The organism is Pseudomonas sp. AM4(2022), assembly GCF_036346515.1.
Classification (GTDB): domain Bacteria; phylum Pseudomonadota; class Gammaproteobacteria; order Pseudomonadales; family Pseudomonadaceae; genus Aquipseudomonas; species Aquipseudomonas paracarnis.
Map to the genome: position 1 here is coordinate 283,408 of NZ_JAOTNW010000002.1, position 230,035 is coordinate 513,442.

208 protein-coding genes and 1 pseudogene (1 of these 209 cut by a window edge) are annotated in these 230,035 nt (G+C 60.1%); 95 read left to right on the forward strand and 114 right to left on the reverse strand.

Annotated features, from left to right (window positions below):
• The 3 genes from ODQ19_RS03645 to ODQ19_RS03660 form a co-directional block, all read right to left on the reverse strand.
• Positions 1–1,860, reverse strand: partial view of an ABC transporter permease subunit gene (locus ODQ19_RS03645; protein WP_330209436.1) — the 5' portion only. The gene continues 174 nt to the left of window position 1, outside the view; only the first 1,860 of its 2,034 coding nucleotides appear in the window; its start codon is at positions 1,858–1,860; its stop codon lies off the left edge, out of view.
• Between the two features lie 486 nt (positions 1,861–2,346).
• Positions 2,347–3,333 (reverse strand): phosphate ABC transporter substrate-binding protein PstS, encoded by a 987-nt coding sequence (locus ODQ19_RS03655; protein WP_003195633.1) that lies wholly within the window; start codon positions 3,331–3,333, stop codon positions 2,347–2,349.
• Between the two features lie 259 nt (positions 3,334–3,592).
• The gene (locus tag ODQ19_RS03660; RefSeq protein ID WP_330209354.1) at positions 3,593–4,882 is read right to left on the reverse strand and encodes an MFS transporter; all 1,290 of its coding nucleotides are present in this window, start codon (positions 4,880–4,882) and stop codon (positions 3,593–3,595) included.
• 406 nt (positions 4,883–5,288) lie between these two features.
• On the opposite strand from ODQ19_RS03660, the gene ODQ19_RS03665 reads away from it, so the two are divergent.
• On the forward strand, positions 5,289–5,693 hold the full coding sequence (locus tag ODQ19_RS03665) for an acyl-CoA thioesterase (protein WP_003176975.1): 405 nt from the start codon (positions 5,289–5,291) through the stop codon (positions 5,691–5,693).
• Positions 5,694–5,751: 58 nt separating this feature from the next.
• Positions 5,752–6,651, forward strand: a complete 900-nt coding sequence (locus ODQ19_RS03670) for a D-hexose-6-phosphate mutarotase (protein WP_330209355.1) — start codon at positions 5,752–5,754, stop codon at positions 6,649–6,651.
• A gap of 114 nt (positions 6,652–6,765) precedes the next feature.
• On the opposite strand, the gene ODQ19_RS03675 is transcribed toward ODQ19_RS03670, so the two are convergent.
• The 7 genes from ODQ19_RS03675 to ODQ19_RS03705 form a co-directional block, all read right to left on the reverse strand.
• Positions 6,766–7,302 (reverse strand): DUF3299 domain-containing protein, encoded by a 537-nt coding sequence (locus ODQ19_RS03675; RefSeq protein WP_057701925.1) that lies wholly within the window; start codon positions 7,300–7,302, stop codon positions 6,766–6,768.
• 77 nt (positions 7,303–7,379) lie between these two features.
• A complete protein-coding gene (locus ODQ19_RS03680) occupies positions 7,380–7,625 on the reverse strand; it encodes a GlsB/YeaQ/YmgE family stress response membrane protein (RefSeq protein ID WP_005792540.1) in 246 nt (81 codons plus the stop codon).
• Positions 7,626–7,730: 105 nt separating this feature from the next.
• Entirely contained in the window at positions 7,731–8,816 is a 1,086-nt protein-coding gene (locus tag ODQ19_RS03685) for a 5-(carboxyamino)imidazole ribonucleotide synthase (RefSeq protein WP_330209356.1), read from the reverse strand.
• A gap of 11 nt (positions 8,817–8,827) precedes the next feature.
• On the reverse strand, positions 8,828–9,319 hold the full coding sequence (purE, locus tag ODQ19_RS03690; RefSeq protein WP_003195648.1) for a 5-(carboxyamino)imidazole ribonucleotide mutase: 492 nt from the start codon (positions 9,317–9,319) through the stop codon (positions 8,828–8,830).
• Between the two features lie 335 nt (positions 9,320–9,654).
• The gene (locus ODQ19_RS03695) at positions 9,655–10,959 is read right to left on the reverse strand and encodes a type II toxin-antitoxin system HipA family toxin (RefSeq protein ID WP_330209357.1); all 1,305 of its coding nucleotides are present in this window, start codon (positions 10,957–10,959) and stop codon (positions 9,655–9,657) included.
• Positions 10,956–11,336 carry a helix-turn-helix domain-containing protein gene (locus ODQ19_RS03700; RefSeq protein WP_330209358.1) on the reverse strand — a complete coding sequence of 127 codons (381 nt, stop codon included), beginning with the start codon at positions 11,334–11,336 and terminating at the stop codon, positions 10,956–10,958. Before ODQ19_RS03700 ends, ODQ19_RS03695 begins: the two co-directional genes overlap by 4 nt.
• A gap of 168 nt (positions 11,337–11,504) precedes the next feature.
• Entirely contained in the window at positions 11,505–12,425 is a 921-nt protein-coding gene (locus ODQ19_RS03705; protein WP_003195655.1) for a LysR substrate-binding domain-containing protein, read from the reverse strand.
• A gap of 181 nt (positions 12,426–12,606) precedes the next feature.
• On the opposite strand from ODQ19_RS03705, the gene aspA reads away from it, so the two are divergent.
• The 8 genes from aspA (at position 12,607) to ODQ19_RS03745 (ending at position 29,783) form a co-directional block, all read left to right on the forward strand.
• Complete coding sequence (gene aspA / locus ODQ19_RS03710; protein ID WP_003195657.1) at positions 12,607–14,031, forward strand: aspartate ammonia-lyase; 1,425 nt, start codon at positions 12,607–12,609, stop codon at positions 14,029–14,031.
• Positions 14,032–14,423: 392 nt separating this feature from the next.
• Positions 14,424–15,869 (forward strand): alanine/glycine:cation symporter family protein, encoded by a 1,446-nt coding sequence (locus ODQ19_RS03715; RefSeq protein WP_034129133.1) that lies wholly within the window; start codon positions 14,424–14,426, stop codon positions 15,867–15,869.
• Positions 15,870–15,945: 76 nt separating this feature from the next.
• Positions 15,946–16,923, forward strand: coding sequence for an asparaginase (locus tag ODQ19_RS03720; RefSeq protein ID WP_330209359.1), 978 nt, complete (start codon positions 15,946–15,948; stop codon positions 16,921–16,923).
• A gap of 50 nt (positions 16,924–16,973) precedes the next feature.
• Positions 16,974–17,966, forward strand: a complete 993-nt coding sequence (locus tag ODQ19_RS03725; RefSeq protein ID WP_330209360.1) for an AraC family transcriptional regulator — start codon at positions 16,974–16,976, stop codon at positions 17,964–17,966.
• A 132-nt stretch (positions 17,967–18,098) separates the two neighbouring features.
• Positions 18,099–19,133: a histone deacetylase family protein gene (locus ODQ19_RS03730; RefSeq protein WP_330209361.1), complete on the forward strand. Its 1,035-nt coding sequence runs from the start codon at positions 18,099–18,101 to the stop codon at positions 19,131–19,133.
• Positions 19,130–20,221 (forward strand): polyamine ABC transporter substrate-binding protein, encoded by a 1,092-nt coding sequence (locus ODQ19_RS03735; RefSeq protein ID WP_330209362.1) that lies wholly within the window; start codon positions 19,130–19,132, stop codon positions 20,219–20,221. The genes ODQ19_RS03730 and ODQ19_RS03735 overlap by 4 nt, the downstream gene beginning before the upstream one ends.
• 139 nt (positions 20,222–20,360) lie before the next feature.
• Positions 20,361–24,959: a dermonecrotic toxin domain-containing protein gene (locus tag ODQ19_RS03740; RefSeq protein ID WP_330209363.1), complete on the forward strand. Its 4,599-nt coding sequence runs from the start codon at positions 20,361–20,363 to the stop codon at positions 24,957–24,959.
• A gap of 150 nt (positions 24,960–25,109) precedes the next feature.
• Entirely contained in the window at positions 25,110–29,783 is a 4,674-nt protein-coding gene (locus ODQ19_RS03745) for a dermonecrotic toxin domain-containing protein (RefSeq protein ID WP_330209364.1), read from the forward strand.
• Here ODQ19_RS03745 and pdxR read toward each other — a convergent pair.
• Positions 29,737–31,275: a MocR-like pyridoxine biosynthesis transcription factor PdxR gene (pdxR, locus tag ODQ19_RS03750; protein WP_330209365.1), complete on the reverse strand. Its 1,539-nt coding sequence runs from the start codon at positions 31,273–31,275 to the stop codon at positions 29,737–29,739. The two genes, ODQ19_RS03745 and pdxR, sit on opposite strands and share 47 nt — an antisense overlap.
• 87 nt (positions 31,276–31,362) lie before the next feature.
• Between pdxR and ODQ19_RS03755 the strand changes: the two genes are divergently transcribed.
• The 3 genes from ODQ19_RS03755 to ODQ19_RS03765 are packed head-to-tail and all read left to right on the forward strand — an operon-like array spanning position 31,363 to position 33,126.
• Positions 31,363–32,001: an FMN-binding negative transcriptional regulator gene (locus ODQ19_RS03755; protein ID WP_330209366.1), complete on the forward strand. Its 639-nt coding sequence runs from the start codon at positions 31,363–31,365 to the stop codon at positions 31,999–32,001.
• Positions 31,998–32,444 carry a GNAT family N-acetyltransferase gene (locus tag ODQ19_RS03760; protein ID WP_330209367.1) on the forward strand — a complete coding sequence of 149 codons (447 nt, stop codon included), beginning with the start codon at positions 31,998–32,000 and terminating at the stop codon, positions 32,442–32,444. The genes ODQ19_RS03755 and ODQ19_RS03760 overlap by 4 nt, the downstream gene beginning before the upstream one ends.
• Positions 32,445–32,454: 10 nt before the next feature.
• Entirely contained in the window at positions 32,455–33,126 is a 672-nt protein-coding gene (locus ODQ19_RS03765; protein ID WP_330209368.1) for a GNAT family N-acetyltransferase, read from the forward strand.
• A gap of 127 nt (positions 33,127–33,253) precedes the next feature.
• Here ODQ19_RS03765 and ODQ19_RS03770 read toward each other — a convergent pair whose 3' ends face one another.
• Positions 33,254–34,156 carry a homocysteine S-methyltransferase family protein gene (locus ODQ19_RS03770; protein WP_330209369.1) on the reverse strand — a complete coding sequence of 301 codons (903 nt, stop codon included), beginning with the start codon at positions 34,154–34,156 and terminating at the stop codon, positions 33,254–33,256.
• A gap of 114 nt (positions 34,157–34,270) precedes the next feature.
• Between ODQ19_RS03770 and ODQ19_RS03775 the strand changes: the two genes are divergently transcribed.
• Positions 34,271–35,092 (forward strand): ABC transporter substrate-binding protein, encoded by an 822-nt coding sequence (locus ODQ19_RS03775; protein WP_330209370.1) that lies wholly within the window; start codon positions 34,271–34,273, stop codon positions 35,090–35,092.
• Positions 35,089–35,859: an amino acid ABC transporter permease gene (locus tag ODQ19_RS03780; protein ID WP_014720547.1), complete on the forward strand. Its 771-nt coding sequence runs from the start codon at positions 35,089–35,091 to the stop codon at positions 35,857–35,859. Before ODQ19_RS03775 ends, ODQ19_RS03780 begins: the two co-directional genes overlap by 4 nt.
• A gap of 3 nt (positions 35,860–35,862) precedes the next feature.
• Here the strand turns inward: ODQ19_RS03780 and ODQ19_RS03785 are convergent, their stop codons facing one another.
• Complete coding sequence (locus ODQ19_RS03785) at positions 35,863–36,141, reverse strand: helix-turn-helix domain-containing protein (protein ID WP_116668489.1); 279 nt, start codon at positions 36,139–36,141, stop codon at positions 35,863–35,865.
• The gene (locus ODQ19_RS03790; protein WP_330209371.1) at positions 36,138–37,478 is read right to left on the reverse strand and encodes a type II toxin-antitoxin system HipA family toxin; all 1,341 of its coding nucleotides are present in this window, start codon (positions 37,476–37,478) and stop codon (positions 36,138–36,140) included. The genes ODQ19_RS03785 and ODQ19_RS03790 overlap by 4 nt, the downstream gene beginning before the upstream one ends.
• A 223-nt stretch (positions 37,479–37,701) precedes the next feature.
• Here ODQ19_RS03790 and ODQ19_RS03795 point away from each other — a divergent pair, with 223 nt between their 5' ends.
• Together ODQ19_RS03795 and ODQ19_RS03800 are read left to right on the forward strand one after the other, a co-directional pair.
• Positions 37,702–40,668, forward strand: coding sequence for an autotransporter outer membrane beta-barrel domain-containing protein (locus ODQ19_RS03795; RefSeq protein WP_330209372.1), 2,967 nt, complete (start codon positions 37,702–37,704; stop codon positions 40,666–40,668).
• 109 nt (positions 40,669–40,777) lie between these two features.
• On the forward strand, positions 40,778–42,079 hold the full coding sequence (locus ODQ19_RS03800; RefSeq protein ID WP_330209373.1) for an autotransporter outer membrane beta-barrel domain-containing protein: 1,302 nt from the start codon (positions 40,778–40,780) through the stop codon (positions 42,077–42,079).
• A gap of 84 nt (positions 42,080–42,163) precedes the next feature.
• Here the strand turns inward: ODQ19_RS03800 and oadA are convergent, their stop codons facing one another.
• Both oadA and ODQ19_RS03810 read right to left on the reverse strand, forming a co-directional pair.
• Entirely contained in the window at positions 42,164–43,972 is a 1,809-nt protein-coding gene (gene oadA / locus ODQ19_RS03805; protein ID WP_330209374.1) for a sodium-extruding oxaloacetate decarboxylase subunit alpha, read from the reverse strand.
• An 11-nt stretch (positions 43,973–43,983) separates the two neighbouring features.
• Positions 43,984–45,399: an acetyl-CoA carboxylase biotin carboxylase subunit gene (locus tag ODQ19_RS03810; protein WP_003195732.1), complete on the reverse strand. Its 1,416-nt coding sequence runs from the start codon at positions 45,397–45,399 to the stop codon at positions 43,984–43,986.
• Between the two features lie 196 nt (positions 45,400–45,595).
• Between ODQ19_RS03810 and ODQ19_RS03815 the strand changes: the two genes are divergently transcribed.
• The gene (locus tag ODQ19_RS03815; protein ID WP_330209375.1) at positions 45,596–46,570 is read left to right on the forward strand and encodes a LysR family transcriptional regulator; all 975 of its coding nucleotides are present in this window, start codon (positions 45,596–45,598) and stop codon (positions 46,568–46,570) included.
• Here ODQ19_RS03815 and ODQ19_RS03820 read toward each other — a convergent pair.
• The 3 genes from ODQ19_RS03820 to ODQ19_RS03830 all read right to left on the reverse strand — a co-directional run bounded on the left by ODQ19_RS03820 (position 46,500) and on the right by ODQ19_RS03830 (position 50,806).
• A complete protein-coding gene (locus ODQ19_RS03820; protein WP_020302818.1) occupies positions 46,500–46,697 on the reverse strand; it encodes a PA3496 family putative envelope integrity protein in 198 nt (65 codons plus the stop codon). The two genes, ODQ19_RS03815 and ODQ19_RS03820, sit on opposite strands and share 71 nt — an antisense overlap.
• 206 nt (positions 46,698–46,903) lie before the next feature.
• Positions 46,904–47,770, reverse strand: a complete 867-nt coding sequence (hexR, locus tag ODQ19_RS03825) for a transcriptional regulator HexR (protein ID WP_003177007.1) — start codon at positions 47,768–47,770, stop codon at positions 46,904–46,906.
• A 162-nt stretch (positions 47,771–47,932) separates the two neighbouring features.
• Positions 47,933–50,806, reverse strand: a complete 2,874-nt coding sequence (locus tag ODQ19_RS03830; protein ID WP_330209376.1) for an EAL domain-containing protein — start codon at positions 50,804–50,806, stop codon at positions 47,933–47,935.
• A 278-nt stretch (positions 50,807–51,084) separates the two neighbouring features.
• On the opposite strand from ODQ19_RS03830, the gene uvrD reads away from it, so the two are divergent.
• The 3 genes from uvrD to ODQ19_RS03845 all read left to right on the forward strand — a co-directional run bounded on the left by uvrD (position 51,085) and on the right by ODQ19_RS03845 (position 54,977).
• On the forward strand, positions 51,085–53,268 hold the full coding sequence (uvrD, locus tag ODQ19_RS03835) for a DNA helicase II (protein ID WP_330209377.1): 2,184 nt from the start codon (positions 51,085–51,087) through the stop codon (positions 53,266–53,268).
• Positions 53,269–53,567: 299 nt separating this feature from the next.
• A complete protein-coding gene (locus ODQ19_RS03840) occupies positions 53,568–54,434 on the forward strand; it encodes a Tim44 domain-containing protein (RefSeq protein ID WP_003195740.1) in 867 nt (288 codons plus the stop codon).
• A gap of 135 nt (positions 54,435–54,569) precedes the next feature.
• Complete coding sequence (locus tag ODQ19_RS03845) at positions 54,570–54,977, forward strand: SMI1/KNR4 family protein (RefSeq protein WP_014720555.1); 408 nt, start codon at positions 54,570–54,572, stop codon at positions 54,975–54,977.
• Between the two features lie 81 nt (positions 54,978–55,058).
• Here the strand turns inward: ODQ19_RS03845 and ODQ19_RS03850 are convergent, their stop codons facing one another.
• The gene (locus tag ODQ19_RS03850; protein ID WP_057975224.1) at positions 55,059–56,819 is read right to left on the reverse strand and encodes a cation:proton antiporter; all 1,761 of its coding nucleotides are present in this window, start codon (positions 56,817–56,819) and stop codon (positions 55,059–55,061) included.
• Between the two features lie 283 nt (positions 56,820–57,102).
• Between ODQ19_RS03850 and ODQ19_RS03855 the strand changes: the two genes are divergently transcribed.
• On the forward strand, positions 57,103–57,588 hold the full coding sequence (locus ODQ19_RS03855) for an acyl-CoA thioesterase (protein ID WP_003195747.1): 486 nt from the start codon (positions 57,103–57,105) through the stop codon (positions 57,586–57,588).
• 123 nt (positions 57,589–57,711) lie between these two features.
• Here the strand turns inward: ODQ19_RS03855 and pdxY are convergent, their stop codons facing one another.
• A complete protein-coding gene (gene pdxY, locus ODQ19_RS03860) occupies positions 57,712–58,584 on the reverse strand; it encodes a pyridoxal kinase PdxY (RefSeq protein ID WP_003195749.1) in 873 nt (290 codons plus the stop codon).
• A gap of 117 nt (positions 58,585–58,701) precedes the next feature.
• On the opposite strand from pdxY, the gene ODQ19_RS03865 reads away from it, so the two are divergent.
• Positions 58,702–59,097, forward strand: coding sequence for a DUF3301 domain-containing protein (locus ODQ19_RS03865; RefSeq protein WP_003195752.1), 396 nt, complete (start codon positions 58,702–58,704; stop codon positions 59,095–59,097).
• Here ODQ19_RS03865 and ODQ19_RS03870 read toward each other — a convergent pair.
• Genes ODQ19_RS03870 through dksA form a run of 4 tightly spaced genes read right to left on the reverse strand, consistent with a single transcriptional unit; the run spans position 59,091 to position 62,379 of the window.
• Positions 59,091–60,053, reverse strand: coding sequence for a CobW family GTP-binding protein (locus ODQ19_RS03870; RefSeq protein ID WP_330209437.1), 963 nt, complete (start codon positions 60,051–60,053; stop codon positions 59,091–59,093). The genes ODQ19_RS03865 and ODQ19_RS03870 overlap by 7 nt on opposite strands.
• Positions 60,054–60,097: 44 nt before the next feature.
• Positions 60,098–60,742, reverse strand: coding sequence for a DUF1826 domain-containing protein (locus tag ODQ19_RS03875; RefSeq protein ID WP_330209378.1), 645 nt, complete (start codon positions 60,740–60,742; stop codon positions 60,098–60,100).
• The gene (gene zigA, locus ODQ19_RS03880) at positions 60,742–61,947 is read right to left on the reverse strand and encodes a zinc metallochaperone GTPase ZigA (RefSeq protein WP_116668480.1); all 1,206 of its coding nucleotides are present in this window, start codon (positions 61,945–61,947) and stop codon (positions 60,742–60,744) included. The genes ODQ19_RS03875 and zigA overlap by 1 nt, the downstream gene beginning before the upstream one ends.
• Positions 61,948–61,974: 27 nt before the next feature.
• Entirely contained in the window at positions 61,975–62,379 is a 405-nt protein-coding gene (gene dksA / locus ODQ19_RS03885) for an RNA polymerase-binding protein DksA (RefSeq protein ID WP_116668479.1), read from the reverse strand.
• A 125-nt stretch (positions 62,380–62,504) separates the two neighbouring features.
• Between dksA and ODQ19_RS03890 the strand changes: the two genes are divergently transcribed.
• A complete protein-coding gene (locus ODQ19_RS03890; protein WP_034134107.1) occupies positions 62,505–62,873 on the forward strand; it encodes a hypothetical protein in 369 nt (122 codons plus the stop codon).
• Here ODQ19_RS03890 and ODQ19_RS03895 read toward each other — a convergent pair.
• Entirely contained in the window at positions 62,870–64,081 is a 1,212-nt protein-coding gene (locus tag ODQ19_RS03895; RefSeq protein WP_330209379.1) for an N-acetylmuramoyl-L-alanine amidase, read from the reverse strand. The genes ODQ19_RS03890 and ODQ19_RS03895 overlap by 4 nt on opposite strands.
• A 128-nt stretch (positions 64,082–64,209) precedes the next feature.
• Between ODQ19_RS03895 and folE2 the strand changes: the two genes are divergently transcribed.
• From folE2 to ODQ19_RS03925, 6 genes are read left to right on the forward strand one after another with little or no spacing between them, the layout of a single operon-like run.
• The gene (gene folE2, locus ODQ19_RS03900) at positions 64,210–65,100 is read left to right on the forward strand and encodes a GTP cyclohydrolase FolE2 (protein WP_330209380.1); all 891 of its coding nucleotides are present in this window, start codon (positions 64,210–64,212) and stop codon (positions 65,098–65,100) included.
• The gene (locus ODQ19_RS03905) at positions 65,097–65,765 is read left to right on the forward strand and encodes a metal ABC transporter ATP-binding protein (RefSeq protein ID WP_330209381.1); all 669 of its coding nucleotides are present in this window, start codon (positions 65,097–65,099) and stop codon (positions 65,763–65,765) included. The genes folE2 and ODQ19_RS03905 overlap by 4 nt, the downstream gene beginning before the upstream one ends.
• Positions 65,766–66,632 carry a metal ABC transporter permease gene (locus ODQ19_RS03910; protein ID WP_330209382.1) on the forward strand — a complete coding sequence of 289 codons (867 nt, stop codon included), beginning with the start codon at positions 65,766–65,768 and terminating at the stop codon, positions 66,630–66,632.
• Between the two features lie 11 nt (positions 66,633–66,643).
• Entirely contained in the window at positions 66,644–67,522 is an 879-nt protein-coding gene (locus tag ODQ19_RS03915) for a metal ABC transporter substrate-binding protein (protein ID WP_034134111.1), read from the forward strand.
• Complete coding sequence (locus tag ODQ19_RS03920; RefSeq protein WP_005792581.1) at positions 67,519–68,079, forward strand: gamma carbonic anhydrase family protein; 561 nt, start codon at positions 67,519–67,521, stop codon at positions 68,077–68,079. Before ODQ19_RS03915 ends, ODQ19_RS03920 begins: the two co-directional genes overlap by 4 nt.
• Before the next feature lie 3 nt (positions 68,080–68,082).
• Positions 68,083–69,420 carry a dihydroorotase gene (locus ODQ19_RS03925; protein ID WP_330209383.1) on the forward strand — a complete coding sequence of 446 codons (1,338 nt, stop codon included), beginning with the start codon at positions 68,083–68,085 and terminating at the stop codon, positions 69,418–69,420.
• On the opposite strand, the gene ODQ19_RS03930 is transcribed toward ODQ19_RS03925, so the two are convergent.
• Entirely contained in the window at positions 69,417–69,938 is a 522-nt protein-coding gene (locus ODQ19_RS03930) for a DUF3617 domain-containing protein (protein ID WP_014720569.1), read from the reverse strand. The genes ODQ19_RS03925 and ODQ19_RS03930 overlap by 4 nt on opposite strands.
• A gap of 130 nt (positions 69,939–70,068) precedes the next feature.
• Here ODQ19_RS03930 and cls point away from each other — a divergent pair, with 130 nt between their 5' ends.
• The gene (cls, locus tag ODQ19_RS03935) at positions 70,069–71,508 is read left to right on the forward strand and encodes a cardiolipin synthase (RefSeq protein WP_116668471.1); all 1,440 of its coding nucleotides are present in this window, start codon (positions 70,069–70,071) and stop codon (positions 71,506–71,508) included.
• A 131-nt stretch (positions 71,509–71,639) separates the two neighbouring features.
• Here the strand turns inward: cls and cfaB are convergent, their stop codons facing one another.
• The 8 genes from cfaB to hflK all read right to left on the reverse strand — a co-directional run bounded on the left by cfaB (position 71,640) and on the right by hflK (position 80,821).
• On the reverse strand, positions 71,640–72,824 hold the full coding sequence (gene cfaB / locus ODQ19_RS03940; protein ID WP_161903687.1) for a C17 cyclopropane fatty acid synthase CfaB: 1,185 nt from the start codon (positions 72,822–72,824) through the stop codon (positions 71,640–71,642).
• 86 nt (positions 72,825–72,910) lie between these two features.
• Positions 72,911–73,699, reverse strand: coding sequence for a DNA-binding domain-containing protein (locus ODQ19_RS03945; protein ID WP_330209384.1), 789 nt, complete (start codon positions 73,697–73,699; stop codon positions 72,911–72,913).
• Positions 73,690–74,535 (reverse strand): MNIO family bufferin maturase, encoded by an 846-nt coding sequence (bufB, locus tag ODQ19_RS03950; protein ID WP_330209385.1) that lies wholly within the window; start codon positions 74,533–74,535, stop codon positions 73,690–73,692. The genes ODQ19_RS03945 and bufB overlap by 10 nt, the downstream gene beginning before the upstream one ends.
• 67 nt (positions 74,536–74,602) lie before the next feature.
• Entirely contained in the window at positions 74,603–74,854 is a 252-nt protein-coding gene (gene bufA2 / locus ODQ19_RS03955; protein ID WP_330209386.1) for a BufA2 family periplasmic bufferin-type metallophore, read from the reverse strand.
• Positions 74,855–74,970: 116 nt separating this feature from the next.
• Positions 74,971–76,857 (reverse strand): cation-translocating P-type ATPase, encoded by a 1,887-nt coding sequence (locus ODQ19_RS03960; RefSeq protein ID WP_330209387.1) that lies wholly within the window; start codon positions 76,855–76,857, stop codon positions 74,971–74,973.
• Positions 76,854–77,888, reverse strand: coding sequence for an SPFH domain-containing protein (locus tag ODQ19_RS03965; protein WP_330209388.1), 1,035 nt, complete (start codon positions 77,886–77,888; stop codon positions 76,854–76,856). The genes ODQ19_RS03960 and ODQ19_RS03965 overlap by 4 nt, the downstream gene beginning before the upstream one ends.
• A complete protein-coding gene (gene hflC, locus ODQ19_RS03970; RefSeq protein ID WP_165861678.1) occupies positions 77,885–78,886 on the reverse strand; it encodes a protease modulator HflC in 1,002 nt (333 codons plus the stop codon). Before hflC ends, ODQ19_RS03965 begins: the two co-directional genes overlap by 4 nt.
• Before the next feature lie 9 nt (positions 78,887–78,895).
• Positions 78,896–80,821, reverse strand: a complete 1,926-nt coding sequence (gene hflK, locus ODQ19_RS03975) for a protease modulator HflK (protein ID WP_330209389.1) — start codon at positions 80,819–80,821, stop codon at positions 78,896–78,898.
• Positions 80,822–81,138: 317 nt separating this feature from the next.
• Between hflK and ODQ19_RS03980 the strand changes: the two genes are divergently transcribed.
• Genes ODQ19_RS03980 through ODQ19_RS04005 form a run of 6 tightly spaced genes read left to right on the forward strand, consistent with a single transcriptional unit; the run spans position 81,139 to position 86,816 of the window.
• A complete protein-coding gene (locus ODQ19_RS03980) occupies positions 81,139–81,759 on the forward strand; it encodes a CDP-alcohol phosphatidyltransferase family protein (protein ID WP_330209390.1) in 621 nt (206 codons plus the stop codon).
• 10 nt (positions 81,760–81,769) lie between these two features.
• Positions 81,770–83,518, forward strand: a complete 1,749-nt coding sequence (locus ODQ19_RS03985) for a bifunctional alpha/beta hydrolase/class I SAM-dependent methyltransferase (RefSeq protein ID WP_330209391.1) — start codon at positions 81,770–81,772, stop codon at positions 83,516–83,518.
• Positions 83,519–83,520: 2 nt separating this feature from the next.
• On the forward strand, positions 83,521–84,819 hold the full coding sequence (locus ODQ19_RS03990) for a phosphatase PAP2/dual specificity phosphatase family protein (protein ID WP_330209392.1): 1,299 nt from the start codon (positions 83,521–83,523) through the stop codon (positions 84,817–84,819).
• Positions 84,809–85,252, forward strand: a complete 444-nt coding sequence (locus ODQ19_RS03995) for a hypothetical protein (RefSeq protein WP_194439644.1) — start codon at positions 84,809–84,811, stop codon at positions 85,250–85,252. Before ODQ19_RS03990 ends, ODQ19_RS03995 begins: the two co-directional genes overlap by 11 nt.
• Positions 85,253–85,261: 9 nt before the next feature.
• Complete coding sequence (locus ODQ19_RS04000) at positions 85,262–85,882, forward strand: lysophospholipid acyltransferase family protein (protein WP_330209393.1); 621 nt, start codon at positions 85,262–85,264, stop codon at positions 85,880–85,882.
• Between the two features lies 1 nt (position 85,883).
• On the forward strand, positions 85,884–86,816 hold the full coding sequence (locus ODQ19_RS04005; protein WP_014720583.1) for a phosphatidate cytidylyltransferase: 933 nt from the start codon (positions 85,884–85,886) through the stop codon (positions 86,814–86,816).
• 66 nt (positions 86,817–86,882) lie between these two features.
• Here ODQ19_RS04005 and ODQ19_RS04010 read toward each other — a convergent pair whose 3' ends face one another.
• From ODQ19_RS04010 to rpmH, 23 genes are all read right to left on the reverse strand, one after another.
• Entirely contained in the window at positions 86,883–87,890 is a 1,008-nt protein-coding gene (locus ODQ19_RS04010; RefSeq protein ID WP_330209394.1) for a hypothetical protein, read from the reverse strand.
• A 17-nt stretch (positions 87,891–87,907) separates the two neighbouring features.
• Positions 87,908–88,279 carry a hypothetical protein gene (locus tag ODQ19_RS04015; protein WP_330209395.1) on the reverse strand — a complete coding sequence of 124 codons (372 nt, stop codon included), beginning with the start codon at positions 88,277–88,279 and terminating at the stop codon, positions 87,908–87,910.
• A gap of 83 nt (positions 88,280–88,362) precedes the next feature.
• Positions 88,363–90,195, reverse strand: a complete 1,833-nt coding sequence (glmS, locus tag ODQ19_RS04020; protein WP_032894388.1) for a glutamine--fructose-6-phosphate transaminase (isomerizing) — start codon at positions 90,193–90,195, stop codon at positions 88,363–88,365.
• Positions 90,196–90,205: 10 nt separating this feature from the next.
• A complete protein-coding gene (locus tag ODQ19_RS04025; protein WP_003195822.1) occupies positions 90,206–90,973 on the reverse strand; it encodes a DeoR/GlpR family DNA-binding transcription regulator in 768 nt (255 codons plus the stop codon).
• Between the two features lie 225 nt (positions 90,974–91,198).
• Positions 91,199–92,566 carry a bifunctional UDP-N-acetylglucosamine diphosphorylase/glucosamine-1-phosphate N-acetyltransferase GlmU gene (glmU, locus tag ODQ19_RS04030; RefSeq protein WP_116665566.1) on the reverse strand — a complete coding sequence of 456 codons (1,368 nt, stop codon included), beginning with the start codon at positions 92,564–92,566 and terminating at the stop codon, positions 91,199–91,201.
• 122 nt (positions 92,567–92,688) lie between these two features.
• Positions 92,689–93,105 carry a F0F1 ATP synthase subunit epsilon gene (locus ODQ19_RS04035; protein WP_003195825.1) on the reverse strand — a complete coding sequence of 139 codons (417 nt, stop codon included), beginning with the start codon at positions 93,103–93,105 and terminating at the stop codon, positions 92,689–92,691.
• A 44-nt stretch (positions 93,106–93,149) separates the two neighbouring features.
• A complete protein-coding gene (gene atpD, locus ODQ19_RS04040) occupies positions 93,150–94,526 on the reverse strand; it encodes a F0F1 ATP synthase subunit beta (RefSeq protein ID WP_003195827.1) in 1,377 nt (458 codons plus the stop codon).
• A gap of 27 nt (positions 94,527–94,553) precedes the next feature.
• A complete protein-coding gene (gene atpG / locus ODQ19_RS04045; protein WP_330209396.1) occupies positions 94,554–95,414 on the reverse strand; it encodes a F0F1 ATP synthase subunit gamma in 861 nt (286 codons plus the stop codon).
• 50 nt (positions 95,415–95,464) lie between these two features.
• Positions 95,465–97,009, reverse strand: a complete 1,545-nt coding sequence (gene atpA / locus ODQ19_RS04050; RefSeq protein ID WP_003195831.1) for a F0F1 ATP synthase subunit alpha — start codon at positions 97,007–97,009, stop codon at positions 95,465–95,467.
• 21 nt (positions 97,010–97,030) lie between these two features.
• Positions 97,031–97,567, reverse strand: coding sequence for a F0F1 ATP synthase subunit delta (locus tag ODQ19_RS04055; protein WP_003195833.1), 537 nt, complete (start codon positions 97,565–97,567; stop codon positions 97,031–97,033).
• Between the two features lie 12 nt (positions 97,568–97,579).
• The gene (locus ODQ19_RS04060; protein ID WP_003195835.1) at positions 97,580–98,050 is read right to left on the reverse strand and encodes a F0F1 ATP synthase subunit B; all 471 of its coding nucleotides are present in this window, start codon (positions 98,048–98,050) and stop codon (positions 97,580–97,582) included.
• Between the two features lie 56 nt (positions 98,051–98,106).
• Positions 98,107–98,364 carry a F0F1 ATP synthase subunit C gene (atpE, locus tag ODQ19_RS04065; protein WP_002555987.1) on the reverse strand — a complete coding sequence of 86 codons (258 nt, stop codon included), beginning with the start codon at positions 98,362–98,364 and terminating at the stop codon, positions 98,107–98,109.
• Between the two features lie 133 nt (positions 98,365–98,497).
• The gene (atpB, locus tag ODQ19_RS04070; RefSeq protein WP_003195886.1) at positions 98,498–99,367 is read right to left on the reverse strand and encodes a F0F1 ATP synthase subunit A; all 870 of its coding nucleotides are present in this window, start codon (positions 99,365–99,367) and stop codon (positions 98,498–98,500) included.
• A gap of 16 nt (positions 99,368–99,383) precedes the next feature.
• Positions 99,384–99,791: a F0F1 ATP synthase subunit I gene (locus ODQ19_RS04075; RefSeq protein WP_010565865.1), complete on the reverse strand. Its 408-nt coding sequence runs from the start codon at positions 99,789–99,791 to the stop codon at positions 99,384–99,386.
• Between the two features lie 148 nt (positions 99,792–99,939).
• The gene (locus ODQ19_RS04080; RefSeq protein WP_116665567.1) at positions 99,940–100,812 is read right to left on the reverse strand and encodes a ParB/RepB/Spo0J family partition protein; all 873 of its coding nucleotides are present in this window, start codon (positions 100,810–100,812) and stop codon (positions 99,940–99,942) included.
• 9 nt (positions 100,813–100,821) lie between these two features.
• On the reverse strand, positions 100,822–101,619 hold the full coding sequence (locus ODQ19_RS04085; protein ID WP_056790763.1) for a ParA family protein: 798 nt from the start codon (positions 101,617–101,619) through the stop codon (positions 100,822–100,824).
• Positions 101,620–101,637: 18 nt separating this feature from the next.
• A complete protein-coding gene (rsmG, locus tag ODQ19_RS04090) occupies positions 101,638–102,282 on the reverse strand; it encodes a 16S rRNA (guanine(527)-N(7))-methyltransferase RsmG (RefSeq protein WP_003195893.1) in 645 nt (214 codons plus the stop codon).
• Positions 102,279–104,171 carry a tRNA uridine-5-carboxymethylaminomethyl(34) synthesis enzyme MnmG gene (gene mnmG, locus ODQ19_RS04095; protein WP_330209397.1) on the reverse strand — a complete coding sequence of 631 codons (1,893 nt, stop codon included), beginning with the start codon at positions 104,169–104,171 and terminating at the stop codon, positions 102,279–102,281. Before mnmG ends, rsmG begins: the two co-directional genes overlap by 4 nt.
• A 551-nt stretch (positions 104,172–104,722) precedes the next feature.
• Complete coding sequence (mnmE, locus tag ODQ19_RS04100) at positions 104,723–106,093, reverse strand: tRNA uridine-5-carboxymethylaminomethyl(34) synthesis GTPase MnmE (RefSeq protein ID WP_014720595.1); 1,371 nt, start codon at positions 106,091–106,093, stop codon at positions 104,723–104,725.
• 79 nt (positions 106,094–106,172) lie between these two features.
• Positions 106,173–107,855, reverse strand: coding sequence for a membrane protein insertase YidC (gene yidC / locus ODQ19_RS04105; RefSeq protein WP_330209398.1), 1,683 nt, complete (start codon positions 107,853–107,855; stop codon positions 106,173–106,175).
• Positions 107,856–107,857: 2 nt separating this feature from the next.
• Complete coding sequence (gene yidD, locus ODQ19_RS04110) at positions 107,858–108,103, reverse strand: membrane protein insertion efficiency factor YidD (protein ID WP_019816912.1); 246 nt, start codon at positions 108,101–108,103, stop codon at positions 107,858–107,860.
• Complete coding sequence (rnpA, locus tag ODQ19_RS04115; RefSeq protein ID WP_020302575.1) at positions 108,096–108,503, reverse strand: ribonuclease P protein component; 408 nt, start codon at positions 108,501–108,503, stop codon at positions 108,096–108,098. Before rnpA ends, yidD begins: the two co-directional genes overlap by 8 nt.
• A gap of 13 nt (positions 108,504–108,516) precedes the next feature.
• Complete coding sequence (gene rpmH, locus ODQ19_RS04120) at positions 108,517–108,651, reverse strand: 50S ribosomal protein L34 (protein WP_003213577.1); 135 nt, start codon at positions 108,649–108,651, stop codon at positions 108,517–108,519.
• Between the two features lie 585 nt (positions 108,652–109,236).
• Here rpmH and dnaA point away from each other — a divergent pair.
• From dnaA to ODQ19_RS04145, 5 genes are all read left to right on the forward strand, one after another.
• Positions 109,237–110,754: a chromosomal replication initiator protein DnaA gene (gene dnaA / locus ODQ19_RS04125; RefSeq protein ID WP_330209399.1), complete on the forward strand. Its 1,518-nt coding sequence runs from the start codon at positions 109,237–109,239 to the stop codon at positions 110,752–110,754.
• 38 nt (positions 110,755–110,792) lie between these two features.
• A complete protein-coding gene (dnaN, locus tag ODQ19_RS04130) occupies positions 110,793–111,896 on the forward strand; it encodes a DNA polymerase III subunit beta (protein ID WP_330209400.1) in 1,104 nt (367 codons plus the stop codon).
• 20 nt (positions 111,897–111,916) lie between these two features.
• The gene (recF, locus tag ODQ19_RS04135; protein ID WP_003187251.1) at positions 111,917–113,020 is read left to right on the forward strand and encodes a DNA replication/repair protein RecF; all 1,104 of its coding nucleotides are present in this window, start codon (positions 111,917–111,919) and stop codon (positions 113,018–113,020) included.
• A gap of 4 nt (positions 113,021–113,024) precedes the next feature.
• A complete protein-coding gene (gyrB, locus tag ODQ19_RS04140) occupies positions 113,025–115,442 on the forward strand; it encodes a DNA topoisomerase (ATP-hydrolyzing) subunit B (RefSeq protein WP_017528682.1) in 2,418 nt (805 codons plus the stop codon).
• Between the two features lie 113 nt (positions 115,443–115,555).
• Positions 115,556–116,778, forward strand: a protein-coding gene (locus ODQ19_RS04145) for an IS3 family transposase (protein WP_330209401.1) whose coding sequence is annotated in 2 segments (ribosomal slippage) — positions 115,556–115,907 and positions 115,907–116,778 — 1,224 coding nt in all. Because the reading frame shifts where the segments join, the coding sequence is not laid out codon by codon here.
• Between the two features lie 84 nt (positions 116,779–116,862).
• On the opposite strand, the gene ODQ19_RS04150 is transcribed toward ODQ19_RS04145, so the two are convergent.
• Positions 116,863–117,585 (reverse strand): response regulator transcription factor, encoded by a 723-nt coding sequence (locus ODQ19_RS04150; RefSeq protein ID WP_116665572.1) that lies wholly within the window; start codon positions 117,583–117,585, stop codon positions 116,863–116,865.
• Between the two features lie 411 nt (positions 117,586–117,996).
• On the opposite strand from ODQ19_RS04150, the gene ODQ19_RS04155 reads away from it, so the two are divergent.
• A complete protein-coding gene (locus ODQ19_RS04155) occupies positions 117,997–120,276 on the forward strand; it encodes a CHASE2 domain-containing protein (protein ID WP_330209438.1) in 2,280 nt (759 codons plus the stop codon).
• Positions 120,277–120,457: 181 nt separating this feature from the next.
• Here the strand turns inward: ODQ19_RS04155 and ODQ19_RS04160 are convergent, their stop codons facing one another.
• The 4 genes from ODQ19_RS04160 to glyQ form a co-directional block, all read right to left on the reverse strand.
• Positions 120,458–121,228, reverse strand: coding sequence for a lysophospholipid acyltransferase family protein (locus ODQ19_RS04160; protein WP_003187258.1), 771 nt, complete (start codon positions 121,226–121,228; stop codon positions 120,458–120,460).
• A gap of 82 nt (positions 121,229–121,310) precedes the next feature.
• Positions 121,311–121,847: a D-glycero-beta-D-manno-heptose 1,7-bisphosphate 7-phosphatase gene (gmhB, locus tag ODQ19_RS04165; RefSeq protein ID WP_165861595.1), complete on the reverse strand. Its 537-nt coding sequence runs from the start codon at positions 121,845–121,847 to the stop codon at positions 121,311–121,313.
• A 2-nt stretch (positions 121,848–121,849) separates the two neighbouring features.
• Complete coding sequence (gene glyS / locus ODQ19_RS04170; protein ID WP_003187261.1) at positions 121,850–123,904, reverse strand: glycine--tRNA ligase subunit beta; 2,055 nt, start codon at positions 123,902–123,904, stop codon at positions 121,850–121,852.
• Positions 123,901–124,854: a glycine--tRNA ligase subunit alpha gene (gene glyQ, locus ODQ19_RS04175; RefSeq protein ID WP_003187265.1), complete on the reverse strand. Its 954-nt coding sequence runs from the start codon at positions 124,852–124,854 to the stop codon at positions 123,901–123,903. Before glyQ ends, glyS begins: the two co-directional genes overlap by 4 nt.
• A gap of 81 nt (positions 124,855–124,935) precedes the next feature.
• On the opposite strand from glyQ, the gene ODQ19_RS04180 reads away from it, so the two are divergent.
• Together ODQ19_RS04180 and ODQ19_RS04185 are read left to right on the forward strand one after the other, a co-directional pair.
• Entirely contained in the window at positions 124,936–125,493 is a 558-nt protein-coding gene (locus ODQ19_RS04180) for a DNA-3-methyladenine glycosylase I (RefSeq protein WP_003187266.1), read from the forward strand.
• A 40-nt stretch (positions 125,494–125,533) separates the two neighbouring features.
• Positions 125,534–126,421, forward strand: coding sequence for a lysophospholipid acyltransferase (locus tag ODQ19_RS04185; RefSeq protein WP_014716285.1), 888 nt, complete (start codon positions 125,534–125,536; stop codon positions 126,419–126,421).
• Between the two features lie 131 nt (positions 126,422–126,552).
• Here ODQ19_RS04185 and ODQ19_RS04190 read toward each other — a convergent pair whose 3' ends face one another.
• The 5 genes from ODQ19_RS04190 to def all read right to left on the reverse strand — a co-directional run bounded on the left by ODQ19_RS04190 (position 126,553) and on the right by def (position 131,232).
• Positions 126,553–126,864: a tetratricopeptide repeat protein gene (locus ODQ19_RS04190; protein ID WP_044270209.1), complete on the reverse strand. Its 312-nt coding sequence runs from the start codon at positions 126,862–126,864 to the stop codon at positions 126,553–126,555.
• A 135-nt stretch (positions 126,865–126,999) separates the two neighbouring features.
• A complete protein-coding gene (gene trkA, locus ODQ19_RS04195; protein ID WP_014716287.1) occupies positions 127,000–128,373 on the reverse strand; it encodes a Trk system potassium transporter TrkA in 1,374 nt (457 codons plus the stop codon).
• A 22-nt stretch (positions 128,374–128,395) separates the two neighbouring features.
• Positions 128,396–129,706 (reverse strand): 16S rRNA (cytosine(967)-C(5))-methyltransferase RsmB, encoded by a 1,311-nt coding sequence (rsmB, locus tag ODQ19_RS04200; RefSeq protein WP_330209402.1) that lies wholly within the window; start codon positions 129,704–129,706, stop codon positions 128,396–128,398.
• Positions 129,703–130,656: a methionyl-tRNA formyltransferase gene (gene fmt / locus ODQ19_RS04205; RefSeq protein ID WP_330209403.1), complete on the reverse strand. Its 954-nt coding sequence runs from the start codon at positions 130,654–130,656 to the stop codon at positions 129,703–129,705. The genes rsmB and fmt overlap by 4 nt, the downstream gene beginning before the upstream one ends.
• A 69-nt stretch (positions 130,657–130,725) precedes the next feature.
• Positions 130,726–131,232 carry a peptide deformylase gene (gene def, locus ODQ19_RS04210; RefSeq protein WP_003187273.1) on the reverse strand — a complete coding sequence of 169 codons (507 nt, stop codon included), beginning with the start codon at positions 131,230–131,232 and terminating at the stop codon, positions 130,726–130,728.
• Positions 131,233–131,367: 135 nt separating this feature from the next.
• Between def and ODQ19_RS04215 the strand changes: the two genes are divergently transcribed.
• The 3 genes from ODQ19_RS04215 (at position 131,368) to ODQ19_RS04225 (ending at position 133,943) form a co-directional block, all read left to right on the forward strand.
• The gene (locus ODQ19_RS04215; protein WP_330209404.1) at positions 131,368–132,144 is read left to right on the forward strand and encodes a peptidoglycan-binding protein; all 777 of its coding nucleotides are present in this window, start codon (positions 131,368–131,370) and stop codon (positions 132,142–132,144) included.
• 63 nt (positions 132,145–132,207) lie between these two features.
• Positions 132,208–133,311, forward strand: a complete 1,104-nt coding sequence (dprA, locus tag ODQ19_RS04220; protein WP_330209405.1) for a DNA-processing protein DprA — start codon at positions 132,208–132,210, stop codon at positions 133,309–133,311.
• A 74-nt stretch (positions 133,312–133,385) separates the two neighbouring features.
• Positions 133,386–133,943, forward strand: a complete 558-nt coding sequence (locus tag ODQ19_RS04225; RefSeq protein ID WP_105225266.1) for an L-threonylcarbamoyladenylate synthase — start codon at positions 133,386–133,388, stop codon at positions 133,941–133,943.
• Between the two features lie 93 nt (positions 133,944–134,036).
• Here ODQ19_RS04225 and ODQ19_RS04230 read toward each other — a convergent pair whose 3' ends face one another.
• The gene (locus tag ODQ19_RS04230; RefSeq protein WP_330209406.1) at positions 134,037–135,014 is read right to left on the reverse strand and encodes a quinone oxidoreductase family protein; all 978 of its coding nucleotides are present in this window, start codon (positions 135,012–135,014) and stop codon (positions 134,037–134,039) included.
• Positions 135,015–135,192: 178 nt separating this feature from the next.
• Here ODQ19_RS04230 and hemF point away from each other — a divergent pair, with 178 nt between their 5' ends.
• Together hemF and aroE are read left to right on the forward strand one after the other, a co-directional pair.
• Positions 135,193–136,125, forward strand: coding sequence for an oxygen-dependent coproporphyrinogen oxidase (gene hemF / locus ODQ19_RS04235; RefSeq protein ID WP_014716294.1), 933 nt, complete (start codon positions 135,193–135,195; stop codon positions 136,123–136,125).
• A complete protein-coding gene (aroE, locus tag ODQ19_RS04240) occupies positions 136,125–136,943 on the forward strand; it encodes a shikimate dehydrogenase (protein WP_330209407.1) in 819 nt (272 codons plus the stop codon). The genes hemF and aroE overlap by 1 nt, the downstream gene beginning before the upstream one ends.
• A gap of 34 nt (positions 136,944–136,977) precedes the next feature.
• On the opposite strand, the gene ODQ19_RS04245 is transcribed toward aroE, so the two are convergent.
• The 3 genes from ODQ19_RS04245 to betC form a co-directional block, all read right to left on the reverse strand.
• The gene (locus ODQ19_RS04245; RefSeq protein ID WP_330209408.1) at positions 136,978–138,546 is read right to left on the reverse strand and encodes a SulP family inorganic anion transporter; all 1,569 of its coding nucleotides are present in this window, start codon (positions 138,544–138,546) and stop codon (positions 136,978–136,980) included.
• A 155-nt stretch (positions 138,547–138,701) separates the two neighbouring features.
• Entirely contained in the window at positions 138,702–139,616 is a 915-nt protein-coding gene (gene choX / locus ODQ19_RS04250; RefSeq protein WP_330209409.1) for a choline ABC transporter substrate-binding protein, read from the reverse strand.
• Positions 139,617–139,634: 18 nt separating this feature from the next.
• A complete protein-coding gene (betC, locus tag ODQ19_RS04255) occupies positions 139,635–141,149 on the reverse strand; it encodes a choline-sulfatase (protein ID WP_330209410.1) in 1,515 nt (504 codons plus the stop codon).
• Positions 141,150–141,252: 103 nt separating this feature from the next.
• Here betC and ODQ19_RS04260 point away from each other — a divergent pair, with 103 nt between their 5' ends.
• The 6 genes from ODQ19_RS04260 to ODQ19_RS04285 all read left to right on the forward strand — a co-directional run bounded on the left by ODQ19_RS04260 (position 141,253) and on the right by ODQ19_RS04285 (position 146,982).
• Entirely contained in the window at positions 141,253–142,203 is a 951-nt protein-coding gene (locus ODQ19_RS04260) for a choline sulfate utilization transcriptional regulator (protein ID WP_330209411.1), read from the forward strand.
• Between the two features lie 30 nt (positions 142,204–142,233).
• Positions 142,234–142,560: a DOPA 4,5-dioxygenase family protein gene (locus ODQ19_RS04265; protein ID WP_330209412.1), complete on the forward strand. Its 327-nt coding sequence runs from the start codon at positions 142,234–142,236 to the stop codon at positions 142,558–142,560.
• Positions 142,561–142,736: 176 nt separating this feature from the next.
• Entirely contained in the window at positions 142,737–143,696 is a 960-nt protein-coding gene (locus ODQ19_RS04270; RefSeq protein WP_116665585.1) for a 2-dehydro-3-deoxygalactonokinase, read from the forward strand.
• 1 nt (position 143,697) lies between these two features.
• Positions 143,698–144,318, forward strand: a complete 621-nt coding sequence (locus ODQ19_RS04275) for a 2-dehydro-3-deoxy-6-phosphogalactonate aldolase (protein WP_330209413.1) — start codon at positions 143,698–143,700, stop codon at positions 144,316–144,318.
• A gap of 48 nt (positions 144,319–144,366) precedes the next feature.
• Positions 144,367–145,515, forward strand: a complete 1,149-nt coding sequence (gene dgoD / locus ODQ19_RS04280) for a galactonate dehydratase (protein ID WP_003187297.1) — start codon at positions 144,367–144,369, stop codon at positions 145,513–145,515.
• Between the two features lie 162 nt (positions 145,516–145,677).
• Positions 145,678–146,982: an MFS transporter gene (locus ODQ19_RS04285; protein WP_165861682.1), complete on the forward strand. Its 1,305-nt coding sequence runs from the start codon at positions 145,678–145,680 to the stop codon at positions 146,980–146,982.
• Positions 146,983–147,016: 34 nt separating this feature from the next.
• Here the strand turns inward: ODQ19_RS04285 and ODQ19_RS04290 are convergent, their stop codons facing one another.
• The 3 genes from ODQ19_RS04290 to trpB form a co-directional block, all read right to left on the reverse strand.
• Positions 147,017–148,675, reverse strand: a complete 1,659-nt coding sequence (locus ODQ19_RS04290) for an FAD-dependent oxidoreductase (RefSeq protein WP_330209414.1) — start codon at positions 148,673–148,675, stop codon at positions 147,017–147,019.
• Positions 148,676–148,862: 187 nt separating this feature from the next.
• Positions 148,863–149,672, reverse strand: coding sequence for a tryptophan synthase subunit alpha (gene trpA / locus ODQ19_RS04295; RefSeq protein ID WP_014716305.1), 810 nt, complete (start codon positions 149,670–149,672; stop codon positions 148,863–148,865).
• Positions 149,672–150,898: a tryptophan synthase subunit beta gene (trpB, locus tag ODQ19_RS04300; RefSeq protein ID WP_330209415.1), complete on the reverse strand. Its 1,227-nt coding sequence runs from the start codon at positions 150,896–150,898 to the stop codon at positions 149,672–149,674. Before trpB ends, trpA begins: the two co-directional genes overlap by 1 nt.
• A gap of 109 nt (positions 150,899–151,007) precedes the next feature.
• Here trpB and ODQ19_RS04305 point away from each other — a divergent pair, with 109 nt between their 5' ends.
• A complete protein-coding gene (locus ODQ19_RS04305; RefSeq protein WP_330209416.1) occupies positions 151,008–151,904 on the forward strand; it encodes a LysR family transcriptional regulator in 897 nt (298 codons plus the stop codon).
• An 8-nt stretch (positions 151,905–151,912) separates the two neighbouring features.
• Here ODQ19_RS04305 and ODQ19_RS04310 read toward each other — a convergent pair whose 3' ends face one another.
• Entirely contained in the window at positions 151,913–152,239 is a 327-nt protein-coding gene (locus ODQ19_RS04310; RefSeq protein ID WP_003187304.1) for a DUF883 family protein, read from the reverse strand.
• Between the two features lie 157 nt (positions 152,240–152,396).
• Between ODQ19_RS04310 and ODQ19_RS04315 the strand changes: the two genes are divergently transcribed.
• Positions 152,397–152,612 carry a dodecin gene (locus ODQ19_RS04315; protein ID WP_005783406.1) on the forward strand — a complete coding sequence of 72 codons (216 nt, stop codon included), beginning with the start codon at positions 152,397–152,399 and terminating at the stop codon, positions 152,610–152,612.
• 116 nt (positions 152,613–152,728) lie between these two features.
• A complete protein-coding gene (locus ODQ19_RS04320; RefSeq protein ID WP_014716308.1) occupies positions 152,729–152,956 on the forward strand; it encodes a DUF1161 domain-containing protein in 228 nt (75 codons plus the stop codon).
• A 137-nt stretch (positions 152,957–153,093) separates the two neighbouring features.
• On the opposite strand, the gene ODQ19_RS04325 is transcribed toward ODQ19_RS04320, so the two are convergent.
• Positions 153,094–154,095 (reverse strand): LLM class flavin-dependent oxidoreductase, encoded by a 1,002-nt coding sequence (locus tag ODQ19_RS04325; RefSeq protein WP_034129211.1) that lies wholly within the window; start codon positions 154,093–154,095, stop codon positions 153,094–153,096.
• Between the two features lie 217 nt (positions 154,096–154,312).
• Between ODQ19_RS04325 and ODQ19_RS04330 the strand changes: the two genes are divergently transcribed.
• Positions 154,313–154,744 carry an OsmC family protein gene (locus ODQ19_RS04330; protein ID WP_003187311.1) on the forward strand — a complete coding sequence of 144 codons (432 nt, stop codon included), beginning with the start codon at positions 154,313–154,315 and terminating at the stop codon, positions 154,742–154,744.
• 212 nt (positions 154,745–154,956) lie between these two features.
• Positions 154,957–155,196, forward strand: a complete 240-nt coding sequence (locus ODQ19_RS04335; protein WP_330209417.1) for a DUF1161 domain-containing protein — start codon at positions 154,957–154,959, stop codon at positions 155,194–155,196.
• Position 155,197: 1 nt separating this feature from the next.
• Here the strand turns inward: ODQ19_RS04335 and ODQ19_RS04340 are convergent, their stop codons facing one another.
• Entirely contained in the window at positions 155,198–155,620 is a 423-nt protein-coding gene (locus ODQ19_RS04340) for a PA0061/PA0062 family lipoprotein (RefSeq protein ID WP_116668149.1), read from the reverse strand.
• Positions 155,621–155,730: 110 nt separating this feature from the next.
• On the opposite strand from ODQ19_RS04340, the gene ODQ19_RS04345 reads away from it, so the two are divergent.
• A complete protein-coding gene (locus ODQ19_RS04345) occupies positions 155,731–156,774 on the forward strand; it encodes an aminopeptidase (protein ID WP_330209418.1) in 1,044 nt (347 codons plus the stop codon).
• 95 nt (positions 156,775–156,869) lie between these two features.
• Here the strand turns inward: ODQ19_RS04345 and ODQ19_RS04350 are convergent, their stop codons facing one another.
• On the reverse strand, positions 156,870–157,529 hold the full coding sequence (locus ODQ19_RS04350; protein ID WP_330209419.1) for an HAD family hydrolase: 660 nt from the start codon (positions 157,527–157,529) through the stop codon (positions 156,870–156,872).
• Positions 157,526–158,068: a gamma carbonic anhydrase family protein gene (locus ODQ19_RS04355; protein WP_072435314.1), complete on the reverse strand. Its 543-nt coding sequence runs from the start codon at positions 158,066–158,068 to the stop codon at positions 157,526–157,528. The genes ODQ19_RS04350 and ODQ19_RS04355 overlap by 4 nt, the downstream gene beginning before the upstream one ends.
• Before the next feature lie 101 nt (positions 158,069–158,169).
• Here ODQ19_RS04355 and prlC point away from each other — a divergent pair, with 101 nt between their 5' ends.
• Both prlC and ODQ19_RS04365 read left to right on the forward strand, forming a co-directional pair.
• Positions 158,170–160,221, forward strand: a complete 2,052-nt coding sequence (prlC, locus tag ODQ19_RS04360; RefSeq protein ID WP_330209420.1) for an oligopeptidase A — start codon at positions 158,170–158,172, stop codon at positions 160,219–160,221.
• Positions 160,218–160,493 (forward strand): YheV family putative zinc ribbon protein, encoded by a 276-nt coding sequence (locus ODQ19_RS04365; RefSeq protein ID WP_020301415.1) that lies wholly within the window; start codon positions 160,218–160,220, stop codon positions 160,491–160,493. Before prlC ends, ODQ19_RS04365 begins: the two co-directional genes overlap by 4 nt.
• 108 nt (positions 160,494–160,601) lie before the next feature.
• On the opposite strand, the gene ODQ19_RS04370 is transcribed toward ODQ19_RS04365, so the two are convergent.
• Positions 160,602–161,252 carry a tyrosine-protein phosphatase gene (locus ODQ19_RS04370; RefSeq protein ID WP_330209439.1) on the reverse strand — a complete coding sequence of 217 codons (651 nt, stop codon included), beginning with the start codon at positions 161,250–161,252 and terminating at the stop codon, positions 160,602–160,604.
• Between the two features lie 275 nt (positions 161,253–161,527).
• Here ODQ19_RS04370 and ODQ19_RS04375 point away from each other — a divergent pair, with 275 nt between their 5' ends.
• From ODQ19_RS04375 to ODQ19_RS04400, 6 genes are all read left to right on the forward strand, one after another.
• Complete coding sequence (locus ODQ19_RS04375) at positions 161,528–162,280, forward strand: gluconate 2-dehydrogenase subunit 3 family protein (RefSeq protein WP_003187325.1); 753 nt, start codon at positions 161,528–161,530, stop codon at positions 162,278–162,280.
• A 2-nt stretch (positions 162,281–162,282) separates the two neighbouring features.
• Positions 162,283–164,067, forward strand: a complete 1,785-nt coding sequence (locus ODQ19_RS04380) for a GMC family oxidoreductase (protein WP_032894333.1) — start codon at positions 162,283–162,285, stop codon at positions 164,065–164,067.
• Between the two features lie 12 nt (positions 164,068–164,079).
• A complete protein-coding gene (locus tag ODQ19_RS04385; protein ID WP_212613678.1) occupies positions 164,080–165,378 on the forward strand; it encodes a cytochrome c in 1,299 nt (432 codons plus the stop codon).
• A gap of 82 nt (positions 165,379–165,460) precedes the next feature.
• The gene (locus ODQ19_RS04390) at positions 165,461–166,519 is read left to right on the forward strand and encodes a PA0069 family radical SAM protein (RefSeq protein WP_330209421.1); all 1,059 of its coding nucleotides are present in this window, start codon (positions 165,461–165,463) and stop codon (positions 166,517–166,519) included.
• 228 nt (positions 166,520–166,747) lie between these two features.
• On the forward strand, positions 166,748–167,479 hold the full coding sequence (locus ODQ19_RS04395) for a carbonic anhydrase (RefSeq protein ID WP_003187331.1): 732 nt from the start codon (positions 166,748–166,750) through the stop codon (positions 167,477–167,479).
• Between the two features lie 85 nt (positions 167,480–167,564).
• Complete coding sequence (locus ODQ19_RS04400) at positions 167,565–169,106, forward strand: SulP family inorganic anion transporter (protein WP_014716321.1); 1,542 nt, start codon at positions 167,565–167,567, stop codon at positions 169,104–169,106.
• 167 nt (positions 169,107–169,273) lie between these two features.
• Here ODQ19_RS04400 and ODQ19_RS04405 read toward each other — a convergent pair whose 3' ends face one another.
• A complete protein-coding gene (locus ODQ19_RS04405; RefSeq protein ID WP_003187334.1) occupies positions 169,274–169,921 on the reverse strand; it encodes a hypothetical protein in 648 nt (215 codons plus the stop codon).
• A 369-nt stretch (positions 169,922–170,290) separates the two neighbouring features.
• Here ODQ19_RS04405 and coxB point away from each other — a divergent pair, with 369 nt between their 5' ends.
• The 4 genes from coxB (at position 170,291) to ODQ19_RS04425 (ending at position 174,670) form a co-directional block, all read left to right on the forward strand.
• Positions 170,291–171,418, forward strand: a complete 1,128-nt coding sequence (coxB, locus tag ODQ19_RS04410) for a cytochrome c oxidase subunit II (RefSeq protein WP_032894328.1) — start codon at positions 170,291–170,293, stop codon at positions 171,416–171,418.
• A gap of 58 nt (positions 171,419–171,476) precedes the next feature.
• Entirely contained in the window at positions 171,477–173,060 is a 1,584-nt protein-coding gene (ctaD, locus tag ODQ19_RS04415; protein ID WP_003187339.1) for a cytochrome c oxidase subunit I, read from the forward strand.
• Between the two features lie 135 nt (positions 173,061–173,195).
• Entirely contained in the window at positions 173,196–173,747 is a 552-nt protein-coding gene (locus tag ODQ19_RS04420) for a cytochrome c oxidase assembly protein (RefSeq protein WP_330209422.1), read from the forward strand.
• Between the two features lie 35 nt (positions 173,748–173,782).
• Entirely contained in the window at positions 173,783–174,670 is an 888-nt protein-coding gene (locus ODQ19_RS04425; RefSeq protein ID WP_330209423.1) for a cytochrome c oxidase subunit 3, read from the forward strand.
• Positions 174,671–174,676: 6 nt separating this feature from the next.
• Here ODQ19_RS04425 and ODQ19_RS04430 read toward each other — a convergent pair whose 3' ends face one another.
• Complete coding sequence (locus ODQ19_RS04430) at positions 174,677–174,880, reverse strand: twin transmembrane helix small protein (RefSeq protein WP_032878566.1); 204 nt, start codon at positions 174,878–174,880, stop codon at positions 174,677–174,679.
• 32 nt (positions 174,881–174,912) lie between these two features.
• On the opposite strand from ODQ19_RS04430, the gene ODQ19_RS04435 reads away from it, so the two are divergent.
• The 5 genes from ODQ19_RS04435 to ODQ19_RS04455 are packed head-to-tail and all read left to right on the forward strand — an operon-like array spanning position 174,913 to position 178,836.
• Positions 174,913–175,677 carry an SURF1 family protein gene (locus ODQ19_RS04435; protein ID WP_330209424.1) on the forward strand — a complete coding sequence of 255 codons (765 nt, stop codon included), beginning with the start codon at positions 174,913–174,915 and terminating at the stop codon, positions 175,675–175,677.
• Positions 175,643–176,227: a hypothetical protein gene (locus tag ODQ19_RS04440; protein WP_330209425.1), complete on the forward strand. Its 585-nt coding sequence runs from the start codon at positions 175,643–175,645 to the stop codon at positions 176,225–176,227. The genes ODQ19_RS04435 and ODQ19_RS04440 overlap by 35 nt, the downstream gene beginning before the upstream one ends.
• Positions 176,228–176,237: 10 nt before the next feature.
• On the forward strand, positions 176,238–177,317 hold the full coding sequence (locus tag ODQ19_RS04445) for a COX15/CtaA family protein (RefSeq protein WP_330209426.1): 1,080 nt from the start codon (positions 176,238–176,240) through the stop codon (positions 177,315–177,317).
• Positions 177,305–178,204 (forward strand): heme o synthase, encoded by a 900-nt coding sequence (cyoE, locus tag ODQ19_RS04450; protein ID WP_116668135.1) that lies wholly within the window; start codon positions 177,305–177,307, stop codon positions 178,202–178,204. The genes ODQ19_RS04445 and cyoE overlap by 13 nt, the downstream gene beginning before the upstream one ends.
• On the forward strand, positions 178,201–178,836 hold the full coding sequence (locus tag ODQ19_RS04455; protein WP_005783433.1) for an SCO family protein: 636 nt from the start codon (positions 178,201–178,203) through the stop codon (positions 178,834–178,836). Before cyoE ends, ODQ19_RS04455 begins: the two co-directional genes overlap by 4 nt.
• A 152-nt stretch (positions 178,837–178,988) precedes the next feature.
• Here the strand turns inward: ODQ19_RS04455 and ODQ19_RS04460 are convergent, their stop codons facing one another.
• The 3 genes from ODQ19_RS04460 to ODQ19_RS04470 are packed head-to-tail and all read right to left on the reverse strand — an operon-like array spanning position 178,989 to position 181,492.
• Positions 178,989–179,759, reverse strand: coding sequence for a MetQ/NlpA family ABC transporter substrate-binding protein (locus ODQ19_RS04460; protein WP_003187353.1), 771 nt, complete (start codon positions 179,757–179,759; stop codon positions 178,989–178,991).
• A gap of 51 nt (positions 179,760–179,810) precedes the next feature.
• Entirely contained in the window at positions 179,811–180,485 is a 675-nt protein-coding gene (locus ODQ19_RS04465; RefSeq protein ID WP_003187354.1) for a methionine ABC transporter permease, read from the reverse strand.
• On the reverse strand, positions 180,485–181,492 hold the full coding sequence (locus tag ODQ19_RS04470) for a methionine ABC transporter ATP-binding protein (RefSeq protein WP_034129230.1): 1,008 nt from the start codon (positions 181,490–181,492) through the stop codon (positions 180,485–180,487). The genes ODQ19_RS04465 and ODQ19_RS04470 overlap by 1 nt, the downstream gene beginning before the upstream one ends.
• A gap of 265 nt (positions 181,493–181,757) precedes the next feature.
• Here ODQ19_RS04470 and katE point away from each other — a divergent pair, with 265 nt between their 5' ends.
• Positions 181,758–183,899: a catalase HPII gene (gene katE, locus ODQ19_RS04475; protein ID WP_198715737.1), complete on the forward strand. Its 2,142-nt coding sequence runs from the start codon at positions 181,758–181,760 to the stop codon at positions 183,897–183,899.
• Between the two features lie 86 nt (positions 183,900–183,985).
• Here the strand turns inward: katE and ODQ19_RS04480 are convergent, their stop codons facing one another.
• From ODQ19_RS04480 to zur, 4 genes are read right to left on the reverse strand one after another with little or no spacing between them, the layout of a single operon-like run.
• Complete coding sequence (locus ODQ19_RS04480) at positions 183,986–184,705, reverse strand: PA5502 family lipoprotein (RefSeq protein WP_330209427.1); 720 nt, start codon at positions 184,703–184,705, stop codon at positions 183,986–183,988.
• Between the two features lie 37 nt (positions 184,706–184,742).
• Entirely contained in the window at positions 184,743–185,531 is a 789-nt protein-coding gene (gene znuB, locus ODQ19_RS04485; RefSeq protein WP_003187359.1) for a zinc ABC transporter permease subunit ZnuB, read from the reverse strand.
• Positions 185,524–186,294 carry a zinc ABC transporter ATP-binding protein ZnuC gene (gene znuC, locus ODQ19_RS04490; RefSeq protein ID WP_003187361.1) on the reverse strand — a complete coding sequence of 257 codons (771 nt, stop codon included), beginning with the start codon at positions 186,292–186,294 and terminating at the stop codon, positions 185,524–185,526. Before znuC ends, znuB begins: the two co-directional genes overlap by 8 nt.
• Complete coding sequence (gene zur, locus ODQ19_RS04495; protein ID WP_014716336.1) at positions 186,294–186,776, reverse strand: zinc uptake transcriptional repressor Zur; 483 nt, start codon at positions 186,774–186,776, stop codon at positions 186,294–186,296. The genes znuC and zur overlap by 1 nt, the downstream gene beginning before the upstream one ends.
• A 58-nt stretch (positions 186,777–186,834) precedes the next feature.
• On the opposite strand from zur, the gene ODQ19_RS04500 reads away from it, so the two are divergent.
• Positions 186,835–187,764, forward strand: coding sequence for a zinc ABC transporter substrate-binding protein (locus ODQ19_RS04500; protein WP_330209440.1), 930 nt, complete (start codon positions 186,835–186,837; stop codon positions 187,762–187,764).
• Between the two features lie 107 nt (positions 187,765–187,871).
• Here the strand turns inward: ODQ19_RS04500 and ODQ19_RS04505 are convergent, their stop codons facing one another.
• Positions 187,872–188,825 (reverse strand): homoserine kinase, encoded by a 954-nt coding sequence (locus tag ODQ19_RS04505; protein WP_330209428.1) that lies wholly within the window; start codon positions 188,823–188,825, stop codon positions 187,872–187,874.
• A 56-nt stretch (positions 188,826–188,881) separates the two neighbouring features.
• The gene (locus tag ODQ19_RS04510; protein ID WP_003187366.1) at positions 188,882–189,172 is read right to left on the reverse strand and encodes a DUF2782 domain-containing protein; all 291 of its coding nucleotides are present in this window, start codon (positions 189,170–189,172) and stop codon (positions 188,882–188,884) included.
• 74 nt (positions 189,173–189,246) lie between these two features.
• On the opposite strand from ODQ19_RS04510, the gene polA reads away from it, so the two are divergent.
• Positions 189,247–192,042, forward strand: coding sequence for a DNA polymerase I (gene polA / locus ODQ19_RS04515; RefSeq protein WP_330209429.1), 2,796 nt, complete (start codon positions 189,247–189,249; stop codon positions 192,040–192,042).
• A gap of 271 nt (positions 192,043–192,313) precedes the next feature.
• On the opposite strand, the gene yihA is transcribed toward polA, so the two are convergent.
• Positions 192,314–192,955, reverse strand: coding sequence for a ribosome biogenesis GTP-binding protein YihA/YsxC (yihA, locus tag ODQ19_RS04520; RefSeq protein WP_003187369.1), 642 nt, complete (start codon positions 192,953–192,955; stop codon positions 192,314–192,316).
• A gap of 192 nt (positions 192,956–193,147) precedes the next feature.
• Here yihA and ODQ19_RS04525 point away from each other — a divergent pair.
• The 6 genes and pseudogenes from ODQ19_RS04525 (at position 193,148) to ODQ19_RS04550 (ending at position 198,630) form a co-directional block, all read left to right on the forward strand.
• Positions 193,148–193,355 (forward strand): annotated as a pseudogene (locus ODQ19_RS04525) (cytochrome).
• A 33-nt stretch (positions 193,356–193,388) separates the two neighbouring features.
• Complete coding sequence (locus tag ODQ19_RS04530) at positions 193,389–194,015, forward strand: c-type cytochrome (protein WP_014716340.1); 627 nt, start codon at positions 193,389–193,391, stop codon at positions 194,013–194,015.
• Between the two features lie 167 nt (positions 194,016–194,182).
• Positions 194,183–194,818 (forward strand): thiol:disulfide interchange protein DsbA, encoded by a 636-nt coding sequence (gene dsbA, locus ODQ19_RS04535; protein ID WP_003187375.1) that lies wholly within the window; start codon positions 194,183–194,185, stop codon positions 194,816–194,818.
• A 10-nt stretch (positions 194,819–194,828) separates the two neighbouring features.
• Positions 194,829–195,707: an endonuclease/exonuclease/phosphatase family protein gene (locus ODQ19_RS04540; RefSeq protein WP_003187377.1), complete on the forward strand. Its 879-nt coding sequence runs from the start codon at positions 194,829–194,831 to the stop codon at positions 195,705–195,707.
• Positions 195,704–197,764: a diguanylate cyclase gene (locus ODQ19_RS04545; protein WP_330209430.1), complete on the forward strand. Its 2,061-nt coding sequence runs from the start codon at positions 195,704–195,706 to the stop codon at positions 197,762–197,764. The genes ODQ19_RS04540 and ODQ19_RS04545 overlap by 4 nt, the downstream gene beginning before the upstream one ends.
• 89 nt (positions 197,765–197,853) lie before the next feature.
• Entirely contained in the window at positions 197,854–198,630 is a 777-nt protein-coding gene (locus tag ODQ19_RS04550) for an N-acetylmuramoyl-L-alanine amidase (RefSeq protein ID WP_116668126.1), read from the forward strand.
• Positions 198,631–198,767: 137 nt separating this feature from the next.
• On the opposite strand, the gene ODQ19_RS04555 is transcribed toward ODQ19_RS04550, so the two are convergent.
• Both ODQ19_RS04555 and algB read right to left on the reverse strand, forming a co-directional pair.
• A complete protein-coding gene (locus ODQ19_RS04555) occupies positions 198,768–200,555 on the reverse strand; it encodes a KinB sensor domain-containing domain (RefSeq protein WP_116668125.1) in 1,788 nt (595 codons plus the stop codon).
• Positions 200,556–200,565: 10 nt separating this feature from the next.
• Positions 200,566–201,912, reverse strand: a complete 1,347-nt coding sequence (algB, locus tag ODQ19_RS04560; protein WP_014716346.1) for a sigma-54-dependent response regulator transcription factor AlgB — start codon at positions 201,910–201,912, stop codon at positions 200,566–200,568.
• A 389-nt stretch (positions 201,913–202,301) separates the two neighbouring features.
• Between algB and ODQ19_RS04565 the strand changes: the two genes are divergently transcribed.
• The 5 genes from ODQ19_RS04565 (at position 202,302) to ODQ19_RS04585 (ending at position 206,669) form a co-directional block, all read left to right on the forward strand.
• Entirely contained in the window at positions 202,302–202,586 is a 285-nt protein-coding gene (locus ODQ19_RS04565; RefSeq protein ID WP_020301400.1) for a hypothetical protein, read from the forward strand.
• A gap of 77 nt (positions 202,587–202,663) precedes the next feature.
• Entirely contained in the window at positions 202,664–202,828 is a 165-nt protein-coding gene (locus ODQ19_RS04570) for a DUF1328 domain-containing protein (RefSeq protein WP_003187386.1), read from the forward strand.
• 2 nt (positions 202,829–202,830) lie between these two features.
• Complete coding sequence (locus ODQ19_RS04575; RefSeq protein WP_034129242.1) at positions 202,831–203,298, forward strand: inhibitor of vertebrate lysozyme family protein; 468 nt, start codon at positions 202,831–202,833, stop codon at positions 203,296–203,298.
• A 712-nt stretch (positions 203,299–204,010) separates the two neighbouring features.
• Positions 204,011–205,342 (forward strand): glutamate/aspartate:proton symporter GltP, encoded by a 1,332-nt coding sequence (gltP, locus tag ODQ19_RS04580; protein ID WP_003187390.1) that lies wholly within the window; start codon positions 204,011–204,013, stop codon positions 205,340–205,342.
• 97 nt (positions 205,343–205,439) lie between these two features.
• Positions 205,440–206,669, forward strand: coding sequence for a nucleoside recognition domain-containing protein (locus tag ODQ19_RS04585; protein WP_116668122.1), 1,230 nt, complete (start codon positions 205,440–205,442; stop codon positions 206,667–206,669).
• 126 nt (positions 206,670–206,795) lie between these two features.
• Here ODQ19_RS04585 and ODQ19_RS04595 read toward each other — a convergent pair whose 3' ends face one another.
• From ODQ19_RS04595 to ODQ19_RS04685, 19 genes are all read right to left on the reverse strand, one after another.
• On the reverse strand, positions 206,796–207,407 hold the full coding sequence (locus ODQ19_RS04595; RefSeq protein WP_116668121.1) for an ABC-type transport auxiliary lipoprotein family protein: 612 nt from the start codon (positions 207,405–207,407) through the stop codon (positions 206,796–206,798).
• Positions 207,404–208,342: an MlaD family protein gene (locus ODQ19_RS04600; RefSeq protein ID WP_003187394.1), complete on the reverse strand. Its 939-nt coding sequence runs from the start codon at positions 208,340–208,342 to the stop codon at positions 207,404–207,406. The genes ODQ19_RS04595 and ODQ19_RS04600 overlap by 4 nt, the downstream gene beginning before the upstream one ends.
• A gap of 1 nt (position 208,343) precedes the next feature.
• Positions 208,344–209,147: an ABC transporter ATP-binding protein gene (locus ODQ19_RS04605; RefSeq protein WP_014716351.1), complete on the reverse strand. Its 804-nt coding sequence runs from the start codon at positions 209,145–209,147 to the stop codon at positions 208,344–208,346.
• Complete coding sequence (locus ODQ19_RS04610) at positions 209,144–210,292, reverse strand: ABC transporter permease (RefSeq protein ID WP_116668119.1); 1,149 nt, start codon at positions 210,290–210,292, stop codon at positions 209,144–209,146. The genes ODQ19_RS04605 and ODQ19_RS04610 overlap by 4 nt, the downstream gene beginning before the upstream one ends.
• Positions 210,293–210,346: 54 nt before the next feature.
• Entirely contained in the window at positions 210,347–211,378 is a 1,032-nt protein-coding gene (locus ODQ19_RS04615; protein ID WP_003187399.1) for a DUF5924 family protein, read from the reverse strand.
• Between the two features lie 68 nt (positions 211,379–211,446).
• Complete coding sequence (locus tag ODQ19_RS04620) at positions 211,447–212,829, reverse strand: M16 family metallopeptidase (RefSeq protein WP_116668118.1); 1,383 nt, start codon at positions 212,827–212,829, stop codon at positions 211,447–211,449.
• Between the two features lie 58 nt (positions 212,830–212,887).
• Complete coding sequence (locus tag ODQ19_RS04625) at positions 212,888–214,546, reverse strand: Na/Pi cotransporter family protein (protein ID WP_186607437.1); 1,659 nt, start codon at positions 214,544–214,546, stop codon at positions 212,888–212,890.
• Positions 214,547–214,818: 272 nt separating this feature from the next.
• Positions 214,819–215,586: a TerC family protein gene (locus ODQ19_RS04630; RefSeq protein WP_003187403.1), complete on the reverse strand. Its 768-nt coding sequence runs from the start codon at positions 215,584–215,586 to the stop codon at positions 214,819–214,821.
• A 67-nt stretch (positions 215,587–215,653) separates the two neighbouring features.
• Complete coding sequence (locus ODQ19_RS04635; protein WP_003187405.1) at positions 215,654–216,961, reverse strand: CitMHS family transporter; 1,308 nt, start codon at positions 216,959–216,961, stop codon at positions 215,654–215,656.
• A 368-nt stretch (positions 216,962–217,329) separates the two neighbouring features.
• Entirely contained in the window at positions 217,330–219,291 is a 1,962-nt protein-coding gene (locus ODQ19_RS04640) for a DUF7844 domain-containing protein (protein ID WP_330209431.1), read from the reverse strand.
• Positions 219,288–219,608, reverse strand: coding sequence for a DUF2388 domain-containing protein (locus ODQ19_RS04645; protein ID WP_003187408.1), 321 nt, complete (start codon positions 219,606–219,608; stop codon positions 219,288–219,290). Before ODQ19_RS04645 ends, ODQ19_RS04640 begins: the two co-directional genes overlap by 4 nt.
• A gap of 39 nt (positions 219,609–219,647) precedes the next feature.
• A complete protein-coding gene (locus tag ODQ19_RS04650; RefSeq protein ID WP_116668114.1) occupies positions 219,648–219,956 on the reverse strand; it encodes a DUF2388 domain-containing protein in 309 nt (102 codons plus the stop codon).
• Between the two features lie 106 nt (positions 219,957–220,062).
• Positions 220,063–220,383, reverse strand: coding sequence for a DUF2388 domain-containing protein (locus ODQ19_RS04655; protein WP_034136006.1), 321 nt, complete (start codon positions 220,381–220,383; stop codon positions 220,063–220,065).
• A gap of 331 nt (positions 220,384–220,714) precedes the next feature.
• Entirely contained in the window at positions 220,715–220,930 is a 216-nt protein-coding gene (locus ODQ19_RS04660) for a DUF1127 domain-containing protein (protein WP_003187413.1), read from the reverse strand.
• 318 nt (positions 220,931–221,248) lie between these two features.
• Entirely contained in the window at positions 221,249–222,742 is a 1,494-nt protein-coding gene (locus tag ODQ19_RS04665) for an acetyl-CoA hydrolase/transferase family protein (RefSeq protein ID WP_116668112.1), read from the reverse strand.
• 236 nt (positions 222,743–222,978) lie between these two features.
• Complete coding sequence (locus tag ODQ19_RS04670; protein WP_057701769.1) at positions 222,979–224,415, reverse strand: NAD(P)(+) transhydrogenase (Re/Si-specific) subunit beta; 1,437 nt, start codon at positions 224,413–224,415, stop codon at positions 222,979–222,981.
• Entirely contained in the window at positions 224,415–224,735 is a 321-nt protein-coding gene (locus ODQ19_RS04675) for an NAD(P) transhydrogenase subunit alpha (protein WP_003187417.1), read from the reverse strand. The genes ODQ19_RS04670 and ODQ19_RS04675 overlap by 1 nt, the downstream gene beginning before the upstream one ends.
• 15 nt (positions 224,736–224,750) lie before the next feature.
• A complete protein-coding gene (locus ODQ19_RS04680; protein WP_116668110.1) occupies positions 224,751–225,872 on the reverse strand; it encodes a Re/Si-specific NAD(P)(+) transhydrogenase subunit alpha in 1,122 nt (373 codons plus the stop codon).
• A gap of 452 nt (positions 225,873–226,324) precedes the next feature.
• Positions 226,325–227,224, reverse strand: coding sequence for a LysR family transcriptional regulator (locus tag ODQ19_RS04685; RefSeq protein WP_330209432.1), 900 nt, complete (start codon positions 227,222–227,224; stop codon positions 226,325–226,327).
• A gap of 157 nt (positions 227,225–227,381) precedes the next feature.
• Here ODQ19_RS04685 and ODQ19_RS04690 point away from each other — a divergent pair, with 157 nt between their 5' ends.
• Both ODQ19_RS04690 and ODQ19_RS04695 read left to right on the forward strand, forming a co-directional pair.
• Positions 227,382–228,563, forward strand: coding sequence for an acyl-CoA dehydrogenase (locus ODQ19_RS04690; protein ID WP_003187423.1), 1,182 nt, complete (start codon positions 227,382–227,384; stop codon positions 228,561–228,563).
• 13 nt (positions 228,564–228,576) lie between these two features.
• Positions 228,577–229,797, forward strand: a complete 1,221-nt coding sequence (locus ODQ19_RS04695; RefSeq protein ID WP_116668108.1) for a CaiB/BaiF CoA transferase family protein — start codon at positions 228,577–228,579, stop codon at positions 229,795–229,797.
• Positions 229,798–230,035: the final 238 nt, after the last annotated feature.

The following is a 230,035-nucleotide window of genomic DNA, read 5'->3' on the forward strand; positions in this document are numbered from 1 at the left end:
GCCCTCGAACAGGTTCATCTCCATCACCGGGGTGTTACCGGTGGCCATCAGCACGATCATGGTCTCGCCCACAGCGCGGCCCATGCCGATCATCAGCGCCGAGAAGATGCCCGGGCTGGCGGTGAGGATGACCACGCGGGTCATGGTCTGCCACGGCGTGGCGCCCAAGGCCAGGGAGCCCAGGGTCAGGCCGCGTGGCACGCTGAACACGGCGTCTTCAGCGATGGAGTAAATGTTCGGGATTACCGCAAAACCCATGGCCAGGCCGACCACCAACGCGTTGCGCTGGTCGTAGGTAATGCCTAGATCGTGGGAGATCCACATGCGCATGTCACCGCCGAAGAACCAGGTTTCCAGGTACGGGCTCATGTACAGCGAGAGCCAGCCCACGAACAGGATCACCGGGATCAGGATCGCGCTTTCCCAACCATCGGGAACGCGCAGACGGATCGACTCAGGCAAGCGGCTGAAGACAAAGCCAGCCACCAGGATGCCAATCGGCAACAGCATCAACAGGCTGAAAATGCCCGGCAGGTGGCCTTCCACATACGGCGCCAGGAACAGGCCGGCGAAGAAGCCGAGGATCACCGTCGGCATGGCTTCCATCAGCTCGATCACCGGCTTGACCTTGCGGCGCAGGCTCGGCGCCATGAAGTAAGCGGTGTAGATCGCTGCGGCAACCGCCAGTGGCGCCGCCAGCAACATGGCGTAGAACGCGGCCTTCAAGGTACCGAAGGTCAACGGGGCCAGGCTCATCTTGGGTTCAAAATCAGTGTTGGCGGCCGTGGACTGCCAGACGTATTTAGGCTCGTCGTAGTTTTCGTACCAGACCTTGCTCCACAACGCGCTCCACGACACTTCCGGGTGCGGGTTATCGAGCAACAGCGGTTGCAGCTTGCCACCCGCCTCGACGATCACACGGTTGGCCCGTGGCGACATGCCGAACAGGCCCTCGCCATCGACCACCGGGTCCACCAGCAAGGTGCGGTGGGCGGTGCTGTGGAACACGCCGAACTGGCCAGCAGCATCCAGGGCGGTGAAGCCTTTGCGGCGCTCTTCAGCGCTGATCTCGACGATGGGCGCAGTGCCCATCTGGAAGGTGCGGATCTGCTTCAGACGCTGTTCGCCATCCGGGTCACGGGCCATGAACCACTGGGCCAGGCCGCCTTTGGAGTTACCCAGGATCAGCGAGATACCACCAACCAACTGGGTGCTGGCGGTGATCTCCGTGTCGGCGTCTTCCAGCAGTTTGTAGCGCCCGTTGAGGCTCTTGTCGCGCAGGCTGAACACGTCGGCCAGGGCACGGCCGTTGATCACATACAGCCACTGCTGGCGTGGGTCGATGAAGATCGCCTTCACCGGCTCGGTCATCTGCGGCAGCTCGACACGCTTCTGCTCGCTGGTGACTTCACCGGTCATCATGTTTTCTTCACGGCTCAGGGTCAGCACGTTCAAGTGCGAACCGGCGGAACCGGCCACCACCAGGGAGGTGTCGGTGGCGTTGAGCGCAACGTGTTCCAGCGGGCGGCCGGCGTCATCCAGCACGATCGGCGTTTCGCCGTAGGGGTATTCGATCGCCGGGGTGATGGTCTTCTTGCCGTCCGGGTACGACACCTTATAGGTGTGGCGGAACACCAAAGCCTGGCCATTGGACAAGCCGAGGATCACCAGCGGGCTGCCCGGCTGGTCTTCCCCAATGGAAGCAACGCTGGTACCGGCCGGAATCGGCAGGTCAACACGCTTGAGCTCGGCGCCGGTGTCCACGGCGAAGAACAGCGCCTGGCCCTTGTCGGAAACCCGCATGGCGACCTGGTTCTGTTCTTCGAGGGAGATCATCAACGGCTTGCCGGCGTCCTGCATCCAGGCGGGCGTCAACGCGTCTTCCTTGGTCAACGAGGCGCCCTGGAACAGCGGCGCGACCACGTAGGCGAGAAAGAAGAAGATCAGGGTAATGGCGGCCAGCACGGCGAGGCCGCCGACCAGCACATACCAACGGGTGAAGCGATCCTTAAGCGCGCGGATGCGGCGCTTGCGTTGCAGCTCAGGCGTATTGAAATCAATGCGCTTGGGAGGGGAAGTTGTCGTCATGGTGGAATTGGCCAGATCATTCATGCGCACACCCTAGCGATCCTGTATGACAGAAAGATGACAGTGCAGTGACGCAACAAATCCGCCGCGAAGCAGGGCTGGCAGCGGATAAAAAATTAGGGATGTAACCGGGCTTGTGTGGGAGCGGGCTTGCTCGCGAAAGCGGTGTGTCGTTCAACACATCTGGCGACTGACACGACGCCTTCGCGAGCAAGCCCGCTCCCACAGGGGCCCGGTATTACACCGGGTATCGCAGGCTTAGTTGCCTTCTTTCAGGCCCAGGTCAGCCAGGGCCTTGGCGGCGACTTTGGCTGGCAGTGGGATGTAGCCGTCTTTGACCACCACTTCCTGGCCCTGCTTGGACAGCACCAGTTTCACGAACTCAGCTTCCAGCGGCGCCAGAGGCTTGTTCGGGGCTTTGTTGACATACACGTAGAGGAAACGCGACAGCGGGTATTTGCCGTTCAGGGCGTTTTCTTCGGAGTCTTCGATGTAGTCAGTGCTGCCTTTCTTGGCCAGTGGCACGGTCTTCACGCTGGCGGTCTTGTAGCCGATGCCCGAGTAACCGATGCCGTTCAGCGAGGAGCTGATCGACTGCACGACCGAAGCCGAGCCCGGTTGTTCGTTCACGTTTGGCTTGTAGTCGCCTTTGCACAGGGCTTCTTCCTTGAAGTAGCCGTAGGTGCCGGATACCGAGTTACGCCCGAACAGTTGCACTGGCTTGTTGGCCAGGTCGCCGGTCACGCCCAGGTCGCCCCAGGTTTTCACATCGGCCTTGGCGCCGCACAGACGCGTCGACGAGAAGATCGCATCGACCTGTTCCATGGTCAGGTGCTGGATCGGGTTGTCCTTGTGCACAAACACCGCCAAGGCATCCACGGCAACCGGGATAGCGGTTGGCTTGTAGCCGTACTTCTGCTCAAAGGCCGCAAGTTCCGTGTCCTTCATCTTGCGGCTCATCGGGCCCAGGTTGGAGGTGCCTTCAGTCAGCGCAGGTGGCGCGGTGGCGGAGCCGGCAGCTTGAATCTGGATGTTGACGTTCGGGTATTCCTTTTTGTAACCCTCAGCCCACAAAGTCATCAGGTTAGCCAGGGTGTCGGAGCCGACGCTGGACAGGTTACCCGACACACCAGTGGTCTTGACGTACGCCGGGATTGCCGGATCAACACCAGCGGCCACCGCGTTGGCGGTCGCAACGCCAGCAGCGACAAAAGTCATTGCCGCCATCAAACGTTTCAGTTTCATGCCTTGCTCCTAGCAGATAGGGATAATTGGATCGGGGCCAAGTATCGGCAGGCCGTGTGAACACTCTATGTCTGAAATATGACAATTAGATGAAAGGCCACTATCGGGAAGCGAGGGTATGCGAAGTAAAAACGGAACAGACACGTTCCTTGTGGCGAGGGAGCTTGCTCCCGTTGGACTGCGCAGCAGTCCCATCTTTAAGGGCCGCTTCGCGACCCCGCGGGAGCAAGCTCCCTCGCCACAGTGGATCAGGCTGGCTTTAGCGGCCGCGTTTCCACAGATACCCACCTACCAGCATCCCCATCACGCATAGGACGGCCACATAGTAAGCCGGGCCCATCGGGCTCTCCTTCATCAGCAGCGACACCGCCAAGGGCGTCAGCCCACCGAACACGGCATAGGCGACGTTGTAGGAGAACGACAGGCCACTGAAACGCACCACCGGCGGGAAGGCCTTGACCATTACGTAGGGCACCACGCCGATGGTACCGACAAACAGGCCAGTCAAGGCGTACAGCGGGAACAACCAGTCCGGGTGGGCCATCAGGCTGTGATACAGCGTCCAGGAAGTCGCCAGCAGCAGAGCACAACCGGTAACCAGCACGCGGCCGGCGCCAAAACGGTCGGCCAGGGCACCCGAGGCGATGCACCCCAGGCTCAGAGTCACGATGGCCAGGCTGTTAGCTTGCAGCGCAACCGTAGGGCTGAAGTGGTAGATGGTTTGCAGCACGGTCGGGGTCATCAGGATGACGACCACCACGCCGGCCGACAGCAGCCAGGTCAGTAGCATCGACAGCACAATGGCGCCACGGTGATCGCGCAACACGGCGCGCAAGGGCAGCTCAGCGGCCAGGCTCTTGCGTTGCTGCATCTCGGCGAAGATCGGGGTTTCATGCAGCCAACGACGCAGGTACACCGACAGCAGGCCGAATACGCCGCCGAGCAGGAAAGGAATCCGCCAGGCGTAATCAGAGACCTGTTCCGGTGTATAGGCGCTATTGATAGCGGTAGCCACCAACGAGCCCAGCAGAATACCGGCGGTGAGGCCGCTGGTCAGGGTGCCGCAGGCATAGCCGATGTGGCGGGGCGGGACATGTTCGGAGACGAACACCCAGGCGCCCGGCACTTCGCCACCAATCGCCGCGCCCTGGATCACGCGCATCAACAACAGCAGCAGCGGCGCCCACAGGCCGATCTGTGCGTACGTCGGCAGCAGGCCCATGATCAGGGTCGGCACGGCCATCATGAAGATGCTCAAGGTGAACATCTTCTTACGGCCCAGCAGGTCGCCGAAGTGCGCCATGATGATGCCGCCCAACGGGCGCGCCAGGTAGCCGGCCGCGAAGATACCGAAGGTCTGCATCATGCGCAGCCATTCGGGCATGTCGACGGGGAAGAACAGTTTCCCGACCACGGTGGCGAAAAACACAAAGATGATGAAGTCGTAGAACTCCAGCGCTCCACCCAAGGCAGACAGCGACAGGGTTTTGTAGTCGTTGCGGGTCAGCGGGCGCGAGGGTTGCGCACTGCTTGCGGGCACGGAGGACATGGCAAGGCTTCTCTTATAGTAATCATCGTAAAGGACTGCACGCCCGTGACTTGCGGCGGGTTTGGCAAGATAGCAAATCGCCTGAAAAAGCACAGCGCCAGGAGCACAGTTGCGCGCAAAAGCCCCGATACAGCGTCTATTTACCGACCAAATGAGCGTCGGGAGGTCGTCGTGGCGCCAGGGTCTCGATATACTCGCCGGTGCAAGCGCCAGACCCGCTGTCTTGAGGGGCTGCTGTGCCAAAACGTTGTTGGGTGCCACCCAGCCGATTTGGCAGAGTTTCCCTTTAGTTCGCCTTACGAGAAACGCATCGAGCGGTGTATGTTGGTGCTGAAACGTTTTTCTAAGAAGACGGCTATCCACTTGAAATACCCATGAAGCGTCACGGGTCAGAGGCACCCTCGGCATGATCGAACTCGAACAAGAAGATCCTATCCCGCAAGGCGATCTCGCCCTGCAAATCACCGCGCTTCCGCGTGAAACCAACGGCTTTGGCGATATCTTCGGCGGCTGGCTGGTCGCGCAGATGGACCTGGCCGGCACGGCAATGGCCAGCAAGGTCGCCGGTGGGCGCGTGGCCACCGTGGCCATCGATCGCATGGCGTTCCTGGTGCCGGTGGCCGTGGGCGCGCAGCTTTCCTTCTATACCCAGGCCCTGGAAATCGGCCGCAGCTCGATCCAGATGATGGTCGAAGTGTGGAGCGACGATCCGTTGTCCAGCGAATGGCGCAAGGTGACCGAAGCCGTATTTGTGTTCGTCGCCATCGATGGCAGCGGCCGCACGCGCTCGGTACCGTCACGGGCGCGTTAAACCTCGCCGGGTTTTGACGGTCAATTGCCCCATTGCCTGCCACTAAGAGAGCTTTGTTATGCCTACGCCCCACGTTGAGACGGTAAAAGTCGACGAGCTGGACTGCTGGCGCATCCGCCACAACGGCGCCGAGTTGATGGTGGCCCAACAGGGTGCGCATATCTTCAGTTACCAGCGCGAGGGCGAACAGCCGCTGATCTGGCCGAACCCTGAGGCCGTGTTCAAGCAGGGCAAAGGCATTCGTACTGGCGTACCGGTGTGCTGGCCGTGGTTCGGGGTGTTCGACCGCAACCCGCAAAGCGTCAAAGCCATGCGCCAGAGCGACCAGCCTGCCGGCGCCCACGGTTTTGTGCGTACCGCGATTTGGGAGTTGGCCGAAACAGCAATCGAGGGTGAAGCCCTGCGCATCGAGCTGGTGCTGCCGGTTCCTGCAGGCGGCTTCCCCGGCTGGCCCCATGAGGTCGACTTGAAGTTGAGCCTGCTGCTGGATGACCAACTGCATATCCGCCTCACCAGCCACAACCGCGGCACCGACACCGTGACCTTCAGCCAGGCACTGCACACCTATTTCGCTGTGAGCGACGTGCGCAACGTGCAGGTCGAGGGGGTGGATGGCTTGGCCTATATCGATACTGCTGATGGGTGGACCGAGAAGCAGCAATCCGGCTTGCTGCACTTCACTGGCGAAACGGATCGCATCTACCTGGATACACCGGCGCAGTTGAGCATTGTCGATAAAGACTGGCAGCGCCGCGTCCAACTTACCAGCGAAGGCTCCAAGTCCACCGTGATCTGGAACCCGTGGACCGAACGGGCCAAAGCGCTTGATGACATGGCCGATGACGGCTGGCAGGGCATGTTGTGCATCGAGACGGCGAATGTGTTGGATGATGTGGTGAGCCTGGCGGCCGGTGAAAGCCACACTCTGGGCGTGAGCATCACCGCGATCGTCCTGTAGAGGAGCAAGCCCTAATAGCTGTAGGAGCGAGCTTGCTCGCGAAAAACCCATAGGCGCCGCGTTTATTCAGGAAACACGCGTTATCGTTGACGTTTTTCGCGAGCAAGCTCGCTCCTACAGATCGGATTCCTGCACCACCCGCACCTTCCCGGCCTCCAGCGCATACGCGGCATCCGCCAAGTCGTTATTGACCTTCTCCACCTTTAACGTGCCCGTGACCCACAGCGGCGTGTAGATATCATCCAGCTTCAGCCCCTTGGGATAGCGCACCAGCACCAGTTGGTTGGGCGGCGGTGGCGGAACATGGATACACGCGCCCGGGTAAGGCACCAGGAAGAACAACGTGCTGCGGCCCTTGGCGTCCGTTTCAAGCGGCACCGGATAGCCGCCAATGCGGATATTCTTGCCGTTCATGGCCGCTACGGTCTTGGTGGAATACATCACCGCAGGCAGGCCCTTGCTCTGCTTCAAGCCACCCTTGTCGGTGAACGTGCCTTGGGCTTCGGGGGAGTTGTGATCGATCTCGGGCATGGCCTCGAGGGCTTTCTGATCCGACAGCGGCATCAGGTCGAGCCAGTCGGTTTCCGGCAGTTCGCCAGCGTGCGCCAGGCCAGAGCCCAGCAGAAGAAGCGTTAATAGAAGACGGCGCATGGAGAGGCTCGGGAAATACAAGTGCCGAGCATTCTAGCCCTCTGCGCCTGCGCAGCGCAGAGGACTTTGTCGGCTGATTACTTCTTTTTGATCAGGCCGTAGATCACCAGCAACACGATGGCACCCACCAGCGCGCCGATGAAACCTGCGCCCTGGCCTGCCTGGTAGATCCCCAGGGCCTGACCGCCGTAGGTCGCGGCCAGGGAACCGGCGATACCCAGCAGGATGGTCATGATCCAGCCCATGCTGTCGTCGCCAGGCTTGAGGAAGCGCGCCAGCAGGCCGACGATCAAGCCGATAAAGATGGTTCCGATGATACCCATGGCATTTCCCTCTGATTGGTATGAGTCATGCCAAAGCCTAGTCAGGCTTTGGCATCCTGCAATCAGAGAGACGCAGAACCCCAATGGTTCCCGCCGTGGCCAGGCTTATTGTTCGGCGATCAGCGCTTCAACCTTGAGGATCTGCGCCTGCAGCGTCGCACGGTCCTTGCAACGCAGGTTGGCGTGACCGACCTTGCGCCCGGCCTTGAAGGCCTTGCCGTAGTGATGCACGTGGCAATCGTCGATCGCCATCACACGCTCCACTGGCGGTACAGCGCCGATGAAGTTGAGCATGGCGCTCTCGCCGACCTTGGCCGTGGAGCCCAACGGCAAGCCCGCCACCGCCCGAAGGTGGTTTTCGAACTGGCTGCACTCGGCGCCTTCGGTAGTCCAGTGCCCGGAGTTGTGCACGCGCGGGGCGATTTCGTTGGCCTTGAGGCCACCGTCGACTTCAAAGAACTCAAACGCCATCACGCCGACGTAATCCAGTTGTTTGAGTACGCGGCTGGAATAATCTTCGGCCAAGGCCTGCAGCGGGTGGTCGGTGCTGGCCACGGAGAGCTTGAGAATGCCGCTGTCGTGGGTGTTGTGCACCAACGGGTAAAAGCGGGTTTCGCCATCACGGGCGCGTACGGCAATCAGCGAGACTTCGCCGGTGAAAGGCACGAAGCCTTCCAGCAGGCAGGCAACGCTGCCCAGCTCGGCAAAAGTGCCGACCACATCGGCCGCGGTACGCAGGACTTTCTGACCCTTGCCGTCGTAACCCAGAGTACGGGTTTTCAACACCGCCGGCAGGCCGATGTTGGCGACCGCCGCGTCCAGGTCGGCCTGGGACTGGATGTCGGCGAAGGCCGGCGTCGGAATGCCCAGGTCCTTGAACATGCTCTTTTCGAACCAGCGGTCGCGAGCGATGCGCAAGGCTTCGGCGCTCGGGTACACCGGCACGAACTGCGACAGGAAGGCCACGGTTTCGGCCGGGACGCTTTCGAATTCGAAGGTCACCAAGTCGACTTCATCGGCCAGTTGCCGCAGGTGATCCGGGTCGCTGTAGTCAGCGCGCAGGTGTTCACCCAGGGCCGCGGCGCAGGCGTCCGGCGCCGGGTCCAGGAAAGCGAAGTTCATCCCCAGCGGCGTACCCGCCAAAGCCAGCATGCGGCCCAGTTGGCCGCCACCGATTACACCGATTTTCATCGTCAACAACCTCAGGCGATGCGTGGGTCTGGATTGTCCAGCACGCTGTCTGTCTGCTCAGCACGGAATTTTTTCAGCACCGCATGAAACTGCGGGTGCTTGGCGCCCAGGATGCTGGCGGACAGCAAGGCTGCGTTGATCGCGCCGGCCTTGCCGATCGCCAGGGTTGCCACCGGGATGCCGGCCGGCATCTGCACGATGGACAACAGCGAATCCACGCCCGAGAGCATCGACGACTGCACCGGCACGCCAAGCACCGGCAGGTGAGTCTTGGCCGCACACATGCCAGGCAAGTGCGCCGCGCCGCCGGCACCGGCGATGATCACCTCGATGCCACGGGATTCTGCTTCATCGGCATACTGGAACAGCAAGTCCGGGGTGCGGTGGGCGGAGACCACCTTCACTTCGTACGGAATGCCGAGTTTTTCCAGCATATCGGCGGTGTGGCTAAGGGTGGACCAATCGGACTTGGAGCCCATGATCACGCCAACCAATGCACTCATCGTCGTGCCTCTTCTCTCTGGGCGCCCGCAGGCGCGTCAAAAAACAACAAGCCACGCGGGAGACCGGCGTGGCTTGTTGTACGAATTAGTTTCGGGCCAGAACTGCCTGCGCTCAATCAGGCTGCGTTAAAAACAAACTCGGAATGCTCATTGGCTAAAGCCAACTCCGCTTCCTCGCTTGTTTTTGCCTTGCCTGATCTTCGCTCGGCGAGTTCTGACCTCGAAACGCGGCCGGTTGGACCGGCCGAAGGCCGCGCAGTATACCGTAATAATCCAGATAAACAGCCCCTGGGATGACCATCTGTCTAGCGACGCAAAGTGGCGGTTTTATTGACTTAAGAGTCAGGCGCGAGGTCCAGTCGATGGGTCTTGGCAATGGCATCGATCACCACCGACGAGACCCCCACTTTTGCAGCGATCACAGGCCATTGCACCACCGCCTCATGCACCTCACGGATGATCTGCCTGGCCTTCAGCCCTTTGATCTGGCTGCCCACACTGAGCAGGTCATCCACCACAAAATTGTCGCGCTTACCGTTGATGCTCATCTGATGGCTGTCGACCCAGAAGTTTCCAGGCATATAGGACCAGGTAATGTCATAGGCAGGCGACAAATACCAGGTACCGTCAGTGTCCAGCAAAAAGCTGATGTTCTTGGTGTGATCGTCCTGATTTCGAGCGATAACGTTGAACACCATGCGCCTGAAAAACTGTTCCGCCTCCCGACGCCCCAGTTTCAGCGCCCTAAACACGTTCAGGGCCTCGGCGTAGGAGTACTCACCCGGTTTTTTGTAGCCGGCATGATCCAGTGCGCACAAGGTCGCGGTGTGAATCTTGTCGCCGTCATCGGTGCGGTCGAATCGCTTGGTCATGAAATGAGCACGCCCGCCCTCTTCAAGCAGACGGCACTCAGTCATTACCACACCGGCTTGCCTGGCCATCAGGTGGTAGGCATATTCGATGCGACCAAAACCCAGGCTGTCAGCAAGCACGTCAGTGTTTTTTGCGACATCGAACTTGAGCAACCAGTAGCTATAGCCTTTGGGCGCTGGAACCTGCCCTGACCGGATATGCCCTTCGCGATTGATGGCAATGATCGCCTTTGCGCGAGCGCCACCGGCACTTGTGCCCACCTGGATCAAGCGCTGCAACGCGGCGTCGTCGACGCTAGGGTCATTGGATGTCAGCCGGTCCTCCAGGCTTTGCCGCCCCGAGAGCACCTCCCCAGCCAACTGGGCCAGCGCCGCGATCTCGATGGTTTGGGCTTCATTAGCCTCCGTGTTCATGGCCGGCCGATATTCCAGCGCGCCCATACCGCGATTACCTTGGTAGAGGAGTCGATCCACCGGCGTGAACGAAAGCTTGTCGCGACCCTGCTGCGCCAACCATGCGTTGATCAATGCATTACCGAAGTCATCCGGAAGCGAGTCGGCAAAAATTGCCGGAAGCGCCTTATAGGTTTCCCGGTTCAGGTTAGTGAAGGCGTAGGTGTACCCGGCGCGGGCGGGCATGTGAATGGGCGAGATCTCAAGCCCCGTGGAGACAAACTCGGGTGAAAACTCGAACTCGCCCACCTGGGTTGTCTGGTCCCAATTGAGCGCTCCGACGTATAAACCCCATAAATAGATCTGTGCAATCACCAACGGGTGTCCTTCTTGACTGCGTCGGGCACAAGGCGCTTTTTCTGGCCCGGTACTGAGGTGGTTTCGGATGAGTCTTTGCGGGTGGTATAGGCGCGCTGACGTTTTTTCCCAGCCATTTTCGCCATCTGGATGGGGCTTGAACGCACGTCCTCGACCAGAGAGCTCAACCGATCCAGTTCCCCGATCACCCGCAATACCGCAATCAGATTGAGCAAGGTGCCCTTGCCCGCCATCAACTGCCGTAACGTCGTGCGGGAAATACCCGCCTCCTCGGCAACCGTTTCCTGATTGATGTTCTTCTTCACCCTCAAGGCTTCAACGCGCGAGCCAATCGCTTGTGCGATAGCTTGCTCACTCATCGTCGTCATTCGCATTTTGTGCAGTTCCCTGATCAAAAGATGGATTTACACAAACCTTTGATCAGTATTCTAGCCAATATTTATCCGGCAAGTGATCACATATTGAACAATACTTTTTGGGCAGAAAAATGATCAAAAAATGACAAAAATCGATCTATTGAGCACTAAACCACTCAATTTCATTCAAGCGAGACCTCGATCTCCTTGCGCCGCCCCACCTTCCAGCTTGCGCCACAACAACCGCACATTGGCCTTGCGCACCAACGCGCAGCGATACAAGCGAATCTCCAGCGGCACATGCCATTGCGGCCCGCCGCACACCACCAGTTCGCCACGTGCTAACTCTGCACGTACGCTCAACTGCGGCACCCAGGCGATACCCAAGCCTTCGAGCGCCATGCTCTTGAGGCTGTCGGCCATCGCGGTTTCGTAAATAGTAGTAAAGCGCAGGGCACGCTGGCGCAGCAGCAAATTCACCGAACGGCCCAGGAACGCGCCGGCGCTGTAGGCCAGCAGCGGCACGCTGCCCTCGCCTTCCAGGTCGAACAGCGGCTTGCCGTCGGCATCGGCGGCGCATACCGGGAGCATTTCGGTGTTGCCCAGGTGCAGCGACGGGAAAATCTCGGCGTCCATTTGCATCGCCGCGTCCGGGTCGTAGAACGCCAGCATCAGGTCGCAACCGCCTTCGCGCAGGGCATGTACCGCGTCGCCGACGTTAGTGGCGACCAATCGCGTGGCGATGTTCAGCCCTTCGTTGCGCAACTGCGCGATCCAGCGCGGGAAAAAGCCCAGTGCCAGGGAGTGAGCGGCCGCCACTTGCATGACTTCACCCTGCCCGCCTTCCAGGTGATGCAAATGGCGCAGCACTTCGCCCAGCTGTTCGACCACCGTGCGCGCCGTCACCAGAAACAACTGCCCGGCCGCCGTCAGTTCCACCGGAGTGCGTGAACGGTTGACCAGCGTCAGCCCCAACGCGGCTTCCAGGCTACGGATACGCCGACTGAACGCCGGCTGGGTGACAAAGCGCCGCTCAGCCGCCTGGGAAAAACTACGCGTCGCTGCCAGGGCGCTGAAGTCTTCCAACCACTTGCTCTCAAGGTTCATCACTGCCTCCCACGGAATGCACCATTTTGGCACACACGCCCGCCAAGATAACTGGGTCACATCCACATTATGCCGTTTGTGCATAGGCCAGTGTTTAACAGCATTGGCCCAAAAAGTTCTACAAGCCTAGCATTCGCAGCGTTCCGGCCAGTTCCGGGTCCATATTGAGATGATTTCCGTCATGTCCTCTGCTGCATCTTTCCGTACCGAAAAAGACCTGCTTGGCGTACTCGAAGTACCGGCTCAAGCGTATTACGGCATCCAGACCCTGCGAGCGGTGAATAACTTCCGTCTCTCGGGCGTTCCGATTTCGCATTACCCGAAATTGGTGGTCGGTCTGGCAATGGTCAAGCAAGCAGCGGCTGACGCCAACCGCGAGTTGGGCCAGCTCAGCGAAGCCAAGCACGCCGCCATCAGCGAAGCCTGTGCTCGTCTGATCCGCGGCGATTTCCACGAAGAGTTCGTGGTGGACATGATTCAAGGCGGCGCTGGTACTTCAACCAACATGAATGCCAACGAAGTCATCGCCAACATCGCGCTGGAGGCCATGGGTCACCAGAAGGGCGAATACCAGTACCTGCACCCCAACAACGATGTGAACATGGCGCAGTCGACCAACGACGCCTACCCAACCGCGATCCGCCTGGGTCTGCTGCTGGGCCATGACGCGCTGCTGGCCAGCCTCGACAGCCTGATCCAGGCGTTCGCCGCCAAAGGTGCCGAGTTCAGCCATGTGCTGAAAATGGGCCGCACCCAGTTGCAAGACGCCGTGCCGATGACCCTCGGCCAGGAATTCCGCGCCTTCGCCACCACCCTGGGTGAAGACCTGGCCCGCCTGAAAACTCTTGCGCCAGAACTGCTCACTGAAGTGAACCTGGGCGGCACCGCGATCGGTACCGGCATCAACGCCGACCCGCGCTACCAGGCCCTGGCCGTACAACGCCTGGCCACCATCAGCGGCCAGCCGCTGGTACCGGCGGCCGACTTGATCGAAGCCACCTCCGACATGGGCGCCTTTGTACTGTTCTCCGGCATGCTCAAGCGTACTGCGGTGAAGCTGTCGAAGATCTGCAACGACCTGCGCCTGCTGTCCAGCGGCCCACGCACCGGCATCAACGAGATCAACCTGCCGGCTCGCCAGCCTGGCAGCTCGATCATGCCCGGCAAGGTCAACCCAGTGATCCCGGAAGCGGTCAACCAGGTAGCGTTCCAGGTCATCGGTAACGACCTGGCCCTGACCATGGCAGCCGAAGGCGGCCAACTGCAGTTGAACGTGATGGAGCCGCTGATCGCCTTCAAGATCTTCGACTCGATCCGCCTGCTGCAACGCGCCATGGACATGCTGCGCGAGCACTGCATCGTCGGCATCACCGCCAACGAAGCGCGCTGCCGCGAACTGGTGGAACACTCCATCGGCCTGGTCACCGCGCTGAACCCGTATATCGGCTATGAAAACGCCACCCGCATTGCGCGTATCGCTCTTGAAAGCGGGCGCGGCGTGCTGGAACTGGTGCGTGAAGAAGGCTTGCTCGACGACGCCATGCTCGACGACATCCTGCGCCCCGAAAACATGATTGCCCCACGCTTGGTCCCGCTGAAGGCCTAAGCGTTTGTTGCACCGCTCACCAGGTTGAGGGACTAGACACCTCTCACCTTTTGAGGGCCTGAAGGCTCGTTCTTCAGGCCCTTTTTTTTGCCTTGAGGTTGCTCCATGACGCCCATAAAAAATCTAATATCGCACCGCAAACCTTCCTCGCCTTGCACGACCGCGCTGAAACCTTTAATCGCCCCGTGCAGACGGATCACGCTCGCCTAGGTATAGTGCCGCCCCTCTTCGCGTCTGCGGCTGTCGGTAACGAGGCCCGGGAACCACGCGAAAGCGCATGAATAACAACACCCGCAAAAGGATGGGGATCGAGCGTCGTGCACTGCCTGGTGCCGAGCGATGCGTCGGACCGTCCTGCGTTTGCCATCAGAAAAATCAGCGAGGAACACTCCATGCTCGAAGTCATCAACGACTTCCTCTCAGGGAAAGTACTGATCGTGCTCATAGTCGGGCTCGGCGGTTATTTCACGATCCGCTCGCGTTTCGTTCAATTGCGTCACTTTTTCCACATGTTCTCGGTGTTTAAAGACAGCCTCAAGAGCAGCGCCGGTCAACTCAGCTCGTTCCAGGCGCTGATGCTCAGCCTGGCGGGCCGCGTGGGGGCCGGTAACATTGCCGGTGTCGGCATTGCCGTGACGTTGGGTGGCCCGGGTGCCGTGTTCTGGATGTGGGTCACCGCGCTGGTGGGCATGTCTTCGAGCTTTATCGAGTGCTCCCTCGGCCAGTTGTACAAGCGCACCGACGCTGAGGGCACCTACCGTGGCGGCCCGGCGTATTACATCCAGCACGGTCTGCACAAGCGCTGGCTGGGGATGGTCATGGCGTTCCTGCTGCTGGTGACCTTCGGCTTTGCCTTCAACGGCCTGCAAGCCCACGCTGTCACCCACTCGCTGAACAACGCCTTCGGCCTCGACACCACCTACACCGGCCTCGCGCTGGCGGTGTTGCTGGGCCTGGTGTTCATCGGCGGGATCAAGCGTATCGCCTCGATCGCCGACCTGCTGGTGCCGGTCAAGACCCTGGTCTACATCGCCGTGACCCTGTACGTGATCGTGCTGCAATTCGACCACGTACCGGCCATGCTCGCGACCATCGTCAAGAGCGCGTTCGGCCTCGACCAAGCCTTCGGTGGCCTGGTGGGCAGCGCGATCATCATGGGTGTAAAGCGCGGCGTGTTCGCCAACGAAGCAGGCTTGGGCAGTGCGCCTAACGTGGCGGCAGTGGCGTCGGTAGAACACCCGATCGCCCAAGGCGTGGTGCAAGCGTTCAGTGTGTTCCTCGATACTTTCGTGATCTGCACCTGCACGGCGTTGCTGATCCTGCTGTCCGGTTTCTACACCCCAGGCTTTGAAGGCGACGGCATTGCCCTGACCCAGAACTCCCTGGCGGCGGTAGTGGGTGACTGGGGCCGCATGTTCATCTCGGTGGCCCTGGCGTTGTTCGTGTTCACCTCGATCATGTACAACTACTACTTGGGCGAGAGCAACCTGCGCTTCTTGGTCGGCAACAACCGCAAGGTGCTGATGGGTTATCGCGCTTTGGTGCTGGTGCTGATTTTCTGGGGCTCCATCGAGAACCTGAGCACGGTGTTTGCCTTCGCCGACATCACCATGACCATGCTCGCGTTCGTCAACCTGTTCGCCCTGGCGTTCCTGTTCAAGATTGCCATGCGCATCCTCAACGACTACGACAACCAGCGCGCAGCGGGCATCAAGACTCCGGTGTTCGACTCCAGCCAGTTCCCCGACCTGGACCTGGACCGCAAGGCATGGCCGGCCAACCCGGTGAAAACCGAGGCGGCTCCGGCAGCTGAACTGAGCGCTCAAGCGCAACGTTAATCACGGCTAGATGACACGCCGCCCGGCCTTGGGCATGCTCTGGGCCCGGCGGCGTTTTTCGTTCAGGAGATTTTCGATGCAATCAGCTAATAACGTCATGGTGCTCTATACCGGCGGCACCATTGGCATGCAGGCCAGCGCCAATGGCCTGGCACCCGCGTCTGGTTTTGAAGTACGCATGCGTGAACAGTTCGCCGACGCAGACCTGCCCGCGTGGCGCTTGCGGGAAATGTCACCACTGATCGACAGCGCCAACATGAACCCTGCCTACTGGCAACGCCTGCGCAGCGCCGTGGTCGAGGCGGTAGACGCTGGCTGCGACGCCGTGCTGATCCTGCACGGCACCGACACCCTGGCCTACAGCGCGGCGGCCATGAGCTTTCAGCTGCTGGGCCTGCCGGCGCCGGTGGTGTTCACCGGTTCGATGCTGCCCGCCGGTGTGCCCGACAGCGATGCCTGGGAAAACGTCAGCGGTGCGTTGACGGCCTTGGGCGAAGGCCTGAAGCCGGGTGTGCACTTGTACTTCCACGGCGCGCTGATGGCGCCGACTCGCTGCGCGAAAATTCGCAGTTTTGGGCGCAACCCGTTTGCCGCACTGCAACGCAATGGCGGTGTCGCCCTGGCAGACAAGCTTCCCGCCGCCCTGGATTACTGCAACGACAAGGCCCCGGCCAACATCGGCGTCCTGCCGCTGATTCCTGGCATCACTGCCGCGCAACTGGATGCACTGATCGACAGCGGCATCCAGGCGCTGGTGCTCGAGTGCTTCGGTAGCGGCACCGGCCCAAGTGACAACCCAGCCTTCCTGGCCAGTCTCCAGCGTGCGCAGGACCAGGATATGGTGGTGGTCGCGATCACCCAATGCCATGAAGGCGGCGTGGAACTGGATGTCTACGAAGCCGGCAGCCGCCTGCGCGGCGTGGGTGTACTGTCCGGCGGCGGCATGACCCGAGAAGCGGCCTTCGGCAAGCTCAACGCCTTGATTGGTGCGGGGCTGGACAGCGCCGAAGTCCGCCGCCTGGTGGAACTGGACCTGTGCGGCGAGCTGAGCTGAGCGGCATGTAACTTGCTCTACTTCCAGCCATCCCCTGGCTGGAAGTTCCCATGCTGCATTCCCACCTCACCACCCTCAATGCCGTGTCCCTGGTGCTGCGTACCTTCGAGGCCGAAGGCTTGCCCCATGAAGCATTGCTGGCCGGCAGCGGCATCTGTGCGGCGGATTTGAGCCGCGCCGACACACGTATCGCCACGCATCAGGAGATGCAAGTGTGTGCCAATGCCGTGGCCCATCAGCGTGATATCGGCTTGATCGTTGGACGGCGTATGCATGTTTCCTCGTACGGCCTATTGGGCTATGCCCTGCTCACCAGTGCCACTTTCGGTGACGCTTTGCGCCTGGCCCTGCGGTATCCGGCGCTGTTGGGAACACTCTTCGAACTGAGCCTGGAAGAGGACGGCGAACGTATCTGGTTCACGGCCGGCGATTACCGCGAAAACCCGGCACTGACTGCCTTCAATGTCGAGCTGTGCCTGGGATCACTGAAGGTCATTTGCGACGACTTGCTCGGCCATCCACTGCCGTTGCTGGGCGCTCGGTTCGAGCACGATGCGCCGGATTATCAGACCCGCTACGCCGAGAGCTTCGACTGCCCGCTCCAGTTTCAGGCTATCGCCAACGCGTTCGCCTTTGATAAACGCTGGCTCGCCCAACCTTTGCCCCTGGCCGACGCGGTCACCCATCAGGCCATGGTCGAACGTTGCCGCAAACAGAACACCGAGTTCACCGGGCGCGAGGCCTGGCTGGGGCGAATCCGCCAGTTGCTGGCCACACAACTGCACGCCGCACCTGGGCTCGATGGCCTGGCTCAGCAGATGAACTGTTCGGCGCGTACCCTGCGCCGGCACCTGCATAACCTGGGCTGCAGCTATCAGGAACTGCTCGATGAGTTGCGCTTTGAACGCGCCAAACAGTTGTTGGCTGACCACCTGTGGCCGATCCACCGGATTGCCGAGACGCTGGGGTTCAGCGAAACGGCGAGTTTCAGGCATGCGTTCGTGCGCTGGAGCGGCGTGACGCCGAGCCAATTTCGTGCATGACGCGCCAATGAGGGGCGAATTGCGGACACATACTTTGGCCATATTGATCCCCTTTTGGCCGCTCCTGTCGTTCTCATAAACCGTGCCCACCGCAAGACTGCATGCACCGATACAGCCTGCGGAGAACAACAAATGCTGACGATCTACTCGGACGATCACCACCTGCACCACGGCCGCTGTGAACTGATGGACGGGCAACTGATGCCCTGCTTCGAAATGCCCTCGCGTGCCGATCATGTGCTGCAACGGGTCAAGGACCGTGAACTGGGCCCCGTGCAGGCCCCTCAGGACTTCGGCCTGGCACCGCTGCAACGTATCCACAGCCGCGACTACCTCGACTTCTTCAAAGGCGCCTGGCAACGCTGGACCGAGTACGGCCAGGACGGCGACCTGTTGCCCTACACCTGGCCCGCTCGTACGTTGCGCCGCGTGCTGCCCACCAGCCTGCACGGCCAGTTGGGCTATTACAGTTTCGACGGGGGCGCGCCAATCACCGCCGGCACCTGGCAAGCGGCCTACAGCGCGGCGCAAGTGGCCCTTACGGCGCAGGCCGCCATCGCCCAAGGCGCCCACAGTGCCTTCGCCCTGTGCCGCCCGCCCGGGCATCACGCCGCCAGCGATTTGATGGGCGGTTATTGCTACCTCAACAACGCGGCCATCGCGGCCCAGGCGTTCCTTGATCAGGGCTGCAAAAAGGTCGCGATCCTCGACGTGGATTACCACCACGGTAACGGCACACAGTCGATTTTTTATGCGCGCAGCGACGTGCTGTTCACCTCGATCCACGGCCATCCAGAGGCAGAGTTTCCGTTCTTCCTCGGCTACGCCGATGAGCATGGCGAGGGCGCCGGCGTTGGTTTCAACTTCAACTATCCGTTGCCGGCCGGCTCCGGCTGGCACGCTTGGAGCGCGGCGCTGGAACAGGCCTGCGCCGAAATCGAGCGCTACGCCGCCGACATCATCGTGGTATCCCTGGGAGTGGACACTTTCAAGGACGACCCCATTTCGCAGTTCAAGCTCGAAAGCCCGGACTACTTGGCCATGGGCGCGCGCATTGCCCGCCTGGGCAAGCCCACGCTGTTCGTGATGGAAGGCGGCTACGCGGTGGAGGAAATCGGCGTCAACGCCGTCAACGTGCTGGAAGGTTTCGAGGAAGCAGCCCAATGAACATACTCAAGTCGCTCGCCCTGTGCGCCGTGGTTGTCAGCGGCGCAGCCCAGGCCGAAGAAAAAACCCTGAAGGTCTACAACTGGTTCGACTACATCACGCCCAAGGCGCTGGAAGACTTCAAGGCCCAGCACCCGTCGATCAAGCTGGTGTACGACATCTTCGACACCAACGAAGCCCTGGAAGCCAAACTGCTCACCGGCAACTCCGGCTATGACGTGGTGGTGCCGTCCAACGTGTTCCTGGCCAAACAGATCGAAGCCGGCGTGTTCCAGCCCCTGGACCGCAGCCAACTGCCCAACTGGAACCACCTCGACCCCAAGCTGATGAAGCTGATCGAGGCCAACGACCCGGGCAATCAATACGCCGTGCCCTACATGTACGGCACCATCCTGATCGGCTTCAACCCAGCCAAGGTCAAGGCGGCCTTGGGCGACAACGCCCCCGTGGACAGCTGGGACCTGATCTTCAAGGAAGAAAACATCAGCAAGCTCAAGCAATGCGGCGTCGCGCTGCTGGATTCGCCCTCGGAGATCCTGCCCCTGGCCTTGCAGCACCTGGGCCTGGACCCCAACAGCAGCAACCCCAAGGACTACGACAAGGCCGAAGCGCTGTTGATGAAGATCCGCCCGTACATCACCTACTTTCACTCCTCCAAATACATGGCCGACATCGCCAACGGCGATATCTGTGTGGCGGTGGGCTATTCCGGCAGCTTTTCCCAGGCCGCCAACCGCGCCAAGGAAGCCAAGAATGGTGTGACCGTGGACATGCGCCTGCCCAAAGAGGGCGCGCCGATCTGGTTCGACATGCTCGCCATTCCCAAGGGCGCTAAAAATCCGGGCGACGCCTACACCTTCATCAACTATTTGTTGCAACCCGACGTCATCGCGCCGGTCAGCGATTTTGTCGGTTATCCCAACCCGAACAAGGACGCTACCGAGCGGGTCGACCCGGCCACACGCAACAACCCCAACCTGTACCCGACCGACACGGCCATGACGACGCTCTATACCCTCAAGCCCTTGGACAGCAAAGCCGAACGCGCCAGGACAAGGGCCTGGACCAAGATAAAGTCCGGGAGGTGAAGCGCTGTACAGGCGTACGTGCATTTAACAGCAGGCCTATGTAAGCACCGCCTACCTGGCTGGCCGAGCCCTAGCATGGAAACTCCGAGCCTATACCTCGGGCTATCTCCATCAACCGGTCAGACAGGGAAGCCACTCTATGACCTCATCCGCTGCAAATAACCACACGAACGCCAAACGGCTGGATGAGCGCTCAGCGCTGTTCACCCAACTCTATGTCGGCCCTTCATTCAGGGAGACCGCATCGGCCCTGTTGCGCCAGTCACTTCGGGAACAGTACCCGACGCTGGATATCAACCCGGACATCGCCATGGTCGGTACGCCGACCTGGCAACTGATTGACGACGAGATTGTCGCTGGGCCCACGGAATATCAGGCACTCAGCGACATACTCGCCCAACAGGCGGTTCTATCAGTGCCGGCCCTGTACATCGAGGGCGAACATTTTCTCACCCAGCAACCGATTGTCGAGCCGGCAGTTCACTTGCCCGTGCGTATCTGTGAAATCGCCAAAACCCTCAACCTGCTGGCCCCCGTCATGCTGCGGGCCTTCCAGCAACAGTTGGTCGCCTACTGGAATCAAACCAACGGCAGCGGCCCCCATTGGCACGAGTTGTCGAGCATGTTGCGGGCGGTCTGGAATGTCGAGACAGCAGACGACTGGAGCACCATCGAGTGCGCCATGGCGCGCACCCTGTTCACCCACCCCGATAAAGCCGACAGGAAGGACAAAGACCCTTACAACCTCAAGGCCTGCCTGATCGATATCGACCGCGTCGACGCTGACCACGTGACGCACCAGAATGAAGTGGTGATCGCGGTATTGCTCGGCGAACATGAAGGGCAGCGTTCGATCCTCATGTATTCGCTGCTCAAGGGCTATGAAAAATTTCCCTCGCTGGAGCACCTGGGCAATTCATTGTCGTTGCACCTGCCAGCCTCTGCTTCGAACCAGGAAATTCATTGGCGGCTGTTCGAGCCTGATGGCGACTTTTTTGATCATCAGGCCTGCGCAATGGTGTCCGTGCTGGTCGAGGCCGTGGGTGCAATCGACTTCTCGGACCTGCGCCAGACCCATAACGCCGATGTCGTCCTCGGCACGCCGCCAGTCATCGCCCCCCTTGCCCCTGAAAAGGGCCCAGGGCTTGCCTGGTATCAGAACCAGTTGCCCGACTGGCTGACAAAGGCGTCCATCGCCGACCAGAACTTCTTTGCCCGGCACTTGAAGGACCTCGCCGCCCTGCACAACCAGAACGCCGGCCGCTCTTACCTCGACGACGTTCCCTCCATCGAGGCTTATGCGTTGAAGGTGATCAAAGCGCAAATGATCAAGGATCATCCTGCCAGCGCTAACGTTCCCTTGGATAGAATCCGTCTGACTGTGAAAAGCCCGGTCATCTGGGGCACCTTCGTGGTGCCGGGGCAGTTCGAAACCACCTCTCTGAGCGTGGTTGAACTGGCCTTGCAAAACCTGATTGCGCTGCCGACCGGCAGCCGATCCGTCGAGATCGATAATGGTTTCAAACTGCCTGGGTGGATGAACTCCAACTATTTTGTAGACTTGGTCACCCATGCCGATATCGGCAGTACCTATCCTGCGTTGATCAAACAAAAACTGCTGGACGACCCGCAGGAATCGTTACGCCGTAAAACCCTCTATAGCCAACACCTGCGTATCCAACTACCTATGCAGGCGTTGCAAGCCAAGATTCGCCAGCAAGAAGGCATTGACGAGCGAGGCTACCGTTATGTGGCGGCGGTGTTACAAGACCAGGCCACTGACCGCCAGGTTGACGGGCAAACCATTGTGCTCAGGCCATTGGCGTTCCGGCCCCTGCGGCGCGCGGAAGCGACATTGGACACCGTTGCCAACATGTACGTGATCGGCCCCGAGGACCTGACGGCCGGCCCATGCCTGTTGTATCGACCGATGTTCACACCGCCCCTGATGCAGTTCCCGACCCCGGCCAATCTAATCTATGGGATTTCGCAATCGAGCACCCTGCGCGAGTCGATACTGGCCTGGCTACCGGACGCGGTGCGTAACGACTACGCCAATTACGTATTCCCCGGCGCACTGCCTACGCCCTGGCAGGTAGCCGATTACCTGATCGAGCCTGACAAACTATGGACCATGAGCGGCCCCATGGCGCTGGGTGAACAAGTGCTTAACGGCGACCGGTTTTCCACACTGTTCAAAGCCAACGCCAATGCCTTGATCGAACTGTCGGATCGGCAATCGGTTTCCAATGCCGAAAACCGTTGGGCCACGTTCAAGCAAGCCGGCTGGCTGATGTTCAACGCCGTGCTGCCCTTTCTCGGTCGTACCGTGGGCACGGCGGCGTGGATCTGGCAGGTGGTCGATCAACTGCAGAACTTTATCGAGGCCCGGGAGCACGGCGAACAGCAAGCCGAGTGGTCGGCGTTCACCGATGTCCTGCTCAACCTGGGGATGGCCATCACCTTGCATGTCGCCAGCCGCAGCCACCGTCCCGGCTACCCACGCAAGGCCCAGCCAACCCTGTCGCAGCCGACAAGCGCCACGGACGTCACCGTCAAACAACAACCGTCCCTGACCCAGGCGTTGCCGTCCAAACATTCATCTCACTTGCACATCAGTGGGGCAATCAAGCGCGCCCCTGGCGAACTTGCCACCCTGCTCGACAGCTTCAAAGTCAATAAGCCCGACGGCCTGGGCACCGCTGAAAGCGCGGCAGGCCAGCACCAGCATCTATTCAGGCACGCACAGCACTACTACGCCCCCGTCGGGGAGCGCTGGTTTGAGGTGAACTCCGATGAAGATGAAACGGTGGTCATCATCGACCCCAAACAACCGGAGCGCACGGGCCCGACGTTGATTCACAACGCCCAGGGCCAATGGTTCATCGACACCCGTCTGCGCCTGCGCGGCGGCGGCCCGAAAAAACAACAGGAAAGGTCCAGATCCGAAGCGGATGTCAGGGTGGTGGAAGCCCAGCGGCGGTTGTCAGAATTTGAGCGAGACAAGAGCGCCACGCAGTTCGAGATACAGGCGGCCCGCGCTGAGATGGAGGATCCCGAGGCCAGCACTTCGGCCGATGCCCGCCGTGAGATCTACCTGCAAAAGCTTGAGGCCCAGAGAAATAACTATGAAACGGCGCTGCAGCAACTCAAGGTCTTGAATGTGTTTGCCCCGACTGCGAACTATCAAGAGCAAGTCGTGCGCTACGTCGGCGCCCAGTTGGACCTGACGGAAACCGGCATACGCGAAGCTCAAGTCACGTTCACGCCGAAGCTTAAAACCGTGCTGGACCAGATTGAGCGACAGGCCAGCCATCCCGACGAGCGCCATATCGAGGACGCCCAAACTTTGACCGAGATGAGTCAGGACATGATCGAACGCCTGAACTACACGGAATCGCGGTTCGCTCAGCTTAGAGCGATGGGGCGATCCGGCTTCAAGGCGATGAGCCAACATCGCAAAAGCTTGCCGATTTACACGGCTCGCGACCTCAGGTTCCTGCAAGTGACCCTGGCGCGCAATCTGTGCGTGGACGAAAACAGCTTGACCACGGCTCCGGATGCCTGGAACGCCATCGACCGGATTGTCGACAGCGCCAATCTGTCGATTCAGACCTTGCGTGAAACCCTGTTCGAACGCAGCGAGTCGCGTCTGGACGAACGCATCGAAACCTTGGGCAGCCTGGTCGAACAGTTCAATGTCCTCGATGAACGCCTGCAGGACTTTCCGGCCGAATTTACCAACGTTGCACTGACCACTCCCCTTACGCGCCTGCGTGAAAAAATCCGCGGCTTCTACAACGAAACCGTTGGCCACCTGGAGCTGCTGCACAGTGACCGGGACGCCATCAGAAACCGGCCAACTCCGCCGCCGACCCCGCCTAAAGCCAGGAAAAAAGTCATTTATACGCGTTACAACGGTGTGCTGGTCGGTGACCCACGCCTGTCAGCAATAGGCGAGGAAACCGGGCTGGTGGATATCAGGTCTCCGCTTACCCAGGAGGTCATGGCGACCTTCCACGAAAAGCCCGCAGGCGTCTGGGTGCAGCGCGTGAATCCGGTCGAAACGACGTCCAGCACCGCCGTCGATATCGCCACCCGCATCAATCAAGCCCAGGACCTGTTGGACGCACTGGAGGCTTTCAAGCAGCGTGCTACCGAACAAGCCGCCAAGCCGGGGCGCACTGCCTCCGGCATAGAAGCGCTGTATCACCAGCACGCACTGGAACTGGAACAGGCGTCTGCGAACATTGAGGAGGCCCTCACCCAAAGCAACGAAACCGAGAGTTACAAAACCTCGGCGGCCCTTGTCGACAAAAAACTCAACGAGGCGGCCCAAGCCCTCTACAAGGAGGCTTCACGCTGCAAGTCGTTGTTGTTCAAAAAGCATCCACCCACCGTGCATGCTCTGGAATGGCTGCTGAAAAACCAAGAGGTCGTCATCAAGAAAACCGTCACGCGGCGTCGGCTCAAAGGCCCGGAGAAGGACTATCTGGACGAGTACACCATCCACAACCGCGAAGACCATAGCGTGCTGTGGTATGCGCATTTTCATTACTCAACCGACTGGGTGCCCGCCAAGGCATTCCTGCGCGCGCGCCTGAAAACTCCGCAGGAGCACGCCCGTGGCGCGGAATCCGACACCCTCAACGGCCTTGGCGAGAAGCAAAAAACCGCGGTGTATCTCAGTGAAATCAATCTAGACCAGGCCCGGCGGTTGTTTTTCACGGTGAAATAACTCCCCCCTGAGGTGGGGGCGTTCGCGCCCTCGATTCATGACCGCAGCCAGCCGCCGCGCGACGTATCTACCGCCCCTGCGGCAACGTCGCTCGCTACCTTGCGCGTTCCTTAAAGCCCGTACGGGCCATTGAATGCAAAGGAGCTGCGCATGCCCAATGACACTGTCAACAATCACCGTCCACCTACTACCTATGAACTGCTGACCCAGTTAACCAGTGGCCCCACTATCCGCGAAGTGGCCGCAACGGCATTGCGCTCAGCCATCAAAGCGTTATATCCCACGCTGGATATCGAACCCGACCTGGCCATGGTCGTCAGCCCTCAATGGGAGGTGGTCGGCAACGACGTCGTGCGTGCGCCGGCCACTGTCGAACCGCTCACCTCAGTGCTGGCCCGTCAGGCCCTGTCCAGCGAGAGAGTGACCTATATCGACGGCCAACATTTCCTCACCTTGCAGCCGTACGCTCTGATTCCTGTGCATCTGGCAGTGAAAATCGATGCCATCGCACGCCTGATCAACGAGCTATCCGACCTGCTGTTCACTGCGTTCCAGGAACAGCAACTGGACTTCTGGAACGCGTCCAATGGCGCCACCGGTCCGCGCTGGCAATCCTTATCCAGCACACTGAGGAAGGTGTGGAACATCACCGAGGAGCAAGGCCTGAGTGAGCACGAAAGCGCGATGGCACGTGCATTTTTCCAGGAACCCGACCTGGCCAGACGCTCGCTGAAAGACCCTTACAAGACCCACGCGTACCTGGTCGACGTGGACATTCTTGACGCCGGCCGATCCACCCATGCCAGCTTCCTGGATATCACCGTATTGGTGGGCGAGCACGCCAATCGCCCGATGATCCTGACGCACTCGTTGGTGAGCGGGTATGAGACGTTCGAGTCACTGGCACAATTGGGTGCCGCGCTGCCTGCGCGAATGAGTGCGCCCGCCAGGGACGCCACCTTGCAATGGCGCTTGTATGAACCCGACGGCAACTTCTTCGATACGCTGGCCTGCAATCTGATCTCGTTGCAAATCTACGCCATAGGGAGTTACGGCGAATCCGGCCTGGGGAACCCGGTCGAAGCACAGGCGCCGGCGACCACGGTCGCCCGCATCGTGCCCAGTATCGAAGAAATGAGCGATCACCAACTGTCGAATATCCGCGATATTCACCGACAACTTCCAGGCTGGCTGGCTTCGGCAACGGACTCCGATATCGCCGCCTACGGCCGCTATATGATCAACCTGGCCCAACTGCACAGCCATTACCACGGCGAAACGTTTCAGGATGGCATTCCAGCCATTCGTGACTACGCCCGGACACAGCTGCAAACCCTTATCCGCTCCCCCCAAGCAGGCGGGCGCCTGAACTTGGACAACATCGAAATCGTTATCGAGAGCCCAGTGCTGTGGGGCACGTTTATCGTCCCCGGAGCCGTGGACACCACACGTCGCAGCCTGATCGACCTGGCCTTGGAAAACCTCACCGGCCTGCCCACCGGTAACGTGACAGTGCACTACAACGGCAGGGGCGGTAACGCCCCCACCTGGCTGACCTACAGCTACCTGAAAGACGTGATCGAGGACATCGATATCGGTCAGCGCTACCCCGCGCTGGTCAAACAGCAACTGCTTGATGACCCCACCCAATCGAGTCACCGCCAACAGCTCTACATCCGCCACCTGCAGATTCAACTGCCGTTGCTGGCCCTGCAGATGAAAATCCGCAGCCAGGGCGGCTTCGATGAGCTGGGTTATCGCTACGTCGCCGCCGTCATGCATCCCGATGAACATGCACGCCGTGTAGACGGGCACCCCATCGTCATCCGCCGCCTGGCCTTCGTGCCCAGCCTGCGCCCCGGGCCTGAGCAAGACGTGGTCACCAATATGTTCGTAATTGGCCCCAAGCATTCCGACAACGGTCCCTGCGTACTCTATCGGCCATTGCTGGAACCGGCCCTGATGCAATTTGCGTCGCGGCAAAACCTGCTCTATGCCATCAAACATGACCGCTCCTTGCGCGAGTCGGTGTTGGCCTGGCTACCTGAAGCGCAAAGATTCAACTACGCCCAATACGTTTTCCCCGACACCCTTCCTTCGCCCTGGACCGTGGTGCGCGCACTGGTCGAACCGCTGACAGTGCTGTACATGAGCGGCCCGGTGACGTTGAGCGATGAAGAAATGGGCAATGACATCTTTGCCACGCTGTTCAAGGCCAACGCCAATGCCATGGTCGAGTTGGCGACACGCCAGTCGGTGTCCAACGTGCAGAAACGCTGGGCGTCCTTTCGACAGGCCGGCTGGCAAATTTTCAACGCCGCCCTGCCTTTCATGGGCCGCACCCTTGGCATCGCCGCCTGGATCTGGCAAATCATGGACGACCTGCAAGCTGCCGAGGAGGCCGTGAACAAGAGTGACCAGCCCGCCTCCTGGACAGCGTTGGTGGATGTCTTCCTCAACCTCGGCATGGCGCTAACGCTGCACATCGCCCTGCGCCATCCTCGAGCGCCCAAGCGATCCGTTCCGCCCAGGGTCGGAACTGAACCCACGAAAACGACGATTGAAACGGTAGGCAGGCCGTCCGTTACCGAGAAGACATTTACTTCAGTCCAACAGGCCACTATTTCCGACAGCCAACTTTCAGCCAAGCATCAAGGCCCCGTGCACACTCGCGGAGCCCTCAGTCACAGCCGCCTCGGACTGGCCAAGACGCTCGACAGTTTCAAGGTCGCCAAGCCCGAAAAACTCGGTGAACAAAATAAAAACCCCGGTCACCATCTCAATCTCTATCCGCTTGCAGACAAGTGGTACGCACCGGTCAGCGAGCGTTGGTTCGAGGTCACGGTGGATGACAACGACAGCGTCGTCATCATCGACCCGAAGGAACCTTCGCGTACCGGCCCACCGCTGATCGGCAACCTCGCTGGGCAATGGTTTGTCGACGTCCGTTTGCGGCTACGCGGCGGCGGTCTTCGAAACCGGCGGCGTGCGGTCAAGATCGATCAGCCGGCGCGCATTGCGGCACTTATGACTCAACTCAACGCCTTCGACGCCGTCGCCGCCCGCCAACAGCTGGACGTGCTTGAGTCAAAGCCTGCGCTGGACGCTGCCCCTGGCCCGTCCACGGACCTTCGGCGTACAACATTCATCGGGAAAGTCGACAGCCGGCTGGCGGCGTACGACGAAGCGATCAGCCAACTAAAGTCCTTGAGCATCATCGACACGGTGCCCACCTACAAGAGCAATATGAGCGGTTACCTGAAACAGCAATTGCAACTGACTCAGATCGCTTTGGAGCAACAAGTGGTGAGTTATAGGGAGGCACTGAAGTCGTCGTCCCCAATCCTCGATGCCGAGGTGGACATCGACTATAAAAACCAGGCTCGCAGCGCCCAAGACCTGTCCACCCTGAACCAGGCAATCATCAAGCGCCTGCAGTTCATCAACGACCGTTTCAACGATCTCAGAGCATTGGGGGATGAGGGTGCAGCCGTCATTCGTAAAACCATCGCGGAGTTGCCACAGCTGACCCTCACTGAACTCAAATCCCTGGAGATCATCCTGGGCCGCTACTTGTGTATCGATGAAGAGCAACGCCAGATCCCCGCCACGCTGCGCGAGCGGATGGGCCAGATCGTCGATAGCGCCGAACTGAACGTCGAGAGTTTCAATGAAATTGTGGAACGCGGTAATGGCGCATCGCTGGATGAGCGCATCGATGTACTCAACAGCCTGGTAGAGCAATTTTCCAGTGCCGACCAGCGCCTGCTCGATCTTCACGCCGATTACCCGCAACACTTGCACAAAAGCCGCCTGGAAAGTTTCCGCCAACAGATTGGCGAGTTCAACCAGCGGGCTGTGCGCGACCTGGCGCAATTGCTGCGCGCGAAGAAAGCCCTGGAGCCCAAGCCCGGCGGCTCGAAGACCGAGTCCCGCCCGCGGCGCAAAGTGATCAAAACACGTCATCACGGCTTGGTCATGGGTGAGCTGCGAGAAACCGACAGTTCCCTGGTCGATGTCAAGGCCAGCATGACCGGCAAGGTGATCGCCACATTCCATGAGAAGTCACCAGGCGTCTGGGTCACACGGCACAGAACTCCACTGAATCCACCCGCCCCTGTTTCCGTGGACCTGGACACCAGCATCAACGCCGGGAAAACGCTGTTAGAGGCCGAGAAGGCTGAAGTTCGCAAATACGAGGGCTTCTTAAGGAAGCCCTGGCACGCACCGCAAGATATTCGAGATATGTACGATGACTATGCAAAGGTTCTGGAAGACGCGTCAAAGAACATCGAAGAAGCGCTGACCCAGCGCAATCTCACGGAAAGCAATCATGTTTCCGCCGCAGTGACCAACCGCAATCTCAACGACGCGGCACAGCGGTTCTATCGGTTGGGTAAAAAAACCTACATCGACATGATCAAGCGTCAGCTTCCAACCGCCGAACGGGTGAACTGGCTGCACAGCGAAGGGCTGATCACCATTGCCAGGGTCGGCAAGCGCCGCCCCCTCAAGGGGCCCTGGAAGGACTACCTGGACGAATACGAGATTCGCGATAAGGAGAACGGCGCTGTGCTGTGGTTCGCGCACTTCCATTATGAAACCAAGGATGCCGAGCCGGAGAATTTCACCAAGGGCCATCTCAAGACCCGCGAACAACAACGGCTCGGTGGGTCCCACCAACGCACCGGAACCAGTGATTGGGAGTTGATAGAGATCCATCGCAGCAGGATCAGCGAGCAACTGGCCGAGTCGCTGTTCTTCAACCGCAGAGCAGCTATGCCTTCCACGCCTGGCGCAAACGCACCAGCGCCTTCGCGATAGCCGCCTCGGGCACGGCGGCAAACCCCATCACCAGGCCAGCATGCTGGTCCGGTGGCGGACGTGTGCCAGCCAGCCAATAGCTGCTTAAACCATTGATCTCGACATCCACTGCACGGGCCTGAGCGAGCAACGCCTGCTCGCGGGCCAGGCTGTCCACCCGCACCGTGATGTGCAATCCCGCCGCGGCATTTGGCAGCGCGCCGACCCCGGGCAACCCGGTGGGCCATCCGGCCAACAACGCATTGCGTCGGCTGAGCGCGGCGCGACGCATCCGGCGAATGTGGCGCTGGAAGTGCCCCGCCGCCATGAACTCGGCCATCACCGCCTGGGTGCTGACTTCGGAGTGACGCACGTCCACGGCGCGGCGCCGGGTGAAGGCTTGCACCAGGCCTGGTGGCAACACCAGGTAACCCAGGCGTAACGCCGGGAACGCCACTTTGCCGAAGGTGCCCACATACAGCACGCGGCCACTGCGATCCAGCGCGGCCAACGGTGACAGCGGCGCACCGCTGTAGCGGTACTCGCCGTCGTAATCGTCCTCCACGATCCAACCGCCTGAACGTTCGGCCCAGGCCAGCAATTCCAGGCGCCGAGCCAGGCTCATCACCACGCCCAGCGGATATTGATGGGAAGGCGTGACATACGCCACGCGGCAATCACTGAGGGTACTGAGCACCTGGCAATCCATGCCCTCGCCATCGACCGGCACGCCATGCAGTCGCCCGCCGGCCAAAGCGAATGCATGACCGGCCGCGCGATAGCCGGGGTTTTCCACCGCCACGCCGTCCCCAGGCTCTACCAGCAACTGTGCACAAAGGCTGATCGCCTGCTGCGCGCCACTGGTGATCACAATTTGTTCAGCCGTGCATTGCATGCCACGTGAGCTGCGCAGGTATGCAGCGATCAATCCACGCAGGCGACCGTCACCGGCCGGGTCGCCATAGCACAGCTGTTCCAGGTCGGGTTTGCGCCAGAACGCCCCATTCAGCTTGGCCCATACCTCAAACGGGAACAGATCAAAGGCCGGTACACCCACGCGAAATGCCCGAGGCGGTCCCAACGGCGGCTGAGGCAGATGATGGTCTTTTACCCGCGCCAAACCGGCGCTGTGGATAACTTCGTCATCCAAATCCTCGGGCAAATTCGCCGATTTTGTGGATAAGCCTGGGGATAAGCCTGTTGACAACCCTGTGGATACTTTTGTGGATAGTTTTTCGGCCATCGGCAATTGGGCAACGTAGGTGCCATCACCGACCCGGCTTTCGATAAACCCCTCCGCGTACAGCTGATCGTAGGCGCGCACCACGCTGTTGCGGGAAATCGACAATGCCGCCGCCAGATCACGGGTAGCGGGCAGCCGCGTGCCACTGACCAATCGCCCATCCAATACCCGCTGGCGCAGGGCCTCATAAAGCTGGCGCGTGAGGCCCTGGCGGCGGTCTAGCTCAATACCGGCGGGGTTGAAGGACAACGGTGGCGAAACAGACGGCATATTGGACCTATAAAAATAGTGCTAGATGGCTCTTACAACGAACCAATAGCCTGCCTAGGATGCAGGCATTCGCCAAGGAAAATCTCCATGTACACACCCCGCGCCTTTGCTCTCGATGACTTGCCCGAAATCCAGCAACTGATCCAGCACACCCGCCTGGCGCAGTTGGTAACCGTGGGTGAAAACGGCCTGCAAGCCAGCCACTTGCCCTTGCTGCTCAACCCCGATGAAGGGCCCAACGGCACGCTGTACGGTCACTTGGCAAAGGCCAACCCGCAATGGCGCGAGCTGCAAAATGGCGGTGAAGCGCTGGTGATCTTCGCCGGTGCCGACGCCTATATCAGCCCGGCGTTTTACCCCGCCAAGGCCGAGCACGGCAAAGTGGTACCGACCTGGAACTACATCGCCGTGCACGCCTATGGCACGCCTGCAGTATTCAGCGACGCCGAGCGCTTGCTCACGGTGGTCACCGCCCTCACCGACCGCCATGAAAGCGGCCGCGCCCAGCCCTGGCGTGTCAGCGACGCACCGGCGGACTACATTGACGGCATGCTCAAGGCCATCGTCGGCTTTGCCCTGCCGATAGAACGCCTGGTGGGTAAACGTAAACTCAGCCAGAACCGCAGCGCCGCCGACATGGCCGGTGTACGTGACGGCCTGGCCGCCAGTGCCGATGTACGTGACCAGACCCTCGCCCGCTTTATTCCCCAAGGAGTTTCAGAATGAGCTTGATCGACATTCGCCAGGTTACAGCCGCCGACCAAGCCGCCTGGCTGCCGCTATGGCAGGCCTACTTGGCGTTCTACAACACCGAACTGCCGGACGCCGTCAGTCAAAGCACCTGGCAACGCCTGATCGACCCCAGCGAGCCGACCCATTCGGCACTGGCCTGGCAGGACGGCAAGGCGGTGGGCATGGTCAACTTCATCTACCATCGCTCCAACTGGAGCATCGAGAACTCCTGCTACCTGCAGGATTTGCTGGTGGACCCGACCCAACGTGGCACGGGCGTAGGTCGCAAGCTGATCGAATTCGTCTACGCCACCGCCAAGATCGATGGCTGCTGCAAGGTGCACTGGTTGACACATGAGACCAACGCCACTGCGATCCAGCTCTATGAGCGCATCGCCGAACGCCCAGGCTTCATCCAATTTCGCAAAGGTCTTTAAGGAGCACAGCATGATCAATTCCCTCGCTGATTGGAAAGGCGTCCCGGCCCCCACGGTTCAACTGCTTGAAGGGCACTTTATCCGCCTGGAAAAACTCGACCCGGCGCGCCACGGCGATGACCTGTTCAACGCCCTGCAAGGCCCCGGCGCCGATCCCAAGCTATGGGACTATTTGCCCTACGGCCCCTTCCCTGAACGCAGCGCATTCGATGCCTGGCTGAATAATCACGCGGCCCATAACGACCCGTATTTTTTCAGCGTGATCGACCGCGCCAGCGGCCAGGTCCAGGGCATCCTCAGCCTGATGTCGATCGTGCCCGAACAAGGCCGCATCGAGATCGGACACGTCACCTTCGGTGCTTCGATGCAACGCTCGCCCAAAAGCACCGAGGCGGTCTACCTGTTGGCCAAGTACGCCTTCGAGCAGGGCAATCGCCGCCTGGAATGGAAGTGCAACAACGCCAACGCTCGCTCCAAGTATGCGGCCGAGCGCCTGGGCTTCAGTTTTGAAGGCGTATTCCGCCAGCACACGGTGGTCAAGGGCAGGAACCGGGATACCGCGTGGTATTCGATCCTGGATTCGGAATGGCCGAAGGTCGGTGCCGGGTTTGAGGCGTGGTTGTCGGAGGCGAACCAGAGTGATTCGGGCCAGTTGAAGACACTCACAGAGTGTCGGGGTTAAGGCTCACATGTGTGGGAGCTGGCTTGCCTGCGATACAGACACTTCGGTGTATCAGGCAAAACCAGTTGATGCCATCGCAGGCAAGCCAGCTCTCACATTGGAGGGTGGCCACTCTCGGAACTTAGGCTCAGCCAGCCAACTTCTGGGCCAGCACCGCAATATGCTCCGGCCCGATGCCGCAGCATCCACCCAAATGGCTAGCGCCGCGCGCTTGCCAATCCGCCGCCCATTGCAAGTAGCCGGGTGGGTCGAGGTCGTCGCGCAACGGGTCCAGACCATCGTTGGCCGTGGCTTCCTTGGGTTGCGGTGGGAAGGCGTTGGCGTAGGCGCCGATCTGAATCGCTACACCCAATCGTTCGAAGGTTGCCCGCGCCGCATCAATGGCTGCGCCGATCACTTCCGGCTGGCTGCAATTGAACAGCAATACTTGCACGCCCAGTTGCGCCGCCGCCTCGGCTGCGTCCGCCACCGGTTCGCCGGAGCGCAGGCGCGGCACCTCGTCGGTGTCTTCGTCTTTCAAAGTAAACGACAGCCAGAACGGCTTGCCATCCTTAGGCAGCCCGGCATGGATCGCCCGTGCTTCAGCGATCGAGCTCTGGGTTTCCGCCAGCCACAGATCGACATGCGGGGCCAGGCCGTTCACCAAGGGGGTCAGCAACTCACTGACGCGCTCGGCCTGGAACAGATCTGGGCGATAAGAGCCAAACAGCGGCGGCAGTGAACCGGCTATCTGCACGGCTTTACCGGAGGCCTGCACCGCCCGTCGCGCCAACTCACCGGCCAAGGCGGCCAGCGCCTGCCCTTCTTGGGCGAACCGCGCTTCGCCAATGTGGAACGGCACCACCGCGTAACTGTTGCTGGTGATCACATTGGCGCCGCTGTCGATGTAGGCCGCGTGCACCGCCTCCACCGCTTGCGGCGCTTCGCTCAAGGCCAGTGCCGACCATTCCGGCTGACGGAACGGCGCGCCACGGCGTTGCAGTTCACGGCCCATGCCGCCATCGAGAATCACTGTGCTTACTGTGCCCATATGCTTTTTACTCATATGCTTATGAAAATAACTCACTATGAGAGTCGTTCTTATAACTATTTAATGCGTACCGTTCGGTTAATAACAACCTCTTTTTTATTCAGGTGTTCGATTTTGAAATTCAGACCGCTGTTGGCCCTGGGCCTGACGATGTTGGCTGCTTCAACCCAAGCCTTTGGCGGTGCCACGCTGGATCGTGTCGAGCAGAAGAAAGAGCTGGTCGGCGTGCTGATGGAAAGCTATCCGCCGTTTTCATTTCTCAATGACCAGAACCAGCTCGACGGTTTCGACGTGGACGTGGCCAAGGCCGTGGCGCAAAAACTGGGCGTGAAGTTGCGTCTGGAAACCCCGTCCTGGGACGTGATCGCCGCCGGCCGCTGGAGCGGGCGCTACGACATCTGCATCTGCTCCATGACCCCGAGCAAGGCACGCGCCGAGGTGTTCGACTTTCCGGTGGAGTACTACGCCTCGCCCGCCGTGATCGTGGTCAATGCCAAGGACGAGCGCATCCACGAAGCCCGGGACCTGAGCGGCAAGAAAGTCGGCCTCACCAGCGCTTCGAGCTATGAAAGCTACCTGAACAAGAACCTGGTGATCGAAGGCGCCGAAGACACGCAGTTGCAGTACCCGTTCGAGGATGTGCAGATCGCCCCGTACGACACCGACAATGTGGCGTTCCAGGATCTGGGCCTGGGCGCCGGCGTGCGCCTGGATGCGATCCTCACCAACCTGGTCACCGCGCAGCCGCGCCTGACCCAGGACAAGCGTTTCAAGCTCGCCGGTGCGCCGCTGTACTCGGAGCCCAACTCGGTGGCCATCGAGAAAGGCGACCCGCAGTGGGACAGCAAAGTGCGTGAGGTCTTCGCCCAGCTCAAGCAGGACGGCACCTTGAGCGCGCTGTCGCAAAAATGGATCGGCGCCGATATCAGCCGATGAGTTTTCGCCTACGGCTTTACCTGACCTGGGCGGCGCTGTTCGCCCTGTTTGCGAGTTTTTTCCTGAGCTTTGACCTGAAGTTCTCGATCATCCTCGACAAGCTGCCCAACCTGGTCGGCCTGCACCTTGCGCCCAACGGCTTCCTGCAAGGTGCGGCGCTGACGCTGTTCTTGTGCCTGTGCGCCATCGTCGCATCATCGGTGCTGGGCTTTATCACCGCGTTGGGGCGCCTGTCGAAAAGTGCGGTGGCGTTCGGCATCGCCAGTTTCTACGCCTCGTTCTTTCGCGGCACGCCGCTGCTGATCCAGATCCTGTTGATCTACCTGGGCCTGCCGCAACTGGGGCTGGTACCAGGCGCCATCGTCGCCGGGATCATTGCGCTGTCGCTGAATTACGGCGCCTACCTGAGCGAGATTTTCCGGGCCGGCATCCTCGGCGTGCCCCATGGTCAACGCGAGGCCGCGCTGGCCTTGGGCATGCGTGACAGAGCGATCTTCTGGCACGTGACCCTGCCCCAGGCTATGCGCACCATCATCCCGCCGGCCACCAACCAGTTCATCTCGATGCTCAAGGATTCGTCGCTGATCTCGGTGATGGGCGTGTGGGAAGTGATGTTCCTGGCGCAGTCCTATGGCCGCTCAAGCTACCGCTATATCGAGATGCTCACGACCGCGGCGATCATTTATTGGGTGATGTCCCTGGGGCTGGAATTGATCCAGGCGCGGATGGAGCGGCATTTCGGCAAGGGCTACGTGCGGCGCGGTTGACGGTCAGGGCCTGTTGCGCCGTACCTTGATCACGCCCATCTGCAAACCGAAGGGCCGAAACACGGCATTCAGCGATTTCAGGGTTGGGTTGCCATCGCCATGTTCGATATGCACCAGGGTACGCACCGAAATTTTGCACATTCTGGCGAACTGGCTTTGGTGCAGGCCGGTCACTTCGGTGCGAAGGCGGCGTACGGCGGCGCCCAGCTCGAGCGAGCCATCGGCCAAGCCTTGTTCGACGCTTTCGATCAACAACGCACGGGCATCCATGCTGATCGTCATCTCAACCCCCACTGCTTGAGGCGCACGTCCAGTTTCCCCAATGGGATGCTGGGGTGATTCAAGGTCACAGCGGGCACGCCACTGGCCACCAAAAGATCCGGTAATGCACGCAGGTGCTCGGCTGTTTGTCGCAGGCGTTCAAAGCTTTGCTCGGGGTCGACGAGGTCGGCCAGAGCCTCGCATACCGCTCTCCAATTGATATCCCCGGCGATTTCCAAGGGTTTGGGCCATTTGGTGGTTCGAGTGACTGCTTCAGCATCCATTACCATGGGCGCCAAATCATAAATAGGGGCTAGGCGCAGCGCTTCGGGTTCCCGGATGATCGACGTATTGCGACCGTGGTTATCCGAATTACCCAGCACTTTATTCAACAAATCCCGGCGCAGGTACTCTGCAACCAGATCTGCGACTTGGTCCTCTTGCCCCACGGCTCGCCATTGAGCAACCAACAGCCTCACCACTTCCAGATGATCCATGTAGCTGCCAGGGTTCGTCACGCCCGCCAAGGAATAGATCGACTCGACAGCCAGCCGCTCAACACCGCCCTCACCCAGCCTGCGATCAAAACGATGCATCCACAGGCTGGGTTTTGTCGCCTCTTCCAGCGCCAGCCCTTCGGTGGCAACCGTTTCGATGCCAAGAGACTCAAGCGCCCGGTAATAGTGGTACTCGCTTCTCAGGATATCTTGATCAGTCTGCGTGGCCTGGTTGCGCGCGAACTTGATGAACCAGTGCTGAGCGACGTCATCGTCATTCAGGATCGCGTCTGGATACAACAAGCCATCTACGCCTTGGGTCATCAACAATTTCGGTGCCTCGCCACCTGCTCCGGTAGCACCGCCTATGGCAGCACCTTGTTCATAGGCATATTCCAGGAAGCGGTTATCGCGACTGATGACATCATGCCGTGCAAATCCCATCGGTATTTCACCGCCAAGGGCTTGTATGGACTCCTTGATCCGCATGTTGCCAATTGGCGCTGGCGTACTGCGCCCCAACAAAAACAAATCGGCATCGATGGCCTGGGGTTTCTCACGACCAAGACGCTGCATCAAAAAGCGCTTTGCCGCGCCGGCTGGCGCGATATCGTGCAAAAAAGCGGGGGCTGACTTGAGCACTGTAACGTCCCAATCCAGTGGGAACCGGGCACTGACAGCGCTGCAGAAAGGCTGCTGGATATCTTCGAGGTGATCGACAAGATAATCCTGGCTGTAATGAAACCTGCAGGGCCCGACAAAACCCTTTTGCGGTTCAGGAAACTCAAGTCGCATAGCATCACGCCAGTGCCCGGCGGCGAAAATCTGCAGCGTCAAAGAGTAAGCGGTGTCTTTATGCAATTTAGTGCACCTGCTAAGCGGCGACGAGAGGAGCACCTGCAATATAGTGCATTTTTCATCAATAGATAGGCCTTACATACGCATTAAAATGCAGATATAGACGTCAATTACCTAAAAATATGCAATTTAATGCAGACATCTTAACCTTCATTTTTGCGACACATTCCTGCAACCACCTTCCGTTATACAGGTCGACTCGCTTGCCATAACAAGGTCGCCCAGCATGCCCCCGTGTCCTCAACGCCTCGCGCTCGCCATCACGCTGTTGGCCAGCGGCGGTTTCATTGAAGCAGCCGCAGCCAAGACGCTGCAGATCGACACGCCTACCACCCAGGGGCAAACCCTGGGTGGCAGTGATACGTTGACCACGTCGGCGCCTGGCAGCATTACAACCTCCGGGGTGGCGGTGACGCTCAAGGACGGCACCCGCGGTTCGGGGGTGGTGGTGACTAACGCGGGCAAGCTGGTCTCCAGCGGCGGGCGGGGTATCGACAGTTCGGGGAGTGTCAGCGGGGAGCGCAGGTACAGCATTTACAACCTTGCCGGCGGGGTGATCCAAGGCGCCAATGATGCGTTGCGCATCAACAGTAGCTTTGCCAGTGGCAACTTGCTGATCGACAACAGCGGCACCATTCGTTCGGCCACCGGCCAAGGGCTGGACCTGGATGCGATGCGCAGCAGCAACGTCACCACCACGATCATCAACCGTGCCGGTGGCTTGATTCGCGGGGAGGCCAGCGACGGCATGAAGACCGGCGCCAACGCCTCTATCACTAACTACGGCGAGATTTCCACCGGCAACACCTTCTCCCGCGATGACAAGTTCGATGGCGTGGACATCGACTCCGCCAGCGGCGTGACGGTCACCAACTACGGCCTGATTTCCGGCGGCCGTCATGGCATCACCACGGACGAGGGTGCCACGCTGACCAACTACGGCACGGTGATCGGCCGCAACGGCTCGGGCTTTGGTTCCGATGGCGACGGCAGCGTGATCAACCACGGCACCATCACCGGCGCGTTCTCCGGGCTGCAACCGGATGGCGACGGTGACGGCGTAGACATCGACAAGATCGCCCATATCGAAAACTACGGGGTCATCCAGGGTGTCGGCGCCGGTGGTGTCGACAAGAACGGCTTCGCCAACGGCAGCGAAGGGATCGCCCTGGGCGGTGGCGCTATCTACAACGCCAAGGGCGCGCTGATCAGTGGTGCCAACAATGCCATCCTGGTAGACGACGGCAGCGACGGGCCGGGGCTCGCGGCCACCACCCTGGAGAACCACGGCACGATTGAGGGCCTGGATGGCTTTGGCGTGAAGTTCGTCGGCAACTACGCCGACACGGTCATCAATAGCGGCACGATCAGCGCCAGCAATGGCCTGGCCCTGGACTTGGGCGGCGGTGACGACCACCTGATCTTGCGCAATGGCAGCCGCTTTATCGGCACGGTGGACGGCGGCAGCGGTTACGACCGACTGACCCTGGACGACGTCGCAGGCGGCAGTTTTGGCGACAGCCGCAACCTTGAATGGCTGGAGGTCAAGCAAGGCACCTGGACGTTGACCGGCCAGGGTGATTTCAGCGACGGCGGCAAGATTTCCAGCGGTGCCAAGCTGGTCAACCAAGGGGGCATTGCCGGTAACCTGACGGTCGACGCAGGTGGTGTGTATGCCGGCGGCGGCTCGGTGGGTGGCCTGGTGCTGAACGGCACCCTGCAGACCAACACCGCATTGGGCACCGCCACCATCACCCGTGACGTGCACATGGGCAGCGGCTCGACCCTGGCCTATGGCGTCAACGCCGACGGTAGCAGCGCGCCGATCAAGGTCGGCGGCACCGCTTACCTCAATGGCGCGACCCTGGCGGTCAACCCCGGCGAAGGCACCTACCCCTGGCAAAGCCACTACAGCGTGCTGCAAGCCGGCAGTATTAACGGCACGTTTGGCAAGGTCACCAGCGACTACGCCTTCCTGACCCCGACCCTGGATTACAGCCCCACTCAGGTCGGCCTTACGTACCCCCGTAACGACATCGCCTTCAACCAGTTCGCCAGCACCGCCAACGGTGCCAGCGCCGCCAACAGCCTGGCGGGCCTGGGCACGAACAACCCGCTGTACAAAGCCTTGCTCAATACCACCACCGCCACAGCCGGGGCAGCCATCGAGCAACTGGCGGGCAGCAGCACTGCCAGCCTCACCAGCGCCACCCTTAATGCCAGCGCTCAAGTGGGCCACAGCATGCTCGCCGCCATGCACCAGGCGGGCGGCGGTGCGGGATTGCTGGTGGGGCGGGATGGCAAAGACACACCCGCACTGGCGGCCACAGGCGTACCCGCCGAGGTGCGCAACCTCAATGACCCAAACGCCCGCGGCCGCCTGTGGCTGCAAGGCATTGGCAGCTACGGCAAGCTTGATGGCGAGCACGGCAGTTACGGTTTGACCCAACGCACCAAAGGCACCGTGCTCGGCGCCGATTGGGCGCTGGACAGCGACTGGCGCTTGGGTGTGCTAGGGGGTTACTCCAAGACCGACCTGGACACCACCGGTGTCGACGGCAGCGTCGACAGCTGGCACGCCGGCGTCTATGCCCTGCGCCAGAGCGGCCCATTGGCGTTGCGACTGGGTGCGGCCTACAGCGGGCACCAGGGCGACAGTAAACGCACGCTGGCCTTCAGCGGTTTTAACGACCGCGCCAAAGGCGACTATGACGCCAACAGCCAGCAGGCTTTCGCTGAACTGGGCTACGCCATGGGCAGTGGTCGCTTGAGCGCAGAGCCGTTCGCCAACCTCGGCTACCAGCGCTATCAGCGCGACGGTTACAACGAAAAAGGCGGCGCCGCTGCGTTGCACGTGGAAGGCCAGACCCAGGACAACTTCAGCAGCACCTTCGGCCTGCGCCTGGCCCACCTGAGCCAGCTGGACAACGGCGTCAGCCTCACACCCCGTGCCAGCCTTGGCTGGAAACATACCTATGGCGATGTCGACAGCACCACACGCCAGGCTTTCCTGGCCGGGGGCACCGCCTTCAATGTGCAAGGCAGTGCCCTGGATCGGGACAGCCTGTTGCTGGAAGCGGGTCTGGATGTAGGTTTATCCGCCCGCCATCGCATAGGCCTGGGCTATACCGGCGAAGTGGGCAGCAACAGCCGCAACCATGCGCTGACCGGCCAATGGCAGATGAGTTTTTAATCGCACCGTACTAGAGACAACTCCCGCAAAACGGTGGTCGATAGCCTGACAGTTATCCCCCCGCACCTCGCCTAAATTCCCGGCCTCATTCATCAGAGGTTGGGAATTCATGCCCTTTACACTTCAAAGAATCGCAATCGTCATCGGCCTGGCAGTGGCGGCAAGTTTTCAGCCCGCCCACGCGCGAGGCGATATCGAATACAGGCCCTATGGGAACCATCCCTACGACGCCGCCGACTATAGCGAGGCGTTTATACCCCAGTTCGAAGCGCCGCCCATTCCACCGCCCTTCGACGGATTCCTCACCCAGCAGGCCACTTCGCACAACGGCCTGCAGGTTGCCAAAGTACTGGAACCGGCATTGATTCAACTGGTGGCCTCCGGCGAACTGGACTCGGAAGACCTCAAGCAAGTGCAGAAATCACTCGAGCAATTGAGCAAGCAGCCCGGGGGGATCGGCGCAGCCCTTGAGCAGCTGGCCGCAAGCCAAAACGCCAACCTGGCCACCGCGACCCAGGCCAGCACGCAGCACCTGAGCCGCCAATTGCTCGCCACCCTGCGCACACGGCCTAATGACGACGGCGGCCACTTCTGGGTGCAAGGCCTGGGCAACGGCGGCAGCCTTGACGCACAACACGGCAGCGCCGGCCTGAAACACGATACCCAAGGCCTGCTATTGGGCGGTGACTGGGCGATCGACCATGCCTGGCGGGTGGGTGTCATAGGCGCCAAAACCTCCAGCCGCTTCGAGGCCCCGCGCTATGCCGCCGAATTGGACAGTTGGCACTTGGGCGGCTACGCCGTGCGCCAGGACGGCCCCTTGGCCCTGCGCCTGGGGGCGATCTACAGCAACCATGCCGGGCAGAACAAACGCAGCGTCAGCCTGCTCAATTACAACGACTCGCTCAAGGGTAATTACAACGCCAGTAGCCAGACACTGTTCTCCGAACTGGGCTATCAACTGGGCAGCGGTGACTCCAGTGTCGAACCCTTCATCGGCCTGGGCTACCAACGCTATCAACGCGAGCGCTTCAAAGAGAGCGGCGGCGTAACCGCATTGAACGTCGGCCCACAAACCCAGCGAAACCTGAGCAGCACCGTCGGCGTGCGCCTGGCAACGTTGTATCGCTTCGACAACAACATGAGCCTCACACCCCACCTCAGTACGAGCTGGAAGCACCTGTATGGCGACGTCAACAGCCAGGTCCGTCAAACCTCGCGCTATGCGCCAGGCCTGATCGATGGTTACACCATCACCGGCGCCGCCCTGGACCGCGATAGCCTCGACCTGCAAGCGGGCCTGGACCTTGCCTTGTCCAACCAACACAGCGTCGGCCTGACTTACACCAGCCAAGCCGGCAACCATGGCCACGACCAAGGTCTGACCGGCCAGTGGAAAATGAGCTTCTAACCCTGCCAAACACTTAAATTGCAGGCGAAAAAAAGGGGGGCACCTGCCCCCCCGAGGATTAAACGTCAGTCTCGAAGGCTGTGATCAGCCTTCGATCTCAATCAGGATTTCGCCAGGGTTGACCCGGTCGCCCTTGGCCACATGAACAGCAGTAACCTTGCCGGCAATCGCTGCCTGCACTTCGGTTTCCATCTTCATGGCTTCGGTAATCAGCACGGCCTGGCCGGCCTTGACCCCGTCGCCGACCTTGACCAGCACATCGACGATATTGCCCGGCATCGCCGTGCTGACATGCCCCGGTTCGGTCGCATGCTTGCGCTTGCTGCCGCCGCTGCTGACAAACTCGTTGAGCGGTTCGAACACCACTTCTTCCGGCATGCCGTCGATGGACAGGTAGAAGTGGCGCTTGCCTTCGGCCTTTACACCGACACCGGTGATATCCACGCGGTAGCTTTCGCCGTGCACATCGATGACGAACTCGGTCGGTACGCCTTCGCCGCCAGCACGGGCCACACCGCCCGCTTCCGGGATCGGCAACAGCACTTCAGGGGCCAGGGTGCCGGCGTCGCGCTCTTCGAGGAACTTGCGCCCGATGTCCGGGAACATGGCGTAGGTCAGCACGTCTTCTTCGGACTTGGCCAATGCGCCGATTTCGCCGCGCAGCTTGGTCATTTCCGGCTTGAGCAAATCCGCCGGGCGCACGTCGATCACGTCTTCGCTGCCGATGGCCTGGCGGCGCAGTTTTTCGTTCACCGTGCCTGGTGCCTTGCCGTAACCGCCTTGCAGGTAAAGCTTCACTTCGTTGGTGATGGTCTTGTAGCGCTCGCCAGCCAGCACGTTGAAGAACGCCTGGGTGCCAACGATCTGCGACGTCGGCGTTACCAGCGGCGGGAAGCCGAGGTCTTCACGGACCCGTGGGATCTCGGCCAGCACTTCACTCATGCGGTTCAGAGCGCCCTGCTCTTTGAGCTGGTTGGCCAGGTTGGAGATCATCCCGCCCGGCACCTGGTTGACTTGCACACGGGTGTCGACGGCGGTGAATTCGCTTTCGAACTGGTGATACTTCTTGCGCACGGCATAGAAGTACAGGCCGATCTCTTGCAGCAGTTCCAGGTCGAGGCCGGTGTCGAACTCGCTGCCTTTAAGGGCCGCTACCATCGACTCGGTGCCCGGATGGCTGGTGCCCCAGGCAAAGCTGGAGATGGCGGTGTCGATATGGTCGGCACCGTTTTCGATGGCCTTGAGTTGGCACATCGCGGCCAGGCCGGCGGTGTCGTGGGAGTGGATAAAGATCGGCAGGTTCTGCTCGGCTTTGAGTGCCTTGACCAGTTCGCCAGTGGCGTAGGGCGTGAGCAGGCCAGCCATGTCCTTGATCGCGATGGAGTCGCAGCCCATGGCTTCCAATTGCTTGGCCTGGGCCACGAACGCTTCCACGGTATGCACTGGGCTGGTGGTGTAGGCGATGGTGCCTTGTGCATGTTTGCCAGCGGCTTTGACCGCTTCAATGGCCACGCGCAGGTTACGCACGTCGTTCATTGCATCGAAAATGCGGAACACGTCGATACCGTTGACCGCCGCCTTAGCCACGAAGGCTTTGACCACGTCGTCGCTGTAGTGGCGGTAGCCCAGCAGGTTCTGGCCGCGCAGCAGCATTTGCAGACGTGTGTTAGGCAGTGCGGCGCGCAGTTGGCGCAGGCGCTCCCACGGGTCTTCCTTGAGGAAGCGCACACAGGCGTCGAAGGTCGCGCCGCCCCAGACCTCCAGGGACCAGTAGCCGACTTTGTCGAGCTTGTCGCAGATCGGCAGCATGTCGTCGGTGCGCATGCGGGTGGCCAGCAACGATTGGTGGGCGTCGCGCAGGATGGTGTCGGTTACGAAGATCTTCTTGCTCATTGTTATATTCCTCACAGGCCTGCGTGGGCGGCGATGGCGGCGGCGATGGCCAGGGCCAGCTCTTCGGGTTTGCGCTTGATCGAGTAGTTGGTCAGCTCAGGGTGGCTTTCCACAAAGCTTGTATTGAACTGGCCGCTACGGAATTCCGGGTTGCGCAGAATTTCCTGGTAGTAGGCGGCGGTGGTCTTCACGCCTTGCAGGCGCATGTCGTCCAGGGCACGCAGGCCGCGGTCCATGGCTTCTTCCCAGGTCAACGCCCACACCACCAGTTTCAGGCACATGGAGTCGTAAAACGGCGGGATGGTGTAGCCGGTGTAGATCGCTGTGTCGGTACGCACGCCGGGACCGCCGGGGGCGTAGTAACGGGTGATCTTGCCGAAGCTTGGGAGGAAGTTGTTCTTCGGGTCTTCAGCGTTGATACGAAACTGCAACGCGAAACCACGGTGCTGGATGTCTTCCTGCTTGACCGACAACGGCAGGCCGGAGGCGATGCGGATTTGCTCGCGAACGATATCGATGCCGGTGATTTCTTCGGTGATGGTGTGTTCCACCTGCACCCGCGTGTTCATCTCCATGAAGTACACCTCGCCCTCGGCGAGCAGGAACTCCACGGTACCGGCGTTCTCGTAACCCACAGCCTTGGCCGCGCGCACCGACAGGTCGCCGATGTAGGCGCGCTGTTCGGGGGTCAGCTGTGGGCTGGGGGCAATTTCGATCAGCTTCTGGTTGCGACGCTGGATCGAGCAATCACGTTCGAACAGGTGCACCACGTTGCCAAAGCTGTCACCGAGGATCTGCGCCTCGATGTGCTTGGGATTGACGATGCATTTTTCCAGGAACACTTCCGCCGAACCGAAGGCCTTGGTGGCTTCGGAAATCACGCGGGGAAAGGCTTGTTCGAGTTCTTCGCGACTGTTGCAACGACGAATGCCACGGCCGCCACCACCGGAGGTGGCCTTGAGCATCACCGGGTAACCGATACGGTCGCCTTCGGTGAGGGCTTCATGGATGTCGGCAACGTTGCCTTCGGTGCCCGGCGTAACCGGCACACCGGCCTTGATCATGCTGCGGCGCGCTTCGGTCTTGTCGCCCATGCGGCGAATCACTTCTGCCGAGGGGCCAATGAACTTGATGCCGCGCTCGGCACAGATATCTGCCAATTCGGCGTTTTCCGACAGGAAGCCGTAGCCGGGGTGCAGCGCATCGCAGCCGGTTTCCACCGCCAGGTTCACCAGCTTGCGCGGGTTCAAGTAACCGGCCAGTGGCTCGGCACCGATGCTGTGGGCTTCGTCGGCACGCTTGACGTGCAACGCGTGGCGGTCGGCGTCCGAATAAACCGCGACCGAGCGAATGCCCATCTCGGCGCAGGCACGCACGATTCGTACGGCAATTTCACCACGGTTGGCGATCAGGATCTTTTTTATCACTTGGAAATTCCCTTGAGCCGATTGCTGCGTTCTTCGACCCGCTTGAGGCGGGTCGGCGCGTGACCAAATGTTTCATGACAGTCGCGAGACACACACTAAGCCCGCCAAGGGATTAACAAAAATCAATAATTATTGGGTCATGCATAAGCAAAGACTTATAGTTGGCAGAGTAGCCTGGGGCGAGGGGATATAAATAATGCGTAAGTCACTGATGAGACTGACATTACGTCAATTGCAGATCTTTCATGAGGTCTGCGATCTGCGCTCCTACAGCCGCGCAGCCGAGGAAATGTCCCTGACGCAACCCGCCGTCAGCCTGCAGATTCGTCAGCTGGAAGAGCTGATCGGCCAGCCGCTGTTCGATTATGTCGGCAAAAAACTCTACATGACCGAGGCGGCCGAAGCCCTGCAGCGCGCCAGCCGCGATATCTTCGGGCGCCTGGAAAACCTCGACATGCAGCTATCGGACATGCAGGGCTCGCTGCAGGGCCAGCTGAAACTGGCGGTGGAATCGAGCGCCAAATATTTCGTGCCGCACCTGTTTGCCGCCTTCAAGCGCCAGCATCCGGAAGTGCAATTGCAGCTCACGGTGGTCAACCGTGCCCAGGTGATCCGCAGGCTCTCGGACAATCGCGACGACCTGGTGATCATGTCCATGGTGCCCCAGGACATGGGTCTGGAGTTCCTGCCGTTTCTCAACAACCCGATTGTCGCGGTGGCGCTGCCGGATCATCCGTTGAGCCTGCAAGGGCCGCTGCGCCTGCAAGACCTGGAGCCTTACACGCTGCTTATCCGCGAACCGGGTTCCGGCACGCGGCTGGCGTGTGAAGAGTACTTCAAGGAAAAACGCGTGCACTTCACACAGACTGTGGAAGTGGCCTCGGCCGAGGCGCAACGAGAGTGCGTGGTCGCAGGTTTGGGTGTGGCCCTGCTGACGCGCCACGCCCTGAACCTGGAGCTGGCCACCGGCGGGCTCAAGGAGCTGCCGGTGGAAGAACTGCCGCTGTACCGCAGTTGGTGCCTGGTGCAGGCCAAAGCTAAACGCCTGTCACCGGTGGCCCATGCGTTCCTGGGCTTTATTCGCAGCGAACGGGTGCAGATCAGCGCGTTGGCTGAGCGTTTCGCTGGGCAGCCACGGGTGCCTGCCAATGGAGTTCCGGGTAGTCACTGATGCTCTGGAGCAACTGGCGCTCCTCGCAACGGTCTTCGATGGCGCGACGGAACGCCATGCGGCGCTGGTCTTCCTGCTGACGACGGGTCTTGACGGTGCTGTTGCTGTCTTCGTAGGGCCGGGTCATTTGGAGTCTCCCAATGCGAGTACGGGGAGTACAGGATGGGCGCGGGGGATGACGGTTTGGCGGCGCGGGGATTACAGGATGATGAATCTTGCGAAACTGGCGCAAATTCCCTGTGGGAGCTGGCTTGCCTGCGATGGCGGTGTATCAGGCAATGAAGAGGGTAACTGGCAGACCGCTATCGCAGGCAAGCCAGCTCCCACAGGCCCTCAGTCGTCGAGGGCTTTGACAGACTTGGGCGACAACCGCAGGCTGCGCAAGCTGCGCTTCACACTCTTGAGGTGGTTGACCAGGCTCGGGCCACGGGCCATGGCCACGCCCATCGCCAGCACGTCGATGACCACCAGGTGGGCAATGCGCGAGGTCAGCGGCGTGTAGATTTCGGTGTCTTCATGCACGTCGATCGCCAGGTTCACCGTGGACAGCTCCGCCAATGGCGTCTGGCTCGGGCACAGGGTGATCAACGACGCGCCACTCTCACGCACCAGGTTGGCGGTGATCAGCAGGTCTTTGGAACGACCCGATTGGGAAATGCAGATGGCCACGTCAGTGGGCTTCAAGGTCACCGCCGACATTGCCTGCATGTGCGGGTCGCTGTAGGCCGCGGCGGTCAGCAGCAGGCGGAAGAATTTGTGCTGGGCATCGGCCGCCACCGCGCCGGAAGCGCCAAAGCCATAAAACTCGACGCGCTGGGCCTGGGACATTGCGGTCACGGCCTTTTGCAGCTCCACCGGATCGAGCTTCTCACGCACTTCCATCAGGGTGTGCAAGGTGGTGTCGAAGATTTTCAGGCTGTAGTCGGCAACAGAGTCGTCTTCATGGATTGCAAACTGGCCGAAGCTCGCACCAGCAGCCAGGCTTTGGGCCAGCTTGAGTTTCAGATCCTGAAACCCGGAGCAACCAATGGCGCGGCAGAAGCGCACGATGGTCGGCTCACTGATGCCCACGCTGTGGGCCAGGTCGGCCATGGAACTGTGCATCACGGCCGCAGGGTCAAGCAGCACATGATCGGCAACTTTGAGTTCCGATTTGCGTAACAGGTGGCGCGACTGGGCGATATGTTGCAACAGGTTCAAAGGGCAGGACTCTTGTTATTGGCAGGCGCCAGGGATGTAGCAAGCTTGTAGTTATACTACAAGAATTGTCGTTTTGCCCGTGTGATGCATCACTAAATCGCCCTGCTCCCCCCTGATTCAGAGGGCAGGCGCTATGTAGCCATAAACGCGGCCTACGCTGCGTTAAGAAAAATCTGCATTTTTACGTAACAAATCTGCCAGCCCTTCGGCCCGCATGGGCGGGCTGATCAGGTAACCCTGTACCTCGTCACACTGCTCGCCGCGCAGGAAATCCAGCTGCTGCTGATCCTCCACGCCTTCGGCCACTACCTTGAGCGCCAACCCGTGAGCCATGGCGATGATCGCACGGGTGATTGCCGCATCCTCGCGCCCTTGGCCAAGCCCGCGAATAAAGGCCTGGTCGATCTTTACGTAGTCCACCGGGATACGCTTGAGGTAGCTGAGGGATGAGTAACCGGTGCCAAAGTCGTCGATGGCCAGCTTCACCCCCAGGTCGCGCAATTGCTGGAAGGTGGCGATGATGTGTTCAACGCTGTCGAGCAACTGGCTTTCGGTCAGTTCCAGCTCCAGGTACTGCGGGTCCAGTGCGGTTTCTTCCAGTACTTGGCGCACCAGGCTGACCAGCTTGCCCTGGCGCAACTGATGCACCGAGAGGTTGACCGACACGCGAATCGGCGCCAGCCCCTGGCGCTGCCATTCGCAGGCCTGCCAGCAGGCCTGGCGCAGCACAAATTCGCCCAACGGCACGATCAAGCCGGTTTCTTCCGCCAAACCGATAAAATCGCTCGGCGGCACCATGCCCCACTGCGGATGCTCCCAGCGGACCAACGCCTCGGCAGCCTTCAGCTTGCCAGTGGCCAGGCACAGCTTGGGTTGGTAGAACACTGTGAGCTGACGCTCGTCGATGGCTTTGCGCAGGTGGTTTTCCAGCTGCAAACGCTCCAGGGTGCTGGCTTGCAGGCTGTCGGTGAAGAACTGGAAATTATTCCCGCCCAAATGCTTGGCGTGCTGCATCGCCATATTTGCCTGGCTGACCAGTGCAGAAATTTCCCGCGCGTTATCCGGCAACAGGCTGACGCCCATCGAGGCGCTGACTACCAGTTCATGACCCTCCACGTGCACCGGCACGCGCAGTTTCGCCAGCAGCCGGGTCGCCACCCGCGCCAGGCTCGATAGGTTGCCATAGGCGTCAAACAGCACGGCGAACTCATCACCGGACAGGCGCGCAATGGTGTCGGCCTCCGGCAGCGCGTTGATCAAGCGCCGCGCCATTTTCTGCAGCAGTTGGTCGGCCACTTCATGGCCCAGGCTGTCATTGAGCAATTTGAAGCGGTCGAGGTTGATATGCAGCAGCGCAAGGCTGCGACCGCCTTGGCGCACGCGCTGGTGAGCCTCGCGCAGCCGTTCGCGAAACAGCGAACGGTTGGCCAGGCCCGTCAACTCGTCGTAGTGAGTGAGGTAGCGCATGCGCTCCTCCGACTCGCGCCGCGCGGACAGATCGGCGAAGAAGCCTACGATATGGCTGACGTTTCCCCGCACATCGCGCACCACGTTCAGCTGTAGCCATTGCGGGTAGAGTTCGCCGTTCTTGCGCGTCTCCACCAATTCACCCTGCCAAGTACCGTGGCTGAGCAACGCCTGGCGGATCAGCGGGAAGTGGCGCCGCGCATCGCGACTGCTGGGCAGTTCCACGACGTTGCGGCCAAGCATGTCGTCGATGTCAAAGCCGGTGACGCGGCTGAACGCCTGGTTCACGGCGATCAGCGCGTAGTTCGGGTCGAGGATCACAATGCCTTCGCTGGCCGCCTCGAACACCGTCGAAGCCAGGCGTTGCTGCTCCTCCACCGCCTTGCCGGCGCTGATGTCGCGGCGCGTGCCCAGCATACGGATAACGCGACCACTGGGCGTGCGCTCCACAGCGCGCCCGCGGTCTTCGATCCACACCCAATGCCCATCGCCATGACGTATCCGGTATTCCACCTGATAATCCTCGCTGCGGCCTTTGAGATGCTCTACCAGCGCGTGCTTGAGCAGTGGCAGATCGTCGGGGTGCAGGCGCGGTTTGAGGTGGCTGAGCATCGCCGTGACGTACTCGGGCTCCAGGCCAAACAACTCTTTGAGTTGTGTGTGGTGGACCTCGTCGGTTTGCAGGTTCCAGTCCCACAGGCCCAGCTCACTGGCTTGCAGGGCCATGGCCAGGCGCGCTTCGCTTTTACTCAAGGCGAGGCTGGCAGCATCCAATTGCTGGCTGCGTTGCGCCACACGGTCTTGCAAGCCGACCTGGGCTTCACGCAAGTTCTGCTCCACCTCGCGGCGCTGCTCGACTTCGCGCACCAGGTCCTGGTTCAACTGCTCACTGCGTTGCTGCGCCTGCTGTAAATGCTCGATCAGAGCCTGGTTCTGGAAACGGCGCAACAGCCCGCGCTGGATCAGGCGGTTGACCTGCCACGCCACCAGGCTCAGGGACGCCAGCAGGATCAGCCCGAGCACACCCCAGCCTTGTTGCTGCGGGGTGCCATTCCAGAACAGGTAGACGATAACCGGTACCAGGCACGGCAAAGCAAACGACAGGTAGGCCCAAAGGCTCACGGCATAGGCCACGCTGGCCGACAGGGTGGCGGCGCCAATCAGGCCAAACACCCAGGCCTGATGCATGAAACTGTCCGTGGGCACCAGGGCAATGGCCGCAACCGAGAGGGTCAGGCCACTGACCGCCGAGCCGAGCATGAACATACGGCGCCACACGGGCTGGGCCTGCCGGCTGGGCATGGCCGAGTCAAAGGCCGCTACTTGAATCACGCGCATCGCCACCAGGGCGAGCAGCCAGAGCAGCCAGACGCTGTCCAGCAGGTATTGATTGGGGTTCCACAGCAACCAGGCGCAGACCAGGCCATTGACCAGCATCAGCAGCGTTGGCAGCAACGAACCTTGATACAGCAGGCGCGTGCGCTCAACCGCGATTTCGGTTGCATAGTGTTTACAGATGACCTGTGCTGGGGCCGGCGAGGGGCCAAACAGGTCGGTGCTAAGGGTCATAGGCGGTGTTCTTATAATGGTGAGCCCGAAACGTCGACGGAGCATACACAAGCAAGCGCCTGGGCCAAACTGCTACAAGTCATAAAAAACCTGCTGCGATTGGCCGCAAACCTTTGGCCCAGACCGCTTGAGCAAGACACGGCACGGGTTGCGACCGATGACCAACCGGTCATCACCCCCGCCAGAATGTTCGCCGCGTCGGTAGCTTGCAGGCGTTTTGCATCGACCATCCGGCATTGGGATTTGCCCAGGCCCCCCAAGGCCCATAGAATGCGTCGATGCGCGATGATCTCTCTCTTTTGCTGAACTCCCTCAACGATGCCCAACGCCAGGCCGTAGCGGCCCCCGTTGGCCGTCAGTTGGTCCTGGCCGGTGCTGGCTCCGGTAAAACCCGAGTGCTGGTGCACCGTATCGCCTGGTTGATCCAGGTCGAAAACGCGTCCCCGCATTCCATCCTGTCGGTGACCTTCACCAATAAGGCGGCTGCCGAGATGCGTCATCGCATCGAGCAGTTGATGGGCATCAGCCCGGCCGGCATGTGGGTGGGCACTTTCCACGGCCTGGCGCACCGCCTGTTGCGGGCGCATTGGCAGGAAGCGGGGCTGAGCCAGACCTTCCAGATTCTCGACAGCGACGACCAGCAACGCCTGGTCAAGCGCGTGATCCGCGAACTGGGCCTGGACGAACAACGCTGGCCGGCGCGTCAGGCGCAGTGGTTTATCAACGGCCAGAAAGACGAGGGCCTGCGCCCGCAACATATCCAGGCCAGCGGCGACCTGTTCCTGGCCACCATGCGCAGCATTTATGAAGCCTATGAAGCGGCCTGCGTGCGCGCTGGCGTCATCGACTTCTCCGAACTGCTGTTGCGTGCCCTCGACCTGTGGCGCGACAATCCCGGTTTGCTGGCCCATTACCAGAAACGCTTCCGCCACATCCTGGTGGACGAGTTCCAGGACACCAACGCCGTGCAGTACGCCTGGTTGCGTCTGCTGGCCAAAGGCGGCGACAGCCTGATGGTGGTGGGCGATGACGACCAATCGATCTACGGCTGGCGTGGCGCGAAAATCGAGAACATCTACCAGTATTCCGAAGACTTCCCGGACGCGGTGACCATCCGCCTGGAGCAGAATTACCGCTCCACCGCAGGGATCCTCAAGGCTGCCAACGCCTTGATCGCCAACAACACCGGGCGCCTGGGCAAAGAGCTGTGGACCGACGGCGGCGAAGGCGAAGCGATCAACCTGTACGCGGCGTTCAATGAGCACGATGAAGCGCGCTACGTGGTGGAAACCATCGAAAGCGCACTGAAAACCGGCCTGGCCCGCAGCGATATCGCGATTCTGTACCGTTCCAACGCCCAATCGCGGGTGCTGGAAGAGGCCTTGCTGCGCGAGCGCATCCCGTACCGCATCTATGGCGGCCAGCGCTTCTTCGAACGCGCCGAAATCAAGAACGCCATGGCCTACCTGCGTTTGCTTGAAGGCCGTGGTAACGATGCAGCGCTGGAGCGGGTGATCAATATCCCGGCGCGTGGCATTGGCGAGAAAACCGTCGAAGCGATCCGCGACCATGCGCGCCATGCCGATGTGTCGATGTGGGAAGCCATGCGCTTGCTGATCGCCAACAAAGGCCTGACTGGCCGTGCTGCCGGGGCGTTAGGGGTGTTTGTCGAGCTGATCGAGAACCTGGCCGCAAAATGCGCGGAAATGCCGCTGCACCTGATGACCCAGACCGTCATCGAGCAGTCCGGGCTGATCGCCTATCACGAAGCGGAAAAGGGCGAGAAAGGCCAGGCCCGGGTAGAAAACCTTGAGGAACTGGTCAGCGCTGCTCGTGCGTTCGAAAACACCGAGGACGACGAAGAGCTGACGCCACTCGCCGCCTTCCTGGGCCACGCCTCGCTGGAAGCCGGCGATACCCAAGCCGATGAGCATGAAGACAGCATCCAGCTGATGACCTTGCACAGCGCCAAGGGCCTGGAATTCCCTTACGTGTTCCTGGTGGGCATGGAAGAAGGCCTGTTCCCTCACAAGATGAGCCTGGAAGAACCTGGCCGTCTTGAAGAAGAACGCCGCCTGGCCTACGTGGGCATTACCCGGGCGATGCAGAACCTGGTGATGACCTACGCCGAGACCCGACGGCTGTACGGCAGCGAAACCTACAATAAGGTGTCGCGCTTCGTACGTGAGATGCCGAAGGGGCTGATCCAGGAAGTACGCTTGTCCAACAGCGTCAGCCGCCCGTTTGGCGGTGGCCAGCAACAGAACTCCAGCAGCATGTTTGCCGGCTCCGAAATACCGGAAACCCCGTTCAGCCTGGGCCAACAGGTCAAGCATGCGATCTTCGGCGAAGGCGTGATCCTCAACTTCGAAGGCGCCGGCGCCCAGGCCCGGGTGCAGGTGAACTTCGCCGAGGGCAGCAAGTGGCTGATGATGGGTTACGCCAAGCTCGAAGCGGTGTGAACTCCATTCCTGTAGGAGCGAGCTTGCTCGCGAATAACGCCCAGACAATGCGTTCATCCAGAATGCCCGCGTAATCGTTGACGTTTTTCGCGAGCAAGCTCGCTCCTCCAGAGAGCGGTTCAGCATGAAGGGACGGCTGCGCCCTTGTATTTCACGAGTGCGGGCCAATATCTGTAATTAGTCCTACAGACCCTTCGGATTTGGTCTTACGCAAAAGCCCGAAACATTATGCCGCTAGCCACTGCCACGACACCTGTGCAACATGGCGCGCGTGCAATCCACAAATGGGAATTCCCTATATGAAACGTTTTCTTAGCATCGCCATGGCGTTGTGCATCGGCCTGACGATGAGCCTCGACGCCAACGCCAAACGCTTCGGTGGCGGCAAAAGCTCGGGCGCGGCACCGACTCACCAGACCAGCCAGATGGCTCCATCCGCCGGTGCGGGCGGTGCTGCGGCTACTGCAGGCGCAGCCGGTGCTGCTGGCGCTGCTGCCAAGGCCGGCGGTGCTTCGCGCTGGCTGGGCCCACTGGCCGGCATCGCCGCCGGTGGCCTGCTCGCGTCCATGTTCATGGGCGACGGCTTCCAGGGCATGCAGATCTTCGACATCCTGATCATGGGCGTCATCGCCTTTTTGGTCTTCCGCTTTATCGCCGCCCGTCGCCGCAAGCAGCAGGAGCACCTGGCTCCAGCCGGCGCGCCGATGCAGCGTGAAGCGTTCGAGCAGAAGCCTGCCATGGGTTCGATCTTCGGTGGTTCGGCAGCTCCTGCCGCCCGTCCGGTGATCAACGCACCGGCCTGGTTCAACGAAGAGCGTTTCGTCGAAGCGGCCCGCAGCCACTTCCAGTCCCTGCAACAGCACTGGGACGCCAACGAAATGGACAAGATCTCCGAGTTCGTGACCCCGCAACTACTGGAGTTCCTCAAGCGCGAACGGGCCGAGATCGGTGACGCCTTCCAGTCGACCTACATCGACGACCTGCGCGTACAGCTCGATGGCGTGGATGATCGTGCCGACAAGACCATCGCCACCCTGACCTTCAGCGGTGTGTCGAAGTCCTCGCGTTTCGACCAGGGCGAAGTGTTCAGCGAAAGCTGGAACATGGAACGCGCCCAGGGCGACGACCAGCCATGGCTGGTCGCCGGTATCCGCCAGAACGGCTAATAACTGCGCGTTTGAGCGAGCGGTAACAAAAACCCCGGACATGTCCGGGGTTTTCTATTTCACGGTTGCACTTATAGCGAGCTACTGTATAAAACGCCCCTATAAACCGCGCCATCTAGCAAGAGGATCCCGGCCGTGGAAGAAATCATCGAACAACTGCGTGAAGCCAACGAACCGGTCCCGGTTCCTTTGGAGCTACCTGACGAAGACCTGCTGGTGGAAATCGAGGAACAACTGTTCATCGACATCCCCTTTGTCTTCCGTGAATTTTTGCTGACCGTCAGCGACGTAGTCTATGGCAGCCTGGAACCCGTGACCGTCACCGACCCGCAGTCCCACACCTACCTGCCGGACGTTGCGGCCAACGCCTGGGATGCCGGTGTTGATCGCAGCCTGATCCCTATCTGCCAGGACGGCGACGACTACTACTGCGTCGAAGAAGACGGCACCGTGGTGTTGTGGTCGGCCGAAGAAGAATTGGTCACCGAAGAAACCTGGGAATCGGTGTGGCACTGGGCACGGGACGTCTGGCTGGAAAGCTGAGTCCCCTAACCTCTGGCAACCGGCTTTTGTGGCGAGGGAGCTTGCTCCCGCTGGGCTGCGAAGCAGCCCCGTCAACGCCAGTCAGTGCTCCGTATCCTTGTGGTTATCCAGCGTCTCCAGCAACGCAACCTGCATCCGCGTATGCACACGGATAAACCAGCGCCAGAGCACTGCAGCCACCGCCGCCGTGACCACGGCAATCAACACAAGCAACTTGTTGGTCGGCAGAATACTGGCCGACAAGGCTGCCAATAGCAGAAAGATCACCAGCAGCGACAAGAGGGGGATCAGCTCCGCAATCACCCTTCGCACACGCTGGGTATGACGCCCGGCCATCTCTGGCTTCACGCTCATCTCCGCCAGCAGCATCGACAGCGCCTTGAGCTTGCGATACGCCGCAATCAGGAACGGCAACGACACTAGCAGCGCCCCGCCCCAGATCAACGCCTTCTGCCAACTTTGATCGCTGACCCAGCCTTCCAGATACCCACCGATGCGCTCCGCGAAAAAGCTACCAGCAAAGAAGATCGCGATCACCAACGCCAGGTTTACCCCGACTTGCAGGATGATCTTGCGGATCATCGCGGCCAACATCGCCCCCTCGCCCTGGGGCTGAATGCTGCGCAACCATTCCCCATACATGCCGAACACTCGGCTCATACGCTTGGGCATCACCGCCGCGATCTTCAATGAAAGTGGGTCCGCGCCACGAATCAGGTAGGGCGTCAGCAGCGTGGTGATCGCCGAAACGGCCACCGCCACGGGATACAGAAAGTCGCTGGTGACCTGCAGGGTCATCCCCAGCGCCGCGATGATGAAAGAAAACTCGCCAATTTGTGACAGTCCCATACCAACCCGCAGCGAGGTGCGACCATCGTTACCGGCGATAAACGCGCCCAGCCCGCAAGACAGCATCTTGCCCAGCACCACCGCCACGGTGATCACCGCAATGGGCCAGGCGTATTGCAGCAGGATCTGCGGGTCGATCATCAAGCCAATCGCCACGAAGAAAATTGCGCTGAACATGTCGCGAACAGGCTCGATCAGGCGCTCGATCTTAATCAACTGGCGGGATTCAGCCATGATCGCGCCAATCAGAAAGGCTCCGAGCACCATGCTGTATTCCAACTTCACCACCAGCAAGCAGAAACCGAAGCACAGGCCCAACACGGTGATCAGCAGCATCTCGTTGCTTTCAAACTTGGCCACATAAGCCAGCAGGCGCGGCACCAGCAAAATACCAATCACCAGGGCAACGATCATGAACAGCGAGAGCTTGCCGACCGTGGAGAACACTTCGCCAGAGCTGACCGTGCCACTCACGGCGATGCTCGACAGCAACGCAATGATGCCGATACCCAGGATGTCCTCGACGATCAACACGCCGAAAATCAGCTGGGCGAACCGCTGGTCTTTCATCTTCAGGTCGTTGAGGGCCTTGACGATAATGGTGGTCGAGGAGATTGCCAGGATCGCGCCGAGGAACAGCGAGTCCATGGTGCTCCAATCGAACCAGCGGCCGATCTCGTAGCCGATCCAGATCATCAGCACGATTTCCAGGAACGCCGCGATAAACGCCGTCGCTCCTACCTTGAATAGCTTGCGCAGGCTGAATTCCAGGCCCAGGCAGAACATCAGGAAGATGACCCCCAGCTCCGCCAGGGTCTTGATCGTGTCTTCATCGTGGATCAGGCCAAACGGCGGGGTGTGGGGGCCGATAATGAAGCCGGCAACGATGTAGCCCAGCACCACCGGCTGCTTGAAGCGGTGAAACAGGATGGTGACCACCCCTGCCACCAGCATGATCACGGCCAAGTCCTGGATAAAGCTGATGGCGTGCATGGCGAGGGGCTCCTTGAGGTGCAGGCGCTTTTCCCACTTCCGGCCGCGCCTTTGAAGGGTCGGAAAAGTCTGCCTTGATCGTAAGAAAAGCCCTGAGAAGGGCTTTTGAAGGGTAACACCGCGACTTCTGCTGGAAAGCCGGTGCAATATATGGAAACAGATCGCTGCGCGCGTGACGGCAAGCCGCCTGACGGCGTCCCGTTAGGGATGGCGCTGCAAAGACTATGAGTACCCGCAGAGGTGCCTTCCCCCCCAACCAATGCCTACAACCCGTGAGTGTGCTATGGAACCCGGAAACGCCCAGCTGTCGATGACGGTACTGATGACCCCTGACATGGCCAATTTCTCTGGCAATGTGCACGGCGGCACACTGCTCAAGTACCTCGACGAAGTGGCCTACGCCTGCGCCAGCCGTTATGCCGGTCGTTATGTGGTCACGCTGTCGGTGGACCAGGTGATTTTTCGCGAGCCGATTCATGTCGGTGAGCTGGTGACCTTCCTGGCGTCAGTCAACTACACCGGCAATACGTCGATGGAAGTGGGCATCAAGGTGGTGACCGAGAACATCCGTGAACGTTCGGTGCGTCATACCAACAGCTGCTTCTTCACCATGGTGGCCGTGGACGACCAGCGCAAACCTGCCGCCGTACCGCCGTTGCAGCCGCAGAACAGCGAGGACAAGCGCCGCTTTGTGCAGGCTCAGCAGCGTCGTCAGATTCGCCAGGAACTGGAAAAGCGCTACCGGGAAATCAAAGCCGACGCGCCGTAATTTGTAAACCCAATCAAAATGTGGGAGCGGGCTTGCCCGCGATAGCAGTGGTTCAGTCGACATCTCTTTGACTGAGACTCCGTCATCGCGGGCAAGCCCGCTCCCACATTGGGATCTGTGTCATTACAGGCTGATCGGTGTGGCTTCGAAGCGCACACGAGGGTGGGCAATACGGTCCTGGGCCCGCACCAGTTCCAGTTCATAACTGGCGCAGGCCTGGGTTTCCAGCAGCACTTCATGCACAGCCGCGGCGGTGAATTCAAAGGCAGCCACCAGGCTATCGCCCAACAGTACCCGCGCCAGGAACAGGCCGGACGTCAGGTCGCCCACACCCACTGGCTGACGCGGAAACGCCAGCAGCGGTCGACGTAAGTGCCAACTGCCATCAGCCGTCACCAACAGCATTTCAAACCCTTCTGGCAGTTTGCCTGGGTAATCCAGGTGCTTGACCAGCACCGCCTTGGGCCCACGCGCCAGCAATGCCTTGGCCATCGCCAGGCAATCGAACAGCGATTGCGGCTTGCGCCCGGCAAAGCTGTCCAGCTCCAGTTGGTTGGGGCACAGGAAGTCCGCCATGGCGGCGGCTTCATCCAAGAGGAAATCGCTGACCTCCTGCGGCACGATGCAGCCCTTTTCCGGGTGGCCCATCACCGGGTCGCACAGGTACAGCGCCTTGGGGTTGATCGCCTTGATGCGCGCCACACCGCTGAGGATGGCGCGGCCCTGGTCTGCACTGCCCAGGTATCCGGACAGCACCGCATCACAATTGCCCAGCTCACCAATCGCGGCAATACCCTCTACCAGCGCAGGAATTTGCTGCGGCGCCAACACTTCGCCCGCCCACTGTCCATACTGGGTGTGGTTGGAGAACTGCACCGTGTTGAGCGGCCAGACATTCACCCCGACACGCTGCATGGGGAACACGGCGGCGCTGTTTCCGGCGTGGCCGAAGACCACATGAGACTGGATCGCAAGCAGGTGAGGTGTACGTTTCATGCGGGAGATTTCCGTAAAACCGTTGAATTTCTGGCCGAGCAGTATGCGACTAAACGCAGCCTGTACGACAGACCGGCGACACAGTTAAGCTGCGCTCACTTTGTTGGAGTTCATGGAATGCTGACCCTGGGAAACATCTTCGTCTTGATGCTGCTGGCAACCGGCGCCGCCTGGGTTTGGCACAACCACGGCCTGCGTGAACGGGCGTTGGCGCGGGTCAAGCAGCATTGCGCCAAGCTCGATATCGAGCTGCTTGACGGTGCCGTAGCGCTCAAACGCATCGGTTTCGTCAAGGATGCCAATGGCCGCCGACGCCTGGCGCGCATCTATAATTTCGAGTTCACGGTAACCGGAGAAACCCGGCATGCCGGGGTCATCACCCAATTCGGCGCCCACAGCGCGCAGATCGAACTGGCGCCCTACCCGTTCGAAACCAAGGAGCCGCTACCCAGCGCCGAGATCATCGAATTGAGCCAGTGGCGCCAGGACCACGCCAGCAAGAAACATCAGTAACGGCAGGCTGCCAGGGCGCTCTGCAATGCGGCCACGTCCTGTGGTGCGCTGAAGATCAATTCAACACGTGAATCGCGCCGCCAAGCGCTGGGTTGCCAGTGCAGTGGACTGTTATCCACCGCGTTGGCGGACACCCAGCCGTCAACACTGTGGATAACCAATTTGGCCCGGCGCCAGCCCAAACTCGATAGCCACTGATGCAGACGGCTAACATCGAATCGCTGGCTTGGGTGCCAGCGCCAGCCGATGCTCCAGCCGCCCTCCTGGCTCTGACTCAGACAGATCGGCAGCCCCGGGTCGCTCCAGATCGCCGGCATTTGCCCCACCGCTTCAGGCACGCCGAAATTATCCACAGCTACTTGGGCCTGTGCTTTCAAACCGGGCAACCGGTCGAGTGGCAGCTGCGCCTGGCGTGTCCAATGGAGCGGGCAATCGGGTAATTGCGCTTCAATCGCCTGACATTGCCCCGCGGTCAGCGTCTCGTCCTTGTTCAACACCAGCAGACCGGCACTGGCCAACGCCTCCTGTTGTGCCTGCGGCAATGGCCTGCCCGCTGCTAAAGCCTGGGCATCGAGTACCAGCACGCAAGGCTGAACGGCCAGCACGTCTTGCCATGGCGCCTGCCGCAGTTGCTTGAGCAATTGCGCCGGATGGCCCAGGCCTGAGGGTTCAATAAACAGCCGGTCCGGCTTGGCCTTACGCAACAAGCGGCCCAGCCCTACCTGGAACGGTGCGCCGTTCACACAACACAAACAGCCGCCCGCCACCTCGCCCAGGGCGATACCGTCATCGTCCTGGGTAAGTAAGGCAGCATCCAGGCCGATCTGGCCGAACTCGTTGATCAGCACCGCCCAGCGCTCGTTGGCCGGGCGCTGGGCAAGCAGGTGCTTGATCAGGCTGGTCTTGCCGGCGCCCAAGGGCCCGGCAATCACATGGGTAGGAATGTTCTGCAGCATAAGAGGCATGGTTCAGGCCGTTTAGAGCGTTTGATCCTACGCGGTTATGCCAGCCAATCCAGCGTCAGGATCAACCGTCGTTCATCGGCCTTGAGCGCCGGCGAGCGGTGGATCAGGCCATGCCCTTCATTGCCATGCCATTTGGTGCCTTTAAGCAGCGCCACCTCACCGCAATGGATCTGCTCGATGCGCTCCGTGGGCTCGGCATCCACCTGGCTCAATGCGCGCCGGTCCATGACGCCTTCACGCAACCATTGGCTGCCGATACCGGCGTAGGTGGTGATCAGCCGAACCGGTACGTGATCGACGTGAAAACGCGGGCACATGGCCTTGTCCAATAGCCGTAGACGCACGCCGATGCGCTTGGCGCCCAGCAAGCAGGCGAATGCACTGATCAGCCACGACACATCGGCGATAAACCCATCGTAGCCTTCAAGATCGCGACAGCTGGACGCCAAACCCTGCAAGTTCGGCACGGAGTCTTCGCTAACCAACTCGACCACCAAGGACTCGGCCAAGGGTTCATTGAGCGCCACCAGCAAAGCGCCAAACTCAGCGATATGCAGGGGCAGGTGGCGCTGCCAGATGGCCAGGTTGACGCCGTCATTGAGGATATCGGACAGCGCCAGCGGCGTTTCCCCATGTGTCTGGCGGATGACGGGGCGCAGGGGGATGACCGGGGCCAACATCAGGCGACCTGCTCATACCAAGGGCCAAACGGGTCGGGCAGCAGGCGCCAACCTTCGACACCCAGGGCCATTTCTTCATCGTTGAGCAAGCAGGCGTCCAACTCGCTACGCATCTGGGCGAAGTCGATGTTTTGCCCGATAAACACCAGTTCCTGACGGCAGTCACCCGTGCTCAGCTGCCAGTTAGCCATGATCGCCGCCACGCTTTCCTCGTCCTGAGGCCACTGGCTTTTCGGCACAAAGCGCCACCAACGCCCGGCAAACCCATGGCGCATCAAGCCACCCGCCTGGGACCAACTGCCCGCATCCTGATGTTTGCTGGCCAACCAGAAGAAACCCTTGGAGCGCAACAGCTTGCCGTTGACCCAGGGGCGGTCGATAAAGTCGAAAAAGCGCTGTGGATGGAAGGGCCGGCGCGCACGGTAAGCGGTGGACGCTATGCCGTATTCTTCGGTTTCCGGCACATGCTCACCGCGCAACTCCTGCAACCAGCCCGGTGCCTGGGCGGCGCGTTCGAAGTCGAAACGGCCAGTGTTGAGGATCTTGTTCAGCGGCACTTCGCCCATGACCATCGGGATGATTTCCGCCTGGGCGTTGAGGCGCTCGAGGATCGCCATCAGTTCTTCGCGCTCGCGGCTGCTGATCAGGTCAATCTTGCTGATCAGGATGACGTCGGCGAATTCGATCTGTTCGATCAACAGGTCGGTGATGGAGCGTTCATCCTCCTCACCGAGGGTTTCGCCCCGTGAAGCCAGGCTTTCGGCAGCCTGGTAGTCGAGCAGGAAATTCATACCGTCGACCACAGTGACCATGGTGTCCAGACGTGCAATGTCGGCCAGGCTTTGCTCGTTTTCATCGCGAAACGTGAAGGTTTCGGCCACGGGCAAAGGTTCGGAAATACCGGTGGATTCGATCAGCAGGTAATCGAACCGGCCTTCCTTGGCGAGCTTTCCTACCTCTTCAAGCAAGTCTTCGCGCAAGGTGCAGCAGATGCAGCCATTGCTCATCTCCACCAGCTTTTCTTCCGATCGATTGAGCGTGACATCACGCTGCACTTCGCTGCCGTCGATGTTGATTTCGCTCATATCGTTGACGATCACCGCCACCCGCAGGTTGTCGCGGTTGCGCAGGACATAATTGAGCAGCGTGCTTTTACCGGCACCGAGAAAGCCGGACAACACGGTCACAGGGAGACGATTGGGCATCAGGTATTCCTCATCAAGGTTGGCCGGTCAAACTGCCCGTTTATGGCGTTCGCGCAGCTCTTCACGTTCTTTGGCTTCGATACATAAGGTGGCGGTGGGACGCAGCAGCAGGCGTTGCAGGCCGATGGGCTCGCCGGTTTCACGGCACCAGCCGTATTCGCCACGGGCCAGCAATTCCAGGGCGTCGTCGATCTTGTCCAACAGCTTCTTTTCACGCTCCAGCAGGCGCAGTTGCCATTGGCGTTGCTCTTCGGCACAGCCGATATCCGCCAGGTCGCTGTTGGTTTCCTGCTCGCGCAGCGCCTGGAACTGCGCGTCGATACGGGCTTGCAGGTCATCACGCTGAGCCAGCAACAGTTCGCGGAAGAAGCGCTGCTGGGCCTCATTCATGTAGTCGGCCGCTGGTTGGGCCAAAAGATCGTGTTCGGTCATGGGAAGCGGTTCGCGGGTCGGGCTGTGCTTTTATGTTATATTATAACAATACAAATAAGCCAATCCCTCTTGCTCGCCGCGACGAAGGGCGCAATGCTGGTCACCTGCCTATGTTGAGAACCTCGATGAAATACCTGCTGTGCGCGCTGCTATTGGCAGTCGCCGGGCCTGCCTGCGCCCAGGCACCCAGCCTGTTGGCCAAGTGCACACGCAGCGCCAACCTGCTGGCGTGTGTGGACCCGTTGGGCAATGCCTATAGCGTGGCGACCGTCGGCAGCACCACCTACCTGCGCGGTTTCGAAGTGATCGGCAAACGCTATTGGGCGCAGACCAACAGCCGGTATGGGCAACTGACGTTCTTTACCGGGTTGGCATCGGATGGCGAGGCGTGGGTCGGCTACACGCGGCGCGTGGGCTGGACCACCATCAACCGGTTCTCCAGCTCAGGCGGCGCCAGCGCCAAGTTCACCTGCAGCCGAATGACCGGCTGTTAGGCCTGGCTGTTTTTCTGCGCCTGCACCCAGGCCATGTAGCTGTTCATGGGTGGGTTCTTCTGAAAGTAACGCTTGAGTCCTTCGAAAAGGCCATCCGCCACCGCCTGTTGATGACGCGCCGTGACAAGCCGCTGGGCATCGCGCGCGTTGGAAATGAACCCCGTCTCCACCAGGATCGACGGTACGTCCGGTGACTTCAGCACGGCGAACCCGGCCTGCTCCACACGTTTCTGATGCAGGCTGGTGATGTTTTGCAGGCTGCCCAATACCGAGCTGCCCAGCTGAAGGCTGGAGGCGATGGTCGCATTCATCGACATGTCGAGAATCACCCCAGCCAGCATCGGGTCCTTGTCCTTCAGATTGAGCAAGGTGGTGGCGCCCAGCAAGTCGGCGCCATTTTCGCGTTGGGCCATGAAACGAGCCGTAGCCGAAGTGGCGCCCCCTTCAGACAATGCATACACCGAGGCGCCCGACGCGGTCAGCCGTGGCGCGGCGTCGGCATGTACCGAGATAAACATATCGGCCTTGTGTTTACGGGCGATGTCCACGCGCTTGCGCAGCGGCACGAAGAAGTCATCGTTGCGCACCAGTTTTACGTCAAAACCCTTTTCGCGCTTCAAGCGTTTAGCCAACAACTGAGCAATCGACAGCACCACATCTTTTTCGCGCTGGCCTTTGGAGCCAATGGCACCTGGGTCTTTGCCGCCATGGCCAGGGTCGACCACCACGATGATGTCGCGCTTGGGATGCACCTTGTCTACCGGCGCCACCAAGGGTGCCGGCTCAGCGGCGATTTGACGGGGCGCACGGGTCGCGTTGGTCAAATCCAACACCAGGCGATGGCCTTGGCCCTCCTGGGGCGGCAGCACGAAACTGTTGAGCTGCATGGGCTCGACCAGGTCCAGCACGATGCGCGTATCGCTCTTGCCGAAATGCCCGGAACGGATCGAGGTAATCCCACTGTTCTTCAACGCCAACTGGGAAAAGTCGCCGCTGAGCCCAGCGCCACTCAAGTCGATGATCAAGCGGTCAGGTGAGGTCAGGGAAAAGGTCTTGTATTGCACCGGGCCGCTGAGGTCGAACACCAGGCGCAGCTTGTCCTCCGAGCGCCAGAGGCGTGCATTGCGGATCTGCGTGGCGTGAGCCCCCAAAGGCAAGGCAAACAAGGGGCTGACCAGCAGCAGGTTGAGGAGCTGACGTCGGTGCATGGCATATACCGCAGATAAAGGAGCGTCCCTACTCGATATGACTGAACAAAGGCTGGAGCAGAAAATTCATCGTAGCTCGTATTGTTATACTATAACATGTCGAATTATTTCCAACGATGGACCTGCTTATGAACGCGCTGACTCTGCCGGATATTGCCGCGCAGGCTTCACGCCAAGCCTTGCCACTCGACTGGGTGGGGATGTGCGGCATCGCCTTGCCGATCCTGATTGACGGTCAACACCTGGCCGCCACCGCTGATGCGGGCGTAAGCCTGGACGACGGCACGGCCCGTGGCATTCATATGTCACGCCTGTATCTGGCTCTGGAAATGCTCGATCAACAGCCGCTGACATCTGCACTGCTGCGTAATGTACTGCAGCGTTTTCTCGACACACATGAAGGTTTATCTAAGAACGCTTACCTGCGCATCCACACCCAGTTGCTGCTTAAACGCCCCGCCCTGGTCAGCCCGTTAGCCGGCTGGAAGACCTACCCGGTAAGCATCGAAGCGCGCCTGGAAAACCAGATGTTCCACGTGGAACTAAAAATCGACGTTACTTATTCCTCAACCTGCCCTTGCTCCGCCGCCCTCGCCAGGCAGTTGATTCAGCAGCAATTTGTGGATGATTTCGCCAACACGCCGTTACAGCATGAAGCGGTGCTGGCCTGGCTCGGCAGTGCCGACGGCATCGTCGCCACACCCCATAGCCAGCGCAGCAGCGCGCAGTTGCACGTCCACCTGCAAGGTACTGACCTGCCAATAGTCGACTTGATCAACGCTGCCGAAGCCGCGCTCGGCACCGCCGTACAAACTGCGGTGAAACGCGCAGACGAACAAGCCTTCGCCCTGGCCAACGGGCAGAACCTGATGTTCTGCGAAGACGCCGCACGCCGCCTGAACCTCGCCTTGAAACGCTCGGATGCCATCAAAGCCTTCCACCTCAAAGTGATCCACGCCGAAAGCCTGCACGCGCACGATGCCGTGGCTGAAAGCCGCTGGACGAGAGACTTTGCATGATCACCTGTAACTCTTTGCGCTGGGGTGTCCCCGGGCAACCGCTCACCCCGGCACTGGATTTGACCCTGGAAAAAGGCAGCCTCACCGGCATCATCGGCGCCAACGGCACAGGCAAGAGCAGCCTGCTCAAAGTCATCGCCGGCCTGCAAAAACCGCTGGAGGGAAAGGTCATTGTGGATGTTCCACGCCGTGGCGGCCTGGCCTTCCTGCCCCAGCAGCAACACTTGGACCGCCAGTTCCCCATCAGCCTGCAAGAGCTGGTCGCTGCCGGTTTCTGGGGCAACCGGCACACCGCGCAACAACGCAGCCAACGCCTGCAAGCAGTACTCGAAGACTGGTGCCTGACTGGCTTGGAACACCGACCGTTGATGGCGTTGTCCGGCGGCGAATTGCAGCGCGCCCTGCTGGCACGCATGAGCCTGGCCGACGCACCTGTCCTGCTGCTCGATGAACCTCACGCCGCCCTCGATGAGGACGGCCAGGCGCTGTGCTGGAAACACATCCATGCCTGGCACAACGAAGGCCGCACCCTGGTGATCGTCTGTCATGACCTGGCCTCCGTACGTCACCACACCCAGCACGTACTGCAGATCAAAAACACCGGCTGCGTATTCGGCCCCAGCAAAGAGCTGATCCGCCCGCAACCGCAGATGCAGGTGGCCTGAATGCACTTCACTGCCCACTTATGGATGCCGTTTCATGAGTTCGTCTTTATGCGCCGCGCACTCATCGGCGGTTTGGTACTGGCTTGCAGCACCGCGCCGCTAGGAGTGTTTCTGATCCTGCGGCGCATGAGCCTGATCGGTGATGCGGTGGCCCACGGCATCCTGCCCGGCGCCGCCCTGGGTTTCTGGTTCGCCGGGCTGAGCCTGCCCGCGCTGACCCTCGGCGGCCTGGGGGCGGGCCTGAGCATGGCCGGCTTGGCCGCGTGGATCACCCGCCGCACCGGCCTGCGCGAAGACGCCAGCCTCGCCGCCATCTACCCCATTTCTCTGGCCGCCGGCGTGCTGATCCTGGGTCTTGCCGGCAAGCGCCTGGACCTGCTGCATCTGCTGTTCGGCTCCGCCCTGGCCGTGGATCAAACCACCCTGACCTGCATGCTCTGGGTCTCGGGTTTCAGCCTGATCGCCATAGCGCTGATCTACAGACCGCTGCTGCTGGACACCCTCGACCCGCTGTTCCTGCAAACCGTCAGCCGCCTCGGCCCCCTCGCCCATGGCGTGTTCCTGACCCTGGTGGTGCTGAACCTGGTGATCGGCTTCCAGGCGATCGGCGCGTTGATGGTGGTCGGCTTGATGATGTTGCCGGCCATCGCCTCACGCTTCTGGAGTCGACGCCTTCCAGTGCTGATCGCGGTATCGGCGCTGCTGGGATGCCTGTCGGTGTGGTTGGGCCTACTGCTGTCGTTCTACTACTCACTGCCCAGCGGCCCGGCCATCGTGCTGGTGGCGGGCGCTGGGTATTTGTTGTCCGTGGTGTTCGGTCCGGTGCACGGTTTGTTGCGCCGCCCGCCTTTGCTTACATCCCAATGAGGTGTTTCCCGATGCGCGCTCTCCTCGTGCTGTTCAGTCTGCTGCTGCCGCTTTCGATGGCCCACGCCGCCGACAAACTCCAAGTGGTCACCAGCTTCAGTATTCTCGATGACATCACCCACCAGATCGGTGGCGAGCATATCCAGATCAGCAACATGGTCGGCCCGGATGCCGATGCCCATACCTATGAACCCACGCCGGACGACGCCAAGGCACTGCTCAAGGCCAAGGTCATCATCAAAAACGGCCTCGGTTTCGAGCCGTGGCTGGACCGCCTGGTCACCAGCACCGAAACCAAGGCAACGGTGGTCACCGCTAGCAAAGGTGTGATTTCCCACACCATGGACGAGGATGGCGAAACCATTCCCGACCCGCACGCCTGGCACAATCTGGCCAATGCCGAGATTTATGTGAGCAACATCACCAAGGCCCTGGTGGCCGCCGACCCTGCCAACAAAACCGCCTACCTGCGCAACAGCCAGGCCTACCTCAAGCAAATCCATAGCCTGCTGGACGAGGCCAAGGCCAAGTTCGGCGCCCTGCCACCGGGTAACCGCCGCATCGTCACTTCCCATGACGCTTTCGGTTACCTGGGCCAAGCCTATGGTATCCAGTTCCTCGCGCCCCAGGGCTTGTCCACCGAACGTGACCCTTCGGCCGCTGAAGTTGCCGCATTGATCACCCAGATTCGCAAGGACAAGGTCAAAGCCGTGTTCATGGAAAACATCAAAGACTCGCGCCTGCTCAAGCAGATCGCTGACGAAAGCGGCGCACAGATCGGTGGCACGCTGTACTCCGACGCCCTCGCCGCAGAAGGCCCGGCCAGCACATTCATCGGGCTGTTCGAATACAACCTCAACACCCTGTGCGCCGCACTGAGCCAGCCATGATCCGCAAAAATCCTTCGGGCGATCTACCGGTGATTGCCGAATCGGCCTACGTCGACAAGACCGCGATCATCTGCGGCAAAGTCATCATCGGCGAGAACGTATTCGTCGGCCCCTACGCAGTGATCCGCGCCGACGAAGTCGATGCCAGCGGCGCCATGGACCCGATCACCATCGGCGCCAACTCCAACATCCAGGACGGCGTGGTCATCCACTCCAAGTCCGGCGCAGCGGTGACCATCGGCGAATTCACCTCCATCGCTCACCGCTCCATCGTCCACGGCCCCTGCACAGTGGGCGACCGCGTGTTTATTGGCTTCAACAGCGTGCTGTTCAATTGCGCCGTGGGCGATGGGTGCGTGGTGCGCCACAACTCGGTGGTCGACGGCCGCGACCTGCCCGCCGCTTTCTACGTGCCCTCCACGACGCGTATCGGCCCCAACACCGACTTGTCGCAATTCCCGCCGGTGAGTGTCAGCGCCTCGGAGTTTTCCGAAGACGTGGCACGTACCAACGTCGACCTGGTGCGCGGCTACAAAGCCCTGCAAAACGAGTTCTGAACCATGAGCCGCCTGCTGATCCGCAACGCCCGCCTGGTCAACGAGGGCCAGGTATTCGACGCCGACGTACTGATCGCCAATGGTCGTATCGACAAGATTGCCGCCAGCATTCAAGGCGATAACGAACCGGTGGAAATCGATGCCAACGGCCAGTGGCTACTGCCAGGGATGATCGACGACCAGGTGCACTTTCGCGAACCCGGCGCGCCGGAAAAAGGCAGCTTCTACAGCGAATCCCGCGCGGCAGTGGCCGGCGGTATCACCAGCTTCATGGACATGCCCAACACCAGCCCGGCCACCCTGAACCTGAACGCCCTGGCCGATAAAAAGCGCCGCGCCGCACTGCACTCAGTGGCCAACTACGGCTTTCATTTCGGCGTGAGCAACGACAACCTCGACATCGTCGCGGCCCTCGCTCCTCGTGAAGTGGCGGGGGTCAAAGTGTTCATGGGCGCCTCCACCGGCAATATGCTGGTGGACGACCCGCGCATTCTGGAGCGCCTGTTTGCCGAGGTGCCAACCATTCTGCTCGCTCATTGCGAGCACACGCCGAGCATCCTGGCCAACGAGCAGCGCCTGCGCGAACGCTTCGGCGAGCATATTCCCGCCGTGGCTCATCCGCTGATCCGCGATGCCGAGGCCTGTTATCGCTCGTCATCGTTTGCCGTGGAATTGGCCAAACGCCATGGCACGCGTCTGCATGTGTTGCACCTGACCACCGCTCGCGAACTCGCGTTGTTCGAAGACAAGCCCCTGGCCGACAAGCACATCACCGCCGAGGTCTGCCTGCACCACCTGCTGTTCGATGACCGCGATTACCATCGCCTCGGTCACCAGATCAAATGCAACCCGGCGATCAAGACCCGGGCCGACCGCGACGCGCTGCGCCTGGCGTTATTGAGTGATCGTCTGGATGTGATTGGCACCGACCATGCGCCGCATACTTGGGCGCAAAAACAGTTGGGCTATCGGCAAGCGCCTTCGGGCTTGCCTTTGGTGCAGCATGCCCTGCCGGCGTTACTGGAGTTGGTGGCCGACGGGCATTTGCCCCTGACCACTTTGGTAGCCAAGACCAGCCACCGCGTGGCCGACCTGTTTGCCATTGCTGATCGCGGCTACGTGCGCGAAGGCTATTGGGCCGACCTGGTACTGATCAAACCGGAGCCTGCCGGCAAGCCGGTCAACAGCCAGCCTATTCTCGCCCGCTGCGGCTGGACACCCTTTGCAGAGCGCAGCTTTCGCCACAGCGTGAGTACCACACTGGTCAGCGGCCACCTGGCCTGGCACAACGGCCAGGTGGTCAACAGTTGCCAGGGCTTGCCCCTGCAGTTTGGGCGTTAAGCGCGGGGTTTGACCGAACCGCAATCGTTGCCCAGCCACTGGGCGTGGCTGTCCAGGCTACCCTTCTGCTGGATCCCGGTGGCATTGAAGGTACCGTTGACGCTGGTGGTGAATTCTTTCTGGCTCTGGAACGTTGCCACGCCAGTGCCTTGGGCTTTCGGGCAGCTGAAGCGGAACTTCCACTGGTTGCCGCTCTTGTCGGTGACCTCCTGTTTGCAGCCCGATTGAGGGTCGGTCAGGGGGATCGAATCGGAGGCCACCTGAGCCGGGGTCAGGCACACCTGTACGCCTTTACCGGCCATGTTGATGCCTTGTTTTTCGAGCATGGCGCGCTGTTCAGGGGTCATCTGTTGCTTGAGTTGACCGAGGATCAGCGACAAGTCCGGCAGGTCCTGGTTATCGACTTTCATATTGCTGGTGGTCAATTCCCACAAGCCCGGCGCCAGCATCTGCGCCTGCGCCGCCACAGGCAGCGACAAACCAACAACCATGGCCAAACCAAGCAGACGAGCATTCATCGGGTAACTCCTGGGTAATTGTGGGCGTTAGACGTCGTAAAGCAGCCAGTGTTGCATGGCAAATAAAATAGCGACATTCACAGCCGTTCATGGTCTGTTACGCACTGGACTGCCCGGAGTTACGTCGTTCATGGATTTCTTTGGCCCGCACTTGCTCGCCTACGTCATTGCCACGCTGCACTTTCTCGGAACGCTCGCCGCGATCCACGCAGTACTGACCGTGCGCACCGCACAAGGCTCGATCGCCTGGGCGTTGTCACTGATGTTCATGCCCTACCTGACGCTGATCCCCTACCTGATTTTCGGCCGCAGCACGTTCGACGCGTACATCCAGGCCCGTCGCCAGGCCAACCAGGAAATGCACACGGCCATCACCGAATTGAACTGGCGCCCGTGGGTGGAGGAAGCGCTCGCGGCGCGCAACTCCAGCGCCTACGCCTCCCTGCGCGCCATGCCCAAGCTGGGGCGCATGCCGTGCCTGGCCAACAATGAAGTGCGCCTGTTGATCAATGGCGATGCCACTTTCGGCGCGATCTTTGAGGCTATCCGTAACGCAAAGACCGCCGTGCTGTTCCAATTCTTCATCATTCACGATGATGAACTAGGCCGCCAATTGCAGGCTCTGCTGAAGGAAAAAGCCGCCCAGGGCGTGGCTATTTACGTGTTGTACGACCGCATCGGCAGCCACGCCCTGCCCCATCGTTATGTGCAAGCGCTGCGTGACGCTGGCGTGCAGGTCAAGGCATTCGCCACCCGCAGTGGCTGGCTTAATCGCTTCCAGGTCAACTTCCGTAACCATCGCAAGATCGTGGTGGTGGACGGCATCACCGGGTTTGTCGGCGGGCACAACGTGGGTGACGAATACCTGGGTAAAAAGCCGCCGTTGGCGCCATGGCGCGATACCCATGTGCAGGTCACAGGCCCAGTGGTGGCGTGCCTGCAGGAGTCGTTTGCCGAGGACTGGTTCTGGGCCGCACGGGAACTGCCGCCGCTGATCCTGCCGGACGCCTACCCGGAAGACGGCGTGCTCTGCCAGTTGCTCGCCAGTGGGCCAGCGGACCCTTATGAAACCTGCTCGCTGTTTTTCGTCGAGGCCATCCATGCCGCGACCGAGCGGGTGTGGATCACCAGCCCGTACTTCGTCCCCGACGAGGCGGTGTTTGCCGCCCTGCGCCTGGCGGTATTGCGCGGAGTCGATGTGCGCCTGCTGCTGCCGTCACGGCCCGACCACCGCATCGTATATGCCGCATCCAGCCTGTACGCCAACGAAGCGGTGCGAGCGGGCGTGCGGGTGTTTCGCTACACGCCAGGCTTTTTGCATCAGAAGGTGGTGTTGGTGGACAGCGAAATCAGCGCCATTGGCAGCGCCAACATGGACAACCGTTCGTTCCGGCTGAATTTTGAGGTAATGCTGCTGACGGTGGATGAAGCCTTCGCCAGCCAGGTTGAACAGATGTTGCTGGATGACTTTGCCCTGGCCCATGAAGTCAGCCAGCAAGAAAGTCGCGAGACCCGTCGCCTGCAACAACTGGGGATGCGCATTGCGCGCTTGATCTCCCCCATCCTCTAACCGCCAACACAAAATTAATGTAGGAGCGAGCTTGCTCGCGAAAAACTCACAAGCGCCGCGTTCATTCAGCAAGTACGCGTTATCGTTGACGTTTTTCGCGAGCAAGCTCGCTCCTACAGTTTTGAGCGTGATCAGCGGTAGAGATCTTCCCGCGTCCACGGCAGTTCATGCCCGCCATCGGCATGGGGTTTCACTGCCAGTATCTGGTGCAGGTTGATCCAGCCTCGGGCAAACGCATAAGCGCAACCGGCCAGGTACAGCCGCCAGATGCGTAGCGCCTGTTCCGGCACCATCTTCGCCGCTGCTTCCAGGTTGTCTTCCAGGCGTTCGCTCCAATGGTCCAATGTGCGGGCGTAATGCATACGCAGGCTTTCGACATCGACCACTTCCAGCCCTGCTTCACTGATCTGGGCGGTCATCATCGCCAGGTGCGGCAGTTCGCCGTTAGGGAACACGTAGCGCTCGATAAACTCGCCGGCGCCACGGCCTACGGGGCGGCCGTCGGTGTGCTTGGCGGTAATGCCATGGTTCATCACCAGGCCACCTTCACGCACTGCGCCGAACAGGGTCCGGCAGTACTGCGCCAGGTTGGCGTGGCCGACGTGTTCGAACATGCCCACGCTTACCACTTTGTCGAAACGGCCGTCCTGGGGCAGGTCGCGGTAGTCGAGTAATTGCAGGTCAACCTGGTCTTCCAGGCCTTCGGCTTTCACCCGCTCCTTGGCCAGCGCCAGTTGTTCCTTGCTCAAGGTGATACCGAACACCTTGACCCCGAACTCCCGCGCGGCATAGCGCGCCAGCCCGCCCCAGCCACAGCCCACATCGAGTAGATACTCACCCGGCTGCAGCCGCAACTTGCGGCACAGGTGGCGGAATTTGTCTTGTTGGGCCTGGTCGATCGACTCGCTGCCAGTTTCGAAATAACCGCAGGAGTAGGCCATGTCCTGGTCCAGCCATAGCTGGTAGAACTCGTTGGACAGGTCGTAATGGTAGGAGATGGCCGCGGCGTCAGTGGCCTTGTCGTGGATCGAGCGCACCGGACGACTCTCCTCGTCGTCATCGACCAAGGCGTGACTCAACTCGTCACATACCCTGATCACTTCGGTGATGGAGCCTTCCAGCTCCAGCTTACCCTCGACGAAGGCTTCGCCCAGTGAGTCGAGCGTTGGATGGGTCAGCCTAGATACAACCGTGGGGTCCTTGACCACGATGGTGACACTGGGCTCAGGGCCCAAGTTGAATTCATGGCCGTCCCAGAGTCGAAGACGCAGCGGTAGCTGAAGATTCTGTAAGGCCGGTGGAAGTTGCGCGAGCATGAGTAATCCCCCCTTGTTTCAGACGTCTGCTGTGAGGGTAGACCATGCCCAACAAAGTAGGAAGCTATCGAATGAATAACCTCCTTCTATGGCGCGCGGCGCTCGAGCAAACCATCCTGGATCCACTGTTTCAGCCAAGTGGCCGCTTGCAGCGACGCCCCCTCTGCATAAGTGACCGCGAGCTCAGTACACAGTTCTGAAAAATTCCAACCCATGGTCACCATGCCCGACAGTGCACAGGCTTCAGCAGCGTCCAGGCTGCGGTAGTGGCAGCGGTTCTCGTAGCGCCACACCAGGCAGATTTGCGCCGGGTCCAGCGCCTGGCTGCCGGGGAAGCCGGATTCATCCTTGCTGGCTCGCCAGATCGCCACCGTGTTGAAACGGCAAAGCAGTTGCTGCACCGAAGGCGCCAGCGCAACCCGCAAGGTCGGCCAGTCCTCAGGCGCCAGGTGCGCCATATCATTGAGGGTCAGCGGCTCCCCCTGAGGTGCGTCAAACGCCAAGGTAAACGCCCACTCCAGGCGTGCCAACTCAGCCAAAGGCGCACTTTGCGCAGCCATCAGATGCTCAACGATAAACATCGCAAAGCGCTCGCCCACCCAGCGCACGCTGTAATGGGCCGACGGATAACGGCGGATGTAGGACTCGGTCAGTGAGCAAAACTCCTCATCTCCAAGCCAATACCAGATGGCACCGAAGTCATGGCGCAGCACCTCTTGCAGTCGCGACAGGTAAGCGTTGTGGTAAATCGCCAGGCCGGTGTCCACATCCAATGTCGGCCCTCCCAGCAAGGTGGCGGCAAAGCCGCTGTTGGCCGCGGGCGCTTCGGATAATAGATGCTGTTCAAACGCCAACTGCCAGTCGATCAGGCGCATAACACTCTCCGGGCCAAGGCGCTGGCACCCAACTCACGGGCTTTGTTCAACTCGGTGAGCAACTCTTCGAAGGGCGGAAAATGGTCATCGCGTTCCAGCAAGGTCGACACCGGCCCCAAATGCTCCAAAGTTTGCTGATACAGCGCCCACACCGGGTCGCACACTGGATGGTCATGGGTATCGACCACATAGTCGCCATAGTCCATATGCCCCGCCAAATGCAGCTGACGAATGCTTTCGGGTGGCAGGTTGCGAATGAAGGTCCAGGCATCAAAACCATGGTTACGTGCGCTGACGTAGACGTTGTTGACGTCCAGCAGCAACTGGCAGCCGCTCAGGTGGGCCAAGGCGTTGAGGAACTCCCACTCGGTGAATTCATCCGCCTTGGAACGCACATAGCTGGAGACGTTTTCCAGCACCAGCGGGCGCTGCAACACGTCCTGCACCTGACGTACACGGTCGGCCACGTGGTAAAGGCTTTCTTCGGTGTAAGGCAGGGGCAACAAGTCATGTAGCTGGTGCGCACTACCGCGGCTCCAGCACAGGTGATCGGAAATCCATGCCGGCTGAATGCGCTCTGCGAGCTGTTTGATGTGGTTCAGGTAATCCATATCGAGGGCATGCGGCCCGCCGATGGACAACGACACACCGTGCATCACCAAGGGGTAACGTTCGGCTATCGCATCCAGGTAGTACAAGGCCTTGCCGCCCTGTACCAAGTAATTTTCGGAGATCACTTCGAACCAATCCACGGCCGGCGACTGTTCAAGGATCTGGTGGTAGTACTCACTGCGTAAACCCAGGCCGTAACCCAGACTTGGAAGGGACGCGGACATGACTCACTCCTGGGCAAAGTGTCCGCAGCGGTGGCAGGCAGCCGCCGCGGTTGCACTCGTTTGCCGGTTACTCGCCGACTTTACCGCCAGCGGCGTCGCAGGCCGATTGAGTCATGGCCTTGAAGCCCATCCCTTTGCACTCGCCCAGGCCCTTGCACGCGTGCTCCTTGGTTTTGCAGTCGTTCATGCCTTTGCAGGAGGTCACGCCGTAGCAGTGAACGGTGGCGTCTGCAGCTTGTACCTGAGTGGCCACACCTGCGAACAGAGAAGCAGCGGCCATTGCGAGGGCGGCACCAGCAGCAGCGGATTTAATGCTCATTGTTGTATTCCTCATGATCAGTAGTGGAGCCGGTCCGAACGGATTGTTCAGTCTCGACACAGCACTAGAGTGAGGCCCCCTATCGGCGTTACAGCCATGAGCAAATATTTCTGAAATTATTCGTCGAGCTTCAACAGCGGCTCCTGGAAGCGCAGCAAACGCCCAGCGTTACCCAGTACCAGCAGGGTACTGAGGTTGTGCAGCACCGCCGCGATCATCGCACCCGCCGCCCCCAACCAGCCAAATGCGGCGAACACCACAATGGCCAGCGTCCAGCCCAAGCCAATGATCACGTTGACCTGCAACGTCTGCCGACACTGGCGACTCAAGCGCACACAGGTACCCAGGCGGCGCAAGTCGCTGCCGATCAGCACCACGTCCGCCGAGGCCAGGGCGATGTCCGCACCGCCCGCGCCCATGGCCACACCGACCACACCGGCCTTGAGCGCCAGGGAGTCGTTGATGCCATCGCCCACCACCATTGGCCTGAAGCCACTGCTGATTTCGCCCAGCACGCGGTTGAGCTTGTCTTCCGGCAGCGCTTGGGCTTCGACATCACTGATGCCCACGTCCAGCGCCAGGCTGTCGGCCACGCTTTGGCGGTCGCCGGTCAGCAGCAGTTGGCGGCCCAGGCCCAAGTCACGCAGCTCTTGCAGGGCCTGGCGCGCTTCGGGTTTGACGCTGTCGGCCAACAGCAGCCAGGCGAGGAACTCGCCGTTCAACGCCAGCCCGGCAATCGGGCCATCATGGGTGGGCACGGCGGTGGTGACGATGCCCAACTGTTCAAATAACTCCGGCCGTCCCAGCGCCGCTTCGCCCTGCTCGGTCTGGGCGACCACGCCCAAGCCCTGACGCTCGCGGATGTCGCTAAGCACCAGCATCTGCTCCTGGGTCGCCAACCCTGCCAACGCTCGGCTGACCGGGTGACTGCTTGCCGAACCGAGGCTGGCCGCCAGGTTCAGCAGCTTTTGGCGATCCGGCGCGCGGGTCTCGATGGACTGCAAGCGCAGGGTGCCAAAGGTCAGGGTGCCGGTCTTGTCGACCACCAGCGATGTCAGGTCGGCCAGTTCTTCCAGGAACGCCGAGCTGCGAATCAGGATGCCATGGCGCGCCGCCACGGCGATCCCGGCAATCGCCGTGGCCGGTGCCGACAACACCAAGGCACAGGGGCACGCTGCCACCAGCACCGCGAGCATCGCCTGGGCGTCATTGGTGACAAACCAGGTGACGGCCGCCAGCAGCAACACCAGCACCATGTAGCTGCCGGCGTAGCGTTCCAGCAGCCGGGTGATCGGCGGCTTGGACCGCTCGGCGTTCTGCATCAGCGCAATGACTTTGCCCAACGTCGATTCGTTACCGGTGCGCGTGACTTCAAGGCGCAGCAGACCATCGAGGTTGATCGCCCCACCAAACACCTGCACGCCCACGCTGGCTTCCAACGGCACCGACTCGCCGGTGATCGGCGCCGTGTCCAGGCTCGCCTGGCCGGATAACACCACGCCATCGGCCGGCACGCGGTCACCGGCACGCACTTCGACGATATCGCCGGTGTTCAAGGAGCCGTTATCCACTTCGGTGATGGTCCCGTCTGCCTGCACCAGGCGTGCGTGGCTGCGGGTGAGTTTGCCCAGGGCATGGATCGCTTCCTGGGAGCCAATCACGCTGCGCTCTTCCAGCACATGGCCAAAGATCATGATGATCGGCAGCAACGCGGCGGTGAGCAGATCACCCGTGGCCCAGGCGCCGAGCATGGCCAGGGCGATCAATTGGTCGGTGATGCCGTGCAGGCTCGGAAAGCGCAGGCTGTACCAGGCTGAACGCATCACCGGCACCGCCACCAACAGCGAAGCCACGCCCAGCAGCAGCTGGCTGACGCCGCTCTGGTCCGGCGCGAGCCAGCGCCACACCAGGCCCAGCACGAGCAAGCCCAGGGCGAGCATCGCCAAGGTCAATTGCCGGGCAGCGCTGCGCTGTTCGGCAGAGGTCAGCATGGGTGCGCTCATTGCTCGGCTCCCTGGATGATCAAGCGGGAGTCGTCTTTGGGATCGACAGTGGTCACTGAACCGGCCTGGCCGAGAATCTTCGGCAGGCGTTCACGGTACAGGCGCAACAGCAAACCGGGGTCTTTGACCTGGGCCAGGCTGGCAACGGTAGCGGTCTGCGCCTGGGCATTGGCCAAGCGCTCGCTGGCCTGGGCATGGGCGACTTGCACCTGGCGGTCAGCCGCCTGGTTGGCGGTCTGGGTGAGTTTTTCCGCTTCAGTGCGGGCGTTGGCCACGGCTTTATCGGCTTGCTGGCTGGCGGTCAGTACCGCGTTGAACGCATTCACCGCAGGCCCTGGCAGGCTCGATTGCACATCGACGCGGGTGGCTTCGATACCCAGCCCCAAACCGCTGGCCGCCAACTCCGCCAGGCGTTTATTAATGCCCTGCACCAGGTCGCCGCGCAGCCGCTCACGGCGTTCGGCGGCGCCATTGTCGCTGCCGATCAGTTCCGGGCGGGCTACGAGGATGGTGTCCAGATCCCGCGCAGCGGTGAGGGCCACGGCGCTGCGCGTCACCAGTCGATCCAGGGCCGGCAGCACGTGGTCGCCCTGCAACACGAAGGCATAGGGCTCGGTCACCTTGTAGAACACCCGCACGTCCAACTGCACCACCCCGGCATCGCCCGTCAACAGGTAGCCGGAACCGGCCAGGGCATCGCTCAACGGCGTGGCGAAACTGGCCACGCGATCGGCCTGAAGCGCCGCATCGGAACGCAGCAGGTTTTCCACCCGGCGTTCGATCACCCGGTCGGCGGCTGGCAGCAGGACGACTTGTTCGAAAGGCTGCGGCCAGGCCAACAACAATCCGGCATTCTGAATGCGATCGAGGGCGCCGAAATGCAGGACCACCGCGCGATTCTGCGGGTCGATCTGGCGCACATTGGAAAAGGCCCAGGCCAACGCCGCCAATACGGTGACCGCGTAGAGTGCCAGGAACGTCAGGCGCCCGGCCTGGATCCACGGGCTGTCCGGGCTGTCAGGCTCGCTCATGGCTGCAGGTCCTTCGGCCCATCCACCAGGGCGCGAAAAGGCGCGGCGTCGGTGCGCAGGATGATCTTGGTCCCCGGCGTGACCACCGTGCCCAGGGTATCCAGCGAACGCAGCAGGTTGTACAGCTGCGGATTGCCAGCGTAGGCGCGGCCATAAATCTGCGCGGCTTCAACCCGCGACTGCGCTTCGATGTCGGCGGCTTTCACGGTGGCATCGGCCTGCATGATGCGCGCATCTCGCTCGGCAGCGGAGCGGATCTGCGCCGCTTCGCGCTTGCCCACGGCGGTGCGTTCGGTGGCGATGGTTTCACGCTCGGCGCGCATGCGGTCAACCGTGGCGGTGAGGGTCACCGAGGGCAACGTCAAGCGCTCGATGCCGACCTGCGCCACGCGCACGCCGTAGGTGGTGAGCAATTGTTGATCAATCTGCTGGCGCAACTGCGCTTCAAAATCGGCAATGCGCACTTGGCTGGCGTCGGTATTGATCAAGCTGGACAGGTCGAAACTGGCCGCCGTGGTTTCCAACGCCGAGCCGACAAAGGTGCGAATCTGTCGCGCCGCCTCATCCGGCTGGTTCTGCACTGCACGCATAAAGCGTTGCACGTTGTCGGCATCGCCCTGCACCTGCCACGCCACATAGGCCTGCACGATAATCCGCAAGCCATCGCGGGTGCCCACATCCTGCAGGCCGCTGGAGGTGGTGCGCAGGCGCAGGTCCACCGGGATCGCCGCTTCGAACGGTGCCGGCCAGCGCCAGCCCAGGCCCGGCGCCAGCAGCACGCGCGCGGGGTTGCCGAAGCGGGTAATCACCGTGGCCTCGCCGGAACGCACTTGCACCAGGCTTGCCGCTGCCACGGCAAACAGCACCAGCAACACCGCCCACGCCATGCGCCGCCAGGGAAAAGGCCCGGCCGCCTGCTCATCGCCGTGATGGTGATGATGGTGGCCGTGATGGTGGTGATGACCGTGATCATGATCGTGGGAATGAGCGCTCAACAGACAGACTCCTTATTGAACGGCTTTGCGCGGCGCCGACGGGTCGGCGGGCAAGGTAAAAGAACGCAGATCGATCGTCGGCGCACCGGAGCCGCCCAAACGATGATCCAGAATAAGCAGCTTGGCCTGGGCCAGGCCCTGGCTCAGTTGGCCCAGGTACTGTTCCAGCACGAAGGCTTGGCCCGCAGCGGCGTAGGCTTTTTGTTCGGCGGCAAAGCGCAGGTTCGCTGCTTGGGCGCCGGCATTCACTTCGCGGGCACTGGCCTGGGCCTGATCGCGAGCAGTGCTGGCTTTAAGCCGCGCCTGGTTGGTCTGCTCGCTGGCGGCACCGCGTTCACGGGCAATCAGCGCCTGGGCGCCAATCTGCGCGGCTTGCACACCGTGATAAGCGTTGGCGGCCCCAGCCGGCGGATGGATCGCTTCGACCACCGTGGCGAGGATTTCCACACCGCTGTCGAGGGTTTGCAGGTCGGCTTGCACACTGCGGCCAATCTCGTCGGCGAGGCTGGTGCGCTCTTCCCCGAGTAATTCATCCAGGGTGCGCGACGCGAAATCGTGCACCAGGATGCGGCTGGCGGTGCTGCGGATCAGGGTCGGGATATCCGCGCTGTTGTAGGTGGCGGCAAGCGCAGCCTGATCGGTGAGGCCGATGCGGTAGACAAAGCGCACGTCCATATTGACGATCTGGAAGCCCTGCTTGTCGCCGCTGCTGCTGGCAATGACCTGGGATTTGTCATTCACATGGCTGGCGTCCCACAGGCGGTTGGCGATCAACGGCGCCGGGCCTTCGGCTGCGGCCAGCTCCGGTGTGGCGGCGTCACTGACGCTGGTCGCCAGCTCATGCACCACACCTTTTTCAACATTCAGTACGCGGCCCAACGGCCACGGTAAGCCCGCATGCAGGCCGGGGCCGAACACCTCGACTGGTTTACCAAAGCGCTCATAAATCCCACGGCCTTGCAGGGGCACTTCATGCACACCGGTCAGCGCCCAACCTACTGCCAGCACCACCAGCAGCACCGGGAAAAACGCTCGGCGCATGTAGGTAAAGGCCCAAATCTGGCGCAGGTCGATGCCAAAGCGGTTGTGCAACTCATGCTGCAACGCCAGCAAGGGCTGCGGCGGCCAACGCAGCAGGCCAGCAATGAAACTCTGCGCCATCAAGCGCGGTTCGAGGCGCGGCTGGCGCGGGCTGAACAGCGAGAGCACGCCCCTGAGCAAAAATTCCAGCGCCACCAGCGCCGGCAGCAGCCCGATAAGTGTCGCCAGGCGCAGCGGCCAGACCGACTCCGCGTTGGCAAACAGCAGGCAGATCGCGCTGAGCACCAGGCAGATAATTGCCATCCGGCTCAACTGCGCCAACTGTGAGGCTTCCGGCCATTGGGCAGCGGTTTCCTGGGCCAGGCGGCGTTCGAATACCAGCAGGCCAAACGCCAGGGCCAAGGCGAGCGCTGCGCCAATACTTGCCGATTGCCCGATGGCAGCAGCGGGCAACCCCAGGTTCCAGAACTGGAGGATGCTGACCAGCGCCAGCAACGACCAGCCGCCCAACCACAGCACAGGTGCGCCAATCTGCGCCAACAGGCCGTTGCCGAACCGGTTGATCAGGCCCTTATGCCAGGGTGTGGGCTCGATGGATTGTTCGATCGCTTCACCGCTCGGCGCTTCCAGCGCCTGGGCACGCCAATCGGCCACCCACCAGGCCGACTGCAAGCCGGCCACCAGCAGCAGCAAGGCCGACGCGCAGTTGATCAATACCACCGGCCACATCGACAAGGGTGCAAACAACGCTACGAACAGCGCCAATATCCAACCACTGAGGGCCAGGGTTGTCAGGCCGATACCGGCCTGGCGCAATCGACGGGCGTGGAACAGCCCCTGCTGAAAACGCGCGAGGCCTTCAACCGAAGCCCCGTCAGCCTCTAGATCCACTTGCATCTGCTCAACGCCCACTTGCACACAATTCGTTACGATATAACACGAAGCGTGAAATTTTTGTTCGAAACACCCAATCCAAATGCACCGTAAATCCCTTGTGGGAGCGGGCTTGCTCGCGAATGCGGTTTGTCAGTAAAAGATATTCTGTCTGGCACACCGCATTCGCGAGCAAGCCCGCTCCCACATTCGACCGGCGCCGTGCTTAATACAGTGACTAACCCCCTATAAACACGAGCCATCACTGGTGTCGGCTGCGATTAGTCGGCACACTTCAGAACAGTTTTTCGCGGGTTCACGGACAAGGAAGCGCCACCCCCATGATTTCCATCTACCAACTCAAACCGCGTTTTCAAAACCTGCTGCGGCCTCTCGTGCAGCGCCTCTATGACAACGGCACCACCGCCAACCAGATCACCGTGCTGGCCGGGGTTGTTTCCCTGCTGGTGGGGCTGTTGATTGCGGGCTTTGCCCAACACCTCTGGCTGTTTGCGCTGATCCCGCTATGGATGATTGTGCGCATGGCCCTCAATGCGGTCGATGGCATGCTGGCCCGGGAATTCGGCCAACAGTCGCGCCTCGGTGCTTATCTCAATGAATTGTGCGACGTGATCGCCGACAGCGCGCTGATCCTGCCCTTTGCATTGATCCCCGATGTGAGCCTGGCACCGGTGCTGCTGGTGGCGCTGCTTGCGGTATTCAGCGAATACGCCGGGGTGCTGGGGCCGATGGTGGGCGCGTCGCGCCGTTATGACGGGCCCATGGGCAAGAGTGATCGGGCGTTCGTGCTCGGGGTGTTGGCCACTGGCGTGGCGCTGGGCTGGCTCGGCGCCGGTTGGGTGGAGGCGGTGATGTGGCTGGTCGCCGCCCTGCTCGCCTATACCTTGGTCAACCGGGTGCGTCAGGGCCTCAAAGAACAACAATCTCTCCCTTCTGCATAAGGATTTTGCGATGCGCGAACAGCAACAGCACACCTTCAGTACCCATGATGGCGTCGAGCTTTTCTATCGGCACTGGCCGGCCACGGCAGGTGCCGGGCCGCGCAAGGCGATCCTGTTGTTCCATCGCGGCCATGAGCACTCGGGGCGTATTGCCCACCTGGTGGATGAACTGGGCCTGCCTGAATTCGACTTCTTCGCCTGGGACGCCCGTGGCCACGGCCAATCCCCTGGCGAGCGCGGCGACAGCCCCAGCTTTGCCACCAGCGTCCGCGATGTGCAGACCTTCTGTGACCACATCACAGCCACTTATGAAATCGAAGAGGAACACCTCGCCGTTATCGCCCAAAGCGTCGGCGCGGTGATCGCGGCCACCTGGGTTCACGACTACGCGCCGAAAATCCGCGCCCTGGTGCTCGCCTCGCCAGCCTTCAAGGTCAAGCTGTACGTGCCCTTCGCCCGTCCAGGCCTGGCACTGATGCGCAAGTTTCGCGGCAACTTTTTCGTCAACAGCTACGTCAAGGCCAAGTTCCTCAGCCATGACCCCGAACGCGTGGCGTCCTACGACAGCGATCCGCTGATCACCAAGGCCATTTCGGTGAATGTGCTGCTGGGCCTGTACGAAGCGGCCGACCGGGTTGTCGCTGACGCCCAGGCGATCCAGGTGCCGACCCAACTGCTTATCTCGGGCTCCGACTTTGTGGTGCACCGTAAACCCCAGCAGCAGTTCTTCGACCGCCTCGGCAGCCTGAAGAAAGAGCTGCATATCCTCCAAGGCTTTTTCCACGACACCCTCGGCGAACGTGATCGCGCCGTGGCTGTGAGCAGCGCCAAACGCTTCATCCTGCAGAACTTCACACAACCGCTGGACCGCGCTTCTTTACTGGATGCAGACAAACTTGGCGCCACGTGCGCCGAATCTGAATCCCTCGCCGCGCCGTTGCCACGCAATTCCCTGCGCGACCTGTACTGGCGCATGACCCGCGCCAGCATGGGCCTTGGCAAGAACCTGTCGGACGGCGTGAAGCTGGGCTTCGACACCGGCTTCGATTCCGGCAGCACCCTGGACTACGTGTATCGCAATAAGCCTACCGGCAAGGGCGGGCTGGGGCGGATGATCGATACCAACTACCTCAATTCCATTGGCTGGCGCGGTATTCGCCAGCGCAAGCTGAACGTCGAGGAACTGCTGCGCCTGGCCATGGCCAAGCTGCGTGACGACCAGCGCGAAGTACGCATTGTCGACATCGCCGCCGGCCACGGCCGCTACATCCTGGAAGCCTTGCAAGGCGTCTCGCCGCTGCCGGAATCGATCCTGCTGCGCGACTACAGCGACATCAACGTGCGCGACGGTGGCGCGTTGATTCGCGAGAAGGGCTTGGGGGACATCGCCCAGTTCGTCAAAGGCGATGCGTTCGACCGCGCTGACCTGGCCGCCCTGGACCCCAAGCCGACCCTGGCCGTGGTGTCCGGCTTGTATGAATTGTTTGCCGATAACGCCATGGTCGGCGGTTCACTGGCCGGCCTGGCCGAAGCCGTGGAGCCAGGTGGTTACCTGGTCTACACCGGCCAACCGTGGCACCCGCAGTTGGAGCTGATTGCCCGCGCACTCACCAGCCACCGGCAGGGCCAGGCCTGGGTGATGCGCCGGCGCAGCCAGGCGGAAATGGACCAACTGGTCGAGGCGGCTGGCTTTCGCAAGGTCACCCAGCGCGTGGATGAGTGGGGCATTTTCACGGTGTCCCTGGCACAGAAGATCTGAACATGCGCGAACCCGGTTTATTGAAACCAGCGGTGCTCTGGCTGCTGCTGTTGGCACCGCTGTTTTTCAGCACCTACGGCTTTGCCACTTGGGTCACCAGCCAGCGCGGCGACGTCGGCACGCTGGTGTTCGGCTGGGAAAGCCACATGCCGTTCTGGGCCTGGACCATCGTGCCCTACTGGTCCATCGACCTGCTTTACGGCTTCTCGTTGCTGCTACCCAACACACGCCATGAGCTCAAACAGCATGCGCTGCGCCTGCTGAGTGCCCAGGTGATTGCCGTGAGTTGCTTTCTGATCTGGCCACTGCGTTTCACGTTTGAGCGGCCGGAACTGGACGGTGTGTTCGGTTGGTTGTTTGCGGTGCTGGCCGGTTTTGACAAGCCCTTCAACCAGGCGCCTTCGCTGCATATCGCGCTGCTGGTGATCCTGTGGGTGATGTACCAGCGGCACGCCCAGGGGTTATGGCGCTGGGTGGTGCATGGTTGGTTCGCGCTGATCGGCGTTTCGGTGCTGACCACTTATCAACATCACTTTATCGACTTACCCACAGGCGCCTTAGCGGGGTGGTTGTGCGTGTGGCTATGGCCAGTGGAACATCTAAGCCCATTGTTGAGTGCACGGTTGACGCGAGATGCCCAACGTTGGCGCCTGGCTGTGCGCTATGGGCTGGGCGCGCTATTACTGCTGGCGCTTGCCTTGGTGCTCCGCGGCGGCTGGCTGTGGCTGCTGTGGCCAGCGGTTTCCCTGGCCTTGATCGCGGCCAACTACCTTTTGATCGGCGCGTCGGGCTTTCAAAAATGTGCGAATGGCCGTCTTACGCCTGCCGCCCGCTGGTTGTATGCGCCTTATTTGGCGTGTGCGTGGATCAATTCGCGGCTGTGGACACGCAAACATCCACAGCCGGACCTGATTGTGGATAACGTCTGGCTTGGGCGTATTCCTACAGCCAGTGAGCAAGGCACGTTCAAGGCCATTGTCGATCTGTGCGCCGAGCTGTCCATTAATCCACTGGGCCGTGCTTATGTCTGCATACCGGTATTAGACCTCGTCACCCCAACAACCGACGAATGCCTGGAAGCCGCGCACGCCATTGAACGCCTGCAAGCGAGCGGCCCCCTGTTGGTGTGCTGTGCCCTCGGTTACTCACGCAGCGCCACCGTCGTCGCCGCCTGGTTGCTGAACACGGGCCGCGCCACCACGGTTGAGCAAGCGCTGGCTATTATTCGTACAGCGCGGGCCGATGTGGTCCTGCACCCCGCACACCGTCAAGCGTTGGAGGGTTTGCTAAATGCCTGCTGATATGGAACTCCAGGTGGTCGCCAGCCTGTTGCGCCGTGGCCGTTCCCTGGATCAGTTATCCACAGGGCTGACACTGCTCGGCGTACTGTTCGGCCTCGCCCAACTGTTGTTGGCCAGTATCTCGACGATCTGCCTGCTGCTCGCTCTGTGGATGATTGTGCTGGGCCTGCTGCAAAAGTACTGGGCGCTGCGGGTGGCCTTCGACGCCGACCTGTTCGCCTTGCTGGCCCGCGACGTGACCCGCACCCCAGACCTTGACCAGGCCCTGCAGACCCTTGGCCTGCAATCGTCCAAGCGAGCCGGTCGGCCGTGGACCGAACGCCGCCGTGGCGCCCTCAAACTGTTGCGTAAACAAGCCTGGTTGCTGGGCGCGCAAGCGTTACTGACCCTGGGCGTCATCCTTGCCAGCCCTTGGCTGCCTTTTGCCGGATAAGGAATCCTCATGTTCGAACCCGTGGTCGCCACGCTGATTACCTCCATGGCCCGCACCGTCACCGGCGCTCGCAGCCTGTGGCTGGGGTGCGCGCCAGTGCCGGTGCAACGCATCTATTTCGCCAACCACAGCAGCCACGGTGACTTCGTGCTGGTATGGGCATCGCTGCCGCAGAACCTGCGCAAATTCACGCGCCCGGTGGCCGGCAGTGATTACTGGAACAAGAGTGCTCTGCGCCGCTACATCATCAATCGTGTGTTCAATGGCGTGCTGATCGACCGTGAGCGCAAGGACCCTGTGGATAACCCATTGCAGCCCATGCTTGCGGCGTTGGAGGGTGGCGATTCGCTGATCATTTTTCCCGAAGGCACGCGCAATCTGGAGGATGGCTTGCTGCCGTTCAAAAGCGGTTTGTACCACCTGGCAAAAAGTTACCCACAGGCCGAGTTGGTTCCCGTGTGGATAGCCAACCTCAACCGGGTCATGCCCAAAGGGCGTGTGCTGCCACTGCCGTTGTTATGCACCACCAGCTTCGGTGCCCCCCTGCAACTGGAAGAAGGCGAAGAAAAAGCCGCCTTCCTTGCCCGCAGCCGCGACGCCCTGCTCGCCCTTGCCCCGGAGCATTCCTGAGATGGATAGCCAAACCCTGATGTTATTTGGCGGCATCGGCGCGATCCTGGTCATCGCCTCGCTGATCGGCCTGATCCTCAAGCTGCGCACCCGTGGCAGCCCGAATGCTGTGATCGACAACCTCAACGCCCGCATCAACGCGTGGTGGGTGATGGTGGTGGTAATCGGCATCGCCTTTTGGCTGGGCACCGGCGCGGTGATCCTGCTGTTCTACGCGGTGTCGTTCTACGCCCTGCGCGAATTCCTCACCCTCACACCCACCCGGCGCAGCGACTACCCGGCCCTGGTGGCCGCGTTCTACCTGGCCCTGCCGCTGCAATACCTGCTGATCTACGCCGACTGGTATGGGCTGTTCTCGATCTTCATCCCGGTGTACGTGTTCCTGCTGCTGCCGATCCTCGCATCCTTAGGCGGCGACAGTACGCACTTCCTGGAACGTGCATCGAAGGTGCAATGGGGGTTGATGATCGCCGTGTTCTGCGTGTCTTTCGTCCCGGCACTACTGACCTTGGACATACCGGGCTACGAAGGCCGCAACCTGCTGCTGATCGCCTATCTGGTAATCGTGGTGCAACTGTCGGACGTGTTGCAGTACGTGTGCGGCAAGCTGTTCGGCAAACACAAGATCGCGCCCAACCTGTCGCCGTCGAAAACCGTGGAAGGTTTTGTCGGCGGGATCCTGTTGTCGTCGCTGATCGGGGCAGCGCTGTGGTGGACCACACCGTTCAATCCCTGGCAGTCGTTCCTGATCGCGCTGCTGATCAACTTGCTCGGGTTTGCCGGCGGGATCGTGATGTCAGCGATCAAGCGTGACCGCGGCGTGAAAGACTGGGGACATATGATCGAAGGGCACGGCGGGATGCTGGATCGGCTCGATTCGGTGTGCTTTGCGGCGCCGATCTTCTTCCACCTTGTACGCTACTGGTGGACCTGAGCCACCCTTTCTCAAAACCAACGTAGATCAAAATGTGGGAGGGGGATTGCCCCCGATATAGGTGGGTCAGTCACTGGGAGTATTGGCTGATCCGCTACCACCAAAGGCACTTGCAACCAGTGCTTTCAACGCCCGCTGTTGGCTAATGGAAAAAGCCAAAGAGACGACGATCACGCTCAACCAGATCAAAAAGATCTTGAATGGATCGACCTCAAGCCCCACCAACGCCCAGGTCACACTGCCGCCACTGATCATCCCAACTAACCCCCAGGCAATGAGTATGGGCTGAACCAGCCTGTGGATATCTCTATAGAGAAACACTCGAGTAACACACATCACGGCGAAAACGATCCCAGCAACGCCAAACACCGCCACCAACGGCAAAGACCAAGCCTTTCGCTGATACAGTAAAGCCGCCCATTCGTAAAATGGCCCCAAGCCCGCCATCTGCTGAAATGTCTCGCGGCTGGGCAACTGCCACTGCGCCCATTGCACAGGGTCAATAGACAGCAGCAAAAGACTGAACAGGGCGACCACGGCAATGCCTAACCCCAAGGCGCGCCAGGCCGGCACAGCGATGCGATGGTTGTTCACATTACGCAGCCGCTCCACGCCGAACACCGTATCGGCTTGCTCGCCTCGGGCAATTAGCATTTTGCCGTTACGTTGCATCGCGGTGCCGATCACAACAACCTGCAAGCCTTCGCTGAGCAGAATCTCTCCTTGCTGGCGACCGGGACCCGCAGTGGGGCGGTACTCACCCAATTGCGGTACCTGGCCGGTGAACAACTCAATGCCCTCAGCAAAGATATCCACAGTCCCATGGGCATCCTTTAGAGCAAAGTCGTTGCACTGTGCGTCGCTGAACACTGTCCGCCACGCGTCCTTTTCGCCGCTATCACGGTAGCTTTCCTGAATTTGTATTGAGTAGCCGGCACAGTGCACACCGTCCACCGGGGATAAGCGCGGCTCCTTGAGTACCACGGTGCCACAGACTTTTACCAAGCCAGAGGTCAGCAAGTTCGTAGGGCTGAGGGGCAGGCGTTTGTCTGCACGGTAAAAACGTCTATTCATGTTTGTGCCGTCCCAGGTTAGTTATCTACCGTCAACTCAACGTAACTCGATTCGCCGCCCCCTGTCTGACCCGACAACCAGCCCCATACGAAGCTCAAGGTTGTGTGCCCTGCCTGATCGACACCTACCGTACCCCGCGACCAGCCGGCAAGCAGCTCCCCGTTTATGGTCATGCAGTGATAAAGCAGCTCAATGCTATCCACGCCGGTCACCCGCCCGACCTGCGTTCCCAGGCGAATCCGGCCGCCCTGGTAAGTGCTCGAAATCACCCCATCTTCGACTTTGTAATGAAACACGGTGCCGGTACCGGACAACCCTTGGGCGTTATTCGCGACCACGAACCGGCGATTGTGCAAACGGGCTTGGACAGTGGCAGAAGGGTTTTGCATCAATACGCCTCCTTGAATTGAGCGAATCCAAAACGAAAAAAAGGGCTGTTGAAAACAGCCCTTTTTGGGTACGTCAGTAAGGCTTACTCCACCGTCACCGACTTCGCCAGGTTACGCGGCTGGTCAACGTCGGTGCCCTTGAGCACGGCGACGTAGTACGACAGCAATTGCAGCGGGATGGTGTAGAGGATCGGCGACAGGGTGTCGTGAATGTGCGGCATGTTGATGACGTGGGTGCCTTCACCGTTAGTCATGCCGGCCTTCTCGTCAGCGAAGACGATCAGTTGGCCGCCACGGGCGCGTACTTCCTGCAGGTTGGACTTGAGCTTCTCCAGCAGTTCGTTGTTTGGTGCGACGGTAACCACCGGCATGTCGTCATCCACCAGGGCCAGCGGGCCGTGCTTCAGCTCACCGGCAGGGTACGCTTCGGCGTGGATGTACGAGATTTCCTTGAGTTTCAGCGAGCCTTCCATCGCCACCGGGTATTGCGCACCACGGCCTAGGAACAGGGTGTGGTTCTTGTCGGCGAACAGCTCGGCGACTTTTTCCACGGTGCTGTCCATGGCCAAGGCTTCGCCCAGGCGGGTCGGCAGGCGGCGCAGTTCTTCCACCAGGGTGGCTTCGACACCTTCAGCGAGGGTGCCGCGCACTTGGCCCAGGGACAGGGTCAGCAGCAACAGGCCCACCAGTTGGGTGGTGAAGGCTTTAGTGGAGGCGACGCCGATTTCACGACCGGCCTGGGTCAGCAGGGTCAGGTCGGATTCACGCACCAGGGAGCTGATGCTGACGTTACAGATCGCCAGGCTGCCGAGGAAACCCAGTTCCTTGGCATTGCGCAGGGCGGCCAGGGTGTCGGCGGTTTCGCCGGACTGGGAAATGGTCACGAACAGGGTGTCGGGCTGCACCACCACCTTGCGATAGCGGAACTCGCTGGCGACTTCGACCTGGCACGGGATGCCGGCCAGTTCTTCCAACCAGTAACGCGCCACCATACCGGCGTGGTAGCTGGTGCCACAGGCGACGATCTGCACATTGCGCACTTTGGCGAACAGTTCGGCGGCTTGCGGGCCGAAAGCGTTGACCAATACTTGGTTCTGGCTCAGGCGACCTTCCAGGGTGCGCTGTACCACGGACGGCTGCTCGTGGATCTCCTTGAGCATGAAGTGGCGGAACTCGCCTTTGTCAGCGGCTTCAGCGCCATCACGGTATTGCACGGCTTCGCGCTCGACGGACTGACCGTTCACGTCCCAGATCTGCACGCTTTCACGGCGGATGTCGGCAATGTCGCCTTCTTCCAGGTACATGAAGCGGTCGGTCACTTGGCGCAGGGCCAGTTGGTCGGACGCGAGGAAGTTCTCACCCAGGCCCAGGCCGATTACCAATGGGCTACCGCTGCGGGCCGCCACGACGCGGTCAGGCTGGCTGGCGCTGATCACGGCCAGGCCGTAGGCGCCGTGCAGCTCCTTGACCGTGGCCTTAAGGGCGGTGGTCAGATCGCTATGGTCCTTGAGCTTGTGGTTGAGCAAGTGGGCGATCACTTCGGTGTCGGTGTCCGAGGTGAAGACGTAGCCCAGGCCCTTGAGTTGTTCACGCAGCACTTCATGGTTTTCGATGATGCCGTTGTGCACCACCGCCAGGTCGCCAGAGAAGTGCGGGTGAGCGTTACGCTCGCACGGTGCACCGTGGGTGGCCCAACGGGTGTGGGCGATCCCTAAGCGACCTACCAGTGGCTCACCGGCCAGGGCCTGGTCCAACTCGCTGACCTTGCCCGGGCGGCGCATGCGCTCCAGCTTGCCGGCGTTAGTGAAGACGGCCACACCGGCGCTATCGTAGCCGCGGTATTCGAGGCGCTTGAGGCCTTCGATCAGGATGGCAGTAACGTTACGTTCGGCGACTGCGCCAACAATTCCACACATGGTGTTTCTCCTAGATGATTGCCGCGCATATCAGCGTAATGCCGCGGGCTTGGATCTGGTCGCGGGCCTCAAGCGGCAGGCGATCATCGGTAATAAGGGTATGGACGCTGCTCCAGGGCAGCTCCAGGTTGGGAATCTTGCGGCCGATCTTGTCGGATTCGACCATCACCACCACTTCACGGGCGACCTCGGCCATCACACGGCTCAAGCCCAGCAGTTCGTTGAAGGTGGTGGTGCCGCGCTGCAGATCAATGCCATCGGCGCCGATGAACAGTTGATCAAAGTCGTAAGAACGTAGGACCTGCTCGGCGACCTGCCCCTGGAAAGAGTCCGAATGCGGGTCCCAGGTGCCGCCGGTCATCAACAGCACCGGTTCATGTTCCAGTTCACTCAAGGCGCGGGCTACGTTCAGGGAGTTGGTCATCACCACCAGGCCAGGTTGATGGCCCAGTTCAGGAATCATCGCGGCGGTAGTGCTGCCGCTGTCGATGATGATGCGCGCATGCTCACGCAAACGCTTCACGGCCGCACGGGCGATGGCGCGCTTGTAGGCCGAAATGGGCTGGGCAGCGTCGCCCACCAGCTCTTGGGGCATGGTGATTGCGCCGCCATAGCGACGCAGGAGCAAGCCGTTACTTTCGAGGGCAGCAAGGTCCTTGCGGATGGTCACTTCCGAAGTTTCGAAATGCTTGGCCAACTCGTCCACGCTGACTTCGCCCTGTTCGTTGAGCAAGGTGAGGATATTGTGGCGTCGCTGAGGGGTGTTTCGTTTCGACATGGTAGTGATAAGTTTCGTTTCGAAAGATAACGAAGGCAATCAAAACCTATTAGCGAAAGATCGTCAAGCACTGGAAGCGAATTTTAAATCACCACCTATCAAATGTGGGAGCGGGCTTGCTCGCGAAGGCGGTGTATCAGGCACACCTTCAGTGACTGACATTGCGCATTCGCGAGCAAGCCCGCTCCCACATGGGTACCGTGTATTTCAAATACTGTGGATAACTCAGCTCTTTTTGATTTTAACCGGGCGTTTCCAGCCGTCGATGTTGCGTTGGCGAGCGCGGGCAACGGCCAGTTGTGACTTATCCACATCCTGGTTGATGGTCGAGCCCGCTGCGGTGTTGGAACCATCACCGATGGTTACAGGAGCAACCAGCGAGTTATTGGAGCCGATGAACACGTCTTCACCAATGGTGGTCTGGTGCTTGTTGGCACCGTCATAGTTGCAGGTGATGGTGCCGGCACCAATATTGGTGCGTGCGCCGATGGCGGCATCGCCCAGGTATGTCAGGTGGCCGACTTTGGCGCCTTCGCCCAGGTGAGCGTTTTTCAGTTCGACAAAGTTACCCACATGGGCCTTGGCTCCCAGCTCGCTACCCGGACGCAAGCGCGCAAACGGCCCGGCATCGCTGCCCTCGCCCATCACCGCACCGTCGATATGGCTGTTGGCCTTGACCACCACGCCTTTGCGCAAGGTGCTGTCCTTGATCACGCAGTTCGGGCCTATGACCACACCGTCTTCAATGATCACGCGGCCTTCGAGGATCACGTTGATATCAATCAGGATGTCGCGGCCCACTGTGACTTCGCCACGTACATCGAAACGCGCCGGGTCTCGCAGGGTCACGCCCTGGGCCATCAGGCGCAGGCCTTCGCGCAGTTGATAGTGACGTTCCAGCTCTGCCAGTTGCTTGCGGTCGTTGGCGCCCTGCACTTCCATCGGATGGTGGGGCTGCTCGGTGGCGACCAGCAGGCCATCGCTGACGGCCATCTCGATGACGTCGGTGAGGTAATACTCGCCCTGGGCGTTGTTGTTGGACAGGCGGCTCATCCAGTCGGCGAGCTTGTTGGCAGGCACCGCGAGAATGCCGGTGTTGCCTTCAGTAATCGCGCGCTGGGCTTCGCTGGCATCTTTGTGTTCAACGATGGCAGCCACCTTGCCGTCGGCGTTGCGCACAATGCGGCCGTAGCCCGTAGGGTCATCCAGCTCAACGGTCAGCAGGCCCATCTGGCCAGGCACCACGTGCTTGAGCAGGCGTTGCAAGGTTTCCACTTCAATCAGCGGTACATCGCCGTAGAGGATCAATACCGTGTCCGCGGTGATGAAAGGCACAGCCTGCGCGGTCGCGTGGCCGGTGCCCAGCTGCTTGTCTTGCAATACGAAATTCAGATCGTCCGCAGCCAGACGCTCACGGACCACGTCTGCACCGTGGCCAATCACCACATGAATACGTTGTGGGTCCAACTGGCGGGCGCTGTGGATAACATGACCCAGCATGGAGTTGCCCGCGACCGGGTGCAATACCTTGGGCAGGGCTGAACGCATGCGGGTGCCCTGGCCTGCGGCGAGAATAACGATTTCAAGAGACATGAATGGCTACCAATCCTGGGCGGTCCGGGTTCAGACCAAAGAAGTGTTTTGCAAAAAAGAAAAAGGGTAGCCGAGGCTACCCTTTTTAATCAATCACGCATCAAGCAAAACGGCGTGGCCGCTTACTTCTTGCGGATCTGCTGGAGAGTACGCAGCTGGGCTGCGGCCTCGGCCAGACGGACTGCAGCAGCGCTGTAGTCGAAGTCTGCGCCTTTTTCGTTCAGCGCCTTCTCGGCAGCCTTGACGGCTTCCTGAGCGGAGGCTTCATCCAGGTCGCCAGCACGTTGCACGGTGTCGGCAAGTACCTTGACCATGTTCGGCTGAACCTCGAGGAAACCACCGGAGATGTAAAACACCTCACGTTCCCCGCCTTGCTTGGTCAGAGTGATCGGACCTGGCTTCAAGCTTGTGATCAGCGGGGCGTGACCCATGGCGATACCAAGATCACCCAGGTCACCGTGCGCTGTTACAAACTCGACCAGACCGGAGAAAATTTCCCCTTCCGCGCTGACGATATCGCAATGGACTGTCATAGCCATCTGATTGCCTCAACCTGATGAGCGCCCGTTTCCGGGCGCCAGGATTACAGTTTCTTGGCTTTCTCGATCGCTTCTTCGATGCCGCCGACCATGTAGAACGCTTGTTCTGGCAGGTGGTCGTAGTCACCGTTGAGGATGCCTTTGAAGCCAGCAATGGTGTCTTTCAGGGAAACGTATTTACCCGAGGCACCGGTGAAGACTTCAGCCACGAAGAACGGCTGCGACAAGAAACGCTGGATCTTACGAGCACGGTTTACCAACTGCTTGTCGGCTTCCGACAGCTCGTCCATACCCAGGATCGCAATGATGTCCTTCAGTTCTTTGTAACGCTGCAGCACGTACTGAACGCCGCGAGCGGTGTCGTAGTGCTCCTGGCCGATCACGTTCGGGTCCAGCTGGCGCGACGTCGAGTCGAGTGGATCGACCGCTGGGTAGATACCCAGGGATGCGATGTCACGGGACAGAACGACGGTAGCGTCCAAGTGGGCGAAGGTGGTGGCTGGCGACGGGTCGGTCAAGTCATCCGCAGGTACGTATACCGCTTGGATCGAGGTGATCGAACCTTCCTTGGTCGAAGTGATACGTTCTTGCAGAACGCCCATCTCTTCAGCCAGGGTCGGCTGGTAACCTACTGCCGAAGGCATACGGCCCAGCAGTGCGGATACTTCAGTACCGGCCAGGGTGTAACGGTAGATGTTGTCGACGAACAGCAGAACGTCGTTACCTTCGTCACGGAACTTCTCGGCCATGGTCAGGCCAGTCAGGGCTACGCGCAGACGGTTTCCCGGCGGCTCGTTCATCTGACCGTAAACCAGTGCCACTTTGTCCAGAACGTTGGAGTCCTTCATCTCGTGGTAGAAGTCGTTACCCTCACGAGTACGCTCACCCACACCTGCGAACACGGAATAACCGCTGTGCTCGATGGCGATGTTACGGATCAGTTCCATCATGTTTACGGTCTTGCCTACACCGGCACCACCGAACAGACCGACTTTACCGCCCTTGGCGAACGGGCAAACCAGGTCGATAACCTTGATGCCGGTTTCCAGCAGGTCGTTGCCGCCTGCTTGTTCTGCGAACGAAGGTGCTGCGCGGTGAATGCCCCAGCGCTCTTCGGTAGCGATCGGGCCAGCTTCGTCGATCGGGTTGCCCAGTACGTCCATGATCCGGCCCAGGGTCGCTTTACCGACCGGTACGGAGATGGCAGCGCCAGTGTCGACAACGTCCAGACCGCGCTTCAAGCCTTCGGTGGAACCCATCGCAATGGTACGAACTACGCCGTCGCCCAGCTGCTGCTGAACTTCCAGGGTAGTTTCCGCGCCTTGTACTTTCAGCGCGTTGTAGATGCTCGGTACGCTGTCGCGTGGAAATTCCACGTCGATAACGGCGCCGATGATTTGAACGATACGTCCGCTACTCATAGCTGGATCCTCTGAATATTTGAACCGTTAAACCGCGGCAGCGCCGCCGACGATTTCCGAGATCTCTTGGGTGATCGCAGCCTGACGCGCCTTGTTGTAGATCAGCTGCAAATCGCTGATCAGATCACCGGCGTTATCGGTAGCGTTTTTCATCGCGATCATCCGCGCCGCTTGTTCAGCTGCGTTGTTCTCGACCACCGCCTGGTACACCTGCGACTCCACGTAGCGCACCATCAAGCCGTCAAGCAGCTCTTTGGCGTCTGGTTCGTAGAGGTAGTCCCAGTGGTGCTTGAGTTCCTGATCCGGGGTCGCCACCAGTGGAATCAATTGCTCCACGGTTGGCTGCTGGGTCATGGTGTTGATGAACTTGTTGGATACCACGGAGAGGCGGTCAATCCGGCCTTCCAGATACGCATCCAGCATCACCTTCACACTGCCGATCAAATCATTGATCGACGGCTCTTCACCCAGGTGGCTGATAGCTGCAACGACGTTACCGCCGAAGTTGCGGAAAAAGGCCGCACCCTTGCTACCAACAACACACAGATCGATCTCGACGCCGTTTTCGCGGTTTACCGCCATGTCCTTGACCAGGGCCTTGAACAGGTTGGTATTCAAACCACCGCACAAACCACGGTCACTGCTCACTACCACATAACCTGCACGCTTGACTGCGCGGTCGATCATGAACGGGTGGCGGTATTCCGGGTTGGCGTTGGCCAGATGCCCAATTACCTGGCGGATACGCTCCGCATAAGGACGGCTAGCAGCCATGCGCATTTGTGCCTTGCGCATTTTGCTGACCGCCACTTTTTCCATGGCGCTGGTAATTTTTTGCGTGCTTTTGATGCTCGCAATCTTACTGCGAATCTCTTTTGCGCCTGCCATGTAACACCTATCAGGTTAGCAAGCGGGAGCCTTGCGGCTCCCGCTGCGGCTTACCAGGTTTGGGTGGCCTTGAACTTCTCGATACCGGCTTTCATGCCAGCGTCGATATCGTCATTGAAGTCACCCTTCACGTTGATCTTCGCCATCAATTCGGCGTGATCGCGGTTGAAGTAAGCAATCAGCGCTTGTTCAAAGCTGCCGACCTTGGCGATTTCAACGTCGGTCAGGAACCCACGCTCAGCGGCATACAGCGACAACGCCATGTCAGCGATCGACATTGGGGCGTATTGCTTCTGCTTCATCAGCTCGGTAACGCGCTGACCATGCTCAAGTTGCTTACGGGTCGCTTCGTCCAGGTCAGAAGCGAACTGGGCAAATGCTGCCAGTTCACGGTACTGAGCCAGAGCGGTACGGATACCACCGGAGAGCTTCTTGATGATCTTGGTCTGAGCGGCACCACCCACACGGGATACCGAAACACCGGCGTTCACTGCAGGGCGGATGCCTGAGTTGAACATGGCCGATTCCAGGAAGATCTGACCGTCGGTGATGGAAATCACGTTGGTCGGAACGAACGCGGAAACGTCGCCAGCCTGGGTTTCGATGATCGGCAGTGCGGTCAGGGAACCGGTTTTGCCGGTCACTGCGCCATTGGTGAACTTCTCTACGTACTCTTCGGAAACGCGGGATGCGCGCTCAAGCAGACGGGAGTGGAGATAGAACACGTCGCCTGGGTAAGCTTCACGGCCTGGTGGACGGCGCAGCAGCAGGGAAATCTGGCGGTAAGCCACTGCTTGCTTGGACAGATCGTCATAAACGATCAGCGCGTCTTCACCGCGGTCGCGGAAGAATTCACCCATGGTGCAACCGGAGTACGGTGCCAGGAATTGCAGCGCAGGAGATTCCGAAGCACTGGCAGCCACGATGATCGTGTTGGCCAGGGCGCCGTTTTCTTCCAGCTTGCGAACCACGTTGGCGATAGTCGATTGCTTCTGACCGATCGCTACGTAGACGCAGAAAATGCCGCTGTCTTTCTGGTTGATGATCGCGTCGATCGCCAGAGCGGTCTTACCGATCTGACGGTCACCGATGATCAGCTCACGCTGGCCACGGCCGACTGGGATCATGGCGTCGACAGCCTTGTAGCCAGTCTGTACAGGCTGGTCTACCGACTTACGCCAGATCACGCCTGGAGCAACTTTCTCGACCGCGTCGGTCTCGGTGTTGCCCAGTGGACCTTTACCGTCAACAGGATTACCCAGTGCGTCGACTACGCGACCCAGCAGTTCCTTACCAACCGGAACTTCCAGGATGCGGCCTGTGCACTTGGCGCTCATGCCTTCAGCCAGACTGGTGTATGCGCCCAATACAACGGCACCTACGGAGTCTTGCTCCAGGTTGAGGGCCATACCGTAGACGCCGCCCGGAAACTCGATCATCTCGCCGTACATGACGTCGGCCAGACCGTGAATCCGCACGATGCCGTCAGATACGCTGACGACAGTGCCTTCGTTACGGGCTTGGGAGGTCACATCGAGCTTGTCGATGCGGCCCTTGATAATTTCACTTATTTCGGAAGGATTGAGTTGCTGCATTGCTCTGCTGCCCCTTCAAACTCAAGATTTCAATGCTTCGGCAAGTTTCGCGATTTTGCCGCGAATCGAGCCATCGATAACCAGGTCGCCGGCACGGATAACAACACCACCAATAAGCGATGCGTCCTCCGAAGCTTGCAGGCGCACTTCCCGATTGAGTCGTGCACTGAGAACCTTGGCGAGTTTGTCTTGCTGTTCTTGGTTCAATGCGAAAGCACTGGTCACTTCAACGTCTACCGATTTCTCTGCTTCGGCCTTGTACAGGTCGAACAGAGCGGCGATCTCCGGCAACAGCGGGAGACGGTCGTTTTCGGCAATGACGTGGATGAAGTTCTGCACCTTCACATCAAACTTGTCGCCGCACACTTCAATAAAAGTGGCGGCCTTGTCTGCGCTCGTCAGGCGCGGGGCCTTGAGCACGCGCTGCATGGTGTCGTCTTGCGACACTGCTGCAGCCAGGCCGAGCATGGCTGACCAAGAGGCCAGCTGCTGGTGGGCCTGGGCGTGCTCGAAGGCTGCCTTAGCGTAAGGTCGGGCCAACGTGGTCAGTTCTGCCATGATCGCCCTCGCTTAAATTTCAGCAGCCAGTTTGTTAACCAGCTCCGCGTGCGCGTTTTGATCGATTGTGGCACCGAGGATCTTCTCAGCACCGCCAACGGCCAGAGCACCCAGTTGGGCACGCAGCGCGTCTTTGACACCGTTCAGTTCCTGTTCGATCTCGGCATGAGCCGAAGCCTTCACACGGTCAGCTTCGACGCGGGCTTTTTCAACAGCCTCTTCGACGATCTGGTTACCGCGTTTCTTGGCTTGCTCAATGATCTCGGCTGCCTGTGCTTTAGCTTCGCGCAGTTGCTGACCCACTTTCTCGTGGGCCAACTCCAGGTCGCGAGCTGCACGGCTGGCAGCGTCCAAACCATCCGCGATCTTCTTCTGACGTTCGTGCAAAGCCGCGATGACCGGAGGCCACACGAACTTCATGCAAAACACTACAAAAATGAAGAACGCAACGGATTGGCCAATCAGGGTTGCATTAATGTTCACGCCAACACCTCGCTCATTCGTTGTCCATCACCCCAATCACTCGAAACGTCGAGTGATTAGCCAGCGAGTTGACCAACGAAGGGGTTCGCGAAGGTGAAGAACAGTGCGATACCAACGCCGATCATGGTCACGGCGTCGAGCAGGCCGGCGACGATGAACATTTTAACTTGCAGCATTGGGACCATTTCTGGCTGACGCGCTGCGCCTTCCAGGAATTTGCCGCCCAGCAGGCCGAAACCAATGGCAGTACCCAGGGCGCCCAGGCCGATCAACAGTGCAACAGCGATAGCGGTTAGACCAACTACAGTTTCCATCTTTCCTCCCGACTTTTACGTCGTATGGTTTAGGTTTTTTAGATTTTAAAGCGGTAAAACAAATCGTTTCATAGCCCTGTTGGGCCACCTTCCCGTTTGACCGGGAAGGACATCAGACTAGTCGAGACTGGTCTTAATGGTTCTCTTCGTGCGCCATCGACAGGTAGACGATGGTCAGCATCATGAAGATGAAGGCCTGCAGGGTAATGATCAGGATGTGGAACACAGCCCACGCCCACTGCAGAACTACGCCCAGGCCGCTAAGCCAGAGCAGGCCGCTGCCAAACATCACAGCGATCAGAATGAACACCAGCTCGCCGGCATACATGTTGCCGAACAGTCGCAGAGCCAGGGAAATCGGCTTGGCGATCAGGGTGACGAATTCCAGCAGGAAGTTCACCGGGATCAGCAGGGCTTGAACGAAGATGTTCTTGCTGCCGAACGGGTGCAGGGTCAGTTCGCCGATGAAGCCGCCGATGCCCTTGACCTTGATGCTGTAGAAAATGATCAGCGCGAATACCGACAGAGCCATGCCCAGTGTGGCGTTCGGGTCAGTGGTGGATACGGCGCGGAATGGAATGTGCGGGTCGCCGGAGATCGCCATGGCCAACTGAGGAATCCAGTCCACCGGAATCAGGTCGACGGCGTTCATCAGGAACACCCAGACGAAGATGGTCAGTGCCAGCGGTGCAATCACCGGGCTACGGCCATGGAAGCTGTCTTTCACGCTGCCATCGACGAATTCGACCAATACTTCAACGAAGTTCTGCAAAGCACCTGGCTGACCGGAAGTCGCCTTCTTTGCCGCCATGCGGAAAATCAGGACGAAGATCAGACCCAATGCGACCGACCAACCCAGAGTATCCAGGTGGAAAGCCCAGAAACCCATTTCTTTGGCTTCTGCTGCGGTGTGGGCAAAGCCCCAGCCGCCATTAGGAAGCTGACCGAAGGTCAGGTTCTGCAAGTGGTGCTGGATATAGCCCGAAGCGGTTGTTTCTGCCATGGTTGCCTCAAACGCCCTAAGGTTTCGAAAGTCTTGTTTTCATTAGCAGGGGAGCGAACCAGCTGACCAGTTGGGTCAACACGAAGACGCCGAATACAGCCAGCGGCGCCAATGGCTTCACACCTGCAAAGGTCAGTGCAAACAGCACTGCCGTCAAAATCAGTTTCCCCGCCTCACCGGCATAAAAAGACCGGACGATAGCCTGGGCTGCTCGGGCGCCGGAAAACCGAAAGGCCCTGTGAGCAAAATACATATTGGGCAGCAAGGCTATCAGGCCTCCGCAGAGTCCTGAATACCCGGCTACGACTCCATGCCAATACCAAAGCGCCAATGCGGCGATCAGCAAAATGACAAATTGAGCCAGTAAAACCGGAAAAACAGCCAAGCGATGGAACGGCAACGTGTTTGGCGTGCGGGTTTCCATCACTCTTGCTCCTCAATGGTCGGCTGCCGGAAATCAATAACTTGGCATAATTTGTGCCGACAAAATGCGCGCAGAGTATAGGGGCGGTTCAGCCCCTATTCAACTGTCGGGTAGTGATTTCCGATCACGCGCTACATAAGCAAATGTTTCAGCGGATGTGGGCAAGGACGCCTTGAAGCTCGTCAAGGGAGTTATATCCGATGACCAATTGCCCTTTGCCCTTCTTGCCGTGACGAATTTGCACCGCAGAGCCCAGGCGCTCGGCCAGGCGCTGCTCAAGTCGCGCGATATCCGGATCAGGTTTGGCGGTTTCGACCGGTGCAGGTTTGCCGCTCAGCCACTGGCGCACCAGCGCCTCGGTCTGACGTACGGTCAGGCCTCGTGCGACAACGTGTCGCGCCCCTTCAACCTGTTGATTTTCCGGCAAACCGAGCAACGCACGGGCATGGCCCATTTCCAGGTCGCCGTGGGACAACATGGTCTTGATCACTTCCGGCAGCGCGATCAAACGCAACAAGTTGGACACGGTGACGCGGGACTTGCCCACTGCCTCGGCCACTTGTTGCTGGGTGAGCTGGAATTCCTGCTGCAAACGCTGCAACGCAATCGCTTCTTCGATCGGGTTGAGGTCTTCACGCTGGATATTCTCGATCAACGCCATGGCGATCGCGGTTTCATCCGGCACATCGCGCACCATCGCCGGGATAGTCTCCTTGCCGGCCTGCTGGCTGGCACGCCAGCGGCGCTCCCCGGCGATGATCTCAAAGCGGCCGCCGCCAATGGGGCGCACCACGATGGGCTGCATCACGCCCTGGGCCTTGATCGAGTTGGACAGTTCTTCCAAGGCCTGGGGGTCCATGTCCCGACGTGGCTGGTATTTGCCGCGCTGGATCAGGTCCAGCGGCAAGTGCTGCAGCTCGCGCTCCTCGGCCTGCACCGCTTGTTCTTCAAGCGATGTGACGGTCGGACCACTCAACAGTGCATCCAGTCCACGTCCGAGACCTCGTTTCTTGACGGCCATGGGGATTCCTTAAGTTGGCTGGGCTGCAGCGGTGCGTGAATTGCGGCGTTGGCGGCGAACCATCTCGCCAGCCAACGCCAGGTAGGCAATGGCGCCGCGCGAGGATTTGTCGTACGCCAGCGCGGGCATGCCATAGCTTGGCGCTTCGGCCAGGCGGATGTTGCGTGGAATCACGGTGTCGTACAGCTGGTCACCGAAGTGTTCCTTGAGCTGCGCCGACACATCGTTCATCAGGCTCAGGCGCGGGTCATACATCGTACGCAGCAGGCCTTCGACTTTCAGGTTCGGGTTGAGCAACTCGGCGATCCGCTTGATGTTATCCACAAGGTCGCTCAAGCCTTCGAGAGCGAAGTACTCGCACTGCATAGGGATAATGACCCCATCGGCGGCCACCAGGGCGTTAAGCGTAAGCATCGACAGCGACGGTGGGCAGTCGATCAAAATGTAATCGTAGTTGTCGCGAATGGGCGCCAGGGCGCTGCGCAGACGGCTTTCTTTCATCTGCATTTCCAGCAGCACCACTTCCGCCGCGGTCAGATCGCGGTTAGCCGGCAGCAGTTGGTAACCGCCGTGCTCGGAATAGTGCATGGCCTGGGCCAGGTCGCATTCGCCAATCAGCAAATCGTAGACCGAGTTTTCCAGGCCGTGTTTATCCACACCGCTACCCATGGTGGCGTTGCCCTGTGGATCGAGATCGATCAGCAGCACCCGACGCTTTGTCGCGACCAGGGATGCTGCGAGGTTGATACAGGTGGTGGTTTTACCCACACCACCTTTCTGGTTCGCTATCGCGAATACCTTAGCCATTCTTGCTTGTGTTCCCAATCATGCCGTGCGGCGCAGTATCAGCAGATGGCGTTGGCCTTGGCAACCAGGTACGGCCAAGGCGTGTTCGCTATCGAGGTGGAAGTCTGCCGGCAATGCTAACAGCTCGTCGCTTGGATGAACGCCCTTCATTGCCAACCAGCGGGTATCACGGTCGCCCAGGTGGCGCGTCCAGTTGCTGAAGTTCTCCATGCTGCTGAACGCCCGGGACACAATCCCGTTGAAAGGCAGTTCAGGCGTGAATGCTTCGACACGACTGTGGATAACTTGCAGGTTATCCAGCTTGAGTTCGAGTTTGACCTGGGTCAGGAAGCGGGTTTTCTTGCCGTTGCTGTCCAGGCAGGTCACGTGGGACTCGGGAAACAGGATCGCCAACGGAATGCCAGGCATGCCGCCGCCGCTGCCCACATCGAGCCAACGGCCATTTTCGATAAACGGCATCACGCTGAGGCTGTCGAGCAAATGTCGCGACACCATCTCGTCTGGGTCACGTACTGCGGTCAGGTTGTAAGCCTTGTTCCACTTGATCAACAGGGCCAGGTAGCCCAGCAGTAGCTCATGCTGGGCTTCGGTCAGGGCCACGCCCAACTGGCGCGCTCCTGTGGATAACTCTTCGGCGTGTTGCGAGGTGACCAACGAACTCAAGCGCTTTGCTCCAACTGACGGCCCGCGCCGCGTTTTTTCAAATGAATCATCAACAGCGAGATGGCTGCCGGGGTGACGCCTGGGATACGTGAAGCCTGCCCGAGGGTTTCCGGCCGAGTTATCCCCAGCTTGCTTTGAATTTCTTTCGACAACCCGGAAATCCCGGTGTAGTCGATATCCACAGGCAGCTTGGTGTCTTCACTGGCGCGCAGCCGGGCGATCTCGTCCTGCTGGCGATCAATGTAGCCTGCGTATTTGGTCTTGATTTCAACCTGTTCGGCAACCTGTGGGTCTTCTGCGCCGTGGCCAGTCACTTGGACCAGACCAGCGTAGTCGATTTCCGGACGGGAAAGCAGGTTGAGCAAGTTGTACTCATGGGTCAACGGCGTGCCGAATTTTTCCGCAATGGCGTCGCCCTGCTCCGTGCCCGGGCGAACCCAGGTACTCTTCAGACGCTGTTCTTCGAGCGCAATGCTTTCGCGTTTTTTGCAGAAGGCCGCCCAGCGGGCGTCATCGACCAGGCCCAGTTCGCGACCTTTTTCGGTCAAGCGCAGGTCGGCGTTGTCTTCGCGCAGGATCAGACGGTATTCCGCCCGAGATGTGAACATGCGGTACGGTTCCTGGGTACCCAGGGTAATCAGGTCGTCGACCAACACGCCGATGTAGGCTTCATCACGACGCGGGCACCAGCTGTCTTTGCCCTGTGCACGCAATGCTGCGTTGGTCCCGGCCAGCAAACCTTGGGCGCCGGCTTCTTCATAACCGGTGGTGCCGTTGATTTGGCCGGCGAAGAACAGGCCGCCAATCACTTTGGTTTCCAGGCTGTATTTCAGGTCGCGCGGGTCGAAGTAGTCGTACTCGATGGCGTAGCCCGGACGCACGATGTGCGCGTTTTCCATACCGCGAATCGACTGCACGATCTGGATTTGCACGTCGAACGGCAGCGAAGTGGAAATTCCGTTCGGATACAGCTCGTGGGTGGTCAACCCTTCCGGCTCGATAAAGACCTGGTGGCTTTCCTTGTCGGCAAAGCGGTGGATCTTGTCTTCGATCGACGGGCAATAACGCGGGCCAATGCCTTCGATCACCCCGGAATACATCGGCGAACGATCAAGGTTCGCAGCAATGATTTCGTGGGTACGGGCGTTGGTGTGGGTGATCCAGCAACTGACCTGTTTCGGATGCTGTTCCTTGGAGCCCATGAACGACATGACCGGAATCGGCGTATCGCCGGCTTGTTCGGTCATCACCGAAAAATCCACAGAACGCCCGTCAATACGTGGCGGGGTCCCGGTTTTCAGGCGACCGACCCGCAGCGGCAATTCCCGCAGGCGTTTTGCCAGAGCAATCGACGGCGGATCGCCAGCGCGACCACCGGAATAGTTCTGCATACCGATGTGGATAAGCCCACCCAGGAAGGTGCCGGTGGTCAGTACTACGGATTCTGCGAAGAAACGCAGGCCCATTTGAGTGACAACACCGCGTACCTGGTCCTGTTCGACGATCAGGTCATCGGCTGCCTGCTGAAATATCCACAGGTTCGGCTGGTTTTCCAGGGTTTCCCGTACCGCTGCCTTGTACAGGATACGGTCGGCCTGGGCACGCGTTGCACGCACGGCCGGGCCTTTGCGGCTGTTGAGCACACGAAACTGAATACCACCTTTGTCGGTGGCCATGGCCATCACGCCGCCAAGGGCATCGATTTCCTTGACCAGATGGCTTTTGCCAATCCCGCCAATCGCGGGGTTGCAACTCATGGCTCCGAGGGTTTCCACGTTGTGCGTCAGCAACAGGGTTTTTACGCCCATGCGTGCTGACGCCAGTGCTGCCTCGGTACCGGCATGACCGCCGCCGATGACGATCACTTCAAAACGGGAAGGGAAATCCACCACGCACCTCGTGCCTGCTTATGTAGGTAATCAGGAATTGTTTGTTGAAAGGGTTTTAGAGCTTTGCGGGCAAGTATAGGGACTTAGGTCTTCCTAAAGAACCCTTTGCACAAAATTTAACCAGCTGTGGATGAATCACAGACAATAGAAATTAAAAGAGAGAAATTTATTAAATCTTTGTTTTTATGTTTATTTATACTGAGCAACATTTCTGTGGATAGATCTCTACAGCCCTTTATTTTCAAAGTGTACAGAGATTCAAAACGTTGTGGTCATCTGCCAATGAGGCCCTTGGATAAGTGCTTTAAGCCTGTGGATTAAACAGATGGTTATCCACAGACGGGTTTTTACTCAGGTTTCAGGCCCTGTTATCAACTGGGCACAGGCGCGGTTATTCACAGGGCTTAATCCACAAAAAAGTACCAGGCGAGGCGAATAGCGCGCACGGAAAAACACCGATTGCTCGGCGGGTCAGTAAAAAAATGGATTGGGTTACCCTGAATCGGGCTGAACAGACAGGCGCGAATGGCCTGTCTGTGGACAACGAAGGTCTATTTACCGATGCAGAAGCTGGAGAAGATCCTGCCCAGCAAATCGTCCGAGCTGAACGCGCCGGTAATTTCTCCCAGCAGTTGCTGTGCTTGACGTAAATCTTCAGCCAGCAGCTCCCCTGCCCCCGCCAAGGTCAGCTGGGCCCGCCCGTGCTCCAAGGCCGCGCTGGCATGACGCAGCGCTTCCAGGTGCCTGCGCCGTGCACTGAAGCTGCTTTCCGACGTCTGTTCGTAGCCCATGCAGGCTTTAAGGTGCTCGCGCAGCAACTCCAGACCCTCACCGGCCGATTTCGCGCTCAAGCTGATAGTGACGTGGCCATCTTCACTGGTTTCCAGGGCGATGGCTTCACCCGTAAGGTCGGCCTTGTTACGGATCAAGGTGACTTTGGCCGGGTCTGGCCGTTGTTCAAGGAATTCGGGCCACAAGGCAAAAGGATCCACAGCTTCCGGTGCAGTGGCATCCACCACCAGCAACACACGATCGGCTTCGCTGATCGCCTTGAGCGCACGTTCCACGCCGATCTTTTCCACCTGGTCGTCGGTGTCGCGCAAACCAGCGGTGTCCACCACGTGCAGCGGCATACCGTCGATGTGGATATGTTCACGCAAGATATCCCGGGTAGTGCCGGCGATCTCGGTGACGATGGCCGCCTCGCGCCCTGCCAGAGCATTGAGCAGGCTGGACTTGCCGGCATTGGGCCGGCCGGCAATCACCACCGTCATACCATCGCGCAGCAAGGCGCCCTGCCCGGCTTCACGCAGCACTGTGGATAACTCATCACGGACTTTATCCAACATCGCCAATACATGGCCATCCGCCAGGAAGTCGATTTCTTCTTCCGGAAAATCAATCGCGGCTTCGACGTAGATGCGCAGACTGATCAACTGCTCGGTCAAGTTATGCACACGCAGGGAAAAAGCCCCCTGCAATGAACGCAATGCGTTACGTGCAGCCTGTGCAGAACTGGCTTCGATCAAATCGGCGATGGCTTCGGCCTGGGCCAGGTCGAGCTTATCGTTCAAGAATGCGCGTTCGCTGAATTCCCCGGGTCTGGCCAGGCGGCAACCCAATTGCAAGCAGCGCTGCAGCAGCATATCCAACACCACAGGCCCACCGTGCCCTTGTAATTCAAGGACATCTTCACCGGTGAACGAGTTTGGCCCTGGAAAATAGATAGCCAGACCCTCATCCAATACGCTGTGGTCGGCATCCAGGAACTGGCCGTAATGGGCATAACGGGGTTTCAGCTCCCGGCCGCTGATAGCCTTGGCTGCCACGCCCGCCAATGGCCCGGAAATTCGAACGATACCGACGCCGCCCCGACCTTGAGCGGTGGCGACAGCAGCGATGGTTTCACGAGGAGCGCTCATCAGCAGGTTCCAGAACAAAAGTGACGGAAAGCAAAACGCCCCACTAGGGGGCGTCTTGAGTGGTTATCCACAGAGTAAATTACGCCTCGGCTTTCTTGGTAGCCGCTTCGATTTTACGTGTGATGTACCACTGTTGAGAGATCGACAACACGTTGTTGACCACCCAGTACAGCACCAAGCCAGCAGGGAACCACAGGAAGAAGAAGGTGAAGATGATTGGCATCATTTTCATTACCTTGGCCTGCATCGGATCCGGCGGGGTTGGGTTCAGACGCTGCTGGATAAACATGGTCGCGCCCATGATGATCGGCAGGATAAAGAACGGGTCTTTGATAGACAGGTCAGTTATCCACAGCATGAACGGCGCCTGGCGCATTTCCACGCTTTCCAGGAGTACCCAGTAAAGCGAGAGGAACACCGGCATCTGTACCAGAATCGGCAAGCATCCACCCAGCGGGTTGATCTTCTCTTTCTTGTACAGCTCCATCATGGCCTGTGACATTTTCTGCCGGTCATCACCATGTTGTTCTTTCAGCGCGGCCAGTTTCGGAGCCACGGCACGCATACGCGCCATCGACTTATAGCTGGCTGCCGACAGAGGGAAGAAAAGCCCTTTGATCAGCATGGTCAGGAAGATGATCGACCAGCCCCAGTTACCGACGATGCTGTGGATATGTTGCAACAGCCAGAAGATCGGCTGGGCAATGAACCACAGGAAGCCGTAATCCACAGTCAGTTCCAGACCGGGGGACAACTCTTTCAACACAGCCTGGCTTTTAGGACCGGCGTACAGGGTAGCGCTGGTTTCAGCCTTGGCACCTGGAGCGACGGTCAACGCCGGGCCAGTGAAGCCAATGATGTAGTTGCCCTGGCTGTCCTTGCGGGTTTGAACCAGGTTCGCGTCACCCTTGTTCGGAATCCAGGCTGTCACGAAATAGTGCTGCAGCCACGCTACCCAGCCACCTTGGACGGTTTCTTTCAGCGTGCCCTTGTCGATATCTTTCATCGACACTTTTTTGTACGGCTCGTTACTTGTCCACAGGGCGGCGCCCAGGTAAGTCGCGGTGCCAGTGGCAGTGCTGGAAGACGGATCGGAGCTGGCGTCACGCTTGAGCTGGGCAAACAGGTTGCCGCTCCAGGCTTTGTCGCTGGTGTTGTCGATCAGGTAAGTGACCTTCAAATCGTACAAACCGCGGGTAAAGCTGAAACGCTTGATGTAGTTGACGCCGTCGAGGCTGAATTTCAGGTCGACGTTCAACTGGTTCTGGCCGTCTGCCAGTTGATAAGTCTTCTGCTCGGTCGAATAAACCGGACGACCGGTAGCACGCGCATCCGGACCGTTGGTACCGGTCAGGCCGCTTTGCGCCAGATAAGTACGTTCACCACCGTTATCGAACAGTTGGAACGGCACATCCGGATGGTCTTGGCGACGTGGATAAAGCGGCAGCTTCAGCTGTGCGATATCACCGCCTTGTGGATCGATAGCCAGGTCGAGCACATCCGTTTTCACGTGGATGAGGTCTTTGTTGGTGACCACTGGCGTTTCTAACGGGGCACTTGTCTCGCCATTCGCGCTGGGAACATCGGCACTCGCGGACGCATTGTTACCCAGCGGGGTGTCCGGAATAGCCGGCGCAGCCTGATTGGTAGCAACATTCTGAGTCGGCAGGGCAGCCTGACCGTAGTCCTGGTTCCATTTAAGGACCATGACATAGGACACGATTGCCAGGGCGACGATCAGGATTGTGCGTTTAATATCCATGATTACTCGGCCATCGAAGAAGAACGGGAGGTAGGGATAGGTGGAACCGGGTCATAACCACCGGGATTCCACGGATGACAGCGACCTAAACGACGAAAGGTCAGCCAGCCACCGCGCAGAAGACCATGATTTTCTATGGCCTCTAACGCGTAGCAGGAACAACTGGGGTAGAAACGACAGTGACTGGCCATCAGAGGACTAATGGCATAGCGATAAAACTGGATCGGAACGATTGCCAGTTTACGCATCAAGGCTGTCTACCCCTACAGTTTCGGTGCTGACTGCTGGTGCTGGCTTGTGGGTACGCGCCAAACGTTTCCAGAGCTTGCCGAAATGCTGAATCAATTCGGGGTTTTCTACATCACCCAAGCCTTTGCGCGCGACGATAACAATATCCCAACCAACCAGAGTGTCCTGGTGGAGGCGAAACGATTCGCGCATCAGACGCTTGAGGCGATTGCGCTCAACGGAGAGCTTTACGCTCTTCTTGCCGATCACCAGCCCGAGACGGGGGTGATCAAGATCGTTGTTACGCGCAAGGAGCAGGAGATTTTTCCCCGGAACCTTGCCGGTGGGGGAGTCAAAGACTGCCTTGAAATGCCGGGGGGTTAGCAGACGCTTTTCCCGACTGAAGTCCTGACTCACCACCAGTACCGGATTATCAAACTGCCAGACGCGCACGACCTTTGGCGCGGCGACGCGACAGGACAGCACGGCCGTTCTTGGTAGCCATGCGAGCACGGAAGCCGTGAGTACGGGCGCGTTTGATGGTGCTTGGTTGGAAAGTACGTTTCATGGCGTTGTTACCTGGTTTGTCCACAACGGGCCGGAATGGCCCCCGTTTTAAGAGACCGGCGATTCTAGAGAAAGCAAGCCTCTAGGTCAATTTCCAACCAGCTTTTCCTTTAATTAGATGTCGAGGGGGTCGTGACGCCCTTCTCCACGTTTGGCTTCCATCCGCCATGCCATAGATATAAAAATAAAGAAGGAAGTTATTTAAAGCTTTTCTGTAAAGCTTATAAAAGCTAGGGGCGCAATCATCTGTGGATAACTACCTTTAGCCCTTGTTCTACGTGTTGTACAGAGAATGACAACACGGGGGAGAAGCGGTGGTCTGCCTGTGCTGCGCTATCGGATAAGCTGTGTGTGGAACAGCTAGTTATCCACAGGCTGGTTACCCACAGACTTTCGACCCCACTTGTACAACGAGCTTAGGTGGGTTTATCCACAGAGCTTATACACAGACCACTGGTCGCCTTTTTAGCGGTTAAGGCATTGATTTTGGGTGGCCTGTGAGCAACCTACATGTGGATAAGTGGACGGCTGGCCGCTACAATGGCGGCTGTTTTTGCCTCACCGGCTTTCAACTTAGGGGATATCCGTGTCAGTGGAACTTTGGCAGCAGTGCGTGGAGCTTTTGCGCGATGAGCTGCCTGCCCAGCAATTCAACACCTGGATCCGTCCGCTACAGGTCGAAGCCGAAGGCGACGAGTTGCGCGTCTATGCGCCCAATCGTTTTGTCCTCGACTGGGTCAACGAGAAGTACCTGGGCCGTGTTCTCGAATTGCTCGACGAACATGGCAACGGTCTGGCGCCTGCTCTCTCCTTATTAATAGGCAGCAAGCGCAGCTCAGCTCCCCGCGCCGCGCCGAATGCGCCATTGGCCGCCGCCGCGTCGCAAGCCCAGTCCGCAGTGGCGCCTGTCGCCACTGCACCTGCACCGACAGCTGCGCCGTCCAAGCCGTCGTCGCGCAAAAATGCGCCAGAGAATGAGGAGCCGTCCCGCGACAGCTTCGACCCGATGGCCGGTGCCAGCTCCCAGCAGGCGCCTGTGCGCTCCGAGCAGCGTACTGTGCAGGTAGAAGGCGCGCTAAAGCACACCAGTTACCTGAACCGCACGTTTACCTTCGAGAATTTTGTCGAAGGCAAGTCCAACCAGCTGGCCCGAGCGGCCGCCTGGCAGGTCGCCGATAACCCCAAGCATGGTTACAACCCGCTTTTCCTGTATGGCGGCGTGGGCTTGGGTAAGACGCACTTGATGCATGCCGTCGGTAACCACCTATTAAAGAAGAACCCGAATGCCAAGGTGGTTTACCTGCATTCGGAGCGCTTCGTGGCTGACATGGTCAAGGCCTTGCAGCTCAACGCCATCAACGAGTTCAAGCGTTTCTACCGCTCCGTTGATGCCTTGTTGATCGATGACATTCAGTTCTTCGCCCGTAAGGAACGTTCCCAGGAAGAGTTCTTCCACACCTTTAACGCCCTGCTCGAAGGTGGCCAGCAGGTCATCTTGACCAGTGACCGTTACCCGAAGGAAATCGAAGGCCTGGAAGAACGTCTGAAGTCGCGTTTCGGCTGGGGCCTGACCGTTGCAGTCGAGCCACCGGAGCTGGAAACCCGCGTTGCGATCCTGATGAAGAAGGCCGATCAGGCTAAAGTCGATCTGCCGCACGATGCTGCGTTCTTCATCGCCCAACGCATCCGTTCCAACGTGCGTGAGCTGGAAGGCGCGCTCAAGCGGGTCATCGCTCACTCGCACTTCATGGGCCGCGATATCACCATCGAGCTGATTCGCGAGTCCTTGAAAGACTTGTTGGCCTTGCAGGACAAGCTGGTGAGTGTGGATAACATCCAGCGCACCGTGGCCGAGTACTACAAGATCAAGATTTCCGACCTGCTCTCCAAGCGCCGTTCGCGCTCGGTCGCACGTCCACGCCAGGTTGCCATGGCCCTCTCCAAGGAGTTGACCAACCACAGCCTGCCGGAAATCGGTGATGTGTTTGGCGGACGCGACCACACCACGGTCTTGCACGCATGCCGCAAGATCAATGAACTTAAGGAATCCGACGCGGATATTCGCGAGGACTACAAGAACCTGCTGCGTACACTGACTACGTGATGACACCAGCGCAGCTTATTAAGGCAAGGGACTAGACCATGCATTTCACCATTCAACGCGAAGCCCTGTTGAAACCCCTGCAACTGGTCGCAGGCGTCGTCGAGCGCCGACAGACCTTGCCGGTGCTTTCCAACGTATTACTGGTGGTCGAGGGCCAACAGTTGTCCTTGACCGGTACCGACCTGGAAGTCGAACTGGTGGGTCGCGTCCAGCTCGAAGAGCCCGCCGAACCGGGCGAGATCACCGTGCCAGCGCGCAAGCTGATGGATATCTGCAAAAGCCTGCCTAACGATGCGCTGGTCGACATCAAGGTGGATGAGCAGAAGTTGGTGGTCAAGGCAGGCCGCAGCCGTTTCACCCTGTCGACCTTGCCGGCCAATGATTTCCCTACCGTGGAAGAAGGCCCGGGCTCGCTGACATGCAGCCTGGAGCAAAGCAAGCTGCGTCGTTTGATCGAGCGCACCAGCTTCGCCATGGCCCAGCAGGACGTGCGTTACTACCTCAACGGTATGTTGCTGGAAGTATCGGAAGGCATCATCCGCGCCGTCGCCACCGACGGTCACCGTCTGGCGATGTGCTCGATGCGTGCCGATATCGGTCAGCCGGATCGTCACCAGGTGATCGTTCCACGCAAAGGTATCCTTGAACTGGCGCGCTTGCTCACCGAGCCGGACGGCAACGTCAGCATCGTGTTGGGCCAGCACCACATTCGCGCGACCACCGGCGAGTTCACTTTCACCTCCAAGCTGGTCGACGGCAAGTTCCCGGACTACGAGCGTGTATTGCCCAAGGGTGGCGACAAGTTGGTGGTCGGTGATCGTCAGGCTCTGCGTGAAGCTTTTAGCCGTACCGCGATTCTGTCCAACGAAAAGTACCGTGGTATTCGCCTGCAGCTGGCCAACGGCCAACTGAAAATCCAGGCCAACAACCCGGAACAGGAAGAGGCGGAAGAAGAAGTGGGTGTCGACTACAACGGCGCATCGCTGGAAATCGGCTTTAACGTGAGCTACCTGTTGGACGTGCTGGGTGTTATGACCACCGAACAGGTTCGTCTGATCCTGTCGGACTCCAACAGCAGCGCCCTGGTGCAAGAATCCGACAACGACGACTCGGCTTACGTTGTCATGCCGATGCGCCTGTAATCATGCTCAGCAGAAGCTAGATGTCCCTCAGTCGTGTCTCAGTCACCGCGGTGCGCAATCTGCACCCGGTGACCTTCTCCCCTTCTCCCCGCATCAATATCCTCCATGGCGCCAACGGCAGTGGCAAAACCAGTGTGCTGGAAGCCATCCATCTGCTGGGGCTTGCGCGTTCCTTCCGCAGTGCCCGTTTGTTACCCGTGATTCAGTACGAACAATTGGCCTGTACCGTATTTGGCCAAGTGGAACTGGCTGAGGGCGGTCATAGCAGCCTGGGGATATCGCGTGATCGGGGTGGGGAATTTCAGATCCGAATCGACGGGCAAAATGCGCGCAGCGCAGCGCAACTGGCAGAGATCCTGCCGTTGCAACTGATCAACCCCGACAGCTTTCGATTGTTGGAGGGGGCCCCGAAAATCCGTCGGCAATTCCTCGACTGGGGCGTGTTCCACGTGGAACCACGTTTCATGGCCACTTGGCAACGCCTGCAGAAGGCCCTGCGGCAGCGGAACTCATGGCTGCGGCATGGTACACTTGACGCCGCTTCGCAAGCAGCCTGGGACCGTGAACTGTGCCTGGCCAGCGACGAAATAGATGAATACCGCCGCGCCTATATCAAAGCCTTGAAACCAGTCTTTGAGCAGACCTTGAGCGAGTTATTGGACCTCGAGGGGCTTACGCTGAGTTATTACCGGGGTTGGGACAAAGAACGTGAGCTGAGTGCAGTGCTTGCAACGTCCTTGCAACGGGATCAGCAAATCGGACACACCCAGGCCGGCCCCCAGCGCGCTGATTTGCGCCTTAGATTAGGTGCACACAATGCTGCGGATATCTTGTCCCGCGGCCAGCAGAAGTTGGTGGTCTGTGCGTTGCGTATCGCGCAAGGTCACTTGGTTAGCCAAGCTCGGCGCGGTCAGTGTATTTATTTGGTGGATGACTTGCCGTCGGAACTCGACGAGCAGCACCGCCGCTCGCTATGCCGCTTGTTGGAAGACTTACGCTGCCAGGTGTTTATCACCTGTGTAGACCACGAATTATTGAGGGAAGGCTGGCAGACGGAAACGCCAGTCGCTTTGTTCCACGTGGAACAAGGCCGTATCACCCAGACCCACGACCATCGGGAGTGAAGGCATGAGCGAAGAAAACACGTACGACTCGACCAGCATTAAAGTGCTGAAAGGTTTGGATGCCGTACGCAAACGTCCCGGTATGTACATTGGCGACACCGATGATGGTAGCGGTCTGCACCACATGGTGTTTGAGGTGGTCGATAACTCCATCGACGAAGCTCTGGCCGGTCACTGCGACGACATCAGCATTATCATCCACCCGGATGAGTCCATTACCGTGCGTGACAACGGTCGTGGCATCCCGGTAGACGTACACAAAGAAGAAGGCGTTTCGGCGGCAGAGGTCATCATGACCGTGCTCCACGCCGGCGGTAAATTCGACGACAACTCCTATAAAGTATCCGGCGGTTTGCACGGTGTAGGTGTGTCGGTGGTGAACGCTCTGTCCGAAGAGTTGATTCTCACCGTTCGCCGTAGCGGCAAGATCTGGGAACAGACTTACGTCCACGGTGTGCCACAGGAACCGATGAAAATCGTTGGTGACAGTGAAACCACCGGTACCCAGATCCACTTCAAGCCATCGGCTGAGACCTTCAAAAATATCCACTTCAGCTGGGACATCCTGGCCAAGCGGATTCGCGAACTGTCTTTCCTTAACTCCGGTGTTGGCATCGTCCTCAAGGATGAGCGCAGCGGCAAGGAAGAGTTGTTCAAGTACGAAGGCGGCCTGCGTGCTTTTGTTGAATACCTGAACACCAACAAGACTGCGGTCAACCAGGTGTTCCACTTCAACATCCAGCGTGAAGACGGCATCGGCGTGGAAATCGCCCTGCAGTGGAACGACAGCTTCAACGAAAACTTGCTGTGCTTTACCAACAACATTCCACAACGCGATGGCGGTACTCACTTGGTGGGTTTCCGCTCCGCGCTGACGCGTAACCTGAACACCTACATCGAAGCCGAAGGCTTGGCGAAGAAACATAAAGTCGCCACCACCGGTGACGATGCCCGTGAAGGCCTGACGGCGATCATCTCGGTCAAGGTTCCGGATCCGAAGTTCAGCTCCCAGACCAAAGACAAGCTGGTGTCTTCCGAAGTGAAGACCGCGGTTGAACAGGAAATGGGTAAGTACTTCTCCGACTTCCTGTTGGAAAACCCGAACGAAGCCAAGCTGGTTGTCGGCAAGATGATCGATGCTGCACGTGCTCGTGAAGCCGCACGTAAGGCCCGTGAGATGACCCGTCGTAAAGGCGCGCTGGATATTGCCGGTTTGCCTGGCAAACTGGCTGACTGCCAGGAGAAGGACCCTGCCCTCTCCGAACTGTACCTGGTGGAAGGTGACTCCGCTGGCGGTTCTGCCAAGCAGGGTCGTAACCGTCGCACCCAGGCCATCCTGCCGTTGAAGGGCAAGATCCTCAACGTTGAGAAGGCGCGCTTCGACAAGATGATTTCCTCTCAGGAAGTCGGCACCTTGATCACGGCATTGGGCTGCGGTATTGGCCGCGATGAGTACAACATCGACAAGCTGCGTTACCACAACATCATCATCATGACCGATGCTGACGTCGACGGTTCGCACATCCGTACCCTGCTGCTGACCTTCTTCTTCCGTCAGTTGCCGGAGCTGATCGAGCGTGGCTATATCTACATCGCCCAGCCGCCGTTGTACAAAGTGAAAAAGGGCAAGCAAGAGCAATACATCAAAGACGACGACGCCATGGAAGAGTACATGACGCAGTCGGCCCTGGAAGATGCCAGCCTGCACTTGAATGACGAAGCGCCGGGTATCTCGGGTGAGTCGCTGGAGCGCCTGGTCAACGACTTCCGTATGGTCATGAAGACGCTCAAGCGCTTGTCGCGCCTGTACCCTCAGGAGCTGACCGAGCACTTCATCTACCTGCCGGCCGTGAGCCTGGAGCAGTTGGGCGATCACGCCGCCATGCAGGATTGGCTGGCCCAATACGAAGTGCGTCTGCGTACTGTGGAGAAGTCTGGCCTGGTGTACAAAGCTAGCCTGCGTGAAGACCGCGAACGTAACGTATGGCTGCCAGAGGTCGAACTGATCTCCCACGGCCTGTCCAATTACGTCACCTTTAACCGCGACTTCTTCGGCAGCAACGACTACAAGACCGTAGTCACCCTCGGCGCGCAACTGAGCACCCTGCTGGACGACGGTGCTTACATCCAGCGTGGCGAACGCAAGAAGCAGGTCAAGGAGTTCAAAGAAGCCTTGGACTGGTTGATGGCGGAAAGCACCAAGCGTCATACCATCCAGCGCTATAAAGGTCTGGGCGAGATGAACCCGGATCAGCTGTGGGAAACTACCATGGACCCTGCTCAGCGCCGCATGCTGCGCGTGACCATCGAAGACGCCATTGGCGCAGACCAGATCTTCAACACCCTGATGGGTGATGCGGTCGAGCCTCGTCGTGACTTCATCGAGAGCAATGCCTTGGCGGTGTCTAACCTGGACTTCTGATCAGGTACATCTGCTAAAAACAAAAGGCCAACGCTTAGCGTTGGCCTTTTTTGTTGGTCTTGTCTCGTCCTGAATAAGGTTTACACCTTCTGACCTATCCTCAGGAGGAACCAATGGAATCAGGAAAAAGGCGCAGTCAGCGTGATTACACACTGGGCTTTAAATTGGCAGTCGTCGATCAAGTTGAAAAGGGCGAACTGAGTTATAAAGAGGCTCAACGGCGTTATGGGATTCAGGGCCGGTCGACTGTGTTGGTGTGGTTACGCAAGCATGGACGGCAGGACTGGAGCCAAGGCGCCTCCATTCGTGCCCAGAGGAACCGACCGATGGCCGAGCCAAATTTGCCGCTGACACCAGAGCAGCGAATCAAGGAGCTGGAAGAAAAGCTGGCCCTTGCCAACCAGAAAGCCCAATTTTTTGAAGCTGTCGTTGACGTGCTGAAGAACGATTACGGTGTTTCTGTCGTAAAAAAGCGATCCGGCAAGTCCTCAACCAAGGGCAAATCGAAGGCCTGAGTGTTACCAGGGCTTGCCAGTTTCTGGGCATCTCACGGCAGGCGTATTACAAGCGCAATCGAGCTTACGACGCGCAAGCTAGCCACGCGCAAAAGGTGCTGGGGTTTGTGCTGGAGACACGCCTTGAAATGCCCCGATTGGGCACCCGCAAGCTGCATAGCCTGATGCAATCCGAACCTGAACTGACGCAAACGGTAGGCCGAGATCGTTTGTTCGACATTTTGCGGGATCATCGCCAACTGGTCCCACGCAAACGCGCTTATCACAAGACTACCGACAGTCATCATCGCTTCCGTCGACATCCGAATCGGCTCAAGCCCGGCCCTGACCAGGTCACTGCCACCGGCCCGGAACAGGTCTGGGTGGCGGATATAACCTATTTACCGACCGAGCAAAGCGTCGCTTACGTAAGTCTGGTCACTGATGTGTTCTCGCGCAAAATAGTCGGCCATCATGTGCATGAAAGCCTGCATACCGAGTCAGTCATCCGGGCGATGACGAAAGCTCTTCGACACCGAAGAACCAATCAGCCGCTGGTACATCACTCCGATCGGGGCTCGCAATACTGCTCTGATCTCTACCAAAAGCTACATGCCAAGCATGGCGTCAGGTGTTCGATGACTGATGGCTACGACTGCTACCAGAATGCTCTAGCGGAACGAGTGAATGGGATTTTGAAAACAGAATTCCTTTTACACCGTCCCAAAGACCTTGCCCAAGCCAAGCGCATGGTTGAGGAGTCGATAGAAATCTATAACCGTAAGCGACCTCATTTGTCCCTGAAATACAAAACGCCCGATGCGGTGCATCGGGCGTTTTGAGACTGTAACAGGTGTAAACCTATTTCAGGACTAGACATCTGCAGTCCCGCATTTTTAAATGCTCCACGTGGAACATCGGCATATCTAACTTTCCACAGCGGGTGTCACACTTTCCAATCGATACCCGTAACCGTAGATCGTCAGCAGCTGCCAACCGCGATCCGCGGTCAGCCCTAGCTTGTTACGCAGGCGGTAGATATGCGTGTCCAGCGGCCGCGACGAGACCATTTCTTCGTGGCTCCAGAACCGCTCATACAGGTACTCGCGAGACAACGGCCGGGCCAGGTTGGCAAATAGACAACTTGCCAGGCGGTATTCCCGTTCTGTGAGGTTGATGGGTTTACCTGCGCGGGTGACGGTCAGTTCTGCATCGTCGAATGTCAGATCGTTAAAGCTCTGCACTTCCTGCGTATTCGACTTCTGCAAACCGTGGCGCCGCAGGACGGCGCTGACTCGGGCTTTGAGTTCGTTGGGCCGAAACGGCTTGCTGACATAGTCGTCCGCCCCGCTGTTCAACGCCGTCACGATGTCGCTTTCGGCATCGCGACTGGTGAGCATGATAACGGCGGGAGGCGACTCCATGTGCTCGCGGGTCCAGCGCAATAACGCTATCCCGGAGATATCCGGCAGTTGCCAGTCGAGGATCAGCAGGTCAAAGGTTTCCCGACGTAGCTGGCGCAGCAGGTCTTCGCCCCGTTCAAAAAAATGCAGGGACCAGGGCTGTTCAGCCGGACCGGGAATCTGTCGCAGTGTCTGTTCCACCCGTCGCAATTCTGCGGGTTCGTCATCCAGTATTGCGACACGCATGGGCGGGGTCCTTCCTACAAAAATACGAGAGCTTGAATGGGGGGCACATGCTGTACAAATGCCGGCCGATGAATCTGAATAATTATGGACGGATTCTACAGTGCCTGGATCTCTCGATACGCTGAAAGCGCCGTAAACTCAATCCACTACGAACCTCAAAGAAGATACCGGCTCCTGTCGTTCCGGAAAAGGGTCGGTGCCGATCGCCTCGCCGGGGCGTTATGCCCGCTCCAATGTGCGGTATCGTTCATTGCGCGGTCGTGGGAAGTCCTCCAATGAGACCGAAATAAGCTTCACTGGTTTCAGAACACCGCATGCACTTCATCGCAACCCCATGGAGAGGGATCCTGGGCTTATGACATTTTTACTTAACGACCATCAATGCCTTGGCCCCCTCGTGGCGGTAGCCCTGTGAAGCTTTGGCGCAAAGCCGAGAAACGCCAACCTACCCAGGCCCAGCTTTTGTTCCATGGGTTGGTTCGTGAATGGCTGCTGATCGGTTTGGTACTCCTACCCTTTACGGCTTACTTATCCTTGAGCGCTGGCTTAGCGCTCAATAATCCGCTCTATGACAGCCTGCGCCGCCTCACGCCCTTACCGGTAGATCCACGCATCGTTCTGGTGACCATCGACGCGCCCAGCCTGGAAGCACTTGGCCCATGGCCTTGGCCGCGCAGCGTACATGCCGAGTTGATTGAACGCCTGAACGCCGCACAGCCGGCGGGCATTTTGTTTGATGTGATCTTCAGTGAGACCGGCAACAGTAATGACGACCAACGACTGGCCGATGCCGTATGCAAAGCCGGCAATGTATTGCTGCCCATTGCCGGGGACAGTAGCGTCAGCCCCAAGACTCCTGTAGCGCCGTTATCGCCACTGCTCAAGTGCGCCAAGGGCGTCGGGCATATTAACGTCGAAGCGGATAACGACGGTGTGGTGCGCAGCGTGTATCTACGTGAAGGCCCTCCGGGCAGCACACTCCCTCAGTTGGCCTGGTTGGCATTCACCATGAGCGAGCATGCCGAGACAATGCCGGGCCTGCCGCAGAAGCCTACTGGAGGGCACTGGCACCAGGAACATGAGATTCGTGTGCCGTTCACTTCGGAACCAGAACATTTTCCCAATGTGTCTTACGTCAGCGTATTGCGCGGCGAGGTACTTCCCGAGTCGCTGCGGGGTCGCCTGGTTCTGATCGGCGCCTCAGCCTATGGCATGGCCGATCGTTTTGTGACGCCGCTCTCTTCCACCGTGGGTACCACCGCAGGGGTGGAGATCCAGGCGGATGTACTGAATGGCTTGTTGCAGGGCCGCAGCATTGTCGATCTGCCCGGCTGGCTGGCGGCGTTGCTGGCAACGTCCCTGGTGGCCCTGCTGTTGGGCCTTCTGCTTGTGCGCCCACGCTACGCCCTGTGGATGACCTTGGCAGGCATGGCTGTGGCTTTGCTGGGCTCATGGGCCTTATTGCGCCTGGGCCACTGGTGGAGCCCCTCAGCGTGCCTGATCGGTTTGTTGCTGAGTTACCTGATCTGGAATTGGCGACGCCTGAGCGTAATCCTCGCCTACTTTGGCTGGGAACTGGCACGCCTGGACAACGAACCCAAGGTGCTTCCGGAACGTCGTCGCGCGCCCGCCAGTAAGGGCGATGTGCTGCAAGGGCGGATCTTTGCTCTTGAACAAGCCGTCAGTCGTACACGCGATACGCGGCGCTTTATGGCTGACGGACTGGAGTGCCTGCCGGTAGCAACGCTGATCACCGATCCCCAGGGCAGCATCCTGTTGGCCAACCGCGTGGCCCGTGAAGTATTCGGCAATGACCTGGTCGGCGAAAACCTCGTCGAACAGCTCGCCGACCTGGGTTATCCCCCGCTGCACAATGGTGTACGCCCTGCCCTGTCGGCGCTGGAACTGGTCGAGTTTCGCGATATCCACCAACGTAGTTTGCGCATGGAACTGGCACCTTTGCTGCCTGCCGAAGGGGATTTCGCCCTCGGCTGGTTGTTGAGCCTGACAGACCTGAGCAAGGAGCGTGAAGCCCAGCAGCACCGCGAGACGATGCTGCGTTTCCTTTCCCACGACCTGCGTGCACCGCATTCAGCGATCCTCGCCCTGCTGGACGTGCACAACGGGGAGTCCCCGGTGTTTACCCAGATCGAACAGCAGGTACGGCGAGCCTTGAGCCTGACCGAATCCTTTGTGCAATTGGCCAAGGCTGAAGCGGACGGTTACCAGTTCCAGCCCACCCTGTTTGCCATGCTGGTGATGGACGCCTTTGATCAAGTGGCGGTGATTGCGCAGTTGAAGGGCATCCATTTGGTCCACGACCTGGATGAGGCGGATGAGGCTATGGTCTATGCCGACCAATCGCTGCTCACCCGGGCGTTGTTCAATGTGCTGGAGAACGCGATCAAATACTCCCCGTCCGGCACAACCGTCAGGTTGAGGCATGGCAGTGCGCAAGGTTGGTTGGAATGCAGGATAAGCGACCAGGGACCGGGGATTGCGTCTGAGGATCTACCGGAGTTGTTCAACCAATACCGACGTTTCGATTCGGCCCAGGGCAGCGAAGGTCTTGGGTTGGGCCTGACCATGGTCAAGGCGGTAGTAGAACGGCACGGTGGGCGCATCGTGTGTGAAAGTGAGCTGGGCAAGGGCTCGACGTTTATCCTGCTGCTGCCGCTATTGGAGGACTGAAAAAGCGGCTTTCCTGCTGTGCATAAAAAACCGGTCACAAGGACCGGTTTTTTTATGAAGAAAAAACTTATGCACGTTTTTCTGAATTTTATGAGCTTCAGAAATATGTAATTAAATCAGCTTGTTATGAGGCAAAAAAGCCAATTCGCCAACAAAGCGTGCACAGGTTATCCACAGATGCTCAAACGGCCGGTGTCTCCACCACCACCGGTTCCGGAGGCAGGGAACCCATGGCCCGTTGCTGCGCCTCATTCCACGCCGCAGCGCGGTCGTTCAGGGCGGCGATGGCACGTGGACCTTCGCCTTCTGCGTACATCGGTTCGCCGATCACTACGGTGATAGTGCCTGGGCGTTTAGCCCAGCCAGTCTTGGGCCAGAACTTGCCGGCGTTATGCGCAATCGGCAGCACAGGCAGGTTGGCGTTGACCGCCAGGGCGGTGCCACCGCGTGAGAACTTGCCCACTGTGCCGTAGGGGACCCGCGTGCCCTCAGGAAAGATCAGCACCCAGACGCCGTCCTTGAGCAACTCATCGCCCTTCTTGGCGACATGCTTGAGCGCAGCCTTGGGGTTGTCCCGATCGATGGCGATCGGACGCAACATGGCCATGGCCCAGCCGAAGAATGGCACGTACAGCAGCTCGCGCTTGAGCACCTGGCTCAACGGCGAGAAGTACGCCGAGAGGAAGAACGTCTCCCAGGTGCTCTGATGGTTCGAGAGAATCACGCACGGCTGATCAGGGACGTTTTCAGCGCCCTTGACCTCGAAACGAATATTCAGGAACACCTTGCTCAGCCACAACGCGCAGCGGCACCAGTAGACGTTGATGAAGCGATAGCGCGCCTTGAAGGGCAGGAACGGTGCAATAAAAAAGCTCAGGGTGCACCAGAGAAACGAACTGGTGCCCAGCAGCAGGTAAAAGAAAAAGGTTCTGATGGCCTGCAAGATCGACATGGCGGCATTTACCGTTGCGGGACACGGCCCGCCTGTTAAAAGCGCACTCCCGAACAGTCCTTGGTCAGGAAGTCGAGGGCGGCTAGTTGTTGATAAGTTCTGCGGCAACGGCCGCCAGATCGTCAAAAATCAAGGTGCCTACCGGCAGGTTTTTAGCCTGGGTCTTTTCGCCTTTCCCGGTTTTAACCAAAACTGGCTGAGAGTCGACGGCTTTGGCCGCCTCCAGGTCACCGAGGCTGTCCCCGACGAACCATATCCCAGCCAAGGGCACCTTGTAATGTTCTGCAATAATTTTCAACATGCCGGGCTTGGGCTTGCGGCAATCGCAGCCCTCGTCCGGCCCGTGGGGGCAGTACACCACCAGCCCCACCTCGCCGCCCTGCTCGGCCACTAACGTGCGCAAACGCGCATGCATGGCCTCCAGGGTCGCGATGTCGTAGTAACCGCGGGCGATGCCGGACTGGTTGGTGGCGATGGCCACCGTCCAGCCGGCTTTGCTCAACTGCGCGATGGCCTCGATCGAACCGGGCAGCGGGATCCACTCCTCCACCGACTTGATGTAAGCGTCGGAGTCGTGGTTGATCACCCCGTCCCGATCGAGAATCAGCAGTTTCAACATGGTCAGCCCAGTACGGAGATGTCGGCGATATTGATGAACAAACCACGCAGGCGCGCGAGCATGGCGTAGCGGTTTTTGCGTACGCCGGCATCGTCGGCATTGATCATCACCGCTTCGAAGAACGCATCCACCGGCTCACGCAACGACGCCAGGCGCGCCAGCGCTTGCGCGTAGTCACGCTCGGCGATCAGCGGCTTCACGGCGTTCTCGGCCTTGGCGATGGCTGAGTTCAGCGAGAACTCCTTGGCATCGGCGAACAGGCCTGGGTCGACTTCAGCAGTGCCGAGGTTGTCGGCCTTGCTCAGCAGGTTCGACACGCGCTTGTTCACGGCGGCCAAGGCATCGGCTTCCGGCAGCTTGCGGAACGCTTGCACGGCTTGTACACGCTGGTCGAAGTCCAGTGCCGAGCCCGGTTGAAGGGCACGTACCGACAGGTAGACGGAAACGTCCACGCCTTCGTCTTCATAACGCGCACGCAGGCGGTCGAACACGAACTCCAGCACTTGCTCGGCCAGGCCGGCTTGCTTGACCTTGGTGCCGAACTGGCCGACGGCAAATACCACGGCCTGGGTCAGGTCGAGGTCCAGCTTTTTGTCGATCAGGATACGCAGCACGCCCAAGGCCGCACGGCGCAGGGCATACGGGTCTTTGCTGCCGGTGGGCAGCATGCCGATACCGAAGATACCAACGAGGGTGTCCAGCTTGTCGGCAATGGCCACGGCTGCACCGGTCAGGGTGCTCGGCAGTTCTGCACCGGCACCGCGCGGCATGTACTGCTCGTTCAGGGCCAGGGCGACATCATCCGGCTCGCCGTCGTTGAGGGCGTAGTAGTAACCGGCCACGCCTTGCATCTCTGGGAACTCGCCGACCATCTCGGTGGCCAGGTCGCACTTGGACAGCAAGCCGGCACGGGCGGCCCAGGCTGCGTCGCCGCCGATACGTGGGGCAATGTAGGCCGCCAGCTTGGAAACCCGCACGGCTTTGTCGTAGACGCTGCCGAGTTTTTCCTGGAACACCACGTTTTGCAGGCGCAGGTTGAAGTCTTCCAGCTTCTGCTTCTTGTCTTGCTTGAAGAAGAACTCGGCGTCGGTCAGGCGCGGGCGCACGACTTTTTCGTTACCGGCGATGATCTGCTGTGGGTCTTTGCTTTCGATGTTGGCCACGGTGATAAAACGCGGCAACAACTTACCGTCCACGTCCAGCAGGCAGAAGTACTTCTGGTTGTCCTGCATGGTGGTGATCAAGGCTTCTTGCGGCACGTCGAGGAAACGCTCTTCGAACGAGCACACCAGCGGCACCGGCCACTCCACCAGGGCGGTCACTTCGTCCAGCAGGCTTGGCGGCACGATGGCGGTGCCTTCCTGCAGGCGGGCCAGCTCTTCGGTGCGCTTGCTGATCAGCTCGCGACGCTCATTGGCGTCGGCCAGCACGTAAGCAGCGCGCAGGTCGTTGAGGTAGTTGGCCGGCGAAGTGATGCGCACGCTTTCTGGATGATGGAAGCGGTGACCACGGGAGTCACGACCGGCCTTCTGAGCGAGGATGGTGCAATCGATGACCTGGTCACCGAGCAGCATCACCAGCCATTGGGTCGGACGCACGAACTCTTCCTTGCGTGCACCCCAGCGCATGCGCTTGGGGATAGGCAGGTCGTTCAGGGAATCTTCAACGATGGTTGGCAACAGGCTGGCGGTCGGCTTGCCGGTGATGACCTGGCTGAAACGCAGCTTCGGGCCGCTCTGGTCGATCTCGCTCAGCTCTACGCCACATTTTTTGGCAAAGCCAAGGGCGGCTTGTGTCGGGTTGCCGTCGGCATCGAAAGCTGCCTGGCGCGGTGGGCCGTCCAGGTTGATGCTGCGGTCCGGCTGCTGGGTTTCCAGCGCGGTCAGCAGCACAGCCAGGCGGCGCGGCGCGGCGTAGACTTTTTTGGCTTCAAACTTCAGGCCGGCAGTCTGCAGACCTTTTTCGATACCGGCCAGGAATGCATCGGCCAGAGTATTGAGGGCCTTGGGTGGCAGCTCTTCGGTGCCCAGTTCAACCAGGAAATCTTGAGCACTCATTGTGCAGCCTCCAGCTTAGCCAACACTTCATCACGCAAATCCGGGGTTGCCATCGGGAAGCCCAGCTTGGCGCGAGCCAGCAAATAGGCTTGGGCGACGGAACGCGCCAGGGTGCGCACACGCAGGATGTATTGCTGGCGCGCAGTTACCGAGATGGCACGGCGGGCATCCAGCAGGTTGAAGGTATGGGAGGCCTTCAACACCATTTCATAGCTTGGCAACGGCAGCGGCTGGTCGAGTTCGATCAGGCGCTTGGCTTCGCTTTCATAGAAGTCGAACAGTTCGAACAGCTTGTCGACGTTGGCGTGTTCGAAGTTGTAGGTGGACTGCTCCACTTCGTTCTGGTGGAACACATCGCCGTAGGTCACCTTGCCGAACGGGCCATCAGCCCATACCAGGTCGTAGACCGAATCCACGCCTTGCAGGTACATGGCCAGGCGTTCCAGGCCATAGGTGATCTCGCCGGTGACCGGGTAGCACTCGATGCCGCCGGCTTGCTGGAAGTAAGTGAACTGCGTCACTTCCATGCCATTGAGCCAGACTTCCCAGCCCAGGCCCCAGGCGCCCAGGGTTGGCGATTCCCAGTTGTCTTCGACGAAACGGATATCGTGCACCAGTGGGTCCAGGCCCACATGCTTGAGCGAGCCCAGGTACAGTTCCTGGAAGTTGTCCGGGTTGGGCTTCAATACCACCTGGAACTGGTAGTAGTGCTGCAGACGGTTCGGGTTTTCGCCGTAGCGGCCGTCAGTCGGGCGGCGACTGGGCTGTACATAAGCGGCGTTCCAGGTTTCCGGGCCGATGGCCCGCAGGAATGTAGCGGTGTGGAAAGTGCCGGCGCCTACTTCCATATCGTAGGGCTGAAGTACCACACAACCTTGCTCGGCCCAGTATTGCTGGAGGGCGAGGATCAAGTCTTGGAAGGTACGCACGGCTGGCGTAGGCTGGCTCACGAAATTCACCTGTTACTTGGGCTGCGATTTAAAGAGCGGGAGTATACCCGATTCGGCCCCGCCACCACTCCCTGGAGCCTTATGCCACGCTGCTTTTGGTGTTCTGAAGATCCGCTGTACATGGCTTATCACGATCAAGAGTGGGGAACGCCGCTGCGCGATGCGCAGGGTTTGTTCGAGTTGCTTTTGCTCGAAGGGTTCCAGGCAGGCCTGTCCTGGATCACCGTTTTACGCAAACGCGAGCATTATCGAAAGGTGTTGTTCGGCTTTGACGCGCAACGTCTGGCGCAATTGAGCGATGAAGAAATCGAGGTGCTGATGCAGGACCCGGGCATCGTGCGCAATCGCTTGAAGCTCAATGCCACCCGGCGCAACGCCGCGGCCTGGCTGGCGCTGGAAGATCCGGTGGGGTTGCTGTGGTCGTTTGTCGGCGGCAAACCCAAGGTCAACCACTTCAAGGATCGCAGCGACGTCCCGGCGATTACGCCCGAAGCCGAAGCCATGAGCAAAGCCTTGAAAAAGGCCGGATTCACCTTCGTCGGGCCGACCATTTGCTACGCCTTCATGCAGGCCTCGGGCATGGTCATGGACCACACTCAGGACTGCGACCGTTACGCGGACTTGGTCAACGCCGGTTAGAATGCCGGCTTTGCGCACCACACACGATCAGGAGTGACCTGTGGAAAAGTTTAAAGGCGCCTTGCTGGTAGGCGCTCTTCGGTTGTTTGCCCTGCTGCCCTGGCGCGCTGTACAAGCCGTCGGCACAGGGATCGGCTGGATCATGTGGAAAACCCCCAACCGTTCCCGCGATACGGTGCGGATCAACCTCTCCAAATGCTTCCCGGACATGGACCCGGCAGAGCGCGAGCGCCTGGTGGGCCGCAGCCTGATGGACATCGGCAAGTCCCTCACCGAAAGCGCCTGTGCGTGGATCTGGCCGGCGCAGCGCTCTATCGATCTGGTCCGCGAAGTCGAGGGCCTGGAAGTGCTGCACGAGGCCCTGGCTTCTGGCAAAGGCGTGGTGGGCATCACCAGCCACCTGGGCAACTGGGAAGTGTTGAATCACTTCTACTGCAGCCAGTGCAAACCGATCATTTTCTATCGCCCGCCCAAGCTCAAGGCCGTGGACGAATTACTGCGCAAGCAGCGCGTGCAGCTGGGCAACCGCGTGGCGGCTTCCACCAAGGAAGGCATTCTCAGCGTGATCAAGGAAGTGCGCAAAGGCGGCCAGGTGGGCATTCCTGCCGACCCGGAGCCGGCTGAGTCCGCCGGAATCTTCGTACCGTTTTTTGCCACCCAGGCGCTTACCAGCAAGTTCGTGCCGAACATGCTTGCGGGCCACAAGGCGGTGGGTGTGTTCCTGCATGCCCTGCGGCTGCCGGACGGCTCGGGCTACAAGGTGATCCTGGAAGCGGCGCCGGAAGACATGTACAGCACCGACACCGCGACGTCCTGTGCGGCGATGAGCAAGGTAGTTGAGCGCTATGTAGGTGCTTACCCAAGCCAGTACATGTGGAGCATGAAGCGCTTCAAGAAACGCCCGCCGGGTGAGGCGCGGTGGTACTGACTCACCGCTGACCTCCAGCCCAATGGAGATCAAATGTGGGAGCTGGCTTGCCTGCGATAGCATCACCTCGGAGTGCCTGATATACCGAGGTGTCTGCATCGCAGGCAAGCCAGCTCCCACAGGTGATCACCTCAGGTTTGGCGATCAAGTTTCTTCAGGAACACCGTCATTTCTTTTTCGGCCTGTTTGTCGCCATGGGCCTGGGCGGCTTCGATGCCCTTCTCCCATGCCAGGTGTGCTGCCGCGCGATCTTCCAATCCCAGCCGCGCCTTGCCCAATAGCTTCCACGCCGCCGAATACTTCGGATCGAACTCGACGCATCGCTGCAAATGCTCGGCCGCCTTGGCGTTGTCCTTCAGGTCCAGGTAACCCTTGCCCAGACCAAAGCGCAGCAATGAATTATCCACACCCTTGGCGAGCATTTTTTCCAGGGATTCGAGCATGGCTGTGCGTCCTTTAGCTACATAGCGGTTTAGATATCGTCATCGCGGGCAAGCCCGCTCCCACACTTGAAACGCGATCACATGTGGGAGCGGGCTTGCCCGCGATGGCGGCGGCAGGCTCACTCAATTTTTTAATCAGAAAAAACTCAGCCCCACGTGGAACAGCTTCTCCACATCGCGGATATGTTTCTTATCCACAAGGAACAAAATCACATGGTCACCCGTGGCGATCACCGTATCGTCATGGGCAATGATCACTTCTTCATCGCGAATGATCGCGCCAATGGTGGTACCCGGCGGCAGGCCGATATCGCGAATCGCCTTGCCAATCACTTTGCTGGACTTGGAGTCACCGTGGGCAATCGCCTCGATGGCTTCCGCTGCGCCACGGCGCAACGAGTGCACGCTGACAATGTCGCCACGGCGCACGTGGGCGAGCAAGGTGCCGATAGTCGCCAGTTGCGGGCTGATGGCGATGTCGATATCGCCGCCCTGGATCAGGTCGACATAGGCCGGGTTGTTGATGATCGTCATCACCTTCTTCGCCCCCAGCCGTTTGGCCAGCAGCGACGACATGATGTTGGCTTCGTCATCGTTGGTCAGGGCCAGGAAGATGTCGGCGTCGGCGATGTTCTCTTCCATCAGCAGGTCACGGTCCGAGGCGCTGCCTTGCAGTACGACAGTGCTGTCGAGGGTGTCGGACAAATGCCGGCACCGCGTCGGGCTCATCTCGATGATCTTCACCTGGTAGCGGCTTTCGATGGCTTCGGCCAAACGCTCGCCGATCTGCCCACCGCCGGCGATGACGATGCGTTTGTAGCTTTCGTCAAGCCTGCGCATTTCGCTCATGACTGCGCGAATGTTCGCCTTGGCGGCGATGAAAAACACTTCATCGTCAGCCTCGATCACTGTATCGCCCTGGGGCAGGATCGGCCGGTCACGGCGGAAAATCGCGGCGACGCGGGTTTCCACATTCGGCATGTGCTCACGTAGCTGGCGCAATTGCTGGCCAACCAGCGGCCCGCCGTAATAGGCCTTCACTGCCACCAGCTGCGCTTTGCCTTCGGCGAAGTCGATGACCTGCAGCGCACCTGGAATTTCGATCAGGCGCTTGATGTAGTGGGTCACCACCTGTTCCGGGCTGATCAGTACGTCTACCGGGATGGCGTCATTATCGAACAGCCCGGCGCGGGTCAGGTAGGCCGCTTCGCGCACCCGAGCGATCTTGGTCGGGGTATGGAACAGGGTGTGGGCGACCTGGCAGGCGACCATGTTGGTCTCGTCGCTGTTGGTGACCGCGACAAGCATGTCGGCATCGTCGGCACCGGCCTGGCGCAGCACCGTCGGAAACGACGCGCGGCCTTGCACCGTACGAATGTCCAGGCGGTCGCCCAGGTTGCGCAGGCGCTCGGCATCGGTGTCGACCACGGTGATGTCGTTGGCTTCACCGGCCAAATGTTCGGCCAGCGTGCCACCAACTTGCCCTGCTCCAAGGATGATGATTTTCATCCGGTCACTCCCTTAAAACCATTCAGCCGCGCGCGGCGGCAATCTTGATCAGTTTGGCGTAGTAGAAGCCATCGTGCCCGCCTTCCTGCGCGAGCAGTTGGCGACCGTGGGGCTGCTTGATGCCGGCCGTGGTAGCGAGGTCCAGTTCACGCGCGCCGCTGGTGCGGGCGAGGAAGGCTTGGATGACCTCGGTATTTTCGGTGGGTAAGGTGGAGCAGGTGGCGTAAAGCAGGATGCCGCCGACTTCCAAGGTCGGCCACAGCGCGTCGAGCAGTTCGCCTTGCAGCACCGCCAGGGCGGCGATGTCGTCGGGCTGGCGGGTCAGCTTGATGTCCGGGTGACGGCGGATCACGCCGGTGGCCGAGCAGGGAGCGTCCAGCAGGATGCGCTGGAATGGCTTGCCGTCCCACCAAGTGGCGGTGTCGCGGCCATCCGCGGCGATCAGTTCAGCGCTCAAGCCCAGGCGTGCGAGGTTTTCCCGCACGCGCACCAGGCGCTTGGCTTCAAGGTCCACCGCGACTACACCAGCCAGGTCTTTTTCCACTTCAAGGATGTGACAGGTCTTACCGCCGGGCGCGCAGCAGGCATCGAGTACGCGCTGGCCGGGGGCGAGGTCGAGCAAGTCGGCGGCCAACTGCGCGGCTTCGTCCTGCACACTGATCCAGCCTTCGGCAAAGCCCGGCAGGCTACGCACATCGGTGGCGGCCTCCAGCACGATGCCGTCCGTGCTGTACACACATGGCGTGGCGTTGATGCCAGCGTCCGCCAGTAACTGCAAATACGCGTCACGGCTGTGGTGACGACGGTTGACCCGTAGGATCATCGGCGGATGCGCATTGTTGGCCGCGCAGATGGCTTCCCATTGCTCAGGCCAAAAGGCCTTCAGGGATTTTTGCAGCCAACGCGGGTGGGCGGTGCGCACCACGGGATCATGTTCCAGCTCGGCCAGCAGGGCTTCGCTTTCGCGCTGGGCGCGGCGCAGCACGGCATTGAGCAGGGCCTTGGCCCAGGGCTTTTTCAGCTTGTCGGCGCAACCGACGGTTTCACCGATGGCGGCGTGGGCAGGCACACGGGTGTAGAGCAACTGGTAGAGACCTACCAGCAACAGCGCCTCGACATCCGCGTCCGCCGCTTTGAACGGTTTTTGCAGCAGCTTGGCCGCCAGTGCAGACAACCTTGGCTGCCAACGGGCGGTGCCAAAGGCCAGGTCCTGGGTGAAACCGCGATCCCGGTCTTCGACCTTATCCAGTTGTGTCGGCAATGAACTGTTCAGCGAAGCCTTGCCGTTGAGGACGGCGGCGAGAGCCTTGGCGGCGGCCAGACGTGGGTTCATTGAGTGACCACTCCAAGCGTGGTACCCATGGCGAATTTATCACGACGACTGTTGAACAAATCGCTGAAGTTCAGCGCCTTGCCGCCGGGCAATTGCAGACGCGTCAGGCACAGCGCCTGTTCACCGCAAGCCACCAACAGGCCGTCTTTGCTGGCGCCGATGATCGCGCCGGGAGCGCCTGTGCCATCGGCCAGGGTCGCGGCCAACACTTTCAACGCTTCGCCGTTCAGGGTGCTGTGGCAGATCGGCCATGGGTTAAAGGCACGTACCAGGCGCTCCAGCTCCACGGCCGGGCGGCTCCAGTCAATGCGCGCTTCGTCCTTGTTCAGCTTGTGGGCGTAGGTGGCGAGGCTGTCGTCTTGGATTTCACCTTGCAGGGTGCCGGCAGCCAGGCCGGCGATGGCCTGGATCACGGCGGGTGGCCCCAGCTCAGCGAGGCGGTCGTGCAGGCTGCCGCCGGTGTCCTGGGCGGTGATCGGTGTAGTGACCTTGAGCAGCATCGGCCCAGTGTCCAGGCCGGCTTCCATGCGCATCACGGTCACGCCGCTCTCGCTGTCGCCTGCTTCAACGGCACGTTGAATCGGCGCCGCACCGCGCCAGCGTGGCAGCAGTGAAGCATGACTGTTGATGCAACCCAGGCGCGGGATATCCAGTACAGCCTGAGGCAGGATCAAACCGTAAGCCACCACTACCAGCAGGTCCGGCTTCAGCGCGGCCAGTTCGGCCTGGGCGTCGGCGTTACGCAGGGTCGGCGGCTGCAGCACAGGAATATTGTACTCCAGCGCCAACTGCTTGACCGGGCTCGGCATCAGTTTTTGCCCGCGACCGGCCGGGCGATCCGGCTGGGTGTACACCGCGACGATGTCATAAGGGCTGGCAAGCAGCGCCTTGAGGTGTTCGGCGGCAAATTCAGGAGTGCCGGCAAAAACAATGCGCAATGGCTCGGTCATGGGAGTTCTCGGTTAAAAACAGTCACAAAAGAAAAAGGCTTGCCGCAGCAAGCCTTTGGAAGAAGGGCATCAAGCTTGCTGGCGATGCTTTTTTTCCAGCTTCTTCTTGATCCGGTCCCGCTTGAGCGTGGACAGGTAATCGACAAACAGCTTGCCGTTAAGGTGGTCGCATTCATGTTGGATGCACACTGCCAACAGACCTTCGGCAATCAGCTCAAACGGCTTGCCGTCACGGTCCAGCGCCTTGATCTTCACGCGCAGCGGGCGCTCCACATTCTCGTAGAACTCCGGCACCGACAGGCAGCCTTCCTGGTATTCGCCCATCTCTTCGGTCAGCGGTTCGAACTCAGGGTTGATGTACACCCGAGGTTCGCTGCGATCTTCCGACAGGTCCATGACCACGACACGCAGGTGCACGTTGACCTGGGTAGCGGCGAGGCCGATGCCCGGGGCTTCATACATTGTTTCAAACATGTCATCGACCAACTGACGAACCTTGTCGTCCACTACGGCCACCGGCTTGGCGATCGTGCGCAGGCGCGAGTCGGGAAATTCGAGGATGTTCAAAATAGCCATAAGCGTAATTGCTGCACATGTGAGGAAGAGACAAATCGGCGGTGGGATGGACCCATACGGCCGGTGTGAAACGCTCGGAAGCCGCGAAGGCCATGGCATTTCACGCGAACGCACATAATAAAGGAGATTCACCCCATGAGGAAATCGCTACTCGTCTTGCTGCTGTGGGCCCCATTCGCCACGGCATTGATTGCGCAGCCCACTGAGCGCCTGGATCAGGCAGCGCAACAGGCCATCCAGCACTTTTTACTGCACAACCGTATTTTTGACTCGCCCCAGGACCTGGACAACGCGCCTTACATTATTGCGGCGCAAGGCGGGCGCGTGCTGGGTGCCAACGACGAGCGTGTGCATGCGCGCGGGCATCTGGACCCGGCCCAGCCGAGCTACGGGATCTTTCGGCGAGGCAAGGCCTACACCGACCCCGATACCCAGGAATTACTCGGCATCAATGCCGACGACATCGGCACTGCGCGCTTTGTGCTTGCCGACAGCCTCACCACCCTCGCAGTGCAACGGGTGACCCGGGAAATTCGCCCAGGCGACCGTTTGTTGCGCGCCGAGCCTCCCGTTGCTTTTGCCAACCTGGAACCCTGCAAACCTGCACCCTTGATTACAGGGCACATCATCGACATCCCCAAGGGCGTCACGCAGATTGGCGTGCTCGACGCTGTGACCCTGAACAAGGGCCGCCGCGATGGCTTGGTGGAAGGCCAACTGCTGACGGTGATCAAGGCTGGCGCCATCGTGCGAGACGCCCTCACCGGCACGCCCACACCACTCCCGGATGAGCGAGCCGGCACCCTGCTGGTGTTTCGTACCTATGAAAAGCTCAGCTATGCCCTGGTGCTCAGTGCTTCACGGTCGCTGGCCGTGCAAGACCGTTTCGAGACGGCTGATCAAGCGCAATAAATAGCCTGCTAAATAAGTTACCAACAGAGTTATCCACAGCTTGTTCCGGTCAAGGATGATCATATGAATCCGATAAACAGCAGCAATATTTCCCCGGCAGAGCTGGAAGCCCGGCTACGCTTGCACAGGCTGCCAGAACTGGGGCCCAAGCGTTTTCACGTATTGATCGAAGCCTTTGGTTGCGCTTCCAAGGCCCTGAGTGCTCCCGCCAGCGCCTGGCGTTCGCTCGGTTTGCCCGCCGTCAGTGCCGAGGCGCGACGTAGCCCCAAAGTCCGTGACGGTGCCAGTGAGGCGTTGGCCTGGCTGGCGCGCCCGGCCCAGCATTTGCTGATGTGGGACCAACCTGAGTACCCGGCGTTGCTCGCGCAGATCGGTGATGCGCCGCCGCTGTTATTCGTTGCGGGCGACCCCGGTATTCTGGAAAAACCACAGTTGGCCATGGTCGGAAGCCGGCGTGCCTCTCGCCCGGGCATGGACACGGCAGCGGCCTTTTCCCGCAGCCTGGCGAGCGCCGGTTTTGTCATCACCAGTGGGCTGGCGGTGGGCATTGACGGCGCGGCGCACCAGGCGGCATTGGACGTAGGCGGCCATACCATCGGCGTGCTCGGCACTGGCCTGGAAAATTTTTATCCACAGCGCCATCGCAGGCTCGCCGCCGCGATGATTGCCCAAGGCAGCGCCGTGGTTTCCGAGTTTCCGCTGGATGCAGCGCCCCAGGCCGGTAATTTCCCACGGCGCAACCGGATTATCAGCGGGTTGTCGTTAGGCGTGCTGGTGGTGGAGGCCAGTATGGCCAGCGGCTCGCTGATCACCGCACGCCTGGCCGCGGAGCAAGGGCGCGAGGTGTACGCGATTCCGGGTTCCATCCACCACCCCGCCGCCAAGGGCTGTCATCAATTGATCCGTGATGGCGCGGTGTTGGTGGAAACCATCGAGCACATTCTTGAAAGCCTGCGCGGTTGGCAGCGGTTGGCCCATGCTGCGCCGGTGCCCGTGACCCATCCGCTGGTGGCGCTGCTGCACGCGGCACCGCATAGCAGCGAAGCCTTGGCGATTGCCAGCGGTCGGCCGTTATCCCAAGTACTGGCCACCCTGACGGAGCTGGAGTTGGAGGGCCAGGTGATTTGCGAAAGCGGGCGCTGGCTGGCGCGGTGTCCGCTTTTGTAGTGGCCCGTTTTTGGCGCTAGGTTTTGTAACGAAGATCGGTAAACTGCCCAGAGCTTTAGTCCGGAGAGTAAACAATGGTCAACAGGTGGCGTGTGCTGGAAGCCGCACGGGAAATTCGCGCAGGCGCAGTGATCGCCTATCCGACCGAAGCGGTCTGGGGCCTGGGTTGCGATCCGTGGAATGAAGAGGCCGTGGATCGGCTGCTGGCGATCAAGAACCGCTCGGTCGATAAAGGCCTGATCCTGGTGGCGGACAATATTCGTCAGTTCGACTTTCTGTTTGAAGATTTCCCGCAAACGTGGATCGAACGCATGGCCAGCACCTGGCCAGGGCCGAATACCTGGCTGGTGCCCCATCAAGACTTGCTGCCCGAATGGGTCACGGGTGTGCATGAAACCGTTGCGCTGCGGGTCAGTGATCATCCGCTGGTTAGGGATCTGTGCGCCCAGGTCGGCCCGTTGATTTCCACCTCGGCCAACCCTCAGGGCCGCCCGGCGGCCCGCACGCGGCTTCGCGTGGAGCAGTATTTTCGCGGGCAAGTGGACCTGGTGCTGGGCGGTGCCCTGGGTGGGCGCAAGAACCCGAGCCTGATTCGGGACCTGGTGACAGGTGATGTGGTGCGCCCCTCCTGAGACCGCAGTGCACCCATCGCAGGCAAGCCAGCTCCCACATTTGACGGCGAACACTGATCAAATGTGGGAGCTGGCTTGCCTGCGATGAGGCCCTTAAGGCAGCAGAATGGTTGAGCCAGTCGTGCGCCGCCCCGACAGCTCCGTCTGCGCTTTGGCCGCCTCCGCCAGCGGGTAGCGCTGATTGATATCAATGCGCACCTTGCCACTTTTGATCATCGAAAACAGATCGTCCGCCATCGCCTGCAAGTTTGCCGCATTGTTGGCGTAGGTCGCCAACGTTGGCCGGGTTACGTACAGCGAACCCTTCGCCGACAGAATCCCCAGGTTCACCCCATCCACCGCACCCGACGCGTTGCCGAAGCTCACCACCAAACCCCGTGGCGCCACGCTGTCCAGGGAGGTCAGCCAGGTGTCCTTGCCGACGCCGTCGTACACCACCGGGCACTTCTTGCCGTCAGTCAGTTCCAGTACGCGTTGTGCGACATCTTCCTTGCTGTAGTCGATGGTTTCCCAGGCGCCGAGGGATTTGGCCAGGGCGGCTTTTTCCGGCGAGCTGACCGTGCCGATCAACTTCACCCCCAGGGCCTTGGCCCATTGGCAGGCCAGGGAACCCACGCCACCGGCGGCGGCGTGGAACAAAATGGTTTCACCGCCTTTGAGCTCATAGGTCTGGCGCAACAGGTATTGCACGGTCAGGCCTTTGAGCATGGCACCGGCGGCCTGTTCAAAGCTGATCTCATCCGGCAGGTGCACCAGGTTGGCGGCGGGCAACACATGCAGCTCGCTGTAGGCACCCAGCGGGCCGCTGCCGTAGGCCACGCGGTCGCCGACTTTGAATTGGCTGACCTCACTGCCCACCGCATCCACCACGCCAGCGCCTTCCGCACCCAGGCCCGATGGCAGGGCGGGCGGCGCGTAGAGACCACTACGGAAATAGGTGTCGATGAAGTTCAGGCCGATGGCCTCGTTGCGCACCCGAACCTGCTGTGGGCCAGGCTCCGCTGGCGTGTAGTCCACATATTCAAGTACTTCGGGGCCGCCATGGGCGCTGAACTGGATACGTTTGGCCATCTGCACTTCTCCTTGGGTTCGAATCTGCGTAGCCCCCTATCGGACTCCTAAGCTTGATCCTCGTCAACTGCTGCGCACCTAAGTGCAGTGGCATGTAGGCGCAGTGGTATCCTGTGCGCCCATTTGCCGCCGACGCCCCATGGGCCTCGCGTAGCTTTGCCCGATTCAAGGTGATGCCATGACTACCCGCACCGAGGCCGTTAAAGCCTACCTGCTTGACCTGCAAGACCGCATTTGCAGCGCCCTGGAAACCTTCGAGACGGACACTCGCTTTATCGAAGACGCCTGGACCCGGCCAGCCGGCGGTGGCGGTCGTACTCGTGTGATGGAAAACGGTTCGGTGATCGAAAAAGGCGGTGTCAACTTTTCCCACGTGTTCGGCAGCGGTTTGCCACCGTCTGCCAGTGCCCATCGCCCTGAACTGGCGGGCCGTGGGTTTGAGGCCCTGGGTGTGTCGCTGGTGATCCATCCGCATAACCCGCATGTACCGACTTCCCACGCCAATGTGCGGTTTTTCATCGCTGAAAAAGAAGGTGAAGAACCGGTGTGGTGGTTCGGTGGTGGCTTCGATCTCACCCCGTATTACGGCAATGAAGAAGACTGCATTCACTGGCACCGCGTGGCCGAGCAGGCCTGTGCACCGTTTGGCCCGGACGTGTACTCCCGCTACAAGGCCTGGTGTGACACCTACTTCCATATCAAGCACCGCAATGAGCCCCGTGGCATCGGTGGGCTGTTCTTCGATGACTTGAACGAGTGGGGCTTTGACACCTGCTTCGCCTTCATCCGCGCCATCGGCGATGCCTACATCGACGCCTACCTGCCGATTGTGCAGCGTCGCAAGGCCATGGCGTACACCGAGCAACAGCGCCAGTTCCAGGAGTTCCGCCGGGGCCGCTACGTTGAGTTCAACCTGGTCTATGACCGTGGCACCCTGTTCGGCCTGCAATCGGGCGGGCGTACGGAGTCGATCCTGATGTCGCTGCCACCTCAGGTACGCTGGAGCTACGACTGGAAGGCCGAAGCCGGCAGCGAAGAGGCGCGCCTCACCGATTACTTCCTGCAAGACCGTGACTGGCTCGGCGTTGCCGCGCCCAAGGCGGCGGTGTGATGGACCGTTATGTCGTGTTCGGTAACCCCATCGGCCACAGCAAGTCGCCGTTGATTCACCGTCTGTTCGCCGCCCAGACCGGCGAGCAACTGGACTACAGCACGATGCTCGCGCCATTGGAGGACTTCACCGCCTGTGCCCGTGAGTTTTTCCAACACGGCCGTGGCGCCAACGTCACCGTGCCGTTCAAGGAAGAGGCCTATCGTTTGGCCAATACGCTGACCGAACGGGCCCAGCGCGCCGGCGCCGTGAACACCTTGAGCAAACTGGCTGACGGCACGTTGTTGGGCGACAACACCGATGGCGCGGGCCTGGTGCGCGACTTGACGGCCAATGCCGGGCTGAGCCTGCAAGGCAAACGTATCCTGTTGTTGGGCGCCGGTGGCGCGGTGCGCGGTGCGCTGGAGCCATTGCTGGCGCAGCAACCCTCGTCGTTGATCATCGCCAACCGCACCGTGGGAAAAGCCGAGCGGCTGGCTGAACTGTTCGATGACCTGGGCCCGGTGTCTGCCAGTGGTTTCGATTGGTTGCGTGAGCCGGTGGACGTGATCATCAATGCCACGTCGGCCAGCCTGTCAGGCGATGTACCACCGATTGCCGGCAGCCTGATTGAGCCGGGCAAGACCTTCTGCTACGACATGATGTACGCCAAGGAACCCACCGCATTCTGCCGCTGGGCGAGCGAGCAAGGCGCGGCGGTGGCGATGGATGGCCTGGGCATGCTGGTGGAGCAAGCGGCGGAAGCCTTCTTGCTGTGGCGCGGTGTGCGTCCGGATTCGGCGCCCGTACTGGCCGAACTGCGCCGCCAATTGGCCTGATTCCATGCTCTGATGTGGGCACAGTTGATCGGGTTTAGTCTTCGAAATGGAGGGGGCAGTTATCCGGCCCCTCCAGCTTCATTAACTCCTCAACCACCTGCGGTCTGGCCCCACGCAACGTCAAGCTACGGCCCAACCCCGCCAGCCGCCGGGCCTCCTGGTGCAGCATCTCCACCCCGGAATAGTCGATAAAGTTGATCTGCTGCGCCTCGATCACCACCCGCTCACCCTGCAGACGTTGCAGGCGCACTTGCAGGTAATGGCTGGCGCCAAAAAAGATCGAGCCGCCCACCCGCAATACATCCGCTTCACCGTCGCGCCAGTGTTGCACCCGTGGCTGGGAGGTGCGCTTGAGGTAGAAAAACAGCGACGCCAGCACCCCGGCATAAATCGCCGTTTGCAGCTCCAACAACAAGGTGGCGACACAGGTCAGGCTCATCACCACAAATTCGGCGCGGCTGACCCGGAACAGCGCGCGAATGCCGCGGTGGTCCACCAGGCCCCAGCAGATCAGCAGGATGCTCGCCGCCATGCTCGGGATCGGAATATGCGCGATCAACGCTGCGCCAAATAACGCGAATAACGCCACCCACAGGGCCGAAAACACCCCCGCCAATGGCGAACAGGCACCCGCCTCATAACTGAGGCCCGAGCGGGTGAACGATCCGGCTGACAGGTAGCCGGAAAAAAATCCGCCCACGATGTTGGATAAACCCTGGGCGCGTACTTCCTGGTTGGCGTCGAGCAGTTGTTGCGAGCGGGCGGACAGCGAACGGGCAATCGACAGGCTGGTCACCAACCCCAGCATCCCCACCGCCACGGCACTGGGCAGCAGGCGCAGCACCAGATCCAGATCCATTGGTAACGGGCTCAACGGCGGCAGTTTGCCAATAAACGAACTGACCCGTGCCACATGCCCGAACATCGCCGGCCACAGCCATGCCGCCAGGCTGCCCAACACCAAGGCGATCAACAGTGTCGGCCAGCGTGGCACCAGGTACTTGAGCAGTATGCCTGCCAGCAACGTACCCAGCCCAAGGGCCAGGGACGCGTGGTCCCACTCGCCACGATGGTCGATCAGCGCCAGCAGGCCATTGATAGCCGTGGCCTGGCTCGGTAAATCCAAGCCGAGCAGGTTGGGCAGTTGCCCCAGGGCAATCACCACGGCGGCGCCCAGGGTGAAACCCAGCACTACCGAATGGGAGACAAAGTTCACCAACGCGCCGAAGCGCAGTAGGCCGAGCAACCATTGGAACACCCCGGCGAGAAAGGTCAGCAACAGGATGAGGGTGATGTAGTCCTGGGAGCCTGGCACGGCCAATGGGCTGATGCTGGCGTAAAGCACGATGGAGATGGCGGCCGTGGGCCCGCAGATCAGGTGCCAGGACGAGCCCCACAGGCAGGCGATCAATACCGGGATGATGGCGGCGTAGAGCCCATACTCGGGTGGGAGACCGGCGATCAATGCGTAGGCAATCGACTGCGGCAGCGCAAGCACCGCACCGCTGAGGCCGACGACGGCATCCCGGCCGACGCTGGCGCGGGTTTGGCGCGGCAGCCAGCGCAGGAAGGGCAAGAGTGTATGGCGGTTGGGCCGGGGCATCGCAGGCTCGGGTAGAGGGTTTTGGCAAGAGTATCAATATGCATGGGTACTTGTGGGAGCTGGCTTGCCTGCGATGCTGACGCCTCGGTGTGACAGGCATACCGGGCTGATGCTATCGCAGGCAAGCCAGCTCCCACAGGGGTCAGCGGCAAGCGTCAGAGTTTGGCTTTTACCGCCGGCAACGCCTCCTGGCCATCCAGGGTCTTCACGCCCTCCAGCCACTGGTCCAGCACCGCCGGGTTGGCCTTGATCCACGCTTTCGCCGCTTGCGCATTGCTGAGCTTGTTGTTCGCCACGTCAGCCATGATGCTGTTCTCCATGGCCTGGGTGAAACTCAGGTTGGTCAGCAGTTTGCCGACATTGGGGCACGCTTGTGCGTAACCCTTACGGGTCAAGGTATAGACGCTGCCGGTGGCACCAAAGTACTGCTCGCCGCCCTTGAGGTAGTGCATGTTCAGTTGCACGTTCATCGGGTGCGGGGTCCAGCCGAGAAAGGTGATGAAACGCTGTTTCTTCACCGCTCGCGAGACCTCTGCGAGCATCGCCTGTTCGCTGGACTCGATCAGCTTCCATTGCCCAAGGTCGAAATCATTTTTCTTGATGATCTCCTGCAGCGAGATATTGGCTGGCGCGCCGGAGCCGATGCCGTAGATCCTCTTGTCGAACTTGTCGGCAAATGTGTTCAGGTCGGCAAAGTCATGCACCCCGGCGTCCCACACATAGTCCGGCACGGCGAGGGTGAACTCGGTGCCCTCCAGGTTCTTCGCCAGTTGCACCACATCGCCGTTGGCCACGAACTTGTCGTAGAAGCCTTGTTGCGCCGGCATCCAGTTGCCGAGGAACACATCCACCTGGCCGTCCTTGAGCCCGCCGAAGGTAATCGGCACCGCCAGGGTGTCGACCTTGGGTTGATAGCCCATGCCCGTCAGCAAGAAACTGGTGATAGCGTTGGTGGCGGCAATATCGCTCCAGCCTGGATCGGCCATCTTTACCGTTTCGCAGCGAGTGTCTGCGTACACCTGGGCGCTGCTGAGCATCACCAAACTCAGTACCACGGTCAACTTTTGCATGGCCTTCCCTCTGTCTACTTATTGGTTTTGGCAGGGTTGTGGAAAACGTGCCTTGCGCTCCAGGTCATCAAGGTCGATATGGTTGCGCATGTACTGCTGACTGGCGTCTACCAGTGGCTGGTGATCCCAGCTCTTGAGCTTGCCTTGGGTCAGCGCTTCAAACACCAGGCGGCGACGGCGTTGGCTGGCGAGCACCTGTTGATGGATCGCCGGGATGTCCCATTTAGCCCGTGCTTCACGCAAGAACGCCTCGAACAACGGCCGATGTTCAGCTGACTGGCTGAGGTTTTCCTGCTCGCTCGGGTCGTTGTGCACATCGAACAATAGGCAAGGATCCTCCTCGCTGTAGATGAATTTGTAGGCGCCCCGGCGAATCATCATCAAGGGGCTGACGGTGCCTTCGGCCATGTATTCGCCAAACACTTCGTCATGCCCGCCCTGCCCCTGCAAGTGCGGGACCAGTGAGCGGCCGTCCAGCGGCAAATGCGGGTCCAGTTCGCCGCCGGCCAATTCCACCAGGGTCGGCAACAAGTCGGCGGTCGACACGGCCTGGGTGACGCGGCCAGCGGCGAACTGCCCCGGCGCACTGACCAGCAGCGGCACGCGGGCGGCCATTTCAAACCAGTGCATTTTGTACCAGAGGCCGCGCTCGCCAAGCATGTCGCCGTGGTCGCCAGAGAAAATGATCAGGGTGTCGTCGGCCAGGCCGGTGTCTTCCAGGGTCTGCAGAAGCTTGCCGACGTTGCTGTCGATGTAGCTGCAGGCACCGAAGTAGGCGCGGCGGGCGTCGCGGATCTTATCCACCGGCAGCGGTTTGTCCCACAAGTCATAGACCTTGAGCAGCCGCTGGGAATGCGGGTCAAGGTCGGCCTGGGGCGGCGTCGCGGGCATTGGGATCTCGGTGTCGGCGTACAGGTCCCAGAACGGCTTGGGAATGGTGTAAGGATCATGAGGATGGGTCATCGACACGGTCAGGCAGAACGGCTGGTCGCCCGGCTCGCGGATGTGGTCGAACAGGTATTGTTGGGCCTTGAACACCACCTCTTCGTCGAAATCCAGCTGGTTGGTGCGCACGCACGGGCCGGCTTGCAGCACCGAGGACATGTTGTGATACCAGGTAGGTCGTACGTCTGGCTCATCCCAGTTCACCGCCCAGCCGTAGTCGGCGGGATAGATGTCGCTGGTCAGGCGTTCCTCATAGCCGTGCAACTGGTCGGGGCCACAGAAGTGCATCTTGCCCGACAGCGCGGTGCGGTAGCCGAGGCGGCGCAAGTAGTGGGCATAGGTCGGCACATCGGCGGGGAAATCAGCGGCATTGTCGTAGGCGCCGATCTTGCTCGGCAACTGGCCACTCACCAAGGTGAAGCGCGACGGTGCGCACAACGGGCTGTTGCAATAGGCGGCGTCGAACACCACGCCTTGTGCCGCCAGGCGGCTGAGGTTGGGCAGCTTGATTGGGGAAGGCCCGTAGAACGGCAGCATCGGCGCGGCCATCTGATCGGCCATGATGAAAAGAATGTTCTTGCGCTTCATGGTTTCTCGGCATTCCATAGGCAGTGTTTATGCCAATGAGCATGCGGTCCATAAAATATGGGGTAAAGCCCATGCGCAGCAATGACTAGGATAAGTTGAGCTTATGTATGAAGCGCTGGGTCACCTCTCTCTCGATTTGCTGCGCGCCTTTGAGGCGGCGGCGCGCCATCGCAGTTTCACCGCGGCCGCGATGGAGCTGGGGACAACCCAACCGGCGGTCAGCCAGCAAATCAAACGCCTTGAAGAGCAACTGGCGATCCGCCTGTTTGACCGCATTTATCGCGGCATCGAACTGACCGACGCCGGCGCCCTGCTGTTCGAGCATGTGCAAGGCGGCCTGCAGAATATCAACCAGGGACTTGGTGTCATCACTCAACAAGGCCAGCATGAGGTGCTGCAAGTTGCCACCGACTTTGCCTTCGCTGCTTATTGGCTGATGCCGCGCCTGCATCGCTTCCACCAAGCCAACCCGCAGGTGGATGTCAGTCTGGTGACCAGTGAGCGCAACCACGCCACCCTGCGCAGCGATATTGATGTGGCGGTGCTGTTCGGCGATGGCCGTTTCAAGCAGGGCGAGAGCCTGTGGTTGTTCAATGAGGAGGTGTTCCCGGTGTGCAGCCCGCAGTGGCTTAAGGAACAAACCGCGCCCCTGACGGTGCACACCTTGCAAGACTGCCCGTTGCTGCACCTGCGCCAGGAAAACAACAGCCGGTGGTTCGACTGGAACGGCGTGTTCCGGGAATTGGGTATCGCGGCTGCGCCGACTCCTGGGCAATTGCGCTTCGACAACTACACCTTGCTGATCCAGGCCGCGATTGCCGGCCAGGGCGTCGCCATCGGCTGGCGTCACCTGGTGGATAACCTGCTGGAGCAGAATTGGCTGTGTCGACCGATCAGCCACACGGTGATCTCGCGCTTGGGTTATTACGTGGTGCAGCCCCAGCGCAAACGCCGCGGGCAGTTGGTGGACCGTTTTGTCGAGTGGCTGGTGGCGGAACAGGCCAGCAGTGCGCAGTCGTTGACCGGGCTGGCCCTGCCGTCGATTGCGGTCTAGGATCGGCACACAGTGGAACCGGAGTCTGTCATGCAACGTATCAAGGGCTACCACGCCCATATCTACTTCGACGCCAGCACGATCAAGCAGGCGCGCACGCTCTGTGAAGACGCCGCCAAATTATTCCCGCTGCGCATGGGCCGCGTGCATGAGCGGCCCGTAGGCCCGCACCCGGACTGGAGTTGCCAGCTGGCGTTCGAGCCGGAATATATCGGCGTGGTGTTACCGTGGCTGGCGCTGCACCGCAATGGTCTGGTGGTGTTCCTGCACCCTGAAACCGGTGATGACCTCAAGGACCACACCGATTACGCCATCTGGATGGGCGCGATGCGCGAACTGGACCTGTCTATTTTTTAGCCTTCCCTACCCGATAGCCCCGCGTCTTTCCCTAAGTAAAAACAGGAAGGGTTGTAGGATTTATCTTGTTCGGTCTCACTATATGGGATTGATATTTATATATTGAGATATTCCGCGCCCTAGGTTTATATTCGCCCATCTGCTTTTTTCAGCACCCACTCATTTCAGGTGAAGCGATGCAGGCGCAATTGATCGCGCTCGATTGGGGGACCAGCTCCCTTCGTGCTTACAAACTCGGCCCCGCGGGCGTTGTGCTGGAACAGCGCTCGCAAGCCTGGGGCATCATGCATTTGCCCACAGAGCGCCGGGAAATAGCCGGTGTGCTGTGCACTGACGGCTTTGAACTGGCGTTCGATAGCGCCTGTGGCGATTGGCTTGATGCCCAGCCCGGGCTACCGGTGATCGCTTGCGGCATGGTCGGCAGCGCACAGGGTTGGAGCGAGGCGGCCTATCGCAGCACGCCCGTGGATGTCGCCAGCCTCGGCCAGGCGTTGCATGGCATACGCACCCTGCGCGGGGTGCAGGTGCATATCGTGCCGGGGGTGATCGAGCAAGTGGGTCTGCCCAATGTCATGCGCGGCGAAGAAACCCAAGTGCTCGGTGTACTGCAAGGGCTTGGGCCCCAGGTGTTGATTGGCCTGCCCGGCAGCCATTCCAAGTGGGTCGAGGTGGTGGAAGGCCGCATTACCCATTTCGATACTTTCATGACTGGCGAAGTGTTTGCGGTGTTGAGCAAGCACAGCATCCTGGGGCGCACCCAACAGGCGAGCGAGCACTTCCAGGCCGAGGCGTTTGATCAAGGCGTGCGCGTGGCGCTGTCCAACGATGGCCAGCGTGGCGTGCTCTCGACCCTGTTCAGTGCCCGTACCCTTGGGCTCACCGCGCAGCTGGCGCCCGACCAGCAACCCGATTACCTGTCTGGCCTGCTCATCGGCCATGAACTCGCCGGCTTGCCAGATTCGGCCAAACATCAGCCGATCATTCTGGTCGGCGCTGCTGCACTTTGCGCCCGCTATCAACGCGCCCTCGCCCTTTGCGGCTTTGTCCACGTCAGCCTGGCGCAAGAAGCCACCGAGCGTGGCCTGTGGCAACTGGCGCAAGCCGCCGGGCTCATTCGACCTGTACTGGAGGCCTGACATGCTCAAGCAAGCACTCGCACAAAACGGTTTGATCGCCATCCTGCGCGGCCTACGCCCCGACGAAGCCCAGGCGGTCGGCCAGGTGCTGTACGACGCGGGTTTTCGCGTGATCGAAGTGCCGCTCAACTCGCCAGACCCTTACACCAGCATTCGCACCCTGCGCGACAGCTTGCCCGCCGATTGCCTGATCGGTGCCGGCACGGTGTTGACGCCCGAGCAGGTCGACCAGGTCAAGGCGGCCGGAGGCCAGGTGATCGTCATGCCCCACAGCGATGCCAAGGTGCTGCGTGCCGCCAAAGCGGCGGGCCTGTACTTGTCGCCTGGGGTAGCCACGCCTACCGAAGCCTTTGCCGCACTGGCCGAAGGCGCCGATGTGTTGAAGCTGTTCCCGGCCGAGCAGATGGGCCCTTCAGTGATCAAGGCGTGGCTGGCGGTATTGCCGGCGGGCACGTTGCTGCTGCCGGTGGGCGGCATCACCCCGGACGACATGCAGGTGTTTACCGACGCCGGCGCCAAGGGCTTCGGGTTGGGTTCCGGGCTGTTCAAGCCGGGCATGACAGTGGATCAGGTTGCGAGCCGTGCCCAGGCTTATGTCGCCGCCTGGAAAGCCCTGAGCTGAGAGCCTATTCCGCGCCCACAGGCGCTGCATCTATAAGAGAGACAAGAGATGAAAATCACCAAACTGACGACCTTTATCGTTCCGCCGCGCTGGTGCTTCCTCAAGGTCGAAACCGACCAGGGTGTGACCGGCTGGGGTGAGCCTGTGGTCGAGGGCCGCGCTCACACGGTGGCCGCCGCCGTCGAAGAACTGTCCGACTACCTGATCGGCAAAGACCCACGCAATATCGAAGATATCTGGACCGTGCTCTATCGCGGCGGCTTCTACCGAGGCGGCGCGGTGCACATGAGCGCCCTCGCCGGTATCGACCAGGCGTTGTGGGACATCAAGGGCAAGGCTCTCGGTGTGTCGGTCAGCGATCTGCTGGGCGGCCAGGTGCGTGACAAGATCCGCGTGTACTCATGGATCGGCGGTGACCGCCCCGCCGACACCGCCCGTGCTGCCAAAGAGGCCGTGGCGCGTGGCTTCACGGCGGTAAAAATGAACGGCACCGAAGAATTGCAGTTCGTCGACAGCTTTGAAAAAGTCGACCTGGCCCTGGCCAACGTCGCTGCCGTACGCGATGCGGTCGGCCCTAACGTGGGTATCGGCGTCGACTTCCATGGCCGCGTGCACAAGCCGATGGCCAAGGTGCTGATGAAAGAGCTCGACCCGTACAAACTGATGTTCATTGAAGAGCCGGTGCTCAGCGAAAACTACGAAGCGTTGAAAGAACTGGCACCGCTGACTAGTACGCCGATCGCCCTGGGTGAGCGCCTGTTCTCGCGTTGGGATTTCAAGCGGGTGCTCAGCGAAGGCTACGTCGACATCATCCAGCCGGACGCTTCCCACGCGGGAGGTATCACCGAAACCCGCAAGATCGCCAACATGGCCGAAGCCTACGACGTGGCCCTGGCCCTGCACTGCCCGCTGGGCCCGATTGCCTTGGCGGCATGCCTGCAACTGGATGCGGTTTGCTACAACGCGTTTATCCAGGAGCAGAGCCTGGGCATTCACTACAATGAAAGCAACGATCTGCTCGACTATGTGCGAGACCCGGGCGTGTTCGACTATGACCAGGGCTTTGTGAAGATCCCCAACGGCCCGGGTTTGGGCATTGAGATCAACGAGGAGTATGTGGTTGAGCGCGCGGCCATCGGCCATCGCTGGCGCAACCCGATCTGGCGCCATGCCGATGGCAGTTTTGCCGAGTGGTGATTTCCACCTGATTGAAACGCGCTAAAAAGGTGGGAGCTGGCTTGCCTGCGATGGCGGTGGGCCAGTCACCTCAGCGGTGCCAGTCATGCCGCCATCGCAGGCAAGCCAGCTCCCACATTGAGCGCGTTCCTTCCTCAACAAATATAAAAAGAGGCACCCCCCATGCACCCTGAATCCCTCACCGGGCAGGCTCCCTTAGTCACGCCCAGCAGAAAGCGCTTTTTCATCATGGTGCTGCTGTTCATCACCGTGGTCATCAACTACCTCGACCGCAGCAACCTGTCGATTGCCGCGCCGGCGCTGACCAGCGAGCTGGGGATCGACCCGGTGCAAGTCGGGCTGATTTTCTCTGCCTTCGGCTGGACCTACGCCGCCATGCAAATCCCGGGTGGCTGGCTGGTAGACCGGGTGCCGCCGCGCATTCTCTACACGGCGGCCCTGCTGCTGTGGTCGATTGCCACCGTGATGCTCGGTTTCGCCGCCAGCTTTATCGCGCTGTTCGTGCTGCGCATGGCCGTGGGCGCGTTGGAGGCACCGGCTTATCCCATCAACAGCCGCGTGGTCACCACCTGGTTTCCCGAGCGCGAGCGCGCCACGGCCATCGGCGTCTACACCTCCGGGCAATTCGTCGGCCTGGCGTTCCTCACCCCGGTACTGGCGTGGCTGCAGCACCAGTACGGCTGGCACATGGTGTTTGTGGTGACTGGTGGCGTCGGCATCCTGTGGGCCGCGATCTGGTATGCGGTGTATCGCGAGCCCAAGGATTTCAAAGGCGCCAACGAAGCTGAAATCCAACTGATCCGCGACGGTGGCGGGCTGGTGGACATGCAGGCTAAAACCGTCAAGGCACCCTTCAGTTGGACCGACCTCGGCATCGTGCTGAGCAAACGCAAGCTGTGGGGCATCTACCTGGGCCAGTTTTGCCTGAACTCCACGCTGTGGTTCTTCCTGACCTGGTTCCCGACGTACCTGGTGAAATATCGCGGCATGGACTTTATCCAGTCTGGCTTGTTGGCCTCCTTGCCGTTCCTGGCCGCGTTTGTGGGCGTGCTGTGTTCGGGGGTGTTTTCCGATTGGCTGATTCGCCGTGGGGCGTCGGTGGGCTTTGCGCGCAAGTTGCCAATCATCAGCGGGCTGCTGATTTCCACGGCGATCATCGGGGCCAACTATGTGGACTCGACGGGGTGGGTCATCGCGTTTCTGGCGGTGGCGTTTTTCGGCAATGGCCTGGCATCGATCACCTGGTCGTTGGTGTCGACCTTGGCGCCTGCCCGTTTGCTGGGGCTGACCGGGGGCGTGTTCAACTTCATTGGCAACCTGGCGGCGATTGCCACGCCTATCGTGATTGGTTTTCTGGCCAGTGGCTCATCGTTTGCGCCGGCCATTACCTACATTGCAGTACTGGCGTTGCTTGGCGCGCTTTCCTACATCTTGCTGGTTGGCAAAGTCGAGCGGATCGAGTTGTAAAAAGGGGCGACCTGCGGGTCGCCCTTTTTTCGTTCTACGGCACCGACATCTCGTTGCGAAATACATTGTGCGGGTCCCAGCGCTGTTTGGTACGGCGCAAGCGGCTTTCGATCATCAGGTCGGGAAAGAATATTTTGTACCACTGGGGGTTTTTGCCGTTGGCCGGATTACCCCCTGCGTAAGTCATGTCGAGGTCGGGGTAATTGATGTAGCAGCCTTCGAACGCGTTGTTGAGCGGTACACCTTGAGCATCGGCAAACGCGTTGAAGTACAGCCCTCGGATCCAGTCAGCATGGGCTTGGTCCGCGGCGGCGCTGTCGCCGTGCCAATAACATTGGGGCTGCCACTTGAGGAAGGACGAACGCTGGGCGGCCGACGACTCCTTGCGCACGGGCGCGCTGGCGGCGTTGATCTGGCCGCCGAAGGACTGAATCTGGATCAGGCTTTGTGTCAGGTGGTTGTCAGGGTCTGGCCAGGTCAAGGTCCGCCAGATGGCCCCTAGTACGAGAGGGCTGAACTCACCTTTCTGATAGGCCGATTTATAGCGCCCACGCTGATTGTCTCCCGAACCATTCAATGTTTGCTGGCACACCAGCCAATCCAGGCGCCGCGCCGCAGCCTGGGCAGATGACACTGAGTCGATGGGGCGCCCGCGGGCTGTGCCAGGCGGCAAATGGACCACATGAAACGGCACCAGCGACTCGGTGGCAGGCAAGCCGATGGCCGTGAGCATATTGTCGACAAAATCATCGAAGGGCGCACGGTCGTTCAGCTCACCATCCTTGTCCACATAATGGATGCCCAGGGTGATATTGCCTGTGTGCTCGTGGCGCATTTCCAGTTTGGTTGCCAGTCCCCAGGTGTCCGGGTTGTTCTGATGGGTGGCAAACCATAGCTGGTAAGCCACCAGCAGATTGTTTAGTGCATCCTGGGTCAGTACTGACCAATCCCATTCCAACGCCAGCCACAGTACTTCTTTGGGGGCCGGTGGCAGGTCCTTGAAGTAATAGCTGGTGATAATGCCGAATTGACCACCCCCCGCACCGCAGCAAGCGGCGAACAGGTCCAATTCGTCCTGTTGTGTGCTGTCCCTGCTGACATGGCGCGGTTCGAGCCCTTTACCTTGACTATCAGGCACCAGGATATCGACCCCGCTGAGCCAGTCACACACCAGTCCATACTTGCGCGACAGCAGCCCGTAGCCGCCACCGCAAATGTGTCCGCCCAGGCCCACGCTATAGCATGAGCCGCCGGGCAAGGTTTTGTTGGCCAGCTTGTACAACGCGCCATAGGCGTCCCAGTTCTGGCCGCCGGCCTCCAGGCGAAAGCGGTAGCGAAAGGGCTGCGTGGGGTTCAGCTCGGAACCGATCTGGCCGCTGGCATCGTAGACCACTCGGTTCAGCGCGCTGATATCCAGGATCGACAGCACCTCATCCGGGCTGTCGGGCATCTTGTTGGCGACAAACCCTTCGTAACAATGACCGCCGCTGCGTACGGTGATGCGTCCATTGGGCAGGGCCAATGCCTGGGCGGCGGCCTCCATGATGTCTTGCGGGCTGCGGCAAAGGTAAATCAGGTTGGCGCCATTGGGCGAAGACTGGCCCTGCACATTGCCCAAGGGCCAGCGCAGATTGAAACCCTTTTGCAGGGTGGAGTGGCGACGGTCTGAAACGGTGATGAGATCAAATGCCATGATGTACTCCTAAGAGCCAAGAATGACTTCTGATGCGGCTAACTTAACGACCGAGGGGCAAGGACTGCGGGGCTTGCGAAGGTGGTTAGACGGCAAAGGGCACGAAGTGCGTTAAAAAAGGAGGTGGGCGACATGCCCACCTCCTTTGAAGCCTAGCGTATAAGCAGCGGTTGTTGCGACGTGCAGCTTACTTGCGTGCGTTGCGTACACCTTCCGACAGTGCCGCGCACAGGGTCAGCACGCCATCAATGGCTTGCTGGTCGTTCTTGGCCGTGGCGATGTGATCGATCAGCGCCGAACCCACGACCACCCCGTCAGCCAGGCGTGCGATGGCCGCGGCTTGGTCCGGCGTGCGGATACCAAAGCCGATGCTGATCGGCAGGTCGGTATGGCGGCGCAGGCGGGTCACGGCTTCTTCGACGTGTTCCAGGGTGGCGGCACCCGCCCCGGTGACACCGGCGACCGACACGTAATACACAAACCCGGAGCTGCCATTGAGCACAGTAGGCAGGCGCACGTCATCGGTGGTCGGCGTGGTCAGGCGGATAAAGTCGATGCCTGCGGCCTGGGCCGGGTCGCACAGCTCGCCGTTGTGCTCGGGGGGCATGTCCACCACGATCAGGCCGTCGACGCCAGCTGCCTTGGCATCGGCAATGAACTGCGACACGCCATATTTATGGATCGGGTTGAAATAGCCCATCAACACCAGCGGCGTGTCGTTGTTGTCCTGGCGGAACTCGCGAACCATCTGCAGGGTTTTCAACAGGTTCTGCTTGGCGGCCAGCGCGCGGATATTGGCCAGTTGAATGGCCGGGCCGTCGGCCATCGGGTCGGTGAAGGGCATGCCCAGTTCGATCACGTCGGCGCCAGCGGCCGGCAAGCCCTTGAGGATCGCCAGCGAGGTGTCATAGCCGGGGTCGCCAGCGGTGACGAAGGTCACCAGGGCGGCGCGGTTTTGTTCCTTGAGTTGCGCAAAGCGGGTTTGCAGGCGGCTCATCAGTGTTTCTCCTGCTTGGACTGTTCCATATGGTGCATCACGGTCTGCATGTCTTTGTCGCCACGGCCCGAGAGGTTGACCACCATCAGGTGATCCTTGGGCAAGTTTGGCGCGCGCTTGAATACTTCAGCCAGGGCGTGGGCGCTTTCCAGTGCCGGAATGATCCCTTCTAGGCGGCAGCATTTGTGGAAGGCTTCCAGGGCTTCATCGTCCGTTACCGAGGTGTACTGGACGCGGCCGATGTCATGCAACCAGGCGTGTTCCGGGCCAATGCCGGGGTAGTCCAGGCCTGCGGAAATCGAGTGGGCGTCGATGATCTGGCCGTCGTCGTCCTGCAGCAGGAAGGTGCGGTTGCCGTGCAGCACGCCCGGGACGCCGCCGTTGAGGCTGGCGGCGTGCTTGCCGGTTTCGATGCCATGGCCGGCGGCTTCAACGCCGATGATCTCGACGCTGGTGTCATCCAGGAATGGGTGGAACAAGCCCATGGCGTTGGAGCCGCCGCCGATGCACGCCACCAGGCTGTCCGGCAGGCGGCCTTCCTGGGCTTGCAACTGGGTGCAGGTTTCCTTGCCGATCACGGCCTGGAAGTCGCGCACCATCGCCGGATATGGGTGTGGGCCGGCCACGGTGCCGATCAGGTAGAAGGTGCTGTCGACGTTGGTTACCCAATCGCGCAGCGCTTCGTTCATCGCGTCTTTGAGGGTGCCGGTGCCGGCGACCACGGGGATGACCTCGGCGCCCAGCAGCTTCATGCGAAACACGTTGGCCTGCTGGCGCTCGATGTCGGTGGTGCCCATGTAGATCACGCATTGCAGGCCAAAGCGCGCCGCCACGGTCGCGGTGGCCACGCCGTGCATGCCAGCGCCGGTCTCGGCGATGATGCGTTTCTTGCCCATGCGCCGGGCCAGCAGGATCTGGCCGATGCAGTTGTTGATCTTGTGCGCGCCGGTGTGGTTGAGCTCTTCGCGCTTGAGGTAGATCTTGGCGCCGCCGCAGAACTCGGTGAGGCGTTCGGCAAAGTACAGCGGGCTTGGGCGTCCGACATAATCGCGCTGGAAGTAGGCCAATTCTTCATTGAACGCCGGATCTACCTTGGCCGCTTCGTATTCACGGGCCAGGTCGAGGATCAACGGCATCAGAGTTTCAGCGACGTAGCGGCCGCCGAACGCACCAAACAGGCCGTTGGCGTCAGGGCCGTTGCGTAGATCGGTCTGGGACTGAGTCATGGGACGCTCCAGGAAATAATGTGTTTAAAGGCAATGACGGTCACTCTACTCGTGACGCCTTGGCGTGAAAACCGATAAGATCGCCGTAACCTGTCAGGAAAACTCACAGATGAGCCGCGACCTCCCTCCCCTCAATGCCTTGCGCGCTTTTGAAGCCACCGCCCGCTTTAACAGCGTCAGCCAGGCTGCGGAGCTATTACATGTGACGCACGGCGCGGTCAGCCGACAGTTGAAAGTGCTGGAGGAGCACTTGGGTGTGAGCCTGTTCGTCAAGGATGGGCGCGGCCTTAAACTCACAGATGCGGGTATAAGGCTTCGCGACGCGAGCGCGGAAGCTTTCGAGCGTTTGCGCGACGTGTGCGCCGAACTGACCCAGCGCGGCGCCGATGCACCCTTCGTGCTCGGGTGTTCGGGAAGTTTGCTGGCGCGTTGGTTTATCCCTCGGCTGGGGCGGTTGAATGCCGACTTGCCGGATTTGCGCCTGCACCTGTCGGCGGGCGAAGGCGATCTGGACCCGCGCCGCCCGGGGCTGGATGCCTTGCTGGTATTCGCTGAGCCGCCGTGGCCGGCGGATATGCAGGTGTATGAGCTGGCCAGCGAGCGTATCGGCCCGGTCTTGAGCCCACGCTTTGCCGGTTTTGAGCAACTGCGTCAGGCTCCAGCGTCGGATCTGCTGGAGCACGCCTTGCTCCACACCACCTCAAGGCCGCAAGCCTGGCCCAGTTGGGCACGGCAACACGGCATCGAGCCCGGCGCGCTGAAGCTCGGCCAGGGGTTTGAGCATTTGTATTATTTGCTGGAAGCGGCCGTTGCCGGCTTGGGGGTGGCGATTGCGCCAGAACCGCTGGTGGCAGAGGACCTGCGAGCGGGTCGCCTGGTGGCGCCGTGGGGGTTCAGTGAAACCCCGGCGCACCTGGCGTTGTGGCTACCCAAGCGCGCCGCAGACGGGCGCGCCGGGCAGTTGGCGCAATGGCTCAAGGCTGAGCTGTTGCGTCAACCGGTGTAACCGGTCAATCAGTCACCGCGTTTGCACAGCAGGTAAGCCGCCAGCAGGCCCAGCGCGCCCACGGCGACGCCAGCGGTCGTCCATGGGTGCTCTTGAGCGTAGTCGCGGGTAGCCGCACTGGTTTCGCGGATTTTGACTTTGCTTTCTTCGTAGGCGTCGCTGATCAGGTGGCGAGAGTGCTTGAGCGCGTTCTCGGCATTGCTTTTCAAGGCCTTCAGCGTTTTGCGCGACTCATCGGACGCGTCGTCCTTGAGGCTCTCCAGAGATTTGAGCAGGCTCGAAATCTCGGCTTCCATGCTTTCCAGCGACGCTTTGCGTAAAGAAGTGTTGGCCATGTGGACATCTCCTGAAGTGATTGAGTGGCGTGTGTAGATACCGACTGCGCCGGTTTCAGAAAGTGCAGTAATTCTGAACTTTCGTCTCCCGACGGTCGCCTGAAGCAGTACGCACATTCGCTGCTAGTCTTGATTGACGACCTAAAGGAGAAACGCCATGAGTGATCATCACACGTACAAGAAAGTCGAACTGGTAGGCTCTTCCACCACCAGCATCGAAGACGCGATCAACAATGCCCTGGCCGAAGCCAACAAGAGCATCAAGCATCTGGAATGGTTTGAGGTGACCGAAACCCGTGGTCACATCAAGGATGGCAAGGCTGCACACTTCCAGGTCACGCTCAAAGTGGGATTCCGTATTGCCAGTAGTTGATCGGCAGAGTTGAACTTTGCCCGCTGGCCGATTGCCATAACCTGCGCTACAAACAACGGGTGCCGACGTGATGAGCGTCGGCACGCTCTTTTTGATCAGCGCAAGGAAAGTAACGGATGAAGAAGTTTCTGTTAGCGGTAGGGTTGTTGAGCATTGCGGGTACCGCTATGGCTGCGGGCAAGCCTTGTGAAGAGCTGAAAAGCGAAATCGCAGCGAAAATCGATGCCAAGGGCGCTTCGGGGTATTCGCTGGAAGTGGTGGACAAAGGCGCTACGCCAAGTGACCACACAGTGGTTGGCACCTGCGAAGGTGGCACCAAGGAAATCGCCTACAAGCGCGGCTAACCCCGTGCGTAAGACCTACGCATCTGTGGCGAGGGAGCTTGCTCCCGCTGGGCTGCGTAGCGGCCCAAAAAAAAATGGGAGCGCTGCGCACTCCAGCGGGAGCAAGCTCCCTCGCCACAGGTATATCGTTTTACCATTCAGCCCTTCATCACTTGTGCGAGCAGCTCGTAGGAATGAATCCGGTCGGCGTGCTCATACAGGTCACTGGTAAAAATCAGCTCATCAGCGCCGGTCTGCTCGATCAACACCTCCAACTTGCCGCGAATCTTCGCCGGGCTGCCCACCATGGCCAGGCCGAGGAAGCTGCCCACCGCGTCTTTTTCGTGAGGCAACCACAGGCCGTCCATGGTTTTTACTGGAGGGCGCTGCACCAGGCTCTGGCCGCGCATCAACGCGAGAATACGCTGGTACACCGAGGTGGCCAGGTAATCGGCCTGCTCATCGGTGTCTGCCGCCACCAGCGGAATGCCGAGCATCACGTAGGGCTTGTCCAGCACCGCCGAAGGCTTGAAGTGATTGCGGTACACGCGAATCGCTTCGTGCATCAGGCGCGGCGCGAAATGGGAGGCGAAGGCGTAAGGCAAGCCACGCTCACCGGCCAATTGCGCGCTGAACAGGCTTGAACCCAACAGCCACACTGGCACGTTGGTGCCGGTGCCCGGCACGGCGATTACCCGTTGGTCGGGGGTACGCGGGCCCAGGTAGGCCATCAGCTCGGCCACATCTTCGGGGAAGTCATCGGCACTGCCGGAGCGTTCACGGCGCAAGGCGCGGGCGGTCATCTGGTCGGAACCGGGCGCACGCCCCAAGCCCAGGTCAATACGGCCAGGGTAGAGGCTCTCCAGAGTGCCGAACTGCTCGGCGATCACCAGTGGCGCGTGGTTAGGCAGCATCACGCCGCCGGAACCCACGCGAATGGTCGAGGTGCCGCCCGCCAGGTAACCGAGTAGTACCGAGGTGGCCGAACTGGCGATGCCGTCCATATTGTGGTGCTCGGCTACCCAGAAACGGTGATAGCCGAACTTTTCCACATGCTGGGCCAGGTCCAGGGAGTTGCGCAGCGACTGCGCCGGGCTGCCGTTGGCGCGTACGGGCACGAGGTCGAGGGTCGAGAACTTTACGTCGGACAGCGATTTCATAAGCCTGCTTCTCCAATGGGGGCGCAGGCTTTCTAGACGAACCAAAACCTGCCGCTTCATGTGCATGCTCTATGCAATGAGGGCATATACCCGAGATTCAATAGGTGGCTCTGAAATTTCCTACTGGATTGCTAGGTTTCTCTTACGAATGAACTTTATTTTGACGTCTATCCTCAGAACCCTTACTGACGCAAAACCACCGTTCGAGGAGAAAGCTATGAGTATCGTTAAAAAGGCATCCGCGCATTGGGAAGGCGACCTGAAGACTGGCCTGGGCTCCATTTCCACGGAAACCGGCGTGCTGCGCGAAGCGCCCTACGGCTTCAAGGCCCGCTTCGAGGGCGGCAAGGGTACTAACCCTGAAGAATTGATCGGCGCGGCTCACGCCGGCTGTTTCTCCATGGCGTTTTCCATGATTCTCGGCGACGCCGGGCTCAAGGCTGACAGCATCGACACCCAGGCCGAAGTGACTCTGGACCAGGTCGAGGGCGGCTTTGCGATTACAGCAGTGCATCTGATCCTGAAGGCCAAAATCCCAGGCGCGAGCCAGGCACAGTTCGATGAACTGAGCAAAAAAGCCAAGGAAGGGTGCCCGGTATCCAAGGTACTGAATGCAACCATCACCTTGGATGCCACGCTGGTCAACTGACACAGCAGTCATCTTATGTGGGAGCGGGCTCGCTCGCGAATGCGGTGGATCAGCCGATATCTTCGGTGGCTGACACTCGGTATTCGCGAGCGAGCCCGCTCCCACATTTTTAGTTCTGCGTTAAATCAGAACTCGTATTTGCAAAATGTGGTCGAATAGCCCATGCAGCCTAGGCGCACACTCGTGCGCAGCGCATTCAGGGAGCTACACACATGAAACGTTTTGCCTTGGCAATCATCTGCGGTGTATTGGCCACTTCGGCCGTGGCCGCGCCAAAAGATTGTGAAGAGCTCAGGAAAGAAATCGAAGTGAACATCCAGGCCAAGGCGATTCCGTCCTACACCCTGGAAATCATCACCGCCGAAGAAGCCAAGAACCATGACGAAGCCATGATTGTTGGTTCTTGCGAAAACGGCACCAAGCGCATCATCTACCAAAAGAACAACGACTGACTCAGATGCAGTTCACGCTGCGCTCTTCGGCCAATAACTGGCGGGTTGAGTCGTACAGCCGGATGTTGGGCGTGAACGCCAGTGATCGCCCTTCCAGCACATAGCGCTGGCCGGCCTGAAAGTGGTCGTACTGCAGCGTCATGAAGCAGGTGCGATACATCATCTGGCTGAGGCCACCCAGGCCGCCGCCGGCGGGCACTTCAAAGTCAAAGCGCACCATCAGCTCGTGAGGGCCGGGAGGCATTTGAAAAAAGCGCCCGTCGTCGAGGTTTTTCCCGTCCAGGCGCTGAGCCATTACCAACTTGGAACCCGGGGTGGGCGTGGTGAAATCGACCCAGGCCTGCTGCGGGTCCACGGGGGGGATGGGGGTCGAGGTGCAAGCGCTGAGCAACAGGGCGGCGACGGGGAACAGGAACGGACGCATGGTAGGTACTCAGCACGAAGAGAGGCTTGAGTATAAACACGCCACGCCGTGGAAAAATCCCCTGCAAGCGCGATAGTCTGGCGAACCAATCACCCAGGAGCAGTCAGTGCATGATCAGGCGTTTTCTTCCAGGGCTGATGGTTGTGCTGCTTAGCGGCTGTTCCAGTGTCGGTTATTACGGCCAGTTGGCGAGCGGCCAGTGGCACCTGTTGCGGGCGCGGGAACCGGTAGCCGAGGTCATCGCCGACCCTGCCCGCCCGTCAGTGCTGCGCGAGCATCTGGCTCAATCGCAGAAAGCCCGAACCTTTGCCAGTGAACACCTGCATCTGCCTGACAACCAAAGTTACCGGCTCTATGCCGATATCGGCCGACCCTATGTGGTCTGGAATGTCTTCGCCACGCAGGAATTTTCTCTGTCACCACAGAACCATTGCTTTCCCATCGCCGGTTGCGTCGCCTATCGCGGCTACTACAACCAAGGCGCGGCACGGGGCGAGGCGGCGCTGTTGCGGCAACAGGGCATGGATGTGTCGATCGGTGGCGTGGAGGCCTATTCCACCCTGGGCTGGTTCAACGACCCGATCATGAGTTCGATGATGAGCTGGGGCGATGAGCGCCTCGCTACGCTGATTTTCCATGAGCTGGCCCACCAGCGCTTCTACGTGAAGGATGACACCGAGTTCAACGAGTCCTATGCCAGTTTTGTCGAGCAGGAAGGCACCCGACAATGGCGTGCGGCGCGGGGCCTGGCGCCTGTCGGCGATGCGGCGTTGAAGCAACGCGATCAATTTATCCGGCTGATTCTCGATACCCGCAAACGTCTGGAGGCGTTGTACGCACAGCCGTTGGCAGCGGACGCGATGCGCCGGGCCAAAGCGGCGCAATTCGAGCAGTTGCGCAGCGAATACCGGCACCTGCGTGATAGCCAATGGGGTGGTGACAAGCGTTATGACGCCTGGATCAACCAGCCGATGAATAACGCTCGGCTTTTGCCGTTTGGGTTGTATGACCAGTGGGTACCGGCGTTTGCGGCGTTGTTTGCGCGAGAAGGAGGGGATTGGGTGAGGTTTTATGCGGCGGTGGAGAAGTTGGGTGAGCTGCCGGTGGAGCAGCGTAAAGCGGCGTTGAGGCAGTTGGAGACGGTTGGCCGTTAGGGCCTTATCGCAGGCAAGCCAGCTCCCACAGTTGACCGCATTCTCATGTTGAAAATCGGTCAACTGTGGGAGCTGGCTTGCCTGCGAAAGCGCTCTTAAGAGCGCTGCAAAAACGCCTGGTGCATCTGCGCCAACGTCTCGAAATGCCAGGTCGGCGCCTCGGCATTCAGCTCTTCAAAACTACCAAACCCATACCCCACGGCGGCCGAATCCAGCCCATTACTGCGTGCCCCGATCAGGTCATGCTTGCGATCACCGATCATCAAGGTGGTGGCCGGGTCCAGCCGTTCCTCACGCATCAAATGTGCGATCAACTCGACCTTGTTGGTGCGTGTGCCGTCCAATTCGCTGCCGTAGATCACCTTGAAGTGCTTGGCAAAGTCGAAATGCCGCGCAATCTCGCGGGCAAACTCCCACGGTTTGGAGGTGGCGACGTACAGCTGGCGTCCTTGGCTGTTCAGCTCTTCCAATAACGGCATGACGCCGTCGAACACACGGTTTTCGTACAGGCCGGTAACCTTGAAGCGCTCACGGTAGAAATTCACCGCCTCCCATGCCTTGGCCTCGTCGAAGGCGTAAAACTGCATGAACGCCTGCAGCAAGGGCGGGCCGATGAAGTGCTCGAGCTTGGTCAGGTCGGGCTCATCAATGCCCAGCTTGGCCAGGGCGTACTGGATCGAACGGGTGATGCCCTCGCGTGGGTCGGTGAGGGTGCCGTCCAGGTCGAACAGAACGGTGGGGTGATGCAGGGTCATTGATCGAATCCTTCAGCCAGGTGCAGGTCTTTGAGCTTCACGTAGTTCGCGGCGCTGTAGGTGAAAAAGGCGCGTTCTTTGTCAGTCAATGCGCGAACCTGTTTAACCGGGCTGCCCACATACAAAAAACCACTGTCGAGTTTCTTGCCTGGCGGCACCAGGCTGCCGGCGCCGATGATCACGTCGTCTTCGACCACGGCGCCATCCATCACGATACTGCCCATGCCGATCAGGACGCGGCTACCCACGGTGCAGCCATGCAGCATGACCTTGTGGGCGATGGTCACGTCGTCGCCGATCAGCAACGGGAAACCCTGCGGATTGAACGGCCCGGCATGGGTAATGTGCAGCACGCAGCCGTCTTGCACGCTGGTGCGCGCACCGATGCGGATGCGGTGCATGTCGCCGCGGATCACTGTCAGCGGCCAAACCGAGCTGTCAGTGCCGATTTCGACATCGCCGATCACCACCGCTGAAATATCGACAAACGCCCCGGCGCCGAGGGTTGGCGTGTGGTTCTGATAGGTGCGAAGGGTCACGATAGCCTCTCTCTCTTCTGCTGATAGCTGCGGTGGGTGTTGATTGTAATTAAGATGGCCCCATCTTTGTTCTACATGTTTCTTCAGCCAAGGTGCCCACCGTGAGCGCGAACAACCCTCTTTTGCAGCCCTACGACCTGCCGCCGTTCTCGGCGATCCGTGCCGAGCACGTGCAGCCGGCCATCGAACAGATCCTCGCCGACAACCGCGTGGCAATCGCAGAGATCCTGCAAAGCCAGGGTAAAAACCCGACGTGGGCCGGCCTGGTCCTCGCCATGGATGAACTCAATGATCGCCTCGGCGCCGCCTGGAGCCCGGTCAGCCACCTCAATGCCGTGTGCAACAGCGCCGAACTGCGCGAAGCCTACGAGGCGTGCCTGCCGGCATTGAGCGCCTACTCCACCGAAATGGGCCAGAACCGTGAGCTGTTCCAGGCCTTCGAAGCCCTGGCCAACAGCCCGGAAACTGCCGGTTTCGATGTGGCGCAAAAAACCATTCTGGAACACTCCCTGCGTGACTTTCGCCTGTCGGGTATCGATTTGTCGCCGGAGCAGCAAAAACGCTACGCCGAGGTGCAGAGCAAGCTGTCCGAATTGGGCAGCAAATTCTCCAACCAGTTGCTGGACGCCACCCAGGCCTGGACCAAGCACGTCACCGATGAAGTCACCCTTGCCGGCCTGACCGATTCGGCCAAGGCGCAAATGGCTGCCGCCGCCCAGGCCAAGGGCCTCGACGGCTGGCTGATCACCTTGGAATTCCCCAGCTACTACGCCGTCATGACCTACGCCCAGGATCGTGCCCTGCGTGAAGAGGTGTACGCCGCCTATTGCACCCGTGCCTCGGACCAAGGCCCGAATGCCGGTCAGAACGATAACGGCCCGGTGATGGAACAGATCCTCGACCTGCGTCAGGAACTGGCCCAGCTGTTGGGTTATGCGTCGTTCTCCGAGCTGAGCCTGGCCACCAAGATGGCCGAGTCCAGCGACCAGGTGCTGAGCTTCCTGCGTGACCTGGCCAAGCGCAGCAAGCCATTTGCCACCCAGGACCTGCAGCAACTCAAGGCCTACGCCGCCGAGCAAGGCTGCGCCGATCTGCAAAGCTGGGACAGCGGTTTCTACGGCGAAAAACTGCGTGAGCAGCGCTACAGCGTGTCCCAGGAAGCGCTACGCGCCTACTTCCCCATCGACAAAGTGCTGGGCGGCCTGTTCGCCATTGTGCAGCGTCTCTACGGCATCGAGATCGCCGAGCTTAAAGGCTTCGACACCTGGCACCCGGATGTGCGTTTGTTCGAGATCAAGGAGAACGGCGAGCACGTCGGGCGCTTCTTCTTTGACCTGTATGCCCGCGCCAACAAGCGTGGCGGTGCCTGGATGGACGGTGCCCGTGACCGCCGCCGTACCCTTGATGGTGTGCTGCAAAGCCCCGTCGCCGACCTGGTGTGCAACTTCACCCCGGCCGACAGTGGCAAGCCTGCCCTGCTGACCCACGATGAAGTCACTACTCTGTTCCACGAATTCGGCCACGGCCTGCATCACCTGCTCACCCGCGTGGAACACGCCGGCGTATCCGGTATCAACGGTGTGGCGTGGGACGCGGTGGAATTGCCGAGCCAATTCATGGAGAACTGGTGCTGGGAGCCTGAAGGCCTGGCGCTGATCTCCGGCCATTACGAAACCGGTGAGCCACTGCCCCAGGACCTGCTGGAGAAAATGCTCGCGGCGAAAAACTTCCAGTCCGGCCTGATGATGGTGCGTCAGCTGGAGTTCTCGCTGTTCGACTTTGAACTGCACGCCACCCATGGCGATGGTCGCAGCGTGGCCCAGGTGCTTGAAGGCGTGCGCGATGACGTCTCGGTCATGCGCCCTCCGGCCTACAACCGCTTCCCCAACAGCTTCGCGCACATCTTTGCCGGCGGTTATGCGGCGGGTTACTACAGCTACAAATGGGCGGAAGTGTTGTCGGCGGACGCCTTCTCCAAGTTTGAGGAAGACGGTGTGCTCAACGCCCAGACCGGGCGTGCGTTCCGTGAAGCCATCCTGGCCCGTGGCGGCTCCCAGGCGCCGATGGTGCTGTTCGTCGATTTCCGCGGACGCGCGCCGTCGATTGACGCACTCTTGCGCCACAGCGGCCTGAGTGAGGACGCGGCAGCATGAGTGAAGGGCCAGTGATCACCAAAAAGCAATTTATCGCCGGAGCGGTCTGCCCGGCGTGCAGCGAGCCGGACAAGTTGAAGATGTGGACCGAAGACAGCGTGCCGCACCGCGAATGCGTGGCGTGCGGGTATACCGATACGCTGAATGATCAAGGCCTCTCGGTGCCCAAGGAATTGGGCACAAGGGTCAATACCACCGCGTTGAAAGCGCCGGCGGATCCTAAAGTGCAGGCAGTGCAGTTTTTCCCGAACCCGAAGCTGAAAAAAGACTAAGCCGGCACTCACTGTAGGAGCGAGCTTGCTCGCGAAGAACGTCAACGATAACGCGCGTTTCCAGGATAAACAGCGGCGCTGTTGAGTTTTTCGCGAGCAAGCTCGCTCCTACAATTTTTTCTCTTCCTTACCCGTTGTGGTGATCCAGTCTTTCATTGAACACAACGCAAAGGCGCTGGTGCTGCAATCCCCATTCGCCAAAGCTGTACGCAACTTGTCGACATCAGCTTTCATCATGTAGCGAACGCCATCCTTGAAACCATTGCTGCTGCCAAAGCCGCCCAAGGTCATTTCGTTCAGCGCGTCCTCCTTGCTCCACCCTTGAACCACCACCCGATACATCGCTGCCATCAGGCCGGTGCGGTCGGCGCCGTGCTTGCAGTGCATCAATACCGGGCCATCGGCCTCTGCTGCCTGAATCGCTCTGATCGCCGCCAGCACGTCGGCATCGTCGATGTGGTTGGTGCGATAGCTCAACTGCACCTGTTTGATATCAGATGGTTGGAGCCACTGCGCATCAGATTCTGGCAGGAAGTTGATGACCGTAACGATCTTGAGTTTTTGCAATAACGGCAGCGCACGCCCATCCGGCAATGCGCTGCGATAGAGCGTGGGTGTCATTTGGTGCAGGTTGTATTGGTTACCCACCGGCTGGGCCCATTCCGGCGAGCGGATCGACGCAGCCTCATCGGCTTGTACGGTGTTGAACAGGCTCATGAGCGCCAGGCCGAGAACGAGCAGTAAGCGTGAGTTGAACATGAACGTTGTGACCGAGCGAGGAAGTGGCTGATGGGCCACAGACTCGCTCACGGCGGGTCAATACGGCGTGAGGTCCGCGTCAAAGAATCGTGATTCTTGCGATCTGATCCGGTGTTTTTGTCACCGAATCGACGTCTCTGAATTCTTAGCCTGCTATCATTTGTAACTAATGTTTGCCATTGTGCTGTGTCTGCTTGGATCCAATTAGCGGCAAAGCCTTCACGCTGCTCCCAGAAGCGGCGGATAAACCCGTGACCACATGATGAGGTGTACCTATGTCTGATCAAGATCAAGACAACCCCCGGCGTGACTTTTTACGCAAATCCTTGACCTTGATCCCGGTGGTCACGGTTGCCAGCACCGGCCTTGGCGGTTCGATGTTGATGGCCACTCCGGAACCGGCCCAGGCCGAGCCGGCCAAGCCTGCGGTGAGCGATAAAGCCTACGAGCCAAGCTATTTCACGGCCGAGGAATGGGCGTTTATCAACGCCGCCGTCGAGCGCTTGATTCCCGCTGACGCCCAGGGCCCCGGTGCCTTGGAGGCTGGCGCGCCGGAATACATCGACCGCCAGATGAACACCCCTTACGCCAGTGGCGCCCTGTGGTTCATGCAAGGCCCGTTCAACGCCGATGCGGCGCCGGAGATGGGCTGGCAAAGCAAATTGGTACCCAAGGAGATCTATCGCCTCGGCATTGCTGCTACGGATGCGTGGTCGAAAGCGTTCAACGGTAAGGCTTTTGCTGCGCAAGACAGCGCTACCCGAGACGATATGCTTAGGCGTCTGGAGGCTGGCGGCAGCGAAGTGGCGGCGCACTTCGACGCCGTGCCACCCAAGATGTTCTTTAACCTTTTGCTGCAAAACACCAAGGAAGGCTTCTTCTGCGACCCTATCCACGGCGGTAATAAAGGCATGGTCGGCTGGACCATGATCGGCTTCCCCGGCGCCCGCGCCGATTTCATGGATTGGGTGGAACGCAACGAGCAATACCCCTTCCCGGCTGTTTCCATTCGCGGAGAGAGGGCGTAAACGTGGCGACCATCATGAAGAAAGTGGATGCAGTGATTGTGGGCTTCGGCTGGACGGGCGCGATCATGGCCAAAGAGCTGACAGAGGCGGGCCTCAACGTGGTAGCGCTGGAGCGCGGCCCGATGCAGGACACTTACCCAGACGGCAACTATCCCCAGGTCATCGACGAACTGACCTACAGCGTGCGTAAGAAGCTGTTCCAGGACATCTCCAAAGAAACGGTGACCATTCGCCACAGCGTGAATGACGTTGCCCTGCCCAATCGTCAGTTGGGCGCGTTCTTGCCGGGTAATGGCGTTGGTGGTGCCGGACTGCACTGGTCGGGCGTGCATTTTCGCGTCGACCCGATTGAGCTGCGCATGCGCAGCCATTACGAAGAGCGCTACGGGAAGAATTTTATTCCCAAGGACATGACCATCCAGGACTTCGGCGTCAGCTATGAAGAGCTGGAGCCGTTTTTCGACTATGCGGAAAAAGTCTTTGGCACCTCCGGGCAAGCCTGGACAGTCAAGGGCCAGCTGGTCGGCGAAGGCCGTGGCGGCAACCCCTACGCGCCGGATCGCTCCAACCCGTTCCCGCTTGAGGCGCAGAAAAATACCGTTTCCGCCCAGCTGTTTCAGAAAGCGGCGACCGACGTAGGTTATAAACCTTACAACCTGCCTTCAGCCAACACGTCGGGGCCGTACACCAACCCCTACGGTGCGCAGATGGGCCCGTGCAACTTCTGCGGTTTTTGCAGTGGCTACGTGTGCTACATGTACTCCAAGGCTTCGCCGAACGTGAACATCCTGCCGGCCTTGCGCCAGGTGCCTAACTTCGAGCTGCGCCCCAATTCCCACGTGCTCAAGGTCAACCTCGACAGCACCAAGAAGAAAGCCACCGGCGTGACCTACATCGACGCCCAGGGCCGCGAATGCGAACAACCGGCCGACCTGGTGATCCTTGGCGCATTCCAGTTCCATAACGTGCGCCTGATGCTGCTGTCCGGCATCGGCAAACCCTACGACCCGATTACCAACGAGGGTGTGGTAGGCCGCAACTTCGCCTACCAGAACATGGGCACCATCAAGGCGTTCTTCGACAAGGACACCCACACCAACAACTTTATCGGCGCGGGCGGCAATGGCGTGGCCATCGACGACTTCAACGCCGACAACTTTGACCATGGCCCCCATGGCTTTGTGGGTGGTTCGCCGATGTGGGTCAACCAGGCGGGCAGCCGGCCGATTGCCGGTACGTCCAACCCGCCGGGCACGCCGGCCTGGGGCAGCGCCTGGAAGCGCGCCACCGCCGATTACTACACCCATCAGGTCTCAATGGACTCCCACGGTGCCCATCAGTCCTACCGCAGCAACTACCTGGACCTGGACCCGGTTTACCGCGATGCCTACGGCCTGCCGCTGCTGCGCATGACCTTCGACTGGCAAGAAAACGACATCAAGATGAACCGCTTCATGATGGAAAAAATGGGCAAAGTGGCCCAGGCCATGAACCCCAAGGCCATCGCCGTGTTGGGTAAAAAGGTCGGTGAGCATTTCAATACCGCCTCGTACCAGACCACCCACCTCAACGGTGGCGCGATCATGGGCACCGACCCGAAAACCAGTGCGTTGAACCGCTACTTGCAGAGCTGGGATGTGCACAACGTCTTTGTCCCCGGTGCTTCCGCTTTCCCACAAGGGTTGGGCTACAACCCTACCGGCCTGGTGGCAGCGTTGACCTATTGGTCGGCTCGCGCGATTCGCGAGCAGTACCTCAAAAACCCCGGCCCACTGGTTCAGGCATAAGGAGCGATGACCATGAAAGCACTCGTTATCGCCTCCCTGGCGCTGTTCAGCAGCTGCTCGATCAGCGCTGCCGAAACCGATTTGATCAAACAGGGTGAATACCTGGCGCGCGCCGGCGACTGTGTCGCCTGCCATACCGCCAAGGGGGGCAAGCCCTTCGCTGGCGGCCTGCCGATGGAAACACCGATTGGCGTGATCTATTCCACCAACATCACCCCGGACAAGACCGGCCTGGGCGACTACAGCTTCGAGGATTTCGACAAGGCCGTGCGCCATGGCGTCGCCAAGAACGGTAGTACGCTTTACCCGGCGATGCCCTACCCGTCTTACGCACGCGTCAGCGACAGCGATATGCAAGCGTTGTATGCGTACTTCATGAAGGGGGTCGAACCGGTTGCCCAGGAAAACAAGGACAGCGATATTCCCTGGCCCCTGAGCATGCGTTGGCCGTTGGCGGCCTGGCGCTGGATGTTTGCCCCAGCGGTCGAGGCGCATCAGCCGCAAGCCGCTGTCGACCCGGTGATCGATCGCGGTGCCTACCTGGTGGAAGGTCTCGGACATTGCGGCGCCTGCCATACGCCGCGCGCCCTGACCATGCAGGAAAAAGCGCTGAGTGCCACGGACGGCAGCGCCTTCCTGTCTGGCAGTGCGCCGTTGGAAGGCTGGATTGCCAAAAGCCTGCGCGGCGACCACAAGGACGGCCTCGGCAGCTGGAGCGAGGAGCAGTTGGTGCAGTTCCTCAAGACCGGTCGCAGCGACCGCAGCGCGGTGTTCGGTGGCATGAGTGATGTGGTCGTGCACAGCATGCAGTACATGTCTCAAGAGGACCTGACCGCTATCGCCCGTTACCTCAAGAGCCTGCCGGCGGTCGATCCCAAGGATCAGCCGCACCAGTACGACAAGCAGGTAGCGCAAGCGCTGTGGAAGGGGGATGACAGCAAGCCGGGTGCGTCGGTGTATATCGACAACTGCGCGGCCTGCCACCGTACCGACGGCCATGGCTATACGCGGGTATTCCCGGCGCTGGCGGGCAACCCGGTGTTGCAGACGGCAGATGCCACGTCGTTGATCAACATTGTGTTGAACGGCGGCACCTTGCCGGCCACCCATGCGGCGCCGTCAACCTTCACCATGCCGGCGTTCGCCTGGCGTCTGTCGGACCAGGAAGTGGCGGATGTGGTCAGTTTTATCCGTGGCAGCTGGGGCAACCAGGGCGCGCCGGTCAAGGCCAGCGATGTGGCGGATCTGCGCAAAAACGATCTGCACACCACCTCGGGCGATGACCTGGGGCAGGTGACGCAAAAGCACTGATAAGTTCGCTGGCCGCCCAACGGCACTGGTCAGAACCCACGCGCCTCGATACTGTATATAAAAACAGTATCGAGGCGTTTTCATGTCTACTGCGCTGCCGCCCCGTGGCCGGGGTACGGCCACCAATCTGCATAATCGCTTTGCACCCACCGTCAGCGTGGCCGAGGACGACGGTTGGTACCAGGAAGTGCCGCCGACCCAAGGCACCGAAGTGCGTATCGAAACGGCCAAGACCATCATCACCCGCAACAACTCGCCGGACTTGCCGTTTGATCGGTCCATCAATCCGTATCGCGGTTGTGAACATGGTTGCATCTACTGCTATGCACGGCCTAGCCATGCCTATTGGGACATGTCGCCCGGGCTGGACTTTGAAACCAAATTGATTGCCAAGAGCAACGCGGCCGATGTGCTGGAACAGCAGCTGTCCAAGCCGGGCTACGTGTGTGCGCCGATCAACCTGGGCTCCAATACCGATCCGTACCAGCCAATCGAGCGCGAATACCGGATCACCCGGCAAACCCTTGAAGTACTGCTGCGCTACCGGCACCCGGTGACTATCATCACCAAGGGCTCGCTGATCCTGCGCGACCTCGACCTGCTGACCGAGTTGGCCCGCCAGCGCCTGGTGGCGGTGATGATCAGCCTCACCAGCCTGGACGACGAGCTCAAGCGCATCCTGGAACCGCGCACCGCAGCGCCCAAGGCACGGCTGCGGGCGATTCGGGTAATGCGCGACGCGGGTATCCCGGTGGGCGTGCTGTGCTCGCCAATGATCCCGATGATCAACGACAGCGAGCTGGAGAGCCTGCTTACCGAAGCTCATGCGGCCGGCGCACAAAGCGCGGCGTATATGATGCTGCGCCTGCCGTTGGAGGTGGCGCCGTTATTCGAGGAGTGGTTGGCGGCCCATTACCCCCAACGTGCGGCCCATGTGATGAGCCTGGTGCGCCAGGTGCGCGGGGGTGAGGTGTATGACAGCCGGTTTGGCGTGCGCATGCGTGGTGAGGGGCCGTTTGCCGATTTGCTGGCGCAGCGTTTCAGTAAGGCAATCAAACGCCTGGGGCTGAATCGGCGGGAAGGGTTCAACCTCGATTGCACGGTGTTTTGCCCACCGGGCAGGCAGATGGCTTTGTTGTAGACTGAGGGAGAGACGTGCAACTTTGCTGCAGGAATAGTTGCGTTTTGATATCACTGAAACCCGCGTTCTAGAGCGGTTCATTCAGTTTGAGTTAAGTTTCGGCGGTTACCTTGTTCAGCGAGTGACTGATGAGTCGGCGGCCTGGCCGGTGTGTGTTTTACAACTATTTCACCGCCAAGGCGTCGAACTGACCTGAACCCTCCCCTGCATTGATCAAGAGGATGAATCATGAGTGATAAGGATAAACAGCCGTTGGCTGCGTCGGCTTCAGCCCCTCAGGTGGCGGAATCCGCCGATGCAGCGCTGCAGCATATCGTTGACGGCTTTTTGCATTTCCATCACGACGTCTTCCCCCAGCAGGAAGAACTCTTCAAGAAACTCGCCACCGCCCAGAGCCCACGGGCGATGTTCATCACCTGTGCCGACTCGCGCATCGTGCCCGAGCTGATTACCCAGAGCTCCCCCGGCGACCTGTTCGTGACCCGTAACGTCGGTAACGTGGTGCCGCCCTACGGTCAGATGAACGGCGGTGTCTCCACGGCCATCGAGTACGCGGTGCTCGCCCTTGGCGTACAGCACATCATCGTGTGCGGGCATTCGGACTGCGGCGCCATGCGTGCCGTGCTCAACCCCGACAGCCTGGAAAAGATGCCGACGGTCAAGGCCTGGTTGCGTCACGCCGAGGTCGCCAAGACCATGGTCCATGACAACTGCGACTGCGCCAACGAAGGCGAGAGCATGGCGGTGCTGACCGAAGAAAACGTCATCGCCCAACTGCAACATTTGCGCACCCACCCTTCCGTGGCTTCGCGCATGGCCAATGGTCATTTGTTTATCCATGGTTGGATCTACAACATCGAGACCAGCGAAATTCGGGCCTACGATGCGGACAAAGCGGCGTTCCGACCGCTGAACGGCACCGAGCCGATCCCTTCAGCGACGCCTAAAGCGCGCTTCTAAAACACTTCCCTGCCGGGTAATGCGGTGGCTGCCATGGATGCAGCCAGGCTTTACCGCGCCCGGCGAATGCCTCGGGAGAGTCATCATGCGTGCTGCTCAATTGAAAGCTGTATTGCCACGGGAGCTGCTCGCCTCGGTGGTTGTTTTTCTGGTCGCCTTGCCACTGTGCATGGGCATTGCGATTGCGTCCGGCATGCCGCCGGCCAAGGGCCTGATCACTGGCATCATCGGCGGCCTGGTGGTGGGCTGGTTGGCCGGCTCGCCGCTGCAAGTCAGCGGCCCGGCGGCGGGTCTGGCGGTACTGGTATTCGAACTGGTGCGCCAGCACGGCATGCTGATGCTGGGGCCGATCCTGCTGCTGGCCGGCTTCCTGCAACTGGTGGCCGGGCGTTTGCGCCTGGGTTGCTGGTTTCGTGTTACGGCGCCGGCGGTTGTCTACGGTATGTTGGCCGGCATTGGCGTGTTGATCGTGCTGTCGCAGATCCATGTGATGCTCGACGGCGCGCCCAAGCCGTCAGGGCTGGATAACCTGGCCGGCTTCCCGGCAGCGCTGGCTGAAGCAATTCCTACCTTCGGCGGCGGGCTCGGCTGGCAGGCTGGCGTTCTCGGCCTGTCGACGATGTTGGTGATGTACCTGTGGGACAAATTCCGCCCGCAACAACTGCGGTTTGTGCCTGGCGCGTTGCTTGGCGTGGGCCTGGCGACCGTCGCCAGCCTGGTGCTGGCGTTGCAGGTCAAGCGTGTGGAAGTCCCGGAAAACCTGGCGGACGCAATCGACTGGCTGCGCCCCAGCGACCTGCTGAACCTGGCTGATCCACAGTTGCTGATCGCGGCATTCGCCGTGGCGTTTATTGCCAGTGCCGAAACCCTGCTGTCGGCCGCAGCTGTGGACCGCATGCACAGTGGTCAACGTTCCGACTTCGATAAGGAATTGTCGGCCCAAGGGGTGGGCAACATGCTCTGCGGCCTGGTGGGAGCATTGCCAATGACCGGCGTGATCGTGCGCAGCTCGGCTAACGTTCAGGCCGGTGCTACCACGCGTCTGTCGGCGATGTTCCATGGCCTGTGGCTGTTGGGTTTCGTGCTCTTGCTGTCGAGCGTGCTGCAGAGCATTCCGGTCGCGAGCCTGGCGGGTGTGCTGGTGTACACCGGGATCAAGCTGGTAGACGTCAAGGCGTTCAAGGCGCTGGGGCGCTATGGGCGGATGCCGATGTTCACCTATGCGGCCACCGCGCTGGCAATCATCTTTACCGATTTGCTGACCGGCGTGCTGGTGGGCTTCGGGCTCACATTGCTCAAGTTGGCCTTCAAGGCGTCGCGTCTGAAAGTCAGCCTGATCGACCTGCCCCAGGAAGGTGAGATGGAGCTGCGTTTGACGGGGGCGGCGACCTTTCTGAAGGTGCCGGCGTTGACTCAGGTGTTGTCGGCGGTACCTGCGGGGACCACCCTGCATGTGCCGTTGAGCAACTTGAGTTACATCGACCACTCTTGCCTGGAGTTGTTGGAAGAATGGGGCCGGGCCAATGCGGCCAAGGGCTCGACGTTGGTGATCGAGGCGCGTGGGTTGAAGCGTCGGCTGGAAGGTCGGGTGAGAACAACAGTGGGGATCGGCTCAGCGCCTGCCTGACCCCTCAAAAAACTGTGGGTGTCATTGTTCTTTGTGGGAGCGAGCTTGCTCGCGAAAAACGCTAACGATAACGCGTGCTTGCTGAATAAACGCGGCGTCTGCGAGTTTTTCGCGAGCAAGCTCGCTCCTACAAAAAGCTTGTCCAGCTCCCCTGTTGGAGCTGTGATTTATGCCGGCTGATCCAGCGACAGCTCAACCCCAAGCTGGCGCGACAGGCATGGCCAGCGCTTCCAGGACGCTTCGGTCTGCGGGCTCTTGAGCTGTTCGCGATAGGCCTCGACCGACTCCAGCGCAAAGCTTTCCTCGTTAAGCATCTCATCCACCGCCAGGTGCACGGCTTCATCCAATTGGTTGGCGAAGTCTTCACCGATCAGTTGATGGGCGATCACGTTGGCCACCGTGGTATCCGCTGGAATCAACGGTTGGCCAAAATGCTTGATATACAGATCGTTCACTTCTTCGACCAGGCGATGCGCCAGGTAGGCCTCATCCAGCAGGCCATCAAGGCCGTCGTGGCCGGCCAGAATCGCTGGCGGCTGCAGGAAGAAATGTTCAGCGATTTTCAGTACCGGTTTGATCTGGCTTTCAATCCCGGCCTCACGGGCCACGTCATTGGCGGCGTCGAGCAAGTCAGGAACCAGGTCGATGTAAGCGGTCACAAAACGGGTCATGACCATGTTGCGATCACCGTCAGCCAGGGCGATGGACGAATGCAGGTGCGGCACTTGTTTTTTCAGCTGGCTGACGAGCTGGCCGGTGCTGGCTTCGTGTTGATGGGCACGGGAAATCTGCTCGCGCAATGCGGCGGTGTTCATGAGGGCTCCAGTGAAGCAGGCGTAGGAAAAGGGAGAAGATAAGGTAGTTCGTTTATACGAGCGCCTAAGACGCATTTGTCATAATTATTTCATGGTTATAGGCAGGGGTTATATCGAAATGCCATCGTTCGTCGGATAAACGATTCCGCCGCCCATTTTACGGGCTCCGTCTGTCTGTTTCTATTCATTTGCCCCCACACATTGCGGGGTTGCTACGGCTGTCTATACTCGATTTTGTACGCAATTAGCTGATGACGCCCAACTGCATGGCGCAGGCAAGGCTTGGCGGTTGTAAGCAGTATGGAAGCCGCTCCCTTCGCCGCAGGTGCAAACCGGCGGGATAACAAGAAACATAAAGGGGAACCCGCAATGACGCGACATCCACACGTTTGGATGGGCCTTCTGTTGTGGTCGGTATTCGGCCAGGCGCACGCCGCCTGGACTACGAATATGGCGCCAGGGGCTACTGAAGTCAGCCACGCTGTGTTTGACCTGCACATGACCATTTTCTGGATTTGTGTGGTGATCGGCATCGTCGTGTTTGGCGCTATGTTCTGGTCGATGATCCTGCACCGTCGGTCCACGGGCCAGGTAGCGGCCAAGTTCCACGAAAGCACCACCGTGGAAATCCTCTGGACCGTGGTGCCCTTGCTAATTCTGGTGGCCATGGCCATTCCGGCCACCAAGACCCTGATCAACATCTACGACAGCAGTGAGTCGGATATCGATATCCAGGTCACCGGCTATCAGTGGAAGTGGCACTACAAATACCTGGGTCAGGATGTGGAGTTCTTCAGCAACCTGGCCACGCCCGCCGAGCAGATCCATAACCAGGCCACCAAGGGCGAACACTACCTGCTGGAAGTCGACCAGCCGCTTGTGTTGCCGGTGGGCGCCAAGGTGCGCTTTCTGGTGACCGCCGCCGATGTGATCCACTCCTGGTGGGTGCCGGCCTTTGCGGTCAAGCGCGACGCCATCCCCGGCTTCGTCAACGAGGCCTGGACCCGCGTCGAGAAGCCCGGCATCTACCGTGGCCAGTGCGCCGAACTGTGTGGCAAGGACCATGGCTTCATGCCCATCGTGGTTGAGGTCAAGTCCAAGGCTGACTACGACACCTGGCTGGGCGAGCGCAAGGAGGAGGCGGCCAAGCTCAAGGAGCTGACCTCCAAGGAGTGGACGCTGGACGAACTGGTGGCTCGTGGCGACAAGGTCTATCACACCACTTGCGTGGCCTGTCACCAGGCTGAGGGGCAGGGCTTGCCACCGATGTTCCCGGCGCTCAAGGGCTCGAAAATCGCCACCGGGCCGGCCAAAGACCATCTGAGCATCGTGTATCACGGCAAGCCCGGTACCGCGATGGCAGCTTTCGGCAAGCAGCTCTCGGAAGTGGATATCGCCGCTGTGGTGACCTATGAGCGTAACGCCTGGGGCAATAACAAAGGCGACATGGTCACGCCCAAAGACGTGCTGGCTCTGAAACAGGCGGAAAGCAAATGACGACTTTCATTGCCGATGCCCTGAATCGTCCCGCTCACTCGCTTGCAGGAGAACGGCCATGAGCACTGTGATCGACCATGGTCATGCCGACCACGCCCACGGCCCCGCCAAGGGCCTGATGCGCTGGGTGCTGACCACCAACCACAAAGACATCGGCACCATGTACCTGTGGTTTGCCTTCACCATGTTCCTGCTCGGCGGCTCGTTTGCCATGGTGATCCGCGCCGAGTTGTTCCAGCCGGGCCTGCAAATTGTGCAGCCGGCGTTCTTCAACCAGATGACCACCATGCACGGCCTGATCATGGTGTTCGGCGCGGTGATGCCGGCATTTGTCGGCCTGGCCAACTGGATGATCCCGCTGATGATCGGCGCGCCGGACATGGCCCTGCCGCGCATGAACAACTTCAGTTTCTGGCTGCTGCCGGCGGCGTTCCTGCTGCTGGTGTCCACCTTGTTCACGCCCGGCGGCGGGCCGAATTTTGGGTGGACGTTCTACGCCCCGCTCTCCACCACCTATGCGCCGGAAAGCGTGACGTTCTTTATCTTTGCCATCCACCTGATGGGCATCAGTTCGATCATGGGCGCGATCAACGTGGTCGCCACCATCCTCAACCTACGCGCGCCGGGCATGACCCTGATGAAAATGCCGCTGTTCGTGTGGACCTGGCTGATCACCGCGTTCCTGCTGATCGCGGTGATGCCGGTACTGGCGGGCTGCGTGACCATGATGCTGATGGACATCCACTTTGGCACCAGCTTCTTCAGTGCGGCCGGTGGTGGCGATCCTGTGCTGTTCCAGCATGTGTTCTGGTTCTTCGGGCATCCCGAGGTGTACATCATGATCCTGCCGGCCTTTGGCGCGGTCAGCTCGATCATCCCGACCTTCTCGCGCAAGCCGCTGTTCGGTTACACCTCGATGGTCTACGCCACCGCGAGCATCGCGTTCCTGTCGTTCATCGTGTGGGCGCACCACATGTTCGTGGTGGGCATTCCGCTGGTGGGTGAGCTGTTCTTCATGTACGCCACCCTGCTGATCGCCGTACCCACGGGGGTGAAGGTATTCAACTGGGTCAGCACCATGTGGCAAGGCTCACTGACGTTCGAGACGCCGATGTTGTTTGCGGTGGCCTTTGTGATCCTGTTCACCATCGGCGGCTTCTCCGGGCTGATGCTGGCGATTGCCCCGGCGGACTTCCAGTACCACGACACCTACTTTGTGGTGGCGCATTTCCATTACGTACTGGTGCCCGGCGCGATCTTCGGGATCTTCGCCTCGGCTTACTACTGGCTGCCGAAATGGACCGGCCACATGTACGACGAAACCTTGGGCAAGCTGCACTTCTGGTTGTCTTTCGTGGGCATGAACATGGCGTTCTTCCCCATGCACTTTGTGGGGCTGGCCGGTATGCCGCGCCGTGTGCCGGACTACAACCTGCAGTTCGCTGACTTCAATATGGTCTCGTCCATTGGTGCCTTCATGTTCGGCGCCACGCAGATCTTCTTCCTGTTCATTGTCATCAAGTGCATCCGTGGCGGCCCGCCTGCGCCGGCCAAGCCCTGGGATGGCGCCGAAGGCCTGGAATGGAGCGTGCCCTCGCCTGCGCCGTATCACACGTTTACAACGCCGCCGGAGGTCAAATGAAGCCCTCCCTATACTCCCCCTGTGGGAGCGGGCTTGCCCGCGATGGCGGTATGTCCGGCGCTGAATCTACCGGCTTTGAGGTCCTCATCGCAGGCAAGCCAGCTCCCACAGAAAGTCCAAAGCCAGGTGGGCGCCATGGCTGACTCCGTACCGCTCAAGCGCCTGGTCACCCGCCTGCTGATCCTGGTACTGGCGATGTTCGCCTTTGGCTTCGCCCTGGTGCCGATCTACGACGTGATGTGCAAGGCGTTCGGCATCAACGGCAAGACCGCCGGGCAGTACGAGGGTGAGCAAATGGTCGACCCCTCGCGCCAGGTGCGCGTGCAGTTTCTGTCCACCAACGCCATCGACATGGTCTGGGAGTTTCATTCCAAGGCCGACGAGATTGTGGTCAACCCCGGAGCAGTCAACGAGATGCTGTTCGTGGCCTACAACCCCACCGATAAGCCGATGACCGCCCAGGCGATACCCAGCATCTCCCCGGCCGCGGCGGCGATGTACTTCCACAAGACCGAATGCTTTTGCTTCACCCAGCAAGTGTTGCAGCCCGGTGAGCGCATTGAGATGCCCGTACGTTTCATCGTCGATCGCGCGATGCCCAAGGATGTGAAGCATTTGACCCTGGCGTACACGCTGTTCGATATCACTGCGCGCCAGCCGCCCGTGGCCGTGAGCACCGGCGGCTAGCTACTGTTTGCCCCCTCAATCAGGAGAGCGAATACATGTCGACTCATGATACGTACTACGTACCAGCGCAAAGCAAATGGCCGATAATTGCCACGATTGGCCTGCTGGTCACGGTGTATGGCCTGGCCGTGTGGTTCAACGACTTGAAGGCCGCGCGCCCCGAATCTCATGGGCCGTGGATCTTTTTCGTGGGCGGCCTGTTGTTGGCCTACATGCTGTTTGGCTGGTTTGGCGCGGTGATCAAGGAGAGCCGCGCCGGGCTGTACAGCGCGCAAATGGACCGCTCGTTTCGCTGGGGCATGACCTGGTTCATTTTTTCCGAGGTGATGTTCTTTATTGCGTTCTTCGGTGCGTTGTTTTATGTGCGGCACATGTCGGCGCCATGGCTGGCAGGTGAGGGCTCCAAAGGCGTTGCGCATATGCTGTGGCCGAACTTCGAGTTCGCCTGGCCCTTGCTCAATAACCCTGACCCCAAGCTCTATCCTGCGCCTGAAGGCACCATCAGCCCGTGGGGCCTGCCGTTGGTCAATACCATCCTGCTGGTGAGTTCCAGCGTGACCATCACCATCGCCCACCATGCCCTGCGCAAAGGGCATCGTGGTGCACTGAAACTCTGGCTGGCGATCACCGTGCTGCTGGGCCTGGCGTTTCTTGGGTTCCAGGCCGAGGAATACATCCACGCCTATAAGGAGCTGGGCCTGACACTTGGCTCAGGCGTATACGGCGCCACGTTCTTCATGCTGACGGGCTTTCACGGCGCCCACGTGACCATCGGCACCATCATTCTGTTTGTGATGCTGATGCGCATCCTGCGCGGGCATTTCAATGCCGAGCACCAGTTCGGTTTTGAGGCGGCCAGTTGGTATTGGCACTTTGTGGACGTGGTGTGGATCGGGCTGTTTTTCTTTGTTTATGTGCTGTGAGGCGGCTTACCAAGGCGCATGAGAGACCAGTTGGCCGCTGAAAAAACCCCAGGCGATCAAGCCTACGGTGATCACGGCCAGTACCACACGCACGGTCAAGGCAGTGACGAGGCGGTTGGAGTTGCCCTCGTCCTTGACCAGGAAGAACAGGCCACTGAACAGGCTCACGACAGTCGCGATCAGCATCAGGGCAATGGCTGCTTTGAGCATGGTCTGGCTCCAGGGCTACAGAGGGAGGGGCGATGAGATCCAGTATAGCCAGTGCCATGCAGCGCTTTCGTCCAGGTATCGCGCCGACGCTGGTGGTGCTGGTGTTGCTGCCGCTCATGGTGAGCCTGGGGTTCTGGCAACTGTCCCGTGGGCACGAAAAGCAACTGTTGGTAGACCGTTATGCCGAGCGCCGCGCCGCCGAGCCGGTCAGTAGTGCGCAGCTCAATGACATGGTTGATCCAGCCTTCCGTCGCGTTCACCTTCGCGGGCAACTGGACGGTGAACACAGCGTATTGCTGGATAACCGCATGCGTGACGGCAAGGCCGGTGTCGAGCTGCTGCAACCTTTTCATGATCAGGCCAGCGGCCTATGGCTGTTGCTCAATCGTGGCTGGCTGCCTTGGCCAGATCGGCGTATCGCGCCCGCCTTTACTACCCCTGAACAGACGCTGAACCTCGACGCCTGGGTGTACGTCGCCCCCGGCGAGACCTTCCAACTGCATGCCGACCCGGCCAGCACGCAATGGCCGCGCCTGCTTACCGCGCTGCACCCCGCGGCGCTGTGGGGCGAACTGGGGCGCAGTGGTTTTGCCTATCAATTGCGTGCTGAGGCGGGCCCCGGTACCTACGAAACCAGCTGGCCCGTCGTCGCCATGGGCCCGGAAAAACACCTGGCCTACGCTGTGCAATGGTTCGCCATGGCCATGGCGTTGCTGGCGCTTTACCTCTACCTCGGATGGCATAACAAAAAGGAGAAGCCCCATGGGAGCGGCCATGAATCCACCCAGCACATCTGACACGCCTGATCGGCGCAAGGGTCGCTGGCAGCTGATTTTGATCCTGATGATGGTGATCGGCCCGATGGTGCTGGCAACCTTCATGTACAAAATGCAGTTCTGGGTGCCGAACAGCCGCAGCTATCACGGCGAGCTGATCGGCAACGGCCAGACCCGCGCCGACATCGGCGTGCAGGCCGATGAACAGCGCTGGCAACTGCTGGTCACCGCCCCCACCGCCTGCGCTGCCGATTGCCAGCAACTGGTGTACCTGGCGCGCCAGCTGCAGATCAGCCTTGGCCGTGATGCATCCCGTGCCAGCCATGCCCTGGCTGGCGCGCAACCGTTGAGCAGCGAATACGAGGCCAAGCTCAAGGCCGAATATCCACAGCTGCAGCGCTACCCGCTGGAGGTGTCGGCCTTTACCAGAAACGCTGCCGCGCCCGGCGATGCGCAACTATGGATCGTCGACCCCCACGGCAATCTGGTGCTGCGCTACGACGCCAAGGTCAAGGGCAAGGACTTGCTCAACGATCTGCGCCTGCTGCTGAAACTGTCGAACATCGGATAAGGGCACCCTCATGGCCAAGCCTGGATTTCGCCTCGCGCTGTTTGCCACGTTACTGGCGTTGTTTGTCGTGCTGCTCGGCGCCTATACCCGCCTGACCCACGCCGGCCTCGGCTGCCCGGACTGGCCGGGCTGCTATGGCTTTATCAGCGTGCCGCAAAGCGAAGCCCAGCTGGCCCATGCCGAGTTGCACTTTCCCGACACGCCGGTGGAGGCCGACAAAGGCTGGGCCGAGATGACGCATCGCTACTTCGCGGGCAGCCTGGGCCTCTTGATCGCGCTGCTGGCGGCGCGTTCGTGGCGTCATCGGCGTGATCCGGGCCAGCCGGTGAAGCTGCCGCTGTTCCTGCTGGCGGTGGTGTTCGCCCAAGCGGCGTTTGGCATGTGGACCGTGACCTTGAAGCTCTGGCCGCAAGTGGTCACAGGGCATCTTTTGGGCGGCTTTGCGACCTTGAGCCTGCTGTTTCTGCTGACCCTGCGGCTGTCCGGCGTACTACCGGCGCTGGTCGTGCCCAAGCGCCTGCAATATTGGGCAACGGCAGGCCTGGTGCTGGTGATCGGGCAGATCGCCCTGGGCGGCTGGGTCAGTTCCAACTATGCGGCGGTGGCCTGTGTCGATTTGCCCACCTGCCATGGCCAATGGTGGCCGGCAGCGGACTTCGCCAATGGTTTTCACCTGACCCAGCACATCGGCCCCAATTACCTGGGGGGCCAGCTCGACAGCGAAGCGCGCACCGCCATCCACCTGACGCATCGCATCGGCGCCGTGTTGGTCACGCTGGTGCTGCTCGGTTTGGCCTGGCAACTGCGAGCAGTGGGGATGACGCGCCTGGCCGGCCTGCTGTTGATCGCTCTGGCTGCGCAGATCTGCCTGGGGGTGAGCAATGTGGCGTTCGGCCTGCCGCTGCCGGTGGCGGTCGCGCACAACGCTGGCGGGGCAGCGTTGTTGATGACGCTGGTGCTGGTCAATTATCACGCGCGCACCAGCCTGGTTCGGGTGCGTCACCCCCGCCTGTTCGGCTGGCGCTTTATCCCGCGCAAACAGGTGTCGGGCCTGATCACCCTTAAAGGAGAACTGCCATGGCGACCGTGATCGGCGCACGTCGCGACCGGGCGATCTGGCGTGACTATTTGGAGCTGACCAAGCCCAAAGTGGTGGTGCTGATGCTGATCACCTCGCTGGTGGGGATGTTTCTCGCCACCCGCGCCGGGGTGCCCTGGGCAGTGCTGGTGTTCGGCAATCTCGGCATTGCCCTGTGTGCAGGCGGCGCGGCGGCGGTCAATCATGTGGTCGATCGACGGATTGATGCCGTGATGGCACGCACTCACAAGCGGCCGATGGCTGAGGGGCGTGTCTCGCCGATAGCGGCGTTAGCGTTTGCGTTGTTCCTGGCTATTGCAGGGTTGGCCCTGCTGCTGGCGTTCACCAACCCGCTGGCGGCCTGGCTGACCTTGGCTTCGCTGCTGGGTTATGCGGTGATCTACACCGGTTTTCTCAAGCGAGCGACGCCGCAGAATATCGTCATCGGCGGTCTGGCCGGTGCGGCGCCGCCGCTGCTGGGCTGGGTGGCTGTCACTGGGCATGTGAGTGCCGAACCCTTGCTGCTGGTGCTGATCATCTTCGCCTGGACCCCGCCACACTTCTGGGCCCTGGCCATTCACCGCAAAGAGGAATACGCCAAGGCCGACATCCCGATGCTGCCGGTCACCCATGGCGAGCACTACACCAAGGTGCATATCCTGCTGTACACCTTCGCCCTGCTGGCGGTGAGCCTGATGCCCTACGTTATCCACATGAGCGGGCTGCTCTACCTGGGCTGTGCGCTGGTATTGGGTGCGCGCTTTCTGCAATGGGCCTGGGTGTTGTACCGTGGCAGCCAGCCGCACGCGGCGATCAACACGTTCAAGTACTCTATCTGGTACTTGCTGCTGCTGTTTATCGCCCTGCTCGTAGACCACTACTTATTGTTGAACCTATGACTCGAACTCAAAAAACCGTCTTCATCCTCGTGGCCCTAGTGGCGTTGATCATGGGCCTGACCGTCAACAAAGTGCTCTCGGGCAAAGGCCAGGGCGATCCCACTGCGCTGATCGACGCCGGCATCATTCTGCTGCCGCAAAGCCGCCAGTTGCCCGCAGTGAGCATGACCAACCAGGACGGTCAGCCGGTGCTGGCCAATGAATTGAAAGGCAAGTGGAGCCTGTTGTTCTTCGGCTACACCTTCTGCCCGGACATCTGCCCGACCACCCTCGCCCAGCTGCGCCAGATCAAGAGCGAGCTGCCCAAAGAGGCTGTGGATAAGTTGCAGGTGATTTTGGTCAGCGTCGATCCGAACCGCGATACTCCGGCCCAGCTCAAGCAGTACCTGGGTTACTTCGACCCGCAATTCCAGGGCCTGACCGGCGCGAATGTTGAGGATGTGCAGAAGGTTTCGAATGCCGTGAGCATCCCCTTCATTCCGGCGGATACCAGCAAGCCGAACTACACCGTCGACCACAGCGGCAACCTGGCACTGATCGGCCCGGATGGTACCCAGCGTGGGTTTATTCGTGCGCCGTTGAACAACCAGAAGCTGGTGGCGCAGTTGCCGGGGTTGCTACAGCGCAAATAGAGTCAAGGCGAAACAAGTGTGGGAGCGGGCTTGCTCGCGAAAGCTGGGTGTCAGTCGCCGAAAATATCGACTGAACTACCGCATTCGCGAGCAAGCCCGCTCCCACATTTATTGATCTCCATTAAGCAGGAGATCGATCTACCAGGCCGAAATCAGAACGCCGGCTTGATCGCGCCTTTGTACTTCTCTTCGATGAACTTCTTCACTTCAGGCGTGTGCAAGGCTGCAACCAGCTTCTTCACCGCGTCCGCATCCTTGTTGTCTTCGCGGGTCACCAGGATGTTCACGTAAGGCGAGTCGCTGCCTTCGATCACCAGGGCATCCTTGGATGGGTCCAGCTTGGCTTCCAGGGCGTAGTTGGTGTTGATCAGCGCCAGGTCGACCTGGGTCAGCACGCGCGGCAGGGTGGCGGCTTCCAGTTCGCGGAATTTCAGGTTTTTATCGTTGCCGGTGATGTCCTTGATGGTCGACAGGATGTTGGTCGGGTCCTTCAGGGTGATCAGGCCGTTCTTGGCCAGCAGTAACAGCGCACGACCACCGTTGGTGGCGTCGTTCGGAATCACCACGTTGGCGCCGTCAGGCAGGTCGGCCAATTTTTTGTACTTGCTGGAGTAAGCGCCCAGAGGCTCCAGGTGCACCGCGCCGACGCTCACCAGGTGAGTGCCTTTGGCCTTGTTGAATTCATCCAGGTACGGCTGGTGCTGGAAGAAGTTGGCATCCAGGCGCTTTTCAGCCACCTGTACGTTCGGCTGCACGTAGTCGGTGAAGACTTTGACCTTCAGATCCACGCCTTCTTTGGCCAGGGCAGGCTTCACGAATTCGAGGATTTCGGCGTGAGGCACCGGCGAAGCAGCGACCGTAATGGTCTCGGCGTGGGCGGAAAACGCAGCCACGGCGGCGAAAGCAACCAGTAGTTTTTTCATCCAGCAAGCTCCTTGTTCGGGCATCTGCCGGCTATGCGCCGGCAATGGCCGTTATTTACGAGAAAAATGCACCACCAGCCGGTCGCCGACGGTTTGCAGAATTTGCACCAGAATCAACAGCATCACCACAGTGACCACCATCACATCGGTCTGGAAGCGTTGGTAGCCAAAACGGATTGCCAGGTCGCCCAGGCCGCCAGCACCGACCACACCGGCCATTGCGGTGTAGGAAACCAATGTAATCGCCGTCACCGTAATCGCCGCGAAGATGCCAGGGCGGGCTTCGGGCAACAGGGCATTGGTGATGATCTGGCGGGTGGTCGCGCCCATGGCCTGGGTGGCTTCGATGATGCCACGGTCCACTTCGCGCAGGGCGGTTTCCACCAGGCGCGCAAAGAATGGCGTAGCGCCGACGACCAGCGGTGGGATCGCACCGGCGACACCCAGCGACGTGCCGGTGATCAGTACCGTGAACGGAATCATCACGATCAACAGAATGATGAACGGCAGCGAGCGCAAGATATTCACGATCAGCGACAGCAGCGCGTACAGGCCTTTTTGTTCGAACAGTTGGCGCGGGCTGGTCAGGAACAACAGCACGCCCAGGGGCAGGCCGAGCAGCACAGTGAAGAACAGCGAGCCGAACAGCATGGTCATGGTGTCGCCGGTGGCGAGCCAGATTTCAGACCAGTCGATATTGGCGAAGAAACTCAGGAAAACGTCCATCAGCGCAGGACCTCCATGTGAACGTCGGCGGCGGTGAAGCGTGCAAACGCAGCTTCCATGTCACCGCCGGTGACGGCGAGGGTCAGTTGCCCATAAGGGATGTCTTTGATGCGGTCGATGCGACCGGCAAGGATGCTGTAGTCCACCCCGGTTTCCCGTGCGACGGTACCCAGCAGTGGCGCGTAGGTCGCGTCCCCTTGGAACGTCAGGCGCACGATACGGCCTGGTACATGGGCAAAGTCGTCGCGCTGCTCGCCTTCGTCAACCTGCTCGGCTTCCTGCACGAAACGCTTGGTGGTCGGATGCTTGGGGTGCAGGAACACGTCGGCGACCGAGCCTTGCTCGACGATCACGCCGGCGTCCATCACGGCGACCTGGTCGCATACGCGGCGGATCACGTCCATTTCATGGGTGATCAACACGATGGTCAGGTTCAACTCGCGGTTGATCTCGGCCAGCAGTTGCAGGACCGACGCCGTGGTTTGCGGGTCGAGGGCGCTGGTGGCTTCGTCGCACAGCAGGATTTTTGGCTTGGTCGCCAGGGCTCGGGCGATGCCGACGCGCTGTTTCTGGCCACCGGACAACTGCGCCGGGTACTTCTTGGCGTGGTCCGACAAGCCGACGCGGGCGAGCAGCTCAGCCACACGCTGGTCGATTTCCTTGCGCGACAGTTCGCCGGCAAGCGTCAGCGGCAGAGCGACGTTGTCTGCCACGGTCTTGGACGCCAGCAGGTTGAAGTGCTGGAAGATCATCCCGACCTGCTGGCGAAAGCGCCGCAGGCCGTTGGCGTCCAGCGCAGTGACTTCTTCGCCATCCACCTTGATCTGGCCGCCACTGGGCTCTTCCAGGCGGTTGATCAGGCGCAACAGGGTGCTTTTACCGGCACCCGAGTGGCCAATCAGGCCAAACACCTGGCCGTTCTCGACGCGCAGGCTGGTGGGGTGCAGGGCGGGGATATCCTTACCGGCGACGCGGTAGGTTTTATGGACGTTTTGAAACTCGATCACGTAGCGAACCTTGTGGGGCGCATTGAAAAGGGATCAGCGGTTAGCCGGGCGCGCATTTTAGCCTGTCCGTATAGCGTTTCTTAGCATTTATTTCGTATTCATCCAGTCATTTGGCAATAACGCGATCAAAGGTCATAAAAAAGGAACGGTGCAAAACCGAGTCAGTCACTACTTAAGCAACTCGATTTCCCAGGTGCCGTGCCTGGGGTTTTGCTCAAACGAGCCGGGGACCGCTCTGGCCACTTTGAATAAGGAGTTTTGACTGATGAGTACCAAGAAGCCAGCCACCCCGCCCAAGAGTGAACTTGCGGGTACCGATACCCTGGACCGTGGCAACACCAACGCCAAGTTGCAGGCCCTGGAAGAATTCCGTTCTGACGCGACCGGCCAGGCCCTGCGCACCAACCAAGGCGTGAAGATTTCCGATAACCAGAACAGCCTGAAAGTCGGCGCCCGCGGCCCTTCGCTGCTGGAAGACTTCATCATGCGTGAAAAGATCACGCACTTCGACCATGAGCGTATCCCGGAGCGCATCGTGCATGCCCGTGGTACGGGCGCCCATGGTTATTTCCAGAGTTATGGTGATCACTCGGCACTGACCAAGGCAGGTTTCCTGCGCACGCCTGAGCATAAAACCCCGGTGTTCGCGCGTTTTTCCACGGTGCAGGGCCCGCGTGGTTCCGGCGACACCGTGCGTGACGTTCGCGGTTTTGCCGTGAAGTTCTTCACCGACGAAGGCAACTTCGACCTGGTGGGCAACAACATGCCGGTGTTCTTCATCCAGGATGCGATCAAATTTCCTGACTTCGTCCACGCGGTGAAACCCGAGCCTCATAACGAGATTCCTACTGGCGGTTCGGCCCACGATACGTTCTGGGATTTTGTCTCGCTGCAACCAGAATCCGCGCACATGGTGATCTGGGCCATGTCCGACCGCGCCATTCCAAAAAGCCTGCGCGCCATGCAGGGCTTTGGGGTGCACACCTTCCGGTTGATCAATACCGAAGGTAAGTCCAGCTTCGTGAAATTCCACTGGCGTCCAAAAGTCGGCACCTGCTCCCTGGTTTGGGATGAGGCGCAAAAGCTGGCCGGTAAAGATACGGACTACCACCGTCGTGACCTGTGGGAAGCGATCGAGAGCGGCGATTACCCCGAGTGGGAGCTGGGCGTACAGATCGTGGCCGAAGAAGACGAGCACACGTTTGACTTTGACTTGCTCGACCCGACCAAGATCATTCCAGAAGAACTGGTACCGATCACGCCGTTGGGCAAAATGGTGCTCAACCGTAACCCCGACAACTTCTTCGCTGAAGTCGAGCAGGTTGCGTTCTGCCCAGGTCACATCGTGCCGGGCATCGACTTCACCAACGACCCATTGCTGCAGGGCCGTCTGTTTTCCTACACCGATACCCAGATCAGCCGACTGGGCGGGCCGAACTTTCATGAGATTCCAATCAACCGGCCTGTCGTGCCTTTCCATAACGGCCAGCGCGACGCTCAGCATCGCACTGTGATTGATAAGGGGCGTGCGTCCTACGAGCCAAACTCCATTGATGGTGGTTGGCCGAAAGAAACCCCTGCTGGTCCTACCGATGGTGGCTTTGAGTCCTACTACGAGCGCGTCGATGCCAACAAAGTGCGCGAGCGCAGCGAATCCTTCGGTGACCATTTCTCCCAGGCGACGCTGTTCTACAACAGCATGAGCCACCACGAGAAAGAGCACATTATCGCGGCCTACAGCTTTGAGCTGGGCAAGGTGGAGCGCGAGTTCATCCGTGCGCGCCAGGTCAACGAGATCCTGGCCAATATCGACCTGGAGCTGGCCAAGCGCGTTGCGCAGAACCTGGGCTTGCCGGCGCCGACCAAGGGCACGGTGCCTGCCCGTGAAACGTCGTTGAAAGAATCGCCAGCCTTGAGCCAGGTGAATTTGCTGTCGGGCGATATCAAAACGCGCAAAGTGGCGATTCTGGCAGCCAACGGCGTTGATGGTGCGGCCATTGACGCGCTAAAAGCCGCGCTGGAAGCTGAAGGCGCCCATGCCAAGTTGCTGGGGCCTACTTCGGCGCCTGTGACCACCGCGCAGGGCAAGACGCTGCCGGTCGACGCCTCGATGGAAGGCATGCCGTCCATTGCCTTCGACGCAGTGTTTATCCCGGGTGGCAAAGAGTCGGTGAAGGCGCTGAGCGGTGATGGTGTGGCGTTGCATTACGTACTGGAAGCCTACAAACACCTGAAGGCGATTGCGGTAGCCAGTGATGTGAAGCCGTTGCTGGACCTGCTGAAGCTGGAAGCGGATGCGGGGTTGATCGTGGGCGCGGATGCCAAGGCGTTCAAAGCGTTTTTTGCGGCGATTGCCCAGCATCGGGTGTGGGAGCGTGAGCCGAAATCCAAGGCGATTCCGGCTTAACTTATCGGTTGTTTGTTAGATCGTCATCGCAGGCAAGCCAGCTCCCACACCGTTCAAATGTGGGAGGTGGCTTGCCTGCGATGCTTTTAGTCCGCCTTGCGCGGAATCAGCACAACCTGCGCCGGAATGTGTTTCAGGATTTGCCGGTGAATCTTCAGGTCATATCCCGAATCAATCCGCTTCACCCGCTTGGTCAGTAACGTGGCCAGCCACGGGTAATCCTGGGTGCGTGGCACCTGGATGCTGACATCGCACTGGTAATTCACCACATCGGTGGCGATTGCGTCCAACTGATGGCGCATGTCTTCAACATCCGCGAGGTTCAGAGCCACGGTGGTGCTTGGCGCCGCGGGGTCGATGACCTTGGCGGCGGGCTTGGCTTCAGCGGCTCTCAATGCAGCTTCTGCCTGGTCCAATTCGGCTTTGCGTGCATGGCTGATGGCGCTGTTGACGCCACCGGTCAGCGCAGGGGCCTTGGGCATCAAGGCGCGGGCACGGCTCAGGGCCGTGGCGGCCGCGTTGACGTCGCCTTTTTGCAGCACGATCTGGCTGCGCTGCAGGTAGGCTTCGGCCAATTGACGCTGGTAGGCCTCAAGTGCCGGGTCGTTGGGCGATTGGGCCTGCAGTGCGGCCAGTTGGTCTTCGGCGGTGGCCAATTCGCTGCTGGCCAGGTTTTGTTCCAGCTGCGCGATGGCCGCAGCCCGCGGATCCGGAGCCTGGGGGGCAGCGGGCGGCGTACTTTGGCAGGCGCCCAGCAGCAGTGAAAATGCGGCAAGGAGCAGATAACGGGAGGTGAACGGCTTCATTCCTGCGACTCTCTATTTGCGCAAAAAGCGAGCAAGTCTACACCCCTCGACGGGGCAGGACAAAACTCAGCAGAAACAGGGCGGCCGCCGTAACCACAATCGACGGCCCGGCCGGTGTGTCCTTGAACCAGGACAGCGCCAGGCCACCACACACTGCAAGCATCCCCAGGAGGCTGGCGCCAATCGCCATCTGCTCCGGAGAACGAGCGTGGCGCTGGGCGGCGGCGGCTGGAATGATCAGCAGCGACGTGATCAACAATACGCCGACAATCTTCATCGCGACAGCAATCACCACGGCGATGAGCAACATCAGGGCCATACGCAGGCCTGCGACGGGCAAGCCTTCTACCTTGGCCAGTTCTTCATGCACGGTGATCGCCAGCAACGGGCGCCACAGGGTGACCAGCAACACCAGCACCGCAGCGCTGCCGCCGAGGATCCACGCCAGGTCGGTCGGGCTGATCGCCAGCAGATCGCCGAACAGATAGGCCATCAGGTCGATGCGCACTTCATGCATGAAGCTCAGTACCACCAGGCCCAGGGACAGGGTGCTGGGCGCGAGGATGCCCAGCAGTGTGTCGGAGGCCAGTGGCTGGCGTTGCTGCAGAGTCACCAGCAGCACCGCCAGCAGAAGGCAGCCGACGGTCACGGCGATGGCCGGGCTTACATCCAGCAGAAAGCCCATGGCCACGCCCAGCAAGGCGGCATGGGACAAGGTGTCGCCGAAATAGGCCATGCGTCGCCAGACCACGAACGAGCCCAATGGGCCCGCCACCAGTGCCAAAGCCAAGCCTGCCAGCAGGGCGTAGAGCAGAAAATCAGCCATGCTTGCAGCTATCTCCATGAACGTGGGGGGTATCGACGACGGCGCCATGCAGGTCATGGGCGTGGTCATGGTGGTGATGGTAGATCGCCAGGCTCTGGGCGTTCTTACCGAACAGCTCCACAAATGCAGGGTCGCCACTGACCTGTTCCGGGTGGCCCGAGCAGCACACGTGGCGGTTGAGGCAGACCACTTGGTCGGTGGTGCTCATGACCAGGTGCAAGTCGTGGGAGACCATCAGCACGCCGCAACCATGGCGGTCGCGCAGGCGGGTGATCAGGCTGTACAGCTCGGCCTGGCCGGCGACATCGACGCCTTGCACGGGCTCATCGAGTACCAGCAACTCGGGCTCGCGCAGCAAGGCGCGGGCCAGCAGCACGCGCTGCATTTCGCCGCCGGAGATGCTTTGCACCGGGTTGTCGATGACGTGTTCGGCGCCGACTTCCTTAAGCGCAGCCTGGGCGCGGGCGCGGTCTACGCCGGGCACCAGGCGCAGGAAGCGCAATACGGAGAGCGGCAATGTCGGGTCCACATGCAGCTTTTGCGGCATATAGCCCACGCGCAGCTTGGGCTTGCGCCAAACCGTGCCGCTGTGGGGCTTGAGCAGCCCGAGTACGGCGCGCACCAGGGTGGTCTTGCCGGCGCCGTTGGGGCCGATCAAGGTGACGATTTGCCCCGGTTCTACGCTCAGTGCGATGTTTTCCAGCACGTTTTGCCCGGCGAACGTGACCCCGACCTGCTCCAGGCGGATTAACGCATTGCTCATCAAACCCCCTGGCAGCCTGCGCACAGGCCGACCACTTCGACCGTTTGCCCCTCGACTTTGAAGCCGACGTCGGCAGAGCTTTTGATAATGGCGTCGCTGATGCTTTTTTGTTCAAGCTCGATGGCGGCGTGGCATTCGCGGCAGATCAGGAACTGGCCCTGATGCGCGTGCTCCGGGTGGTTGCAACCGACAAAGGCATTGAGCGAGGCAATACGGTGCACCAGGCCGTTTTCCAGCAGGAAATCCAGCGCACGGTAAACGGTGGGTGGCGCGGCGCGGCGGCCGTCCTGCTCGCTGAGGACGCCAAGAATGTCGTACGCGCCCAAAGGCTTGTGGCTCTGCCACACCAGCTCCAGCACCCGGCGACGCAAGGCGGTCAGGCGCAAGCCTTTTTTTGCGCACAGGGTGTCGGCCTCTGACAATGCGGTGTGCACGCAGTGAGAGTGGTCGTGGGGACGGCTGGCAAGCGGTGTTTTAGGCATGAGCGGCGACAGATATTTGATAGAGACGTTATTATGTTACCCGTTCCTACGCCATCGAGTGGTCATCGTGTCCCGACTTTTTCCCGTTTTTGTCGTATTTGTCACCAGTTTGTTCGTTGCGGGTGCCGCTCATGCCGAGGTCAAGGTGCTGACGAGCATCAAGCCGTTGCAGCTGATTGCAGCTGCCGTGCAGGACGGCGTGGCCGTTCCAGAGGTGTTGCTGCCGCCGGGGGCGTCGCCGCACAACTTCGCTTTGCGCCCATCCGACGTACGGCGTGTACAGTCGGTGGACCTGCTGTACTGGATCGGGCCGGACATGGAAACGTTTTTGCCGCGTGTGCTCAAAGGCCGTACGGCGGCAACGGTGGCCGTGCAGGACCTGCCAGGCATGAAACTGCGCATCTTCGGCGAAGATAGCCACTCTCATGCCGACGAAGCCGACGAACATGACCACGATCACCGCCCAGGTAGTGTCGATGCGCACCTGTGGCTGTCGACGGTCAATGCGCGCGTGATCGCCGCGCGGATGGCGGCCGACCTCAGCGCCGCCGACCCGGCCAATGCCGAGCGTTATCAGAGCAATGCGAAGGCCTTCGAAGAACGCCTGAATGCGCTGGATGCGCGCCTGAAGCAGCGTTTGGCGGGCGTTGATGGCAAACCTTACTTCGTGTTCCACGAAGCCTTTGATTACTTCGAAGAGGCGTACGGATTGAAGCATGCCGGCGTGTTCAGCGTGGCCGCTGAAGTGCAGCCGGGCGCCCAACACGTAGCGGCGATGCGTAAGCGTTTGCAGGAAGTGGGCAAAACTTGCGTGTTCAGTGAGCCGCCGTTGCGACCTCGCTTGGCCGAAACCCTGGTGGCCGGGTTGCCGGTGAAGTTGGCGGAATTGGATGCGTTGGGTGGCTATACGCCGGCTACCGCGCAGGGTTATGAGCAGGTGCTGGAAAAACTCGGCAATGACCTGGCCGGTTGCCTGGAGTCGCTCTAACAGGCAACACATAACCTCTGTGGGAGCGGGCTTGCCCGCGATAGCGTTGGCTCAGTCGATACCGCTATCGCAGGCACGCCAGCTCCCACATTGACCTAGTCGGTGTTTTAAAGTGCGAACGGCAGGTGCACCGTGACCTGCTGACGCTGCGCCAAGCGGTGCTCGAACTCAGCCGGGTCATGAATCAATACATCCTGCCCGGCAAATGACTCAGCCGCGATCAGCCGGGACAGCCAGAACCGTACGCACGCCACGCGCAGCATGGTCGGCCATAGCTCGGCTTCCTTCGCGGTAAACGCTCGTAGTCCCGCGTAAGCGCCCAGCAGCGCCCGGGCACGGTGACCGTCAATCACGCCCTCGGCATCCGAGCACCAGTCATTCAAGGCGATTGCCACGTCGTAGAGCATCGGCCCCGAACAGGCGTTGTAGAAGTCGATCAAGCCCGTCAGGTGCGTGCCTTCAAACATCGCATTATCGCGAAACAGATCGGCGTGCACATTCGCTCGTGGCAGGCCGAGGATGTCAGCCTTGTGAGCGTCGATCTCGGCCAGCGTATCGCGCAACAGGCGTTGCTGGGCCTCGTTGAGGTGCGAAATAAGTTGCGCGCCCTCGCTGAGCATCCACTCCAGGCCGCGGTCGGTCTTGCGTTCAAGTACCTTTTCGCCTTGGGTAGCCAAGTGCAGGTGGCCGAGCAGTTCGCCAACCTGAGCGCAATGCTGCGCATTGGCCTCCTTGATGTGCTTGCCCGCCAAGCGCGGTTGCAGCAAGGCCGGTTTGCCCTTGAGTTCGCGCAAAGCGATGCCGTCGGTGGTACGCAGGGCGTACGGCACAGGCAGGTCGGCGTCGTGGAGCACGTCGAGCAGTTCAATGAAGAACGGCATTTCTGCCACCGGGCCACGCTCAACCAGGGTCAGGACGAATTCGCCTTGCTCCAGGCTGATAAAGAAATTGGTGTTTTCGCTGCCGGCGGCAATCCCCTGGAAATCAAGCAGGCGGCCGAGCCCATAAGGGGCGAGAAAGGTTTCCAGCTCGGGCCGAGCCAGGGGGGTGAACACAGACATGGTTAAAACTGCCATTACGGGCGCTGCGGTGGGCAGCGCCGGTTAAAATTAAGAAATCATTTCCATTCGAAGATCTTCCATGACGGGATCAGCATATCCGGCTGGTCAGAGCGGATGAAGTTCGCGTCGGTGCCGTCCGCACGTACCAGAAAGTACGGTGGTGCGCCCTTCGGGGTGACCTTGATCGCGTACAGGAAGCCGTTTTGGCGGTATTCCTGGATGGTTTTGTCGCCTTCCGTGCGAATGGTAACTTCCGGGTCTGCCGAAGGGGCATCGTCTGCCGCCATGGCAGCCATCGGAGCGAGTGCAATCAAACCGGTCAACAGCAGGCGATTGAATGTACGCATGATAACCTTGTCCCTTTGTTTTCATTGGTCCGGCTATTCTAGCGCCTGACCCGCCGAAAAGGTTGATCCTGCTCATGAGCCAAGCGCCCCTCGTCCTGGTGGACGGTTCTTCTTATCTGTACCGCGCCTTCCACGCGCTGCCACCGCTGACCACCTCCAAAGGCCTGCCCACCGGTGCGGTCAAGGGCGTGTTGAACATGCTCAAAAGCCTGCGCAAGCAGTACCCAAACAGCCCATTTGCGGTGGTCTTCGACGCCAAGGGTGGGACGTTTCGCGATGAGATGTACGCCGAATACAAAGCCAACCGCCCGAGCATGCCTGATGACATGCGCCTGCAGATCGAGCCGCTGCATCAAAGCGTGATCGCTCTTGGCTTCCCGTTGCTGTGCGTCGAGGGCGTGGAGGCCGATGACGTGATCGGCACCCTGGCCCGCAGCAGCGCGGCCGCCAGCCGCCCGGTGGTGATCTCGACCGGTGACAAAGACATGGCGCAACTGGTGGACGGCCACATTACCTTGGTCAACACCATGACCGGTAGCTCGATGGACATCGAGGGCGTTAAGGAGAAATTCGGTGTCGCTCCGGAGCAGATCATCGACTATCTGGCGTTGATGGGGGATTCGTCCGACAACATTCCCGGCGTTCCGGGCATTGGTCCCAAGACCGCCTCCGGCTTGCTGGTAGGGGTCAATGGCGGCCTCAAAGAGCTTTATGAGCAGCTGGATATTGTGCCGACCCTGCCTATCCGTGGGGCCAAGACCCTGCCGGCCAAGCTGGAAGAGCATAAGGAGATGGCCTTCCTGTCTTATCAGTTGGCAACGATCAAGATCGATGTGCCGCTGGATATTGGGTTGGATGATTTGCACCTGATCGAACCGGATCGCGAAAAGCTGCTGGAGCTGTACACGCTGCTTGAGTTCAAGAGCTGGTACGACGAAATCCAGCGCGATGCCAAGCGTGTCGAGCTCAAATCGGCGAGCGAGGTTGCGCCGGCCGCCGAAATGCCGGTCGAGGCTGTTATATCGGTACCGGTAGAGGCGGTTTACACCACCATTCTGGACCAGGCCACCTTCGACGTGTGGCTGAAAAAACTCCACGATGCGCCGTTGTTTGCTTTCGACACCGAAACCACCGGCATCGACGCCCAGCAGGCGCAATTGGTCGGGGTCTCGTTTGCTGTGCAGCCCCATGAAGCCGCCTACATCCCGCTGACCCATTCCTATATCGGCGCGCCGGATCAATTGGACCGCGACACCGTGCTGCTGGCCTTGAAGCCGCTGCTGGAAGATCCGACTAAGCTCAAGGTGGGCCAGCACGCCAAGTTCGACATGAACATCCTGGCCAACTGCGCCATTGGTGGCGACCCTGCCCAGGGCATTACCGTGCGCGGCATCGCCTTCGACACCATGCTCGAATCCTACGTGCTCAATTCCACCGCGACACGGCACGATATGGACAGCCTGGCGAAGAAATACCTGGACCACGACACGGTCAGTTTCCAGGACATCGCCGGCAAAGGTGCCAAGCAACTCACGTTCGACCAGATCGCCCTTGAGCAAGCCGGCCCCTACGCGGCCGAAGATGCCGATGTGACCTTGCGCCTGCACCAGCACCTGTACGCGCAGCTGACGGCGATTCCGAGCCTGGCCAGTGTGCTGACGGACATCGAGATACCGCTGGTACCGGTGCTGGCACGCATCGAGCGCCAGGGCGCACTGGTGGACAAGGACCTGCTCGGCATCCAGAGCATCGAGCTGGGTAACAAGATGGTCGAACTGGAGCGCCAGGCGTACGAGATCGCCGGTGAAGAATTCAACCTGGGTTCGCCCAAGCAGCTCGGGGCGATCCTGTACGAGAAGCTCGGCATGCCGGTGCTGAAGAAAACCGGCAAGGGCCAGGCATCCACGGCTGAGGAAGTACTGGCCAAACTGGCCGAAGATGATTTCCCGCTGCCCAAGGTACTGATGCAGTACCGCAGCATGAGCAAGCTCAAAAGTACCTATACCGACCGCCTGCCGGAACAGATAAACCCGCGTACCGGGCGTATTCATACGTCTTACCATCAGGCCGTCGCGGCGACCGGGCGCTTGTCCTCCAGCGATCCGAACCTGCAGAACATCCCGGTGCGCACCGCCGAGGGGCGGCGCATTCGCCAGGCGTTTGTCGCGCCCAAGGGCTACAAGCTGCTGGCGGCGGACTATTCGCAGATCGAGCTGCGGATCATGGCGCACTTGTCCAAGGACGAGGGCTTGATGAACGCCTTCCGCAATGACCTGGACGTGCACACGGCCACGGCGGCCGAAGTGTTCAAGGTCGAGTTGAATGAGGTCACGTCCAACCAGCGCCGCAGCGCCAAGGCGATCAACTTCGGCCTGATTTACGGCATGGGTGCCCAGAAGCTGGGTAAGGACATCGGCGTCGATACCAAGACCGCCAAGGCTTACATCGATGTGTACTTTGCCCGCTATCCAGGGGTGCGCGAATATATGGAGCGCACCCGCGCCCAAGCGGCGGATCAGGGCTATGTCGAAACCTTCTTCGGGCGGCGCCTGTACTTGCCGGATATCAACTCCAACAAGCCCCAGGAGCGCGCGGCGGCCGAGCGCACAGCGATCAACGCGCCGATGCAGGGTACGGCGGCGGACATCATCAAGAAAGCCATGGTGCAGGTGGATAATTGGCTGACCGAATCGGGCCTGGATGCCAAGGTCATCCTTCAAGTGCACGACGAATTGGTGCTGGAGGTGCGTGAAGACCTGGTCGCGCAGGTCAGCGAGAAGATTCGCGAGCATATGAGCGCAGCGGCTCAGTTGGACGTGCCGTTGGTGGTGGACGTAGGCGTAGGCGATAACTGGGACGAGGCGCACTGATTCTGCGGCTTCGCCATCATCGCGAGTGGTGGCGAAGCGGTTTAGAGCGCAAACCGCGGTCAGTTATTTCCAATAGTTTTTTGAGCCTGTCGGAACTTAACCTGTGAACTGCCACTCAGAGTTACTGAATGGGTGGTGAAGCCCTTCAATGCTCCTATGTTGTGTTAAGTGTTGGCAGATAATTCCGGACCCCGCCCTAGCGGTCCGGAACTTGAACCCCGAACTTCCCCTCCCCAAAAGAAGTCCGGGGTTTTTTTTGCCCGCAGAAAAGTTACTCGGCGATTTCTGCGCCCTTGTCCGCCAATTCCATCCAGCCGGCCAGTACGGTGTAGGCTTCTTCCAGGCCCATGCGCTTGGGGGCGGAGAACAGCTGAATCGTGATGGTATCGCCCCAGCCCTTACGGATTTCGGACTGCACTTTGAGCAGGGTGTTCTTGGCTGCGCCGTAGGTGAGCTTGTCGGCCTTGGTCAGCAAAATGTGCATTGGCATGCCGCTGGCGACAGCCCAGTCGAGCATCAGCAAGTCGAAGTCGGTCATTGGATGACGGATATCCATCATCAAGATCAAACCCTTCAAACTCTCGCGGCCACCCAGGTAAGCCTCAAGGTGACGCTGCCAGTGCAGCTTCAGCGGGATAGGTACTTTTGCATAACCGTAGCCCGGCAGGTCGACCAGACGCCGATCATCGTCTAGCTTGAAGAAGTTGAGTAGTTGCGTGCGGCCCGGGGTTTTCGAGGTGCGCGCCAGGCTGGCGTGGGTCAGGGTGTTCAGTGCGCTGGATTTACCGGCGTTGGAACGGCCGGCAAAGGCGACTTCAAAGCCCTCGTCATCGGGGCATTGGTCCACTTTGGCGGCGCTGAGCATGAAGGTGGACTGTTGGCACAGGCCGAGGATGGGGTTTTTGAGTTGCATGAGATTTCCGATGTGGGCGGTGCCGAGAAAGGGTGCGGCAAGCGGTGTCGTTTCCGTTTCAGTAGCGCCAGTATATAATGCCGCAGATTTTGTGTGTGCTTTGTCCCAGCGAAGGATGAGGTTCACGGGAGCGAAAGACCTTTATTGCGCATTAGAACGCAAAACGCTCTCAAACCCTGAATAGGTCGATGTATGGACCGACGGTTGCTCGCTTCTGCTGCCCTGATTCCGCTTTACGGCGCTCAGGCTACACAGGATCAACCGAGTTTGCATGGTCAGGCTGACGCAGTGCGTGACCCAGGGTTTCAAGGCAATGCCGCCGCGTGGTTTGTGCATGGACTGCAGTACTGAGGATTACCAGGCCGTCATTGATTTGATGGTGAGTAAACCCGGTAGATAACTCTTAAACCCTTAGCCGTAGTTGGATTAGCTGATGAACAAACTGATCGTGAGTCTGCTGTTGACCTTGGGCATCACAGGCGCTGCCGTCGCTGCAGAGGGCCCCGTCAAAGGTGATGCCACTGCCGGTCAAGCGAAGGCCGCCGTGTGTGGTGCCTGCCACGGGCCGGATGGTAACAGCCCGGCGCCGAACTTCCCCAAACTGGCCGGCCAGGGTGAGCGTTACCTGAGCAAGCAGATGCACGACATCAAGGACGGCAAGCGCACGGTGCTGGAAATGACCGGCCTGCTGACCAATCTCAACGATCAGGATCTGGCGGACCTCGCGGCGTATTTTGCCAGCCAGAAGGGTAGCGTGGGAGCTGCCGATCCTAAATTGGTTGCCCGCGGAGAGCAGTTGTTTCGTGGCGGTAACCTGGAAAAAGGCTTGCCTGCCTGCACCGGTTGCCACTCGCCCAATGGCGCAGGCAACGCTGCCGCAGGCTTCCCGCATCTAAGCGGCCAGCACGCCACCTACATCGCCAAGCAGTTGACCGACTTTCGCAAAGAAGAAGCCGGCCGGGCCAACGATGGGGACGCCATGACCATGCGCACCATCGCTCGCAAGCTGAGCGACGAAGACATCGCAGCCCTCTCCAGTTATATCCAGGGCCTGCACTGACGGGGCTGGGCGTTAACGCTCGATTAATCCCGCGATGCAAGCATAAAAAGGGTGGCTCAGGCCGCCCTTTTTTGTGGCCGCTGCCGTTACACTAACGAACTCATGTCCGCGTAGACCTGTCACAACAAAGGTCGCGTGAGGCGACTTTATTTGTCCAGGAGTAAAGCATGCGTAATCTGATCCTCAGCGCCGCTCTCGTCACTGCCAGCCTCTTCGGCATGACCGCACAAGCAGCCGATGTGCCGCTTGAAGCCGGTAAAACCTATGTTGAACTGGCTAACCCGGTTCCGGTTGCGGTACCCGGCAAGATCGAGGTGGTGGAGCTGTTCTGGTACGGTTGCCCGCATTGCTACGCGTTCGAGCCGACTATCAACCCATGGGCTGAAAAGCTGCCCAAGGACGTTAACTTCCGTCGCATTCCCGCCATGTTCGGTGGCCCATGGGACGCCCACGGCCAACTGTTCCTGACCCTGGAAGCCATGGGTGTTGAGCACAAGGTCCACAACGCCGTCTTCGAAGCGATCCAGAAACAAGGCAAGCGCCTGACCAAACCGGACGAAATGGCTGACTTCGTTGCTACTCAAGGTGTCGACAAGGACAAGTTCCTGGCGACCTTCAACTCCTTCGCCATCCAGGGCCAGATCAAACAGGCCAAGGAACTCGCGCAGAAGTACGGCGTGCAAGGCGTTCCAACCCTGATTGTCAACGGCAAATACCGTTTCGACCTGGGCAGCACCGGTGGTCCTGAAGCGACCCTGAACGTTGCTGACCAACTGATTGCCAAAGAACGCGCTGCCAAGTAAGGGGCTCGCCATGCGCCGCTGGGGTACCGAGCGTGTCGTTGGCCTGCATGAACCGCAGGTCAACGAGCATCATCTGGAGTCCACAGGCCTGCCGGCAGATAGCCGCTTGCGCCTACTCAGCTTCAATATCCAGGTGGGCAACAGTACCGAGAAGTATCGGCACTACCTCACGCGTGGCTGGCAGCACCTGCTGCCCCACAAGGGGCGTACCGGTAACCTGCAGAAAATCGGCGACCTGCTCAGCGACTTCGACTTGGTCGCCCTGCAGGAAGCCGACGGCGGCAGCCTGCGCTCCGGCTATATCAACCAGGTGGAACACCTGGCTCAGCTAGGGGCCTTCCCGTACTGGTATCAGCAACTCAACCGCAACCTGGGGCGCCTGGCGCAGCACAGCAACGGCGTACTCAGCCGCCTCAAACCCACGGCTATTGAAGATCACCCCTTGCCAGGCCCCAAAGGGCGCGGGGCGATCCTTGTGCGTTTTGGCGAAGGCCCGGAAGCCTTGGTGGTGGTGATGATGCACCTGGCCCTCGGGGGGCGTACGCGCAACCTGCAATTGGCCTACGTGCGTGAATTGATTGGCAACTATAAGCACCAGGTGCTCATGGGTGACATGAACACCCATGCCAACGACCTGCTGCAGAATTCTCCGCTGCGCGACCTTGGGTTACTGGCGCCGCAAGTCGAAGCCACGTTTCCCAGCTGGCGCCCGCAGCGCTGTCTTGACCATATCCTGCTCAGCCCAAGCCTCACACTGGAAAGTGTGCAGGTGCTAGCGCAGCCCATTTCCGATCACCTGCCGGTCGCGGTAGAGATTCGTCTGCCGGGTTCGCTCACGGCTGATGCATTACCCGCGTTGAGCCCAGGCCCTCGCGGACCCCTTGCATGAGCGACGACGCCCAGCGCTGGAAAGAGAAATACCTCCAGAGCATCGAGCAACAAGACAAACTCGAACGCCGCTGGGCTGCCCGCCTCGATTTGCTGCGCCGCGGGCTGGTGCGCAGCACGCTGGCCGCCGAAGGCACCGACCGCGCCGTCGATCAATGCATGAAGGAAATGCGCGATGTCGTGCGCACGGACGACATGGATGCTGCCCTCGCCGCTTTACTGCCGCGCCTGGAAAAGGCCGTGCTGGATTCGGAGCAGCGCCGCGAAACCCGCGTCGACCAGATCAGCACCGCGCTCACCGCCTTGGTCACCCAGTTGCAAAAGCTGCCGCTGCCCCGCGAGGTGGCTCGCCCGCTGAAAACCTTCGCCAAGCAACTCGATGGTCGCGTGGCACAAGCGCGGGAGATACCGCTGCTGCTCAGTGAGCTGAGCAGCCTGCAGGGGCAGGCGCTGAATAATCTGGAGCCTGAAGGCGAACCCGCACGCCCAGGCCCGGGCCTGTTGCAACGTCTGTTCGGTAGTAAAGAGACCGCCAGTGAAGCGCTCCCGGTTGACGCGGAGCCACTGCCGGCAGTGCAATTGGCACCGCCAAAGCCTGCAGCGCCCAAACCCGCGCCCGAACCGGAAGAACCTGCGCAATCGGAAGAATTGACCCAAGCCTTGCGTGCCTTTGCACCGCTGTCACCCGCACCCGTGGCCTTGAAGCCTGCGCCTGTTGCAGCGGCCGAAGGGCAAGAGATCGCCAGCGAAACGCCGGTATTCGACGCTCCAGAGCTGCCGTCGATTGCGGCGCCTGCGCAATTATCTGAACCCGACGTGCAGGCGCCACCGGTTGCGGAGCCTGCTCACGAAAGCGCACTCGCCGCCTTTATCGAGCCGCCGCCGGCTCCAGTCGAAACGCCGGATGAGACCACCATCGGCAGCCTGTCGCTGCCCCCTGTGCTGGAAAGCCCCGAGCCCGACGAACTGCAACCGGACGGCACCTACGCCCTGCCTGATTCGCCTGAACCGTCCTACAGTTCGGTGGCCAAGCACATTGAAGGCACTTTGCTCGGCCTGCTGGAAGATCTTTCCCTGCCCGAACGTCACCAGCCCCAGGCCGAGGCAATGCGTGAGCGTCTCGCCCATGGTTTGAATTGGTACGAACTGCTGCCGATCCTGGATGACCTGGCCGTGCTGATGCTGGCGGTCACCGACAGTGGCCAGCATGAGTTCGAGGCTTATCTCAAGCAGCTCAACGAGCGTCTCGAGGCATTCCAGGGGCATTTGCAGGTCGCCAGCGAGGGCCACGCCGACAGCAGCCTGGCCGCGCGGGAGCTGGACACGCAGATTCGCGAGCAGGTCGACGGCCTGCAAAGCAGCGTGCAGGACGCCGCCGACCTGGACAGCCTCAAGCAAGTGCTCGAAAGCCATCTTGAAGGCTTGCTCGGCACCATGGATGAACACCAGCAACAGCGTGACCTGCGCGAACAGGAAGTGGCCGCACGCCTCAAAGGTCTGGCTGAACGCGTGGCCCATATGGAGCAGGAGGCCCAGGGCTACCGCGAGCACCTGGAGGTACAGCGCCAGAAGGCCTTGATCGATCCACTCACCGGGTTGCCCAACCGTGCGGCGTGGAGCGAACGCCTCGATTACGAGGTCAACGCCTGGCATCAGCGGGGTAACAGCCTGTCGCTGGCCATGCTTGACCTGGACCACTTCAAGCGCATCAACGACGGTTACGGGCACCTGGCGGGGGACAAAGTCTTGAAGATCATCGCCAATGTGCTGAGCAAGCGCCTGCGACCGACGGACTTCATCGCGCGTTTTGGGGGTGAAGAGTTTGTGCTGCTAATGCCCGACTCGGCCTTGGCGGATGCCTTGGCCGTAGGTGAAGTATTGCGTGAGGCTATTGCAGCGTGCCCGTTCCACTTCAAGGGTGAGCCGGTAACCATCACGGTGTCCATGGGCGTGGCGCAGTTTCAACCCGGCGAGCGCAGTGACCTGGCGCTCAAGCGTGCCGATGAAGCGCTCTACAGGGCAAAAGCTGCGGGACGTAATCAGGTGCAGGCGGCATAAAAGATGTTCCATTTTGTAATTTGACCGCCCGGCCATGAACCTTACGTTACACTGTTGCATTATCGTCTTTTAGTGTAATGCCTCTCGCCATGAAATCCTTGTATATCGCCTTTGCATTTCTCTTGCTTGCCGGCTGCGCCAGCGGCCCGCGCCTGAACACCAGCCATCCCTCGGTCAACCACGACAACCGCGTGCAGTTCGTTGTGGTGCATTACACCTCGACCAACCTTGAACGTTCCCTGGCGCTGTTGACCCATGGCCAGGTCAGCAGCCATTACCTGATCGGCGACGACGCCTCCGGCACCATCTACAAGCTAGTGGATGAAAGCCAGCGCGCCTGGCACGCGGGGGAAAGCGAGTGGATGGGGCGCACCTGGCTCAACTCCAGCTCCATCGGCATCGAGATCGTCAACCCAGGGTTCAGTGATACGCCGACTGGGCGTGTGTGGTACCCGTATTCCGAAGCGCAGGTGCAGTCGCTGATCGTGCTGCTCAAGGACATCAGCAAGCGCAATGGCATTGACCCCAAGAACATCATCGGACACAGCGATATCGCCCCACTGCGCAAGCTGGACCCAGGCCCGTTGTTCCCTTGGAAACGCTTGGCGGCAGAAGGTCTGGCCGTGTGGCCGGATGCCCAGGCAGTGGCCCGGTTCCAGGTGCAGTACGCCGCGCAGTTGCCGAGCATTACCTGGTTCCAGGAAGAGCTGGCGCGCCTGGGCTACCAGACGCCGCAGACCGGTGAGCTGGATGTGGCCACGCGGCACGTTATCGCCGCGTTCCAGATGCGCTTTCGCCCGTCACTGTTTGATGGCACCCCGGATGCTGAAAGTGCCGCGATCCTGCGGGCTTTGAATCACCGCTGATGGTGTAAAACTGTAGGAGCGAGCTTGCTGTGGCGAGGGAGCTTGCTCCCGTTCGACAGCGAAGCTGGAGCCGGCTTTTTTGAGGGGCGCTTCGCACCCCAGCGCAAGCAAGCTTGCTCGCCACAGGGTTCTCGCTCCTACAGGGGTAATGCCATATAGAACTGCGTACCCTGCCCCGGCCGTGAGTACACACCCATGCGGCCGCCGTGCAATTGCACGATCTCCTTGCACAGTGCCAACCCCAGGCCCGCACCGCCTTTCTTGCGGCCCACCTGCACAAAGGGTTCGAAGATCCGCCCTTGCTGGCCGTAGGCAATGCCTTCGCCGTTATCCTCAACGCTGATAATCACCCGCTCGCCATGCCGTCGTGCCTGCAGACGAATCTGCCCGCCTTCGGCGGTGTGGCGCAGGGCATTGCCCAGCAGGTTGTCGAGTACCCGCTCCAGTTGCACTTGGTCGGCATACAGCCGTGGCAATTCAGGTTGAGCTTCTACCAGCAACTCAATGTGCTGGGCGTTCGCAGGCTCAGCAAATCGGGCCCGTGCGTGCTCCAGCAAGTCGGTGACATCGCACGTGCCCAAGGTGAGTTTTTGCAGGCCGTTCTGATAGCGCGAGAAGTTGAGCAGGTCGTTGATCAACTGCATCAGGCGCTGCATTTCTTCATTGACCGTATCCAGCAGGTCTGCCTCGCGGGAGTCAGGTGGGAACTTCGCCCGCTCACGGAACAAGCCGAAGGCCATATGCATGCCGGTAACCGGCGTGCGCAGCTCATGGGAGGCGCGCAATACGAACTCGCTGCGCACCCGTTCGAAGGCGCGCTGTTCCGTCACATCATGCAGCACCATCACGGCCCCGAGAATGTGCCCCTGTGTATGGCTGACCGGGGTCAGGCTGTAGGTCAGCAGGCGCAACTCACCCTCGACTTCCACCTCCAGATCATCCGGGGCCCGCTCCAGATTGCCGCCGCGCAGCACCAGCTGCAGCTGTTCATCCATTTCCGCGCGACCCATGGCTTCGCCAAGCCCTTGACCCAGCCGTTCCTCATCCCAGCCCAATTGGCGCTGCGCCACAGGGTTGAGGTGCTCCAGGCAGCCTTGGCGATCAATCATCAACAGGCCGTCATCGATACTGTCGAGCACCGCTTGCAGGCGCTGTTGGCCGGCCAGCAGCTCATCGATGTTAGTGGCCTGATGTTGGCGCAACGCTTCAGCCATGATGCCGAAACGGCGGGTCAGCAGGTTCATTTCCGCTGCGGAGGAGATCGGCAGGGTGACTTCGAAATCGCCCTGTCCGATTTTGTCGGCGGCCTTGGCCAGGGCCTCGATGGGGCCACCGAAACGCCGGGCGATGCCATGGGCCGTGACGAACCCGATGATCAGCACCGCGAGCCCCACCAGCCCGAGCAGGCCCGCTATCAACAAGGCGCGCTCACGGGATTTATGTTCACTGGTACTGATATTTTCCAGGGCCTGCTTGTGTTCGGCGATCAAGCCGTTGCGCAGTATGTTGAAGGTTTCGGTGAGCTTTTCCTTGCTGCCCGCAGGCGGTGATGCCTGTTGGGATTGGTCAAACGCCTTGAGCAGATTCTGGTAATCCGAGCGTGCCTGGCTGAAACCATGGTTTTTGCCGTCGACCTGCTCATGGGCGATGCCCTGGTCCAACAGATCGAAATAATGCTGCTTGGAAGCTTGCAGGGCGTCTGGGTCGGGACGCTTCTCCAGCATCATGATCAACTGGTCGCCCAGGCTCTGACGCAATTTGAGCCCCAGGTCCAGGGTGATGAAATTACTGCGGATCAACGATTCCTGGGTCTTAGCCATTTGCATGACGCTGACCAAGCCCAGGACCAACCCCAGCAAAGCCACGGTAATCAACGCTGAGATGCTCAGGAATAACCGGGTGCGCAGTTTCATCGCGAGCTTCATAAAGTCCTGTTCAAAGGTTGTACTGCTTGCGTTTGCGGTACAGCGTCGACGCATCGATGCCGAGTGTGCGGGCCGCTTGGTCCAGCGTGTCGCTGGTCGCAAGTACGGCGCCGATATGGGCTTTCTCCAGCTCGTCCAGGCTCAAAGCCGCTCCGATACGCGGTGCATTGTTGGCCGGTTGCTCGGCCATCCCCAGGTGACTGATCTCCACCTTTTCCTGCGGGCAGATGATGCTGGCGCGTTCCACCACGTTACGCAGTTCGCGGATGTTGCCGGGCCAGCGATAGTTGAGTAGCGCTTCGCGGGCATTATCACTGAAGCCGCGCGCCGGTCGTGCGTATTCCTTGACGAAGCGGGCAAGGAAGCGGTCAGCCAGGGTCAGGATGTCTTCACTGCGTTCGCGCAGCGGCGGCAAGTGCAAGGTGATGACATTCAGGCGGTAGAGCAAGTCTTCACGGAACCGGCCATCGCGCACCATGTCTTCCAGGTTCAGGTTGGTGGCTGCGAGGATGCGCACGTCGGCGCGACGGGTGACCGGGTCACCCACGCGCTCATACTCTTTGTCTTGGATAAATCGCAGCAACTTGGGTTGCAACGTGAGGGGGAAATCGCCGATCTCGTCGAGAAACAGCGTACCGCCGTCCGCCTGGTTCACGCGGCCCAAGGTGCTTTCACTGGCGCCGGTGAACGCGCCGCGGCTGTGGCCGAACAGTTCGCTTTCCATTAGTTCGGCGGTCAGTGAGGGGCAGTTGATGGTCACGCAGGACTTCTTCGAGCGTTTGCTCCAGCCGTGTATCGCCCGGGCCAACTCACCTTTACCGGTGCCGGACTCGCCGAGAATCAAGATATTGGCGTCCGTCCCGGCCACCTGCCGCGCGGTTTCCAACACCACCATCATTGCCGGGCTATGGGAGTCCAGGCCGTCTTTGGGCTGGCGCACCTCGCCTTCCAGCGCTTCCAGCCGCGCAGAGAGCTGACGCACCTCCAGTTGCTTGGCCGTGGCCAGGCGCAGTTGGTCGGGGCTGCAAGGTTTGACCAGGTAGTCGGCGGCGCCAGCCTGGATGGCGTCCACGGCGGTATCCACGGCCGAATGGGCGGTCACAATCACCACGCGCATCCACGGAGCCTGCACGCGCATCTGGGCCAGCACGTCCAGGCCATTGTCCTCGCCCAGGCGCAGGTCGAGGAAGCACAGGTCGAACACCTGACGCTGCATCAGGGCATCGGCCTGGGCGGCGCTGTTCGCGGTGGCGACGGTATAGCCCTCATCTTCCAGGCAATAGCGGAAGGTGCGCAGGATCGCGGATTCGTCATCCACTAAAAGAATGCGGCCTTGAAGTTCCTTGGCTGAATCCATCTGTCCCGCACTCCTTAACTATAAATGTGATGGTGTTTAGTCCCGGAATAATCGGGCAAGTTGCATGGTTTATTCTGATTCATAAAAGGCTTCTTCGTGCAGCTATCTGCGCGCCTTCCTACAGACGTGGTTTGCGGGCATTTTCAGGACTTGTTGCTCTTCGATCCTTCGATGTGCGCGCCAGGTGTCTGGTTCCGACCACTTTCCATCGTGCATTTCGCACGGCCTGCAACGAGGCATCGTGCAGGATGCTAGGCGATGAATCTATCTATCAAGTCTAACTCTTTGATTTTGTTGTGTTTTATTTTGCAATAAAGCTGGCATGCACTCTGCAATATCTCTCCCAAGAGCGTCATGAACGAATAATCAGAATGCGGGAGCAATGCAGTATGACTCGCCAAAGCCTCAGCCAATTGCGTGTATCGCCGCTGCGCCTGCAGCAGGGCCTGTTTGCCAGCTTGGCCTTGATGGTCACGTTGATTGCCGGCCAGCAGTTGCAGCATTGGCAGGAGCGCGCGCAGCCGGCCCCGCAATTTGAGCGTCCCGTCATGACCCAGACCCATTTCCGTTCCATTGGCAGCGCCAGCGCCGATGTGACTGCCCCGCAATTGAGCCTGGTAGACCAGGGTTCCACCCTGGACGAACTGCCGGCCCATGACCGTTGGGTGTTCTAGGCAAAAAACGTCGCTCGTGTTGAGCGGCTGCACGGCATCACCGCTGTTACCCCTATAGAAGCATAAGGAGAATCACCATGTTGAGTTGGGCAATCACATTTCTGATCATCGCCATTGTGGCCGCAGTCCTGGGCTTCGGTGGTATCGCTGGCACCGCCACCGGCATCGCCAAGATCCTGTTTGTGGTCTTCCTGGTGATGTTTATCGCTTCGTTCTTCTTTGGTCGCAAAGGCCGAGGTTGAATATGGTCAGCCTGCCTTTTAAAGCCCTTGCTGCCGCCCTGCTGTTGGGCGGCAGCGGCCTGGCCATGGCCGCCAACGACGGCCAATCCCGGGCTAACGAATTGCTCAGCGCGGATCCGCAGTACCGCGAAACCTGGCAAGACGTGGTGAAGAAAGAAGAGCGCCTGCCCGAATGGGTGATGAACCTGTCGGGCACGGCCGAGCAAATGAATGCCGTTGAGGAAGATGGCGACAAGTACTTGGTCGGGCCGCTTTGCGAAACCGCAGACACCTGCCTGAACAAGCGCCTGATCGTGGCCTTCAGCCTCGACAAGGAAGATGCCTACGCCATGTTGGTGGAAGTCCCGGCTGGTTTGCCAGCGGACAAGTCCCCGACACGGCACGCCGATTACCGTTTTCTCGGTAAGCCGGACGAGGGTATGCAAAAGCTGCTGATGGAGCAGCTCAAGAAAGACCCGAATTGGTACTAGGTTCCGTCTGACGGAGCCGGCGTCCATAGAAAGAAGCTCTGGTGCTTCTTTCTGTTTGCATCGCTCCTTGAGTGATGCATGACCAGGGGGCCGGGTTGCTCTGATCGATCAGGATCGGCGTGACCTACGGGTACAGGGAGTACCTGCGCAAGGGCCGGGTCAGGCGAAAAGCTGCGACGCAAGTTCACAAGACCTCAAGCTTGCTGAACTTGCGGCGGGCTTATCGCTCTCATGCTCGCGTTTCATGCCGTCCATAGCCGCAGTTTTGCTTTTTGCCTCTGGCCAACCATTACCGGGTATGTCGGCGTGACCATCTATCGAGAATTTTTCATCCGCGCTATAGGATCTTTCTGGCGCTAGGTGATGGATTTCTCAGACATTTCTGCCAATCAATCGAAGTCGTCCAGTATCTCTGAGCGAGCCTGATTTGGCCGCTTAACGGCATATTCACCCGCCCGAATGGCGGATACGAACTGACCGTTTGGACAAATATTTTCAAAAAAAGCCATGCCGATTCGGCATAGGGTAGGCGTTTACGGCATTAGACGTCGCTCCCTTGCATGGGAATAGTTGCGCCTTTTTTCGCCTGCCAGTAAGCCATTTCGGCCACGCTGCGGTGACCTTCCATGGAGGCAGATGCACACACTTTTTCGCTTTCGAGCGTTGCAGCTGGCGCATTTGCCGTAAGTCCACTTGAAGCAAGGGTAATGACATGAAGAAGGCAAAGCTAAGCCTCGCCTGGCAGATCCTCATCGGTTTGGTACTGGGCATTGCAATCGGTGCAGTGCTCAACCATTTCAGTGCTGAAAAGGCCTGGTGGATCAGCAATGTGTTGCAGCCGGCGGGCGATATCTTTATCCGCCTGATCAAGATGATCGTGATCCCGATTGTGATTTCTTCGCTGATCGTCGGTATTGCGGGTGTCGGCGACGCGAAAAAGCTCGGTCGTATCGGCGTCAAAACCATCCTCTACTTCGAAATCGTCACCACCATCGCCATCGTGGTGGGCCTGTTGCTCGCCAACCTGTTCCACCCAGGCGCTGGCATCGACATGAGTACCCTGGGTACCGTCGATATTTCCAAGTACCAGGCGACTGCCGCCGAAGTGCAGCATGAACATGCGTTCATCGAAACCATCCTCAACCTGATCCCCTCGAACATCTTCGCCGCTGTTGCCCGTGGCGAGATGCTGCCGATCATCTTCTTCTCGGTGTTGTTCGGCCTGGGCCTGTCGAGCCTCAAGCCTGAGCTGCGCGAGCCGCTGGTGACCATGTTCCAGGGCGTGTCCGAGAGCATGTTCAAAGTCACTCACATGATCATGAAGTACGCCCCTATCGGTGTATTCGCGCTGATCGCGGTGACGGTCGCCAACTTCGGCTTCGCCTCGCTGCTGCCGCTGGCCAAGCTGGTGATTCTGGTTTACGTCGCGATCCTGTTCTTCGCCTTCGCGGTCCTGGGTTTGATCGCACGCCTGTTTGGCTTCTCGATCCTCAAGCTGATCCGCATTTTCAAAGATGAGTTGGTATTGGCTTACTCCACCGCCAGCTCCGAAACCGTGCTGCCGCGTGTGATCGAAAAGATGGAAGCCTACGGCGCGCCGAAAGCGATCTGCAGCTTCGTGGTGCCAACCGGTTATTCGTTCAACCTCGACGGTTCGACCCTGTACCAGAGCATCGCGGCGATCTTCATTGCCCAGCTGTATGGCATCGACCTGTCGATCGGCCAGCAACTGATGTTGGTACTGACTCTGATGGTGACCTCCAAAGGTATCGCCGGCGTGCCGGGCGTGTCCTTCGTGGTGTTGCTGGCGACGCTGGGCAGCGTGGGCATCCCGCTGGAAGGCTTGGCGTTTATCGCCGGTGTCGACCGTGTGATGGACATGGCGCGTACCGCCCTGAACGTGATTGGTAACGCCTTGGCCGTACTGGTTATCTCCCGTTGGGAAGGCATGTACGACGACGCCAAGGGCGAGCGCTATTGGAATTCCCTGCCGCACTGGCGCAGCAAGGAAGCCCTGCCTACAGCACAAGCCACCCGTAGCTGATTGCAGATTGATCGAAAACAAACCCCGGAGAATTCCGGGGTTTGTCGTTTCTGCCAGCCCCGTTATCATTCGCCCCATCTTTCGGGGGATTTATCTGATGCTCAATGGCCTGTGGCTTGGCTTCTTTGTCGTGGCAATGGTGTCAGCGCTGGCGCAATGGCTGGTGGGCGGTAACGCCGGGATCTTCGCGGCGATGGTCGAAAGCATTTTCGCCATGGCCAAATTGTCGGTGGAAGTCATGGTGCTGCTGTTCGGCACCCTAACGTTATGGCTGGGCTTTCTGCGGATCGCCGAAAAAGCCGGGATCGTCGATTGGCTGGCCAAGGCCCTCGGCCCGCTGTTTCGCCGCCTGATGCCGGAAGTGCCCGCCGGGCACCCCGCGATCGGTTTGATCACCCTCAACTTTGCCGCCAACGGCCTGGGCCTGGACAACGCCGCGACGCCCATCGGCCTGAAAGCCATGAAGGCGCTGCAAGAGCTCAACCCCATCCCCAATACGGCGACCAACGCTCAGATCCTGTTCCTGGTGCTTAACGCGTCTTCGCTGACGCTGTTGCCGGTGACCATTTTCATGTACCGCGCCCAGCAAGGCGCTGCGGACCCGACGCTGGTGTTCCTGCCGATCCTGCTGGCCACCAGTGCGTCGACGCTGGTGGGCCTGCTGTCGGTGGCGGTGATGCAGCGTCTGCGGCTGTGGGACCCTGTGGTGCTGGCCTATCTGGTCCCCGGCGCGTTGATACTGGGTGGCTTCATGGCGCTGCTGGCGACCCTGTCTGCCACAGCGCTGGCCGGTTTGTCGTCGATCCTGGGCAACCTCACGCTGTTTGGCTTGATCATGCTGTTCCTGGTGATCGGTGCCTTACGCAAGGTCAAGGTGTACGAGGCCTTTGTCGAAGGCGCCAAGGAAGGCTTCGACGTGGCCAAGAACCTGTTGCCCTATCTGGTGGCGATGCTGTGCGCGGTTGGCGTGTTGCGTGCCTCAGGCGCCTTGGAGTTCGGCCTGGAAGGGATTCGCCATGTGGTGGCCTGGACGGGCCTTGATACGCGCTTCGTCGACGCGCTGCCGACGGCGATGGTCAAGCCGTTTTCCGGCAGCGCGGCGCGGGCGATGCTGATCGAGACCATGCAGACCCAGGGTGTGGACAGCTTCCCGGCGTTGGTGGCGGCGACGATTCAGGGCAGTACGGAAACCACTTTCTATGTGTTGGCGGTGTACTTTGGTTCGGTGGGGATCCAGCGGGCTCGGCATGCCGTCGGTTGTGCGTTATTGGCGGAGTTTGCCGGCGTAGTGGCGGCTATCTCCGTGTGCTACTGGTTCTTCGGTTGAGCATGAGCCGCACCCTGTAGGAGCGAGCTTGCTCGCGAAAAACGTTAACGATAACGCGGGGCATCAGATTCCCCGAGGCGTTCTCAGGTTTTTCGCGAGCAAGCTCGCTCCTACAGGGCGGTGGAATCATCGTTTCGGCGCAGTATTACCCTGTTGCACCACCCAATCCACCACCTGCTTATTCAACTGATCCCCGGCCTGGCCAAAAGCAGCCACCACCGCTGGCACCTTGGTGTCACTCACCGGCTGCCTCACTTCAAACCGACGGCTGGCAATAATTCGCTGATCACGCCCACGCACCAATCGCGCGTCGAGGCGAATCACCACCTCCACCGCTTTGCCTCGATACTCACTCTGAAACGCCTGCAACTGCCCGCCCAGCTCATAGTCGGCTTGCAGGTTGGTCTCATCGGTACTCAGTAATGTCACGCGCCCGTCGCGCTGGAAGCCATCCAGCAGGCGATTACGCAGCAGCACCGGCGCCGGGTCGCTCCAGCGTGAGTTCGCGTAGTTGCTGATCAAGTTACCATCTGGCACCACGGCGATGCGCGGGCTGTCGAGAAACTCGCTGGTCTGCGGCTTGGTCACGCGCAGCGACCAACTCACCGGCGTGCCTTGGCTGGCCGGTTGGGCGGACGCCAGGCGGTACACGTCCGACGGGTCAGGCTTGGGCAGGATCGAGCATGCGCTGACCAGTGCCAGGGCCATAGGGACGATCATGTGATACGCGCGCTTCATGGCGTGAACTCCTTGTTCTTGTCGCTGCCCAGCAGGTAACCACTGGGGTTGGCTTCCAGGCGGCGAGAGATGGCGCGCAGTGAGCCGAGGGTTTCACGCAGCTCGCGCACGGCTGGCGCCAGTTCGTTAAGGCCCTGCATGCCGCTGTTCACCGAGTCCTGGTTATTGGTCAGCAAGGTATTGATGGTGGCGGTGCTTTGCTCCAGGGATTTCATCGCCTGCTCGGCGCTGCCGAAGGCTTGCTTGCCTTGCTCGCTGAGCAAGCCATTGGCGCTGCGCATCAGTACGGTGGTTTGCTCAAGCGCCGCGCCCGCCTGTTTGCTCACCTGCATCAATTGCTGCATCACCACCTTGATGTCGCCGCGTTGCTCGGCAATGGCGCCGGTGGTTTGTTGCAGGTTATCCAAGGTGTTGCTCAGGCGTTCGACGTTTTCCCGCGAGAACAGGTGGTTGGCGTTGTGCAGCAGCAGGTTGACGCTGGTCATCAAGTCGTTGCTGTTATTGAGCAGGCGTGCGATAGGCGATGGCGACGCGATGATTTCCGGCAGGTTGCCGTCCTTGCCCTTGAGTTCCGGGCTCTGTGGGGTGCCGCCACTGAGCTGGATGATCGAGGTGCCGGTGATGCCGGTCAGGGCCAGCTTGGCCTGGGTGTCTTCCTTGATTGGCGTTTGCCCGGCCAGGCGGATGCGAGCCAGGACGCGGCGCGGGTCTTTGGGGTCCAGGCGCAGGCTGATGACATCGCCCACCTTGATGCCGCTGTACTGCACCGCACTGCCCTGGGACAGGCCGCTGACCGCTTCGTTGAAGATCACTTCGTAATCCTGGAAGGCGGTATCGACGCTGGACTTGGCCAGCCACAGGCCAAACAGCATCGCGCCGACCACCACAATTACGCTGAACAGTCCGATCATCACATGATGGGCTCGGGTTTCCATGTCATACCTCGTTGAGCGATTGAGCGGCATCCAATGCCGCGCGGCCCCGGGGGCCGTGGAAATATTCGTGAATCCAGGCGTCGTCCGTTTCCGAAACGACATCGATGGCGTCGGCCACCAGCACTTTCTTCTGCGCCAGCACTGCCACACGGTCGGTGATGGTGTACAGCGTGTCGAGGTCGTGGGTGACCAGGAACACACTCAAGCCCAACGCATCGCGCAGGGTGAGGATCAGTTGGTCGAATTGCGCCGCGCCAATGGGGTCGAGACCGGCGGTGGGTTCGTCCAGGAACAGGATGTCCGGGTCCAAGGCCAGTGCGCGGGCCAGAGCCGCGCGCTTGATCATGCCGCCGGATAACGAGGCCGGGTATTTATCGGCCGCCGACAGCGGCAACCCCGCCAGGGCCAGCTTGACCGCCGCCAAGTGCTCGGCATCGGCGCGGCTGAGGCCGGCGTGCTCGATCAATGGCAGGGCAACGTTCTCGGTCACCGTCAGCGAGGAAAACAGCGCGCCCTTCTGGAACAGTACGCCAAAACGGCGTTCTACCAGTGAGCGTTCATGTTCAGGCAGGCTCGGCAGGTTTTTGCCGAACACCCGCACTTCGCCTTCGCTGGGGCGCCGCAGGCCAACGATGCTGCGCAACAACACGGATTTACCGCTGCCAGAGCCCCCCACCACCGCCAGGATCTCGCCCTTGTACAAATCCAGGTCGAGGTTCTCATGCACGCTTTGGCTGCCAAAGCGATTGCACAGGCCACGCACTTCAATCACCGCCTCAGTGGGCGCACGGTGTAGACGACTCACCAGCCCATCTCCATGAAAAACATCGCCGCGACCGCATCCAGCACGATCACCACAAAGATCGATTGCACCACGCTCGACGTGGTGTGCGCGCCGACTGACTCGGCACTGCCGCTGACTTTGAAACCTTCCAGGCAGCCAATGGCCGCGATCAAAAACGCAAAGATCGGCGCCTTCACCATGCCCACCAGAAAGTGCTGTACGCCAATGTCCGATTGCAGCAGCGAAAGAAACATCGCCGGCGAAATATCCAGGGCCACCGCACACACCACGCCACCGCCGACGATCCCCGAGAGCATCGCAAGGAAGGTCAGCATCGGCAACGCCACCAGCAGCGCCAACACGCGGGGCAATACCAACAGTTCCATAGGGTCCAGGCCCAGTGTGCGGATGGCGTCGATTTCTTCGTTGGCTTTCATGGAGCCGATTTGCGCGGTGAATGCACTGGCGGTACGGCCGGCGATGAGGATTGCGGTGAGCAACACGCCGAATTCGCGCAGGAAGGAGAAGGCCACCAGATCTACGGTAAAGATCGTCGCGCCGAAGCTCTTGAGCACGGTGGCGCCGAGGAAGGCCACGACGGCGCCCACCAGAAAGGTCAGCAGCGCGACGATAGGCGCCGCATCCAGGCCCGTCTGTTCGATGTGGGCGACCATGGGTGTCAGGCGCCAGCGCTTGGGCCGCCAAATGCCGCGAGCGAAGGTTTCGAGGATGAGGCCGATAAAGCCCAACAGCTTCATTGCGTCTTGCCAGACCGTGTCTACTGCGCGGCCGATGCGGGCCAAGACTTGAATGCCGGCGGCCTCTTCCGGCTCTTTGATCGGTACGCAAAAGTCATTCAGGGAGCGGTAGACGGTCTTGAGCAGTGCACGGTCGGCGGCTGCCAGGGTGCAATCAGTCTGTTCGGCAGAATGTTCGATGCGCGCAGGGCCCAGCAGCTCCACCAGCAGCGAGGCGCCGGCGGTATCCAGCGCACCGAGACCGTTGAGGTCAATGCGGGCGCCGGCGTCGTATTGGCCGTCGAGTGCGGCCGACAGCTTCTTCAGGTGAGCGTAGTGGGCCAGCGTCCAGTCGCCGGTAATCCGTAGCGAAGGCGGGGTGCTGGACGTATCTAGATGGGCCGCGCCGGCCGTCGTGCTAGTGGTCATAAGCTCCGAGCTTGTTTGGCTATCCACAATTGCTACGTAATAGCACGATCCGGCTTACTTTGGGTTGTCCGCTTGTGCTGTGTCTATCACCTTGAAGCGCAGAACGCCGATGACTTGGCCGTCTTCGGTGAGCACCTGCACCTGCCAGCGCCCTACGGCGTCACCCGGGAAGTTCTGCTTGTGGGTCCAGGCGCGATAGCCTTCCTTGCGCCCACCATGGATGTCCAGGGCAATGCGGTCGACTTCCTGGCCGTTGAATTTCCACACATGGTAGATGCGCTCATCCAGCCCGCGTGGCGCGTTGATCGCGGTGTACGCATACAGCCCACCACTGCGCAATTGGGCGGCGGTGACTTGCTTGAGGTCGTCGCCCGGCGTGCGGTCTTGCAATTGGGTGCTGATGGCGACTTCGGTCATCCACAGGGTGGCGGGCGGTACCCAGCTGCGCAGGAACCAGCCGGCGCAGCCGATAGCGGCCGTTACCCCCAGCAGCATCGCCCAGCCCTTGAGGCTACGCAGCGGCAGGCTGACGGCCAGGCTCGGGATCGACAAGACCATGGCTACACCCAACGCCAGTTTGTAACTCTGGGCGGTGGTCAGGTGCATGATGATCGGCAGCGCGGTCAGCAACGCGGCGAATAGGGTCAGGGTGTGCAGGGCCAGGAACAGCGAGCGTTTGGGCGCCAGCCATTTGTAATACAGCGGGTCGATGATCGACACCAGCGCCGCCGCGCCCAGCAGGCCGGTGAACAGCGATTGGCCGCTGTTCCAGGCGGTGGTGACGAAAAAGAAGGGCAGGACGAAAAACAGACTTTCCTGGTGGATCATCTGGGTGGCGTATCGCAGCAGCGGTTCAGGGATCTCGCGATTGAAGACTTTGGTGAACAGTTGCGTAAAGCTGTTCTCCAGCATCAGCCACAACCAGCTCACCAGCATGATCACCGCGATCCAACTGGCCATGCCCTGCTGACGGTCTACCAGGATGAAGCTGCCCACGCCCGAGATGAAACCGCCGAGTGCAATCACCCCTGGGTAGCGCTTGATCAGTTCTATAACTCGCTGGATGAGGGGCGGCAAGTTCGGCATGGGCGGTTCACTGGTTGTGGGAAAAATCGCAGATAGAATAACGCCTTAGCCCGATACTCTGTGCCTCATTACTCAACAGGTTTGCGATAAAGCCTCAGGCCGATCAAACCAAGGATGATCAGGCCCAGCACGCCCGCGCCGATCCAGGTCAAGGCGTCATAACTCAACAGCGGTTTTTCGATGCGCCAGTAGCCCGGCTGCTGGAACGCTTCGCGCATAGCCTGGTTGGTTTGCGCCAGGCTCACGGCCTTGATGCGTTTAACCGGGTCGCTGAAACGTCCATTGGAGTAGTCGCCAGCCGCACTCCAGTAATAGTCGGCCAGTGCGCTGTTGCCCTGCACTGCCCAGGCTTGGCGGGCGATGGCGGCTTGTTGCAGGCGTGTGAATACTGTTGGGTCGAGGCCGTTCTTGAGCAGCTGGGCCTTGAGGTCTTGCAAGACCTGCTCGGCTTCAGGGAGGTTTTCCCGCTCAAGGTCGGCATTCAGGCTGAGGAACCCGACGCCGCCGAGTACTTCGCGTTCCACCCACGGGCCGTAGGACAAACCGTGCTTGAGGCGCAGTTGCCGGTACAGCGCCCAGTCGAGGTAGTCCTTGAGCAGGTTGTAGGTTTCATCATGCTGGTCGTCCAGCACAGGCTCGGGGAACAGCCAGTGCAGCTTGGCGCCATCGCCCACCCAGCCGCGGATCAGGTCGCGGTGGCTGGCGGCGGTGTGCTGGATTTCCGGGAGGGGGCGATGTTCGCTCGGCTCCACTGGGTCGAGTTCACCATAGGTGCGTTCTAGGTAGGCGGGCAGCAGTTTGTCGAGATCGCCGACGACAATCAGGGTCATATTGTTCGGCGCGTACCATTCGTTGCGCAGCTTCTCCAACTGGTCGCGGGTCAGGTGGCTGACCTCGGCGCGTTCGGCGCACTTGAGGCCCAACTCCACAGCCAATTGGTTGCTGGCGCTGTGACCGAGGTCCTGGCGATCCAGCAGGCGTTGCAAGTGTGAATAATGGCCGCCGTCTTCGCGCTCCACCACTTGCTTGGCGGCATTGATATGGGCGTCGGTCAGTTGCGTGCGCGTGAGGATTGCCAGCAGCAGGTCCAGCACCTTGCGTTGGTTCTGCGCGGGCGCCTCGATCACGAAGGTGGTATCGGCGTTGCTGGTGTAGGCGTTCCACTCGCCGCCCAGGGCTTGCATGCGGTCTTCGAGGTCGCCCTCGCCGCCGCCGTCGATGCCGCTGAACAGCAAGTGCTCGAACAAGTGCGGTAGTTCTTTTTCTTCGCAACCGAAGTCGTCCAGGCCCACACCAACCACCAGGCGAATAGCGACATGCCCACGCTCGGTGCCCGGTTTGAGCAGCAGTTGCAGGCCGTTGGGCAAGGTGTAGCCCTCGACTTGCAGACGGTCAAAGGCAAAGGCGTGTGCCGAGCCCAAGAGCAGGCAGGCGAGTAACAGGCGACGCATAACAAGCTTCCTGGCGAATGAGGTCCATTGTTAACTGACTTCGCTCGCGGGCGTACGTTCAGGGCGAATGGGTAATGTCGGCAATACTTTCAGCCGAGAGCGCGCCAGTGTCGGACGTTTCCAACACTACATAAGCACTGCTGCAAAACAACGAGTTCAAGCGTTTCATGTCGGCAATCAGTTCCAAGTGCAGGGAACTGGTTTCCAGGCTCTGCACGATCTTGCGCTGCAGGCGGCTGACATGGGCGTGGGCCAGGCGGCGCTCCTGGGCGCGGAAGCGGCGCTTTTCACGCAGTAATTGGCGGGCGCTTTCCGGGTCGCCGCTGAGAAACACCGACAGGCCCAGGCGCAGGTTGGCGATCAACTGGCTGTGCAGGCCACTGAGTTCCTCCAGGCCCACTTCGGAAAATTGCCGGCGTTGCGAGGTCTTCTGTTGCTGGACCTTACGCAGCATGCGTTCGATCAGGTCACCCGCCAATTTCAAGTTGATCGACAGCTCGATGATCTCTGCCCAGCGGCGGTTGTCCTGTTCGCTGAGGTCCTCACGGGGCATTTGCGCCAGGTAGAGTTTGATCGCGCTGTTGAGCGCCTCGACGTCATCGCTGAGGCTGCGCATTTGCTGGGTGATTGCGGTTTGGTTGCCGCGCAGCACTTCCTGCATCGAAGTGAGCATATTGTCGATCAAGTCGCCCAGGCGCAGGGTTTCGCGGGCGGCGTTCGCCAAGGCCAGGCTTGGGGTATTCAATGAGGCCAGGTCCAGATGGCGTGGCTTGGCCTTGCCATTGGTTTCGGGGCGTTCCGGCAGCAGCCATTCGCACAGGCGGGCCATGGGCCCGATGGTGGGCAACAGGATCAGGCAACGGCTGACGTTGTAGAGCAGGTGGAAGGTGATGACCATGCCCTGGACGCTGTAGTCCAGGCCGTCCATCCAGCCTACCAGCGGGTCGAGCACTGGAATGATCAGCAACAGACCGATCAATTTGTACAACAGGCTGCCCAGGGCCACTTGGCGACCGGCAGTGTTTTGCATGCTGGTGCTGAGAAAGGCCAGCACGCCGCTGCCGATGTTGGCGCCGATCACCAGGCCGATGGCCACGTGCAAGCCGATCACGCCAGCACCGGCCAGGGTGGCCGTGAGCAACACCGCAGCGAGGCTGGAGTAGGAAATCATGGCGAACAGCGCGCCGACCAGGGCGTCCAGCAAGATATCGCCGGTCAGCGAAGCGAAGATGACTTTGACGCCTTGGGCATGAGTGATGGGGCCGGCGGCTTCGACGATCAATTGCAGCGCGAGGATGATCAGGCCCAGGCCGATTCCGACCCGGCCCAACTGCCCTGCCCGCGTCTGCTTGCGCGACAGGAAGAAAATCACCCCGAGGAAGATCAGCAGCGGCGACAGCCAGGACAAATCGAACGTCAGCACCCGCGCCATCAAGGCCGTACCGACGTCGGCGCCAAGCATGGTGGCCAAGGCCGGCGTGAGGCTCATCAGCCCTTGGCCGACAAACGAAGTCACCAGCATCGCAGTGGCGTTACTGCTTTGCACCATGGCCGTCACCAGGATACCGGCGACAAATGCCAGCCAGCGCTTGGACATGTTCTGCCCGATGACTTGGCGCAAATTGGAACCGTAGACCCGCAGGATACCGGTTCGGACGATATGCGTGCCCCAGATAAGCAGGGTCACGGCGGAAAGCAGATTGAGCAAGGTCAGCATGCTCGGCCCCCCGTGTGGGTGCGCTCCAGCAGGAGCGAAGGAAAGTTACCGCGTGCCGCTCTACGTCTTGTACCTAAGCTGTAGTTGGCGAATGGGCTCTGCGCCAGCATCGCATAGCTAAACTCGGGATTGAAACAAAACTGTCATGAAGATCGTTCCCCACTCTCGGCGTGGGAACGCATCCTGTGACGCTCTGCGTCACTTTGCGGACGCGGAGCGTCCGAGAGGGCATTCCCACGCGGAGCGTGGGAACGATCACTCGCGGGTCAAATTTACTGACCCGGAATGTCCTTGCGCAGTTTCACCGGGTCCTGCTGTTTCTTCTTTTTCGCGATGGCGGTACGCATCTTGATGTTCACCGCTTCCACCGCCAGCGAGAACGCCATGGCGAAGTAGACGTAGCCTTTTGGCACGTGTACGTCGAAGGATTCAGCGATCAGCACGGTACCCACTACCAGCAGGAACGACAGCGCCAGCATTTTCAGCGACGGGTGCTTGTCGATGAACTCGCTGATAGTGCCGGCAGCCAGCATCATCACCAATACCGCAACGACAATGGCGGCAACCATCACCGGCACGTGGGAAACCATGCCGACAGCGGTAATCACCGAGTCCAGGGAGAACACGATGTCGATGATGGCGATCTGGATAATGGTGTAGATGAACTTGCCGCCGGCGCCTTTGGGTTCATCTTGGGTTTCATCTTCACCTTCCAGGGCGTGGTACATCTCCTGGGAGCTTTTCCACAGCAGGAACAGGCCACCGAAGAACAGGATCAGGTCGCGACCGGAGATGCCCTGGCCAAACACCACGAACAGGTCGGCGGTCAGTTGCATGACCCAGGTGATCGACAGCAGCAACAGGATGCGCGTGACCATGGCCAACGCCAGGCCGAAGATCCGAGTGCGTGCCTGCATATGCTTGGGCATGCGGCTGACCAGGATCGAAATCATGATGATGTTATCGATGCCCAGGACGATCTCAAGGGCCGTCAGGGTGAAGAAGGCAATCCAGATTTCCGGATTGGTCAGCCATTCCATGTGTATTCCTTTGAGCAAGTGTTAACCGCGCAAGCTGTAGTGCCGCGCGGTGAGTGAGTCGGTACGATTATAGAGTGCTGAACAGCGGAAAAATCCCCATCAGCAATGCGGCGAACATTATGCACAGGCACACCAACACTGCCCACTTGAGTGTGAAACGCTGGTGATCGCCGAATTCGATACCCGCCAGAGCAACCAGCAAGTACGTCGAGGGTACCAGTGGGCTGAGCAAATGCACGGGTTGCCCGACGATCGACGCCCGCGCCATTTCCACCGCGGTGATGCCGTAATGGCTGGCAGCTTCGGCCAGTACCGGCAGTACGCCGTAGTAGAACGCGTCGTTGGACATGAAGAAGGTAAACGGCATGCTCACCAGCGCGGTAATCACCGCCAGGTAAGGGCCCATCGCTTCGGGGATGACCGCCAACAGGCTTTTGGACATGGCGTCGACCATGCCAGTGCCCGACAGAATGCCTGTGAAGATACCGGCGGCGAAGATCAAGCCCACCACGGCCAATACGCTACCGGCGTGAGCCGCGACGCGGTCTTTCTGCTGCTGCAGGCACGGGTAGTTGACGATCATGGCGATACTGAACGCCACCATGAACAGCACCGGCAGCGGCAACAGGCCGGCAATCAGGGTGCACATCAAGGCCAGGGTCAGGGCGCCGTTGAACCAGATCAATTTCGGCCGGCGGGCGTCGGGGAATTGCGACACGCTGATTTCGCTGTGGTCGATCTCATCGCCTTGCAGGTGCAATTCACCCAGGCGTGCACGCTCGCGCTTGCCGTACATGTAGGCAATCACCAGGATCGCCACGACACCGGCGGCCATGGCCGGGATCATCGGTACGAAGATGTCCGACGGGTCCACATGCAGCGCACTGGCGGCGCGCGCCGTCGGGCCGCCCCAGGGGGTCATGTTCATGACGCCACCGGCGAGAATGATCAGGCCGGCCATGATCCTTGGGCTCATGCCGATGCGCTGGTACAGCGGCAGCATGGCCGCGACGCAGATCATGTAGGTGGTGGCACCGTCACCGTCCAGAGATACCACCAGGGCCAGTACGGCGGTGCCGACCGACACCTTGAGCGGGTCGCCCTTGACCATCTTGAGGATCTTGCGCACGGCCGGGTCGAACAGGCCGGAGTCGATCATCAAAGCAAAATAGAGGATGGCGAACATCAGCATCACGCCGGTCGGCGCAAGCTTGGTGATGCCTTCGAGCATCATCGGGCCGATCTTCGGTGCAAAACCGCCGAACAGCGCGAACAGGATCGGCACGATGATCAAGGCGATCAGCGCGGACAGGCGCTTGGTCATGATCAGGAACATGAACGTGATGACCATGGCAAAGCCAAGGAAAGTCAGCATAGGAATACTCCAGGCGTAGCGCGGCTAGGGAATGGCGGACCGAGTGGCGGTCAGCGCAGAACGAAAGGCACGAGGCGTACGGGTGGAGTTGGAGCGAACAGGCGGGTACGAGCGGACATCGGGAATCACCATTGTTGTTGTTAACAGCCGGTCTGTTGCCGGCAGTGGAGGCGATCCTAGACGGGGAAGCTTTCAGCCAGCTTTCGCTGAGAAAACAGCTGACACGCGGGCTTGGGGTTTATGCAGATAAAACTGTGGGAGCCGGCTTGCCTGCGATAGCGGTGTGTCAGCCAACATCTCTTATGGCTTTGACACCGTCATCGCAGGCAAGCCAGCTCCCACATTTGGGAATGGTCGCTGCCAGACTATCAGGGTAGCTCCAGGCCGCCGGCGGCTTTGTGCAAGGCTCGCAAATGCTCACCCACCTGCTTGAGGTTGGCTTCACAAGCGGCAATCTCGGCTGCGCGGGATGGGTCGAGCAGCGCCCTCACCTCCTTATCCAGCTCGCCGGTCAACGACTGCAACTGCTTCTGGCGTTCGGCGCTTTCTGATTCAAGGCGCTTGGCTTCCGAAGGTTGCGGCAGGCCATAACCCCCACTGTCCAGCAACTCGGCCGGGCGGCTGAGGAAGCCGCTGTTGGCGAGAATTTGCTGCAGCGTGTTGTTGGCTTTCTCCATGCCGCCGTATTTCAGCTCGCGGGCATTGAGATAGCGTTGTTTGACCTCATCCTGGGCGAGCATCAGTTGTTTGCGATAGCTGGCCTGCTCCAGCAGCAACAGCGCGGCGCTGGTACGCAGGTCGGCCTGGGCAAACCATTGGCGACGCGCTTGCGCGTCCAGGGACAACCAGTCTTCGACCTGGGTCTGCTTGATCGGCAGTTGCTTGCGCAACACATCGAACATGGCTTGGTAACGCTCGCGGAACGAGTCGAAGTGATACCCCAGCCGCAGTGCCTCGCGCTTGTCATTCAATACGCTGGTATCGGCCAGGCCGCGGGCGCTGAGCACTTCCAGCAAACCGTTGGGGGTGATGTTGTCCAGGCCAGTCAATTGCGGGTTGGCGCTGCCGCTGCGCAACAGTTTCAGGCTTTCGACCGCACAATTGTTGGAGATAAAGAAGTAGCTGCCGTCATAGCTCCAGTGCATCTGCGCCGCATGTTCGACGGTGTCGTTGATTTCCTGGCGGCTGAGCTTCAGCGGCACCGATGCCAGGCCACGCAGTTCGGTCTTGGTGTACTCATCAATGACCTGGGCCAGCGGCAGTACGAACAGCCGCGACGGGTATTTGCCCACCAGGCCATCCCAGCTCGACAGCTGTACGTCACCGACGAAGGCGCGGTAAGACAAGACCAGGTGCCGGTCCAGATCTAGCCGGCAATCCGGGCCACGCGGGCGGCCCGGGGCACAAATCACCAGGCGCAACATGCTATGGCCCCAACGGCTCACCAGGTTCTGGTTGGCTTCGGCCAGCAGATAGTCGATTTCATACACGCGCTCCGGATCGATCTGGCCCAGGGGCGTTTTGGCGAAATCGTTGCCCGCGTTCAGGAAGGCGTAGGTACTGGCGCAGGTGTCCTGTTCGGGCGGGACCCAGCCGAAGTGGTCCTTGTAATAACGGAACAGCGCGGGGCGGCGACAAGCATAGCTGGGGTCCAGGAGGAAGTACTCCATGTTGACCGCTACGAACTCCAGCGGGCTGGTGGTTTCGTAGATGTCCGGGCTGCGTACCACCTGATGGTTGTGCTGCTCACGCTCTCCGCGGCGACCGACATATTGTGGCCAGCCGGCGAGATCCAGTAGGCGCGGGTCGTCACTGAGGGTAAAGCGGCGGCCGTTCTGGCCACGGCACTGGTCGGGCAAGCCGATCAAGCCGGTGATGCTGTTCTGACGGCTGCAGCGCTGGATCAGCGTGCGCTCGTCCTTGGACCATAGGCGCGCACGGTCATAGATGTGGGTCAGTTCATGCAGCACGGTGGCGAGCATTTCCTGGCGCACGGTACCGTGGGGGCGATTGGTTTTCAGGGTGGCGGCGCGGCCGTCAGTCAGGCTGGCGAGCAGGTTCTGGTTGAGGTCCAGCTCGGACACCAGGGATGCCTGGCCATAGGCGTTTTCAGGCATCTTGTCGGTCCAGCCGACATCGATACGTCGGTCCAACTGCTCGATAAAGCTCGGCGGCAAGGAACGCAGTGCTTCATCGAGCAATGCCTGGCTGGCCTGCTGTTCGGCTGGGCTCAAGCCTTCGGTCTTGAGCCGCAGTTGCAGGCTGGCCTGGGCTGTACTTGCACACAGCAGCACGGCCCCGGCCAGGAGCCAGGTTTTGAGGCGCCTCACAGAGCGAGGATAGCTTCGGCGAGGGTCTGGTCGCTGGCATCACGGGCTTCTGGCACGCGGGTGCGAAGGGTATCGAACGCGGCTTCCAGCTGGGCGCCACGGATCTCGCCATTCGTTGCGACGAAACTGGCGGCGTCATCGTGGGCTTCGCGCACGATCTTGGAGTCGCGGATGGAGGTGGTGGTGTCCGAGGTGAAATCAATGGTGCGCGCCGAGGCACGCACGACGATGTTGCTGGTGGCCTTCAAGGTTTGCGCCTGGGCGACATCGGCCAAAAACAGCAGGCCGAGGGCGGCGACGATCAGCGGGCTACGCATGGGGTGACTCCAATGACAAAGATAGAAATACAACGATGATTATTGGACGAGAATTGCTTGCGCCAGTTCAAGGTCGCTTGCATGAAGTTTTGGCTGGGTGCGACGCAGATAATCCAGCGCGGACTCCAGGCGTGCGCCCCGCCATTGGCCGTCAGTGGCAACGAAAGCGGCAGCATCATCCCGAGCGGCCATGACCAACTTATTGTCGAACGGCGCAGAGGTCACTTTGCTGGTGGCATACACGCTGACAACAGTGCTCTGGGTGGACACATCCAACGCTGAAGCCATGGGTGACCAGCAGGCGCAACACAGAACAGGAACACTCAATAAACGGTATGAAAAAGCCATGGGACTCGACAACTGAAAGCGAGCGCCAAGGCTAGCGCAACGGCCGGGCGAGAGCCAGCGTCGAGCCATGCGGGAGCGGCGGGCGCTCCCGTCTGGTTGCCGTGGATCAGATAGCCAGGATGGCCTGTGCCAGCTGTGCATCGGTAGCGGTATTCAATTGCGGCGCTTGTTGGCGGATCTGGGCCAGGGCGCTTTCCAGTTTCACGCCACGGATGGCGCCTTCGCTGGCGACAAAGCTGGCGGCGTCGTCACGGGCCGCTTGTACGACCTTGTTGTCGCGCAGGGATGAGGTGGCATCAGACGTGGCATCGGAGGTTGCCTTCAGAGCGCCGACGATCGAGTCGGTCGTCATGATCAAGCTGCTCGCGTTGGCATTGGCAGCCAGGGTCAGCACAGCGGCAGTGCACAGCAGGCGAAGACGGGACATGGGGTAACTCCTGTAGACGAATAATAAGGTGGCGCGAAACGGCCACAATGAAACGGACTGGGACTGTCGAGCATCAGACGCACGCTCTACAGGGTTCGCCACGTGGTGAACGGATATTAGGCGTGTGCCGGGCTATTCGGAAGCCTGCAATTAAACTGTACCTGTCATATTTTAATAATTTTAAACTGTACCTGTGTGCTTGGATTGAGCGCATTTCAATGTGCAATCACAGATACAACAAAGCCCGCCTCCGGTTACCCGGGGCGGGCTTTGCTTTGACAAATCAGGGTGCTGGCAGTGGACCCGTTAGGTCAGGGCCAGCGGGCGCCACTTAGCGCCAGAACGGCTTGCTCAGCTCTTCGTAGCGTTGAGCTTCGCTGATACCGGCGTCAGCCAGCAGACGCGAATCCAGGCGAGCCAGTTGGTGGCGGCTGGAGATGCGGCGCTGCCACAACATCAGGTTGGCGAGAACGCGCAAAGGCAGGGAAGCCTGGGTGTTTACAGCTTTTTCTTCGAAGAACAGTTCGGAACTGAGTGTACGTTCCATGATGACATCCTTCCGCTTGTGGCGGGATTAGGTAGTGGTTTAACTGATGCCAATGATCCTCTTCCGAGGCAAGACTCTCTAGATACAGTTCACCTGTATTGTGAGAGGCCAGTTAACTGTTTAAGAGGGCTGTACGGTACGAAATTGGGGCAACTGTACCTGTGCGCACTTAAAAGGTGCGAAATAGGCGTTTTTAAGCTGAGGCGTGGGATATTTCGGTAGGAAATGACCAGTACAGCAGTACAGTTTTTTCCAGAAGTGCGAGTGAGTTCACCGAGCTGATGAAACTGTATTTGCATCAGCCCGGATCTGTATCCATCAAGCGTTGAGCATGTGCCCGGTTTCTTCCAGATTAATGTGCCAACTCAGTGCTTCGCGCAGGATGTGCGGGGTATGCCCGCCGATGGCGCAGGCAGCATCGAAGTACGTGTTGAGCGCATCGCGATAGGCTGGGTGCACGCAGTTATCGATGATGACCCGGGCGCGCTCCCGTGGCGCCAGGCCCCGCAGATCGGCAAGGCCTACTTCGGTGACGAGAATGTCCACGTCATGCTCGGTGTGGTCCACATGGCTGACCATCGGTACCACGCTGGAAATCGCGCCGCCCTTGGCAATGGACTTGGTAACGAAGATCGCCAGGTGCGCATTGCGTGCAAAATCGCCGGAACCACCGATGCCGTTCATCATCCGCGTACCGCAGACGTGGGTGGAGTTGACGTTGCCGTAGATATCGAATTCCAGCGCGGTATTGATACCGATGATGCCCAGGCGACGTACCACTTCAGGGTGGTTGGAAATTTCCTGCGGGCGCAGCACCAATTTGTCTTTGTAGTGCTCCAGGTTGCCGAACACATCGGCATTACGCCGCTCCGACAAGGTAATCGAACTGCCGGAGGCAAAGCTCAGCTTGCCGGCATCGATCAGGTCAAAGGTCGAATCCTGCAACACTTCCGAGTACATGGTCAGGTCTTCGAACGGCGATTCGATCAGCCCGCACATCACCGCGTTGGCAATATTACCGATGCCGGCTTGCAGCGGGCCGAGCTTGTTGGTCATGCGCCCGGCATCGACTTCTTGCTTGAGGAAGTTGATCAGGTGATTGGCGATGCCTTGGGTGTCGCTGTCAGGCGGCGTTACCGTGGAGGCGGAGTCCGCCTGGTTGGTGATGACGATGGCGACGATTTTCTCGGGCGGGATCGGAATCGCGGTGCTGCCAATGCGGTCGTCGACTTTCACCAGCGGGATCGGCGTGCGCGTCGGCCGGTAGGTCGGGATGTAGATGTCGTGCAGCCCTTCCAGGTTCGGGTTGTGCGCCAGGTTGATCTCGACGATCACCTGTTTGGCAAAAATCGCGAAGCTGGCCGAGTTGCCTACGGAGGTGGTGGGCACGATATGCCCTTGCTCAGTGATCGCGACGGCTTCGATCACGGCGATGTCGGGCAATTTGAGCTGATTGTTGCGCAGTTGCTCGACGGTTTCCGACAGGTGCTGGTCGATAAACATCACCTCGCCGGCATTGATCGCCTTGCGCAGGGTGCTGTCGACTTGAAAGGGCATGCGTCGTGACAGTACGCCGGCTTCGGTCAACTGCTTGTCCAGGTCATTGCCCAGGCTCGCGCCGGTCATCAGCGTGATTTTGAGCGGCGAAGTCTTGGCGCGTTCGGCCAGGGCGTGGGGGACGGCCTTGGCTTCACCGGCACGGGTGAAGCCGCTCATGCCGACGGTCATGCCGTCCTCGATCAGTGCAGCGGCGTCTGCCGCGCTCATGACCTTGTTCAACAACGAAGGCAAGCGGATACGATCACGGTACATGAATTGTTATCTCTGGCTACGGAAAGCAAGGTGGGCAGTGTAGTGATTTCAAAAAGTTTCGGCCCGCTACCATGGTCGAATGCCAGGTCGCGATTTAGAGCCTTTGGTCGGGTTTCATGTGTGTGTAAAGCGGGACGCAGAGCATCCCTGGATGCGTTCCCACGCAGAGCGCGGGAACCATAAAAAAACCCCAGCCTACGTGAGGCCAGGGTTTCGGGTATTGCGCTGGCGCAGTGTTATTCGACGGCTTTGACCATGTCTTCGATGACCTTTTTGGCATCACCGAAGACCATCATGGTCTTGTCCAGGTAGAACAACTCGTTATCCAGGCCGGCGTAGCCGCTGGCCATCGAGCGCTTGTTGACGATGATGGTCTTGGCCTTGAACGCCTCGAGAATCGGCATGCCGGCGATGGGGGAGTTCGGGTCGTTCTTGGCGGCCGGGTTGACCACGTCGTTCGCGCCCAGCACCAGCACCACGTCGGCCTGGCCGAACTCGGAGTTGATGTCTTCCATCTCGAACACCTGGTCGTAGGGCACTTCGGCCTCGGCCAGCAATACGTTCATGTGCCCCGGCATACGGCCCGCCACCGGGTGGATCGCGTACTTCACGGTGACGCCGCGGTGGGTCAGCTTCTCGGTCAGCTCCTTGAGCGCGTGTTGTGCCCGCGCGACCGCAAGGCCGTAGCCTGGGACGATAATCACGGTATCCGCGTTGGTCAGCAGGAAGGTGGCGTCATCCGCGGAGCCGGACTTCACCGGGCGTGCTTCTTTGGAGCCCGCCGCGGCGCCAGCATCCGGCGCATTGCCGAAACCGCCCAACAGCACATTAAAGAAGGAGCGGTTCATCGCCTTGCACATGATGTACGACAGGATCGCGCCGCTGGAGCCCACCAGGGAACCAGCGATGATCAGCATCGAGTTGTTCAGCGAGAAACCGATGCCCGCCGCTGCCCAGCCGGAATAGCTGTTGAGCATCGACACCACCACGGGCATGTCGGCGCCGCCAATCGGGATGATGATCAGCACACCCAGTACAAAGGCCAAGGCCAGCATCAGCGCGAACGCAGTGAGGTTGCCGGTAAACATGAACGCCAGGCCCAGGCCCAGGGTTGCGAGGCCGAGCACCAGGTTCAGTTTGTGTTGGCCGCCGAACTGTACCGGTGCGCCCTGGAACAGGCGGAACTTGTACTTGCCCGACAGCTTGCCGAATGCGATCACCGAGCCGGAGAAGGTGATTGCACCGATAGCGGCACCGAGGAACAGTTCCAGGCGATTACCGGCCGGTATCGAATCGCCCAAGTGCTTGACGATGCCCAGGGACTGCGGCTCGACCACGGCGGCAATGGCGATGAACACCGCTGCCAAGCCGATCATGCTGTGCATGAACGCGACCAGCTCTGGCATCTTGGTCATTTCAACACGCTTGGCCATGATCGAGCCGGCGGTACCGCCAACCAGTAGGCCAACGATGACGTAGCCGATACCGGCAGTCGCCAGTTCAGCCCCCAGCTTATAGATGAGGCCGACGGTGGTGAGTACCGCCAGCGCCATGCCGAGCATGCCGAACAGGTTGCCGCGCCGCGAAGTGGTCGGGTGCGAGAGGCCTTTGAGGGCCTGGATGAAACAGATCGACGCGATCAGGTAGAGCGTCGTCACGAGATTCATGCTCATTACTTGGGCGCCTCTTCTTTTACTTTCGGGGCTTTCTTCTTGAACATCTCAAGCATCCTGCGGGTGACCAGGAAGCCGCCGAAGACATTCACCGCCGCCAGGGCCACGGCCAGTGTGCCCATAGTCTTGCCCAGCGGGGTAACGGTCAGCGCGGCAGCCAGCATGGCGCCGACGATGACAATCGCGGAAATGGCGTTGGTCACGGCCATCAGCGGCGTGTGCAATGCGGGTGTTACGTTCCAGACCACGTGATAACCGACATAAATCGCCAGCACAAAGATGATCAGGTTGTAGATACCGGGGGAGATAAGCTCTTCCATCGTCTGAATCCCTGCTTAGGCGTTTTTGCGGATGACTTGGCCGTCGCGGCACACCAGGCACGCGGCGACGATGTCGTCTTCGAGGTTGATTTCAAACTGCCCTTCCTTGGTGAAGACCAGCTTCAGGAAGTCCAGCAGGTTGCGCGCATACAAGGCCGAGGCGTCGGCGGCGACAGCACCCGCCAGGTTGGTCGGGCCGCAGATGATCACGCCGTTTTCCACCACTACCTGGTCGGCCACGGTCAGCGGGCAGTTGCCACCTTGGGCTGCAGCGAGGTCGATGACCACCGAGCCGGGTTTCATCTGCGCCACGGTATCGGCGCTGAGCAGGGTCGGAGCCTTGCGGCCCGGGATCAGGGCGGTGGTGATGACGATATCGGCCTGTTTGGCGCGTTCGTGCACGGCCAGGGCCTGGCGTTGCATCCAACTGGTGGGCATCGGGCGTGCGTAGCCACCGACACCGACGGCGCATTCACGCTCTTCATCGGTTTCGTAGGGGACGTCGACAAACTTGGCGCCCAGGGATTCGATCTGCTCCTTTACCGCCGGGCGTACGTCGGACGCTTCGATCACCGCGCCCAGGCGCTTGGCCGTGGCGATGGCTTGCAGGCCTGCCACACCGGCGCCGAGGACCAGCACGCGCGCGGCTTTTACAGTGCCGGCAGCAGTCATCAGCATCGGCATGAAGCGCGGGTAGTGATGAGCGGCCAGCAACACGGCCTTGTAACCGGCGATGTTGGCTTGCGAAGACAGCACATCAAGGCTTTGAGCGCGTGAAGTGCGCGGCGCGGCTTCCAGGGCGAAGGCGGTGATGCCGCGCTCGGCGAGCTTGGCGATGGTTTCGTTGCTGAACGGATTGAGCATGCCCACCAACACGGTGCCACTTTTGATCAGCGCAAGTTCGCTGTCGCTGGGGGCAACCACTTTGAGAATCAGCTCGGCGCCAAACGCGTCGTTGGCACTGCCAATGGTGGCGCCTGCCGTTTCATAGGCACTGTCGACGATGCTGGCATTGATGCCTGCGCCGCTTTGTACAGTGACCTTATGGCCCTGGCCGATCAGCTTCTTGATGGTTTCCGGGGTGGCAGCCACCCGCGTTTCACCGGTCTGGGTTTCGAGAGGAACACCAATGTGCACGTCAAATCTCCTGCATGATCTTTTTGCTTTTGATCTTTTTGTAAAAAGGCCAGTGCACCGCGAGTGGCGCAACTGGGGCGGCCGATCAGCACGATCCCGCTGAAATGACAGCGGGGCGCGGCATTTTGCAGGCGAACTTTACGGCCATCAAGGGATTATGACGGGTGACGAAAAATTAACTACAAGTCACCCTGTGACTGATTGTCGCAACAAGCTGAAATAACCTCTTTAAATACAGGTCTTTAAAGGCGTTCAGGCGTTTTCGGTCCGTTTTTCCATTGCCAGTGTGAATAGTCGTGCATTGGCCGGTAAGAGTCGCTGCGAGCCATGAGATACATGGCTTTTAGCCTTATTTTTGGCTGACAAGTACAGTCTGTTTAAATGCGACATATACGTACATCTGTAGGCTCTGGATTTATCTGACTACAAAGTCAGTAATTGCGCTTTGTCCTTTATTTACATGGGTCGTAGCGTCTTGACTGATCGAGCAGCCAGTCCCTGAATGCATGCAGAGAGGCGGATTCGACCTTTTTGTCAGGAATCATCAGGTAATAAGCCTTTTCGCTGGTCAGTGCTTCGGTGCTGGCGATTACCAGTTGTTGCTCCTTCAGCTCCCGCTGTATGAGGAAGGGAGGAATCAGTGCGATGCCCATGTCATGCATGGCTGCTTGGGACAGCATCGAGAATAGCTCGTATCGAGGGCCTGTCATGTCGCGAGGGATGTTCAGTTGTTGGGCGTTGAACCATTGGCGCCAGGCGTAGGGGCGTGTGGTCTGCTGCAGCAGGGGCAGCTCGGCGATCTGTTGAGGGGTGAAGTGCGTGCGGTCGCCGAGTAAGCGCGGGCTGCATACCGGTACTGGGTTTTCGCCCATTAACCTGTGGGATTGCGTACCCGACCAATCGGCATCTCCGAAGTAGATCGCCGCATCGAACTCGGTATCGGCGAACAGGAAGGGGCGTGTGCGGTTCGTCAGGTTCACCGTGACTTCCGGGTGCTGATGTTGAAAGTCTTTCAGGCGTGGGATCAGCCACTGCGTGCCGAAGGTGGGCACGACCGCCAGTTCGATCACATTGGCGCCTTGCTGGCCCATCACCGACAAGGTGTCGCGCTCCACGGCATCCAGCTGCGTTGCAACCCTGCGGCTATAAGACAGCCCCGCCTCCGTCAGCTTCACTCCGCGGCGTGAGCGGCGAAACAACTCGACACTCAAAAACTCTTCCAGGCTGGCGATCTGTCGGCAAATCGCGCCTTGGGTGATGGAAAGCTCCAGTGCTGCCTTGGTGAAGCTCTCGTGGCGGGCTGCTGCCTCAAAGCTGATAAGGGCGGTGGTACTGGGAATTTTTCTGCGCATGTACGTTGTCCTCACAGATAAAGCGCATTTATGGGCTTTTTGAGTGTTACGAAGTGAGAAATTAGCACAAGCCTATGCGAATTCCTCGTTTGCCCTCTGCGCTGACCGCGCCTAGTCTGGGTCCACGACTTCTGATTTTTTCCGCGAGGACTTATTCATGGCTGGCAAGGCAAGCTTCAACTGGATCGATCCACTGCTGCTGGATCAACAGCTCACCGAAGAAGAGCGCATGGTGCGTGACAGCGCCGAGCAATTTGCTCAGGACAAGCTGGCTCCCCGCGTGCTCGAAGCCTTTCGCCACGAAAAGACAGACCCTGCTATTTTCCGCGAGATGGGCGAGACCGGTTTGCTGGGGGCGATGATCCCCGAGCAGTACGGTGGTAGTGGCTTGAACTACGTCAGCTACGGTTTGATTGCTCGGGAGGTCGAGCGTGTCGACTCCGGCTATCGCTCGATGATGAGTGTGCAGTCTTCCCTCGTCATGGTGCCGATCAATGAGTTTGGTACCGAGGCGCAAAAACAGAAGTACTTGCCCAAACTGGCCTCTGGTGAATGGATCGGTTGCTTCGGGCTGACCGAGCCCAACCATGGTTCCGACCCAGGTGCGATGATTACTCGTGCACGCAAAGTGGATGGCGGCTACAGCCTGACCGGCGCGAAGATGTGGATTACCAACAGTCCGATTGCGGATGTGTTTGTGGTGTGGGGCAAAGACGATGCTGGGGACATCCGTGGCTTTGTCCTGGAAAAAGGCTGGAAAGGTCTGAGCGCTCCGGCTATCCACGGCAAGGTGGGTCTGCGGGCCTCCATCACCGGTGAAATCGTTATGGATAACGTATTTGTGCCGGAAGAAAATATCTTCCCGGATGTACGTGGCTTGAAAGGTCCGTTTACCTGCCTCAACTCGGCACGGTACGGGATTTCCTGGGGGGCGCTGGGGGCTGCTGAGTTTTGCTGGCATACCGCGCGCCAGTACACGCTCGATCGCCAGCAGTTTGGTCGCCCGTTGGCTGCTACTCAACTGATCCAGAAGAAGCTGGCCGACATGCAGACCGAGATTACCTTGGCCCTGCAAGGTTGCCTGCGCCTGGGGCGGATGAAGGATGAGGGTACGGCGGCGGTTGAGATCACTTCGATCATGAAGCGTAACTCGTGTGGCAAGTCATTGGACATCGCGCGCATGGCCCGAGACATGCTCGGCGGCAACGGCATCTCCGACGAATTCGGGGTGGCGCGCCACCTGGTGAACCTGGAAGTGGTCAACACCTATGAGGGGACCCATGACGTGCATGCCTTGATCCTGGGGCGCGCGCAAACCGGTCTTCAAGCGTTCTATTAATAGGAGCATGGGCATGGGCGCGCTTTCGCATCTGCGAGTGCTGGATTTGTCGCGAGTACTCGCGGGCCCTTGGTCCGGGCAGATTCTTGCAGACCTTGGGGCCGAGGTGATCAAGGTCGAAAGGCCGGGCAGCGGCGATGACACGCGCGCTTGGGGGCCACCCTTCCTTAAGGATGCGGATGGCGAGAACACCAGTGAGGCAGCATATTATCTGTCGGCCAACCGTAATAAAGAGTCGGTGACCATCGACTTTACGCGACCAGAAGGCCAGAAGCTGGTGCGCGACCTGGCTGCCAAGTCGGACATCCTCATAGAAAACTTCAAGGTGGGTGGTCTTGCGGCGTATGGGCTGGACTATGAATCCCTCAAAGAGGTTAACCCCGAGCTGATTTACTGCTCCATCACGGGGTTTGGTCAGACGGGCCCCTATGCGATGCGCGCGGGGTACGATTTCATGATCCAGGGGTTGGGCGGGCTCATGAGCCTGACCGGGCGGCCTGAAGGGGATGACGGCGCCGGACCGGTAAAGGTTGGCGTAGCCTTGACCGATATCTTGACCGGGCTTTATTCGACCGTGGCGATCCTGGCTGCGCTAGCGCATCGCGATCACGATGGCGGTGGGCAACATATCGACATGGCGTTGCTGGATGTGCAGGTGGCTTGCCTGGCGAATCAGGCGATGAATTACCTGACCACCGGGACGCCGCCGAAGCGCTTGGGGAACGCTCACCCTAATATTGTGCCCTATCAGGATTTCCCCACTGCCGATGGAGATTTCATTCTCACCGTAGGCAATGACGGGCAGTTCCGTAAATTCGCTGAAGTCGCTGGGCAGCCACAATGGGCGGATGACGTGCGTTTCGCCACCAATCGCGCGCGGGTGGCTAATCGCGCGGAGCTGATTCCCTTGATTCGCCAGGCGACGGTCTTCAAGACGACCGCTGAGTGGGTGTCGCAGCTGGAGCGAGTGGGCGTGCCGTGTGGGCCGATCAATGATCTGGCGCAGGTGTTTTCTGATCCTCAGGTCATTGCGCGTGGCTTGGCGGTTGAGTTACCTCACGCATTGGCGGGGGTGGTGCCTCAGGTTGCGAGCCCGATACGCCTATCCAAGACGCCTGTGGAGTACCGGAGTGCGCCTCCTCTATTGGGGGAGCATACGCTTGAGGTGCTGCAGGGGGTTCTGGGGCTGGGAGCTGCTCATGTGGCTGCGTTGAAGGAGGCGGGTGTTATTTGAGCTTTTCCTTATAGAGGCGCAGTGGGGAGTTGGTTGTTTTTTAACCGAAGCTAACTTATTGATAGAAAAGCAAAATTAAGAGTTGACGGCGAATTATATCTGTCTATAATTCGCCCCACTTCCGGCGCAGTCGAAACGGAAAACTCCTTGGTAAACAATGAGTTATGAAGTTTCTGGCAGCAAGTTGCTTCAGTTCATCGAAGCCAAAGGAAGTTGAAAAAGAGGTGTTGACAGCAGT

Coding starts and splice junctions, on each gene's coding strand:
- ODQ19_RS04395 (WP_003187331.1), top strand. CDS start 166,748: ATGAGTGATAAGGATAAACAGCCGTTGGCTGCGTCGGCTTCAGCCCCT.
- ODQ19_RS04615 (WP_003187399.1), bottom strand. CDS start 211,378: ATGCCGAACTTGCCGCCCCTCATCCAGCGAGTTATAGAACTGATCAAG.
- ODQ19_RS03990 (WP_330209392.1), top strand. CDS start 83,521: ATGCGCGAACCCGGTTTATTGAAACCAGCGGTGCTCTGGCTGCTGCTG.
- aroE (WP_330209407.1), top strand. CDS start 136,125: ATGGACCGTTATGTCGTGTTCGGTAACCCCATCGGCCACAGCAAGTCG.
- ODQ19_RS04510 (WP_003187366.1), bottom strand. CDS start 189,172: ATGCGTACATTCAATCGCCTGCTGTTGACCGGTTTGATTGCACTCGCT.
- ODQ19_RS04010 (WP_330209394.1), bottom strand. CDS start 87,890: ATGAATAGACGTTTTTACCGTGCAGACAAACGCCTGCCCCTCAGCCCT.
- ODQ19_RS03660 (WP_330209354.1), bottom strand. CDS start 4,882: ATGTCCTCCGTGCCCGCAAGCAGTGCGCAACCCTCGCGCCCGCTGACC.
- ODQ19_RS04000 (WP_330209393.1), top strand. CDS start 85,262: ATGTTCGAACCCGTGGTCGCCACGCTGATTACCTCCATGGCCCGCACC.
- trkA (WP_014716287.1), bottom strand. CDS start 128,373: ATGAAAATCATCATCCTTGGAGCAGGGCAAGTTGGTGGCACGCTGGCC.
- ODQ19_RS04695 (WP_116668108.1), top strand. CDS start 228,577: ATGGGCGCGCTTTCGCATCTGCGAGTGCTGGATTTGTCGCGAGTACTC.
- gltP (WP_003187390.1), top strand. CDS start 204,011: ATGAAGAAGGCAAAGCTAAGCCTCGCCTGGCAGATCCTCATCGGTTTG.
- ODQ19_RS03735 (WP_330209362.1), top strand. CDS start 19,130: ATGAACATACTCAAGTCGCTCGCCCTGTGCGCCGTGGTTGTCAGCGGC.
- ODQ19_RS04215 (WP_330209404.1), top strand. CDS start 131,368: ATGAGGAAATCGCTACTCGTCTTGCTGCTGTGGGCCCCATTCGCCACG.
- ODQ19_RS04085 (WP_056790763.1), bottom strand. CDS start 101,619: ATGGCTAAGGTATTCGCGATAGCGAACCAGAAAGGTGGTGTGGGTAAA.
- ODQ19_RS03820 (WP_020302818.1), bottom strand. CDS start 46,697: ATGACCCGGCCCTACGAAGACAGCAACAGCACCGTCAAGACCCGTCGT.
- ODQ19_RS03895 (WP_330209379.1), bottom strand. CDS start 64,081: ATGCACCGACGTCAGCTCCTCAACCTGCTGCTGGTCAGCCCCTTGTTT.
- ODQ19_RS03685 (WP_330209356.1), bottom strand. CDS start 8,816: ATGAAAATCGGTGTAATCGGTGGCGGCCAACTGGGCCGCATGCTGGCT.
- ODQ19_RS04245 (WP_330209408.1), bottom strand. CDS start 138,546: ATGCCCCGGCCCAACCGCCATACACTCTTGCCCTTCCTGCGCTGGCTG.
- atpG (WP_330209396.1), bottom strand. CDS start 95,414: ATGGCAGGCGCAAAAGAGATTCGCAGTAAGATTGCGAGCATCAAAAGC.
- pdxY (WP_003195749.1), bottom strand. CDS start 58,584: ATGAAACGTACACCTCACCTGCTTGCGATCCAGTCTCATGTGGTCTTC.
- pdxR (WP_330209365.1), bottom strand. CDS start 31,275: ATGCCGTCTGTTTCGCCACCGTTGTCCTTCAACCCCGCCGGTATTGAG.
- ODQ19_RS04550 (WP_116668126.1), top strand. CDS start 197,854: ATGAAATCCTTGTATATCGCCTTTGCATTTCTCTTGCTTGCCGGCTGC.
- ODQ19_RS04445 (WP_330209426.1), top strand. CDS start 176,238: ATGGCCAAGCCTGGATTTCGCCTCGCGCTGTTTGCCACGTTACTGGCG.
- mnmE (WP_014720595.1), bottom strand. CDS start 106,093: ATGAGCGCTCCTCGTGAAACCATCGCTGCTGTCGCCACCGCTCAAGGT.
- ODQ19_RS04330 (WP_003187311.1), top strand. CDS start 154,313: ATGAGTATCGTTAAAAAGGCATCCGCGCATTGGGAAGGCGACCTGAAG.
- ODQ19_RS04035 (WP_003195825.1), bottom strand. CDS start 93,105: ATGGCTATGACAGTCCATTGCGATATCGTCAGCGCGGAAGGGGAAATT.
- ODQ19_RS04080 (WP_116665567.1), bottom strand. CDS start 100,812: ATGGCCGTCAAGAAACGAGGTCTCGGACGTGGACTGGATGCACTGTTG.
- ODQ19_RS03725 (WP_330209360.1), top strand. CDS start 16,974: ATGCTGCATTCCCACCTCACCACCCTCAATGCCGTGTCCCTGGTGCTG.
- ODQ19_RS03980 (WP_330209390.1), top strand. CDS start 81,139: ATGATTTCCATCTACCAACTCAAACCGCGTTTTCAAAACCTGCTGCGG.
- ODQ19_RS04595 (WP_116668121.1), bottom strand. CDS start 207,407: ATGAAGCGCGCGTATCACATGATCGTCCCTATGGCCCTGGCACTGGTC.
- dprA (WP_330209405.1), top strand. CDS start 132,208: ATGAATCCGATAAACAGCAGCAATATTTCCCCGGCAGAGCTGGAAGCC.
- ODQ19_RS04530 (WP_014716340.1), top strand. CDS start 193,389: ATGAACAAACTGATCGTGAGTCTGCTGTTGACCTTGGGCATCACAGGC.
- ODQ19_RS04565 (WP_020301400.1), top strand. CDS start 202,302: ATGACTCGCCAAAGCCTCAGCCAATTGCGTGTATCGCCGCTGCGCCTG.
- ODQ19_RS04460 (WP_003187353.1), bottom strand. CDS start 179,759: ATGAAAAAACTACTGGTTGCTTTCGCCGCCGTGGCTGCGTTTTCCGCC.
- ODQ19_RS03910 (WP_330209382.1), top strand. CDS start 65,766: ATGCACTTCACTGCCCACTTATGGATGCCGTTTCATGAGTTCGTCTTT.
- ODQ19_RS04320 (WP_014716308.1), top strand. CDS start 152,729: ATGAAGAAGTTTCTGTTAGCGGTAGGGTTGTTGAGCATTGCGGGTACC.
- ODQ19_RS03800 (WP_330209373.1), top strand. CDS start 40,778: ATGCCCTTTACACTTCAAAGAATCGCAATCGTCATCGGCCTGGCAGTG.
- rsmB (WP_330209402.1), bottom strand. CDS start 129,706: ATGAACCCACGTCTGGCCGCCGCCAAGGCTCTCGCCGCCGTCCTCAAC.
- ODQ19_RS04015 (WP_330209395.1), bottom strand. CDS start 88,279: ATGCAAAACCCTTCTGCCACTGTCCAAGCCCGTTTGCACAATCGCCGG.
- ODQ19_RS04260 (WP_330209411.1), top strand. CDS start 141,253: ATGTATGAAGCGCTGGGTCACCTCTCTCTCGATTTGCTGCGCGCCTTT.
- ODQ19_RS03985 (WP_330209391.1), top strand. CDS start 81,770: ATGCGCGAACAGCAACAGCACACCTTCAGTACCCATGATGGCGTCGAG.
- atpE (WP_002555987.1), bottom strand. CDS start 98,364: ATGGAAACTGTAGTTGGTCTAACCGCTATCGCTGTTGCACTGTTGATC.
- ODQ19_RS04075 (WP_010565865.1), bottom strand. CDS start 99,791: ATGGAAACCCGCACGCCAAACACGTTGCCGTTCCATCGCTTGGCTGTT.
- ODQ19_RS03700 (WP_330209358.1), bottom strand. CDS start 11,336: ATGCGAATGACGACGATGAGTGAGCAAGCTATCGCACAAGCGATTGGC.
- ODQ19_RS04335 (WP_330209417.1), top strand. CDS start 154,957: ATGAAACGTTTTGCCTTGGCAATCATCTGCGGTGTATTGGCCACTTCG.
- zur (WP_014716336.1), bottom strand. CDS start 186,776: ATGCCTAAAACACCGCTTGCCAGCCGTCCCCACGACCACTCTCACTGC.
- glyS (WP_003187261.1), bottom strand. CDS start 123,904: ATGAGTGCTCAAGATTTCCTGGTTGAACTGGGCACCGAAGAGCTGCCA.
- gyrB (WP_017528682.1), top strand. CDS start 113,025: ATGAGCGAAGAAAACACGTACGACTCGACCAGCATTAAAGTGCTGAAA.
- ODQ19_RS04190 (WP_044270209.1), bottom strand. CDS start 126,864: ATGCTCGAATCCCTGGAAAAAATGCTCGCCAAGGGTGTGGATAATTCA.
- yidD (WP_019816912.1), bottom strand. CDS start 108,103: ATGCGTAAACTGGCAATCGTTCCGATCCAGTTTTATCGCTATGCCATT.
- ODQ19_RS03850 (WP_057975224.1), bottom strand. CDS start 56,819: ATGCACGCCATCAGCTTTATCCAGGACTTGGCCGTGATCATGCTGGTG.
- ODQ19_RS03780 (WP_014720547.1), top strand. CDS start 35,089: ATGAGTTTTCGCCTACGGCTTTACCTGACCTGGGCGGCGCTGTTCGCC.
- ODQ19_RS03915 (WP_034134111.1), top strand. CDS start 66,644: ATGCGCGCTCTCCTCGTGCTGTTCAGTCTGCTGCTGCCGCTTTCGATG.
- ODQ19_RS03670 (WP_330209355.1), top strand. CDS start 5,752: ATGCCTACGCCCCACGTTGAGACGGTAAAAGTCGACGAGCTGGACTGC.
- ODQ19_RS03705 (WP_003195655.1), bottom strand. CDS start 12,425: ATGAACCTTGAGAGCAAGTGGTTGGAAGACTTCAGCGCCCTGGCAGCG.
- ODQ19_RS04420 (WP_330209422.1), top strand. CDS start 173,196: ATGGCTGACTCCGTACCGCTCAAGCGCCTGGTCACCCGCCTGCTGATC.
- ODQ19_RS03925 (WP_330209383.1), top strand. CDS start 68,083: ATGAGCCGCCTGCTGATCCGCAACGCCCGCCTGGTCAACGAGGGCCAG.
- ODQ19_RS04160 (WP_003187258.1), bottom strand. CDS start 121,228: ATGTCGATCTTGCAGGCCATCAGAACCTTTTTCTTTTACCTGCTGCTG.
- ODQ19_RS04465 (WP_003187354.1), bottom strand. CDS start 180,485: ATGGACGTTTTCCTGAGTTTCTTCGCCAATATCGACTGGTCTGAAATC.
- ODQ19_RS03665 (WP_003176975.1), top strand. CDS start 5,289: ATGATCGAACTCGAACAAGAAGATCCTATCCCGCAAGGCGATCTCGCC.
- ODQ19_RS04265 (WP_330209412.1), top strand. CDS start 142,234: ATGCAACGTATCAAGGGCTACCACGCCCATATCTACTTCGACGCCAGC.
- ODQ19_RS04600 (WP_003187394.1), bottom strand. CDS start 208,342: ATGGAAACCCGAGCCCATCATGTGATGATCGGACTGTTCAGCGTAATT.
- gmhB (WP_165861595.1), bottom strand. CDS start 121,847: ATGTTGAAACTGCTGATTCTCGATCGGGACGGGGTGATCAACCACGAC.
- ODQ19_RS03675 (WP_057701925.1), bottom strand. CDS start 7,302: ATGCGCCGTCTTCTATTAACGCTTCTTCTGCTGGGCTCTGGCCTGGCG.
- aspA (WP_003195657.1), top strand. CDS start 12,607: ATGTCCTCTGCTGCATCTTTCCGTACCGAAAAAGACCTGCTTGGCGTA.
- ODQ19_RS04425 (WP_330209423.1), top strand. CDS start 173,783: ATGTCGACTCATGATACGTACTACGTACCAGCGCAAAGCAAATGGCCG.
- oadA (WP_330209374.1), bottom strand. CDS start 43,972: ATGAGCAAGAAGATCTTCGTAACCGACACCATCCTGCGCGACGCCCAC.
- ODQ19_RS04370 (WP_330209439.1), bottom strand. CDS start 161,252: ATGTTCAACTCACGCTTACTGCTCGTTCTCGGCCTGGCGCTCATGAGC.
- ODQ19_RS03765 (WP_330209368.1), top strand. CDS start 32,455: ATGATCAATTCCCTCGCTGATTGGAAAGGCGTCCCGGCCCCCACGGTT.
- ODQ19_RS03745 (WP_330209364.1), top strand. CDS start 25,110: ATGCCCAATGACACTGTCAACAATCACCGTCCACCTACTACCTATGAA.
- ODQ19_RS04180 (WP_003187266.1), top strand. CDS start 124,936: ATGCCACGCTGCTTTTGGTGTTCTGAAGATCCGCTGTACATGGCTTAT.
- ODQ19_RS03730 (WP_330209361.1), top strand. CDS start 18,099: ATGCTGACGATCTACTCGGACGATCACCACCTGCACCACGGCCGCTGT.
- ODQ19_RS04685 (WP_330209432.1), bottom strand. CDS start 227,224: ATGCGCAGAAAAATTCCCAGTACCACCGCCCTTATCAGCTTTGAGGCA.
- ODQ19_RS04285 (WP_165861682.1), top strand. CDS start 145,678: ATGCACCCTGAATCCCTCACCGGGCAGGCTCCCTTAGTCACGCCCAGC.
- atpD (WP_003195827.1), bottom strand. CDS start 94,526: ATGAGTAGCGGACGTATCGTTCAAATCATCGGCGCCGTTATCGACGTG.
- choX (WP_330209409.1), bottom strand. CDS start 139,616: ATGCAAAAGTTGACCGTGGTACTGAGTTTGGTGATGCTCAGCAGCGCC.
- ODQ19_RS03905 (WP_330209381.1), top strand. CDS start 65,097: ATGATCACCTGTAACTCTTTGCGCTGGGGTGTCCCCGGGCAACCGCTC.
- ODQ19_RS04390 (WP_330209421.1), top strand. CDS start 165,461: ATGTCTACTGCGCTGCCGCCCCGTGGCCGGGGTACGGCCACCAATCTG.
- ODQ19_RS04345 (WP_330209418.1), top strand. CDS start 155,731: ATGATCAGGCGTTTTCTTCCAGGGCTGATGGTTGTGCTGCTTAGCGGC.
- ODQ19_RS04625 (WP_186607437.1), bottom strand. CDS start 214,546: ATGCTGACCTTGCTCAATCTGCTTTCCGCCGTGACCCTGCTTATCTGG.
- ODQ19_RS04555 (WP_116668125.1), bottom strand. CDS start 200,555: ATGAAGCTCGCGATGAAACTGCGCACCCGGTTATTCCTGAGCATCTCA.
- ODQ19_RS04150 (WP_116665572.1), bottom strand. CDS start 117,585: ATGCGTGTCGCAATACTGGATGACGAACCCGCAGAATTGCGACGGGTG.
- yihA (WP_003187369.1), bottom strand. CDS start 192,955: ATGCAACTCAAAAACCCCATCCTCGGCCTGTGCCAACAGTCCACCTTC.
- ODQ19_RS04545 (WP_330209430.1), top strand. CDS start 195,704: ATGAGCGACGACGCCCAGCGCTGGAAAGAGAAATACCTCCAGAGCATC.
- hemF (WP_014716294.1), top strand. CDS start 135,193: ATGACTACCCGCACCGAGGCCGTTAAAGCCTACCTGCTTGACCTGCAA.
- recF (WP_003187251.1), top strand. CDS start 111,917: ATGTCCCTCAGTCGTGTCTCAGTCACCGCGGTGCGCAATCTGCACCCG.
- ODQ19_RS04400 (WP_014716321.1), top strand. CDS start 167,565: ATGCGTGCTGCTCAATTGAAAGCTGTATTGCCACGGGAGCTGCTCGCC.
- ODQ19_RS03855 (WP_003195747.1), top strand. CDS start 57,103: ATGGAACCCGGAAACGCCCAGCTGTCGATGACGGTACTGATGACCCCT.
- ODQ19_RS04570 (WP_003187386.1), top strand. CDS start 202,664: ATGTTGAGTTGGGCAATCACATTTCTGATCATCGCCATTGTGGCCGCA.
- ODQ19_RS03930 (WP_014720569.1), bottom strand. CDS start 69,938: ATGAATGCTCGTCTGCTTGGTTTGGCCATGGTTGTTGGTTTGTCGCTG.
- ODQ19_RS04005 (WP_014720583.1), top strand. CDS start 85,884: ATGGATAGCCAAACCCTGATGTTATTTGGCGGCATCGGCGCGATCCTG.
- dgoD (WP_003187297.1), top strand. CDS start 144,367: ATGAAAATCACCAAACTGACGACCTTTATCGTTCCGCCGCGCTGGTGC.
- znuC (WP_003187361.1), bottom strand. CDS start 186,294: ATGAGCAATGCGTTAATCCGCCTGGAGCAGGTCGGGGTCACGTTCGCC.
- ODQ19_RS04275 (WP_330209413.1), top strand. CDS start 143,698: ATGCTCAAGCAAGCACTCGCACAAAACGGTTTGATCGCCATCCTGCGC.
- ODQ19_RS04540 (WP_003187377.1), top strand. CDS start 194,829: ATGCGCCGCTGGGGTACCGAGCGTGTCGTTGGCCTGCATGAACCGCAG.
- dsbA (WP_003187375.1), top strand. CDS start 194,183: ATGCGTAATCTGATCCTCAGCGCCGCTCTCGTCACTGCCAGCCTCTTC.
- yidC (WP_330209398.1), bottom strand. CDS start 107,855: ATGGATATTAAACGCACAATCCTGATCGTCGCCCTGGCAATCGTGTCC.
- cyoE (WP_116668135.1), top strand. CDS start 177,305: ATGGCGACCGTGATCGGCGCACGTCGCGACCGGGCGATCTGGCGTGAC.
- ODQ19_RS03655 (WP_003195633.1), bottom strand. CDS start 3,333: ATGAAACTGAAACGTTTGATGGCGGCAATGACTTTTGTCGCTGCTGGC.
- trpA (WP_014716305.1), bottom strand. CDS start 149,672: ATGAGCCGCCTGCAAACCCGCTTTGCGCAACTCAAGGAACAAAACCGC.
- rpmH (WP_003213577.1), bottom strand. CDS start 108,651: ATGAAACGTACTTTCCAACCAAGCACCATCAAACGCGCCCGTACTCAC.
- ODQ19_RS03760 (WP_330209367.1), top strand. CDS start 31,998: ATGAGCTTGATCGACATTCGCCAGGTTACAGCCGCCGACCAAGCCGCC.
- ODQ19_RS04455 (WP_005783433.1), top strand. CDS start 178,201: ATGACTCGAACTCAAAAAACCGTCTTCATCCTCGTGGCCCTAGTGGCG.
- ODQ19_RS03830 (WP_330209376.1), bottom strand. CDS start 50,806: ATGACCCTTAGCACCGACCTGTTTGGCCCCTCGCCGGCCCCAGCACAG.
- ODQ19_RS04505 (WP_330209428.1), bottom strand. CDS start 188,825: ATGTCTGTGTTCACCCCCCTGGCTCGGCCCGAGCTGGAAACCTTTCTC.
- ODQ19_RS03920 (WP_005792581.1), top strand. CDS start 67,519: ATGATCCGCAAAAATCCTTCGGGCGATCTACCGGTGATTGCCGAATCG.
- bufB (WP_330209385.1), bottom strand. CDS start 74,535: ATGTCCGCGTCCCTTCCAAGTCTGGGTTACGGCCTGGGTTTACGCAGT.
- ODQ19_RS04665 (WP_116668112.1), bottom strand. CDS start 222,742: ATGTACCGTGATCGTATCCGCTTGCCTTCGTTGTTGAACAAGGTCATG.
- ODQ19_RS04225 (WP_105225266.1), top strand. CDS start 133,386: ATGGTCAACAGGTGGCGTGTGCTGGAAGCCGCACGGGAAATTCGCGCA.
- ODQ19_RS04690 (WP_003187423.1), top strand. CDS start 227,382: ATGGCTGGCAAGGCAAGCTTCAACTGGATCGATCCACTGCTGCTGGAT.
- ODQ19_RS04645 (WP_003187408.1), bottom strand. CDS start 219,608: ATGCGTAGCCCGCTGATCGTCGCCGCCCTCGGCCTGCTGTTTTTGGCC.
- ODQ19_RS04365 (WP_020301415.1), top strand. CDS start 160,218: ATGAGTGAAGGGCCAGTGATCACCAAAAAGCAATTTATCGCCGGAGCG.
- ODQ19_RS03995 (WP_194439644.1), top strand. CDS start 84,809: ATGCCTGCTGATATGGAACTCCAGGTGGTCGCCAGCCTGTTGCGCCGT.
- ODQ19_RS04675 (WP_003187417.1), bottom strand. CDS start 224,735: ATGGAAGAGCTTATCTCCCCCGGTATCTACAACCTGATCATCTTTGTG.
- ODQ19_RS03720 (WP_330209359.1), top strand. CDS start 15,946: ATGCAATCAGCTAATAACGTCATGGTGCTCTATACCGGCGGCACCATT.
- ODQ19_RS04305 (WP_330209416.1), top strand. CDS start 151,008: ATGAGCCGCGACCTCCCTCCCCTCAATGCCTTGCGCGCTTTTGAAGCC.
- ODQ19_RS04440 (WP_330209425.1), top strand. CDS start 175,643: ATGGGAGCGGCCATGAATCCACCCAGCACATCTGACACGCCTGATCGG.
- ODQ19_RS04630 (WP_003187403.1), bottom strand. CDS start 215,586: ATGGAATGGCTGACCAATCCGGAAATCTGGATTGCCTTCTTCACCCTG.
- ODQ19_RS04055 (WP_003195833.1), bottom strand. CDS start 97,567: ATGGCAGAACTGACCACGTTGGCCCGACCTTACGCTAAGGCAGCCTTC.
- glmS (WP_032894388.1), bottom strand. CDS start 90,195: ATGTGTGGAATTGTTGGCGCAGTCGCCGAACGTAACGTTACTGCCATC.
- polA (WP_330209429.1), top strand. CDS start 189,247: ATGAGCCAAGCGCCCCTCGTCCTGGTGGACGGTTCTTCTTATCTGTAC.
- ODQ19_RS03815 (WP_330209375.1), top strand. CDS start 45,596: ATGCGTAAGTCACTGATGAGACTGACATTACGTCAATTGCAGATCTTT.
- fmt (WP_330209403.1), bottom strand. CDS start 130,656: ATGACCGAGCCATTGCGCATTGTTTTTGCCGGCACTCCTGAATTTGCC.
- coxB (WP_032894328.1), top strand. CDS start 170,291: ATGACGCGACATCCACACGTTTGGATGGGCCTTCTGTTGTGGTCGGTA.
- ODQ19_RS04310 (WP_003187304.1), bottom strand. CDS start 152,239: ATGGCCAACACTTCTTTACGCAAAGCGTCGCTGGAAAGCATGGAAGCC.
- cfaB (WP_161903687.1), bottom strand. CDS start 72,824: ATGCTCGCGCAACTTCCACCGGCCTTACAGAATCTTCAGCTACCGCTG.
- folE2 (WP_330209380.1), top strand. CDS start 64,210: ATGAACGCGCTGACTCTGCCGGATATTGCCGCGCAGGCTTCACGCCAA.
- ODQ19_RS03890 (WP_034134107.1), top strand. CDS start 62,505: ATGAAATACCTGCTGTGCGCGCTGCTATTGGCAGTCGCCGGGCCTGCC.
- betC (WP_330209410.1), bottom strand. CDS start 141,149: ATGAAGCGCAAGAACATTCTTTTCATCATGGCCGATCAGATGGCCGCG.
- ODQ19_RS04620 (WP_116668118.1), bottom strand. CDS start 212,829: ATGCGTCGCCTGTTACTCGCCTGCCTGCTCTTGGGCTCGGCACACGCC.
- ODQ19_RS04385 (WP_212613678.1), top strand. CDS start 164,080: ATGAAAGCACTCGTTATCGCCTCCCTGGCGCTGTTCAGCAGCTGCTCG.
- ODQ19_RS04405 (WP_003187334.1), bottom strand. CDS start 169,921: ATGAACACCGCCGCATTGCGCGAGCAGATTTCCCGTGCCCATCAACAC.
- ODQ19_RS03965 (WP_330209388.1), bottom strand. CDS start 77,888: ATGAGCGAGCCTGACAGCCCGGACAGCCCGTGGATCCAGGCCGGGCGC.
- ODQ19_RS04650 (WP_116668114.1), bottom strand. CDS start 219,956: ATGGCTTTTTCATACCGTTTATTGAGTGTTCCTGTTCTGTGTTGCGCC.
- atpB (WP_003195886.1), bottom strand. CDS start 99,367: ATGGCAGAAACAACCGCTTCGGGCTATATCCAGCACCACTTGCAGAAC.
- atpA (WP_003195831.1), bottom strand. CDS start 97,009: ATGCAGCAACTCAATCCTTCCGAAATAAGTGAAATTATCAAGGGCCGC.
- bufA2 (WP_330209386.1), bottom strand. CDS start 74,854: ATGAGCATTAAATCCGCTGCTGCTGGTGCCGCCCTCGCAATGGCCGCT.
- ODQ19_RS04430 (WP_032878566.1), bottom strand. CDS start 174,880: ATGCTCAAAGCAGCCATTGCCCTGATGCTGATCGCGACTGTCGTGAGC.
- ODQ19_RS03755 (WP_330209366.1), top strand. CDS start 31,363: ATGTACACACCCCGCGCCTTTGCTCTCGATGACTTGCCCGAAATCCAG.
- dnaN (WP_330209400.1), top strand. CDS start 110,793: ATGCATTTCACCATTCAACGCGAAGCCCTGTTGAAACCCCTGCAACTG.
- ODQ19_RS04585 (WP_116668122.1), top strand. CDS start 205,440: ATGCTCAATGGCCTGTGGCTTGGCTTCTTTGTCGTGGCAATGGTGTCA.
- ODQ19_RS03715 (WP_034129133.1), top strand. CDS start 14,424: ATGCTCGAAGTCATCAACGACTTCCTCTCAGGGAAAGTACTGATCGTG.
- dksA (WP_116668479.1), bottom strand. CDS start 62,379: ATGACCGAACACGATCTTTTGGCCCAACCAGCGGCCGACTACATGAAT.
- ODQ19_RS03870 (WP_330209437.1), bottom strand. CDS start 60,053: ATGCTGCAGAACATTCCTACCCATGTGATTGCCGGGCCCTTGGGCGCC.
- ODQ19_RS04375 (WP_003187325.1), top strand. CDS start 161,528: ATGTCTGATCAAGATCAAGACAACCCCCGGCGTGACTTTTTACGCAAA.
- trpB (WP_330209415.1), bottom strand. CDS start 150,898: ATGACTCAGTCCCAGACCGATCTACGCAACGGCCCTGACGCCAACGGC.
- ODQ19_RS03740 (WP_330209363.1), top strand. CDS start 20,361: ATGACCTCATCCGCTGCAAATAACCACACGAACGCCAAACGGCTGGAT.
- ODQ19_RS03795 (WP_330209372.1), top strand. CDS start 37,702: ATGCCCCCGTGTCCTCAACGCCTCGCGCTCGCCATCACGCTGTTGGCC.
- znuB (WP_003187359.1), bottom strand. CDS start 185,531: ATGGCTGATTTTCTGCTCTACGCCCTGCTGGCAGGCTTGGCTTTGGCA.
- ODQ19_RS04575 (WP_034129242.1), top strand. CDS start 202,831: ATGGTCAGCCTGCCTTTTAAAGCCCTTGCTGCCGCCCTGCTGTTGGGC.
- def (WP_003187273.1), bottom strand. CDS start 131,232: ATGGCTATTTTGAACATCCTCGAATTTCCCGACTCGCGCCTGCGCACG.
- ODQ19_RS04230 (WP_330209406.1), bottom strand. CDS start 135,014: ATGGCCAAACGTATCCAGTTCAGCGCCCATGGCGGCCCCGAAGTACTT.
- ODQ19_RS03960 (WP_330209387.1), bottom strand. CDS start 76,857: ATGAGCGCACCCATGCTGACCTCTGCCGAACAGCGCAGCGCTGCCCGG.
- ODQ19_RS03770 (WP_330209369.1), bottom strand. CDS start 34,156: ATGGGCACAGTAAGCACAGTGATTCTCGATGGCGGCATGGGCCGTGAA.
- ODQ19_RS04435 (WP_330209424.1), top strand. CDS start 174,913: ATGAGATCCAGTATAGCCAGTGCCATGCAGCGCTTTCGTCCAGGTATC.
- ODQ19_RS04350 (WP_330209419.1), bottom strand. CDS start 157,529: ATGACCCTGCATCACCCCACCGTTCTGTTCGACCTGGACGGCACCCTC.
- ODQ19_RS04655 (WP_034136006.1), bottom strand. CDS start 220,383: ATGTCCCGTCTTCGCCTGCTGTGCACTGCCGCTGTGCTGACCCTGGCT.
- zigA (WP_116668480.1), bottom strand. CDS start 61,947: ATGCCCAATCGTCTCCCTGTGACCGTGTTGTCCGGCTTTCTCGGTGCC.
- ODQ19_RS04660 (WP_003187413.1), bottom strand. CDS start 220,930: ATGGAACGTACACTCAGTTCCGAACTGTTCTTCGAAGAAAAAGCTGTA.
- ODQ19_RS04635 (WP_003187405.1), bottom strand. CDS start 216,961: ATGCTGACTTTCCTTGGCTTTGCCATGGTCATCACGTTCATGTTCCTG.
- ODQ19_RS03840 (WP_003195740.1), top strand. CDS start 53,568: ATGAAACGTTTTCTTAGCATCGCCATGGCGTTGTGCATCGGCCTGACG.
- ODQ19_RS04025 (WP_003195822.1), bottom strand. CDS start 90,973: ATGTCGAAACGAAACACCCCTCAGCGACGCCACAATATCCTCACCTTG.
- ODQ19_RS03875 (WP_330209378.1), bottom strand. CDS start 60,742: ATGTTGGCCCCGGTCATCCCCCTGCGCCCCGTCATCCGCCAGACACAT.
- ctaD (WP_003187339.1), top strand. CDS start 171,477: ATGAGCACTGTGATCGACCATGGTCATGCCGACCACGCCCACGGCCCC.
- ODQ19_RS04610 (WP_116668119.1), bottom strand. CDS start 210,292: ATGACCACTAGCACGACGGCCGGCGCGGCCCATCTAGATACGTCCAGC.
- ODQ19_RS04315 (WP_005783406.1), top strand. CDS start 152,397: ATGAGTGATCATCACACGTACAAGAAAGTCGAACTGGTAGGCTCTTCC.
- ODQ19_RS03680 (WP_005792540.1), bottom strand. CDS start 7,625: ATGGGTATCATCGGAACCATCTTTATCGGCTTGATCGTCGGCCTGCTG.
- ODQ19_RS04325 (WP_034129211.1), bottom strand. CDS start 154,095: ATGAAATCGCTGTCCGACGTAAAGTTCTCGACCCTCGACCTCGTGCCC.
- cls (WP_116668471.1), top strand. CDS start 70,069: ATGGATTTCTTTGGCCCGCACTTGCTCGCCTACGTCATTGCCACGCTG.
- ODQ19_RS04290 (WP_330209414.1), bottom strand. CDS start 148,675: ATGGCATTTGATCTCATCACCGTTTCAGACCGTCGCCACTCCACCCTG.
- ODQ19_RS03945 (WP_330209384.1), bottom strand. CDS start 73,699: ATGCGCCTGATCGACTGGCAGTTGGCGTTTGAACAGCATCTATTATCC.
- ODQ19_RS03785 (WP_116668489.1), bottom strand. CDS start 36,141: ATGACGATCAGCATGGATGCCCGTGCGTTGTTGATCGAAAGCGTCGAA.
- ODQ19_RS04270 (WP_116665585.1), top strand. CDS start 142,737: ATGCAGGCGCAATTGATCGCGCTCGATTGGGGGACCAGCTCCCTTCGT.
- ODQ19_RS03865 (WP_003195752.1), top strand. CDS start 58,702: ATGCTGACCCTGGGAAACATCTTCGTCTTGATGCTGCTGGCAACCGGC.
- glmU (WP_116665566.1), bottom strand. CDS start 92,566: ATGTCTCTTGAAATCGTTATTCTCGCCGCAGGCCAGGGCACCCGCATG.
- ODQ19_RS04670 (WP_057701769.1), bottom strand. CDS start 224,415: ATGAGCATGAATCTCGTGACGACGCTCTACCTGATCGCGTCGATCTGT.
- ODQ19_RS04480 (WP_330209427.1), bottom strand. CDS start 184,705: ATGAAGCCGTTCACCTCCCGTTATCTGCTCCTTGCCGCATTTTCACTG.
- katE (WP_198715737.1), top strand. CDS start 181,758: ATGAGTACCAAGAAGCCAGCCACCCCGCCCAAGAGTGAACTTGCGGGT.
- algB (WP_014716346.1), bottom strand. CDS start 201,912: ATGGATTCAGCCAAGGAACTTCAAGGCCGCATTCTTTTAGTGGATGAC.
- hflK (WP_330209389.1), bottom strand. CDS start 80,821: ATGCAAGTGGATCTAGAGGCTGACGGGGCTTCGGTTGAAGGCCTCGCG.
- purE (WP_003195648.1), bottom strand. CDS start 9,319: ATGAGTGCATTGGTTGGCGTGATCATGGGCTCCAAGTCCGATTGGTCC.
- ODQ19_RS04340 (WP_116668149.1), bottom strand. CDS start 155,620: ATGCGTCCGTTCCTGTTCCCCGTCGCCGCCCTGTTGCTCAGCGCTTGC.
- uvrD (WP_330209377.1), top strand. CDS start 51,085: ATGCGCGATGATCTCTCTCTTTTGCTGAACTCCCTCAACGATGCCCAA.